Annotated in this window: 189 protein-coding genes, 2 tRNA genes and 1 pseudogene (1 of these 192 only partly in view); 73 read left to right on the top strand and 119 right to left on the bottom strand. The window is 64.0% G+C overall.

The features are described from left to right. Window positions 1–87: 87 nt before the first annotated feature. Window positions 88–1,689: a winged helix-turn-helix domain-containing protein gene (locus PIN31009_RS01410; RefSeq protein WP_174996878.1), complete on the top strand. Its 1,602-nt coding sequence runs from the start codon at window positions 88–90 to the stop codon at window positions 1,687–1,689. Here the strand turns inward: PIN31009_RS01410 and PIN31009_RS01405 are convergent. The 38 genes and pseudogenes from PIN31009_RS01405 to def form a co-directional block, all read right to left on the bottom strand. Beyond that, window positions 1,647–2,213, bottom strand: a complete 567-nt coding sequence (locus tag PIN31009_RS01405) for a hypothetical protein (RefSeq protein ID WP_150789072.1) — start codon at window positions 2,211–2,213, stop codon at window positions 1,647–1,649. The two genes, PIN31009_RS01410 and PIN31009_RS01405, sit on opposite strands and share 43 nt — an antisense overlap. 5 nt (window positions 2,214–2,218) lie before the next feature. Continuing rightward, on the bottom strand, window positions 2,219–3,376 hold the full coding sequence (locus PIN31009_RS01400) for an IpaD/SipD/SspD family type III secretion system needle tip protein (protein WP_150789071.1): 1,158 nt from the start codon (window positions 3,374–3,376) through the stop codon (window positions 2,219–2,221). A 27-nt stretch (window positions 3,377–3,403) separates the two neighbouring features. Continuing rightward, a complete protein-coding gene (locus tag PIN31009_RS01395; protein WP_150789070.1) occupies window positions 3,404–4,480 on the bottom strand; it encodes an IpaC/SipC family type III secretion system effector in 1,077 nt (358 codons plus the stop codon). Window positions 4,481–4,495: 15 nt separating this feature from the next. After that, window positions 4,496–6,202 carry a type III secretion system translocon subunit SseC family protein gene (sctE, locus tag PIN31009_RS01390; RefSeq protein WP_150789069.1) on the bottom strand — a complete coding sequence of 569 codons (1,707 nt, stop codon included), beginning with the start codon at window positions 6,200–6,202 and terminating at the stop codon, window positions 4,496–4,498. Further along, entirely contained in the window at window positions 6,199–7,479 is a 1,281-nt protein-coding gene (sicA, locus tag PIN31009_RS28335) for a type III secretion system translocator chaperone SicA (protein ID WP_281355805.1), read from the bottom strand. The genes sctE and sicA overlap by 4 nt, the downstream gene beginning before the upstream one ends. A gap of 103 nt (window positions 7,480–7,582) precedes the next feature. Then, window positions 7,583–8,683 (bottom strand): EscU/YscU/HrcU family type III secretion system export apparatus switch protein, encoded by a 1,101-nt coding sequence (locus PIN31009_RS01380; protein ID WP_150789068.1) that lies wholly within the window; start codon window positions 8,681–8,683, stop codon window positions 7,583–7,585. Between the two features lies 1 nt (window position 8,684). Then, on the bottom strand, window positions 8,685–9,494 hold the full coding sequence (gene sctT / locus PIN31009_RS01375; protein WP_217426749.1) for a type III secretion system export apparatus subunit SctT: 810 nt from the start codon (window positions 9,492–9,494) through the stop codon (window positions 8,685–8,687). A gap of 1 nt (window position 9,495) precedes the next feature. After that, window positions 9,496–9,759, bottom strand: coding sequence for an EscS/YscS/HrcS family type III secretion system export apparatus protein (locus PIN31009_RS01370; RefSeq protein WP_150789067.1), 264 nt, complete (start codon window positions 9,757–9,759; stop codon window positions 9,496–9,498). A 40-nt stretch (window positions 9,760–9,799) separates the two neighbouring features. Then, window positions 9,800–10,453 (bottom strand): EscR/YscR/HrcR family type III secretion system export apparatus protein, encoded by a 654-nt coding sequence (locus PIN31009_RS01365; RefSeq protein WP_150789066.1) that lies wholly within the window; start codon window positions 10,451–10,453, stop codon window positions 9,800–9,802. Further along, complete coding sequence (locus PIN31009_RS01360) at window positions 10,443–11,354, bottom strand: YscQ/HrcQ family type III secretion apparatus protein (protein ID WP_150789065.1); 912 nt, start codon at window positions 11,352–11,354, stop codon at window positions 10,443–10,445. The genes PIN31009_RS01365 and PIN31009_RS01360 overlap by 11 nt, the downstream gene beginning before the upstream one ends. Then, window positions 11,348–12,262 carry a SpaN/EivJ family type III secretion system needle length determinant gene (locus PIN31009_RS01355; RefSeq protein ID WP_150789064.1) on the bottom strand — a complete coding sequence of 305 codons (915 nt, stop codon included), beginning with the start codon at window positions 12,260–12,262 and terminating at the stop codon, window positions 11,348–11,350. Before PIN31009_RS01355 ends, PIN31009_RS01360 begins: the two co-directional genes overlap by 7 nt. Next, a complete protein-coding gene (locus PIN31009_RS01350; protein ID WP_174996876.1) occupies window positions 12,250–12,705 on the bottom strand; it encodes a hypothetical protein in 456 nt (151 codons plus the stop codon). The genes PIN31009_RS01355 and PIN31009_RS01350 overlap by 13 nt, the downstream gene beginning before the upstream one ends. Next, window positions 12,689–14,008, bottom strand: coding sequence for a FliI/YscN family ATPase (locus PIN31009_RS01345; RefSeq protein ID WP_150789062.1), 1,320 nt, complete (start codon window positions 14,006–14,008; stop codon window positions 12,689–12,691). Before PIN31009_RS01345 ends, PIN31009_RS01350 begins: the two co-directional genes overlap by 17 nt. Next, window positions 14,005–16,092 (bottom strand): EscV/YscV/HrcV family type III secretion system export apparatus protein, encoded by a 2,088-nt coding sequence (locus tag PIN31009_RS01340; RefSeq protein ID WP_150789061.1) that lies wholly within the window; start codon window positions 16,090–16,092, stop codon window positions 14,005–14,007. The genes PIN31009_RS01345 and PIN31009_RS01340 overlap by 4 nt, the downstream gene beginning before the upstream one ends. After that, complete coding sequence (gene sctW / locus PIN31009_RS01335) at window positions 16,092–17,279, bottom strand: type III secretion system gatekeeper subunit SctW (RefSeq protein ID WP_150789060.1); 1,188 nt, start codon at window positions 17,277–17,279, stop codon at window positions 16,092–16,094. The genes PIN31009_RS01340 and sctW overlap by 1 nt, the downstream gene beginning before the upstream one ends. Next, window positions 17,266–19,152, bottom strand: coding sequence for a type III secretion system outer membrane ring subunit SctC (gene sctC / locus PIN31009_RS01330; protein ID WP_150789059.1), 1,887 nt, complete (start codon window positions 19,150–19,152; stop codon window positions 17,266–17,268). The genes sctW and sctC overlap by 14 nt, the downstream gene beginning before the upstream one ends. Beyond that, window positions 19,149–19,928 carry a helix-turn-helix domain-containing protein gene (locus tag PIN31009_RS01325; protein ID WP_150789058.1) on the bottom strand — a complete coding sequence of 260 codons (780 nt, stop codon included), beginning with the start codon at window positions 19,926–19,928 and terminating at the stop codon, window positions 19,149–19,151. Before PIN31009_RS01325 ends, sctC begins: the two co-directional genes overlap by 4 nt. Window positions 19,929–20,016: 88 nt before the next feature. Continuing rightward, entirely contained in the window at window positions 20,017–20,364 is a 348-nt protein-coding gene (locus PIN31009_RS01320) for a hypothetical protein (RefSeq protein ID WP_150789057.1), read from the bottom strand. After that, a complete protein-coding gene (locus PIN31009_RS01315; RefSeq protein ID WP_150789056.1) occupies window positions 20,361–21,050 on the bottom strand; it encodes a hypothetical protein in 690 nt (229 codons plus the stop codon). Before PIN31009_RS01315 ends, PIN31009_RS01320 begins: the two co-directional genes overlap by 4 nt. A 10-nt stretch (window positions 21,051–21,060) precedes the next feature. Beyond that, window positions 21,061–21,672 carry a type III secretion apparatus protein OrgA/MxiK gene (locus PIN31009_RS01310; RefSeq protein WP_150789055.1) on the bottom strand — a complete coding sequence of 204 codons (612 nt, stop codon included), beginning with the start codon at window positions 21,670–21,672 and terminating at the stop codon, window positions 21,061–21,063. After that, window positions 21,669–22,427, bottom strand: coding sequence for an EscJ/YscJ/HrcJ family type III secretion inner membrane ring protein (locus tag PIN31009_RS01305; protein ID WP_150789054.1), 759 nt, complete (start codon window positions 22,425–22,427; stop codon window positions 21,669–21,671). The genes PIN31009_RS01310 and PIN31009_RS01305 overlap by 4 nt, the downstream gene beginning before the upstream one ends. A 3-nt stretch (window positions 22,428–22,430) precedes the next feature. Continuing rightward, entirely contained in the window at window positions 22,431–22,790 is a 360-nt protein-coding gene (gene sctI / locus PIN31009_RS01300) for a type III secretion system inner rod subunit SctI (protein WP_150789053.1), read from the bottom strand. A 69-nt stretch (window positions 22,791–22,859) separates the two neighbouring features. Then, window positions 22,860–23,111, bottom strand: coding sequence for a type III secretion system needle filament subunit SctF (sctF, locus tag PIN31009_RS01295; RefSeq protein ID WP_150682725.1), 252 nt, complete (start codon window positions 23,109–23,111; stop codon window positions 22,860–22,862). Between the two features lie 82 nt (window positions 23,112–23,193). After that, a complete protein-coding gene (locus PIN31009_RS01290; protein WP_150789052.1) occupies window positions 23,194–24,408 on the bottom strand; it encodes a PrgH/EprH family type III secretion apparatus protein in 1,215 nt (404 codons plus the stop codon). 268 nt (window positions 24,409–24,676) lie between these two features. After that, on the bottom strand, window positions 24,677–25,387 hold the full coding sequence (locus PIN31009_RS01285; protein WP_150789051.1) for a tetratricopeptide repeat protein: 711 nt from the start codon (window positions 25,385–25,387) through the stop codon (window positions 24,677–24,679). A 170-nt stretch (window positions 25,388–25,557) separates the two neighbouring features. After that, window positions 25,558–25,980 carry a DsrE family protein gene (locus tag PIN31009_RS01280; RefSeq protein WP_150789050.1) on the bottom strand — a complete coding sequence of 141 codons (423 nt, stop codon included), beginning with the start codon at window positions 25,978–25,980 and terminating at the stop codon, window positions 25,558–25,560. 110 nt (window positions 25,981–26,090) lie between these two features. Continuing rightward, on the bottom strand, window positions 26,091–26,534 hold the full coding sequence (queD, locus tag PIN31009_RS01275; protein WP_150789049.1) for a 6-carboxytetrahydropterin synthase QueD: 444 nt from the start codon (window positions 26,532–26,534) through the stop codon (window positions 26,091–26,093). A 9-nt stretch (window positions 26,535–26,543) separates the two neighbouring features. Further along, window positions 26,544–27,179, bottom strand: a complete 636-nt coding sequence (gene queE, locus PIN31009_RS01270; protein WP_058376784.1) for a 7-carboxy-7-deazaguanine synthase — start codon at window positions 27,177–27,179, stop codon at window positions 26,544–26,546. 22 nt (window positions 27,180–27,201) lie between these two features. Continuing rightward, window positions 27,202–27,945: a 7-cyano-7-deazaguanine synthase QueC gene (gene queC / locus PIN31009_RS01265; protein WP_150789048.1), complete on the bottom strand. Its 744-nt coding sequence runs from the start codon at window positions 27,943–27,945 to the stop codon at window positions 27,202–27,204. Window positions 27,946–28,178: 233 nt separating this feature from the next. Beyond that, window positions 28,179–28,254: transfer RNA gene (locus tag PIN31009_RS01260), tRNA-Phe, on the bottom strand. Window positions 28,255–28,364: 110 nt separating this feature from the next. Next, complete coding sequence (locus tag PIN31009_RS01255; RefSeq protein ID WP_150682720.1) at window positions 28,365–29,102, bottom strand: response regulator; 738 nt, start codon at window positions 29,100–29,102, stop codon at window positions 28,365–28,367. Further along, window positions 29,103–31,394 carry a sensor histidine kinase gene (locus PIN31009_RS01250; RefSeq protein WP_150683400.1) on the bottom strand — a complete coding sequence of 764 codons (2,292 nt, stop codon included), beginning with the start codon at window positions 31,392–31,394 and terminating at the stop codon, window positions 29,103–29,105. Window positions 31,395–31,734: 340 nt separating this feature from the next. After that, window positions 31,735–32,319, bottom strand: a pseudogene (locus tag PIN31009_RS28135) (DUF4390 domain-containing protein); the annotation flags it as partial. Then, window positions 32,316–33,629, bottom strand: a complete 1,314-nt coding sequence (gene rsmB, locus PIN31009_RS01240; protein ID WP_150789046.1) for a 16S rRNA (cytosine(967)-C(5))-methyltransferase RsmB — start codon at window positions 33,627–33,629, stop codon at window positions 32,316–32,318. The gene rsmB and the pseudogene PIN31009_RS28135, both read right to left, overlap by 4 nt. Window positions 33,630–33,874: 245 nt before the next feature. Further along, complete coding sequence (gene htpX, locus PIN31009_RS01235; RefSeq protein WP_058376780.1) at window positions 33,875–34,735, bottom strand: zinc metalloprotease HtpX; 861 nt, start codon at window positions 34,733–34,735, stop codon at window positions 33,875–33,877. Between the two features lie 227 nt (window positions 34,736–34,962). Then, window positions 34,963–35,946 carry a methionyl-tRNA formyltransferase gene (fmt, locus tag PIN31009_RS01230; protein ID WP_425495451.1) on the bottom strand — a complete coding sequence of 328 codons (984 nt, stop codon included), beginning with the start codon at window positions 35,944–35,946 and terminating at the stop codon, window positions 34,963–34,965. A 77-nt stretch (window positions 35,947–36,023) separates the two neighbouring features. Then, window positions 36,024–37,847, bottom strand: coding sequence for an ArnT family glycosyltransferase (locus PIN31009_RS01225; RefSeq protein WP_150789044.1), 1,824 nt, complete (start codon window positions 37,845–37,847; stop codon window positions 36,024–36,026). Window positions 37,848–38,102: 255 nt separating this feature from the next. Further along, window positions 38,103–38,606, bottom strand: a complete 504-nt coding sequence (gene def / locus PIN31009_RS01220) for a peptide deformylase (protein WP_150682715.1) — start codon at window positions 38,604–38,606, stop codon at window positions 38,103–38,105. Between def and dprA the strand changes: the two genes are divergently transcribed. The 3 genes from dprA to PIN31009_RS01205 all read left to right on the top strand — a co-directional run bounded on the left by dprA (window position 38,605) and on the right by PIN31009_RS01205 (window position 43,545). Then, window positions 38,605–40,212 carry a DNA-processing protein DprA gene (dprA, locus tag PIN31009_RS01215; protein ID WP_246185469.1) on the top strand — a complete coding sequence of 536 codons (1,608 nt, stop codon included), beginning with the start codon at window positions 38,605–38,607 and terminating at the stop codon, window positions 40,210–40,212. The two genes, def and dprA, sit on opposite strands and share 2 nt — an antisense overlap. Window positions 40,213–40,289: 77 nt before the next feature. After that, on the top strand, window positions 40,290–40,676 hold the full coding sequence (locus tag PIN31009_RS01210) for a thioredoxin family protein (RefSeq protein WP_058376775.1): 387 nt from the start codon (window positions 40,290–40,292) through the stop codon (window positions 40,674–40,676). 175 nt (window positions 40,677–40,851) lie between these two features. Next, window positions 40,852–43,545: a DNA topoisomerase III gene (locus tag PIN31009_RS01205; protein ID WP_150789043.1), complete on the top strand. Its 2,694-nt coding sequence runs from the start codon at window positions 40,852–40,854 to the stop codon at window positions 43,543–43,545. A gap of 120 nt (window positions 43,546–43,665) precedes the next feature. Here the strand turns inward: PIN31009_RS01205 and PIN31009_RS01200 are convergent, their stop codons facing one another. After that, a complete protein-coding gene (locus PIN31009_RS01200; RefSeq protein ID WP_150682713.1) occupies window positions 43,666–44,634 on the bottom strand; it encodes a LysR family transcriptional regulator in 969 nt (322 codons plus the stop codon). Window positions 44,635–45,106: 472 nt separating this feature from the next. Between PIN31009_RS01200 and hemN the strand changes: the two genes are divergently transcribed. Then, entirely contained in the window at window positions 45,107–46,693 is a 1,587-nt protein-coding gene (gene hemN, locus PIN31009_RS01195; RefSeq protein WP_246185468.1) for an oxygen-independent coproporphyrinogen III oxidase, read from the top strand. A gap of 16 nt (window positions 46,694–46,709) precedes the next feature. On the opposite strand, the gene PIN31009_RS01190 is transcribed toward hemN, so the two are convergent. Then, window positions 46,710–46,907, bottom strand: a complete 198-nt coding sequence (locus PIN31009_RS01190) for a YbdD/YjiX family protein (RefSeq protein ID WP_058376773.1) — start codon at window positions 46,905–46,907, stop codon at window positions 46,710–46,712. Between the two features lie 102 nt (window positions 46,908–47,009). After that, window positions 47,010–49,076 carry a carbon starvation CstA family protein gene (locus PIN31009_RS01185; protein ID WP_058376772.1) on the bottom strand — a complete coding sequence of 689 codons (2,067 nt, stop codon included), beginning with the start codon at window positions 49,074–49,076 and terminating at the stop codon, window positions 47,010–47,012. Window positions 49,077–49,352: 276 nt separating this feature from the next. Between PIN31009_RS01185 and PIN31009_RS01180 the strand changes: the two genes are divergently transcribed. Both PIN31009_RS01180 and PIN31009_RS01175 read left to right on the top strand, forming a co-directional pair. Further along, complete coding sequence (locus PIN31009_RS01180) at window positions 49,353–50,735, top strand: cache domain-containing protein (protein WP_150789042.1); 1,383 nt, start codon at window positions 49,353–49,355, stop codon at window positions 50,733–50,735. Then, the gene (locus PIN31009_RS01175; protein WP_058376770.1) at window positions 50,732–51,364 is read left to right on the top strand and encodes a response regulator; all 633 of its coding nucleotides are present in this window, start codon (window positions 50,732–50,734) and stop codon (window positions 51,362–51,364) included. Before PIN31009_RS01180 ends, PIN31009_RS01175 begins: the two co-directional genes overlap by 4 nt. A gap of 24 nt (window positions 51,365–51,388) precedes the next feature. On the opposite strand, the gene PIN31009_RS01170 is transcribed toward PIN31009_RS01175, so the two are convergent. From PIN31009_RS01170 to PIN31009_RS01160, 3 genes are all read right to left on the bottom strand, one after another. Beyond that, window positions 51,389–51,808 (bottom strand): type II toxin-antitoxin system VapC family toxin, encoded by a 420-nt coding sequence (locus PIN31009_RS01170; protein WP_150789041.1) that lies wholly within the window; start codon window positions 51,806–51,808, stop codon window positions 51,389–51,391. Between the two features lie 13 nt (window positions 51,809–51,821). After that, the gene (locus PIN31009_RS01165) at window positions 51,822–51,989 is read right to left on the bottom strand and encodes a DNA-binding protein (RefSeq protein WP_246185467.1); all 168 of its coding nucleotides are present in this window, start codon (window positions 51,987–51,989) and stop codon (window positions 51,822–51,824) included. A 275-nt stretch (window positions 51,990–52,264) separates the two neighbouring features. Continuing rightward, window positions 52,265–54,145: a phosphoenolpyruvate carboxykinase (GTP) gene (locus tag PIN31009_RS01160; RefSeq protein ID WP_174996872.1), complete on the bottom strand. Its 1,881-nt coding sequence runs from the start codon at window positions 54,143–54,145 to the stop codon at window positions 52,265–52,267. Window positions 54,146–54,725: 580 nt separating this feature from the next. Here PIN31009_RS01160 and PIN31009_RS01155 point away from each other — a divergent pair. Next, a complete protein-coding gene (locus PIN31009_RS01155) occupies window positions 54,726–55,736 on the top strand; it encodes a D-2-hydroxyacid dehydrogenase family protein (RefSeq protein WP_150682709.1) in 1,011 nt (336 codons plus the stop codon). Between the two features lie 89 nt (window positions 55,737–55,825). Here PIN31009_RS01155 and PIN31009_RS01150 read toward each other — a convergent pair whose 3' ends face one another. The 3 genes from PIN31009_RS01150 to PIN31009_RS01140 all read right to left on the bottom strand — a co-directional run bounded on the left by PIN31009_RS01150 (window position 55,826) and on the right by PIN31009_RS01140 (window position 57,934). Then, window positions 55,826–56,674 carry a patatin-like phospholipase family protein gene (locus PIN31009_RS01150; RefSeq protein ID WP_150789039.1) on the bottom strand — a complete coding sequence of 283 codons (849 nt, stop codon included), beginning with the start codon at window positions 56,672–56,674 and terminating at the stop codon, window positions 55,826–55,828. Window positions 56,675–56,729: 55 nt separating this feature from the next. After that, a complete protein-coding gene (locus PIN31009_RS01145; RefSeq protein WP_150789038.1) occupies window positions 56,730–57,131 on the bottom strand; it encodes a PaaI family thioesterase in 402 nt (133 codons plus the stop codon). A 215-nt stretch (window positions 57,132–57,346) separates the two neighbouring features. Beyond that, window positions 57,347–57,934 carry a hypothetical protein gene (locus PIN31009_RS01140; protein WP_150682706.1) on the bottom strand — a complete coding sequence of 196 codons (588 nt, stop codon included), beginning with the start codon at window positions 57,932–57,934 and terminating at the stop codon, window positions 57,347–57,349. 372 nt (window positions 57,935–58,306) lie between these two features. Between PIN31009_RS01140 and PIN31009_RS01135 the strand changes: the two genes are divergently transcribed. Together PIN31009_RS01135 and PIN31009_RS01130 are read left to right on the top strand one after the other, a co-directional pair. Further along, window positions 58,307–58,714 carry a DoxX family protein gene (locus PIN31009_RS01135; protein ID WP_058376763.1) on the top strand — a complete coding sequence of 136 codons (408 nt, stop codon included), beginning with the start codon at window positions 58,307–58,309 and terminating at the stop codon, window positions 58,712–58,714. A gap of 244 nt (window positions 58,715–58,958) precedes the next feature. Then, entirely contained in the window at window positions 58,959–59,522 is a 564-nt protein-coding gene (locus PIN31009_RS01130) for a Spy/CpxP family protein refolding chaperone (protein WP_174996870.1), read from the top strand. 143 nt (window positions 59,523–59,665) lie between these two features. On the opposite strand, the gene PIN31009_RS01125 is transcribed toward PIN31009_RS01130, so the two are convergent. Next, complete coding sequence (locus tag PIN31009_RS01125) at window positions 59,666–60,352, bottom strand: Fe2+-dependent dioxygenase (RefSeq protein WP_058376761.1); 687 nt, start codon at window positions 60,350–60,352, stop codon at window positions 59,666–59,668. A gap of 165 nt (window positions 60,353–60,517) precedes the next feature. Then, a complete protein-coding gene (locus PIN31009_RS01120; RefSeq protein ID WP_150682705.1) occupies window positions 60,518–62,788 on the bottom strand; it encodes a TonB-dependent receptor in 2,271 nt (756 codons plus the stop codon). 694 nt (window positions 62,789–63,482) lie between these two features. Between PIN31009_RS01120 and PIN31009_RS01115 the strand changes: the two genes are divergently transcribed. The 3 genes from PIN31009_RS01115 (at window position 63,483) to PIN31009_RS01105 (ending at window position 69,474) form a co-directional block, all read left to right on the top strand. Further along, window positions 63,483–64,520 carry an aliphatic sulfonate ABC transporter substrate-binding protein gene (locus PIN31009_RS01115; RefSeq protein WP_150789036.1) on the top strand — a complete coding sequence of 346 codons (1,038 nt, stop codon included), beginning with the start codon at window positions 63,483–63,485 and terminating at the stop codon, window positions 64,518–64,520. Window positions 64,521–64,927: 407 nt separating this feature from the next. Continuing rightward, window positions 64,928–68,686, top strand: coding sequence for an AfsR/SARP family transcriptional regulator (locus PIN31009_RS01110; protein ID WP_174996868.1), 3,759 nt, complete (start codon window positions 64,928–64,930; stop codon window positions 68,684–68,686). Window positions 68,687–68,886: 200 nt separating this feature from the next. Then, window positions 68,887–69,474, top strand: coding sequence for a molybdopterin-dependent oxidoreductase (locus tag PIN31009_RS01105; protein WP_174996866.1), 588 nt, complete (start codon window positions 68,887–68,889; stop codon window positions 69,472–69,474). A 13-nt stretch (window positions 69,475–69,487) separates the two neighbouring features. Here the strand turns inward: PIN31009_RS01105 and PIN31009_RS01100 are convergent, their stop codons facing one another. Then, the gene (locus tag PIN31009_RS01100; protein WP_150789033.1) at window positions 69,488–70,522 is read right to left on the bottom strand and encodes a FadR/GntR family transcriptional regulator; all 1,035 of its coding nucleotides are present in this window, start codon (window positions 70,520–70,522) and stop codon (window positions 69,488–69,490) included. A 290-nt stretch (window positions 70,523–70,812) separates the two neighbouring features. Between PIN31009_RS01100 and PIN31009_RS01095 the strand changes: the two genes are divergently transcribed. From PIN31009_RS01095 to PIN31009_RS01065, 7 genes are all read left to right on the top strand, one after another. Further along, entirely contained in the window at window positions 70,813–72,018 is a 1,206-nt protein-coding gene (locus tag PIN31009_RS01095; protein ID WP_058376754.1) for an ABC transporter substrate-binding protein, read from the top strand. A gap of 178 nt (window positions 72,019–72,196) precedes the next feature. Beyond that, window positions 72,197–73,054, top strand: coding sequence for a branched-chain amino acid ABC transporter permease (locus PIN31009_RS01090; RefSeq protein WP_150789032.1), 858 nt, complete (start codon window positions 72,197–72,199; stop codon window positions 73,052–73,054). Next, the gene (locus PIN31009_RS01085) at window positions 73,054–74,049 is read left to right on the top strand and encodes a branched-chain amino acid ABC transporter permease (protein ID WP_150682700.1); all 996 of its coding nucleotides are present in this window, start codon (window positions 73,054–73,056) and stop codon (window positions 74,047–74,049) included. The genes PIN31009_RS01090 and PIN31009_RS01085 overlap by 1 nt, the downstream gene beginning before the upstream one ends. Then, window positions 74,046–74,813: an ABC transporter ATP-binding protein gene (locus tag PIN31009_RS01080; RefSeq protein WP_087690452.1), complete on the top strand. Its 768-nt coding sequence runs from the start codon at window positions 74,046–74,048 to the stop codon at window positions 74,811–74,813. Before PIN31009_RS01085 ends, PIN31009_RS01080 begins: the two co-directional genes overlap by 4 nt. Then, on the top strand, window positions 74,810–75,511 hold the full coding sequence (locus PIN31009_RS01075) for an ABC transporter ATP-binding protein (protein ID WP_150789031.1): 702 nt from the start codon (window positions 74,810–74,812) through the stop codon (window positions 75,509–75,511). Before PIN31009_RS01080 ends, PIN31009_RS01075 begins: the two co-directional genes overlap by 4 nt. 115 nt (window positions 75,512–75,626) lie before the next feature. Further along, window positions 75,627–76,889 carry a Zn-dependent hydrolase gene (locus PIN31009_RS01070; protein WP_150789030.1) on the top strand — a complete coding sequence of 421 codons (1,263 nt, stop codon included), beginning with the start codon at window positions 75,627–75,629 and terminating at the stop codon, window positions 76,887–76,889. Continuing rightward, window positions 76,886–78,397 carry a M81 family metallopeptidase gene (locus PIN31009_RS01065; protein WP_150789029.1) on the top strand — a complete coding sequence of 504 codons (1,512 nt, stop codon included), beginning with the start codon at window positions 76,886–76,888 and terminating at the stop codon, window positions 78,395–78,397. The genes PIN31009_RS01070 and PIN31009_RS01065 overlap by 4 nt, the downstream gene beginning before the upstream one ends. Before the next feature lie 25 nt (window positions 78,398–78,422). Here the strand turns inward: PIN31009_RS01065 and PIN31009_RS01060 are convergent, their stop codons facing one another. The 3 genes from PIN31009_RS01060 to PIN31009_RS01050 all read right to left on the bottom strand — a co-directional run bounded on the left by PIN31009_RS01060 (window position 78,423) and on the right by PIN31009_RS01050 (window position 82,155). Beyond that, a complete protein-coding gene (locus PIN31009_RS01060; RefSeq protein WP_174996865.1) occupies window positions 78,423–79,394 on the bottom strand; it encodes a hypothetical protein in 972 nt (323 codons plus the stop codon). A 257-nt stretch (window positions 79,395–79,651) separates the two neighbouring features. Next, entirely contained in the window at window positions 79,652–80,962 is a 1,311-nt protein-coding gene (locus PIN31009_RS01055; RefSeq protein ID WP_425495450.1) for an MFS transporter, read from the bottom strand. Then, the gene (locus tag PIN31009_RS01050) at window positions 80,959–82,155 is read right to left on the bottom strand and encodes a M20 aminoacylase family protein (RefSeq protein ID WP_174996864.1); all 1,197 of its coding nucleotides are present in this window, start codon (window positions 82,153–82,155) and stop codon (window positions 80,959–80,961) included. The genes PIN31009_RS01055 and PIN31009_RS01050 overlap by 4 nt, the downstream gene beginning before the upstream one ends. A gap of 274 nt (window positions 82,156–82,429) precedes the next feature. Here PIN31009_RS01050 and PIN31009_RS01045 point away from each other — a divergent pair, with 274 nt between their 5' ends. From PIN31009_RS01045 to PIN31009_RS01035, 3 genes are all read left to right on the top strand, one after another. Further along, window positions 82,430–83,350 carry a LysR family transcriptional regulator gene (locus PIN31009_RS01045; protein WP_150789026.1) on the top strand — a complete coding sequence of 307 codons (921 nt, stop codon included), beginning with the start codon at window positions 82,430–82,432 and terminating at the stop codon, window positions 83,348–83,350. A gap of 72 nt (window positions 83,351–83,422) precedes the next feature. Further along, complete coding sequence (locus PIN31009_RS01040) at window positions 83,423–84,850, top strand: TAXI family TRAP transporter solute-binding subunit (protein WP_246185466.1); 1,428 nt, start codon at window positions 83,423–83,425, stop codon at window positions 84,848–84,850. 167 nt (window positions 84,851–85,017) lie between these two features. Then, window positions 85,018–85,584: a GNAT family N-acetyltransferase gene (locus PIN31009_RS01035; RefSeq protein ID WP_150789599.1), complete on the top strand. Its 567-nt coding sequence runs from the start codon at window positions 85,018–85,020 to the stop codon at window positions 85,582–85,584. A 10-nt stretch (window positions 85,585–85,594) separates the two neighbouring features. Here PIN31009_RS01035 and PIN31009_RS01030 read toward each other — a convergent pair whose 3' ends face one another. From PIN31009_RS01030 to PIN31009_RS00985, 10 genes are all read right to left on the bottom strand, one after another. After that, on the bottom strand, window positions 85,595–86,332 hold the full coding sequence (locus PIN31009_RS01030; protein WP_150789025.1) for a glutathione S-transferase: 738 nt from the start codon (window positions 86,330–86,332) through the stop codon (window positions 85,595–85,597). A 67-nt stretch (window positions 86,333–86,399) separates the two neighbouring features. Then, on the bottom strand, window positions 86,400–87,446 hold the full coding sequence (locus PIN31009_RS01025; RefSeq protein WP_425495449.1) for a diguanylate cyclase: 1,047 nt from the start codon (window positions 87,444–87,446) through the stop codon (window positions 86,400–86,402). Window positions 87,447–87,459: 13 nt separating this feature from the next. Then, window positions 87,460–88,473, bottom strand: a complete 1,014-nt coding sequence (gene cheB, locus PIN31009_RS01020) for a chemotaxis response regulator protein-glutamate methylesterase (RefSeq protein WP_150789024.1) — start codon at window positions 88,471–88,473, stop codon at window positions 87,460–87,462. Continuing rightward, on the bottom strand, window positions 88,473–90,911 hold the full coding sequence (locus PIN31009_RS01015; protein ID WP_150789023.1) for a hybrid sensor histidine kinase/response regulator: 2,439 nt from the start codon (window positions 90,909–90,911) through the stop codon (window positions 88,473–88,475). Before PIN31009_RS01015 ends, cheB begins: the two co-directional genes overlap by 1 nt. After that, a complete protein-coding gene (locus PIN31009_RS01010) occupies window positions 90,908–91,594 on the bottom strand; it encodes a chemotaxis protein CheW (protein ID WP_174995935.1) in 687 nt (228 codons plus the stop codon). The genes PIN31009_RS01015 and PIN31009_RS01010 overlap by 4 nt, the downstream gene beginning before the upstream one ends. Before the next feature lie 5 nt (window positions 91,595–91,599). Then, a complete protein-coding gene (locus PIN31009_RS01005) occupies window positions 91,600–93,096 on the bottom strand; it encodes a CheR family methyltransferase (protein WP_150789022.1) in 1,497 nt (498 codons plus the stop codon). Then, window positions 93,093–93,596, bottom strand: a complete 504-nt coding sequence (locus PIN31009_RS01000; protein WP_150789021.1) for a chemotaxis protein CheW — start codon at window positions 93,594–93,596, stop codon at window positions 93,093–93,095. The genes PIN31009_RS01005 and PIN31009_RS01000 overlap by 4 nt, the downstream gene beginning before the upstream one ends. Window positions 93,597–93,632: 36 nt before the next feature. Continuing rightward, the gene (locus PIN31009_RS00995; RefSeq protein WP_150789020.1) at window positions 93,633–95,282 is read right to left on the bottom strand and encodes a methyl-accepting chemotaxis protein; all 1,650 of its coding nucleotides are present in this window, start codon (window positions 95,280–95,282) and stop codon (window positions 93,633–93,635) included. 164 nt (window positions 95,283–95,446) lie between these two features. After that, window positions 95,447–96,277: a beta-keto acid cleavage family enzyme gene (locus PIN31009_RS00990; protein ID WP_150789019.1), complete on the bottom strand. Its 831-nt coding sequence runs from the start codon at window positions 96,275–96,277 to the stop codon at window positions 95,447–95,449. Beyond that, entirely contained in the window at window positions 96,274–97,617 is a 1,344-nt protein-coding gene (locus PIN31009_RS00985) for an aspartate aminotransferase family protein (RefSeq protein WP_150789018.1), read from the bottom strand. The genes PIN31009_RS00990 and PIN31009_RS00985 overlap by 4 nt, the downstream gene beginning before the upstream one ends. Before the next feature lie 252 nt (window positions 97,618–97,869). On the opposite strand from PIN31009_RS00985, the gene PIN31009_RS00980 reads away from it, so the two are divergent. Both PIN31009_RS00980 and PIN31009_RS00975 read left to right on the top strand, forming a co-directional pair. Next, the gene (locus PIN31009_RS00980; protein WP_150789017.1) at window positions 97,870–98,787 is read left to right on the top strand and encodes a MurR/RpiR family transcriptional regulator; all 918 of its coding nucleotides are present in this window, start codon (window positions 97,870–97,872) and stop codon (window positions 98,785–98,787) included. A 143-nt stretch (window positions 98,788–98,930) separates the two neighbouring features. Beyond that, the gene (locus tag PIN31009_RS00975; protein WP_150789016.1) at window positions 98,931–99,329 is read left to right on the top strand and encodes an RT0821/Lpp0805 family surface protein; all 399 of its coding nucleotides are present in this window, start codon (window positions 98,931–98,933) and stop codon (window positions 99,327–99,329) included. A gap of 110 nt (window positions 99,330–99,439) precedes the next feature. Here the strand turns inward: PIN31009_RS00975 and PIN31009_RS00970 are convergent, their stop codons facing one another. Beyond that, a complete protein-coding gene (locus tag PIN31009_RS00970) occupies window positions 99,440–100,672 on the bottom strand; it encodes an MFS transporter (RefSeq protein WP_058376732.1) in 1,233 nt (410 codons plus the stop codon). Window positions 100,673–101,109: 437 nt separating this feature from the next. On the opposite strand from PIN31009_RS00970, the gene PIN31009_RS00965 reads away from it, so the two are divergent. Together PIN31009_RS00965 and PIN31009_RS00960 are read left to right on the top strand one after the other, a co-directional pair. Continuing rightward, complete coding sequence (locus tag PIN31009_RS00965) at window positions 101,110–102,711, top strand: EAL domain-containing protein (protein WP_150682680.1); 1,602 nt, start codon at window positions 101,110–101,112, stop codon at window positions 102,709–102,711. A gap of 723 nt (window positions 102,712–103,434) precedes the next feature. Next, window positions 103,435–104,286 (top strand): TOBE domain-containing protein, encoded by an 852-nt coding sequence (locus tag PIN31009_RS00960; protein WP_150789015.1) that lies wholly within the window; start codon window positions 103,435–103,437, stop codon window positions 104,284–104,286. 122 nt (window positions 104,287–104,408) lie between these two features. Here the strand turns inward: PIN31009_RS00960 and PIN31009_RS00955 are convergent, their stop codons facing one another. Then, window positions 104,409–105,599 (bottom strand): MFS transporter, encoded by a 1,191-nt coding sequence (locus tag PIN31009_RS00955; protein ID WP_150682678.1) that lies wholly within the window; start codon window positions 105,597–105,599, stop codon window positions 104,409–104,411. 201 nt (window positions 105,600–105,800) lie between these two features. Here PIN31009_RS00955 and PIN31009_RS00950 point away from each other — a divergent pair, with 201 nt between their 5' ends. Next, window positions 105,801–106,709: a LysR family transcriptional regulator gene (locus PIN31009_RS00950; protein WP_058376728.1), complete on the top strand. Its 909-nt coding sequence runs from the start codon at window positions 105,801–105,803 to the stop codon at window positions 106,707–106,709. A gap of 18 nt (window positions 106,710–106,727) precedes the next feature. Here PIN31009_RS00950 and PIN31009_RS00945 read toward each other — a convergent pair whose 3' ends face one another. After that, window positions 106,728–108,140 (bottom strand): MFS transporter, encoded by a 1,413-nt coding sequence (locus PIN31009_RS00945; protein ID WP_150789014.1) that lies wholly within the window; start codon window positions 108,138–108,140, stop codon window positions 106,728–106,730. A gap of 218 nt (window positions 108,141–108,358) precedes the next feature. Between PIN31009_RS00945 and PIN31009_RS00940 the strand changes: the two genes are divergently transcribed. Both PIN31009_RS00940 and PIN31009_RS00935 read left to right on the top strand, forming a co-directional pair. Then, window positions 108,359–109,252: a LysR family transcriptional regulator gene (locus PIN31009_RS00940; protein ID WP_150789013.1), complete on the top strand. Its 894-nt coding sequence runs from the start codon at window positions 108,359–108,361 to the stop codon at window positions 109,250–109,252. A gap of 71 nt (window positions 109,253–109,323) precedes the next feature. Next, window positions 109,324–109,698 (top strand): hypothetical protein, encoded by a 375-nt coding sequence (locus PIN31009_RS00935; protein ID WP_150682674.1) that lies wholly within the window; start codon window positions 109,324–109,326, stop codon window positions 109,696–109,698. Between the two features lie 41 nt (window positions 109,699–109,739). Here PIN31009_RS00935 and PIN31009_RS00930 read toward each other — a convergent pair whose 3' ends face one another. Further along, entirely contained in the window at window positions 109,740–110,084 is a 345-nt protein-coding gene (locus PIN31009_RS00930; RefSeq protein WP_150789012.1) for a DUF2288 domain-containing protein, read from the bottom strand. Window positions 110,085–110,271: 187 nt separating this feature from the next. On the opposite strand from PIN31009_RS00930, the gene PIN31009_RS00925 reads away from it, so the two are divergent. After that, window positions 110,272–110,694 carry a hypothetical protein gene (locus tag PIN31009_RS00925; RefSeq protein WP_058376724.1) on the top strand — a complete coding sequence of 141 codons (423 nt, stop codon included), beginning with the start codon at window positions 110,272–110,274 and terminating at the stop codon, window positions 110,692–110,694. A gap of 312 nt (window positions 110,695–111,006) precedes the next feature. Continuing rightward, window positions 111,007–111,309, top strand: a complete 303-nt coding sequence (locus tag PIN31009_RS00920; protein ID WP_058376723.1) for a DUF4148 domain-containing protein — start codon at window positions 111,007–111,009, stop codon at window positions 111,307–111,309. Window positions 111,310–111,781: 472 nt separating this feature from the next. Here PIN31009_RS00920 and PIN31009_RS00915 read toward each other — a convergent pair whose 3' ends face one another. After that, on the bottom strand, window positions 111,782–112,732 hold the full coding sequence (locus PIN31009_RS00915; protein WP_174996862.1) for a dienelactone hydrolase family protein: 951 nt from the start codon (window positions 112,730–112,732) through the stop codon (window positions 111,782–111,784). A 272-nt stretch (window positions 112,733–113,004) separates the two neighbouring features. On the opposite strand from PIN31009_RS00915, the gene PIN31009_RS00910 reads away from it, so the two are divergent. Together PIN31009_RS00910 and PIN31009_RS00905 are read left to right on the top strand one after the other, a co-directional pair. Then, on the top strand, window positions 113,005–114,324 hold the full coding sequence (locus PIN31009_RS00910) for an O-acetylhomoserine aminocarboxypropyltransferase/cysteine synthase family protein (RefSeq protein WP_150789011.1): 1,320 nt from the start codon (window positions 113,005–113,007) through the stop codon (window positions 114,322–114,324). Between the two features lie 258 nt (window positions 114,325–114,582). Continuing rightward, on the top strand, window positions 114,583–115,437 hold the full coding sequence (locus tag PIN31009_RS00905; RefSeq protein WP_058376721.1) for an undecaprenyl-diphosphate phosphatase: 855 nt from the start codon (window positions 114,583–114,585) through the stop codon (window positions 115,435–115,437). A gap of 65 nt (window positions 115,438–115,502) precedes the next feature. On the opposite strand, the gene PIN31009_RS00900 is transcribed toward PIN31009_RS00905, so the two are convergent. From PIN31009_RS00900 to PIN31009_RS00890, 3 genes are all read right to left on the bottom strand, one after another. Then, the gene (locus PIN31009_RS00900; RefSeq protein WP_150789010.1) at window positions 115,503–119,069 is read right to left on the bottom strand and encodes a hypothetical protein; all 3,567 of its coding nucleotides are present in this window, start codon (window positions 119,067–119,069) and stop codon (window positions 115,503–115,505) included. Between the two features lie 293 nt (window positions 119,070–119,362). Next, on the bottom strand, window positions 119,363–120,478 hold the full coding sequence (locus PIN31009_RS00895) for a Fic family protein (protein ID WP_150789009.1): 1,116 nt from the start codon (window positions 120,476–120,478) through the stop codon (window positions 119,363–119,365). Between the two features lie 88 nt (window positions 120,479–120,566). Next, window positions 120,567–121,430: a LysR substrate-binding domain-containing protein gene (locus PIN31009_RS00890; protein WP_087690507.1), complete on the bottom strand. Its 864-nt coding sequence runs from the start codon at window positions 121,428–121,430 to the stop codon at window positions 120,567–120,569. A gap of 165 nt (window positions 121,431–121,595) precedes the next feature. On the opposite strand from PIN31009_RS00890, the gene psrA reads away from it, so the two are divergent. Continuing rightward, window positions 121,596–122,711: an iron-containing alcohol dehydrogenase PsrA gene (psrA, locus tag PIN31009_RS00885; protein WP_150789008.1), complete on the top strand. Its 1,116-nt coding sequence runs from the start codon at window positions 121,596–121,598 to the stop codon at window positions 122,709–122,711. Between the two features lie 324 nt (window positions 122,712–123,035). After that, window positions 123,036–124,343, top strand: a complete 1,308-nt coding sequence (locus PIN31009_RS00880) for an MFS transporter (RefSeq protein WP_150789007.1) — start codon at window positions 123,036–123,038, stop codon at window positions 124,341–124,343. On the opposite strand, the gene PIN31009_RS00875 is transcribed toward PIN31009_RS00880, so the two are convergent. Next, window positions 124,337–124,585 (bottom strand): hypothetical protein, encoded by a 249-nt coding sequence (locus PIN31009_RS00875; protein ID WP_150789006.1) that lies wholly within the window; start codon window positions 124,583–124,585, stop codon window positions 124,337–124,339. The two genes, PIN31009_RS00880 and PIN31009_RS00875, sit on opposite strands and share 7 nt — an antisense overlap. 315 nt (window positions 124,586–124,900) lie before the next feature. Next, window positions 124,901–125,026, bottom strand: coding sequence for a hypothetical protein (locus PIN31009_RS28330; protein WP_281355803.1), 126 nt, complete (start codon window positions 125,024–125,026; stop codon window positions 124,901–124,903). A gap of 413 nt (window positions 125,027–125,439) precedes the next feature. On the opposite strand from PIN31009_RS28330, the gene PIN31009_RS00870 reads away from it, so the two are divergent. Then, window positions 125,440–125,757 (top strand): DUF4148 domain-containing protein, encoded by a 318-nt coding sequence (locus PIN31009_RS00870; RefSeq protein ID WP_174996860.1) that lies wholly within the window; start codon window positions 125,440–125,442, stop codon window positions 125,755–125,757. Window positions 125,758–125,900: 143 nt separating this feature from the next. Here PIN31009_RS00870 and PIN31009_RS00865 read toward each other — a convergent pair whose 3' ends face one another. Both PIN31009_RS00865 and PIN31009_RS00860 read right to left on the bottom strand, forming a co-directional pair. Beyond that, the gene (locus PIN31009_RS00865) at window positions 125,901–127,019 is read right to left on the bottom strand and encodes an adenosine deaminase family protein (protein WP_150789004.1); all 1,119 of its coding nucleotides are present in this window, start codon (window positions 127,017–127,019) and stop codon (window positions 125,901–125,903) included. A 76-nt stretch (window positions 127,020–127,095) separates the two neighbouring features. Beyond that, entirely contained in the window at window positions 127,096–128,487 is a 1,392-nt protein-coding gene (locus PIN31009_RS00860) for an NCS2 family permease (RefSeq protein ID WP_150789003.1), read from the bottom strand. Between the two features lie 119 nt (window positions 128,488–128,606). Here PIN31009_RS00860 and PIN31009_RS00855 point away from each other — a divergent pair, with 119 nt between their 5' ends. Beyond that, window positions 128,607–129,665: a LysR family transcriptional regulator gene (locus PIN31009_RS00855; protein WP_150789002.1), complete on the top strand. Its 1,059-nt coding sequence runs from the start codon at window positions 128,607–128,609 to the stop codon at window positions 129,663–129,665. A 69-nt stretch (window positions 129,666–129,734) separates the two neighbouring features. Here the strand turns inward: PIN31009_RS00855 and PIN31009_RS00850 are convergent, their stop codons facing one another. The 4 genes from PIN31009_RS00850 to PIN31009_RS00835 form a co-directional block, all read right to left on the bottom strand. Further along, entirely contained in the window at window positions 129,735–130,847 is a 1,113-nt protein-coding gene (locus PIN31009_RS00850; RefSeq protein ID WP_150789001.1) for a nucleoside hydrolase, read from the bottom strand. Between the two features lie 55 nt (window positions 130,848–130,902). Beyond that, complete coding sequence (locus PIN31009_RS00845; protein WP_150682662.1) at window positions 130,903–132,033, bottom strand: porin; 1,131 nt, start codon at window positions 132,031–132,033, stop codon at window positions 130,903–130,905. Between the two features lie 222 nt (window positions 132,034–132,255). Beyond that, a complete protein-coding gene (locus tag PIN31009_RS00840) occupies window positions 132,256–133,527 on the bottom strand; it encodes a DUF445 domain-containing protein (protein WP_150789000.1) in 1,272 nt (423 codons plus the stop codon). Window positions 133,528–133,670: 143 nt separating this feature from the next. Next, on the bottom strand, window positions 133,671–135,842 hold the full coding sequence (locus PIN31009_RS00835) for a malate synthase G (RefSeq protein ID WP_150788999.1): 2,172 nt from the start codon (window positions 135,840–135,842) through the stop codon (window positions 133,671–133,673). A 454-nt stretch (window positions 135,843–136,296) separates the two neighbouring features. Between PIN31009_RS00835 and PIN31009_RS00830 the strand changes: the two genes are divergently transcribed. From PIN31009_RS00830 to PIN31009_RS00795, 8 genes are all read left to right on the top strand, one after another. Further along, complete coding sequence (locus PIN31009_RS00830; protein WP_246185465.1) at window positions 136,297–138,357, top strand: ATP-binding protein; 2,061 nt, start codon at window positions 136,297–136,299, stop codon at window positions 138,355–138,357. A gap of 290 nt (window positions 138,358–138,647) precedes the next feature. Next, window positions 138,648–139,400, top strand: a complete 753-nt coding sequence (locus PIN31009_RS00825; RefSeq protein ID WP_150682658.1) for an IclR family transcriptional regulator — start codon at window positions 138,648–138,650, stop codon at window positions 139,398–139,400. A 45-nt stretch (window positions 139,401–139,445) separates the two neighbouring features. Then, entirely contained in the window at window positions 139,446–141,086 is a 1,641-nt protein-coding gene (locus PIN31009_RS00820) for an OPT/YSL family transporter (RefSeq protein WP_150788997.1), read from the top strand. 64 nt (window positions 141,087–141,150) lie between these two features. Further along, the gene (locus PIN31009_RS00815; RefSeq protein WP_150682657.1) at window positions 141,151–142,341 is read left to right on the top strand and encodes an aminotransferase class V-fold PLP-dependent enzyme; all 1,191 of its coding nucleotides are present in this window, start codon (window positions 141,151–141,153) and stop codon (window positions 142,339–142,341) included. Between the two features lie 56 nt (window positions 142,342–142,397). After that, the gene (pepE, locus tag PIN31009_RS00810; RefSeq protein WP_150788996.1) at window positions 142,398–143,111 is read left to right on the top strand and encodes a dipeptidase PepE; all 714 of its coding nucleotides are present in this window, start codon (window positions 142,398–142,400) and stop codon (window positions 143,109–143,111) included. Window positions 143,112–143,162: 51 nt separating this feature from the next. Continuing rightward, complete coding sequence (locus tag PIN31009_RS00805) at window positions 143,163–144,104, top strand: DUF1177 domain-containing protein (protein ID WP_058376704.1); 942 nt, start codon at window positions 143,163–143,165, stop codon at window positions 144,102–144,104. 329 nt (window positions 144,105–144,433) lie between these two features. Continuing rightward, window positions 144,434–145,597, top strand: coding sequence for a porin (locus tag PIN31009_RS00800; protein ID WP_150788995.1), 1,164 nt, complete (start codon window positions 144,434–144,436; stop codon window positions 145,595–145,597). Between the two features lie 172 nt (window positions 145,598–145,769). Further along, entirely contained in the window at window positions 145,770–146,675 is a 906-nt protein-coding gene (locus tag PIN31009_RS00795) for a DMT family transporter (protein ID WP_150788994.1), read from the top strand. A gap of 73 nt (window positions 146,676–146,748) precedes the next feature. Here the strand turns inward: PIN31009_RS00795 and uvrA are convergent, their stop codons facing one another. Continuing rightward, complete coding sequence (uvrA, locus tag PIN31009_RS00790) at window positions 146,749–152,667, bottom strand: excinuclease ABC subunit UvrA (protein ID WP_150789597.1); 5,919 nt, start codon at window positions 152,665–152,667, stop codon at window positions 146,749–146,751. A gap of 352 nt (window positions 152,668–153,019) precedes the next feature. Here uvrA and PIN31009_RS00785 point away from each other — a divergent pair, with 352 nt between their 5' ends. The 4 genes from PIN31009_RS00785 to PIN31009_RS00770 all read left to right on the top strand — a co-directional run bounded on the left by PIN31009_RS00785 (window position 153,020) and on the right by PIN31009_RS00770 (window position 159,108). Continuing rightward, window positions 153,020–153,556, top strand: coding sequence for a sigma-70 family RNA polymerase sigma factor (locus PIN31009_RS00785; protein ID WP_246185464.1), 537 nt, complete (start codon window positions 153,020–153,022; stop codon window positions 153,554–153,556). Continuing rightward, window positions 153,553–154,671: a FecR domain-containing protein gene (locus PIN31009_RS00780; protein ID WP_150788993.1), complete on the top strand. Its 1,119-nt coding sequence runs from the start codon at window positions 153,553–153,555 to the stop codon at window positions 154,669–154,671. The genes PIN31009_RS00785 and PIN31009_RS00780 overlap by 4 nt, the downstream gene beginning before the upstream one ends. A gap of 158 nt (window positions 154,672–154,829) precedes the next feature. Next, window positions 154,830–157,337, top strand: a complete 2,508-nt coding sequence (locus tag PIN31009_RS00775; RefSeq protein ID WP_174996858.1) for a TonB-dependent siderophore receptor — start codon at window positions 154,830–154,832, stop codon at window positions 157,335–157,337. A gap of 136 nt (window positions 157,338–157,473) precedes the next feature. Further along, window positions 157,474–159,108: an SH3 domain-containing C40 family peptidase gene (locus PIN31009_RS00770; RefSeq protein ID WP_150788991.1), complete on the top strand. Its 1,635-nt coding sequence runs from the start codon at window positions 157,474–157,476 to the stop codon at window positions 159,106–159,108. 21 nt (window positions 159,109–159,129) lie between these two features. On the opposite strand, the gene PIN31009_RS00765 is transcribed toward PIN31009_RS00770, so the two are convergent. From PIN31009_RS00765 to PIN31009_RS00750, 4 genes are all read right to left on the bottom strand, one after another. Continuing rightward, window positions 159,130–161,283, bottom strand: a complete 2,154-nt coding sequence (locus PIN31009_RS00765) for a UvrD-helicase domain-containing protein (protein ID WP_150788990.1) — start codon at window positions 161,281–161,283, stop codon at window positions 159,130–159,132. A 9-nt stretch (window positions 161,284–161,292) separates the two neighbouring features. After that, window positions 161,293–162,561: an NAD(P)/FAD-dependent oxidoreductase gene (locus PIN31009_RS00760; RefSeq protein ID WP_150788989.1), complete on the bottom strand. Its 1,269-nt coding sequence runs from the start codon at window positions 162,559–162,561 to the stop codon at window positions 161,293–161,295. A gap of 82 nt (window positions 162,562–162,643) precedes the next feature. Then, window positions 162,644–162,997, bottom strand: a complete 354-nt coding sequence (locus PIN31009_RS00755; RefSeq protein ID WP_058376695.1) for a RidA family protein — start codon at window positions 162,995–162,997, stop codon at window positions 162,644–162,646. 149 nt (window positions 162,998–163,146) lie between these two features. Continuing rightward, on the bottom strand, window positions 163,147–163,806 hold the full coding sequence (locus tag PIN31009_RS00750; RefSeq protein ID WP_058376694.1) for a TetR/AcrR family transcriptional regulator: 660 nt from the start codon (window positions 163,804–163,806) through the stop codon (window positions 163,147–163,149). A gap of 157 nt (window positions 163,807–163,963) precedes the next feature. On the opposite strand from PIN31009_RS00750, the gene PIN31009_RS00745 reads away from it, so the two are divergent. The 4 genes from PIN31009_RS00745 to PIN31009_RS00730 all read left to right on the top strand — a co-directional run bounded on the left by PIN31009_RS00745 (window position 163,964) and on the right by PIN31009_RS00730 (window position 168,195). Next, window positions 163,964–165,256, top strand: a complete 1,293-nt coding sequence (locus PIN31009_RS00745; protein ID WP_150788988.1) for an NAD(P)/FAD-dependent oxidoreductase — start codon at window positions 163,964–163,966, stop codon at window positions 165,254–165,256. Window positions 165,257–165,258: 2 nt separating this feature from the next. Continuing rightward, a complete protein-coding gene (locus PIN31009_RS00740; RefSeq protein ID WP_150682646.1) occupies window positions 165,259–165,699 on the top strand; it encodes a DUF3331 domain-containing protein in 441 nt (146 codons plus the stop codon). 284 nt (window positions 165,700–165,983) lie between these two features. Then, window positions 165,984–167,189: a PNC family class C beta-lactamase gene (blaPNC, locus tag PIN31009_RS00735; RefSeq protein ID WP_150788987.1), complete on the top strand. Its 1,206-nt coding sequence runs from the start codon at window positions 165,984–165,986 to the stop codon at window positions 167,187–167,189. A gap of 10 nt (window positions 167,190–167,199) precedes the next feature. Next, window positions 167,200–168,195 (top strand): alpha/beta fold hydrolase, encoded by a 996-nt coding sequence (locus PIN31009_RS00730; RefSeq protein WP_246185463.1) that lies wholly within the window; start codon window positions 167,200–167,202, stop codon window positions 168,193–168,195. A gap of 28 nt (window positions 168,196–168,223) precedes the next feature. Here the strand turns inward: PIN31009_RS00730 and aceE are convergent, their stop codons facing one another. Continuing rightward, on the bottom strand, window positions 168,224–170,920 hold the full coding sequence (aceE, locus tag PIN31009_RS00725) for a pyruvate dehydrogenase (acetyl-transferring), homodimeric type (RefSeq protein ID WP_150788986.1): 2,697 nt from the start codon (window positions 170,918–170,920) through the stop codon (window positions 168,224–168,226). Between the two features lie 101 nt (window positions 170,921–171,021). Between aceE and PIN31009_RS00720 the strand changes: the two genes are divergently transcribed. The 3 genes from PIN31009_RS00720 to PIN31009_RS00710 all read left to right on the top strand — a co-directional run bounded on the left by PIN31009_RS00720 (window position 171,022) and on the right by PIN31009_RS00710 (window position 172,653). Further along, on the top strand, window positions 171,022–171,480 hold the full coding sequence (locus tag PIN31009_RS00720) for a MarR family winged helix-turn-helix transcriptional regulator (protein ID WP_058376688.1): 459 nt from the start codon (window positions 171,022–171,024) through the stop codon (window positions 171,478–171,480). A gap of 203 nt (window positions 171,481–171,683) precedes the next feature. Next, on the top strand, window positions 171,684–172,325 hold the full coding sequence (locus tag PIN31009_RS00715) for a glutathione S-transferase family protein (RefSeq protein ID WP_150788985.1): 642 nt from the start codon (window positions 171,684–171,686) through the stop codon (window positions 172,323–172,325). 4 nt (window positions 172,326–172,329) lie between these two features. Then, window positions 172,330–172,653, top strand: a complete 324-nt coding sequence (locus PIN31009_RS00710; protein WP_150682642.1) for a DMT family transporter — start codon at window positions 172,330–172,332, stop codon at window positions 172,651–172,653. An 11-nt stretch (window positions 172,654–172,664) separates the two neighbouring features. Here the strand turns inward: PIN31009_RS00710 and metC are convergent, their stop codons facing one another. From metC to PIN31009_RS00675, 7 genes are all read right to left on the bottom strand, one after another. Then, the gene (gene metC / locus PIN31009_RS00705; protein ID WP_150788984.1) at window positions 172,665–173,852 is read right to left on the bottom strand and encodes a cystathionine beta-lyase; all 1,188 of its coding nucleotides are present in this window, start codon (window positions 173,850–173,852) and stop codon (window positions 172,665–172,667) included. An 83-nt stretch (window positions 173,853–173,935) separates the two neighbouring features. Then, window positions 173,936–175,549 (bottom strand): rhodanese-like domain-containing protein, encoded by a 1,614-nt coding sequence (locus PIN31009_RS00700; protein ID WP_150788983.1) that lies wholly within the window; start codon window positions 175,547–175,549, stop codon window positions 173,936–173,938. Between the two features lie 197 nt (window positions 175,550–175,746). Beyond that, the gene (locus PIN31009_RS00695) at window positions 175,747–176,337 is read right to left on the bottom strand and encodes a cysteine dioxygenase family protein (RefSeq protein ID WP_087690563.1); all 591 of its coding nucleotides are present in this window, start codon (window positions 176,335–176,337) and stop codon (window positions 175,747–175,749) included. Between the two features lie 93 nt (window positions 176,338–176,430). Then, on the bottom strand, window positions 176,431–177,198 hold the full coding sequence (locus PIN31009_RS00690) for an amino acid ABC transporter ATP-binding protein (protein WP_150789594.1): 768 nt from the start codon (window positions 177,196–177,198) through the stop codon (window positions 176,431–176,433). 58 nt (window positions 177,199–177,256) lie between these two features. Beyond that, window positions 177,257–177,949 (bottom strand): amino acid ABC transporter permease, encoded by a 693-nt coding sequence (locus PIN31009_RS00685; RefSeq protein WP_058376682.1) that lies wholly within the window; start codon window positions 177,947–177,949, stop codon window positions 177,257–177,259. Window positions 177,950–177,953: 4 nt separating this feature from the next. Beyond that, window positions 177,954–178,646, bottom strand: coding sequence for an amino acid ABC transporter permease (locus PIN31009_RS00680; RefSeq protein ID WP_150682638.1), 693 nt, complete (start codon window positions 178,644–178,646; stop codon window positions 177,954–177,956). Between the two features lie 15 nt (window positions 178,647–178,661). Beyond that, a complete protein-coding gene (locus PIN31009_RS00675) occupies window positions 178,662–179,489 on the bottom strand; it encodes a transporter substrate-binding domain-containing protein (protein WP_150788982.1) in 828 nt (275 codons plus the stop codon). 178 nt (window positions 179,490–179,667) lie between these two features. Here PIN31009_RS00675 and PIN31009_RS00670 point away from each other — a divergent pair, with 178 nt between their 5' ends. Continuing rightward, entirely contained in the window at window positions 179,668–180,546 is an 879-nt protein-coding gene (locus PIN31009_RS00670; RefSeq protein ID WP_087690569.1) for a LysR substrate-binding domain-containing protein, read from the top strand. A gap of 44 nt (window positions 180,547–180,590) precedes the next feature. Here PIN31009_RS00670 and PIN31009_RS00665 read toward each other — a convergent pair whose 3' ends face one another. The 5 genes from PIN31009_RS00665 to PIN31009_RS00645 all read right to left on the bottom strand — a co-directional run bounded on the left by PIN31009_RS00665 (window position 180,591) and on the right by PIN31009_RS00645 (window position 185,127). After that, window positions 180,591–181,163: a DUF1993 domain-containing protein gene (locus tag PIN31009_RS00665; protein WP_150788981.1), complete on the bottom strand. Its 573-nt coding sequence runs from the start codon at window positions 181,161–181,163 to the stop codon at window positions 180,591–180,593. A 125-nt stretch (window positions 181,164–181,288) separates the two neighbouring features. Beyond that, the gene (locus PIN31009_RS00660; RefSeq protein ID WP_150788980.1) at window positions 181,289–182,149 is read right to left on the bottom strand and encodes a class I SAM-dependent methyltransferase; all 861 of its coding nucleotides are present in this window, start codon (window positions 182,147–182,149) and stop codon (window positions 181,289–181,291) included. A 331-nt stretch (window positions 182,150–182,480) separates the two neighbouring features. Next, window positions 182,481–183,377: a LysR family transcriptional regulator gene (locus PIN31009_RS00655; protein ID WP_150788979.1), complete on the bottom strand. Its 897-nt coding sequence runs from the start codon at window positions 183,375–183,377 to the stop codon at window positions 182,481–182,483. Between the two features lie 42 nt (window positions 183,378–183,419). After that, window positions 183,420–184,124 (bottom strand): cysteine hydrolase family protein, encoded by a 705-nt coding sequence (locus PIN31009_RS00650; protein WP_150788978.1) that lies wholly within the window; start codon window positions 184,122–184,124, stop codon window positions 183,420–183,422. A 127-nt stretch (window positions 184,125–184,251) separates the two neighbouring features. Continuing rightward, window positions 184,252–185,127, bottom strand: coding sequence for a nickel/cobalt efflux protein RcnA (locus PIN31009_RS00645; protein WP_150788977.1), 876 nt, complete (start codon window positions 185,125–185,127; stop codon window positions 184,252–184,254). Between the two features lie 177 nt (window positions 185,128–185,304). On the opposite strand from PIN31009_RS00645, the gene PIN31009_RS00640 reads away from it, so the two are divergent. From PIN31009_RS00640 to PIN31009_RS00620, 5 genes are all read left to right on the top strand, one after another. Beyond that, window positions 185,305–185,574: a metal/formaldehyde-sensitive transcriptional repressor gene (locus PIN31009_RS00640; protein ID WP_058376673.1), complete on the top strand. Its 270-nt coding sequence runs from the start codon at window positions 185,305–185,307 to the stop codon at window positions 185,572–185,574. A gap of 105 nt (window positions 185,575–185,679) precedes the next feature. Then, window positions 185,680–186,318 carry an ABC transporter ATP-binding protein gene (locus tag PIN31009_RS00635; protein ID WP_150788976.1) on the top strand — a complete coding sequence of 213 codons (639 nt, stop codon included), beginning with the start codon at window positions 185,680–185,682 and terminating at the stop codon, window positions 186,316–186,318. A gap of 79 nt (window positions 186,319–186,397) precedes the next feature. Further along, complete coding sequence (locus PIN31009_RS00630; RefSeq protein ID WP_150788975.1) at window positions 186,398–186,877, top strand: low affinity iron permease family protein; 480 nt, start codon at window positions 186,398–186,400, stop codon at window positions 186,875–186,877. Between the two features lie 92 nt (window positions 186,878–186,969). Next, window positions 186,970–188,451 carry an MFS transporter gene (locus PIN31009_RS00625; RefSeq protein ID WP_246185462.1) on the top strand — a complete coding sequence of 494 codons (1,482 nt, stop codon included), beginning with the start codon at window positions 186,970–186,972 and terminating at the stop codon, window positions 188,449–188,451. 246 nt (window positions 188,452–188,697) lie between these two features. Then, a complete protein-coding gene (locus PIN31009_RS00620) occupies window positions 188,698–190,569 on the top strand; it encodes a methyl-accepting chemotaxis protein (protein ID WP_150682627.1) in 1,872 nt (623 codons plus the stop codon). 43 nt (window positions 190,570–190,612) lie between these two features. Here PIN31009_RS00620 and PIN31009_RS00615 read toward each other — a convergent pair whose 3' ends face one another. From PIN31009_RS00615 to PIN31009_RS00605, 3 genes are read right to left on the bottom strand one after another with little or no spacing between them, the layout of a single operon-like run. Continuing rightward, complete coding sequence (locus PIN31009_RS00615) at window positions 190,613–191,995, bottom strand: HlyD family type I secretion periplasmic adaptor subunit (RefSeq protein WP_150788974.1); 1,383 nt, start codon at window positions 191,993–191,995, stop codon at window positions 190,613–190,615. Beyond that, a complete protein-coding gene (locus PIN31009_RS00610) occupies window positions 191,992–194,148 on the bottom strand; it encodes a type I secretion system permease/ATPase (protein WP_150788973.1) in 2,157 nt (718 codons plus the stop codon). Before PIN31009_RS00610 ends, PIN31009_RS00615 begins: the two co-directional genes overlap by 4 nt. 6 nt (window positions 194,149–194,154) lie before the next feature. Further along, complete coding sequence (locus tag PIN31009_RS00605; protein ID WP_150788972.1) at window positions 194,155–195,474, bottom strand: TolC family outer membrane protein; 1,320 nt, start codon at window positions 195,472–195,474, stop codon at window positions 194,155–194,157. A gap of 209 nt (window positions 195,475–195,683) precedes the next feature. Here PIN31009_RS00605 and PIN31009_RS00600 point away from each other — a divergent pair. After that, a tRNA-Leu gene (locus PIN31009_RS00600) sits at window positions 195,684–195,768 on the top strand. A 37-nt stretch (window positions 195,769–195,805) separates the two neighbouring features. Here PIN31009_RS00600 and PIN31009_RS00595 read toward each other — a convergent pair. The 3 genes from PIN31009_RS00595 to PIN31009_RS00585 all read right to left on the bottom strand — a co-directional run bounded on the left by PIN31009_RS00595 (window position 195,806) and on the right by PIN31009_RS00585 (window position 199,144). Next, complete coding sequence (locus PIN31009_RS00595; RefSeq protein ID WP_150788971.1) at window positions 195,806–196,624, bottom strand: alpha/beta fold hydrolase; 819 nt, start codon at window positions 196,622–196,624, stop codon at window positions 195,806–195,808. Window positions 196,625–196,814: 190 nt separating this feature from the next. Continuing rightward, complete coding sequence (locus PIN31009_RS00590; protein WP_425495459.1) at window positions 196,815–198,149, bottom strand: MFS transporter; 1,335 nt, start codon at window positions 198,147–198,149, stop codon at window positions 196,815–196,817. 110 nt (window positions 198,150–198,259) lie between these two features. After that, window positions 198,260–199,144 carry an isocitrate lyase/PEP mutase family protein gene (locus PIN31009_RS00585; RefSeq protein WP_150788969.1) on the bottom strand — a complete coding sequence of 295 codons (885 nt, stop codon included), beginning with the start codon at window positions 199,142–199,144 and terminating at the stop codon, window positions 198,260–198,262. Between the two features lie 232 nt (window positions 199,145–199,376). Between PIN31009_RS00585 and prpR the strand changes: the two genes are divergently transcribed. Beyond that, window positions 199,377–201,398, top strand: a complete 2,022-nt coding sequence (gene prpR, locus PIN31009_RS00580; RefSeq protein WP_150788968.1) for a propionate catabolism operon regulatory protein PrpR — start codon at window positions 199,377–199,379, stop codon at window positions 201,396–201,398. Here the strand turns inward: prpR and PIN31009_RS00575 are convergent. Continuing rightward, complete coding sequence (locus tag PIN31009_RS00575; RefSeq protein WP_150788967.1) at window positions 201,379–201,831, bottom strand: YiiD C-terminal domain-containing protein; 453 nt, start codon at window positions 201,829–201,831, stop codon at window positions 201,379–201,381. The genes prpR and PIN31009_RS00575 overlap by 20 nt on opposite strands. A 167-nt stretch (window positions 201,832–201,998) precedes the next feature. Here PIN31009_RS00575 and PIN31009_RS00565 point away from each other — a divergent pair, with 167 nt between their 5' ends. Further along, window positions 201,999–202,835 (top strand): AraC family transcriptional regulator, encoded by an 837-nt coding sequence (locus PIN31009_RS00565; protein ID WP_150682620.1) that lies wholly within the window; start codon window positions 201,999–202,001, stop codon window positions 202,833–202,835. A 23-nt stretch (window positions 202,836–202,858) separates the two neighbouring features. Here the strand turns inward: PIN31009_RS00565 and PIN31009_RS00560 are convergent, their stop codons facing one another. The 8 genes from PIN31009_RS00560 to PIN31009_RS00525 form a co-directional block, all read right to left on the bottom strand. Next, a complete protein-coding gene (locus tag PIN31009_RS00560) occupies window positions 202,859–203,410 on the bottom strand; it encodes a DUF2878 domain-containing protein (protein ID WP_246185461.1) in 552 nt (183 codons plus the stop codon). A gap of 60 nt (window positions 203,411–203,470) precedes the next feature. Further along, a complete protein-coding gene (locus tag PIN31009_RS00555; RefSeq protein ID WP_150788965.1) occupies window positions 203,471–204,676 on the bottom strand; it encodes an SAM-dependent methyltransferase in 1,206 nt (401 codons plus the stop codon). Continuing rightward, the gene (locus tag PIN31009_RS00550) at window positions 204,673–205,515 is read right to left on the bottom strand and encodes a DUF1365 domain-containing protein (RefSeq protein WP_150788964.1); all 843 of its coding nucleotides are present in this window, start codon (window positions 205,513–205,515) and stop codon (window positions 204,673–204,675) included. Before PIN31009_RS00550 ends, PIN31009_RS00555 begins: the two co-directional genes overlap by 4 nt. Continuing rightward, on the bottom strand, window positions 205,512–206,828 hold the full coding sequence (locus PIN31009_RS00545) for an NAD(P)/FAD-dependent oxidoreductase (protein WP_150788963.1): 1,317 nt from the start codon (window positions 206,826–206,828) through the stop codon (window positions 205,512–205,514). The genes PIN31009_RS00550 and PIN31009_RS00545 overlap by 4 nt, the downstream gene beginning before the upstream one ends. Window positions 206,829–206,842: 14 nt before the next feature. Next, entirely contained in the window at window positions 206,843–207,967 is a 1,125-nt protein-coding gene (locus PIN31009_RS00540; protein ID WP_150788962.1) for an SAM-dependent methyltransferase, read from the bottom strand. Window positions 207,968–208,005: 38 nt separating this feature from the next. After that, on the bottom strand, window positions 208,006–208,833 hold the full coding sequence (locus tag PIN31009_RS00535) for a DUF1295 domain-containing protein (protein ID WP_150788961.1): 828 nt from the start codon (window positions 208,831–208,833) through the stop codon (window positions 208,006–208,008). Window positions 208,834–208,956: 123 nt separating this feature from the next. Continuing rightward, entirely contained in the window at window positions 208,957–209,832 is an 876-nt protein-coding gene (locus PIN31009_RS00530) for a DMT family transporter (RefSeq protein ID WP_150789592.1), read from the bottom strand. A gap of 202 nt (window positions 209,833–210,034) precedes the next feature. Next, a complete protein-coding gene (locus PIN31009_RS00525) occupies window positions 210,035–210,928 on the bottom strand; it encodes a LysR substrate-binding domain-containing protein (protein WP_150788960.1) in 894 nt (297 codons plus the stop codon). A gap of 167 nt (window positions 210,929–211,095) precedes the next feature. On the opposite strand from PIN31009_RS00525, the gene PIN31009_RS00520 reads away from it, so the two are divergent. Together PIN31009_RS00520 and PIN31009_RS00515 are read left to right on the top strand one after the other, a co-directional pair. After that, window positions 211,096–211,689 (top strand): sugar ABC transporter, encoded by a 594-nt coding sequence (locus tag PIN31009_RS00520; RefSeq protein ID WP_217426761.1) that lies wholly within the window; start codon window positions 211,096–211,098, stop codon window positions 211,687–211,689. 18 nt (window positions 211,690–211,707) lie between these two features. Continuing rightward, window positions 211,708–212,547, top strand: coding sequence for an MBL fold metallo-hydrolase (locus PIN31009_RS00515; RefSeq protein WP_150788959.1), 840 nt, complete (start codon window positions 211,708–211,710; stop codon window positions 212,545–212,547). A 72-nt stretch (window positions 212,548–212,619) separates the two neighbouring features. Here PIN31009_RS00515 and PIN31009_RS00510 read toward each other — a convergent pair whose 3' ends face one another. From PIN31009_RS00510 to PIN31009_RS00495, 4 genes are all read right to left on the bottom strand, one after another. After that, the gene (locus PIN31009_RS00510; RefSeq protein ID WP_174996856.1) at window positions 212,620–214,164 is read right to left on the bottom strand and encodes an amino acid permease; all 1,545 of its coding nucleotides are present in this window, start codon (window positions 214,162–214,164) and stop codon (window positions 212,620–212,622) included. A 322-nt stretch (window positions 214,165–214,486) separates the two neighbouring features. Continuing rightward, window positions 214,487–215,575, bottom strand: coding sequence for a S1C family serine protease (locus PIN31009_RS00505; RefSeq protein ID WP_246185460.1), 1,089 nt, complete (start codon window positions 215,573–215,575; stop codon window positions 214,487–214,489). Between the two features lie 129 nt (window positions 215,576–215,704). Then, on the bottom strand, window positions 215,705–216,661 hold the full coding sequence (locus tag PIN31009_RS00500) for a cation diffusion facilitator family transporter (protein WP_150682611.1): 957 nt from the start codon (window positions 216,659–216,661) through the stop codon (window positions 215,705–215,707). 58 nt (window positions 216,662–216,719) lie between these two features. After that, the gene (locus PIN31009_RS00495) at window positions 216,720–218,141 is read right to left on the bottom strand and encodes a basic amino acid/polyamine antiporter (RefSeq protein WP_150788958.1); all 1,422 of its coding nucleotides are present in this window, start codon (window positions 218,139–218,141) and stop codon (window positions 216,720–216,722) included. 640 nt (window positions 218,142–218,781) lie between these two features. Here PIN31009_RS00495 and PIN31009_RS00490 point away from each other — a divergent pair. From PIN31009_RS00490 to PIN31009_RS00475, 4 genes are all read left to right on the top strand, one after another. Further along, window positions 218,782–220,185 carry a basic amino acid/polyamine antiporter gene (locus PIN31009_RS00490; protein WP_425495448.1) on the top strand — a complete coding sequence of 468 codons (1,404 nt, stop codon included), beginning with the start codon at window positions 218,782–218,784 and terminating at the stop codon, window positions 220,183–220,185. 85 nt (window positions 220,186–220,270) lie between these two features. Further along, window positions 220,271–221,551, top strand: a complete 1,281-nt coding sequence (arcA, locus tag PIN31009_RS00485) for an arginine deiminase (protein WP_150788957.1) — start codon at window positions 220,271–220,273, stop codon at window positions 221,549–221,551. A gap of 67 nt (window positions 221,552–221,618) precedes the next feature. Beyond that, complete coding sequence (locus PIN31009_RS00480; protein ID WP_150788956.1) at window positions 221,619–222,860, top strand: phospholipase A; 1,242 nt, start codon at window positions 221,619–221,621, stop codon at window positions 222,858–222,860. A 22-nt stretch (window positions 222,861–222,882) separates the two neighbouring features. Further along, the gene (locus PIN31009_RS00475) at window positions 222,883–223,944 is read left to right on the top strand and encodes an AI-2E family transporter (protein ID WP_150788955.1); all 1,062 of its coding nucleotides are present in this window, start codon (window positions 222,883–222,885) and stop codon (window positions 223,942–223,944) included. Between the two features lie 47 nt (window positions 223,945–223,991). Here the strand turns inward: PIN31009_RS00475 and PIN31009_RS00470 are convergent, their stop codons facing one another. Genes PIN31009_RS00470 through PIN31009_RS00460 form a run of 3 tightly spaced genes read right to left on the bottom strand, consistent with a single transcriptional unit; the run spans window position 223,992 to window position 229,781 of the window. Then, window positions 223,992–225,470 (bottom strand): efflux transporter outer membrane subunit, encoded by a 1,479-nt coding sequence (locus PIN31009_RS00470; protein ID WP_174996854.1) that lies wholly within the window; start codon window positions 225,468–225,470, stop codon window positions 223,992–223,994. After that, window positions 225,463–228,582 (bottom strand): efflux RND transporter permease subunit, encoded by a 3,120-nt coding sequence (locus PIN31009_RS00465; RefSeq protein WP_150788953.1) that lies wholly within the window; start codon window positions 228,580–228,582, stop codon window positions 225,463–225,465. The genes PIN31009_RS00470 and PIN31009_RS00465 overlap by 8 nt, the downstream gene beginning before the upstream one ends. Continuing rightward, entirely contained in the window at window positions 228,579–229,781 is a 1,203-nt protein-coding gene (locus tag PIN31009_RS00460) for an efflux RND transporter periplasmic adaptor subunit (RefSeq protein ID WP_150788952.1), read from the bottom strand. The genes PIN31009_RS00465 and PIN31009_RS00460 overlap by 4 nt, the downstream gene beginning before the upstream one ends. 321 nt (window positions 229,782–230,102) lie before the next feature. Between PIN31009_RS00460 and PIN31009_RS00455 the strand changes: the two genes are divergently transcribed. Continuing rightward, on the top strand, window positions 230,103–230,686 hold the beginning of the coding sequence (locus PIN31009_RS00455) for an SLC13 family permease (RefSeq protein ID WP_150788951.1). Its footprint extends 1,243 nt past the window's final position; the window shows 584 of its 1,827 coding nt (coding positions 1–584); it begins with the start codon at window positions 230,103–230,105; its stop codon lies beyond the right edge, outside the window.

Below are 230,686 nucleotides of genomic sequence, written 5' to 3'. Positions count from 1 at the left end.
AACGAGGGTTCTTCGAATAGTCTCCACGAGATGAATCTGACCAGCACCCCGCACCACGGCAGGACCTTTTTGTTCGATGATTTTTCATTGGATGGCAGTGGCGTCCTGAAGCAGGCGGACCGGCAAACCAGCCTCCCGCCCAAAGAAGCCGCAGTGCTGCGCGTACTGCTGGAAGCGGCGGGAGACACCGTCAGCAAGGACACGTTACTCAGCCTCGTCTGGCCGCAGCAGGACGTCAGCGAAGAGTCGCTCACGCGCTGCATCTATGCCGTACGGCGCCTCTTGCGCGAGAAGAAGGCCGACCGGATTGTCGAGACGGTCTACGGCACGGGATACCGCATCCGGCGCTCGGTCGCCATCGTCTCAGCCGCATCGCGCGCGACGGCGCTCTGCACGCTGGCCGTCATGCCGTTTCGCACGCAGAACCCTTCCCAAGCACTGATCCTTCACGACCGGCTGGTCACACGGCTGTTCGAGTACACCGCCTACGGACTGCGCGTCTTGCCGGCGTCGATCACCCGCACCTCGTTGGAATGTCACGACATCGCCACGTTCGTCGAGCGCTTCTCGCCTGACTTCTATGTATGCGGTCATCAGATCGACGACGACCGACTGCGTATCGAGTTGGTCGACTCGGCGGGCCACCAGTTGCTCTTCAGCGAAGACTTCCTGATCGCCGATGGCGCCGGCAACCTGCCGATCGACCTCCGCATCACCGACATGATCACGAAGCACGTGCCCGGGCTCACGGCCTCGGTCCATCTCTCGCAATCGTTCGATACGTTCGATACCGCCACGACGTTTCTTCACGCGCGCTTCAAACTCCAGCAGCACACGCCGTCCAGCCTGCGCCAGTCGTTGCAGTTCTTCCATCAATGCGTGGGCGGCGGCGCGTCGCGTACGTCACCGTATTGCGGACAGGCCGAGTGTTATCTCGCGCTCGCGCATATGGGGCTGTTCGATCAGAAGGCGGCGATGCAGGGGGCGCGCGGTGCGGTGGAAGCCGCGCTCGCGCTGGCGCCGCGCGATCCGCACGCCATCAGTCTGCTGGCGATTCTGCACAGCATGAAATTCGAATGCAGCGTCGCGAACATCCTGTTCGATCGGGCCTTGTGGTCGGCACCGGCCAACCCGTACGTGCGCTACCACCATGCGTGGCATTGCATGCTGGCCGGACAAGCCAGCGCCGCCGAAGTCGCGCTCGATATCGCGCTGGAACACGATCCGAGCTTTGTGGCCGCCGCCATGCTCAAGGCGTGGGCGATGTTCTTCGACCGGCGCACCGACGAGGCGATTCGCTTTGCGCGCGAGAATTTGCAGCGCCACGGCCAATATCATCCGGTACTGACCAGCACGTTGGCGGTCATGCTGTCACATCAGGGACACCACGAAGCCGCAGAAACGCTCGTGCGCACGCTGCGCGAGACCGGTGACGACACGGGGCTGCTGCTCATCAATCGTCACTACGTGGAGCTGGGGCGTGGCGGGGTGGCGGCGAGACGCGCCAGTGCCCAATTACTTGCCGAGGTCGATTGCCGTCAGGTCCGTGCGGGCCTGCTGCCCTTGATTCTGCGCGTGCACGGGTTGACCGCAGCACGCGAGACATGGCGAAAAATGCGAATGGACTGGTATCCGTGGCAGCGCTTCTATCGCCACGATCCGCGACTGGATACGTTGTTTTCGATCTGATGTCCGACAGGAAGATGACACCCCGCCGGGCGCCGCTCGAACAAGCCAAGCCCGGCGAGCATGGCGGCGACCAGCGGATTCTTGCGAATCTCGGCGCTGGCCGTCGATCCCCGCAGGAATAACGCCAAGGCGAAGGCACGCAAGGAGTCGCGCTGCGGGTGCCCGGCGAGCATGGTGATCAGCCCGCCCAGCACGTCGGCCAGCAGGCGCGCTTCTCCACACGCGAAGCGTTCGAGAATCGTGCGTTGGTGCATCGCATCGCGCGGTAGCACGGCATCGCGCATCGCCATGTACTGGCGGCGCAGCGCAATATCGTCGAGCGGTGCGGGGTCGAGCGCATCGCGGATCACCCGCATCAAGACCACGCCGATCGACGTGGCATCCCCACTGGCAAACATCACCGACAGATATCCCTGCGACGGGAGATTGCGTAACGGGCCGGCGCGAAACCCTGCTCGGCGGGCACAAGGGGCCAGCACGGGCGGCACGCGCAGGCGAGCCGCATCGCAGAGAACGCCGCTCACGCGACTCACCTGAGATACCCCTTGCAGACTTCGAGCGTGGCGTTGATCGTCGCGCTCAGTATCTTGACGAGATTGTCGTAGACCGAGTTGGCCGTCGAATAGCGCTGCATCAGGGACTGCATCGATGTCTTGATCAGGTTCTCCTGCGAGGTGAAGCCGGAACGCCAGATATCGAGCTCGAAGGGATTCATCACGCCGCTGGCGGGCACGTTTTCGATCATCCGGTCGAGTGGCGCCGTGTCGATGACCACCACATACTTGCCGCTGCCTGCCGGCTGCTCCTTGAGGCTTCGCTCCGGCAGTCCCAGATCTTTGAGCCACTTTTCGGCCGCCTCTTTGCTCGCCCCTTCGATCCCGGTGGCATCCTTGTCCTGAGGCGGAAACAGCACGGCAGCGGGGTTGGGCAACTCGAACGCCGCCTTGGCCTCTTCCAGTGCGGCCTTGAGCGCCGCCACGTCCAGCGTGACCTTCTCGCCCTTGTCGTCCGCCTTGATCCACGTCGACAGCTTCGCGACGATCTTGCTTATCGCGTCGTTGAACTTGAGATATTTGTCGGCAGCATCGCCATAGACGGTCAGGTAGTCGTCCTTCATCTTGCCGATCATCTCGGCAATCTGCTGCCACAACTCGGCATTGCTCATGCTCGTGTCGTCGGCCGCTGGCGGCGGATTACCCGTCTCGGGCGACGGCGATTCGCTTCGGACATCGGGGGCACCCTGAAGCTTCGGATTGCCCTGCGCTTCCGGATCCGGATTGCCCCGCAGACCGGGCACGCCGCGGCGTGTCGCCTTCACGACGTCGTCGCGCACCTGATCGGTGATGGGAACGTCGATGGCCGCCAGTCCGCGAAGGCGCCGCGAGAGATCGTACGCCCCCACCGCCGCCGCGTCGCGCGTCGCTTGCGTGGGCGATTGCACGCGAATCTCCCGATCCAACGCCCGTAGCCGATCGCTCAGATGACCGACCGCCTGAAGGGCGCCGGCAAGCAGCACCACGTCGCCAGCCAGCGAGTCGTCGGGTTCGGTGTCCGGCTCGGGGATGAATGGTGCCCCGGGGGAACGCGTGTCCAGCCTGTCCAGTGTCTCCAGTGTCTCCAACGCGGGGGGATCGATACGCTGCGGCACCGGGATAGGCCGGTAGGTCACATTAACGGTTTCGCTCATCTGGCTTGTCTCTCCGAGGGCCGTAGGTCACGCACGAATATTCCCCGCGATGAGGCCCATCGCACTGGTACGCGACTGCATGGCGGTTTCGATCGCCTTGAGCATGTCGGCGATCATCGCGCTGTCGCGATTGGCCTGCTCTTGGGTCGAGCCGGTGGCGTCCTTGTGGACTTGTGAGGCCGCGTCTTTCTGACGCTGGTCGGCCTGCGCGATGGACTCGGCGTAGCGCCCGGACCCCGTCGCGATGCTGCCGGTGGTGCCGGCAAGTTGCATCAGCGCCTGCCCTTTGGTGCGTTGCGCTTCGAGCGGGTTGAGCGTGGTGTCGGCGGCAACGGTGGACGGCGTCATCTCCGGCACCTCGGGGGCGGGTGGCGCCAACGGCACGTCGGGCAAATCCTGCGCGCCCGCGACGGCCGGCGTGTTACCGGTGTCGAACCGGGGTGTCGTCGATGACGAGGGAGGCGACAAGGGAGGCGACAAGGGGGACGAAGACGGGGACGGCGACAGCGGCGGCACGTCGGGCGTCACGTCCGGCCTGAGCGCACTGGTGGGTGTGGCCACGGTCTTCAGTTGCTGGAACGCCCCTGCGCCGGCCATGCCCAGCGATATCGTGGCGCCCGACACGTTGCCCATCATGTTGGCGAGGCCCCCCTTCTTGATGGCCTCCACCGACGCTTTCAGCGACTCGGCATTCATCTGGGTCAACGCACTGCGCAGCTTGATGTCGTTCTCGAACGCCTTCTGGAAAAAAGCGAAGAACTGCAACAGCAGCATGCCCTGCTTCGACATGATGCCGCCGAAGCCACCGTCGGCGGTGGGCGACTCGTCGATGACGCCCCCCCGAGCGTCGGGCATTTCGCGATTGCCGGCGGGGCTGTCCGCCAGATTGCCCGCCGCATCGATCTGACGAAGCAGGCCTTGCGCCGCCAGACGATCGGCCAGCGGAGACGGCTCGTTCAGCGCGGGCAGTTTGGTCTGGCGCTGCGCGTCAGCGTCCGGGTCGAATAACCGGGGGATTCCGGCAATCGGTGACACCGCACGCTCACTGAGCGGCGACGGGTTCGGTGCGACAAAGACCGGACGGCTGTCGATGGCAAAGGTCATGAGGGCTCTCCGGAGTCAGGCACGTACGTTGTTGAGAATGAAGCGTCCCGCGTCGTTCTGGTTCTTCGCCGCATCGGACATCGCCGTCAACAGGTTGGTGACGAAGTTATCCGACGACGTAAAGCTTTGCGCTGCCTGTTTCACCCATTCGCTGATCTTGTCGAGCACTTCGCGCGAGAACACCAAGTCGGCGGTGATATCCGTCGCGTTCTTCTCGAACACCCCCGCAGCGACCTGCCCGCCGGCCTGCGTGCCCGTCAGCCCCAATTCCCCGCCAACCGCAACCTTCGTCATCACATTGCCGATGACCTGAGCGCTGCCTTCGTTGACGCCCATGCGCGAGGAGATCGACGACAGAAGCTTGCTGCCCGTCTTGAGCGCTTCACGAATCAGGTCGGGGATAATCTTCTTCACCGTCTCGCCGATCAGATTCCCGATGGTGCCGCCCAACTTACTGGCCACGGCCGAGCCCACCACCATGGTCAAGGCGAGCACCGCGATGATGGCGATAGCCGCTACCACGGCGCCGATCACGCCGCCGATGATTTCGGCGGTCTCTTTGGCGACGCCCATCTTTTCGAGCAGTCCACCAATAGCGCCGCCGATCGCCGCCGCCAACGGCTGGATCACGCTCGCCATCAAAGGCTTGAGCGCTTCACTCAGTAACGAGAAGCCGCTCAGCGCACCGACGGTCGTGTCGGCAAGCATGGCGCCGCCCATCACCACGAGCGGCGTAGTGAGCCCGCCGGTCAGTGCGGCCCCCACGATGCCCACGATGGTGATGACGGCGCCCAGAATCTTGCCCAGCCAGCCCATCGTGCGATTCAACTGGTCGGCCTTCTTCACCTGTTCGCGGTAGTCGGCGTTGCGCTTCTCCAGATCGTTCTCGCGGGCTTCGCGTACGGTCTCGAAGAACTTCATGTCTTCTTCGATGGCCTCCTGCGCAGCGTCCCCCAGCAGCTTCGCGTACATCGCCATCATGGCGAGCAACGATTTGATCTGTTCGAGATGCTGTTCACCGTCTGCCCCCGGTGCCGCATTCGGCGTCGACATCAGATCGCTCAGCAGGGTGTCGCTCTTCTTTGCGGTGACGATGGCGGCATCGTGCGCCTTGCTCTGCGCCGATTTCGCATCGTCGAACTGCTTCGTTGCCGCGTCGAACTCCGCCTTGGCGGTATCGTGGGCCGTCTTAGCGGCGATGGCTTCGGGGGTATCGGGCGCCGCCGCATCGAGTGCGGCCTGCGTTTGCGCCAGCTTGTCGCGCGCCCGGTCGAGGGCGGTACGCGCTTCGCTGGTGACCTGACCGGCCGACTCGTAGGCACTCAACGCATCCTTCGCTTCACGCAAGGCGTTCATGAACGCCTCGCCTTCTTTGCTTCGAATGGTCTGTTTCGACGACTCCTGCGCCTGCCACTGCGCGAGACGCGTCTCGATCTCCGCGAGCGAGCCGTTGCCCAGCATCTGCATCATGCGGCCGATGAGCGCCGTCAGGTCCGGCTCGCCTTGCGTGCGAGGTGCCTGCAATGCCGGCGCATCGGACATCACCGCCGGTTTGTCCAGTCGTGCGGGCGTCTTGTCGATACTGGCCGCCAGCAAATCGCGCAGCACGTTGTCGCTACCCGCTGGCGGCGCCGGCTTGCCGGCCGGGATCAGGTCGATGAGATCGCTCTCACCGGCGCGCGCCAACACCGGCATTCTGCTGTCGATCGTAGAAGTATTCATGCAGCCTCCTTGGCGCTTACGCGCTTGTCCTTCGCGTCCTGCCCGCGCTGCGGGTGTGCCGGGTCCTGTGTGGACGGCGTGTCTTGTGTGTCTTGGGTATCTTGTGTGTCTTGCGCGGCGGGGTTATCGAGCGAACTCAGATACGCCTTGGCCCGCGTGCACAAATCGGCATCGGCACTGCTCTCGCTCACGAGCGAGAAACATTCGCGTGCCGCCACGGGGTCCTGCATCATCAACTGGCATTGGCCGGCGTAGAACACCGGGCGAAAGTCGTTCTTGCCGACCGCAAATGCCATGGCGTACAGGTCGACCGCTTTCTGATACTCGCCTTTCAACTGACACACGGCGGCCAGACCGACGATGTATTCCGAGTTGTAGAAGTCGTAGATGCACAAGAAGCGGAAGAACGCTTCGGCCTGCGCCAACTGTCCCTTGCTGTAGAAGTCGTACGCATGCGCGTACAGGCCGTCCATGGTTTCGCTGGAAATGCCGTGAATGTCCTTCAGGCTTGCCCCGGCGATCACCGCATCCCAGATTGCGCCGGTGGCGCGAACGGCTTCCGTTTCCAACTGCTTTGCCGCGTTTGACATTGCTTTTCCTCCTTCCGATACCCGACACCGGGTGAGTCGTCGACCGGCCAGTCGGCCGGTCGGTAGAAATCCATTCGGCAACGCGCCCGCGCCACGCCAGTGGGCGCCTTTGGACGTCTTACCGGCGCTGCCCGTCTGACAGGCACTGCCCGCCGTCCCGGCCGGCCCGCTCCGCATGACCGGCAGCGGTAGCGGCAACGATGCGAGACAACGAACCCAGCCGTCGACGCTGCCCGCCCGCACGGCGCGATAACAGGCGTCGGCCCGGGCCGACGCCGTGTGCGCCGCTGCGGTAGCGCTCAACGATTTGCGCATGGCACGGGGGTATTGCGGGTCACCGGGTGAGAGCACCTCCAGCACGACCTGCGATTCGGCCACGGCGTAGTCCGCTGCCATCGCCGCCTGCTGACTCGCGGCAAATGCGGCGCGGGTCCGCGCGTGTCCGGCGTCGGTGTGGCGTGCCGACACACGCAACGCCAGCACCGTGCTGCGTTGGCGGAATGTCGACGGCGTGATGGCGCCGTATGAGGCCGTGACTGGCAGCGATTCACCACACGCGTCGATCCGTCTCGCAAACTCCGGGGGCAATGCGATACCGTCGTCGCGGGCGACTTGCATGACGCTCGCGATTGCCGCTTCGGCGGCCGCATGCAGTGTGTCCCGCGTCTCGTCGCCATGTCGTCCCATTCATCCTCCCGAGCATTCGAACCAAAAAGGGGGGCTCGCCTAGCGGCGTCCCGATGAGTTTCATTAAACCAACCCGCCCCTTGAACGGCTTGCAGAAAGCGGCTTATTCCCGGTGAACTTCCACGGAATCGTCGACGCCGTCGTTGGCCGGACCCGCCTCGACGCCATCGTCCTGCGCACCGGCGCGTTCGACATCGTCGAGCCATTGCAGCAGCCGCATGATGGCGTCGAGATCGTCGAGGGCGACGAAGGTGTAGCGCCGATGCGTGCGATACAGTTGCCGCGCGAGCCGCACATCGCAGAAAACGGGCACGCCGACCGACGCCGCATAGGCCCGCACGGCCAGTGCGCGCTGATTGGTCTCCATCACCGAGATGAACGGCAACGCAATGATGTCGGGCCGGAAATAGATGCCCACGGCAATGTGCGTGGGATTGGCGATGATCAGTCGCGAATCGCGGATGTCGGCACGCATGGGCTCCGACAACAACTCCTGATGCGACTCGCGGCGCCGCGACTTGATTTCCGGGTTGCCTTCGCTGTCCTTATGCTCACGCTTGACCTCCTGCACCTCCATCCGATGCTCGCGGATGAACAGCCAGAACTCGACCATGGCGTCGAGCACGGCAATCGGTGCGATACACGCCAACGTGATCCACGCGAGCTTGCCGATGAGCACTACCCACGCGGCAGCGACACCGGCCGGGCTCATGTGCACCTGAGCGAACAGCAAGCCCCGGCCGTCGAACCACAGCGCCAGCGCGATGCCCGCGAAGCTCATGAGATACAGCACCGACTTCAGTGCGTCCTTCACTGTGCGCAGGCTGAATATCTTCTTCGCGCCCTGCATCGGATTGAGCGCGCCAAGATTGAACTTGATGGCTTGACCGGCCCAGACAAAGCCGGTTTGCAGCATCGCGGGCAGCACCGCCGCCGCCGCGCACACGAGCAATACCGGTGCCAGCATGCGCAGGCCATGTTGAAAGAGACTTAGCGCATAGGCCTGCGGGTTGGCGAACGTGCCCTCGGCGAGCGCCTGACGATATTCCTGCATCAGCCAGACCAGCGGATCGGTCGAGAGTACGAACAGCAGCCCGACGAACACCAGCGTCACCGTCGTCAGCTCTTTGCTCTTGAACGATTGCCCCTTCTGGCCGGCGTCTCTTAGGCGTTTGGCCGTCGGCTTCTCTGTCTTCGACGCCACCCTAGCCGCCCACGGGCGACAGCCAACGCACGACGTCGTGCGGCCGCGTCGTCAGCCCGTTGAGCGCATCGGGTAACGCCGCAGAGAAGTAAATCAACAGCACCGCAAACGCGATCAGGCTCTTGATCGTCAACGACAGCGCAAACGCATTGACCTGCGGCGCGAAACGCGAGAGCAGCCCCAGCATCAGCTCGCTGAGCAACAGCGCCCCGACGACCGGCGCGCTCAGCGAGATGGCATGACTCACGATCGAATCGAGCAGTGCGTGGACCCGATCGACCGACAGCGTGCATGGACCGAACGGCTCGCACACGCGATAGCTCTTCGCCATCACTTCCAGCAACAGCGTCATGCCGCCAAGATGCAGATAGATGACGGCGCCGAACCATTGAAAAAAGTTGGCCAGCTCGGAGGTATCCACACCGTTGGCCGGATCGATCACGCTGCTGAGCGTGGCGCCCCGCTGGTTGTCGATGTACGCACCCAGCCCATGAAAGACCCAGAACGGCCACGCCAGCGCACAGCCCAGCAGCAACCCGACACTGCCTTCGCGAATCACCAGCGTCCAGACCGGCGTCGTGAGATCGAGCGGCGCGCCATAGGCATACGGCCAGACACCCACCGCGATCCACATGGCGACGGCGGTGCGCAACACACCCGACATCACGTTGCCGTTGAGTATCGGCAACAGGTAGACGACGGGCGCCACGCGCGCGAACGCAATGCCCGCCGCGATTACGCCGTCGAAGTGAGCGGACGAGAGCGTGGAGAGCGTCGAGATTGACGAGAGTGATGCGGCCGACACCGTCACGTCAGCCCTTCCCTGTCATCGCCAGATGCATAACGGTCGTGCCGAAGCTCACCAGCGTCTCGCCATACCAGCCGGCCAGCAGAAACAGACTCAACGAGACGGCTAATAACTTGAGGCCGAACGGCAGCGTCTGCTCCTGCACCTGCGTCACCGTCTGAAGCAGCCCGACGGCGACGCCGACCAGCGTCGCCACCGCGACCGGTCCCGCCGAGAGGATCAGCACGAGATACAGCGCCCGATTCCCTGCAAAGATCAGGTTGTCCATGATCGCCCCCGTGCGGCGGCGTGTCCGGCGTTCGTGTCGCTCATGGCAGGTACTGCCGGATCAGACCCTGCGACAGCAGCGACCAGCCATCCATCGCTACGAACAGAATCAACTTGATCGGCACCGAGATCGTGACCGGGCTCATCATCATCATGCCCAGCGAGAGCAGGATGCTCGACACCACGAGATCGACGACCACGAACGGCAGATACAGATAGAAGCCGATCGTGAAGGCGCTCTTGATTTCCGAAAGCGCATAGGCCGGCAACAGCGCGAAAAGGGAAGGCTCGGCGGCCTCGTCGTCGCCCAACGCTGCCTCCACGCCGTCGCGTCCCATCTCTTCGCGCGCAAAGAATTGCGTGAGACCCGGGTCGGCGTACTTGAGGAGGTACGCGCGATATGGCGCCAGCCCCTCGTCGATGAACTGGCGCACCGAAGCGGCGTCGGCAAAGTTCACCGGGTTGGCTTCGTAAGCGTTGAACACGGCGGTGGCCACCGGCAGCATCACGAACATCGAGAGCAGCAGCGCAGCGCCGTTGAGGGTCATGTTGCTCGGCACCTGTTGCAAGCCGAGCGCGTTGCGCACCATCACGAAGACGATGGAGAACTTCACATAGCAGGTGCCGGATGCAATCAGAAACGGCAGCAGCGTAAACAGACTCAGTACGCCGATGGCCGGTACATCACTCCACATGCGCGGCGCTCCCGAACCATTCGTTGATTTCCACGCCCAGCCGCCCATCGAGTTCCACCAGCTCGCCCCGTGCGATCAACGCGTCGTTCACGCGCACTTCCACACGTTGCTCGGCCCCCGGCTGCAACGGCAACACCTGCGTCTGCCAGAGCTGCCGCAGCTCGGCCAGCGAGATCCGCTGGCGTTGCAGAACGAACACCAAGTCGACCGGCAATTGTTCGAGAGACGATGCTGCCGACGCCGTCGATTCAAACGATGCCGTCTCGTGCACCGTCTCCGGTTGTGTGTAGGTTTCCAGCATCAACTCTCCTTCTTCCAATCGATAGCTGCCCATCGTCAAACCACCGCAACTCAGCCAGTGGTACCCCTCACGGATGAGCAGAACGTCCCCGCGCTCGATCAAACGCAGCGTCGCCGCACGCACCCGGCTTCGGCCCAACGCCGCGTCCAGCCAAAACCGAACCCCCTCAAGATCGTGCAGCCGCGGGGCATCGACCACGGGGGCGTAGGCGATCCACACCGGGCACTCTTGTGCCCGCACCTTGAGCATCAACCCCTCGGGTAAGGCACTGCCTTCGATCGGCGCGCCAACCTCCAAGTCGTCATAGGCCAGCTCGGGCACCGGCAGGTGCAACGGCCGCGCGCTCGATGCAAACAGCCGTGCCGCCAGCCGCTCCGTATCGGCGCAACACGCCAGCGAGGCCAGTTCGCGCGACACGCCTTCGAGCCACATGCCCGGCTCGATCCACGCCTGCCACGTTCTCGCGGTGTCGTGCACGCAGATCCACGTGCCCATGCGCGGCAGGTGTTCGAGCGACGTGCGCAACCCTCTCGCGCGCCAGACGGCATCCGCTCTGGCAAGCCGTGACAGCGCTTCGTCGACCCGGCGCAGTCTCAGCATTCCCCCTCCTCCTGCATGGCATCACCCATCTGATCGATACCCGCCACCTTCGACGCGGCCGACGCGTCCAATTGCCAGCGCGAACCACTCGTCACGGTGCCCGGCCACATCGCCTGCAACCGGCGTTGCACCAGTGCGTCGGACGCGCCGAGAACGAAGCCTTGCCGTCCGTCGATCTGCACACGCTGCACGTGAACGAAATGTCCCTTGCCCCAACTATCGAAGGCATAACGCAACCCATCGCTGCCGACGGACGGCACGTATCGATCGCTGCCCCCGGGCGGAGGTGGCGCGTGCCGGTCTCGCGGCGCCTGCGACGGGAGCGGCATGGCATGCGCGGTGTCGCGTGCCGCATTGCCCGGCAGGCCCAGCAGTCCCGGCACCGGCATGGTGTCGGTCGCACCAGATTCCCTCCTGCGGTGGTCTTTCGCTGCGGTGCTCGCTGACGGCGGCACGGCGAGTGAGGAAGCAGAGGAAATAGCCGACGTAGAGGAAGGCGTGGCATCGATACGTTCGGCGGAACCCGTGACGTTCAAATCCGAGGGTGCGACGCGGGGCATATGGACTGTGGTGCCGGCTGACCCACCGGTGTCGCCGGGCGTGGCCCGGGCGTGCTCGTGCCGGGGGAATGACTGCGTCTGCGGCTCGCGCGCGGCACGGTCTGCCACTACGACGGCACACCCGCCCAGCCGTTGAAGTGTCGAGGAAGGCGCAGTGTCGGCATGCCACAGCATCGGCCACGGCGGCACACCGCTTGGCGCACTCCCGTCCGACACGTCATGGGGCTTACGCTCGAATGCCCGGCGTCGTAACGCTTGCTCGAATGCCTGCGTCACGTCGCTGTCGTCCGCGCCCGCGTCGGTGCCGGCCGGCGAGGGCCGCGCCGTGCGCATGACTACCGTTTCCATGCCAGACGCTCCTCAAGCTCGATGACTTCACGTTGCAATGCGCGACGCTGTGCCGTCTTGCGCAACACTGCCGTCATGCGGGTGTATTTCGTTTCCTTGCGCCACCAGCGTTGCCGTAGCGCGTCGCTTTGCTCGCGTTGCGCTACGAGCGCATCGTTAGCTTCGTCGAGCGTCGTTGCGCGCACGCCTAACTCCCGGACCTGCTGCCGCAGCAACGCCCCGGCGCGCAGTTCGCGTTGCAGCCCGGCGAGATCCAGTTGCACCTGCGACAGACGCGACGATTCGATCAGACCCCCGATGGCATCGCACTGCTGGCGCAACGCATCTCGCTGCGCGCCCAGACTTCCTGCCTTCATCGAAAGCTCGCGCAGATCACGCTCCTGCAACTGCTTCATTTGTCCGGCACCGTGCCGCAAGCGGCGCAGATCAGTCCACGATGTCATGCAATCTCTCCAGAGTCTCGTCTTCGGACGACCATTCGTCGCGCGTCTGACATAGAAATGCGTCCATGGACGGCTTGGCGGCCATCGCACGGTCATCCTGCGCGTCGACGCCGGGCCGGTACTCCCCCAGATCGACGAGCGTCTGCAAAGCCTCCAGACGCGCGAGCCAACCACGCAACGCCCCGGCGGCACGCAGGTGCTTGGGCGTGGCAACGCGCGTGGCCACCCGGCTCACACTGCGCAGCACATCGATGGCCGGGTAGTGACTTCGCTGCGCCAGCCGTGCGCTCAGATGGATGTGTCCGTCGAGAATCGAGCGAATCTCCTCCGCCATCGGATCGGTCGTATCGTCGTCTTCGAGCAGCACGGTGTAGAACGCCGTGATGCTGCCCGAGGTGGCCGCCCCGGCGCGCTCGAGCAACTGCGGCAAGCTGGCGTAGACCGAGGCAGGCACGCCCGCGCGCATCGGCGGCTCGCCGGTGGCCAGCGCCAGATCGCGGCAGGCGCGCACGTACCGGGTGAGGGAATCGACAAACAACGCGACGTGATGACCCTGCTCGCGGAAGTATTCGGCCACGGTGGTCGCCAGCAGCGCCGCGTTACGCCGGGCGACGGCCGGGGCGTCCGACGGTGCGAAGACGACGATGCAGCGATGTGCACCCGGTGACTCGCGCAGTTCGTCGACAATCTCCACGACCTCGCGCCCGCGCTCGCCGATCAGCGCGATCACCGTGGTGTCGGCATCCACGCCGGCCATCAGCGTGTTGATGAACGATGTCTTGCCGCAGCCGGCCGGGGCAAAGATGCCCACCCGCTGCCCGCGTCCACACGGCAGACAGGCATCGATGGCCCGCACGCCGGTATGCAGCCGCACATCGATGCCGACGCGTGCGTCGTAGGCAAGCGCGGGCGCCAGCAACGGGCGCTCGCCGGACCGCGCAATTAGCGCGCGGGGCATGCTGGGCGGGTGCGCCATCGTCTGCCCGCCGTCAATCCGATCGACGATCTCGCCGCGCGCATCGAGCACGGCGCCCCGCCATCCGGCAGTCGGCCGGCAGGTCGCCTGACGCCCCGTCGGCACCAGCGCGGTATCGCACGAGAGCCCCTGCGTGGCGGCAAACAGACTCAGCACCGCGCGGCCGTCGTGCACGGCGATGACCTGCGCCTGCCCCACCGTGTCTGCATCGCGCCACGTGCGGCGAACCTCGCAAATCTCGCCGATCGACACGCCCGGCAGATGCGCTTCGGCCGTATGACCCGCAATGCGCGATACGAGCGACATCCGACTGACGAAGTGGGTCATATCGTTGCGATGACGTTGACCGGCACACCGTCGACCAATTCGCCGAACGACAGCACTTCCAGATCCCGATAGCGGGTCTCCACCAGCTTCTTGACGAAGCGCCGCACGTCGACCGACGCCAGCATCACTACGTCCTTATGCGCACGCCCCGAGGCGTCGAGCGAGAGGCCGACGCGATCGAGCAGCGTCTCGGCGTCTTTCGGCTCCATGTTGACGAACGACCCGCCCGCCGTCTGACGAATCGAGCGGCGCACGGTCTCCTCCAGTTCCGCAGACAGCATGACCACCCGCAACTCGCCGTTGCGCAGGAACTTGTTGCAGATGTAGCGGCCGAGCGCGCTGCGCACATGCTCGACGAGATTGAGCACGTCTTTCTCGCGCGGCGCCCACATCGCGAGCACTTCCATCACGAGCTTCATGTTGCGCACCGAGATGCGCTCCATCACCAGCCGTTGGAGAATTTCCGCCACACGCTGCAACGCCACGTGCCGCAGCACTTCCTTGACCAGATCGGGGTAGTGACCTTCCACGAGATCGAGGATCTTCTTCGCCTCCTGAATCCCGAAGAACTCGTTGACGTGGCGCGTGAGCAGGACCGCCAGACATTGGTACAACTCTTCACTCGGCGCGAACGTGGCGTGATTCATCTGCGTCAGCAGGTCGCCCTGCGCCGGTGTGACCCACGCGCAACGGCCGCGATCGGGCCCGGAGAACGCCGGCGCCAGCCCCATCGCTGCAATCTCGTCGGTATAGGCCTCGACGCGGACGCGGTCGTAGTAAATGCCGAACTCGTCGGCGCGGACTTCGTTGATGTAGACCGCCGCCCGGGCCGCGTCGATCTGCGCCGAGCCCTGTAACAGCACGTCGGGCAGATGCACCCCGAAGTCGTTGAAGAACTGACTGCGGATGCGGCGCGAAAAAGCATCCGCTTCGAGCCCAGCTACCCGGGCCATCGGGACCACGACGGCGAGGGGTGCCGTCGCGGGGGCCACGCCGTCGAGATCGTCGATCAGCATCAGACCGCTGCCGCTCCCCGGTGCCGCCGCCGACTTGGATGGCTTGCCGCCGTCGTTGCCCAAGGCATCGCCTCGGCGTGCGCCCGCGACCGTCCCGGTGCCGGTCGTGGCCGGCGGGCGCGCGAAGTAGCACGCCGTCGCCAGCAGCGCGGCGAGCACCGTGAACGTGAGCATCGGAAAGCCGGGCAACGTGCCGATCAACAGCGTGAGCAATGCCGTCGCCCCCAGCACAAACCGGTTGCCCATCAGTTGGCTGACGATCGTGCGGCCCATGTTGCCGGCTTCGCCATTCACCCGCGTGACGACAAAGCCCGCCGCCACGGAGATGAGCAGCGCGGGAATCTGCGCCACCAGCCCGTCGCCGATCGTCAGCGTGGAATACGTGGTGATTGCGCCGCTCAAATCCATGTTGCGTTGCGTGACACCCACGATGATGCCGCCGATCAGATTGACGAAGATGATGACGATCCCGGCGATGGCGTCGCCCTTGACGAACTTCATCGCCCCGTCGAAGGAGCCGTAAAGCTGGCTCTCGCGCTCGAGCACGCTGCGCCGCTCGCGCGCGCCATCGGTGTCGAGCGTGCCGGCCTTGACGTCGGCGTCGATGCTCATCTGCTTGCCCGGCATACCGTCGAGCGAGAACCGCGCGGCGACTTCGGCCACACGTTCCGAGCCCTTGGCGATCACGATGAACTGCACGATGGTGACGATGGCAAACACTACGAAGCCCACGGCCAGACTGTCGCCGATCACGAAGTCGCCAAACGAGTCGATGATCCGTCCGGCATCCGCATCCATCAGGATCAGGCGCGTCGTGCTGATCGACAGGGCCAGCCGGAACAGCGTGGTGATCAGCAACATCGACGGAAACGACGAGAAGCTCAAAATCTTCTCGATATGAAACGCGCCGAGAAAGAGCAGCACCGACAGCGCGATGTTGATACCGATAAGAAAGTCGACCAGAAACGTCGGCAGCGGAATCACCAGCATCGCGATCACGCATGTCATCAGGATCAGGATGATGATTTCCGGCCGTTCGCGCAGACCGCCCAGCAACAGGCTCGGCATCAGGCACTCCTGCGGTGGCGCGATGCCGGGTCCGCAGCGGCGGCCACCGGCTCGCGGCGATACGCGGCATCGGCAAACCTCAGCAGGCCGTCGAGCACCGCATCGCGCGCGTCCGGCGTTTGCAGCGGCTCGCCCGGCAACATCCGGCAGGCACGCTGCAACAGGCCGATCAGCTTGCCGTGAGCATCGAACCCCTGTCGCATTGCCGCGTCGCCGGTCACGTCGCGCAGTGCGCCGTCGAGCGCCTGCGGATCGGTCAGGATGGCCAGCAGAAAGTGCAGCCAGTCTTGCGCGCGGTCATTGAACGGGCGCGCCAGCGGACTCGTGCTGACGCGCGTGATGAACGCGGTTTCGCAAGTGCGCAGGCGCCGCAGGACGGCAAGCCGCGCGAGTGGCAGCAGAAACTCGCGCGCCGAGCTGCTGGGGTCGTTGGCGCGCATGTCGTCGACGAGCGCGCCTTCCATGAAATGAAGCACCTGCGTGCGCCGCTCGAAGCCGAAGCCCGCGACCCAGTTCTGATAGACCTCGACGTCGGCTTCGTCCCCACACAGGAAGTTGCGATAGGCCGCGCGCAACATCGACGGCGTATAAGCCAGCGGCATGCCCGTATGGGCCAGACGCGCCTTGATCGCACAGTGGATGCCGGCAAGGCGCTCGCGCACTTCCTGCGGGGGCGCAGTCTCGGCCTGCGCCAGCACGGCGTCGAGGACAGCCTGTTGCTCAGGGGCGAGCGTCTCGCGTTGCGCGATCAGTATCCGGAGCGCCAGCCAACGATCACTCACGTCGGGGAAGTCGGCGGATAACCTGCGTGCCAGTTCATCCGGCGAGGTCCACGTCGCGGCCAAAATCCGCTGAATCTTGTCGGGCGCCGATTCGTCGAGCAGGTGCGCGTAGCTGTCGTCGAGACCCCGGCGCTCCTCGCTGCTGCGCAACGCGCGCGAGCGGAACTGGGCCATCGCCGCCGACATTTCATCGGCAGCGTTCTGCGCGCGCTGCACGTCGGCCACCGGCCCCGCGAGGACCTGCCGCGGCGGGCCATCGTCGTCCTCGGCCATTCGCGTCGAGCGGTGACGGCTCGCCGTGGTCTTCTCTCCCATCTGCGCGAGCGGCTTAAACGACGTAGGCGACGTAGGCGACGTAGGCGACGTAAGCGCCGCAAATGGGCGGACAGCATCAAGCGCGGTCATAAACGTCTCTCCGGTGGTGCGTGACGGGCACCCGCTCGTCACCCGGCGCGTTGGGCGTCTTCAGGCTGGGGGGCTTGTTCTCTGCGTCAGCACGCGGCGCCACCAGTTCGCTCGCTTCACGCACGGCCTGCACGGCGGTGTCCGGTGAAAAAGGCAGCGTTCCGGCCATGTCGCTCCCGATATCGCTCGCGTCGCGGGCCAGTGCCTGACCGATCTCGCGCGGCTGAATCAGAAACACGCGCACGTTGTTGTTCTGCGCGTTGCTCGTGTAGCGAAACAGCCGGCCCAGCACGGGGATATCGCCCAGCAGCGGGATCTTCTTCTCGACCGTATCGCCGCCGTCGCGGGTATAGCCGCCGATCAGCAGACTCTTCCCCTGCGGTACCCGCGCGATGGTGCTGATATGCGTGCGCGAGACCGTCGGCAACGCCGTGTACTTGCTATCGCTTTCCCGGGGTGCGGCGCTCGTGCCGTCTTCGATGTTGAGCGTCATTTCGATCTCGTCGTCACCGGCGAAGCGCGGCCACACGCTCACCATCGTGCCGTAGGTGACGCTGCGCAGATCGGTCGTGCGCTCGCCTTCGAGCGGCACGTAGAACGTCTGGCTGCCATCGAACAACGCCGGGATATTCTCCTGCGCGAGAATCACCGGCCGCGACACCACGGTGGCCCGGCCGTTCGACGCCAGCGCGTGAATCTGCGCGAGAAAGCGCACGCCGTCGAGCGTGCTCAAGGGCGTGGCGGCATTGAGCAGCATGCCCACCTTCGCGCCGAGGTTCACGCCGCCCGACCAGTCGATTCCGAGCGAATCAAGCGCTTCGCGGCGCAGATCGATGATCCACAGCGAGAGTTCGATGTGCCGGCGCGGTACGTCGAGCCGCGTCACCAGTCGCTCGATGCGCTCGACCTGCTGCGCCGTTCCCCTGACGATCAGGCTGTTGCCGGCCGGATAGGCGCGCACGACGATCGGTGTCTGTGTCGAGGGGGCGGCCCCGGGTAGGTCGTCGGGCGCTGCCTGTGTCCTCGGGCCGTCATCCGTCATCGCTTCGGCCGCGTCGTCGGATTCGTCGCCCTTCGGTGTCGACGTCAATGCCGATGCCGATGCCGATGCCGATGCCGCGGACCGCTCCTGCGCCGGCGAAGCGTCGCTCGACGCGACCAGTTGCCTGACAATCGTCTCCATGCCGGGAATGACGATCTTTTCGTCTCGCATCACATAGGTGCGGTCGGTGACGAATGCGTTGTCCATGCGCACGACACCGATGTGCTCCGGTGCCGATGCCAACGCCTCGTCGTTGCTTCGCGTCGCACGGTCGAGCGACTTCGACGCGGCGAGCACGATATCGACAAACACCGGCGGGCCCGAGACATAGAAGACATTGCTGCGGGTGTCGCCACGCACCGGATAGCGGCGATCGTAGAGCCCCGTCGCGCGCAGATATGCGCTCACGTCGGCAACGCGGGCGTACCGCAGCGACACGGTCGCGCTGCGCACTTCCGAGGCGTCGTAAAGATAGATCGACTGTCCGTCGTGATACCAGATGAGACCGAGCTTGCCGGCGAGCGATTCGAGTAATGCCCGCGCGTTCGACAAGTCGAAATCACCCGAGACTTGTTTTCTCGCCGCGGCCTTGCTCACGATCACCGGCTTGCCGAGATAGGGGGACAGCGCGTCGAAGAACACCCGCAGGTTGTCGTTGCGTGCCACATAGCCACCGCGCGGCGATACAACGTTGGCGGTGGTGGCGGTGGTGGTGGCTGAGGTAGCCGCGTCGGGGTCGACCGATGCCAGCGTCGTCGCCCACGAGGCGCTGGCCGCACCCGGGATCGCGACACATAACAGTGCACAGACGAGATGGTGCCGTGTCTTCATCGAGCCAGCGTCCGCAGCGAACCCGCCGCATGGGTCGGCGACATGCCAATCAGTTCCTTGATCTCGGTGGAGAAGTGCGACGACGACGCGTAGCCGTTGCGCAGCGCAATCTCGGTATAGCTGTCGCTGCCCTGCGCGACTTCGAGCATCGAGCGTGCCATGCGCCAGTCGCGCAAGACGATCTTGGCCGACTCGCCCAGTGCACAACGGCACAACCGTCTGAAGTGCGAATACGACACGCCGTATTTCGCGCACATGTGACGCAGTGTGCCGCCCGTATGCGAGCGCGACAGCAGAAAGCGCACGAGCTTGTACGACTCGCCACGACGCAGCACCGACAACATGGTGCAGAAGGCGTCGCTGGGCGCCGCCAACTGGCTCAGGAACCAGATTTCGCATTGACGGCGGTCGGTCCAGAACGCGTCCACCGGCACACAGTGCAACGTGGGAGTGCTCTCGTGGCGCTCCGCATCACATGGCCCGGCGACTCTGGCTTCGTCCATGAACGCCAGCAGTTTGACGAGCACGTCGCAATGCAACGCGTGGTAGTGCAACGTGCCGCCGACGGCACGCATCTGGCCACGGCCGAACATCAGCAGGCCGCAATAACCGGCGGGCAATGTGACACGCGTCGACTGGCTGGCGTGCGCGGGTTGCAGGGCCAGCGAAAGATCGCCGGTTGTCTGCCGGACGAACCAGACGCCCTCGGATGCCAGCGCACGAGCGTCGTTTGCGCACAGTTCCTGCCACGCCCCCATGATTTCCATACCTCTCATTGCCCACCTCACTTCAAGTCGTATCGTCGATCGTCGGGGTTCTTTCTGCGGCGCAGCACCTGTCTGAGCGTCGCGTGGCGTGGCGTGACTACATCCCGCCTATTTCCTGATAACGCTGTCTGCCGTTGTCGAGCCAGTCCACCCACTGCTTGCGAATCCAGATATCGCGGAAGACCGACGCCACATCGAAGCCGTTGTCGTCATCGCTCCCCCGCCGCTGCGTGTTGATGTCTGCGGGGTTCATGTCGTTGTCACTCGCCTCGGCGAGGTTCCGGGGCGTGATATCCCCGGCTTGCCGTTCACGCTCGACACGGGCGTCGTACACGCGCTGCAACAGCGTGGGTGTCGCGGGTGTCGCGGGTGTTGCCGGTGTCGTGGCGTGTGGTTGTGCGCTTGCGTCACACCGTGGCATTTCGAATCGGGACACAGGGTTCATGCGCTGACTCCGTAAGCGAGGGACTGCGGTAAGGCGTGGGGCAGAGCATCGTCGATGCTGTGCGGCGCACGCCGGGCGAGTGCATCGACACGTGCCTGCAATGGCAACAGTGCCGGCGCCAGCAGCGCGTGCAGATCGCCTGACGGGACGTCCGGCGGCGCATCGAAGGTCCGGCCGGCACGTTCGATGAACGCGTCAGGGTCGTACTCGATGACGTGATCGCCACGCCGCACGGCGACCACGTTGTCGCGGTGCACCTCGAACGTCACGGCGCCGGGGAAGACCGCCGTCACGCGCGCACGGATCGACTCGCGATGCGGCTTGAGCGTTGCCGGTAACGCGACGATCAGCGGCGCATCGGACGGCAGGGCGGCAAACGCATCGAATGCGTCGGCCAGCGCCGCAAGCAGCGCCTGCGGATGCGTGGCTGCCGACGCGAGCAGGGTCTGCATCTGTGCGGCCATCTCGGCGCGCCACTGACGGCACATCTGCTCGGTGCGCATGAGATGCGCCACGGTGTCTTCCAGCGCCGCCGCCATACCGCTGGCGTACCCGTCGCGCATCGCACGACGTTGCAGTTGCGCCGTGTGCGTCTGCGATTCGCGAACGTGTCGTTTCGCCCACTGCCGGATGTCTCGATCGACGCGAGCGTGCGCCGCACCGCGCGCCAGCTGCATGCGCTTCACGACGACACCGTCAACGACCGGCGTCAGGGGGGGAATGGGGATGCTTTTTGGCATATTCCAAGGCAGTCACGAACAGGCGCAGATCGAATGCGCCGGGGCTGTGTCCGGCACGCGCAACGTCGGACGCGAACAGCAGCGGCAGACGCTGGCGCACCGGCTCGGGGAGCGGCGCGGCAATCGCCGTCAATCGTGCGAGGCCCTCGGCCAGCAGATCGGCGTGCGAAGGCGGGTGCGGCCCCGTCGGCGCGACGGGGTCAAGCAACGGCAAGCTGGCGAAGGCGCTCGCCCAGTCCGGCAGGCGCAGCAACGCCGCGCGTCGACACAAGCCCGCCTTGAGCGCCTGACATCCCATCAGAAACGCCACTTGCGGCAAATGTCGCCAGTTGAGCAGCCACGGGCGCTCGGCAATCCCGATGCGATCGAAAGGCCAGTGCATGTCGAGTCGCAGCGCGACGATCAGAATTTCATTGACGACGGCACGCTGGCGCGGTGACGAGAACCGCTCGGGCAGGGCGAAGTACGCCGGGTGGATATACGACACCGGGTCGAACATCATCATTCGCCAGTTGACGGCGATCGCACTGGGCGATTCGCGCAGGCAGGGCTTGCCCGTGGGTGTCATGGCAGGTCCTCCACCGGCGCAGCACGCGTGCGTTGCTTCGCGAAGCGCGCACGCGTTAGCAACCCAATACCGGCCACCGCCGCCGAGGTCACCAGCAGCGCGAGCAACCCCGTTGTCCAGCCGCCGGGACCGGCATTGCCCTGATTCGCGGGCGCTCTGGCCGGCATATCGATGGCGGCCGGCTGCGGCGAGAGCACTACCGAGATGTTTTCGTAGCGCACGTCGTCGATGCTGTTCTTCAGAAAACGTTTCACATCGTTGATGAGCGCGGTGGGGTCCACATCGTTCTGGTAGATCGCGACCGCAGCGATGTGGGGAGCCGATTGCCCCTGATCGGCGGCGAGACCTTCGACGTCGTAGCTCACATGAACGCGCGCCGCCAGCACGCCGCGCATGAGGCGCAGCGACTGTTCGAGCCGTTGCTCGATGGCAGAATACAGCCGTGCGCGTTCGGCGCGCGGTGACGCCACCAGTGCGTCGGGCGGAAACATCTGCGCGATCTCGACGCGCGGGCGCGACGGCAGATCGTAGGTCTTGAGCCAGTCGACGGCGGCGGGAAAATCGCTCGCGTCGACTCTGATCGCGTAGCCCGCTTTGCCGGCTTCGACCTTCTCCGCCGCAATGTCGTGACGAAGCAGCACGGCGGCCACTTCGTTGGCCTGCTGCTGGTCGAGCGACGTGAGCAGCATCTCACTGCGCCGGCAACCGGCCAGCAGCAGGAGGGCACACACGACGAGGACGTAGCGGTACTTCAGTGATCACCTTAATAGCGCCTCGACGGCACCGACGACCTTGCGGGCCAGCGTGGACGTCATCGACACATCCAAGCTGTATTGCGCCAGCCGGACCTGCATGGCGTTCATGGCGACGAGATCCGTCGGGTCGATCCGGTTGACGTCATCGGCGATGTGCGCACGGTCGGCTTCGAATTTGGCGGACAGGTCGGCGGCGGCGCGGATAAAGCGCGTTTCCAGTGAGTCGCCCGTGTCGGGCTGCCCGGTAATGACCGACGCCGAAGCCTCGGTGCGGGAAGCGGAGGGTGGCGCCATGGGGTGCATTAGAGACGAAGGCGCGGTAGCAACGGAGGGGACGATGGGGGCGATGGGAGCGATCGACATTGGGGGGCTCGCTGGATGAGAGGGCAGAGGTCAGAGGTCAGAAGGCGGACGGTGGCGCGGCGCGCCGCGTCAGAACTTCTGGATGATGCCGGCGGCGGTATCGCGCCACGTTTTGACGGACGCGGACTGCGCGCTCTGCACCAAGGTGTATTCCCCGAGTACCGCCTGATACTTCGCCAGTGTCTGCGCGTCGCTGGCGTCGCCCTGAATCGCCGCGAGCGCCTCGTCGACGCGCTGCTTCAGCGTCTTGGCCTTTTCGTCGAACGAGGCCGATATCTTCTCGAGCGATCTCAGATCGTCCGCTGCATTGATGGTGGTCATGGCATCTCCTTGGTGACTTATTGCCGCGTATCGCTTTCTGCCGCGTATCGCTGATTGCCGCTGATGGCTGATGACTGATGGCTTATTGCCGGTTAACGAACTGCCACTGCTGTGGCCCCTCTTTGATGTAGGCCATCGCGCCGTAGGAGTACGATTTCTGCCCCGTCCAGTCGTCGCGTAAATCAACGTTGAAGCGCACGAGCCGGGTCCCCCAGCGCTTGGCAAAGCCCTGCATGAAGCTGTACAGCCGGCGCAGCTGCACATCGTCGAGTTCTGCACTGATGTGGAAGGTGACGCCCTCGGGGGTATCGGTGCGCAGGAACGGCACCATCTGGCGTTTGAGCGCGTCTTCGGCCTCGTTGCTGGCGTCCGCTTCGTCGTGCGGCACGATGCTCACCCGCTTGGCGTAGGGCATCTTTTCGTGCAGCAGGGTGCGGAACTGTGTGGCTTCCTGTTCCGAGAGCCGGAAATGCTGCTTGCCGACCCAGAGCTCGGGCGCCGTGGGGTCGTCGAAATAGAGCTTGAAGTAGGGGACCTGATTTCGCGACGCGTCGATCCACTGGGTAATGCGCTCGTTTTCTTCGTCGAGTGCGAGTACGACCAGCCCTTCGCGTTGAATCACGGCGGCACCGAGGATGCGTGTCAGGGACAACCGTTGCGCGCTGTCGTCGGTGAGCACGTACATCATGCCGTCGGTGCCCGGCAGCACCTGCGCGCGGCCACCGATCGTTTCGAGATATGCGGCAATGCCCTCGGCTTGCCGCTGCGGCGCGCTGCTGGCGTAGAACCATGCGCCGCCACCAAGCGTTGCGAGCAGCAGGGTTCCCCAGAACAGCCGTTGCCACCGGCGGCGGCCGTGGCGGCGGCCCGATTGCTGTGCCGTATCGGACGCACCGCCCTGTGCGTACATGCTGCGCGAGACGTGCGCAGACCAAGGCTCGCTCAGGCGTCTCACGCCGATGCGCACGTCGCCGATCTCCGCGATCTGGGTCGCGTCGATGCCGACCTCACGGCCCGTCACATCGCTCAACACCCTGACGAAGAGACCCGGGCGATCGTCGTGATCGACGAGGATTTCGAAATTGTCGCCCTCGCCGTCCATCGGCACGTAGATCGCATTCGGCGGCATATCCGCTTGCCAGCCCCGGTCGACGGCCGGATCGCTCGGGCCGATGACGAATAGCGTGACGCCTTCGGTCAGCGTGAATTCGCAACCCCGCATCGGCCCGGTGAGCAGCCGCAATACGGCACTGTGCTGCGCGCTGTCGATCGCATCCGGCAAAGTGTCTGGCGCCATCGATTCTTCGCGAACGGGCAGCGTGGGCGGTCAGTGCGGGTCAACCGTCCCCGCGAGTCCTCCGCGACCTGCGGCGTTCGCGCTCCTTATGAGTAACATCGTTGACGCCGATGCTACTGACGCCGCGCTGGCGAGTCATGATGGGATTCTTCTTAAATCCCCCGGCCGTGATCATGATTTGCAGACGCGACTTCGCCACCGCAAGCGGCATGGCTTGCGACGGGGAGCCTGCGATGGAAAGCGGGACTTGAAACGTCAGGTCAGGCGGTCACCGGGTAGACGCTGCACTGTCCGGTGCCCCTTGTCGCTTGAAGGCCTCGAGTTTGCCCTGCGCGGCGACATCCCCCTGCGCGGCGGCTTTCCCGTACCAGAAGCGGGCCTGATCGAGATCGGGGGTGACCACACCGTAGCCGCGTTCGTAGTAGCTCGCCACGATGTATTGCGACGGCAGATCGCCGCCTTTTGCCGCTTTCTCGTACCAGCCGAAAGCGATCTTGTAGTCCTTTGGCACGCCGCGGCCGATGAAGTACTCGTTGGCAATGGCCGCCTGCGCCTGCACGTGGCCTTGCTTCGCAGCCTTCTCGTACCAGTGGTTGGCCTGCGGAATCGACTTGTCCACAACGTAGCCGTCGTCGTACATCTTGCCGTACACGTACTGCGCCTGTGTCATGCCGGCATTCGCCGCCCGGTCGAGCCACTGCACGGCGCCCTGCGGATCGGGGGTGCCGCCTTCGCCCGCGAGCAACATCATCGCGTAGTCGAACTGGGCCAGCCGGTTGCCCTGCTGTGCGGCCCGGCGAAACTCGTCGAGCGCCTGCGTCTGCTGCCCCGCCTCATAGTCGTGGACTGCCCGGTCGGTCAGTGCCTGAGCGGGCGCCTGAGCCGCGGCGACGGCGTAGGGAATCGATTGGCACGCAACACTCACCAGTGCGAGCGTGGTGCTGGCGAGCAGCCAGCGCATGGCGTAAGACGTCGACATGAGGTACCTCCGGGGACGGGCACGCGCCTATTGTGCGCCAAACTGGCGACGCCCGCCGGAGCGTGACTCCGCATACGAAAACACCCCGAAGGCCGGATCGATATCCAGCGTTCGGGGTGTGGTATTCGCGTCAGCCGGGCACGGACGGCGTGCCCTGAGGCAACGGCAAGTTACGGCTTGATGTACGCGTAGCCCTGTTGTTGCAGTCGCGTGAGTTCCACCACGCCGGATGGCGTGAAGTCCGCTTCGAGCACGAACTGGTCTTTCGTGAGACTGCGCTGCTTCATGGTGATCTCGCACACTTCGAACTTCACGCCACGGCCATGCAGCGCGGCGACGAGCGGCCCGACGGTCGCGGCATCCTTGTAATTGCTCATCAGGAAGTCGACGCCCTTCGCATGCGCGACGACCACGACATCGGTATCGGGGACGGTATCGAGCTGATTGCGGATGTTGCGCAGCCCGGCGAGCGCCTGACTTTCGGCGTCATTGATGTGATACACGACCTTGTCTTTCGCAAACGCCGACGTGGCGGGCAAAGCAAAAGCCGTCAACAGCAAAGCGGCGAACAAGCCGCGCAGAAGCGATTTCATTTTGAGTTGTCCCCTATGAGTTACGGTGTGCAACTCGCATGATATCGCGATGACGCCGGTCAGCCGTGGTCGACGTCCGTGCGCCCTTGCATCGTCGTGCCGTGGCCGTGTCAGGCCGTCACTTCCGACCAGCAGTTCGGCGTCTCGTACAGGCGCAGACGCACCAGTCGCAGATCACGGCCGTAGTGGGCATCGAAGACACCGCTCAGCTTGTCGAACGCGGCGGCCGCCAAGTTCTCGACGGTCGGCACACGATCGAACACGACGGTCTTGTGGTCGGGCATCGTCGCGAGAAAATCGCGCACGGCCGTATCGCCTTCGTACACGAGGAACGCGTGGTCCCACACCGAGACGAGGTGCTCGTTGGCGAGCGCTTTCACGTCGGCAAAATCCATCACCATGCCGTTGTCCGACGCGCCGCTCTCGCGGCTCACCTCGCCCGCGAGCGTGATCTCGAGCACATAGCGATGCCCGTGCAGGTTGTGGCACTGGCTGCGGTGGTCGGGAATGCGGTGGCCCGCATCGAATTCAAGTTTCCGGGTAATCGTAATCACGGCAACGGCTCAGGGAATATTCAGGTATTTGTGCGTCTGCATCGACAGCGACCAGCGCGGATGCGACTTGCAATAGTCGATCGCCAGCTTCGTATTGGTGTCGCGCAGCGGGCCATCCATCGGCTGGAGATAGAAGTGCGTGAAGTCGAGCGTCTCGTACTCAGCCAGACGCTGGCGATCCTGCGGCACGACAACCTTCAGTTCATCGCCACGCGTGACGACCAGCCCGGCATCGGCCTTCGGGCTTACGCACACCCAGTCGATGCCCTCGGGCACGACTTGCGTGCCGTTGGTCTCCACAGCGATGCGAAAACCCTCGGCATGGAGTGCCGCGATCAGCGGGGCATCGAGTTGCAGCAGCGGCTCACCGCCCGTGCAAACGACGAAGCGATGCGCGCGGTCGCCTTCCGGCCACAACGCCACGATCTGCGCCACGAGGTCGGCCGGCGTGCGGTACTTGCCGCCATTCTCGCCGTCGGTGCCGACGAATTCGGTATCGCAGAACTGGCAGACGGCCTCGGCACGGTCCTCTTCGCGGCCGGTCCACAGGTTGCACCCCGCAAACCGGCAGAACACCGCCGGGCGGCCGGCATTCGCGCCCTCGCCCTGCAAGGTGTAGAAGATTTCCTTTACCGCGTACGTCATGATTCTCTCGATTCTTGATGGATCAGGCCGCGCCGTGCGTCTGATGATTATCCGCGTCATTGCCGCGTGCACGCCACTGCTCGTAGCCGCGCTGACGCAGCTGGCACGCCGGGCATTCGCCACAGCCGTAACCCCACGGATGCAGCACGCTGCGCTCGCCCAGATAGCACGTGTGCGTGTCTTCACGCACGGTTTCGACCAGCAGGCTGCCGCCGAGATCCTGCGCCATCTGCCACGTATCGGCCTTGTCGATCCACATCAGCGGCGTCTCGACGATGAAACGCTGGTCCATGCCAAGGTTGAGCGCGACCTGCAAGGCCTTCATGGTGTCGTCGCGGCAATCGGGGTAGCCAGAGAAGTCCGTCTCGCACATGCCACCCACCAGCACGCGCAAGCCGCGGCGGTAGGCAATCGTCGCACCGATCGTCAGGAACAGAATATTGCGCCCCGGCACGAACGTATTCGGCAGGTTGTTGGCCGCCATCGCGATGGTGGTCTCGCGCGTGAGCGAGGTCTCGCTGATTTGCCCAAGAATCGACAGGTCGATCATGTGATCGTCGCCCATGCGCGGTGCCCAGTGCGGAAAGCGCTGACGCATCTTCGCGAGGACGTCGGTGCGGCACTCCAGCTCGACGCTATGGCGCTGGCCGTAGTCGAAGCCCAGCGTCTCGACGCGCGCATAGCGCGAGAGCGCCCACGCGAGGCAAGTGGTCGAATCCTGTCCACCGGAGAACAGGACCAGAGCGGAATCGGTGCTTGTCGTCATGATCTTGCGCTAGCAGTATCGCCCTCGCCGTCAGGACGACGGGGGCCGGGCACGCGATTCAGGCCACCGGGGCAGCCCGCGTGCGGGAGGGTCACGCGACATAACGCGACGTGATGCGACTTCGTGCGACTAATGCGATGAATCGCGATATCAGCGCGGCGTTATACCCCTCATCGGGGCGCGTTTCCGTGAAACGCAAAAAGGGCTTGCGCTGTGCGCAAGCCCTTCGAATTTGGTGGCCTGGGTCGGAATCGAACCAACGACACGCGGATTTTCAATCCGCTGCTCTACCAACTGAGCTACCGGGCCAAGAGAAAAGCGATTATAGAGAGCCCTGATGATTTTCGCAAGCCCTTTGTCGAAAAAACCTGCGGGAATTGCGCGCCGGCCTTTCAACGGCACCGGCTTTCACCGGTGCGTCAGGTCTTGCTCTTGGAAAGCTCCACGCCCAGTTGCTTGAGCTTGCGATACAAGTGCGTGCGTTCCAACCCGGTCTTCTCGGCCACGCGCGTCATGCTGCCGTGTTCCTTCGCCAGATGATAAGCAAAGTACGCGCGCTCGAACGCATCGCGCGCTTCGCGCAGCGGCACGTCGAACGAAATGTCGGCAGCAAGGCCGGCACCCCCGGCGCCCACGGCTCCGTCGGCATCATGGGCACCCAGCGGGGCATGCACCGCCGTACCGTTCAGGCCCGTTGCCGCGTGGCGGGGTTCGCTCTCGCCGAACACGCCGGTTTCGAGCTCGTCGTCGGCGGCATCGAACGCGCTCGGCGCACCGCCGGCGGCGTCGCGCTTGCCGCGCACGAGTCCCTGCTCGACCGCTTGCAGCAGCTTCTGCAAGGCAATCGGTTTTTCAAGGAAGTTGAGCGCGCCGATCTTGGTCGCCTCGACGGCAGTGTCGATCGTGGCGTGGCCCGACATCATGATCACCGGCATGGTGAGCAGTTGTTGTGCCGCCCATTCCTTGAGCAATGTCACGCCGTCGGTATCGGGCATCCAAATATCGAGCAGCACGAGGTCGGGGGTGTGCGCCGCACGATAGGCGCGAGCCTCCTGTGCGTTCTCCGCCACCTCGACGACGTGTCCCTCGTCGCTCAGAATCTCCGAGAGCAGCTCCCGGATTCCCATTTCGTCATCCACCACCAAAATGGTTGCCATTTACGCTACCTTCGTGTGTTCTGTCGGCTTGTTGCGCGACAGATCCTGGTCGTCAGCCAATTGAGTAAACAAGATCGAAATCTGTGCCCCCGCACTGCCCTCACCCTCGGGCAACGTCCGGTTGCGGATGTCGATGCGCGCCTGATGTTCGTCGATGATCTTCTTGACCATCGCCAGACCGAGCCCCGTGCCCTTAGCCTTGGTCGTTACATACGGTTCGAATGCGCGGGTCAGGATGCGTGCCGGGAAGCCTGGCCCATTGTCCGTGATCGTGAGACGCACTGCCGTGCGTTTCGGTTCTCCGGGCGCCGCGTCCGTTCCTGCGTATTCTACTGTCTTCGTTTCCACAGTGATAAGAGGGTTTTCGGTTCCACTCACCGCATCTTGAGCATTTTGCAGCAGATTATGGATAACCTGACGCAATTGCGTCGAGTCGCCTCGAATTTCCGGCAGGTCCGCACCGAGATAGGGACGGATCGCACCGCGCCCTTCATCCACCCCGTATAGCGTCAATACCTCGCCAATCAGCTCGTTGAGTTGCAGCGAATGCATGATCGCCGGCGGCAGCCGCGCGTAGTCGCGGAAATCGTCGACCATGCGCTTCATCGCCGCCACCTGATTGACGATGGTCGTCGCGCCGCGCCGCAGGACTTCGGCTTCGGCCGGCGGCAACTTGTCGGAGAGCTTCATCTGCAAGCGCTCGGCGGAGAGCTGAATCGGCGTGAGCGGGTTCTTGATCTCGTGCGCAAGACGCCGCGCCACTTCCGCCCATGCCACCGAGCGCTGTGCCGAGATCACGTCGCTGATGTCGTCGAACACCACCACATACCCGCCACCGGAGCGCGTGGGCACGCCGGCCACCGCCATCGCCGGTTCGGGCAGATGCGAGCCGCGCACGAGCAAGGTCACCGAATCGGTTTCGCCGGGCAACGTCAGCCCGATCTGCTGCTGCCAGTGTCCACCGGGGCCGAGGTCGGCATTCGCATCGCGATCGGCGAAGGCCCGGCGCAGCGTCTCGCCAAACTCCACGAGCGCCGGAATATGCGAGGGCGAGCGATTCAATTCGCCCTGAAAGCTCTGCTTGAAGATGCGCTCGGCCCCCGAGTTGGCCGTGGTCAGCCGGAAATCACGGTCGAACACGAACACTCCGGCGGTCAGGCTCGACAGAATACTTTCCAAGTGTGCCTTCGAGCTTTCGAGCGCCAGCCGATTGCGCTCGACCGTGGCGCGCGCGTCGGAAAGCTGCCGTGTCATCGCGTTGAAGGCCTGCGTGAGGAAGCCCAACTCGTCGTTGGTGCGCACTTCGCCCTTGGGCGAGAGATCGCCCGCCGCCACTTCCTGTGTGCCGCGTGCGAGCAGGAACAGCGGCCGTGCCAACTGACTCCCGAGCGCCAGCGCCAGCATCATAGCCACGAAGGTGGCGAGAAACAGCGATAGCGTCAGCGTGCCGATATACATCTTGCGCAAGCCGGTCCGGCCAAGCGCCTTCTCCTGATATTCACGATAGGCGTTCTGCACCGCTTCGGCGTTCTGCGCCAGATTGGCTGGCACCAACTGCGTGACTTGCAGGAAGCGCTCTTCGTCTTGCAACGAGGAGGTGTAGCTCGACGGAATGCGCATCACCACGCGCCAGCGCAACTGGTCGTCCGAGGTGTGCCGGTCGTAGCCCTCGCCGCCCCCTTCGATGGCCGTATAGCCGCGCGATTGTGCACGCGCCTGCCGCAGCATGAGCGGCGTGGGCAAGTCGGGCACCAGCGCGTTGAAGTTGCCCGAGGCGGAGGCAAGCACGCGGCCGTTGCCGTCGACGATGGTCGCGTCCTGCAAACCGAACTGGTCGCGCATGCGCAGCAGCGTGAGCGTGCCGCCCTTGTCGCCGCTCGCGGTGAGATTGTCGGCAACGAGTTGTGCCTTGGCGCTCAGATCGGACAAGCCGTTGTTCAGAATCGCGCGGCCGAGTTCCAGCCCGGAGTCGAGTGCGGTTTCCACACGCACGTCGAACCACGACTCGATACTGCGCGAGACGAATTGCAGCGACACCAGATAGATGATGCCGCCCGGCAAGACGCCCACCAGTGCGAAGAAGATTGCGAGCTTGGCGAGCAGGCGCGTGCCGAAGCGTCGCTGGCGCAAGCGCACCAGAATGATCCAGATCAGCGCCCCGACGATGAAGACGAAGATGATCGCGACCGCGATGTTCGCCGTGTAGAGCAGCGAGTAGTAGCGATCGAAGAATTCCGTGTTGGCCGAGGCCAGCGCCAGCAGGCCGAACAGGCCGATGGCGACCAGCGCCATCGTGACGATCAGCGTGCGAATGACAATGCGCTTGAGCAGGCCGCCGCCGTTGTTACTTGACACGAGACGCCCCCGGCGGCAGCGCCGCGCTGAACGCCAGCGGCAGGCGGCCAGTGAGCCGCGCCACCGGACTCGACGCGGCGTCCTCGTCGGCGGGCGAGGCCAGCAACGCAATCGGGAGTGCCGGTGCAGTGTTGGCGGACAAACCACCCGACGACGTGGCCGACACACTGCCGGATGGGTTGGATGCCTGAGACGGTGCGACCGCAGGTGCGGCAGAGGCCAACGCGTTCATGCCTGCCGCACCCGGCAGACTGGCGGCCGCAGGCGGCTGCGGCGGCGAGAACAGGAAGCGCGCCCAGTCCGAGCTCAGGTTCCAGTCGCGATTGTTCACCGCATCGATCTGGAACGGCTTGGGCATGAGGGCATTGTCGAGCCGCATGCGCACCGACGCCTGATACTGCGTGCCGGGCTTGACCACACCTTTCTCGATGACGCGCCAGCCGCTCACATTGCGCACCAGTGCCATCGCCTCACGCAGCGAACTGAAGCCGAGTTGCAGGCCGCTGTTGCTGCTGTTGCCGTTATTGCTCGAGACGCGATATTGACGTGTCAGCGGCTGGAACCACAGCCGCACACTCTGCGAGCTGGTGACGACCTTCTCGTCGAACCAGTACCAGCGCGAGCGGGTGAGTTCGAAGTCGGTCGTGAAGTAGAGGGAGATACCGCGATTGACTGCGTCTTCCAGACTACTGTTGAGTTCGAACGCGAAACGCGCGTCGAGCGTCCAGCCGCCTTCGGAGGACTCGAGCCGGGCTTCGCGCACCTGAATTTCGTTGTCGGCGCGTGCCGGCCCCGCAAAGCCGAGCGTAACAACGCACAGCAGCGGCAGCAGGCAGGCCAGTAGCCGTTGGGAGAAAGTCACCGTTTCTGGAAGCGAGCGTAATAGAAGCCGTCATGGGCGCCGCCAGGGGTCATCAGCAATTGCCCGGGAGCGTCCAATCGTACCGCATCTGCGCGAACGCGTTCAAACCATTGCGCTTGCTGTTCGTTTTCCGATGGGAAGATGGAGCACGTGACGTAGACCAGCTCGCCGCCGACGGCCAGCGTTTCCCACAGCGACAGCAAAATGCGCTGCTGCTCGGCCACCAGCGCCGGGATGTCGTCGGCACGGCGCAACCAGCGAATGTCCGGATGCCGGCGCACGATGCCCGCCGCCGAGCACGGCACGTCAGCCAGAATGCGGTCGAACGGCACACCGTCCCAACCGCCACCCGACCACTTGGCCGGGTTGCCCGCGTCGCCGATGCGCACGTCGGCCGACAGCCCGAGGCGCTCCAGGTTTTCATAGATGCGCGGCACGCGGGTGCGGTCGGACTCCAGCGCGGTGACCTGCACGTCGGCGAGTTCCAGCAGATGGCCAGTCTTGCCGCCCGGCGCGGCGCATGCATCGAGTACGCGCATGCCTGCACGGGGGTTGTCGCCGAGCACGAGCGGTGCGGCCAGTTGGGCACCCGCGTCCTGAATCGACACCCAGCCTTCGGCGAAACCCGGCAGCCGGTCCACCGGCACCGCTTGCGCGAGGCGCAGGGCGACGGGACCCACGACGTCGGACGCCATGCCGGCGAGCGACAGCGTCTCCTGCATGGCTGCCACGCTCACGCGCCGCGTATTCACACGCAGGGTCATCGGCCCCCGGTTGTCGCCGGCGGTGAGCAAGGTCTCCCATTGGTCGGGATACGCGTCGCGCACGGTGTTGATCCACCACGCGGGGTAGTTCCAGCGCGCTTCGGGTTGTTTGGCGATCTGGGCCAGCAATGCCTCGCGCTCGCGCAGGAAGCGGCGCAGCACCGCATTGGCCAGCCCCTTCGCGGCGGCAGTGCGGCGTTGCGCGGCAATGGCTTCGACGGCCTGATCGACCACGGTAAATTCGGTGTACGCAGCGTCTTCCACAGGGTCTTGCAGCAGCGCGAGTGCGCACAGCAGGATGTCGCGCACACGGGCTTGCATCGCGGGCTTGACCAGCACGGCCAGCAAAGCGCGGCTGCTGCCAAGACGGCGTACGGTGCGGTAGGCGAGATCTTGTGTGGCGGCGCGGGTGCCCGGGGCACACTGCGCGGTCGCCTGTGCGAGTGCCTGCGGCAACGCCATGCCCTTCTGGACAGATTCGAGGGTTTGCGCGGCACGTTGCAGCGCGTACGCCAGAGATTCGGTGGGCAGAGTGGCTTGCGGCATGGGCTTTCTACAAACGAATATGCCCGCGCGACGGCGGGCATAGGGGGCTATCGGACGGCTGTCGGGCGACAGGATAGCAGACTGACAGCCAACGGACGGCGACCCGTAGGACGCCGTCAGGCCATGCGCGGTCAGTCCTCACTCACGCGGGGCGCGATGGACGGCGCCGGTTAGCGTTCGATTGGGATGGATTGGGATGGATTGCGAAGGCATTCCGCACCGGCACGCCCCGGTCCTGCCCAACCTCAAACCGGATACTGACCGGTGCGCGCCATTTCCATCAATCGCGCTATGCGCTCTTCGGTTGCCGGGTGCGTCGAGAACAGATTGGCGATCGCGCCGCCCGAGAGCGGGTTCATGATCATCATCTGCGCCGTGGCCGGATGCTGCTCGGCGGCCTCGAACGGAATGCCCTGCGCAAAGCGATGAATCTTGTCGAGCGCCGCCGCCAATGCCTGCGGATCGCCCGAAATTTCGGCGCCGCCACGATCCGCTTCGAACTCACGCGCCCGCGAGATCGCCATCTGGATCAGCGAGGCGGCCAGCGGCGCGAGAATCGCCACCGCAATGCTCGCAATCGGATTGCTCGGACGGCCATTCTGATCGCGCCCACCGAAGAACATCGCGAAGTTGGCCAGCGCCGAGATCGCACCGGCCATGGTGGCCGAGATGGTCGAAATCAGAATATCGCGGTGCTTCACGTGGGCCAGTTCGTGCGCCATCACGCCGCGCAGTTCGCGATCGGAGAGCACACGCAAGATGCCGGTGGTCGCCGCCACGGCCGCATTTTCCGGATTACGGCCGGTCGCGAACGCGTTGGGCGCATCTTCATTGATCAGATACACCTTCGGCATCGGCAAGCCGGCGCGTTGCGACAGCTCACGCACCATGTTGTAGAACTGCGGCGCGCTGGTCTCGTCGACTTGCTGCGCGTTGTACATGCGCAGCACCATCTTGTCCGAGAACCAGTACGAAAAGAAATTCATCGCGAGCGCAACTGCCAGCGCGAGCATCATGCCCTGCTTGCCGCCGATCATGCCGCCCACCACCATGAACAACGCGGTGATGGCCGCCATCAGCAGGGTGGTCTTCATCCAATTGAACATGGTGTTCTCCTCTGCAAATCTGGGTGACCTGAGGATTGCACGCACTTCGCGTGTCCTCGGGCGTTAGATGAGGCAACTCATCGAAAATTCAATGCCCGCGAGCAAATTGCACGCCACTTCAGCGCGGTTGCTGCCGCTTGCCGACGCTTTCGCCGATGTTTGCGGGTCGTTTATCGAATTTTGAAGAATAAAACCCGCAACTGACTTGTCGATGTCCGCAGTCGATGTCAGGCATCGGTGCCCGGCACGGCGTCGAACGTGTCGCCCGGCGCAATGGCAAATCCCGCGAGAAACTCGCGCACCGGCAGGCGCTTGCCACCCGGCTTCTGGCATTCGGTCACGTTCAGCGCGCCTTCGCCGCAGGCGATGACCACGGCGTCAGCGCTCACTTCGAGAACGGTGCCGGGGGTTGCGCCAGCCTTGCCGGCCACCGCATTCGCGCGCCAGAGCTTCACGGCCGTGCCACGCAGCGTGCCGAGCGCGCCGGGGAACGGATCGAACGCCCTCACCTGACGTGCCAGCGCCTGTGCCGGCCGGCGCCAGTCGAGCGCCGCTTCCTGCTTGGCTATCTTCTCAGCATAGGTCACGCCAGCGTCGGGCTGAGGCTCGGCCGGCAATTTGCCGTCGCGCGCCAACTGGCGCAGTGCGTCGACGATCAGCTTGCCGCCCAGCGCCGCCATGCGGTCGTGCAACGTGGCCGTGGTGTCGTCGGGGCCGATGGGTTCGGCTTCGCGCAGAATCATCGCGCCGGTGTCCAGCCCGGCGTCCATCTGCATGATGGTGATGCCCGTCTCGGCGTCGCCCGCTTCGATCGCGCGGTGAATCGGTGCCGCACCGCGCCAGCGCGGCAACAGCGAACCGTGAATGTTCAGGCAGCCGTAGCGCGGCAGATCGAGCACTTCCTGCGGCAGGATCAGGCCGTAAGCCGCCACCACCATCACATCGGGGGCCAGCGCGCGCAGTTGGTCGATGGCCGCAATCGCCGCTTCCGGATACTTGCCATTACGGCGCAGCGACGGCGGCTGTGCGACCGGCATGCCGTGCGCTTCGGCGTAGCGTTTGACCGGGCTGGCCTGCAACTTCATGCCCCGCCCTGCCGGACGATCGGGTTGCGTGAGCACCAACTCGACCGGAAAACCCGCCGCATCGATGGCGGCCAGCGCGGTTTGTGCGAATTCCGGCGTGCCGGCAAATACGATACGAAGCGTCATGACGATGGTTCTCCTGCCGACTGCTTGATGGCTTGATGACTTGGGGGCTGTGGGTAGCGTCGCGCCTTGCGGGCGCCTTATCGACGCAATGGCGTCAGGGTAACGCCGGGCGCGACCAGCAGGCGGAAGCGCTCATTGGTGTCGCCGGCCCGGCCGCCTTGCCAGATTTCGCGCCACCCAGTGGGCGCATCGATCCGCGCAGCGGCCTTGTCGAGCACCAACAGTATCCGACACGCCGGCGCCTGCGCCAGACTCGGCAGTTGCACGGGGCGGATGGAGACGAAGTAGTCGAGCATCGCGCGCTCCGATTCCCCCACGTTGAACGAGCCGACACAGTTGCCGTTCAGTGTGCCGCCGGCATCGACGAACGACGTCATCATCGCGACGAACGGCGTACGGTAGCTGCGCGCCTCGTTGATCCACGGCAGCAACAGCGTCGAGAGCGTGCCCCACACGAACATCAAACCGGCGAAACCGAACACAAGCGCACCGAGTTGGCGGCGGTAGCGGATGGCCGCCACCCACAGGGCAGCGATGATCACCGCGCCCAGCACCAGCCCGGGCGAGAACGGCAGCACGTAGTCGAGCGGCAGCCATTTGCCGATCGGGCCTGCGGCAACGTGGCCGTGGCCACCGAGTTGCAGCCCCCAGCGTACCCACAGGAACACGCCCAGCACGCTCATCAGTACCAGTGCGACGATCGACCACGTCTTCTCGAGCCAGTTCGGCAAGCGCACACCCGCACCGAGCACGCCGAGCGCCGGGAAAATCGACAGCATGTAGATGTCGCGAATGGCCGACGACGTCACGAGCGTCAACACGAACAGCACGACATACAGCCACAGCATGGCCAGTTCGGGGCGCTCGGTGATGAAGCGGCGCAGGCCGCCGCGTTCGCCGCTGTGGCTTGGGGTGTGGTTTTCAGCGCTGCCCTCACTGCGGCCACGCAGTTGCGCGACCAGCGCGCCGACGGCGAGCCAGCCCGCCGGGAACGTCAATGCCAGCAGGCTTCTGAAGTCGCTCCAATACGACTTGCGCTCGCCGCCAAGATGGACGAAGCCGAAGAAGCGGCCGAAATTGTTGTCCCAGAACCATTCGATGAAGAGCGGCTCGGAGGCGCGCCAGAACAACGCCGGCCAGATGACCACCCAAGGCAGCGCCGCCAGCACGGCCCAACCGAGCGCAGCGGCATAACGGCGCGTGCGGTAGGCCGGCAACGCGAACGCGGCCAGCGCGGTGAGGCCGAGCACGCCGGGCACCAGCAGGCCTTTGCTGAGGAAGGCGATGCCCGCGCCGGTGCCGAGCAGCAGACCCCAACGCCACGACGAGGCCGTCGGTCTGGCCAGACGCGCGAGCGCGAACAGTGCCAGCGCGGCACCCGCCATTTGCGGCACGTCGGCCGTGAGCTTGTGGATATTTTCAATGGCCCCGAAGCTGCCCACCATCAGCATCGGCGCGAGCCAGTTGAATTTGTTGGCAGTGCCGGTATCGGATGCCGACGCCGGCGCGTGCAGACGCTGCGCGAGTCGGGCCACGCAGAACACAGCGATCAGCAGCCACGCCAGCACGGCCAGTTGCGCGCCCTGGAACACCGGCAGCACGGCAGACGTGAGGCGCGCGAAGATCGCGCCGGTCCAATACATGACGGGGGGCTTTTCGACGAACGGATCGGCGCCCACACGCGGCACGATCAGGTCATGGCCGCGGAAGAAGTTGAGCACCATGCCGACCGAATACGGTTCGTCGGCCTTCCACGGATCGCGGTCGAACAACCCTGCAAGCAGGAAAGCGAAAAGGAGTGCGGCGCTCAGCCAATAGATCTTGCGGCGACAGGACGATGTTGAAATCGATGAGGCCGACGAAGTCGTCGAAGCCGACGACGAAGCATTAACGATGGACATCCGGGGAAACCGATCGGGTTGGGCCCGACGGCAAACGTCCCGTTGACGTCCCGTCGCAGCAGGGTTTCGCGCCAAGGCCGGCGCAAAAATTCGCTGCAAGTATAGATGACTTTACTGCGTGCGCCACCTCAGGCAGCGAGCGACGAACGGTGCGAAATCCCCGTCAGACGCCAATATCCCGCTGAGTGCCGCCGGGCGCTCGCTTGGTGCTCGGCGGGCGTTCGCTTGACGCTGCCTGATGTGGCTTGACGCTTATTACGCGCGCTCGACCTGCTTCTTCATCTTCTGTTTGATGCGGTTGCGCTTGAGCGGCGAGAGGTATTCGACGAATACCTTGCCCTTGAGGTGATCCATCTCGTGCTGAATGCACACGGCGAGCAGGCCATCGGCGTCGAGCTCGAACTTCTCGCCCTTCTCGTTGAGGGCGCGCACGCGCACGCGGTCGGCACGTTCGACTTCGTCGTAGATGCCGGGCACCGACAGGCAGCCCTCTTCGTAGACTTTCTGCTCGTCACTGCGCCACACGATCTGCGGGTTGATAAACACCCGCAATTCGTCGCGCGTTTCGGACAGATCCATCACGATGACTTGCTCGTGCACGTCGATCTGCGTGGCCGCGAGACCGATGCCGGGGGCGTCGTACATGGTCTCGGCCATGTCTTTGACGAGTTGACGGATGCGGTCGTCCACTTCGGCCACGGGTTTGGCCACTTTGTGCAGACGCGGATCGGGGTATTGAAGAATATTCAGGAGTGCCATGGTGAAAACGGGATATCGCCGCATTGCCATAGGGGTTCGCGCCAACTCACAATCGAGCGATGGCGAAACGCGTCGCGAACTACGCGCCGCAGGCTTCGCCAGCCTTGGCCCCCCGGTCAATGCTTACCGGATGATGAAAAATTTTATCACAGCGCCCCTCTCGCCGCTGGCGGGCGGCGCCGCACTTCCCGTGTCAGACGGGCCTCGGCGCGAAATTTCGGCCACTGATACCCCCTTCAACGCGAACGAAGCGAGAGACACCGCCATCGATGCTTCACAGATCGGGGCCGGCGCGGAAGATATCAAGGCATGGCTGCGACTGTGCGCCACGCCGCAGGTGCCGTCCGCCGCCGTGCGACGTTTGCTGGCGGCGTTCGGACTGCCTGACGCGATCTTTCGTGCGACCGCCGGCGAGCTCGCCCGCGTGGTGCCGCACGAGATCGCGGCGCGGCTGCTGGCGCGCCCCTCTGCGGCACTGCGCGAGCTGATCGACCGCACTCTCGACTGGGCGGCGCAGCCGGGCTGCACCGTGCTGACGCTGGCCGAAGCGGACTATCCGCGCGCGCTGTTCGACCTTGGCGACGCCCCGCCCATGCTTTATTGCTGCGGTGACGCCACGCTGGCGAACCGCGCCGGGCCCGCGGCCGTAGCCATCGTCGGCAGCCGCCTCGCTTCGCCACAAGGCCGGGAGAACGCGCGACGCTTCGCCCGCCAACTCGGCGAGGCCGGCATCACCATCATTTCCGGACTCGCGGCAGGCATCGATGCCGCCGCGCACGAAGGCGCACTGGACACCCCCGGCGGGACCTGTGCGGTCATCGGCACCGGACCGGACAGCGTCTACCCCGCTTGCAACCGGGCGCTGGCCGAACGTATCGGGGGGATGGGCCGGATCAGACATATCGGACATATTGAGCAGGCGGCCGGCACCGGTCTCGTCATCTCGCCGTTTCCCGTCGGCACGCCACCCCGGCCCGGGCACTTTCCGCAACGCAACCGGCTGATCGCGGCCCTTGCCCGATGCACGCTGGTCGTCGAAGCGGCGACCCGGTCGGGGTCGCTCATCACGGCGCGTCTGGCGGGCGAACTGGGACGCGACGTGCTCGCTCTGCCCGGCTCGATACATGCGCAGCAAAGCGCGGGATGCCACGCGCTGATTCGCGACGGCGCGACACTCGTCACCTCGCCGGACGACGTGCTTGAGGCGCTCGGCCTGCCGGGGAACACGGCAGCCTCGCCGCCGGTCCATGGCCGAAGGGTTCCGTCGCCGATCACAACGGCCACGACAATCCCAGCGACACCCCGGACGCCCCCGTCACCCGCACGACCGAACAGATCGAACCGACCGACCGGGTCGACCCGCCCGCCCGCTCCGCCCCGGCAGGCCAGCCCCGCCATACGGCAACCGAGCGGACTGGCCCCGCCTGCCGCAGCGATTCTCGAAGCGCTGGGTTATGATCCGTCGAGCGCAGACGCGCTTTGTGCGCGCACCGGGCTGAACATCGTCACGGTCCTCCAGCAACTGAGCGTGCTCGAACTCGACGGCTGGATCGCCCGCGCACCGGGCGCCTGTTTTGTCCGGCTGACGCCACAGGCACCCGCGTGACGATGTCGCGCCAACCGATTCGATCGGCCGGGCGCAACCACCCCCAAAAAACCAGACACCCCGGACACCCCGATACCATGCCTGTTCTCGACCCTGTCGCCGATCGTTCCGCGCTTGCTACGGCACTGGCCGACGGCCAGACACGTCTGGTGGCCTGCTTGTGTGCGGCGTGGTGCGGCACCTGCCGCGAGTATCGGGAGGCGTTAGAGCAACTGGCAGCCAGTCATCCGCAACTGTGTTTCGTCTGGGTGGATATCGAGACGCACGCCGACTGGCTGGACGACCACGACATCGAGAATTTTCCGACCCTGCTTGTGCAGGACGCCCACCAGACCGGCGAAGAGGCGCGTTTTTTCGGGCCCCTGCTGCCGGCGATCGGCATTCTCGAGCGCATGCTCGACGCCGGTGTGCTGGGCGACACCCGTGTGGCGGCACCCGCGCTGCGCGCCCACCTGCTCGGCTGACGCTCCGGTGCCCCGCTCCGGGTACCTGCGACCTTGCCGCCGGCCTGCGACGCGCTTATGATGTGCCGCTTTCGGGGCCGCCTTGTGCCCGATCCGACGGCAACGCCGGATTCGCTATATGTTATAAAGCCAACGAATGTCGCTTGGCGACACCCCCTCTACATTACCTAACGTCATGTCAAAAGCTCTGATCATTGCCGAGAAACCGTCTGTCGCGAATGACATCGCGCGGGCGCTGGGCGGCTTTACCAAGCATGACGAGTACTTCGAGAACGACGACTACGTCATCTCGTCGGCGGTTGGCCACCTCGTCGAAATCGGCGCGCCGGAAGACTATGAAGTCAAACGCGGCAAGTGGAGCTTCGCCAACCTTCCCGTGATTCCCCCCCACTTCGACCTCAAGCCGATCGCCAAGAGCGAGTCGCGCCTGAAGGTGCTCACCAAGCTGATCAAGCGCAAGGATATCGACCTGCTGATCAACGCCTGTGACGCGGGGCGCGAAGGGGAACTGATTTTTCGTCTGATTGCCCAGCACGCGAAGGCCAAGCAGCCGGTGAAGCGTCTGTGGCTGCAATCGATGACGCCGCAGTCGATTCGCGACGGCTTTAAGCGCCTGCGTACCGACGAAGACATGCTGCCGCTGGCGGACGCCGCCCGCAGCCGTGCCGAAGCCGACTGGCTCGTGGGTATCAACGGCACGCGTGCCATGACCGCCTTCAACAGCAAGGGCGGCGGCTTCTTCCTGACCACTGTGGGCCGCGTGCAGACGCCGACGCTCTCGATCGTGGTCGAGCGGGAAGAAAAGATTCGCAAATTCGTCTCGCGCGACTATTGGGAAGTGCGGGCCGAGTTCGTCTGTGCGGCCGGTTTCTACGAAGGCCGCTGGTTCGATCCGAAATTCAAGCGCAACGAGTTCGATCCCGAGCAACGCGACTCGCGTCTGTGGAGTGTCGCAGCGGCCGAATCGGTCGTGGCAGCCACGCGCGGCAAGCATGGCACGGTGACGGAAGAGTCGAAGCCGACCACGCAACTCTCGCCGCTGCTCTTCGATCTGACGAGCTTGCAGCGCGAGGCCAACGGCCGGTTCGGTTTCTCGGCCAAGAACACGCTCGGTCTGGCGCAGGCGCTGTATGAAAAGCACAAGGTGCTGACGTACCCGCGTACTGACGCGCGTGCCCTCCCTGAAGACTATCTGGACACCGTCAAAGAGACGATGGCCGTGCTCAAGGAGAGCAACAACTATCACCAGTTCGCCAATCAGGTGTTGGCCAAGGACTGGGTTAAGCCGAACAAGCGGATCTTCGACAACAGCAAGATCAGCGATCACTTTGCCATCATCCCGACGCTGCAAGCGCCGAAGAACCTCTCCGAGCCGGAGCAGAAGCTGTACGACCTCGTGGTCAAGCGCTTCCTGGCGGTGTTCTTCCCGGCGGCCGAGTATCAGGTGACGACGCGGATCACGGAAGTGGTCGGCCATCACTTCAAGACCGAAGGCAAGGTGCTCACCCAAGCCGGCTGGCTCGCCATCTACGGCAAGGAATCGGCCGGTGAAGGGAAAGACGGCAAGGACGACGCCCCGACCCTCGTGCCGATCGCGAAGGACGAGAAGGTCGGTGTCGACAAGGTCGAATCCGTTGGCCTGCAAACCAAGCCGCCGGCGCGCTACAGCGAAGCCACGTTGCTCTCGGCGATGGAAGGCGCGGGCAAGCTCGTCGAAGACGGCGAACTGCGCGAGGCCATGGCAGGCAAGGGCCTTGGCACACCAGCCACGCGTGCAGCCATCATCGAAGGCTTGCTCGGCGAAAAGTATCTGATTCGCGAAGGCCGTGAGTTGCATCCGACGGCCAAGGCGTTCCAGTTGACGACGCTCCTGCGCGGGCTCGGCGTGGACGAATTGACGCTGCCCGAACTCACCGGCGAATGGGAAGCCAAGCTCTCGCAGATCGAGCGCGGCGGCCTGAAGCGCGACGAGTTCATGCAGGAAATCGCGCAGATGACGCAGACCATCGTCAAGCGCGCGAAGGAATACGATTCGGACACGATTCCCGGCGACTACGCGACGCTCAGCACGCCGTGCCCGCATTGCGGCGGCGTGGTCAAAGAGAACTACCGCCGCTTCGCCTGTTCGAATTGCAGCTTCTCGATCTCGAAGATCCCGGGCGGCCGTCAGTTCGAAATTCCGGAAGTCGAAGAGCTGCTCAAGAACAAGACGATCGGGCCGCTGTCGGGTTTCCGCAGCAAGATGGGCCGTCCGTTCTCGGCCATCCTCAAGCTCTCGCCCGACGACGAAATGGGCTACAAGCTCGAGTTCGATTTCGGTCAGGACAACGGCGACGAAGATGGCGAAGCGCCGGACTTCACCGGGCAGGAGCCAGTCGGCAAGTGTCCGAAGTGCGGCGGGCGCGTCTTCGAGCACGGCATGCGTTATGTGTGCGAAAACGCGGTGGCCAACCCGAAGTCGTGCGACTTCACGTCGGGCAAGGTGATCTTGCAGCAGGAAATCTCGCGCGAGCAGATTCACAAGCTGCTGACCGAAGGCAAGACCGACCTGCTGACGAACTTCAAGTCGTCGCGCACGGGCCGCAACTTCAAGGCGTATCTGGCCCAGCAGAAGGACGGCAAGATCGGCTTTGAATTCGAGGCCAAGGCGCCGAAGAAGACGGCCGCCAAGGCAGCGGATGCCGAAGGCGATGCGGGCGGTGACGAGAAGGCGGCCGCACCGGCACGCAAGACCGCCGCTGCCAAGGCGCCGGCGAAAAAGGTGGCTGCTAAGAAGGCCCCGGCAAAAAAAGCGGCGGCTAAAACGGCAGCCAAGCCGACCAAGGCCGCGGCTGGCGATGCCTTCGACGACGACGATGCACCGTTCTGATCTTCGCGCTGTCGCACATTGACCGTCAGGGTCAATGAAAAACGGCCACTTCCTCACGGGAGTGGCCGTTTTGCTTTGGGGGGCGCGCTCGCCCCTCAGACGGGGCAGACGGTCAGACCGTCACACCGAAATTTCGGCGTTCGGCGTGGTCGGCGACGGCAGCTTGGGCGGCACCCAGCGCTCGGCCGCCGAAATCCCTTCGTTCTGACGGAAGTATTCGACCGTCAAATCGATGAAGCCGCGCGTCTTGGCAGACAGATACTTGCGGCTCGGGTAGACGAGCGAGACATCGATCGGCGTTTGCGTAAAGTTGCGCAGCAGCGCGACGAGATCGCCGTCGCGGACATCGTTACCCACCAGATACGACGGCAGGAACGCAATGCCGTGTCCCAGCAGCACCGACTGACGCAACAGTGCCGTGTTGTTGCAGATGAACTTGTTCTGCACGCGCACCCGCACCTCACCTTCCGGGCCCGAGAACACACGGTCATCGCTAAAGAAATCGTTGGGCAGGCCCAGCACGCCGTGTTCGCTCAATTCCTGCGGCGTCACCGGCTCGCCGTGTTCGGCAATATAGGCCGGCGAGGCGCACAGCATCACGCGCGTCTCGGCCAGCACCCGCGAGATCAGGCTTTCGCTGTTGATCATGCGGGTCAGCAAAATGCCGCAGTCGTAGCCTTCTTCGACCAGATCGATCGCGCGATCGGTGAGCGTGAGGTCGACCACGACCTTCGGGTGCATTTCCTGATACTTCTTGATGAGCGGCGCGAGGTTGCGCAAACCGAACGACACCGGGGCGACGACCTTCAGGGTGCCCTTCGGATCGCGGGAAGCGCTCGATATCAGGGCGTCGGCCTCGTCGACTTCGTCGATGATCTGCCGGCATCGCTCGAGATATACCTGCCCCGCACCGGTGAGCGAGAGACTGCGCGTGGTGCGGTTGAGCAGGCGAACGCCGAGATGCGACTCCAGTTCTGCGACGTGACGTGTGACCACGGCGGCGGACAGATCCATCTGAGCGGCCGTACGGGCAAAACTCCCGTTATCGGCCACCTTGACGAAAACGCGCATCGATTGCAGACGGTCCATGTTGTTTCCAATCGTGATGTGCCGCGTCGTTCCGGCGAAGATGCGTTGCGCACCTGCGAGCATGGGGGCGAACCTGCCGCTACCGGTTTCAACGGGTAGCGGCGGGCCGTCGGGGCACCGCTCGACCCACCGCCCCGGAACCTTCCGGGGTGGGCCGCGTACGTGCCGCCAGGGCCGTCGACGCGGCGGGGGACTTCGATAAGGCGCTAGCTTACCGTAGGCAGCCAAAATTTGCCCGACGTGGCAATGATTCCGGTGCAGTTCTGCCATGCGGCGCGTGCATGCGTGAGCGTGGCAGCCGCCGCCGTTGTTGCGCGCTTGCGCGTCTTCCGACCCCGTTTTGGCCTGTAAAAGCGCTGAATGCGACCAAATGTCGCAATTTCAGGGCTTGAGCGCACGGTTTGACGCAGGTCACGGCCCGACCGTCGTCGCATGGCTAGAGTGGGGCATCACTCTCGTTTCAGGCTTCGTCATGCATACCCTTCCCCCCCTGTCGACGCCACGCGCCGAGGACGCCCCGGCTCCCACCAACCCCACCGCCGATCGCAAATGTCAGGGGACCTGCCCGTCCTGCGCCTCGCGTGGGTCCGGTGCTTCATCTGACACCTCCTCAGACGCTTCCTCGAACACCGCATCAGGCACCTCAAGCGCATCCGCCGTCATTGCGCCGCCCACGTCGAAGACGCTCCCGCTGCGCGTCGACGCCCGCCTGCTCGGCCGCTACGACGTCAACGGGCCGCGCTACACCTCGTACCCGACGGCACTGCAATTCAACGACGACTTCGGCGCAAGCGATTACGCGCGCGCGGCGGCGCAGTCCAAGCGCTCCGGTAAACCGCTCTCGCTCTACGTGCACGTGCCGTTCTGCGACACCGTGTGCTTCTACTGCGCCTGCACCAAGATCGTCACCGGCAATCGCGCCCACGCCGACGCCTATGTGGCGCGCCTGCACACCGAGATTGCCCGTCAGGCGTCGCTGCTCGGCGCCGGACGCACGCTCGCCCAGATGCACTGGGGCGGCGGCACGCCCACGTTTCTCTCGCTGGAACAGATCGCGTCGCTCGTCGATGCCATCCGCCGTCAGTTCGTGATGGCCCCGGACGACAGCGCGGAATACTCCATCGAAATCGATCCACGCAGTGCCGGGCCGGCATCGATTCGTGCGTTGCGCGCCCTCGGCTTCAACCGTCTGTCGATTGGCGTGCAGGACTTCGATCCGCGCGTGCAGCAGGCCATTCATCGCGTACAACCGCGCGCCTTGGTCGAGGCGACGCTCGACGCCGCACGCGAATGCGGGATTCGTTCAGTCAATTTCGATCTGATCTACGGGTTGCCGCATCAAACGCCGGCGTCGTTCTCGAAGACGCTCGACGCGGTCATCGAGATGGCCCCTGAACGGCTGTCGGTATTCAGCTACGCGCACCTGCCGCAGCAATTCAAGATGCAGCGCTGTCTGCCGGACGACCTGCCGGCCGGTCCGGAAAAAGTGGCGTTGTTACAGACGATCATCGCCCGGCTGACCACAGCGGGTTACGTCTACATCGGCATGGATCACTTCGCCCGCCCCGACGACGAACTCGCCCGCGCGCAGGCGGCGGGCACGTTGCATCGGAATTTTCAGGGCTACAGCACGCGCGCCGATTGCGATCTGATCGGTGTGGGCATGTCGTCCATCGGACGCATTGGCGACAGTTACGCGCAGAACGCCAAGACCCTCAAGACGTACTACGAGGCTATCGATGCGGGGGGATTAGCCATTACGCGTGGCGTACGGCTCACTGACGACGACCGGCTGCGGCGCGATGTGATCTCGCGCCTGATGTGCCACATGTCGCTGAACTTCGAGGCGATCGAGCAGGCGCACGATATCGACTTCGTGGCCTATTTCGCGGCGGAGCTGGGTGAGTTGGCCGACCTCGCCGAAGACGGTCTGGTCGCCATCGATGCGCGCGGCCTGCGTGTGCTACCGGCCGGGCGTTTGCTGGTGCGCGTCATCGCGCAGGTGTTCGACAGCTATCGGCGCAGCGCCGCGAATGCGCGGTGCGCCAAGGTGATGTGAGGCGCCGCTAGCAACGCTAGCAGCAGCGCCCGCCACTCTTGCCGCCGTAGCGAGCTTCCTGACGTTCACGGAAGAACGCCTCGTAGTCCATGACCGGCTTGTCCGGATGGGTGGCCTGCATGTGCGCCACGTAGGTGCCGTAATCGGGCAGGCCGACCATCAACCGCAGGCTCTGCCCCAGATAACGTCCCATCTTACCGACATCTTCAAACATGGCGACTCCTGCTTAATCACTAATTCCGTCACTAATTCCGTCAGCCATCTCAGCAGCGATCCCGAGGCGAACCCGTAGTCCGCCGTCGGGATCTGTGCTGCGTCAGACTCGCTGGCCGGACGGCATCGGTTCGAACGGCGTTTCGCTGGCCGTCGGCTTGTTAGCGCGACGGGCGAGCACGATGGTGCGCAAGCCGAACAACACCACCGCCACCACCACGAACATGAACACACCGGCGAGCGTGGCGTCCACGTAGTCGTTGAACACGATCTGCTGCATCTGCGCGACCGACTTGGCCGGGGCGAGCAGCTTGCCGTCGGCAAGCGCCGCCTGATACTTGGCCGCGTGCGCCAGGAAGCCAACCTTCGGATCCGGATCGAACATCTTCTGCCAGCCGGCGGTCAGCGTGCAGGCGAGCAACCACACCGTGGGCAGAATCGTCACCCAGGCAAAGCGCTCACGCTTGAGCTTGAACAGCACGCAGGTGGCCAGCATCAGCGCAATCGCGGCAAGCATCTGGTTCGAGATACCGAACAACGGCCACAGCGTGTTGATGCCGCCCAGCGGGTCGACCACACCTTGATACAGGAAGTAACCCCACGCCGCCACGCACAGTGCCGTGGCGATCAGGTTGGCCGGCAGCGACTCGGTGCGCTTGAGTGCGGGCACGAAGGTGCCGAGCAGGTCTTGCAGCATGAAGCGGCCGGCACGCGTACCGGCATCGACTGCCGTCAGGATGAACAGCGCTTCGAACAGAATTGCAAAGTGGTACCAGAACGCCATCATCGCTTCGCCGCCCACCACCTGATGCAGGATGTGCGCCATGCCGACGGCCAGCGTCGGTGCGCCGCCTGCACGCGAAATGATGGTGTTCTCGCCCACAGCCTTGGCGGTCGCGGTGAGCACGTCCGGCGTGATCGAGAAGCCCCAGCCCGAGACGACTTGCGCCACGGCTTCCGGCGTCGTACCGATCACGGCGGCCGGGCTGTTCATGGCGAAGTACACGCCCGGATCGATCACCGATGCGGCCACCAGCGCCATGATGGCGACGAACGACTCCATCAGCATGCCACCGTAGCCGATCAGGCGCGCGTTGACTTCGTTATCGAGCAGCTTCGGCGTAGTGCCCGAAGAGATCAGCGCGTGGAAGCCCGACACGGCGCCGCACGCAATCGTGATGAAGAGGAACGGGAACAGCTTGCCCGACCAGACCGGGCCGCTGCCGTCGACGAACTTCGTGAGCGCCGGCATTTTCAACTCGGGCGCGACCACCAGAATGCCGATGGCGAGCGCGAGAATCGTACCGATCTTCAGGAACGTCGAGAGGTAATCGCGCGGCGCGAGCAGCAGCCACACCGGCAGCACCGAAGCGACGAAACCGTAGCCGATGAGCATCCACGTGAGTTGCTTGCCGTCGAACGTGAACAGCGGCGCGAGCGTGGCGCTGTCGTGCACGCTCTGGCCGAAGTAGATCGCGGCCATCAGCCCGATGAAGCCGATGATCGACACTTCACCGATACGGCCCGGGCGAATGAAGCGCGTGTAGACGCCCATGAACAGCGCGATCGGAATCGTGAGACCGACCGTGAACGTGCCCCAGGGCGAGCCGGCGAGTGCCTTGACCACGATCAGCGCGAGCACCGCGAGAATGATGATCATGATGAGGAACGCGCCGAAGAGCGCGATCACACCGGGGATCATGCCGAGTTCCGACTTCACGAGATCGCCCAGCGAGCGACCGTCGCGACGCGTGGAGATGAACAGGACCATGAAGTCCTGCACGGCACCGGCAAAGACCACACCAGCGAGAATCCACAGCATGCCCGGCAGATACCCCATCTGCGCGGCGAGCACGGGACCAACCAGCGGACCCGCACCGGCAATCGCGGCAAAGTGGTGACCGAACAGCACGTACTTGTTGGTCGGTACGTAGTCGAGGCCGTCGTTGTGACGCCATGCCGGCGTCATACGTGAGCCGTCGAGTTGCGCGACGCGTGTGGCGATGAATTTGCTGTAGAAGCGGTAAGCGATCAGATAAACGCAGATGGCTGCGATCACGATCCAGAGTGCGCTGATGGTTTCGCCGCGCGATAGGGCGACCGTGCCGAGCGCGCACGCGCCGACGACGGCCACCGCTGCCCAGGGCAGTTGTTGCCAGATTCGATTCATTGTCTCTCCTCGGAACTGCCTCCTTAGGGCAGCGACCCGGGACTGTGCCGTGTCAGCGCGGTCCCGCCTTTGTTTTTTGACATCGTGTCGATGTCGCGAAGCGTGGCGCAAGGCATGGCCCTCTTGAAGCGAGGGTCTGATAGCAACCAGGGCACGATTCGCCGTGTAGTATTGGCGTTTGCCTGACGTGCCACAAGCGCGAAACTACGCAGGCACACTACGTGGTAATACGTAGCGAATGCCGCCAAAAAGCGGCCTTGCAGGCTCTTGAACGTCATGAATCTCCGACAGAAATTTTTCGTGCTGGCCCTGCTGCCGGCTGCCCTCGCGATGGTCGCCATCGCCCTCGCCGTGCGCTATCAGGGCAATGAATTGGCACGTGCGCAGCACGAGGCCGTGCAGACCGCATCGCTCGCCAACAAGCGCGCCGAGCTGCTGCATTACGTCGGGCTGGCGCGTAACGCGATCGAGCCGTTCTACAACGGCCCGGACACGCCGGCCGCGCGCGCGGAAGCGCTCGCCACACTTGCCCGCATGGAGTTCGGCAAAGACGGCTACTTCTTCGTCTACGATCTCGAAGGCAACAGCCTGATGCACCCGCGTCAGCCCGAGTTGGTCGGCCACAACTTGTGGTCGCTCAAGGACCCGGAAGGTGCGCCAACGATTCAGCGATTGATCGCCGCGGCACGGGCCGGCGGCGGCTATGTGCAGTACCCGTGGGAGAAACCGTCGCTGGGGCAGACGGCGCCCAAGTTGAGCTACGTGATCGCGCTGCCGCGCTGGCGCTGGATGATCGGCACCGGCATTTATCTCGACGATGTGGAGGCAACGCTGCGTCAGTCCGACGAGCGCGCACAAAGCAACATCGACCGCACGCTGATCTGGATCACGATGATTGCCTCGACGTGTCTGGCGATCGTCGGGCTCTGCGGTCTGGTCGTGAACATCACCGAATTGAAAACCGCCGACGCCAAGCTGCGGCAACTGGCGCGGCAGGTCGTGGAATCGCAGGAAGTCGAGCGCTCGCGTATTTCGCGGGAGTTGCACGACGGCATCAGCCAGTTGCTCGTCTCGGTCAAGCTGCTGCTCGAATCGGCGTCGATGCGTCTGCCGGGTTCGCCAGCGGCGGCAAGCACGACGCTTGGCGTGGCGATCGAGCGACTCAACGGCACGCTCGGCGAAGTGCGGCGAATTTCGCAGGCGCTGCGTCCCGCGATGCTCGACGATCTGGGTGTCGCTGCTGCCATCGACCAACTCGCACGCGAGTTCGGCTCGCATGCGGGCTTGCCGGTCGAGATGAACGTCGAAGGCGAGGCACCGGCACTGGACGACAACATCAAGACCATGCTCTTTCGCATCGCACAGGAAGCGCTCACCAATATCGAGCGGCATGCGAACGCATCGCGCGTGTCGATATTGCTAGTGTTCAAAGCGGAAGGTATTCACTTGTCGATTGCCGACGACGGCCGCGGCTTCGATGTCACCGACGTGCACCACGACCCTCGCCACGGCATCGGCTTGCGCAATATGCGCGAGCGGCTCGACGCGGTCGGCGGCGCGCTCGGCATTCAATCGTGGCCCGGCCTCACCACCATCAGCGCGTGGGTGCCGCTCACGCCCGCAGCCGCCAAAGCGGCGCTCAACGCTTCACGCCAATGACTCAAGTTCACCCTATCCGTTTGTTGCTGATCGACGATCATCCACTCGTGCGCGACGGTTTGCGCGCGCGCTTCGATGCGGCGCCCAATCTGCAAGTGGTCGGTGAAGCCGGCAATGCGGCGGAAGCGCTCGCGCGGGCCAAGACGGCATCGCCCGATCTGGCGCTGATGGACATCAGCATGCGCGGCACCAACGGCATTGAATTGACGGCGCAGTTTCGCGAGCAGTTTCCGCATATCGCCGTGTTGATTCTCTCGATGCACGACAACGCCGAGTATGTTCGTCAGGCGGTGCGTGCTGGTGCGCGTGGTTATGTGCTCAAGGATGCCCCAGCGCATGAAATCGTGACGGCGATCGAGCGCGTGGCAAAAGGCGAGGCGTATTACAGCGCCGCTATCGCGGCACGCGTCGTGCAGGCGTCGACATCGCATGGCCCCATCGACTCGCTCACACCGCGCGAGCGCGAAATTCTGACGCTCATTGCACGCGGGCTGGCCAACAAGCAGATCGCCACGGAAATGGACCTGTCAGTGCGCACCGTCGAAACCCATCGACTCAACATCAAACGCAAGCTCGGTATCGAAGGGCAAGCGGAGTTGATCAAGTTTGCGGTGGAGAATCGGCTGTAAGGAGGAGAGCGAACGTCGGACTCGTTAGTGCAGAAACGGGTTGTGTACCTCCACACCGGTATCGGTGAAATCCTTCACGTTGCGCGTGACGACCACCAACCGATGAACCAACGCCGTCGCGGCGATCAGCTTGTCGATGGCGTGCTCCTTGTGCTTGGCACGCATGCGTCCCCACGCATGCCCGATCTCTTCGCTCACAGGCAATACAAAACCTCTGTAGTCATACAAGAGCGATTCCAGCCAATTCTCGACCAATACGGCCTGCGGTGCGTCACCCCGGCAGCGTAACGAAGCGGCACCTCGGCGCATCTCACCAACGCTGATCACCGATAGATAGCGCGGTAGCTTCTGCTCTACGGTGTGCCGGATGAATGCAGTGACCCCGGGATCACTGCGTCCTCGCTTACGAAGCTCGCTGACGACATTCGTGTCGACCAGATACATCGATGCCTCCTCCTCAATTTTCCCGTGCGAAATCGCTATCCAAGCCGACGTCGGGCATGCTCATCAGTGCCTCGCCAAACGAACGCCAGCCCGGACGATGTGCGACACCTTCCAGAATGGCCAGCGCCTCTTCCTCGGGTGTGCGGTCGTGCAACGCCGCACGCGATCGAATCGATCTCATGAGTGGCTCATCGATACCGGCGATCAACATGGTGTGCATGGGCACCTCCTTCAGTTCGTGGATACATGATCGTTATCCGCGCTCGGACAACCGAAGAAATGCTAGCACCTCACATGCATCACGAGCTGTGCAAATTTGCTTCTGACAAGGCTTTCAGAAGGATCACAAAAACAAAAATCCCACCGGCGTTACCCCCGGTGGGATCTTCTTCCTAGCCAAAGTGGCGTTCAACCATCCAACAGCGGCAATACGTCAGCAGTGCCCAACGCCATCACTCACGCCTTCAACCGGCGCTCGATATCCGCCTTCGTATCGAGCAGGGCTTGCGGCAGGTTGTGCTTGAGCGTCTCGAACAGCTCGGCGTGCAGCTTCAATTCTTCATGCCACGCGGCCGGATCCATCGACGTCACGTCGTTGAATTGCGCCGGCGTGAACGACACGCCGTCCCAGTTCAGATCTTCGTAGCGCGGCGTGATGCCGAACGCGTTTTCCACGCCCTGCGCCGTCCCATCGATGCGACCCAGCATCCATGCCAGCACGCGCATGTTCTCGCCGAAACCCGGCCACACGAACTTGCCGTCGGCACCCTTGCGGAACCAGTTCACGCAATAGATCTTCGGCAGCGTGGCGCCCGTCTTGTCGAGATGCGCGCCCGTGTCGAGCCAGTGCTGGAAATAGTCGCTCATGTTGTAGCCGCAGAACGGCAGCATCGCGAACGGGTCACGGCGCACCACCCCCTGCTGACCGGCCGCCGCAGCGGTGGTCTCCGAGCCCATGGTCGCGGCCATGTACACGCCTTCCGTCCAGTCGCGTGCTTCGGTCACCAGCGGCACGGTCGTCGAGCGACGGCCGCCGAAGATGAACGCGTCGATCGCCACGCCTGCCGGGTTTTCCCAGTCGGCGTCGATCGACGGACATTGCGATGCCGGTGCCGTGAAACGCGAATTCGGATGCGCTGCCTTGCGGCCCGATTCCTTCGCGCTCTCCGGCGTCCAGTCCTTGCCCTGCCAGTCGATCAGGTGTGCCGGCGGCGTGTCCGTCAGGCCTTCCCACCACACATCGCCGTCATCGGTCAGCGCAACGTTGGTGAAAATCACGTTCTCGCCAAGCGTTGCGAGCGCGTTCGGGTTGGTCTTCTGGCTCGTGCCCGGTGCCACGCCGAAGAAGCCGGCTTCGGGGTTGATCGCGTACAGACGGCCGTCCTTGCCCGGCTTGATCCACGCGATGTCGTCACCGATGGTCTCGACCTTCCAGCCCTCGAAACCCTTCGGCGGAATCAGCATCGCGAAGTTGGTCTTGCCGCAAGCCGACGGGAACGCAGCGGCCACGTGGTACTTCTTGCCCTGCGGCGAGGTCACGCCGAGGATCAGCATGTGCTCGGCCAGCCAGCCCTCGTCGCGGCCCATCTTCGACGCGATACGCAGCGCAAAGCACTTCTTACCCAGCAGCGCATTGCCGCCGTAGCCCGAACCGTAGCTCCAGATTTCGCGCGTTTCGGGGAAGTGAACGATGTACTTGGTGTTGTTGCACGGCCAGGCCACGTCCTTCTCGCCATCGGCCAGCGGCTTGCCCACGGTGTGCACGCACGGCACGAATTCGCCGTCATCGCCCAGCACGTCGTACACGGCGCGGCCCATGCGCGTCATGATGCGCATGTTCACTGCCACATACGGGGTATCCGACAGTTCCACGCCGATGTGCGCAATGGGCGAACCCAGCGGGCCCATCGAGAACGGCACGACGTACATCGTGCGCCCGCGCATGCAGCCTTCGAACAGGCCGTCGAGCGTGGTGCGCATTTCGCGCGGATCGATCCAGTGGTTGGTGGGGCCGGCGTCTTCGCGCTTCTCGCTACAGATGAACGTGCGGTCTTCCACACGGGCGACGTCCGACGGATCGGACAGCGCGAGGAACGAGTTGGGGCGTTTGGCCGGGTTGAGCCGCTTCATGGTGCCGGCGGCGACCATCTGTTCGCACAGACGGTCATATTCCTCCTGCGAACCATCGCACCACACGACGCGCGCAGGCTGGGTGACCGCAGCGATCTGCGTGACCCAGTCGATCAGCTTGCGATGACGCACCCACGAGGGCAGATCACGTGTGACGACATTGGACGAAGAGGAATTGAGCGCGCTCGCGCTACTGGCTTGCGTCATGGGGGTTGTCTCCATGCAGAGTCGGTAAATCGGGGCGAACGCGGGGCGTTCGTCGCGCGGGCACCGCTGGGTGTCGGAGCGCCGGGACAGCACGGCCGGTTGGGGATACCGGACGCACAACCATGTCCCGCCGCTTGCCATGTGCACCGGAGAATCCGGCGCCCACCGGCACGGGCCGCGTGAAATAGGGAGCGCATCGCACATCGTGCGGCACACGCGGGAAGGCAGGGGGCAACATGCGCACGGGTAGGTGCGCAGCAGGCGTCTCGCTCACCGGTTCCGACTTGTTTTTGCGGGGTGGGTTCGATTTTTTGCCATCGTGTTTGGGCGGTTTCGCCATGGTTGCCAGGACACCTGCCATACTATGCAAAACGAGGCGTCAGCATACCACCGCGCAAATCGCGCCGGTGCTGCGTCGCAACAAGGCTGGTGCGGGTTTTGCCCGACTTTTGTCCGGGTTTTGCCGGATGGGCGCCAGCCGAGTCAACGACCAGTGCGCCCGCCGAACATGGCGGCCTCCGACAACTGTTACGTCAGCACGCGGCCCACAGGCCGTGCGCGGAACCGATTACGCTTTGCCATGAAAATTGCCATTCTCGACGACTATCAGGACGCCGTTCGCAAGCTCGACTGCTTTTCCCTGCTCGCCGGACACGACGTCAAAGTCTTCAACAACACCGTCAAGGGCGTCGGCCAGCTCAGCGCCCGTATCGGCGAAGCCGAGGTGCTGGTACTGATTCGCGAACGCACGGCAATCACCGCCCAGCTCATCGACAAACTGCCGCGTCTGCGCGTCATCAGCCAGACCGGGCGTGCGGGTAACCATATCGACATCGACGCCTGCACCGCGCGCGGTGTGGCCGTGCTTGAAGGTGTCGGCTCCCCCACAGCTCCCGCCGAACTCACCTGGGCGCTGATCATGGCGGCCCAGCGCCGCATTCCCCAATATGTCTCCAGTCTCAAGCACGGCGCCTGGCAGCAGTCGGGCCTGAAGTCGTCGAGCATGCCGCCGAACTTCGGTCTCGGTCAGGTGCTGCGCGGCCAGACGCTCGGCCTCTGGGGCTACGGCAAGATCGGCAAGCTCGTCGCGGGCTACGCCAAAGCTTTCGGCATGGAAGTGATGGTGTGGGGTCGCGAAGGCTCACGGGCCGCGGCTACGGCCGATGGTCTGCGCGTGGCAGACAGCAAGGAAGAACTCTTCACGCAAAGCGATGTGCTCTCGGTGCATCTTCGCCTGAACGACGAGACGCGCCACATCGTCAAACTCGAAGACCTTCAGCAGATGAAGCCGACAGCGCTTTTCGTGAATACGAGCCGCGCCGAACTGGTGGAAGAAAACGGCCTCATCACGGCGCTCAATCGCGGGCGCCCGGGCATGGCGGCGATCGACGTCTTCGAGAGCGAGCCGATTCTGCAAGGCAACCCGCTGCTGCGTCTCGAGAACTGCGTCTGCACGCCGCACATCGGCTACGTCGAGCACGAAAGCTACGAGCTTTACTTCCGGGTGGCGTTCCAGAACATCGTCGACTTCCTGAACGGCGACCGCGCACATGTCGCGAACCCGGCCGCGTTGCTGGGCTTCGGCCGTTAAGCGAACGGCCATCTGGCATCGGGTTCGGCAGATGCAGCAAATCTGACGAACCCGGCAATGCTGTCGTGCGGTTCGGTGAGCTGCCCCAACTACCCCAACGTCTCCAGATGGCGCAGGAACGTCTCGCCATCCTTTCTACCGAGGTCATACGCCGGCCCCATCATGTCGGGCCGCGTGTAATCCCAACTGGAGATCGGCACCGGCACTGACGGCTGCACATACAACCGGTCCTGCCCCGCGTGGTGCTGCGTGAAAATTTGCGGCCGCGGATAGCGCCGCGTCACCAGCACCAACACCTGCCCCGGCGTCGCGTCCAGCGCGTCGACGGGCACGTTGTCCACCATGCCCCCATCGAGCACTGCCCGGCCGCCTCGCCGCAAGATCGGCGTGAACGGCGGCGTGCACGACGACTGCAACATCAGGTCGGCCAGATCCGAGGTCGTCGCACAATCCTGCGCCCGGACAAATTCAGGTCGAAACCCCAGTTGCCGCGCGAGCGTCGGGTGCAGCGTGCGCCGCACGTGTTTATCGATGTTGTAAGCCACGAGCCCCGCCGCCGTCGCCGATCTCGGCCCCAGCCAACGCGGGATATGCGAAACGCCGACACGAATTTCCGGCCCGGCGGCGAGCTTCTCCAACTGGCCGTCGTAGATGTCGAGTAACGCCTGACGGTAAATCCGATAGTGCGGAAACACGCGCTCACGCCGCAGCAGGTTGCCCCAATAGGCGTTCTTGCGATTGTCCGCGAGCGCCTGCCGGTAGTAATCCATCACCCAGTCCGACGCGCGCATGTGCAACATGCAGGCCGTGGCCGCCCCCGCCGAGATACCGGCAATGACACGCGGGCGCAACGGCACCTCACGCGTCACCCGCTCCCAAAACCCCGCCTGCCACCAGCAGCGATTGCCGCCGCCGGCAAATACAATCTGATCGAACACCGTAGCCTCCCTGCTCCGTCAGTCCGTCGTGTCGATACGTTTGCCGATGCTGCGCTCAGAGCAATGCGTACGTCGTGGTCGCATGCACAGCCATCTTGCCGGACGCGTCGAAAATCTCGATCTCGCCGAACACCAGATTCTTGCCCCGGCGCAAAATGCGCGCGATCACGCGCAGATCGCCTTCCGTCACGGGGCGCATGAACTGCGTGTTCAACGTCACCGTCGTCATCGGTTGAAAGCCGCCAAGCGCCGCCGACAACGCCACGACCATCGCCGTATCGGCCACCGCCATGAACACCTGACCGCAGATGACGCCGCCGCCATGTTTGAACGCCGCGTCGAACGGCAGACGCAACTCGCTTTGCCCGGCCCCCGTCTCCACGATCTGCAAATTCAGTTGCCGCACCCACGGCGAGACGAGTTCTTCGAGCATCTTCTGCGCTTGCACCAGCTCCATCCTGATCATCCTTGTCGTGAATCGTTATTGAGTTCGTGACGACGATGATAGCCCCATCCGGCGCCGCACCGGGCCCCAAAACAAAAGCGCCACCCGGTGAGGGGTGGCGCAAGCGCCTTATGACGGCGCTGCTTTGCATACCGCTTCCGTACTGCGCGTGCGTGTGGTTTTGGCGGACCCGTGAAGCTTAGGCCGCTGGGCCGGGGCGCAGTCCGTTATCCGTTCGTCTTGTCCTGACGGATGCGGTTGCTCTGATGGTTTTCCTTGTGTTGAATACCGGCTTGCTCGCCCGCGCTCACATGGCCGTTCTTGCCCGCATGCGCTTCCGCCGTATCGACATGCGCCTGACCGTGCTCGAGGCTGCCGACCTGATGGTTGTCGAGCGTGCCTGCGGCCTGCCCCTGAGCGATGCGCTTCTGCTGATTCACGTTGCGTTGCACGTCGGCCTGCATCCGCTCGGACGACTTGGAATTCGGGTTGGCCACGACGCCGTTGCTCTTCGCCTGCGCAATCTTGGCGCTTTCATGATTCTGCGCCGCAGCGATGCGGGCCTTCTGGGCAGCCGTGTCGCCGGTGCGATCGGCGTGCGCCTGCATGCGATCGATCTTGGCTTCGCCCTTCTCGAGACTCGACGCTTCCTTGGTGCTCAACTGGCCGCTCTTCAGACCGTTCTCGATGCGTTGCTGCTGGTTGATGTCGCGCGAGGTTTCGGTCGCCGTGCTCTGGGCGAAGGCTTGCCCGGCGAACACGCCACCGAGGGCAACAGTCACGGCGCTCAGGATCAGAGTTTTACGAACGTTCATGATGGATTCCTTATTTGCTTGCGCGGTGGGCCGCTGGCGCACCACGTCGGCCTGATGCCGGTCGGGGCCCGGTACCGTCGGCGGGATTGCCGATCGTTTGCCGTGTCCTTAAGGCGAATAACGTGCCCCGGCGCCCGCCCGCCGACAGCCGCCGTGTAACGGGCTCGCCGCAAAAGTAACCGGCTGTAATCAGCGGGCCACAGGGAATTCTTGCCAAGTGCCTGAAAAGGTTGGGAGTCCCGCAGACAGCGCGGTAACGATTTGATACAGTGGTGCCGATTTGCAAGGCGCGCGAGCCGCTCGAGCGCCGACCGAACCCCGAACCCATCAGCCCCCGTTGCGCACATCCGCAAGAAAGGAAGGAGCCTTACTATGCAGAGCACCAAAGACGATCTTGGCAAACTGATCCTGCGTCTTACCCTCGGTATCCTGCTGCTGTTTCACGGCGTGAGCAAAGTGATCAACGGCGTCGGATTCATCGAAGGCATGATCACCTCGCATGGCCTGCCGAGTTTTCTCGCTTACGGTGCCTATCTGGGCGAAGTTCTCGCACCGGTACTGTTGATTCTCGGCGTGCTAACCCGTCTGGGCGGCGTGCTGGTGGTGGGCAACATGCTCGTCGCTTTCTCGCTGGTGCACCTGAGCCAACTCGGCGAACTGTCGAAGACCGGCGGCTGGGCACTCGAACTGCAAGGCTTCTATCTGTTCATGGGCCTGTGCGTGATTCTCTTTGGCGCCGGCCGCTACAGCGTGTCGGGTGGCCGCGGCGCGTGGGATTGAGCAACGCCTGAGCCAGCCTGAAAGCGGGGAACTGAAAGCGTTCCTCACTGTCGTGCGGTTGTTCACAACGGCCCGCCTCTGTCGAACATAAACGGCACAAGCGGGCCGAGTCGTTTCGGAATATTGCGAAAGCGGGCGCTGGTAACGTTGAGTAATACGGCCGTTGCACTTTGCAACTTGTTCAGCGGGGCGATGACTTACTCTGAAAATGCCAATTCCGGCAGTATCAACAGGAGTCAACACCATGCGCAAACTGAAGATCGCCGCTGCGTCGGCCGTCCTCGTCGCCACTTCGATGTTTGGCCTTGCCCATGCCGCCGACGCCACCGCGCCGGCCACGGGTCCGCAAGCCGCGATGCACCATATGCGCGGCGGTCACGGTCCGTGGGGGCTGGGCGACATCAAGAAGTTGCACGATCAACTGAAGCTCAACCCGCAACAGGAACAAGCCTGGCAGCAAGCGGTGGCCACGTCGAAGCAGAACCATGACGCGATGCGCCAGAACGGCCAGCAATTGCGTCAGTCGATGATGCAGGCGAAGGATCAGAAGATTCTCGATCTGGCCGGCATGCGCGCCGCCCGTGAGAAGGAATTCGATCAGAACCGTCAGCTTCGTAGCCAGACCGAGGATGCCTGGTTGAATGTCTATAACGGTCTGGACGACGGCCAGAAAACCCTCGTGAGCAGCGCCATCAAAGCACGCTGGGCCAAGATGAAAGACTGGCACGACAAGGCCATGCAGCATCGTCAGCAGATGCACAAGGGCGCCCCGGGTGCCCCGGCAGCGACGCCGCCGGCTGCTCAGTAAGTCGAGTCATAAGCCGAGCCATAACAAGCGCGAGGCCAGCGCAGCCGGACGCGACAGTCCGGCGCTTCGTGACACGCCCGGTCCATTGGGACCGGGCGTTTTTTTATGACTTGGCGAACTGGCGAACCGGTGAGCCACGTGGCTCAGGTCTCGCTCCAGATCCGCAGCAGGTTGTGATAACAGCCGATCAGCGTGCGGCGCGCCGTCTCATCCGCGTCGGATGAATTGAGCCGCTGGATCGCGTTGTCCATGTCGAAGAGCAGCGTGCGCTGCGTGTCGTCCTTCACCAGACTTTGTACCCAGAAGAAGCAGCCCACGCGCGAGCCGCGTGTGATCGCGTTGACGCGATGCAGGCTGGTCGCCGGGTACAACACCATATCGCCCGCCGGCAGCTTCACCTGATGCGCGCCGTACTGGTCTTCTATCACCAGCTCGCCACCGTCGTATTCGTCGGGGTTCGCGAGAAACAGCGTGGCCGACACGTCGGTGCGAATGCGCATGCCGCTGCCCGGTTGCAGTCGAATCGCCCCGTCGACGTGGTTGCCGAAGTGCATGCCCTCGCCGTAACGGTTGAACATCGGCGCATAGACCTTGTTCGGCAGCGCGGCACTGATGAAAAGCGGATGGCGTTCGAGCGCCCCGAGAATCACGTCGCCCAACTCCCGCGCGATGGCCGAGCGTTCGTCGATCTGCTGATTCTGTTTGACGGGCGCGCCCTGATAGCCGGCCGTAGCCAGCCCGTCCACCCAGGCGTCTCCGGCGTTATCCAGTTTGGCGCGCACCCAGCGCACCTGATCGGGGCTGAGGACATTTGGCACATGCAGCAACATCGGCGGGCATCCCTCGTGAAATAGCAAGGCGCGAGCGCGGCGACACCGCCGGCTCGCGCCTCGTATTGTCCGTCATTTTGGCCGGACCCGGCCAGCGCAGCGGCCGCCCGCTTGCGATGGGTCAAGCCGCGACGGTGACCCTCCCTGCGGACAACGCCAACCGCATCAGAACCGATACGTGCCCGTGAGCATTGCCGTGCGTCCGACGCCCGGCACCGCACGCCCGCCATCCGACGGAATCAACGCATCGAAGTAGTTCTTGTTGAACACGTTCAGCAGGTTGAGACGAATATCGTATTTCGGCTGATGGTAGGCCACGGTCGCGTCCCAGCGCGTGTAGCCACCCACACGAATCAGGTTCGTATTCGCGGCATAGCGCATCGACATGTAGTTCATGCCGCCACCCACTTCCCAATGCCCCAGCGTATACGTCGACCACAACGTGACCGAGTGACGCGGCGTGTTGGCGAGCACATTGCCCTGCGTACCGTCGTTCGCTTGCAGCACCTGCGAGTTCAGGAACATGTAGCCGCCCATCACCTGCCAGTTAGAGGTGATATGGCCCGTCACGCCGACCTCGGCGCCGCGGATGCGCACCTTGCCTGCGTCGGTGAACTCGCCGCTGGTGCCGGTCTGCGTGCGCGAGTTGTTCTGCGTGACCTGAAACAGCGCGGTGTTGATCGAGAGGCTGTCGTCGAACAGGTTCCACTTGCTGCCCACTTCGAACGACTGGTTCGTCTCGGGCGGCAGCGCCTGCGTGTTGTTGGTGACGGTGAGCTGTTCGAGCGACGGGTTGAACGACGTGCCGTACGAGAAGTAATACGACTGCGATTCGCTCGGCTGATAGATCAGGCCCGTGCGCACACTCGTATAGTTGACGGTCTGCGTGGCGTAACCCGGCGCACTGATCGTGTTCGAGAGTTGCGCCTTGTAGCGATCCCAGCGCAAACCGCCGACGAGCTTCCACTGCTTTGTCAGCTCGATCGTGTCGTTCGCATAAAACGCCACCGACTCCGCGCTGCCTTGCGCGAGGTTGCCGGTGGTCTGCGTCACGTTCGGCAGGTTCGAGTAATACGCCTGGCTGCTCGCCGGAATCCAGCCCAGAAAGCCCGACGCCTGCCCCGCGCCCGTGCGCAGGTAAGTCTGGTTCTCATAGGTATCGCGCCCGACTTCCGCGCCGGCGATCAGCGTGTGCTTGAACGGCCCCGTGTCGAACGTCTTCACGACATCGGTCTGGTTATAGAGCGACGTGTCGGTGATCTTGCGGTCGTGACTCTGCAACTGCACCCAGAGCTGATCGAGCGAATACGACGGGATGCCCGCCGTTTTTCCCACCGGCAGTGCCGTGAAACCGCCCGACCCGTTGGGCACGCCTACCGCGTGCGGCGCGGTCTCGATGGCGTCGATCACATAGCGGCTGTACTGCGTCTGGTTGGTGATCTTCAGGCTGTCGTCGAACTTGTGTTCGATCTTGGCCGAGAAGCTCATCACGTCCTGCACCGTGCGATCGGTCGTCAGGCCGTAGAACTGGTTCTTCGGGATCGGCAGCGGGCTGCCGTTGTAGCCCACGGTGCCGTAGTCGGGCATGTCGTGGTTATGCTCGATGAGCGCCGACAGAGTGATCTGCGTGGGCGTGCCGATACCGAGCTTGAGCGTGGGGGCAATGCCGAAGTCCTGACTGCTCATGACGTCGCGCGTGGTGTGAATGTCCTGCGCGAAGCCGTTGATACGGAACGCCGCCGTATCCGAGAGCGGATGGTTGAAGTCGAACGACGTGCGATAGCGGTCGTTGGTGCCGATGGTGCCCGAGACTTCATTGAGCGGCTTGAGGTTGGCCTGCTTGCTCACCTGATTGATGACGCCACCGGTCGAGCCCCGGCCGAACAGCATCGACGACGGGCCTTCCAGCACTTCGATGGAGTCGAGATAGAACGTGTCGCGATAGTACTGGCCGCGATCGCGGAACCCGTCGAGATAAATGTCGGTGCGCGCCGTGAAACCGCGCAAGTTGATGTTGTTACCGATCTGGCCGCCTTCCGCGCCGCCGATGGTGATGGCCGGCGAATTGCGCAACGCATCGGCAAATGAGGTCGCCCCCTGCGCCTGCATCACGGCCTTGTCGATGACCGTCACCGATTGCGGAATGTCGCGAATGGCGGTCGGCACCTTGCCGCCGACGGTCGAGACGTCGCGTTGGTATTCGTCGCGAATCGACGTGCCGGACACCTCGGTCTGCGGCAGCGCTGCGGCGGGTGCGTTGGCGGCCGGGGCGGTCTGTGCTTCGGCGGTAGGCGCGGCCGGTGTGGCAGTGGCCGGCGCGCTAGAAGAGGCCCCGGAAGTGGCGCTTTGGGCCATCGCAGGCGTAGCGAAGGTGGTGGCGAGCGGCGTTGCGAAGAGGGCCATCATCGCGAGGGCCAGCGGCTTGCGTTGCATCATGATCGGTGTCGGTGTGCGTCGTCGTTGATTGCGCGCCAGTCCATGAGCCCTTGCACTCATCGTTGCCCGTTGGCCGGCGTCGAAATTTGCGCCGGAGAACAACCGCGGCACCCGATCGATTCGATCCCTGAAGCGCCGCCCGTCCCTCCCCGACATGCGGCGCGAATATAAATAGGAATGATTTTCATTACAAGCATCCAAAAGGATGGTAACTCTATGAAATTACGGGATTTTTTGTAATACGTAGTAATACGTTTGCACCAATGTCGTGCGCACCTCAGGTAAGGCGATGAAAGCATGGCAAATGCTTTCTCGACACGCTGTCGGTAATGCGCCGAGTGACTGGCATTGATCGAGGGTTTTCCCTAGGGCCATAGACGCAACGGCTGCTGAATTCTTGAGCAAACCTGACAGTTTCGGGAGGGTTCCGGCGCTCGCCTGTGGTTTCACCTGTCGATATCGCCGCAGTTGCCACGAAATATCCGGGTGTTGGCGGCGCGAAGATCTTCCGCCAATGGCATGGCGACGAAAGCGAATATCGATATGCGCGTCGTGCCGCTAAGCAAAGTCGAATAACTTGTTGGCGCGCTGTCGGCGCGGCGCGTTACAAGTCGGGCACGCGCAGCGCGCCGCCCGTGTGAGGGTCCGGACCCGCTGCATTTCCCGCAGACCGCTTTGTTCCGACCGATTTCCCATGTCCCATTCGCCTGACTCCGCCCGCCGCCGCCACTTTCTTCAACGAACCGGGGGCACGCTGCTGGCCGGCGGTGCGCTCTCCGCGATGGGAACGTTCGGCGCCATCGCTGGCGCACTGGGTTCGCTGACGCAAAGCGGCAACGCCCATGCCGCCGACGCACCGCTCACGCTGCGCATCGGCTATCAGAAGTCGTCCACCCTCATCGTGCTCGCCAAGACCCGTGGCACGCTGGCCAAGGCGCTGGCACCGCATAACGTCACCCTCACGTGGCACGAGTTCACCAGCGGTCTGCCGTTGCTCGAAGCGCTCAACGTCGGCAGCATCGACTTTTCGGCCGACGTCGCCGACACGGTGCCGGTCTTCGCGCAGGCCGCCGGCGCGCGCATTGCCTATGTGGCACGCGAGACGCCCTCGCCGGACGCCGAAGCCATTCTGGTGCCGCAAAACTCGCCGATTCGCTCGCTGGCCGATCTCAAAGGCAAACGCGTGGCGGTGACGAAAGGCGCGGGGGTGCATTACCTGCTGATCGCCGCGCTGCAAAGTGTCGGATTCCGATTCACTGACGTGCAGCCCGCCTACCTCACCCCGGCCGACGCGCGCGCCGCCTTCGCGAGCGGCAATGTCGACGCGTGGGTCACGTGGGATCCGTTCTTCGCCAGCGTCGAGCAGCAGGACAAGGTGCGCGTCCTGAGCACCGCACGCGGGCTGGCCGGCTACCAGCGCTACTACCTCGCCACCCCCGCGTTTGCGCGCGATCACGACGCCGTGCTGCGCGCGGTCTATCAGACCTTGCGCGAAACCGGTCAGTGGGTACGCACCAACCCTCGCGAAGCCGCCGCGCAACTGGCCCCGGTGTGGGGGCTGGATGCCGCCATCGTCGAAGCCGCGAACCGCCGGCGCAGCTACGACGTGCAACCCGTCGTGCGCGAAGCGATTGCCGAGCAGCAGCGCATTGCCGACGTCTTCACGCAGGCCGGGCTGCTGCCCAAGCGGATCGACGCCGCCGACGCCACCATCTGGCAAGCGCCGGCCTGATACCGCATACGGTTTCGCACGGCCGGCACGCACCGTCGCCCTCACCGGCTGCCCCCCGTTGCGCCAGGCGCACCGGGGGTCGCCGACTGTTGCAAAAACCCCGCGCACAGGGCATCGGTTCAAACATTTACTGATGGATTTTTCGGGTATTGCCGACGAGATTCATACACCTGTTTATACTTGGGCCTGCAATACGAGAACAAAGACGGCCGGAGCCCCCCCGGAACGGCCCTTGGCGTTGTGCCAGACTCGCCATCGCCCAGCCCGCTCACGCCGGCCCCGGGGTACCCGGGAACGCCACGTGACGTGACTGCGCGAAGGCCAGGCACAACGACATCATGAAATTCGCGACGTCGGCACTCGCCCCCGGGCGGGCGCCGGCGTTGCCTATTCGCCGTCCAGGGACAATGCAAGCCACCAGATCGCTCTACCTGCTCGGACCGATGCGGGTCGAACAAGGCAAACAGTCGTGCGCCGTGAAGTACACGAAGGCACGCGGCATGCTCGCCTATCTCGCCCTGCAACCGGGCTTTCATACCCGCGGCGCGCTGGCCGACCTGTTCTGGCCCGATGAAGACGGTCAGGGCGGGCGCGACAAGCTCAAGCGCATGCTCTTCCATCTGCGCGACACCCTCGGCGACGAACTCTTCGAGTCGGACCGTCAGGTCGTGCGCCTGCGCCCCGAGACCGGTCTGTGGATCGACGCGCACGTCTTCGCGAGCATGATCACGCAGGCCAGCCGCACGCTCGACGGCGTGACCGGCCTCGATCTTGCCGCCCACCTGCAACAACTCGCCGATGCCGTCGCGCTCTATCAAGGTCCGTTCCTGCATGGCCTGTCCGTGCGCGACACCCCCGACCTCGAGCAATGGATCGAGTTGCAGCGCGACGAATACCAGCGCCGCCGCGTCTTCGGCGAACGCCTGCTGGCCGACGGTTACGCCCGGCTGGGCGACCTCGACCAGGCGCTTGCCCATGCGCGTCAGCTCGTCTCGCTCGCGCCCTTCGACGAATCCGGCTGGCAGTGCCTGCTCGCCCTGCTGCTGCGTGCGGGACGCCGCGACGAAGCGGAAAACGAATATCGCCGCCTGTGCGACATCCTGCGTGACGAACTCGGCGAATTGCCGGGCGAGGCCCTCACCCAGCTGCTCGAAACGCCGCCTGCGCGCATGGAACAGCGCGCCACCGGCCCCGAGCGGCGGCAAGTGACGGTGGTGGCTGTCGAGCTCGCCCCAAACGGCATCGACGACCCCGACCAGCTCGTCGGCGTAATGCGCCCGCCGCTGGTGAAGTGCGAAACCATCCTGCGTCAGTCATGGGGTTACACGCTGCGCACGCCCACCGGCGGCCTGCTCGGTTACTTCGGCTACCCGACCGCGCTCGAAGGCGCCGGCCGTCATGCCGTGGAAGCCGCCATGCGCTGCGCACAAGCCACGACCGCGCGCGTGAGCATCGGTGTGGGCGTTCACACCGGTATTGTCATCAGCTCGGCCGCAGACGACAGCCCCGATACAGGCGGACGCGTCTCGCGCTCGGCCGTGCAACTGGCCGACATGGCGCAGCCCGGCGAAGTGCTGATGTGCGATGCGACGCAGCGTCTGATCGGCGTCGCGCTGGCCAGCACCCCGCACGGCAGCGTGCGTGAGCGCCATGCCAATCGCGACATTCCGGTATTTCGCGTCAATCCCGACCCGACGCCCGAGCGCCGTTCGCGCCGCCGGGCAGCGATGCTCTTCGGGCGTGATTCGGCGCTGGCCGAACTCGCCGCGGCCCACGCCAGCGGACGCGATGCCAGCACCGGCCATGGTGTCGTTGCCCTCGTGATCGGCGAGGCCGGCATCGGCAAGTCGGCACTCACTCGTCATTTCGTCGACACCGGCGGCTTGCGCGTGATCGATCTTGCCTGTGCGCAAGATGGTGCCGGCACGCCGTTCCATCCCATCGTGCGCTGGCTGCGCGCGCAGTCGGTTGCCGAGGCATCGCAATTGCCGCAGCCGGCATTGCTCGCCTACCGGCGTTTGCGTCACCTGTTCGAGACGCCCGCCGACATCGCCGCACCGCATGCATGGAAGCAGGCCGTGCTCGACGAAGCGCCGCGCCTGCTTGCCGCGCTGCTGCCCGACGGCGGCGTGCTGCTGCTCGACGATGCGCATTGGGCCGATCCGTCCACGCAAGAACTGCTCGCGCTGATGGCCGAGAATCCGCCCGCCGGCCGCCTGTTGATGGTCTGCGCGCGCCCAGAATTCGAAGTGCCGTGGCGGCACACCGTCGCGTTGCGGCGAATCGATCTCGCGCCGCTCGATGCGGGCGCGGCAGCGTCCATCGTGCGCGCGGCAACCCCCCGTGTGGCGCTGCCGGCGGCCCTGCGCGAGCGCATCGTGCATCTGGCCGAAGGCGTGCCGCTGTTCCTGCAAGAACTCGCCCGCGCGACCGCTGCCCAGCAAGGCGGCCGTAACGCCGGCGGCATGCCGATGCCGGCGAGTCTGCAAGAGTTGATGATGGCGCGCATCGATGCGGCCGGCAGTGCTAAGCCGGTGGCACATTTCGCGTCGTGTTTCGGTCAGGAATTTCACGCCGATCTGCTCGCGTCAGCGAGCGGACGCACGATGCCCCTCGTCGAGCGCGCACTCGATACGCTCGTCGCCTGTGCACTCGTGCAACGACAGGAAAGCGGGCGTTATGTGTTCCGCCATGCGTTGCTGCACAAAGCCGCCTACGACGCCCAGCCGCAGGAACGCCGTCAGGATGCCCATCGCCGGATTGCGCTCGCCATGCGCGAGCACGACCCGGCCATCGTTCAGACGGAACCCGAAGTGCTCGCGTGGCATTTCCGTCAGGCGGACGAACCCGACGCCGCCATCGAGCATTACCGGCTGGCAGGGGGATATGCCACCGGACGTCAGGCATTTCGCGAAGCCTGCGCGCACTACCAGAGCGCGCTCGATGTGCTGCGGCAAACAGGCCCCAGCACGCAAACCGCCCCGCACGAACTGCAACTGCGCATGGCGCTCGGCGTGCCGCTCGTCTCGCTGCACGGCTACGGTTCGGAACCCGCGCGGCACAACTTCGAGACGGCGCTCGCGCTTGCCCAGCCGATGGGCGACGATGTCGCGTTGTTCCCCGTCTACTGGGGACTGTGGCTCGGCTCCAGTTCGTGGAGCGACTTCGACCGCAGCGTCGATCTGGCGCGCAAGCTCATCCTGATCGCCGAACAGGCCGGCGACGCGCCGCTGCTCGCGCACGCTTACTACGCGCTCGGCAACAGCCTGTGCTGTCAGGGCGACTTCGGCGGCGCCGTAACGGCGCTCGAAACCGGTATCGCGCATTACCGTCCGGAGACGGCAGACACGGGCCTTGGCGAAGACGCCAAGATCACCGGGCTGTCGTTCCTGTCGTGGGCCTACTGGTTCACTGGGCGGCACGACGCGTCGCTCGCCGCCAGTGAAGAAGCGCTGGCGATGGGCCGTCAGCAAGGCCGCCGTTACTCGTTCTCGTTTGCGCTGGTGTTTGCCGCATTGCTGCGCCGCTTGCGACGCGAAGTGGCGTCGGCCGAAGCGTTGGCGAGCGAAGCCACTGAGGTGTCGGAAGAAACCGGCGTGGCGCTCTGGGCGCTGGCCGGTCAGACGATTCGCGGCTGGGCACTCGCCTCGCGCGGCGACGCGGCCGGGCTGGAGCGCATCACCGATAGCGTCGGGCGTCTGAGCGAAATCATGGGCGGCGTGGAAGGTATCTTCTTCGGTCTGCTGGTGGAAGCCTGCGCGGGCACTGGCGACATTGCACTGGGTCTGCATGCGGCGGAACGCGGTGCGCACGTGTCGGCACGTCGCAACGACGGCCACTGGCAGGCGGAATTCCTGCGGCAGAAGGGTGACTTCCTGCGCGCGGGACATCATCCGGAAGACGCCGTGCGGCCGTGGCTCGAACATGCGTTGCAGATCGCACGTGCGCAGGCCTCGCCGATGCTGACATTGCGGGCGGCCGTCAGTCTGCTGCGCGTGGGCGGCGGCGAAGCCCCGGGGGATGCCGAATGTGCCGCGCTGCTGCGCGAGGCCCTCGATGCGCTGCAGGGCGGAGAGAGCCTGACCGACGTGCAGGAAGCCCGTGCCATGCTCGCCGACGCGACCGCGAAGCTGCCCGATCGACGCACAGCGCGCTGCGGTAGTTGATTCGGTAGTTGATTCGGTAGCTGAGACGGTAGCCGATGCCGTCCGACGGCATCGCACCGGCACGCCGGAACATATGACGCACCTTCGCGGGCCCTTGCTGCAAGCCGAATAGCGGCTATCAGGCGCCTCGTATGTCCGCGCCGGGGGCGGCGGCTATATTGATGCCACCGGTGCCCCCAAGCCCGTACACCGAATCCGACATGCCCATCGAACCCTTGCGTGCGTCGGCGTCCAACACGCCGGCTGCCGCCTCCGACACGTCTCGTCTGGCCACCTCCGGTGCGTCGCTCACGCTGGTGAGTCCGCCACCGGTCATCACGTCGCTCGTCTCGCACGAAGTCGTGGTGTCCGGTTGCGTGAATCGCCGGCACTCGTTCGACCTCGCGTCGCTCATGCGGCTGCCGACCCAACTCACGGGTCCGCTCGATGTCGTATGTCTGTCGGGGCGAAAAGTGCGCAGCGCGAGCGATTACAAGGGCGTGCGGCTTACGGCGCTGCTCGACGTAGCGCGGCTGCGCTTGCCGCAAGCACGTGACTTCACCCGTGCCTATGTGCTGGCAGAGGGCGCCGATGGCTATACGGTGATGTTCTCGTGGCACGAGCTGTACAACACGCCGGTCGGCGTGGGCGCACTCGTGGTGTATGAGCGCGACGGCCAGCCGCTCGGGGAAGACGAAGGCGGCATCGGCCTGATTTCGACGTGTGATCTGCGCGTGGCATTGCGCCAAGTGCGCGCCCTCACACGACTCACCGTTCATCTCGCCGAGTCGGGTTCCGGCACGCGCTGACGCAGCGCGACGATCAACCCTTCTTGCGCGGCGCTGCCCGGGTGGTCGCCACGGGCTTCGCCGCAGCCTTCTTCGCTGCGGCCTTCTCGACAGTCTTCGCAGCGGTCTTCGTCGTCACCTTCACGTCCGCCTTCACACCGGCCTTCGCCGTCACCTTTGTCGCCACCTTCGTTGCCGTCTTGCGAGGGGCACGCGCCGTCTTCACCGGCGTCGGCGCCGCCGCCAGCGCCCCGCTCTGCGAGCGAACGCGTTGCTGCATGTCGGCAATATCCGAATCGAGAATCAACCGCCCGCGCAGCTTGCCGTTCATGCGCTTGATGTAGGTGCGCGCCTCCTGCATATGAAACTGCATGAGCGAACGCACGCGCTCCACATCGCCCGCGCGCGCAGCGTCCGTAATCTGACGATGGATGTTGACGTTGGCCGTGCCGAACTTCTCGTGCTCCTTGCGCGGCGTTTCGTTGCCGAACACGATCAACTGGCGAATCATCTCGTTGACGAGTTCGCACGTGAAGCGCAGGAAACTGTTCGGATTCGCCGCCGCGAGAATATCGTGAAAATCGACGTCGGCCTGACGCTGGCGCAGCAGTTCGCTTCGGTCGTGCGACGCGGGGCTGCAACATGACATGTTGTTCTCCAGCGCCGCGAAATCGTCCTCGGTGAGATGCGGCACCGCACCGGCCGCCAGCTCCGGTTCGAGCAACTGACGCACGGTGTAGATGTCGTCGATGCTCACTTCCTTGAAGAACAGATAGTTCTGCATCAACTGGAAGGTGCGCTCCAGCGGCACTTCCACCACCATGCCGCCGCCCGACGGTCCCGTGCTCACCTTGATGAGCCCCTGCACCTCGAGCGACTTGAGGGCTTCGCGGATGGTGCTCTTCGACACCGCGAACATCTGCTGCAACTCGATCTCGCGCGGCAACCGATCGCCGGGCAATAAGTTGCCTTCGGTGATCAGACGCTTGATGGCCTCGGCGACGAGATCGCCGCGTTTCTGCTGTTTGATTTCCAACGGTTCTCGCATCGTTTGCGGATCCAATGCCATGTGGCGCCTCGTTAGGCTCTTGTTCACCGGTCAGACCGGCACGCCGGTAAATCCGGAGACTCCGGTGCCTCCGATCTCGAATTTTTTCCCGATTGACACCGAAAAGCATTATACCTACGATCAAATTCATCCTATTTATCATGATAAATATGACGGATAGGAATTAGGGGGAACAGACCCTAGGCCCCGGACGTCGCACATTGTCGTTGCCAGGTTGCTGCCTGACCCGAGCGTGACGCGCTGCACGTTTGCACCCCATGAACGATTGCTCCCCTTCATTGGAGACCATCTTGAATCGTCGTGAACTGTTGAAGCTCGCCGCCGCTGCGTCTTTGCCTGGCTCCCTACTCACCGCCCGCGACGCGTTCGCACAGGCCTCCGGCGCCATTCAACTGGCCTGCCCGGTACCGATGTCGGGTCCGTTCGCCGCCAACGGCAAGTTTGCCGATCTCGGCATGAAACTCATCGTCGAGCAGTACGGCAAAGTGCTTGGCCGTCCGCTCGCCTACACCACGCTGGATACCGAAGGCAAACCCGCCACGGCCATTCGCCGCGTGCAGGAAATCGCCCAGCAAAAGGGCGCGCGCTTCTTCGCGGGTGGCATCCTGTCATCCGAAGCGCTGGCGATGGGTAAGGAAGCCGAGAAGGCCGGCGGCATCTTCATCACGACCGCCGGTGCCGACGAAATTACCGGCAAAGATTGCAACAGCGCGACCTTCCGCTGGTCGGTGCCCACGTTCGGTGCCATCGAACAGACCGTGCGTCCTCTGATCGACGCACACCCGAAAGCAAAGCGCTGGTACACCATCACCCCGCAATACGTGTTCGGCGACGGGCTGCTCACCGCCGCGAAAAACATCTTCAAAGAGAAGGGCATCGAGCATGTGGGCAACAGCTACCACTCGCTCACCGAGAAGGAATTCTCGGGCTACCTCACCAATGCCGTCGCGGCCAAACCCGACGTGCTGCTGATTCTGAACTTCGGCTCGCAGTCGTCCGACACGCTGCGTCAGGCCGTGAGCTTCGGCATGAAAAACAACTGCACGATCCTGATGGCGTGGGCCTCGGGTCTTGAGCAGTTCGAGACGCTCGGTGCCGACCTGTGCGACGGTGTGTACTTCGGCGCCCAGTACTGGCACGCCGTGGCTTCGCCGCTCAATCTCGATCTCGTCAAGCGCACGCAAGACCGCTTCAAGCAGAACCCGAATTACAGCCTTGCGGGCTCGTACATCTGCACCAAGCTCATGCTCGATGCGATGGTCAAAGCGGGCAGCGCCGACCCGAAGGCCGTCATCGCGGCGATGGAAGGCATGAAGTACGACGGCCTCACAGGGCCGGAAGAAATCCGCAAGGGCGACCATCAGGTGCTCAAGAACTACTACCTGCTCAAGGGCAAGGCCAAGTCGAAGATGAAGAACCCCGACGACTATGCCGACATCGTGAGCGCAGGCAAATCGTTCCTGCCCCTCGACAAGACCGAGTGCAAGATGGCCTGACAGGCGCAGGCGTGCCTGATTAGCACACTAGGCACACTCAGCCCACTCGGCACACTCGGCTGTCGTCGTTCGCGGGGACGCGTATTCGTCGTCCCCGCATCTGTCGTCCGCGCAGCGCGTAACACGACTTACGCTCGCGCGCGGCGGCCCACGTCCACTCAAGCTCTTCGGGACGCGCATGAACGTTTATTTGCTGCAAGTCATCAACGGCGTCGGCATCGGCATGCTGTACTTCCTGCTCGCCGTCGGGTTATCGATCATCTTCGGCCTGTTGCGCTTCGTGAACTTCGCGCACGGCGCCTTCTATCTGCTCGGCGCTTACTTTTGCTTTCAGGCGATGCAATGGGGCCTGTCGTTCTGGCTCGCGCTCATCGTGTGCCCGATCGTCGTGGCCGTCGTCGCATGGGTTGCGGAGAAAGTCTTGCTCTCGCACATCTACGACAAGCCGCATGAGTTCCATATTCTCGTGACTGTCGGCCTTGCCCTCGTCGTGCAGGAGCTGGTCATCATCGTGTGGGGGCCGCTCGGCGACAACGTGCCGGTGCCGCTGGCACTCGATGGCGTCGTGATGTGGGGCGCCTTCATCTATCCGAAGTACCGCCTCTTCCTGATCGGCTTCACTGCGGTCTTTGCCGCCATTCTCTGGTGGCTGCTCGAAGGCACCCGCCTCGGCAGCGCCGTGCGCGCGGGCAGCGAGTCGTCGGAGATGGTGTCGCTGCTCGGCATCAACGTGTTCCGTGTGTTCAGCCTCGCGTTCGCGCTCGGCGCAGGCACCGCCGCGCTCGCCGGTGTGCTCGCCGCCCCCGTGCGCGGCGTCGAACCGTTCATGGGCATCGAGGCGCTGGGTATCGCGTTCGTCGTGGTGGTGATCGGCGGCATGGGCAGCTTTGCCGGTGCGCTGGTCGGGGGTCTGGTGATCGGCATCGTGCAGAGCCTGATGAGCACGATCTGGCCGGAAGGCGCCCGCCTGATGATCTATGTGGCGATGGCGGCGGTGCTGCTCATGCGCCCGCACGGCCTGCTCGGGAGAGGATGATGTTCGTACGCTATCGCTATTGGCTGCTCGCTGCGGCCGTCACGCTGATCCTGCCCGCGACACTCTCGTCGGGCACGCTCGCCACCGAAGTCCTTGTCTATGCCCTCGCCGTGCTGGGTTGTAACCTGCTGCTCGGCTACACCGGGTTACTGTCGTTCGGGCAGGGCATCTTCTTCGGCCTTGGCAGCTACACGCTCGGTATTCTGCTGACACGCACGGCATTGCCCATGCCGGTGGCCATCGTCGTCGCCATCGTGCTGGGTGCGCTGATTGCCGCCGTCGTCGGCAGTTTTGCGATCCGGCAGAAGGGCACCTACTTCGTGATGCTCACGCTCGCGTGCGCGCAGATGTTCTACTTCGTCGCCTACACCGCCACCGACTGGACCGGCGGCGACAACGGCCTGCTCGACATCCCGCGCAAATCACTCGCTGTCGGCGGACAGACGCTGATTCCGCTCACCACGCCGTGGCAGTACTACACCTTCGTGGCGGTGATTTTCCTGATCGTGTTCGCGGTGCTGTTGCGCGTGGCCGATTCGGTGTTCGGGCGCACGCTGCTCGCCATTCGCGACAACGAGACGCGCGCGGCCGCCATCGGCTACCACGTGAAGACGTTCAAGCTCGTGGCGTTCGCGATCTCCGGTGCGGTCACCGCGCTGGCCGGCGCACTGCACGCGCTGATGACGGGCATCGCGCCGCTGTCGAATATCGAGTACCACACGAGCGAGATGATTCTCGTGATGACGGTCATCGGCGGCACGGGCAACTTGTTCGCGTCGGTGCTCGGTGCGGCGTTCTACGTGCTGGCGGCCGACTGGCTCTCGACGTTGTGGCCGCGCTGGCTGCTGCTGCTCGGCCTGCTGCTCATCGCTGTGAGCCTGTTCATGCACAAGGGCCTCTGGGGCGTGGCCGAATCGTTGTGGTACCGGCTTGGCGGCAAACGGCCCGACGCCGGTGAGCCCGGCAAACTGGACACGCAGGGAGACCCGACATGAGCGACGTTCTCATCGAAGCCGCCGGCATCGTCAAACGCTACGGCAAGTTCACGGCCCTGCATGGTGTCGACCTGCGCGTCGCGCCGCGCACGGTGCACTCCGTGATCGGCCCGAACGGCGCGGGCAAGACCACGCTGTTTCACATGCTCACGGGCACCGTGCCGGTCTCCGGCGGGCGCATCCTGTTCGACGGTCATGACGTCACGACCGAAGCCGACTACCGTCGTGTCCAACGCGGCATCGCGCGTTCGTTTCAGGTCACGGCACTATTCCAGAACCTGTCGGTACGCGAAAACCTGCGCCTCGCCGCGCTTGGCGTCACACCGCGCCGCGCGCTGTCGTGCTGGAGCAAAGCGGAAGGTGCCCGCGCCTGCGCATCCGTCGTCGACGACGTGCTCACACGGCTCGCCCTCACACGTCACGCCAACACGGCGGCGGGTTCGCTCTCGCACGGTCAGCAGCGGCGGCTCGAAGTCGGCATGGCCCTCGCGGCGCGTCCCAAAGCGATCTTTCTCGACGAGCCGACCTCGGGCATGGGCATCGACGATCTCGACGACATGAAGCAACTCATTCGCGGCCTGCGCGACGATCACACCGTCGTGCTCATCGAGCACAACATGAACATCGTGATGGACATCTCCGACACGATCACCGTGATGCAGCAAGGCCGCGTGCTGGTCGAAGGCAAACCCGATGCCATTCGCGCCGACGAGCGCGTGCGCGCGGCGTATCTCGGCAACATGATCACCGGAGGCCGCGCATGATTCTCGACGTCGCAGGCGTTCACAGCTATTACGGCAAGAGCCACATCCTGCAAGGCGTGTCGCTGACGGTCGGCGACGGCGAACTCGTTACCCTGCTCGGGCGCAATGGCGCAGGCAAGTCGACCACACTCAAGACCATCGCGGGTGTCATCACCCCCAAGGCGGGCAGCATTTCGTTCCTCGGCAAGCCGGTCGCGGGTCAGCCCGCTCACCGCATTGCCGCGCGCGGCGTGTGCTTCGTGCCCGAGCATCGCGGCATCTTCAAGCTGCTCACCGTCGAAGAGAATCTCAAGCTCGGCGCGCGCCGCGACTCGCCGTGGCAGCTCGCCGACATCTTCCGCATCTTTCCGCGCTTGCAGGAACGTCGCAAAAACGGCGGCGCGCAACTCTCCGGCGGCGAGCAGCAGATGCTCGCCATCGGCCGCGCATTGATGAATCACCCGCGTCTGCTCATGCTCGATGAACCGGTGGAAGGTCTGGCACCGGTGATCGTCGAAGAGATCGTGGCGCAGTTGAAGCTCATCAAACAGGCAGGTGTCGCGATCCTGCTGGTGGAACAGAATCTGGAAGTCTGCACGCAGCTCGCCGACCGGCATTACATCGTCGAGCAGGGCGTGATCGTCTACGGCGCCGATAACGCCGCGTTCCTCGCCGACGAGGTGGTCAAAGACCGTTACCTCGGCGTGGGCGTGGCCTGACGCCGCTCATCAAGAACCCGGCGCGCGACGCTACGCCGCTCAGCGCGCGCGCCATTGTTGCCAATGCGTCCGACCGTCCCTCGGCGGGGCGGACGCCCCTAAGGACTGGTGAAACATGGAACGTCTCGACCCAACCGCTGCCGCAGTGCGCATCGACGGCGCGCGCCTGTGGGACAGCCTCATGCAACTCGCGCAGATCGGTGCGACCGCCAAGGGCGGTGTGTGCCGCCTTGCGCTGACCGATCTCGACCGGCAGGGCCGCGATCTCTTCGTGAAGTGGGCGACGGAGATCGGCTGCACCGTGCGCGTCGATGCCATCGGCAATATTTTTGCGCGACGCGCCGGGCGTAACAACCACTTGCCGCCGGTCATGACCGGCAGCCATATCGACACGCAACCCACCGGCGGCAAGTTCGACGGCAACTATGGCGTGCTCGCCGGGCTCGAAGTGCTGCGCACGCTCAACGATCGCGGCATCGATACCGACGCGCCGCTCGAAGTCGCCGTCTGGACCAACGAAGAAGGCTCTCGCTTCGTGCCGGTGATGATGGGCTCCGGCGTCTACGCGGGCGCTTTCACGCTCGATCACGCGTTAGTGCAGAAGGACCACGACGGCATCAGCGTGGCCGACGCGCTCGCCGCGATCGGTTATGCCGGATCGGAATCGCCCGTCGGCAAGCCCGGTGCCGTCGGCGCGTACTTCGAAGCGCATATCGAGCAGGGGCCGGTGCTGGAGGCGAACCACAAGACCATCGGCGTCGTACAAGGCGCCCTCGGGCAGCGTTGGTACGACGTGGTCATCACCGGCATGGAAGCGCACGCAGGCCCCACGCCCATGGAACTGCGCCGCGATGCGTTGCTGAGCGCCGCGCAACTGATTCAGGCCGTCAATCGCATCGCGTGCGAGCATGCGCCGCATTCGCGTGGCACCGTGGGCTGGGTCGATAACTATCCGAACTCGCGCAACGTCATTCCCGGACGCGTGAAGCTATCCGTCGATCTGCGCGCCGCCGACGACGCCACGCTCGATGTGCTCGATGCCAAGTTGCGCGCCGAGTGCGCCGCGCTCGCGGCCAACGGCATCGACGTGAGCGTGGAACAGGTGGTGTACTTTCCGCCGCAGCCGTTTGCACCGGAACTCGTCGAAGCCATTCGCAGCGGCGCACAAGCGCTCGGACTGTCGTCGATGGATGCCATCAGCGGGGCAGGGCACGACGCCGTGTATCTCGCACGCGTGGCACCCACGGCGATGATCTTCGTCCCGTGCAAGGACGGCATCAGCCACAACGAGATCGAAGACGCCGATCCGGCGCATCTGGAAGCCGGTTGCAATGTGCTGTTGCAAGCCATGCTGCAACGCGCGGGAGGTGTCGCATGAAAGTGATGATCGCGCGCATGAATCACGAGACCAACACGTTCTCGCCGGTGCCGACACCGATCGAGGCGTTCGGCAATCACGGACCGACTTACGGCGACGATGCTTATCGCGACAACAAGGGCATGCGCACCGCGATGGCCGCCTTCATCGATCTGGCCGAAGCGGCGGGCGCCGAGATGGTGACGCCGGTGTCTGCCGGTGCGAATCCGAGCGGCCCGGTCGCAGCGGCGGCGTACGACGAACTGTGCCATCGCATCGTTGCGGCGGCGACGGGTGTCGACGCCATCCTGCTCGATCTACATGGCGCGATGGTGGCCGAGAACAGTGACGACGGGGAGGGCGATCTGCTCGAGCGCGTTCGGGCTGCCGCACCGGACACCCCGATTGCCGTGGCACTGGATCTGCACGCCAACGTCACGGCGAAGATCGTGACCAATGCCGACATCGTTGTGGGCTTCAAAACTTATCCGCACGTCGACATGTATGAAACCGGCGAACATGCCGGACGGCTGCTGTTCGATCTGCTGGCCGGCAAGCGCCGCCCCCGCGTGGTGTGGCAACAACCGCCGTTGATGGTGCACTCGCTGCGCAGCACGAGCCACGGCGGGGCGATGAAGCGCGCACTGGATGCCGCACGCCGGGCCGAAGCCGAGGAGGGCATTCCGGCAGTGTCGGTCTTCTCGGGCTTCTCGCTAGCCGATATTCCCGCGCCGTGCATCAGCGTGGTGGTGACTGCCGACGAGAGCGAAGAGGGCGACGACGGCGTCGCACGCGCGCAAGCGGTGGCCGATCGCATCGCACTGCAGGCATGGGACGAGCGCGACGGCTTCGTCTACGACAGCGCACCGCTCGGCGAATCGATTGCCGAAGCGAAGCGACTCGCGCAGGGCGCGGACAAACCGGTACTGCTGCTCGATCACAGCGACAACTGCATGTCCGGCGGCACCTGCGACACGATGGACGTGCTGGAAGCAGCGCTGGCCGGTGGCCTCACCGGCATCGGCGTGGGCCCACTGTGCGATCCGGAGGCGGTCGCCACGCTCATCGCCGCGGGCGAGGGCGCGGAAGTCACCCTTGCCCTCGGCAACAAGCGGGCGATGCCGCAGTTGGGTATCACCAAGACGCCACCGGTACTCACCGGCATCGTGCGCAAGGTGAGCGATGGCGAATATGTCGTCACCGGCCCGACTTACACCGGGCAGCGTTGCTACATGGGCCGCACGGTGCTGTTCGATATCGGCACGGCGCGCATCGTGGTCACCGAGCGCACGCACGAGCCGTGGGATCACGGTGTCTTCACGTGCGTGGGACTCGATCCGCGCAGCGAGCGCTTTCTGTTGCTCAAGTCGCGCATGTACTGCCGGCCGGTGTTCGTGCCGATCTCGGCGGGGCTGGTGGAATGCGACAGCAACGGCGTGACGAGTTCTAACTACGCCCTGTTCCCGTTCTCGCGCGTGAATCGTCCGGTGTATCCGCTGGATCGGGACGTCACGTTCGACACTCGGTGACAAGCGAGCGTCGCTGCGACTTGCGTCAACGACGCATGGCCTCCTCGAACGGTGCCGTCACGATCGGCGGCACCTGCCGGGCGACGTTGAGCAGCCAGATGAATGCGTTATCGAACGCGTCGCGTCCGGCAGCGATGCGGCGTGCTTCGATCTGGGCCTCGACGACCGTCGGCGTCCCGCGTTCGTGATTGATATGATCCGCAGCCACGGCGCGGGTGGCGATGGCATGCGGCGGGTAACCGTCCGTCGCTGCCCAGTCCTCCAGACCGGCCACGTTGTTGGCCTTGGCATGGACCATGACCGCCACATTGCTTTGCCGTGAAAGTTCGGAGATGAGGAGTTCCTCATGATGCATGGCGATCAGGCCGTTCAGTAACGCACGCCCTTCGGCGACGTATTGCTGCGTCGGCACCTGTCTGAAGGCCAACGATTTCAGCTTGCCGATGTTGTAGTACAGCGCCTTCATCGTGCCGGGCTCGAAACCGCGCTCAGTGAGCAGCAGTGACGGCAAACGGTAGGCCATCAGTCGCGAGATGGACGCTGGCGGTATGCCATCCTCCGGCGCCTGATCGATCAGCCTGCCAAGCAATGCCCTATTCGACAGCGGTCCGTCGCCGCGCGCATTAGCGGCACTCATCTCATAGATCAGATTGGTGAAGGTCTTGTTGACGAGCGGATGATCGTAGATGCTGCGGCGCGTGCGCGTGCCGACGTTCGCGCTCACCTCGGAGACATCGTCAACATCGAGACCATGCAAGGCCGCAGTGTCTGCTCGCAACGGCATCGCGCCAGCCAACCGAAGATCGGCGGACAACGACTGCGCCAGTGCTGCGTTCAGTACCGGAGACCGGCCGTTTGCGTTCGTGCTGTCCACCGACTGTAACGAAGCGGAAGCCGCTGGCATCGCCGCGATGGCTAGCGGCGAAACCGTGGCAAGTGGGGTGTCCAGCGAAGAAAAGACCGACGGCGAGAGGGCGGTGGAAGGGATGACCGGCATAGCGAGCGCTCCTGAAATGGCGCGCCGAACCCCTCGGCGCTCCGTGCCCGGATCGTCCTCCGCCACGCGCCCGCCCACTATCGAAGACTGCCACCGGGTTGTCCCCGATCGAACGCGCGGTGCGCATTCCCAATGCCCGGCACCGCCGTGTCATGACGCGGCTCGCGTCGCCTCCCGTCAAAAACAAAAAAGGCGACGACAGTCTCCCGTCGCCGCCTCCGTGAAGCGATACCTCAGATACCGCAAGCGCCGGACGATTACTCGTCGAGCACCTTGTTGCCGGTTTCTTCAAACATCGACACGGCGATGAGCGAGATCAGCACGCAGGCGATCATGTACCACGCCGGGGCCATCTTGTTGCCGGTGACGCGAATCAGCCAGCCGGCCACCAACTGCGCAGTACCGCCGAACAGCGACACGGCAATCGCGTAAGCGCTCGACATGTAGCCCGCACGCAGATGCTTCGGGAAGTTCTCCGGCATCAACGCGTACGCCGGTGCCGAACCCATCGTGTAGCAGAACATCAGCACCACCAGCGCCGCCAGCACCACCGGCAGCGACGGGAAGTGCGTCATGACCCAGAACGCCGGGTAGAGCAGCACGATCAGCAACACACGGCCGATGATGGTGAGCGGCTTGCGGCGGCCCATCTTGTCCGACCATGCGCCGTAGATCGGGCACATCACCAGCGAGATCGTGCTGGCGGCAACGCCCGCGAGCATCGACATCTTCGGCGGCAGCCCGAGGTACTGAATGCAGTACGTCGGCATGTAATACATCATCACGTACGTCGACACCGACATGCCCATGATCGAGAAGATCGTGAGGAACCAGTTACGCACGTACACGGCGCGCTTCGGATCGTTGCGCCCGGCGACGACCTTCGCCTTGGGCGGCTCTTCCTGAATATGGCGGCGCAGATAGATACCAACCGGTGCGATCAACGTGCCCAGCAGGAACGGAATACGCCAGCCCCAGTTGTGCATCGTGTCGTCGGAGAGCAGGAAGCCCAGACTCGCGGCAAGGCCCGAGCCGAGCAACGCGGCGGCACCCTGACTCGCCAGCTGCCAGCTCGCACGGAAACCACGGCTCTTGGCACCGCCCACTTCCAGCAGCGTGGCCGTGGCGGCACCGAACTCACCGCCCTGTGCGAAGCCTTGCAACAGGCGTGCGCCGACGATCAGCAACGGCGCCGCGATACCGATTTGCGCGTACGTCGGTGCCAGACCGATGGCGGCGGAACCGATGGCCATCAGGCCGATGGTGAGCGTAAGTGCAGGCTTGCGGCCGGCGCGATCGGCGTAGCGGCCGAGCACGATGCCGCCGAGCGGGCGCATCACGAAACCCACGGCAAACACGGCGAACGCCAGCAGCGACGACGTGATCGGATCGTCCGACGGGAAGAACTGCTTGCCGATGGTCAGCGCGAAGTAGCTGTAGACCGTGAAGTCGAAAAACTCCAGCAGATTGCCGATGACGGCGGCAAAGACCACCTTGCGCTGTTGCGCCGGGGTCATCGGCGAGGCGCTGGTGTCGCTCGCCGGAAACGATTGCGTTGCAGTGCTCATGCTCGGTCCTTCGCAAGGAAACGTTCCACCAGACGCGTCCAGAAGGCGGCCCCGATGGTCAGATTGTCGTCGTTGAAATCGTATTTGGCGTTGTGCAGCATCGGGCGGCCTTCGCCCACGCCGTTACCGAGGCGGATGAAGCAGCCCGGCACTTTTTGCAGGTAGTACGCGAAATCTTCGCTGCCGGCGATCGGCGGGAACGGCGAAATGATGTGCTCGTTGCCCACCAGTTCTTCGGCCACGCTGCGGGCGAATTCCGTTTCGGCTTCGCTGTTCACGAGTACCGGATACCCGCGGATGTACTCGATCTCTGCCGTGCCGCCATAGCCTTCGACATGCGTCGTGACCAGCGCACGGATGCGTTCTTCGAGCTTGGCGCGCACCGCAGCCGAGAACGAGCGCACGCTCATTTCCATGGTGGCCGACTCCGGAATCACGTTCGGTGCAAAACCGGCGTGGAACGTGCCGACCGTGACCACCGCGGCTTCGGTCGGATCGATGTTGCGAGCCACCACCGTTTGCAGCGCCATCACGAGGCTGCTGCCGATCATCACCGGGTCAACGGCCAGATGCGGACGCGCGGCGTGACCGCCACGACCATGAATCTTCACCTTCACGGTGTCGCAGGCGGCCATCAGCGGGCCGGCGCGAAAACCGAACGTGCCCGTGGCCACGCCCGGGTGGTTGTGCAGACCGAAAATCGCCTGACACGGGAAGCGCTCGAAAAGGCCGTCGGCAATCATCTGCTCGGCGCCGCTGTTCGAACCGGCTTCTTCCGCCGGTTGGAAAATCAGATTCACGGTGCCGTCGAAATTACGCGTCTTGGCGAGTTGTTGTGCAGCGCCCAGCAGCACCGTCGTGTGGCCGTCGTGGCCGCACGCGTGCATCTTGCCGTCGTGCACGCTGGCGTAGGCGAGGCCGGTCTGCTCGTGAATCGGCAGCGCATCCATGTCGGCGCGCACGCCCACGGTGCGACCGCTGGTGCCCGCGGTGAGCGAGGCCACCACACCGTGGCCACCCACGTTGCGCGTGACCTGATATCCCCAACCCTCGAGCTTCTCCGCCACGTAACGTGCCGTGTCGACTTCCTCGTAGGACAGTTCGGGATGTTGGTGGATGTGGTGGCGAATGTCGGCCAGCTGCTCACGCGCGTCGGCCAGATCGCTCACCTCACAGAAGCGAATCTCACTCATCGGGGGGCTCCTCTCTATTTTTGAATACCGCGAAGTAGCGGAGTATTGCACCGACGAAAATTCCCACCCATGACGCAAACCCGTCCAAAATGTTGCTCTCAAAGCAACAATTGACGGCATGACGTCCGCAGGTTTGTTGCTGTAGCAATCCGAAAAACCATCAAAAATCAATGATTTATGGCAAATTTCGTTCATTTATGCAGCATCTGGGGTGGTAAGCGCTACAGAAGCCGCCTTGGGAACGAAATCGCTCGAACGGGACAGTGAAGCAGAGATGACGAACGACGCATGGATGGACGAGATCGGTGAGCGTCCGCTCAAGTACCTCACCGAGATTGCGAGCACGGGCGGCGTGCGCATGGCCGCCGAATCGCTCGGCGTGAACCCGTCGGTCGTCAGCCGCCAGATCGCCGCGCTGGAGCGACGGTTGCGCTTCCCCCTCATCGAGCGGCGCGGGCGCAACGTGAGCGTGACCGAGATCGGTCAGGTGCTGATCGACTACTACCGCGACGGGCAACGCCGTCAGCGCGACCTCTCGGCGCGGTTGGAGGAATACCGGCATCTGAAGCGCGGACGGGTCGCCATCGGCGTGGGCGAAGGCTTCATCGGCAACCTGATCGCGCGCGCCTTGCAGCGCTTCTCGATGACGTATCCGGACATCCTCGTCGAGATACGCTCCGGCCCCACACCCGTGGTGCTCTCGCTCGTGCGCGACGACGTGGTCGACATCGGCCTGTGCGTGCGCTCGGCAGACGACCCCGCCATGCGTATTCACCCGTTCGCCGCAAAACCGCTTTGCGCGGTGGTCGCGCCGTCGCATCGCTTTGCCGCCATGACGAGCGTGCCGCCCATGGAGCTGGCCAACGAACGGCTGATCTTCATGACGGAAGCTTACGGCGTGCAGCACTTCGTGCACTCCGTGCTCGAGACCGTGCGGCTCAACGTCATTCCGGCGTATCGGGTCGACCTGTTCAACACTGCGCAGACGCTGGCGGCCGCCGGACTCGGCGTGGCCTTCATGTCGGCGATTACCGCGCGGCGCGGCATCGAGCTGGGCGAACTCGTCGCCGTCCCCATCGACCATCCGATCGCGACCGGCTTCTCGAGTCAGATGATGACGCGTGTCGGCCGGCGGCTTTCTCCCGCAGCCGATCACCTCTGGAAGCAACTCGCGCAGAGTCTGGCCCAGCGCTGATCGGGTAATGACACGGGACACTCACCGCAGATGGCGTATCATCGGCCGGGTGTTGGATATTCCTGCCTGCCGATGACGACCGACGAGAACCAACCCTCCGGGCCTGCCCACAAACGACTGCGTGCGCGCTTTGTCGCGATCTCTTGGCGCGACCTCGCCGTCTCCTTCGGCCCCGTTGTGATTGTCGCTATCGCGGCCATCTGGCTCGCCGTGTGGCTCGTACAGCCCGCCCCGCCACGCACCATCACGATCAGCGCCGGACCGGAAGGCAGCTCATTCTGGAACGCCGCGCAGCGCTACAAAGCGATCCTCGCGCGCAACGACATCACGCTCAACGTACTCACTTCCGAAGGGTCGCGCCAGAATGTGGAGCGTCTGGCGGATAGCAAGCAGAACGTCGATCTGGGGCTCGTGCAGGGTGGCGTATCGGGTGAGCTCGACATCGATGGCCTCGTCTCGCTCGGCAGCGTGTTCTACGCCCCGATTTCCGTGTTCTATCGCGGCCCGCGCGTCACCAAACTCTCCGACTTCACCGGCAAGCGCATCGCCATCGGCCGCGAAGGCAGCGGTGCCCGCGCGCTGGCGCTCGCCTTGCTCAAAGCGAATGGCATCGAGCCGGGCGGACCGACCGATCTGACTTCGTACGACGGGCAGGAAGCCGCGCAGGCGCTTGTCGATGGCCGCGTCGATGCCGCCATGCTCTCGGGCGACACCGCCACCGGCCCGACGATGGGCAAGCTGATTCGTACCCCCGGTGTGCGGCTGATGGACTTCGCGCAAGCCGACGCTTACACCCGCCGCTTCACCTATCTGAATCAATTGACGCTGCCGCGCGGCGTGTTCGATCTCGGCAAGAACCTGCCCGCGCAGCCGGTGCATGTCATCAGCCCGACCGTCGAACTCGTGGCGCGCGACAGCCTGCACCCGGCGCTCTCCGATCTGCTGATCGAAGCCGCCCGCGAAGTCCATGGCAAGGCCAACCTGCTGCAACGCGCCGACGAATTCCCGTCCTCGCAAGTGCACGAGTTTCCGCTCTCCGACGATGCCGCGCGCTACTACAAGTCAGGCAAGGGCTTCCTGTACCGGCATCTGCCGTTCTGGGTGGCGAGCCTCGCCGACCGCATCGTCGTGCTGCTCGTGCCGATCATCGTGGTGCTGATTCCAGCGTTCCGGCTGGTGCCGTCGCTGTATAGCTGGCGTGTGAAGTCGCGGCTGTATCGCTGGTATGGCGCGCTCATCGCGCTGGAGCGCGAGGCGCTCGCCGACGATGCGCACACCGAGTACAAGAGCCTGCGGCACCGGCTCGATGCGATCGAGGCGGCCGTGAACCGACTGAAGATTCCGCTCGCGTATGCCGACCAGTTCTACGTGCTGCGCGAACACATCGGTTTCGTGCGGCAGCGGCTCGATGCCATGAACGCCGAACCCGTACCGCACCCGGACAGTTCCGATGGTGTGGCCGGTGCGGACAGCGCTCCGGCACCGACGGGTCACGCGTAATTATCCCAAAGCGATGCTTATGCATGTCATAACCATCACAAGCTTTTCTTATGGACCGGTGCGGCGCAAACTGCGGCAATGTTTCGGGCGGGGGTGCCAGTCATTCCTGCCTATCCTGCCCACCGTAAGCGCCTTAGCTGCCGAAAGTCCGTATGCCGTTGCTCGCCATGACCTCCGCTCCCGTGCCTGCTCCCACTGAGAAGGCGCTTGCCGCTTGCGTCGTTCGTCCCGTGCGCGACGACGATCTCTCCGCTATCACGGCCATCTATGCCCACCACGTGCTGAACGGTTCGGCCTCGTTCGAGGAAGTGCCGCCGGGTCAGGCGGAGATGCACGCGCGGTGCGCCAAGGTCGTCGATGCAGGGCTGCCGTATCTGGTCGCAGAACGCGATGGCAAAGTCCTCGGCTACGCGTATGCCACGCATTACCGGCCGCGCTCGGCCTACCGTTTCACGCTCGAAGACTCGGTGTATCTCGCCCCCGATGCGATCGGACAAGGCGTGGGCCGCACGCTGCTGCTCGCGCTCATCGCGCGCTGCGAGGGCGGGCCGTGGCGGCAACTGATCGCCAACGTGGGCGACAGCGGCAATGCGGCATCACTCGGCCTGCACGCGTCGTGCGGCTTCGTGCACGCGGGCACGCTCAAATCCGTCGGCTTCAAGTTCGGCCGCTGGGTCGACACGGTGCTCATGCAACGCCCGCTCAACGCGGGCGACACCACCCTGCCGGAGTAAGCCGCGCGCGTCAGAACGGCGACGCGCGGTCCAGTTCCTTGTAATGCCGGAAGATGCCCGTCGTATTGAACGGGATGCGGCGTGACGACTTCAGATACGCCGCGATGCGAGGCTGACGTGCAACACCGTCGTGCACGCTCTGACAACGCGGGTAAGCCTTCGCAAAACCCGCCATGGCGCGCGGGAACGCGTAATTCAGCCCGGCAATCAGTTGAAACAGCGACAGATCGGCGTACGACATCGCGCCTTCTGAGAGCCATCCGCCCGCGTGCGGATTGTTGGCGAGCACGCGCTCGAAATAATCGAAGAACTTGGGCAGGCGATAGTCGATCAACTCGGCGGTGCGCTTGCGCGCCTCGGCCCGTTGGTTGCTGTAGTAGAGCCTGCTGGAGATCGGATGGTGGCCGTCGTGCACTTCGGCGACGAGATCGGCCAGCGTGAGTTGCAACTGATTGACGAAGCGGCGGGCGCGCGGCGATTCTCCGACGAGGCCGAGTACCGGCCCCAGAAACGCGAGGATATTGGCCGTCTGGCCGATCAACTCGCCGTCCACACGCAGGAACGGCGGCGCGAAGGGCGGATCGGTGCAGGCGGGGTCGTCCATCGTGTGCAACATGCCGTCCATGCCCTGCCCCGGCCCGTCGCCTTGCACGATTTCCACGAACGGCGTGCCGGTCGCTTCGAAGGCCAGCCGGACAAACTCGCCGCGCCCTTGCAGACCCGGCCAATAGAACAGTTCGAAGGTCATGCCACCTCCTCAGGCTGTTTCAGGCCAGCGAATCGCGCTTCACACTTCACACGTCACGCATCGCGCATTACGCGACGCCCGGTTGCATCTCCACGCGATTCTTGCCCTGTTGCTTGGCGCGATAGAGCGCCAGATCCGCCGACTCGATGAGCGAAGTCGACGCCATGTGCGTGCGCGGCACCAGCGCCGCACCGCCGAGACTGATCGTCACATTACGGCCATTGGCCGAGCCCACATGCGGGATGCCCATCGCATCGATCTGCGCGCGCACCTTCTCCGCGATGATCGCGGCCCCGGCCGACGACGTATTCGGCAACACCATCACGAACTCTTCACCGCCGAAACGCGCGGCGAGATCGGCGGGACGCGTCGCCGAATCGGCCAGCGTCTGGGCTACGCGGCGCAATACGTCGTCGCCCGCGATGTGGCCATAGGTGTCGTTATAGATCTTGAAGTTGTCGACGTCGATCATCAACAACGCCAGCTCGCGCTGTTCACGCAGCGCGCGGCGCCATTCCGCGCCGAAGTACTCGTCGAAGTAGCGGCGATTGGCCAGCCCCGTGAGCCCGTCGGAATGCGTGAGCCGTTGCAGTTCCAGATTCGTTTCGAGCAACTGCTGCTGGCTCTCGCGCAGCGCCCGGTAGGCCTCGTCGCGTTGCAGCAGGTTCATGTACGAGCGCGAGTGATAGCGCAGACGCGCGACCAGTTCGATGGTGTCGGGCAACTTGACCAGATAGTCGTTCGCACCGGCCGCAAACGCTTCGCGCTTGATCGTCGACTCTTCTTTGGTTGAGAGCACGATGATCGGAATATCGCGCGTGAGCGGGCTCGACCGGTACTGCCGCACGAGCGACAGGCCGTCGGTGCCCGGCATCACCAGATCCTGAAGAATCACCGTCGGGCGCGTCTGTTCGGCCACGCGAAGCGCTTCGTCGGGGTTCGAACAGTAGTGGAAGTCGATGTTCGCCTCGCCCGCCAGCGCGCGGCGAATCGCTTCCCCGACCATGGCCTGATCGTCGACGAGCAACACCATCGCCGACGAATCGTTCAGGCTGCTCTCGGAGCCGGTCGGCAGCGCGGCTGGCGGCGTGGGTTGGCGTGGGGTTGTCGTCATGGTGTGCGTCCTGTCAAACAGTGCCAAACAGCGTAATCAATTGCGGCGCGATCGTCGTGAGCGGCAAGATTTCGGAAGCCGCGCCAGCCTCCGCTGCCGCCTTGGGCATGCCATACACGGCACTCGTCGCGCGATCCTGCGCGATGGTGATGAAGCCGCGCGTGCGCATGGCACCCAGCCCGGCCGCGCCGTCGCGTCCCATACCGGTGAGCAGCACGCCCACCGCACGGGCGCGCCAGCATTCGGCCACGCTTTGTAGAAATACATCGATGGAGGGCCGGTACACAGCGCTCTTGGGTTCGTCCGAATACGCGCAACGCCCGCTCGCATCCAGTCGTAAATGCCGGTTGCCGCCCGCGAGCAGCACTTCCCCCGCCACGGGTCGATCGCCTGCTTGCGCCAGCCGGACAGTGAGCGGCGTCTGCTGATCGAGCCATGCGGCCATGCCGGGCGCAAACGCGTCGTCCACGTGCTGGACGACGATCACCCCGGCCGCAAAATTCGCGGGCAAACGGCCCAGTAACGTCGCCAGCGCGGCGGGTCCGCCCGCCGATGCGCCGATGGCGATCAGCGCGTCGGTGCGTGGCGTGATCGGCGGCACGACGGGCGCGACCGGCACGACGGCGTTGGCCTCGGCCTGTTGTGCGGCCACCGCATCGATCTTGGAAAGCAAGGAAGACGCCGGACGCGCCAGATCGGAACCGCCCAGCACCGGCGTGTCGACCGCGTCGACCGCACCGGCGCCCATCGCGTCGAACACCAGACTTGCGTGATGGCCCACGTCGGAGGTCACGATCAGAATCGGGCACGGTGTGCGGCGCATGATCTCGCGCGTGGCCGCCACGCCGTCCATCACCGGCATCACCAGATCCATCAGCACGAGATCCGGCGGCACCGGCGCGCACATCGACACCGCCTGCGCGCCGTCGTAAGCCACCCAGGCCACCTCCAGCCCCGGGCGCTGCGCGAGCGTGCGGCGTAGCGCTTCTACGGCGATGACCGAGTCGTTCACGATACCGATCTTCATCACTGCGCCTCCCCGATGAGATCCACCACCGCACGCAGGAGCGCGTCGTCGTGGAAACTGCCCTTCGCGAGATAGTAATCCGCACCGGCATCGAGCCCGCGCTGACGATCCTCCTCGCGATCTTTGTATGAAACGATCATGACCGGCAAATCGGCCGTGCGCGCGTCGCGCTTGATCAGCGTCACGAGCTCGATGCCGTCCATGCGCGGCATGTCGACGTCGGTAATCACCATGTCGAACGTCTCGCTGCGCACGGCATTCCAGCCGTCCATGCCGTCGACGGCCACACTCACGTCGTAGCCGCGCGCGGCCAGCAGTTTGCGTTCGAGTTCGCGCACGGTCAAGGAGTCGTCGACCACCAGCACGCGCTTGCGCAACGCCACGCCACCCTGCGCCGCACGGGCGGGCAGACGCTCCAGCGAGCCGGTCTCTACGGCCTTCGCGATGGAGCGCAACAAGTCGGCCGGATCGATGATGAGCAACGGTGTGCCGTCTTCGGCCAGCGCACCGGCCGCAATGTTCGGCAGCTTGCCCAGCCGCGCATCGAGCGGCTGCACGACGAGCATGCGCTCGCCGAGAAACTTGTCGACGGCCAGTCCGTAACGCGCTTCGCCGTCACCGATCACCACGACCGGCTGGGCACCCGGTGCCGCGACCGGCTCGCTGCCGTAGAGCACTTGCCGCGCGCTGACGACACCGATCTGGCGGCCGTCGAGCGTGAAGTGCGGCCGGCCTTCGAGCATTTCGATATGCTCGGGCGCGAGGGCAAGCGTGCGCGACAGACTCGCCAGCGGCAACGCGTAGGGTTCGCCGCCAATCTCCACGAGCAGGCTGCGCACCACCGACAACGTGAGCGGCAGTTGCAGTACGAACTTCGTGCCGCGCCCCGGTGAGTGCTCGATGCGAACCGTGCCGCGCACAGCAGCGACCATCGCGCGCACAGCATCCAGCCCCACGCCTCGCCCCGAAACATCGGTCACGGTGTCGCGCAGCGTAAAGCCGGGGAGCATCAGGAATTCGAGCAGTTCGTTATCGTCGAGCCGCTGCGCCGTTTCCATCGTCACCAGACCTCGTGCCACGACCGCGGCGCGCACCCGGTCGAGATCGATGCCTGCGCCGTCGTCGGCGACGCTCACCAGCAGCAGCCCGGCGCTATGGCGCGCACTGAGCGTAATCTTGCCCTGCGCCGGTTTGCCCGCTGCGAGGCGCTGTGCCTGACTTTCCAGACCGTGATCGACGGCGTTGCGCAGCAGGTGGCCGAGCGGCGCTTCGAGTTGATCGAGAATATCGCGATCAACTTGCGTATCGGCGCCGCGAATATCGAGTTGCGCGGGCTTGCCGAGCGAGCGGCCGAGATCGCGCACCATGCGGGCGAAACCACCCAGCCGGTCGCCGAGCGGGCGCATGCGGCAGGCGAGTGCTTCGTCGTAAAGGCGCTGCGAGAGTTGTGTCGAGCGGCGGTCGAACTGATCGAGTTCGTGAAGTTGCTCGCCGAGCAGCTGACTGCCGACGCCGAGCGCGCGGCGCAGGTCCGCGAGCGCACTCAAAAGCGTCTGACGGTCTTCATCGTTGCTGGCCGCGTGCGTCAGCGACGTGCTCATGCGGTCGAGCGCCTCGCCCGCTTCGTGCTGATGACGCTTCAGCCGCTGCAACGATTGCGCAAACGGTTGCGACCAGCGCGAGGCCACGAGCGCTTCGCTCGACAACCGCAGCAGGCGGTTCAACGTGTCGGCAGACACGCGCAGCGCACGGGCAGCGTTGTCGCTTTCGCCCGCGTCATGCCGGTCGTCGGCATCGTAGGCACCCGGCAGTCCCATGATGCTGTCAGCCTCATGGGGTTGATTCAATTCGCTCAGCGATGCCAATGCGGGTGCGATCGGCTCGCCTGTCGATTGGGGTTGTCCGATGCCGGTCAATGATGCCGACGGTGCGGGCGTTGCCGGTTGCGCGTCCTGCGACGACAAGCCGTAGCTCGCATAGTCGAACGCTTCTGGCGCGGCGCCCGTGATGTTCTCCGGCAACGCGTCAGGCAACTCGGCAAGTTGCGCCGTCAGCGTGGCGACAAACGTGTCGATCTCCGCTTTACCCGCGCCTTGCGCCCACCCCATATCGCCACCCGGCGGGTGCGCCATGCGCATGAGCAGATCGACACCCTGCAACAGCTTGTCGATGTATGCGGTGTCCAGCCGGAGCGTGCCGCGTTGCGCCGCGACAAAGGCGTCTTCCATCACGTGAGCGAGCGCCACACCGGCGTCGACACCGACGATGCGCGCCGCCCCCTTGAGCGAGTGCGCGGCGCGCATGCACGCCTCGAGCCGCGTGGCGTCGGTCGGCGTGCGCTCCAGCGCGAGCAGTCCGTCGCCGAGCACTTGTGCCTGCGTCTCCGTTTCCATCCGGAACAGATCGAGTAACGAGGCGTTTTGCAGATCGTCGCTCATCCGAGGCTCCGGTCGAAAGCCGCGCCCACACGCGCCGGGTCAAGCAAGCCCACGACGCGCTCGCGCCAATGCAATACCGCATGCGCAAAGCCGTCGGACGCGCCGAGTGCCGTCGCGGGCACCGTGCCCAACGCGCTGCTCGCGGGTGTCACCGTGCCATGCACCTCCGTGACCGGGAAGGCACTCAGATGCGCGCCATGACGCATAGCCAACAGGCGCGATGTGCTGGTGCGCCACGTGTTCGCGGGTGTCGCCAGCGGTTGCGCGGCGGGCTGCACGCCAAGCAATTCGCCCAGCGACACGCAGGGCACGAGCGCACCGCGCAAATTGACCAGCCCGAGCAGCGCGCGCTGCCGATGCCCCGGCACCGTGTGCCACGCGCGCATCGGCGAAACTTCTTCGATAACGGAGGCCGGCAGCGCCAGCCATTCATCCGCCAGACGGAACAGCAGCAGCGCCGCCCCGCGCGACGCGGATTCGTCGTGTGCGGCGGCACGCCACGGTGCCGGGTCGGCAGGCACGACGGGCAACCGGTCGAGCAGTTCGGCCGCCTGCCGATGCAGGGCACCGTCGCTCGACAGGCTCGACTGCGCAGCACGGCGCGCGCCTGCGAGACGGCCCGCCTCGGGGCTGTCTTGCAATGCGGGTTCGCGCGGCGGTTCGCCGGTCGTGGTGTTCGTCATGTCAGTCATCGATGTCTGGCCCCGTGGCGGTGCGCATCATGAGGGGCGTCTGCGGTGCGGTCTGCCGTGCGGTCTGCCGGCTCTGCCCGGTCGGCGCGCTCTGCACGCTCGCGCAGGCGACGTGCGCCAGCCGCATCGCCTCGCGCATCGAGTTGTGCTGCGCAATGCACCAGCGCTTCGTAGTGGCCCGGATCGAGATAGAGAGCACGGCGGTAATGCACGAGGGCCTGCTGCGCGTCGCCGCGCGCGTCTTCTACCAGCCCCAGTAAATACTCCGCCTGCGCATTGGCACGGTCGGTAGCGAGCACCGTTCGGCACAACGCAATGGCACGCGCGAAATCGCCGGCATCGGCCAGCGTCTGCGCCTCTTGCAATTGCCGCGTGATATCGGGAGTCTGCGTCGCTTGACGGCCCGACGCTGAGCCACCCGCGCGCGGGGTGGTGGGCGCAGCCGGTGTTGCCGTCGGCGTAGACCGGGGTGCAGGCGTAGCGGGTGTTGCCGGTGTAACCGGTGTAGCGGGTGTAGCGGACGGCGAGAGAAACGCCGGCGTCACCTGCGCAGCATGCCCGCGCCGGTGTTGAATCGCGTCGAACGTGCGAGTCGGAGACGGCGCGCTGAACGTCGCAAGCGTGCCCGTGAGGGGCGCTGCCCCGGCCGGCGTCGACGTCACCTCGCGCTGCGGGCCTGCCAGCCGGAATGAAAACGCCTGCACGTGCCCCGTCGACGATAAACCGTTGGACGTGAGCGCGCCCCCTTCGGCCGGTCCGGCAAACAGCGTCGCGCCCATGCGCATCAACCGCTCGAGTGCGGCAATCGCGCGGCGTTGGCCTTCACGGTCGAAATAGATCAGCACGTTGCGGAAGAACACGAAGTCGAACGTACCCAGCCGGTCGACGAGCGCCGGGTCGAACAGGTTGCCCGCATGCCAGCGAATGGGCGGACGCAGCGCGCCATTCACGCGATAGGTCTCGCCCTGCGGCGTGAAATAACGATCTCGGAACAGCAGATTGGCGACCGGCCCGCGAAACGAATTGCGTCCATACGTGCCCTCGCGTGCAATCGCGAGCGCGCGCTCGCTGATGTCGAGCGCATCGATGGTGAAATCACCCACCTGAAAGCCCGCGTCGAACAACGTCATCGCCATCGAGTACGGCTCTTCGCCAGTAGCGCAGGGCAGGCTCAGCAGTCGCAAGGCCTGTCCTTCGCGCACGGTGCCGCGTCGTGCCACGCGTTCTTCGGTCGCCATCTGCGCAAGCGCCGTGAACGCCTCGCGATGCCGGAAAAACCATGTCTCGGGCACGACGACCGCTTCGATCAGTGCCTGCAATTCCTGCGGCGACTGTTGCAGCAGTTGCCAGTAGGTCGACGTGTCGTTTGTCTCGGGAGACAGCACCGCCAGCCGGGCACGCACGGCACGCTCGATGGCATTCGCGCCGAGCGTGCCGGCGTCGAGCCCCATCGTGTCGCGCAGCAAGCGCTCGATCTGTTGCACCGGGCTCATGACGCGGCCTCCGGCGGTGTGTCGTGTTCGAGCGCATCGCAAGCGTCACGTGCCGCGTCGAACAGCAACGCACGCGCTTCGTCGGTGAGCAATTGGTCCACCCGTACCCACTGCACCAGTCCTTCCTCCGTATCGAGGACAGGGCCGAGATAGCGGCCCTCAGGCAAGTCGACACCACTCGCGCGGAACGCCTGCGCGTCGGCACGCAAAGTATCGGTGGCCCGCTCTACGAGCACGCCCAGACGCCGCGCGTGCGGGCCCGGTTCGGGATAGTGCACGAGCACGAGACGGGTCGAGCGGCGCGCGGGCGCAGCCGTGCCCGTCGCGAGATGAGTCAGATCGAGTACCGGCACCGGCTCGCCGCGATAGCTGAACGCACCGGCCACCCAAGCGGGGGCGGCGGGCAGGCGCTTGAGCGCGAGCCACGGCAGCACCTCGGCCACGTGGCTGGCTTCAATGACGTAGTGATCGGTGGCAATGGCAAAGCGCAGGAACAGCATGGCAGTGTCCGCGAATGGTCAAAATGCGCGTGGCAATCAAACCAGCCCGTTGGGCGTGCTTGCCAGCACCTTGAAACGCGACACGCCGCTCTTGAGTCCGTTGGCGACGTGATTGAGCTCTTCGATAGCCTGACTCGACTGCTGCAACGACTCGGCCGTCTGCTGCGCAGCCTCCGAGAGCTGCACCAGTGCCTGATTGATCTGCTCGGCGCCGGTGGCCTGCGCCTGCATGCCCTCGTTGACGACCTGGAAGCGCGGCGGCAGCGTCTGCACCTGCGCAATGATCTGCGCGAGCTGATCGCCCACCTGACGCATCTCGTCCATGCCGCGACGTACTTCCTCGGCGAACTTGTCCATGCCCATCACACCGGCCGACACCGCGGACTGAATCTCTTTGATCATTTGCTCGATGTCGTAGGTCGCGACCGCCGTCTGATCGGCGAGGCGGCGAATTTCGGTCGCCACCACGGCAAACCCGCGGCCGTACTCACCGGCCTTTTCGGCTTCGATGGCAGCATTGAGCGAGAGCAGATTGGTCTGATCGGCCACCTTGGTGATGGTGATCACGACCTGATTGATGTTGCCGGCCTTCTCGTTGAGGATGCCCAGCTTGCCGTTCACCGACCCGGCCGCTTCCATCACGTGACGCATCGCGTCTTCCATGCGCGTGAGGCCAACGTGGCCGGTACCGGCCAGCGACGCCGCGTGGTCGGCAACACCGGCGACCTCGGTCATGGTGCGGGCGAGGTCGCGCGAGGTGGCGAAGATTTCGCGCGAAGTCGCGCCGATTTCCGTGGTGGTGGCGGCCGTCTCGGAGGCCGTGGCCTGCTGCTGACGCGAGGTGGCGGCAATCTCAGTCACGGAGGTCGTCACTTGCAGCGCCGACTTCTGCGCCTGTCCGACCAGCCCGGTCAACTCGTCCGTCATGCGGTTGAAGCCCGCTTCGAGCGCGCCGAACTCGTCGCGCCGGTCCAGATCGAGACGTTTGGTCAGGTCGCCGGAGCGCATGACTTCGAGAATCTGCATCACGTTCGCGAGCGGCACGCTGACCGCCTTGAACAGCAGCCAGCCGCACAGCACCGCACAGCCCAAGGCGACGGCCAGCGTGATAAGCAGCGTGGCCTTCGCGGCGGTCACTGCCTCGGCAATATTGTGAGTGGCTTCGTCGGCGAAGGTCTTGTTGGTGTCGACCAGCCGCTGGATCGCGGCGCGCCCACGGCCCCATTCCGGGTACAGCTGTTCGGAGAGCATGGCGCGCGCGGCGGGCATCTGGCCGTTGGCCACGAGCTTGAGCACTTCGTTGCCGATGCGCCCGTATTGCTGGCGAACGCCGCGCACTTCGTCGTATTGCATGCGGTCGACCGCACGGTTGACGGTGTTGCCGTAGTCCTTGATCCAGCCGTCGATCTTGGTGTCTGCCGCGCGCAGCGCGTCGAGGTCGACGGCGCGCGACTTGTCGTTGTCGTCGATGGCGACCACTTGTTGCAGCAACTGGTAGCTCTCGAACCACGCGCCGCGCAGCATGGTGCTGTAGTAGAGGCCCGGGGTGGAGTCGGATTCCACGCTGAACGCTTCGCGCTCAATGGCGGCGAGGCGCGTGTAGGCGACGCCGGCCATCAGCGCCATCAATGCGAGGATCAGGCCAAAACTGGCCAGAATGCGATGTCGGATCGACCAGTGTTTCACGCCGCGCTCCCGTGTCGGTGTTCGCGCCCGGCGCCGCACAGGGCGACACGAGGCTTTTTGAGGTAACGCCGATTCTATTACAGCGGCACCCCCGGGCGGCGGCGGTCAAAACGTCTATTTGGCCTTATTTCGCGTCTTCCCCGGGGTTTCCCCCGAGGGATGGCTCAACGGGTGAGCTCGCGCAGCCCATCGGCGGACATCGGCGCCAATGCCAGCGGGGTTGCGGCGGCACGCAACACGTCGAGCGAAGCGGCATTGCCCGGCGAAACGCTGCCGTCGGGCAAATACAGGTTGTTCTCGAAACCAATGCGGGCGTGGCCGCCCTGCAACACCGCCGCCAGCGCACATTCCGCCTCGCGCGGACCGAAGGCGCACATCGCCCAAGGCGTGGCGCCGGCATTCTCGCCACCGGCCTGCCACGCCGAAAGGAATGGCAAGAGATCCGACGGGGCCGACAACTGCCCCTTGCTATACCGCCCGAGCACGAACAGCACCCAATGACGGCCCGGGCGAATCGCACCCTTGGCGCGCAGGCGCCAGTAGTGCGCCACGTCCTCGGCGTCGTACAGGATGTACTGGGTGGCGATGTTCTCCTGCCACAGCCATTCGAAGAACGCCTCGGCCGCCGGAGCGTGTGCAGCGTCGGGCAGCACTTCGCGCAGTGCCACGGAAATCGCTTCCGGGCGCAGTGCGTGCACCGTCGCGATCTGCTGTTCGGGGGTGTAGATGCCGACGGCTTCGGTGGTGACCTGAAGCACCAGCGCATTGCCGACGGCGCGGCGCACTGCCGCGATACCCGCCACGTAATCGGGCACTTCGAGGCTATGCGTGCCATCGGCCTTGCGCACGTGCAGGTGAATCATGGCCGCGCCCGCGTCGAGACACGCCTTGGCGCACGCGCCAAGCTCGTCGGGCGTCATCGGCAGTGCCGGGTGATCGGCGTGCGTGCGGCGGGCGCCGTTCGGGGCCACCGCCAGCGCGTAGGCGCGCGTCATGCCACAGCCCCTGCCGAAACACCGGTCACGTCGGCCACGGCCGCCGCCAGCAATTCGACGATCCGGTCGATGTCCTTCGGCTGGCAGATGAACGGCGGCGCGATCAGCGCATGGTCGCCATGCACGCCGTCGACGGTGCCGCCCATCGGGTAGATCAACAGGCCGCGCGCCTTGGCAGCCGCCTTCAGACGGGCGTTCATCTTGTCTGCCGCCGGCAGCGTCTGTTTGGTCGCCCGGTCGGCCACGAACTCGACCCCGACGAACAAGCCACGGCCGCGCACGTCCCCCACGTTCGGGTGATCGGCAAAGACTTCCCGCAAACGGGTGCGCAATTGCTCGCCGCGCGCCTTGACGTTATCGAGCAGATGCTCGTCGGCAATTGTGCGTTGCACCGCCAGCGCCGCCGCGCACGCCATGGCGTGGCCCAGATACGTGTGACCGTGCTGGAAGAAGCCGGAGCCGTCGACAACGGCGTTGTAAATTTTGTCAGAGCAGAGCATGGCGCCGATGGGCTGATAGCCCGCACCAAGCCCCTTGGCGATCACGAGAATGTCGGGCACGACGCCGTCTTCTTCGCAGGCGTACAGATACCCCGTGCGGCCCATGCCCGACATCACTTCGTCGAGCAGCAGCAGCACGCCGTACTTGTCGCACACGGCACCGATACGCTTGAAGTAGTCGCCCACCGGCGGCACCGCCCCGGCGGTGGCACCGACCACGGTTTCCGCCACGAACGCGATCACGGTGTCGCCGCCGAGTTCGAGAATCTTGTTTTCCAGTTCGTCGGCGAGGCGCTGCACGTAGGCGTCGTCGGTCTCGCCCTCATGGCGCTCGCGGTAGGCGAAGCACGGCGAGACGTGATGCGCAGGCACCAGCAACGGCAGGAACGGCTCGCGGCGCCAGGCGTTGCCGCCGATGGCGAGAGCGCCCAACGTGTTGCCGTGATAGCTCTGGCGGCGGGCGATGAAAAATTGGCGCTGCGGCTGGCCGATTTCGACGAAGTACTGACGCGCCAGCTTGAGCGCCGCTTCGACGCCTTCGGAACCGCCGCTCACGAAATACACGTGGTTCAGATCGCCGGGCGCGCTGGCGACGAGCGTGTCGGCCAGTTGCTCGGCCACTTCCGTCGTGAAGAACGAGGTATGCGCATAGGCCAGTTGCGCGGCCTGCTGCTGCATCGCTTCAATCACGCGCGGATGGCCGTGCCCGAGGCACGACACGGCCGCGCCGCCACAGGCGTCGAGATAGCGCTTGCCGGTGCTGTCGATCAGTTCGATCCCCTCGCCGCCGACGGCAACGGGCAGCGTCTGGCGCGGATTGCGGTGAAACACGTGAGTCATGCCATAACCCCTGACGGAAAGAATGCGCGCGCCAGCGTTCGCGACGCGCCAACAATGTCGCCAAGTGTAGGCGCAGCGTCCGTCGTTTGCAACATATGTTTCACGCATTTTAACATCGCAACATTCGCGCAACAGCGTTACCACACCTGCCGTTTCCCCGCACAGCAAGCGTCTGGGAGATTACGCGTGCGCGCCTGTGGCATTTCATGCAACAATCGTTACACACCTACGTTGCCGCGTTGCCCTCCCCCAATGACCGAAGCCTCAGTGCTGCCGCAATCGCTCGACCAGCTCAACACTCTGTTGCGCGAGCGCTATCCCCACCTCAGCCCCCAGTTTCAGGCGGGCGCCCGCTTTCTGCTCGACCACCCGCAGCAGGTACCCATCAGCTCGATGCGCGCGATTGCCGCCGAAGCGGGCGTGCAACCCGCCACGTTCGTGCGGCTGGCGCAGCACCTTGGCTTTGATGGCTGGCACGGTCTGCGCGAGTTGTTTCTCGAATCGATCCGTCTGGGGCCGCAGCCCTATGCGAGCCGTGCGCGGCAGGTCATCCGCGAAGGCGACGCCGCGCGCATGGTGCCGGAGATGTTTCGGGTGCAGCACAACAATCTCGACCTGACCGAAGCGGGGGCCAATCAGTCGCTCGGCGCCGCTGTGGAGTTGCTCGCCAGCGCGGGCACCGTGCACGTGGCGGGCTTTCGCGCGTGCTTTCCGATTGCCTTCACGTTCCAGTACATCTACCGCCTGTTTCGCCCGACGGTGCATCTGATTCGTGGCGAAGCGGGCACGCTGGAGATGGAGTTGCGGGCGCTCTCGGCGCGCGACGTGGTCGTCGTGATCAGCTTTGCGCCGTATTCGAATGAAGCGCTGATCGTGGCGCGTGCGGCCAAGGCCGCGGGTGCACGGGTGCTGGCGCTGACCGATTCCACTGTCTCACCGTTGGCGCTCGATGCCGACGCCACGGTGCTGTTCTCGCACGAGAGTCCGTCGTTCTTTCCGTCGATTACGGCGGGCATTGCCGTGGTCGAGACGCTGGTCGAAATGCTGCTCGCCCGCAAGGGCCGCGGCGCGGTGCGCGCACTGGAGCTGGCCGAAGATCAGTTGCACGGCACGGGCGCGTATGTGACGCCGACCGGCACGAGCTCGGGTACCGGCAAGGGCCCGGGATGACGCCGCGCCCGGATTCTTTTATGATCGACGCGTCCCCTGCCGCCGCACCGGTGCGAGTTCTGTCTTCAGGCACCGTGCGGGCCGCGCTACTCGCGCAGCACCCGGCAGGCACCGTCCCCGCCCGACAATCTCAAGGACTCCGAATGTCGCATACCCGTTTGCTCGCGCTTGGCGCAGCCCTTCTCATCGGTGCCGGTGCTGCCGCACCCGTGCTCGCCGCCTCCAACCTCACGTTCATGAGCAACTCGCCGCTGGCGTGGCTGCGCGCGAAGGACAACGCCTCGCTCGCCAAGGCGGCCGACGACGTGCTCTCCAACAAGCAGGACAACGAGACCGTTGATTGGAACAACAAGGGCACCGGCACGCCCACGCAGTTCACCGGCCAGATCACGGCAACCAACACGCAAAAGACCGACGACAAGACGTGCCGGGATCTGATCGTGCTGCTCAACGCCAAGGGTCAGGACGTCACGCTCAGGCTCAACGCCTGCAAGGACGGCGAGAAGGGCAAGTGGGCACTGCAAAAGCGCGCCGCGCCGTAAGGTAGTCGATACCCAAGCAAAACGCCGGTCCTGATCGCTCAGGCCGGCGTTTTGTTTTGGGCGCTGCCGGGAAAGCCCTGGCAGCGCCTCTTCAAGCGATCAGACCCGTATCAGGCCGCCGCCTTCTTGTGACCTTCGACGTTCGGCAGGAAGATCGTCACGATACCGAGCAGCGGCAGGAACGCGCACACGTGGTACACGAAGTCGATGCTCGTCGTGTCGGCCAGTTGACCCAGCACGGCAGCGCCCACGCCGCCCATCCCGAACGCGAAGCCGAAGAACAGCCCCGAAACCGTCCCCACCTTGCCCGGAATCAGCTCCTGCGCGTAGACCAGAATCGCCGAGAAGGCCGACGCCAGAATCAGGCCGATGGCCACCGTCAGGATGCCGGTCCAGTACAGGCTGGCGTACGGCAGCATCAGGGTGAACGGCGCCGCACCGAGGATCGAGCCCCAGATCACATACTTGCGGCCGATCTTGTCGCCCAGCGGGCCGCCGATCATCGTGCCGGCCGCCACCGCGAACAGGAACACGAACAGATGGATCTGCGCGTTCTGCACCGACACGTGGAACTTGCTGATCAGATAGAACGTGAAGTAGCTGCTGATGCTCGCGAGGTAGAAGTACTTCGAGAAGATCAGCACCAGCAGGATGCCGATGGCGAACATGACCTTGCCGCGCGACAGGTGCGCCGTGCCGCCGCGACGCGCTGCCGGCTTGCCCTTGCTGGCCGCGCGCTGCGCCGCATACCAGCGGCTCACGTGGAACAGCACGAAGATCGCCACGAGCGCCGCCACCGAGAACCACGCCACACTGCCACGGCCATGCGGGACGATGATCAGCGCCGCCAGTAACGGGCCCAGCGACGAGCCGACGTTACCGCCGACTTGGAAGAACGATTGCGCCATGCCATGACGGCCGCCCGAGGCCATGCGGGCCACGCGCGACGATTCCGGATGGAACACCGACGAGCCCATGCCCACCAGCGCCGCCGCGACAAGCAGCACGCCGAAGTTTGGCGCCACCGCCAGCAGCAGCAGACCCACGAGCGTGAATCCCATGCCGACCGGCAATGAATACGGTTTCGGGTACTTGTCGGTATAAAGGCCGACGACGGGCTGCAACAACGACGCGGTGATCTGATACGTCAGCGTGATCAGGCCGACCTGCCCGAAACTCAGGTCGAAATTGGCCTTGAGCAGCGGATAGATCGCCAGGATCAACGACTGGATCATGTCGTTGAGCAAGTGAGAGAAGCTGATGGCAGACAGCACGCGGAACGCCGTGCCCTGCGCAGCCGGCGTAGGGGCGCCAGCGAGAGAGGAAGCAGGTTGACTCGACATGGGAGGAACGACTTGACGTCTGTAGCTTAGGAAAACGGTCAGATTCCGACGACTTTCGTGCAGATATGCATGAAAGTTGGGATATTTCTCAATTTCCGTCAGAAATTTAATGAGTGAAGTGTAGAGCATGCGTAAATCGTCGTTACGCCAAGTTTTGTCGCGATTCCGCCATCAATTTGCCCTGCGTTCGGCCTGAGTTTGCCGTCCAGATGCCGCAATTAGCGTAGCTCCGAGCCGCTGAATGAACGCCGCGGGTGCGTCGGAATCGCGTCAATCCTGTGCCGAAATGACGCGATTGCGACAGCCCTAAGGGTTTTGTCGTGCGGGTTTATCGGGCGTTGGATGCCGTCTGGGATTCGTGTAGAGTCGATTGACGGGTTGTGCCCTGCAACACAAACAGCACACAAGGGCCCCACTTATTTCCGGGTTGGCAGCACATGATTCAACATTCGAGAGTCGTGCAGTGGCTGGTGACCGGGGTTGTTGTGGCGGTCACGTTTGTCGTTGTCCTCTTCGTGGGCTGGCTGCGCATTTATCACATGTCGCAGTCGATTCTTCAGGAAGAAGCCGTACGCCAGCGCGATGCGCTCGAGCGCATCGTCCTTCAGGCCGAAAAAACGCTTCAGGGCGTGACCCCGTGGGTCGGCCGCTCCTGCGGCGACGTCGGCAACCAGCTTCAGGCCACCGGCACCCTCAGCCCCTACTTTCGCTCCATCTGGCTCGTGTCACGCGGCCAGCTCTATTGCTCGTCGGTCGCCCGCTCGACCGAGGGCCTCGACATGGCCATGCCGGCCGAAGTCGTCCCCATGCTCACCGGCGCCCGCACGCTGCTCGTGCCCGGCTCGCCGTACGCCCGCGAAGCGCCCGCGCTGGCACTGTACGTGCCGACCTCGGCGACCGACGGCGTGCTCGGCTATGTCGACGGCGTCTATCTGACCGAAACGCTGCACAGCGTGAAGAACAACGACCTCGCATGGACGGCGATGACCGTGGGCAAGATGTCGCTCACCTCGGAAGGGCCGCTGCTCCAGTCGTCCGGCGTTGCCACACGCGGCGCGCAGGTCACACTGGCGTCGGAACACTTTGCGACCTCGCTCGCCGGCAGCCCGACGCTCATGCGCGAGCTTGCCGCCAGTCAGGCCCCCATCTTCCTGTCGTTCGGCGCGGTCATCGCGTTTTTGCTCGGCGTGATGACATTCCGTCACCTCGGCCCGGCGCAGTTCATGCGGCGGCAGATCGCACGCGGCATCAAACGCGACGAATTCAAGGTGTATTACCAGCCGGTCATGGAACTGGCCACGAACCGCTGCGCCGGCGCCGAAGCGCTGTTGCGCTGGCACCACCCGCTCGCAGGCCTCGTGCGCCCCGACGCCTTTATTCCGATTGCCGAGAGCAACGGCCTGATCGTGGATCTCACGCGCTCCGTGCTGCGCCAGATTCGTAACGACATGTCGATGGGGGCGCTGCCGCCCGGTTTTCACATGGGGATCAATCTCGCCGAGCGGCACCTGCGCGACACCACCATCGTGCAAGACATCGAGCGGCTATACGGTTCGCTGAACGACACCTATCCGCTGGTCGCTGAAATCACCGAGCGCTACGTCATTCGCGACACGGCGGCGGCACGCCACGTGATGTCGGAACTGCAACGGCGCGGCATCGAAACCGCGCTCGACGACTTCGGCGCCGAGAACAACTCGATCGGCTACCTCAAGCGCTACGACTTCAACTATCTGAAGATCGACAAGGAATTCTTGCCGGTGACCGAAGACGACACCGTCACGCGCAATATCTGCGACTCGATCATCCAGCTCGCCAACAACTTGCAGATGACGATCGTGGCGGAGGGTGTGGAAAACGAGATGCAGGCGAATTACCTGCGCGAGCGCGACGTCACGTATGCGCAGGGATATTTGTTCGCGCGGCCGATTTCGTTCGACGAACTGGTGCAGTTTGCGATTGCCCATGCCGGCACCGGGCTCACGGCCGTCAAGACGACACCCAGAGCCGCCGAGCTGCCGCCGAGGAAGGCCGGCTGAAGGCGGCCAAGCGGCGACTAAGCGACGACCAAGCGGCGCTGACCGACCGTTCGGTCGATATCTCGCACCGCGCGGATATCAAGGACAACCAACTAATGCCCGGGGGTCGCCATCACGAATTCCGAGTCGACAAACGAAAACGCCGGGGCGGAGTGATCCGGCCCGGCGAGATATTCGCTTGCGGTATGGCTTCGTTAAAACACCAGCTGAGGCATATTGCTGCGTGGGGCAGGGGCAGCCGCCGCACGCGTACTGTCTCGCATTTCGGCGCGCAGCAACCAGAGTCGCTGTGCCACGAAACGCCTGAAGCGCATTTCACCCGCGGAGAAAGAGATTTGCATCTGATGTCGCTTACCGTTAGGCAGTGTGCGAACCAGACGATAGTATCGAGCCCCGTCAACCGTTTCCTTGATATTCCTGACGCGCATCATTTCACCCCGTTTCTGTTGTGTCAGGTGAGTGGGCACTTCGGTAAACGTCGCATTCCCGGGCGCACCTCGTCAGGACCGTGAGGTCGTTGGTCTGGCGGGATCCGACCGGCATTGGGGGGGCATGCGGCTAATTCAATGTAGATGAGAAACGTCCCCCATTCGTCCCCCAATCAGGCCTCCGAAGTGACCTCCGTTGGTGCGCCGCAACACTCGGGCTTTCGGCTATTGTTTCTGACAGGTTCCGTAGGCCTCTACAATGCGACCACCTCTGGGTTTGATCGAAAAAAACATTATGGTTTCCGAACCTTCTTCAACGCCGGATGATGTTTTGCGCAACGAAACAAATAATGCACTGCAAGTAAGTGGCTCACTTTGGCTGCATCGCGGCAATTCGTCGCTCGGTGGTCAGGCACGAATCGCCCTGCTTGAACACATCGCCACGCAAGGTTCGATCACGGCCGCCGCGAAGGCTGCCGGCATGAGCTACAAGGCGGCATGGGATGCGGTCGACGCGATGAACCAGCTCGCAGGCGAGCCGCTCGTCGCGCGCAGCACGGGCGGACGCGGCGGTGGCGGCACCACGCTGACGGCACGCGGCGCGAAGCTCGTGGCAGCGTTTCGCGCGGTCGAAGCGGCGCAGCAGCAGTTTCTCGCCCGGGTAGCCAACGATCTCGAACACTTCGACGAGCAGTGGCAGGTGATTGCGCGCCTCGGCTTACAAACGAGTGCACGAAATCAGTTGCACGGCACGATCACGGCGATTCGGCGCTGCGGTGTGAACGACGAAGTGACGCTCACGCTGCCCGGCGGCGAAGCGATCACGGCGTCGCTCACGCATCACAGCACGCAGACGCTCGGACTCGCCGTGGGCGGCGATGCCTTCGCGCTCATCAAGGCGCCATGGATCGAGATCGCGCGCGGGGCAGACCTCGCCGGTTTGCCGACGGCCAACCGGCTGGCCGGCACGGTGGTATCCATTACGAACGACACCGGACAGGCCGAAGTCATTCTCGCGCTGCCCGGCGGCGGCCGACTGGCTGCCGTGATGCCGCACGACACCTTGGTGAACCGGGGACTCGCGGAAGCCAACGGCGCGACGGCGGCATTTGCCGCCACCAGCGTCATCATCGGCGTGCTTGCCTGACATCGCTCATTGAGGTCGCTCATTGACGTCACTCGTTGACGTCAATGAGCGCAGGTGCGAAACGAAAACCGGGGCGACGGGTGTGAACCCGCCGCCCCGGCGTCATTGAAACGCGTCGACGATTACATCGCCGGTGTTTCGCAGTTCGGCGTCAGTTGGGCGCGCGCATCGCGACGATCCAGACGCAGGCTCAACAGCGCCACGCCCACGCCCGCCAGCGGCACCAGCGCCGCCACCCAAGGCACCGCCGTCAAGCCGCCGTGATTAATCACGAAGCCACCCAGCCACGCACCGATGGCGTTGCCCAGATTGAACGCGGCAATGTTGAAGCTCGACGCGAGACTCTCGCCCGCTCCCGAGGCCTTCTCCATCACCCAGAGTTGCAACGGTGCGACCGTTGCGAACGCCGTGGCGCCCAGCAGCGCAACGAACACGATCGACAGCCATTGCGAGTGCAGCGCAAAGGTCATCAGTCCCAGCACGACGGACAACGACAGCAGGCTGCCTAGCACGGTCGGCACGACGCGGCGATCGGCCAGCTTGCCGCCCAGCAGATTGCCCACCACCAGACCACCGCCGAAGATCAGCAGAATCGGCGACACTGCGCGCTCGGCGAAGCCGGTCACTTCCGTGAGCAGCGGCGCGATGTACGTGAACACACCGAACACACCGACCCAGCCCAGCACCGTCGTGAGCAACCCCAGCAGCACCGGGCGGCGTGCCAGCGCACGCAAATCGGCACGCCAGTCGCCCGCGTCCTTCGGGGCCGCAATCTTCGGCACGAACAGGGCGATCACCACGAACGCGAGCGCGCCGATGACCGTCACCGCCCAGAAGCTTGCGCGCCAGCCGTAGCTCTGGCCGAGCCACGTGCCGAACGGCACGCCAAGAATGTTGGCAACCGTCAGGCCGGTGAACATCACGGCGATGGCCGACGCACGGCGCTCACGCGACACGAGACCGGTGGCAACCACCGAGCCCACGCCGAAGAACGTGCCGTGGGCAAACGACGTCAGCACGCGCGCGGCCATCAGCGCGGTATAGCTCGGTGCGACAGCACAAGCCGCATTGCCGATGGTGAAGATCGCCATCAGCACCAGCAGCACGGTCTTGCGCGGCCAGCGGGCGGTGGCGGTGGTCATGAGCGGGGCGCCGACGACGACACCCAGCGCATAACCGGAAATTAGCAGGCCGGCTGCCGCGATCGAGACGCCGAAATCGGCGCCGACGTTGAGCAGCAGACCCATGATGACGAACTCCGTCACGCCAATGCCGAAGGCACCGGCGGTCAGGGCGTAAAGGGCGATGGGCACGAGAAACTCCTGTCTGAATATTGCGAATCTTTGGAAAGGCCGCGTCCGTGCGTCAGAAGAAAAACAGCAACCACTGAGACAACGCTGACCAATGCCACGCAATATAGACGTCCTCGCATTGATGAAATAGACTGCGCGAAGGAAAATCATTTGTGACTTCAAGTCACAATGCGTCAAACGACGAGCACGAGGGCACTTGCGATGGGTCGACAGGACGTCAACCGCTCCGGCGATATGGAAGTTTTCGCGCGCGTGGCCGAACTGGGCGGGTTTTCAGCCGCAGCGCGGGCGCTTCACATGACGCCGTCGGCGGTGAGCAAGCTGATTGCGCGCCTCGAAGCGCGCTTGGGTGCGCGGTTATTCAACCGTTCGACGCGCCGTCTGCAACTCACCCCCGAGGGCACCGCGTTTCACGAGCGCGCCACCCGCGTGCTGGCCGACATCGAGGCGGCGGAGCGCGAAGCGGCTGCTGGCGCTGTGCCGCGCGGCCTGCTTCGTGTGAACGCCAGTGTGCCGATCGGCACACTCTATCTGCTGCCGGTCATCCCGGCATTTCTCGCACAATTCCCTGAAATCCGGCTCGATCTCACGCTGACTGACACCGTCGTCGACCTGCTGGAGCAACGCGCCGATGTCGCCGTGCGGGCGGGGCCGCTGCGCGACTCGCGACTGGTCGCGCGCAAGCTCGGCGAGAGCCGCATGCATGTCGTCGCGTCCCCCGGCTACCTCGCGCGCAACGGTCCGCTGCGCACCCCCGCCGACCTGATTCATCACAACGTGATGGCCTTCAACTTCGATCGTCAGGTGCAGGGCTGGCCATTTCTCGACGGGGCAGGCGGCATCACGCACTACCCGCAGATCGGCAACATGGTCGTGAGCAACGGCGAGATCATGCGCAAGCTCGCCGTCGAAGGCCTCGGGCTCGGGCGTCACTCGCGGTATCACGTCGATGCCGACCTGCGCGAAGGACGCCTCGTCGCCGTGCTCGAAGACTACAACCCGGGCGATCTGGAGCCCGTGCATGCCGTCTATGTGGGGCAGGGCGGACACCTGCCCGCCCGCGTGCGCGCGTTTCTCGATTTTCTCGTCGAGCACGTGCATCTGCCGTAGTGACTTGGCGGCGAAAGCCTATCGCCCCGCACGCTCGCGATGCGACCACACAAACAACGGCCACGCCAGCGCGGCACACAGGAGCCCGCCTGACCACACGAGTGCCCAGCCACCGATCGAGAGCAGGAACGGAATCGAAAGCGGCGTGACGAACATCGTCATGAAGACCCCCGTGTTACCGATGCCAAGCGCGGTCCCGGCACGTGAAGCGCCCGCCAGCGTCGCCAGTTCGGTGAACGCGACACCGTGCCACGCCGACGCCACCATGCCGCCCACGATCAGCAACGCGATGAGCCACGGCGTGCCGTGCGCGAGCCAGTCCGGGTGCAGCGTCAGCGCGGCCACAAGTGCCGCCAGCAGCGCAAAGACAACGCCCACTGTGACCGTGCAAACGCGCAGATATTGCGGACGATTGCGACGCTTGTCGGTATAGCGCCCACTCCAGACCCGTGTGAGCGCCGCCCCGGTCTGCACCGCCCCGAGCGTGAGCGAAATCGTCAGCACGCTCGCATGTGCGAAGTCATGCAGAAAGACCGTCCCGAACGTCAGTACGGCAATTTGCGGCATGGCGAGCACCGCCATACCCAACGCCGTGCTCAGCAACCGCGCATCGCGCAGCGGTGAGTATTGAACCGGTGCGCCGGCGGTAGCGCCGGCACGTACTGGCGCAACACGTGCGGCGTCCGCCGACTCATGCGCTTCTTCCGGCGGTTCGAGCAGCCACAGCCACGCCATGTACGTTGCCGCAACGCACGCGACCGCCAGCCCGATGTAGACCACAGCGAAGCCGAAATGCAGCGCAGCCCCGGGCAGCAGCATCGCGCCGACGCCGCCGCCCAGCGGCACGGCGCATTGCCGCACGCTCATCGCCAGCCCGCGCTCGCCGTCATGAAACCAGCGCATCACCGCGCGCCCGCTCGACCCGTTGACGCTGCCGCCGAGAATGCCGATGGCGAGCATGCCGGCGGCCAGCAACGGCATCGGCGGCACATGTCGGGGCGTCGGCACCACCCAGATACCCATCGCGAACAATGCCGCCGCCGTCACCATCAATCCGACCAGCAGCACACGACGGTCGCCCCAACGGTCGGTGAGCATGCCCCAAGGCAATTCGGACACGGCAATGCCCAGCCCGATCAACCCAAGCACGAGGCCGAGATCGCCGTTGGCGAGCGCGTAGTCGCTGCGCATCTGCACGGCGGTTGCCGGCAGGCCGCCCAAGGCGGCGGCAAAGCTGGCGTTGGCCGCCACGCCCACACCCAGCACCTTCCAGCGATGCTCACGCCCCAATGCACGGGTACCGCCACGGCGCAGCGCCGCGTCAGCCGCAGGCAATACCGTGGGCGCAGGCCCGGGCGTCAGAGGCGTGAGGGGAACCAAGGGAATAGCCGGGCCGGGCGGCGCGGCGGTACACGAGAGGCGATCGTTCATGAGTGACACGGTGCACGGCCCGGAGGCGCGTCGCAGAGGAGGAGGGATGCTACGCATCGTACGGATAGACAATCCATCGGAAAAGCGGGAAAATTCGATGCCTTATATCGTGTTTTCCGGATTATCTACGCCGAGGCGCGCCGGTTCGACGCGATAAGCGAGAAACCGCAGAGATACTGCTGCGCTATTGCAGTGACAGCATCCACCCGAGAGCCGCCATGAACGCCCGCGCCTTCGACCTCACGCAGTTACGCACCTTCATCGCCATTCACGATGCGGGCAGCATTTCGGCTGCGGCCGAGCTGATCTTTCTGTCGCAATCGACGGTCAGCGAACAATTGAAGAAGCTGGAAGAGCGGGCGGGCCAGCCGCTGCTGGTGCGCTCACGCAAGGGCATGCGCGCGACGCCGGCCGGCACGCGCCTGATTGCCTACGCGCGGCAGATTTCCGCGCTGTCCGAGGCCGCGTTTGAAGACCTGCAAGGCGTATTGCTCGACGGCGAACTGCGCATCGCCATCACCGATTACTACCGCCCGCACGATGTGGGCCGTGTGCTCAAGCGCTTCGCGAGCCTGTATCCGCGCCTGCGTTTGCATGTGAGCGCGATGCAAAGTGCGCAGATCGAGCGCACGGCGCTGACTGGCGAACACTTCGATGTGGGGTTGGCGTTGCGGCTGATGAATGACGACATGGGCAAGGCGCCGAAGGCACTGGGCTATCGTGCGCCGGGCACGCTGGTGCGCCGCGAGCGGCTGGTCTGGGCAATGTCGTCGACGCTTGCCGAACCGCTGGGAGAGCCGTTGCCCCTCGTCACGCTGCCGCCCTCGTGTGCGCTGCAAAGTCTGGTGCTCAGTGTGCTCGAGCGCCACAAAGTGCCGTACCGCGTCTCGCACTCGGCAGCGGGTGTCGCGGGGATGCAACTGGCGCTGGGGGCCGGCTTGGGGATTTCGTGTCTGAACGAGTCGGCGCTCACGTCCGACCTCGTCGTGTGCCCGCCGTCGCTGGGACTGCCCCCGCTGCCGCGCGCCGAATTCCATCTGATACCGGGGCGTGCCGACGAGACCGAATTGATCCGCCACGCGCGCACCGCGCTGCTGCGGTTGTTTGCGTGATACCTTTGGCGCCCTTGCTCCCCCCGCTCACCTGGCCCCTTGCTCAACATCCACCAGAGAGTGCAATCGTCATGCCGGAAGCCACACCGATTCGTCTGAATTTCAACACCCGTCGCGCCTTGCTGTTCGCGCTGACGGCCGAGCGACTCTCGGCCTATTACGAGCATGGACAGTGGATGACCGACAAACAGGGCGCTTCGCTCGCACAGCTTTGGCTGTCACGCTCGAAACTGCAATTGCCGCTGGCGGAGCGGCGCGTGTTGTCGGAGTTGAGCGACGATTTCGCACGCGAGCTGGCCGGCACGCTCTCGCGCGAAGCGGGGCTGTACACGGCACACGAGATGACGGAATCGCTCGACGCGGACTACGCTTATGCGTCAGCCGTCGCGCAAGACCTGCTGGAAGACTGCACGCGACGTCTGGTCGAAGCCGGCATTACCGACTAACCCCACCGACTAACCTCACCGACTAACCCTACCTACCGACCTCACGGACTGACGGAGCGCTCCTGCACGAGCACCCACGGCGCGACCACCACGGCCCACAATTCGGGGGTGCGGGCGGCAAAATCGCTGGCTTGTTCGGCCTGCATGCGTTCCACCATGCCGGACGAGAGCCACTGGGTCACGACAGGTGTGTCGTCGTTGGCGACGGCTTCGGCGACCGACACGAGATCGACGCCCGGCGCGACGTACAGCAGCACACCGCGCGCGAAAAACGATTCCAGATCCTTCCAGTCGATCTTGGCGGTCTCGCCCAGCAGACGCACATAGGTCTCGCTGGCAGTGTTGGCGGTGGCTTGCGGGGCTTGATCTTGCTTGGGTGAATCCATGACGGCTCCAGGCGGCGCAGGCTAAGAATTGCCTGCACCCGGGGTAAGACAAATGACGAAAGCCGCATTGTAATGCGCCCCGGCGTGCGCGACGGTGGTAGCATCGGAACCCCACGCACGCCGCTGGAGTCGGAAGTGACATCACTCGCCGCGCTGCATGGTGACTAACGTTTTACCGAGGACCCGCATGACCAAACAAAAAACCGATCCCAAGCTGGAACAAGCCCTGACGCGCGGCGATCTCGCCATGCGCCAGATCAACTCCGCGCGCGCCACTGCCTTGCTGCGTGCCCTTGGCGAGATGATCGTGGCCGCATCGAAGACGATCGGCGTCGACGCAGTCGTGGACGTGCCGGGTGGCGACAAGATTTATGACCCGGAAGACGGCGTGTGGCCGCAATCGCTCGTGCTGTCGTTCGACGGTCCGATCGACGAAGCCGACGAAGAAGAACTGCGTACCGTGCAGCTTCGCGCCGACAAGTACCCTGAGACGTTCCAGGTCGAGTGGCATCGTGCCGACGGCAAGTTGGGGCATCACGAAGCCCGTCCGCTCGCCATGGTCGCGTTCCTGACCGATGTCGAAGTGCCTTGGCTCGACGACGACGCCTGATCCGCCTAGGCATCTCGCCGCACCGCGATCCAGCGATCAGCCCCTGATTCGCTGATCCACCACACCGCCGCCCGAGGCTCACGCCCGGGCGGCGGTGTCGCATTCAGACCTCCCCCAGCCCGAAACCCTCGCCACTGCTGCGTTAGCGCTCACTTGCGTGTCTGCATCCGCCCCGTCTTGCGCACATTATTTCTAAAACAGCAATTTAAAATAGACAATTATCGTGTTTATTGTGATTGATGGCAGCAATAGACTGCAACTGTCGACGGTGAAACGAACACCGCCAACGTTCAAACGACAGGAGAAAACATCATGAAACGCACTCTTATTACCTCGGCTCTGGTTTCCGCAATGCTTGCTGTGTCGGCCGGTTCGGCCTTTGCCAGCGACGCCTTCGAAGGTCCTTCGGAATTCGCATGGGTTCCGCAAACTAGCGCCGTGAGCCGCGCACAGGTCCGCACGGAACTCGTCCAAGCCGAGCAAGCCGGTCTGCTCGAACAACACGACTCGGTGTATCCGACGACGGTTGCCAAGGTTGGCGGTGCCGCACAGCCGGTGATGGCAGGCTCGGTGACCAACGTTGCCAGCGCAGGTAGCACTTACTTCGGTAGCTGATCGCCGTATGTGCCCGTGAGCCGGCGCCGCAGTTAGGCGCGACGCGACTCCGGGTCACGCACCCTCACCGATCACAAATCGGCCGCAATTCTGGCGGCCGATTTTGTTTTGTCCGCGCGAAACGATGCCACGTCGACGGATTGTGGATAAGTCTGTCGATAACCCAGTGAACAACCTGTGATTGGCACAGGGACAAGTCTGTGGACAGTCAGGGGATAGCGCAGGGATAACCACGGGATAAGTCGCCTCATTCGGGTGGATAAGTCGTGGATAAGCCGTGAACAAGCTGTGGATATGCCTTGGATAACTGGGGCATTGCCAGTGGATTACCTGTGGAAATCCCGGGGTTTTGCGGTGATTAACCTGTGGATACCCGGTGCATAACCGCCACCGAATCGCCCGCAGATGCCCGCCAGCCGGGCATCTGCATCGAATCACTCAAATTCCCTAGACGTTTTGGCGCCGCGAAATATCAAGACGCAAAAGCCTTCGCCAGAAATGCAGTGACGCGAGCGATAGCGTCGTCGCGGGCTTCCGGCTGCGTGCCGGTGATCGGGACGATATGCGTTTTCGGATTGGTGAACTCAGGGCGCTCGCGCAACGGCAGATTCGGATAGTCGAAGTCGTGATACGCGCCCGGATACATGTGGAAGGTGATCGGCGCGCCCTTGGCCGTCACGTCTTTCACGAACGCGTCGCACGGCACCGGCTTGGACCAGACGTCATCGGCACCGATCAGCACGAGCAACGGGATACGCGTCGACCAGTCGGGCCCTTGGGCCTTCGTGTTGCACCACCCCGGATAGAACGCGACGGCTGCCACGAAGTCAGGCGGCGTGGGTGCAGGCGTCGATGCGCTCACCGGCACTTTGCCCGGGCTGCGCGGCCCCACGGAGTACAGCACCGTGCCACCGCCATGCGACCAGCCCATCAGCGCGATGCGATCCGGCGCAATGCCCGGCAGTTGCTGCAAATACCGCAACGCGCCGTAGGCATCACGCGGGCGCTCCACCGACGGTCGAACATCTCCGCCACCCCGGCATTCGCTGGCCTGCCCGCGCGACGTAAAGCTGTCGACCGCCAGCACCGTATACCCCTGCGCGTTGAATCGTTGCGCCCAATCGAGCTCGCGGCTGTCGATCTTGCCCTTGCGCGTAATCATCCCGTTACAGCCATGCATGAACACGACCGCGGGTGTCGGCCCCTTGGCGTTGGCTGCGCGAAACAGGTACGCATCGAGCATCACCGGCTTACCGGCGCTGTCCGTATCCAGCGAAGGAATGCTGATCTTCTCCTGCGCATGCGCCGTCGCGGACCACGCGCCCGCCATGCAGGCCAACACCAGCGCACATCGCAAAGCGGCACGCCCCGGCACACCGGCGTGCGTGCTGAGACGCGCAAAAAGCGCAGAACGAAACGTCATGATCGGGCGACTCCGTAGCGGTGGTGAATCAGCGTGAATCGAGTATATCCAGCCGAATAACGCCCAAACGTAAGCGCTATTACGCGCGATATTACGAACCGTTGCACCCGGGCCGAGCTAAGCATGTGCCGATCAGAGATAAGGCGTCGCGGAGCGGACCATTAGAATGTCATCGGATACCTAAACAAACTCGCTAAACAAACCCGCTAAACAAACTCGCCAACCCATCCGTTCCCCACAGGGAACGTCATGTTTATCCGGAGACAATCGACATGACCGAGAAGACACAGAGCACCGAAGAGAACGCACAAGCGCCTAAGTGGCGACTCGAAACGCTGGCCGTGCACGGCGGCTATCGCCCCGACCCGACCACGCGTGCGGTGGCGGTGCCGATCTACCAGACCGTGGCGTATGCGTTCGACGACACGCAACACGGCGCCGATCTGTTCGACTTGAAAGTGCCCGGCAACATCTACACCCGCATCATGAACCCGACGCAGGACGTGCTCGAGCAGCGCGTCGCCGCGCTCGAAGGCGGCATTGCCGCGCTGGCCCTCGCCTCGGGTCAGGCGGCCGTCACGTACGCGATTCAGACGATTGCCGAGGCGGGCGACAACATCGTGGCGGCGAGCGCGCTCTACGGCGGCACCTACAACCTGCTGGCGCACACGTTGCCGCTCTCGGGCATCACCACGCGCTTTGCCGACCCGCGTGAACCCGAGTCGTTCGAGCCGCTCATCGACGAGAAGACCAAAGCGATCTTCGCCGAATCCGTCGGCAACCCGCTGGGCAACGTCACCGACATCGCCAAGCTGGCGGAAATTGCGCATCGTCACGGCATTCCGCTCATCATCGACAACACGGTGCCGTCGCCGTATCTGCTGCGTCCGTTCGAGCACGGTGCCGACATCGTCGTGCATTCGCTCACCAAGTATCTGGGCGGGCACGGCACGAGTCTGGGCGGCGCCATCGTCGACTCCGGCAAATTCCCGTGGGCCGACCATAAGACGCGCTTCAAGCGCCTGAACGAGCCCGATGTGAGCTATCACGGCGTGGTCTACACGGAAGCCTTCGGGCCGGCCGCGTACATCGGCCGTGCGCGCGTCGTGCCGCTGCGCAACACCGGCGCGGCCATCTCGCCGTTCAACGCCTTCCAGATCCTGCAAGGCATCGAGACGCTGGCACTGCGACTGGACCGCATTACCGAAAACGCGTTGAAGGTGGCGCAGTTCCTCAAGCAGCACCCGAAGGTCGAGTGGGTGAACTACGCCGGTTTGCCCGAGCATCCCGACAACGCGCTCGTGAAGAAGTATCTGTCGGGACGCGGTCCGGGCATCCTGACGTTCGGGGTGAAGGGCGGCCGTGCGGCCGGCGCATCGTTCCAAGATGCGTTGCAACTCTTCACGCGCCTCGTGAACATCGGCGACGCCAAGTCGCTGGCCACGCACCCGGCATCGACCACGCACCGCCAGCTCTCGCCGGAAGAGTTGCGCAAGGCCGGTGTGAGCGAGGAAACCGTGCGCCTGTCGATCGGTATCGAGCATATCGACGACCTGCTGGCCGATCTGGATCAGGCCCTCGCGCGCCTCTGAAACGCGGCGTAGCCATCGCGGCTCGTTTTCACTGATAAAACAACGGGCGTCCCCACGGGCGCCCGTTGTCATTTCAGCGCGATGGCGCGCCGACGGCCGGCAAAATACCCACGCAAAGACCTCATTCAAGACCAATTCTGACGGGGTATCATGCGCGGCAGCCGGTCGGGGGCAGGGATCGGCGACGCCGTCATATGACTGTCACCAAAACGACATGATTGCAGCGTAGTGTGCTTGCCCATTTCCCAAGGATTGCGCATGGACTATTTGCAAGTGCTGGTGCTCGCGATTGTGCAGGGCGTGGCGGAGTTGTTGCCCGTTTCAAGCTCCGCGCACGTCATCATGGCCGAGAAGCTGATGGGGCTCGACCCGACCGCCCCCGAGATGACTTTGCTGCTGGTGATGTTGCACACCGGCACGATGCTGGCGGTGATCGTGTACTTCTGGAAATCGTGGCGCGAGCGTTACTTCTCGTCCCGCCGCGACTTCGTCCACAACGCCAAGCAGGTGATTGTCGCCACCGCCTTTACCGGCGTGATCGGCATTGCGCTGATGCTGTTCATCGAGAAGGTGCTGATGCGCGGCACGCAGCATTCCGAGATCGAGCATCTGTTCGGCAACCTGTACATCATCTCGGCGGGTCTCGCGATGGCGGGCATCCTGATCCTCATCTCGGGCCGCAAACGTCCGCCGATGGGCGACCGTCCGATGCGCGCCGCCGACTCCGCGTGGATCGGTGCGGTGCAGGGCGTGTGCCTGCCGTTCCGTGGTTTCTCGCGCTCGGGCTCGACCATTTCGACCGGCATGCTGCGCGGGCTCGACAAGATTCGCGTCGAAGAATTCAGCTTCGCGCTCGCCGTGGTGCTCACCCCGCCGGTGATCGTCAAAGAGGCGTACCGTCTGTACAAATCGGGCGCTACGCAGGCATTCTCGGGCCACTTTATGACGGTGCTCACGCCGTGTCTCGTGGGCATGGTGTTCAGCTTCTTCGCGGGCCTGATCGCCCTGCGCTGGCTCTCGCGCTGGCTGGAGCATGGCCGCTGGTACCTGTTCGGTATCTACTGCCTCGTCGCCTCGGCCGTGGTGCTGTTCTCGAGCCAGTACCTGAGCTGACGTTTTCGCATGTGTTCAAGGCCGATGAGATTCTCACCGGCCGTTGCCTTCCACGCCGGTGGACTTCACACGGCGTCGTCAACGCTCCACGGACTCAAACGCCAGTACGAGTCCGTCGACTTCCACGCAAAACGCCTGACCTCTTCCGCACGTTCCGGATCGCGCAAATAGGCGCACATGAAGATCAGATGCTCCAGCGTGGGCGCATGCCGCACCAGCACCTCGGGCGGCACCGATGGGGCGACCGCGATCAGCGGCCTGAGGTCCACGCACTCGCCGAAGTCATCGATAGCCGCGGGTAGCGACAATGCCTCGCTCAGCCGATCCGAAGCGCCGAGCACCGCCCGCGTCATTTGATGGACCATGACGCCCGCCAGACTCTCCGTCTTGCGCTCGCGCAGCCCATCTTCACTGAGATAGATCACCGGCATCTTCGCCCGATTGCTGGCCACTTGCGATTGCAGCCCGCCGCGTGCGGCAGTGGCGGGCGTTGCCGGATCCACCATCAATGCCACGGCAACGCGGGTCCGGTAGTTCGCAATAAACCTCGGTGTGACTCTGGCCATCGATTCGAGCGCGCCCACGAGCGCAACACGCAGTCTTGTGACCTGCTCGATAGGCGTAAACCTTTGCAGGAGCAACTCCGATTCCGCACGGTTCATCGGGTCCATCAGCCAAAGCATCGCGTCGAGCTGTACTTTTTGCATGCGCAGCGCAATACGCTTGATGCGTGTCTGCTCCGTTCGCGACAAAGACACCACCCGCTGGAATTGCGAAACGCCTTCGTACACCACGATGTCGCCTGCGTAGGGGGTGTGCAGCAGTGCCCTGAACTGGAGGTAACTCGCAACGTCTGCATCGGTCGCCTGAAACAGGGTCACCGGGTGTCTCGCCACCGGCACCGCCGTCCACCCGTGCTCGATTTTGAAGACGTAGTGCGTGCCTTGCACTCGCGCGACTTGCATGCAGTGTCCGTGAGGATCGGCATACGTGGCGTAACGTGCGGCAATCTGCAACGTGCGCTCGTCGCCGCCCACGGTGGTGACCGGCACGTCGACGACGACATAGCGAGGATCGTTTCCCAATGCCCCCTTCAGCGACGACAACACGTGAAGGGCATCCTGCCTGAGGCGATTGAACGCCGTCGCGAGCGTCCGGTAGCGATCGAGATGCCGCCAGACAACATCGCCCCCGATCAACAGATACTCTCGTTCCACCAGTTGCCCGGCGTCGGTCATGTCGTCGACCACGACCGTTCTCATGGCCGCGTCCTGACTGTCGAAGGTGTCGAAGTGCTGCGTGCCAGTATCGTACTGATAGCGCGCCTCGCCGCCGCCCTGCGGATAGGGCCGGACGTAGCCGCCCACCCGTTCGAGTTGCGAACAAGCACCGTCTTGTTCCGGCGGGCTGCGGCGGGTCCGGCACAGTTGGTTCAGCATGGGTGACTCGACTGAGGAGGAATCTCTCAGGAGACGCTCCTCGGCCACCCGCAATCGCGGCAAGTGCCGCCGCAGCACCGGCATTTTCGACAATCGCTCGAATAGTGAGCGTGCGCCACCGGCCGCGCCAGCACTTAGATGCCACGCGGCGGCAAAACCCGGATCGAACAGGTGGACGGATTCCTTAGCGAGACGCATGCCGTCGCGGACACCGGCGTCGAGCCAATAGGCAAGCTGCGCCGGCGTGCTCTCGCGCAACGCGGGCAAGCCGTGCGCGATCAATTTTTCAGACCACGAGAGCCACTCGTCCGGGCCAAGCGCCGTCAACAAGTGCGTCGCGGTAACGGCGGCGTCGAGTCCGGCATCTGCCAGCGGCACAAGGCCGGTCAGATCGATCGCGCAATCGAATACGGTGTCCGCCTTTGCGGCACGCACGTCCTGCACGCAGCGATAAAACGGCAGCAGGCCAAGCAATGCCTCGCGACGTGCTGCATGTTCGGCTTCGGTGGCCGTCATGGCAAAGGAAGCGTCGTGTAAGGCGTGGAACGGCGCGGCAAGCATTTCCGCCGCACCTTGCGTCGCCGTAATCGTCGCGCCGCAATCCTTGCGCTTGACGGTGTCGGTGCACATTGGCCGCCCGCTGCGATCGCTAGACTGCCCTGCAACACGGGGCACGGCGACGAACGGCGTTTGGCCCGCGTTCAGCCGTGCCGAAAGATCGGCATCGAGCCGAACCACTTGGAGCGTGGACGGCGTGATCAAGTAGTGACGTACCTCACGGACACCCGAGGCTGATTGACGACGAATCGACATCAGCAGCGTGAAGTGGCGAATTTCATCGGTTTTGCTCGCCCTTTCATCCGGCAACACCACGCCCAGCACGCCGCCGGCATCGTCCGGCAGCGGTTGCATCGCAAGCGTTCCGGCAGCGCGATAGAGGGTCCAGTCGCCGCATTGCCAGAACTGACGGTCGGTGTCGCTCATGGCATCGACACGCGCCTGAAGCAGAGGCATCAGAAACGTGTGAGCGAGCGCGGGAATCGCCGTAGCGTAGTGCGCCTCGAACGACGCCGTGATGCTGTCGTGTGTCACACCGGCTTCGGCCAGCCGGGTATGCAGCATGGGGGCGTCGCGCTTGAGATCGATCAGACAGTCGTGCATCAGCAGCTCGACGGGCGTGTACATCCCTTCGGTGTGCATGCATGGCGGAAAGACCATAGGGTGGGCAGATGCGATCCACAGTCCGATCCATACGCGATGTTTGTTCACTTGTATTTGCACATCCGGGGACACGCCTGCGCTCACCACGCGCTCGCGTGCGATCGCACGGCGCGTCGGCAGTAATCCGGCGGCAGCGGCAAGACGTTCGCCTTGTCCGAGCATGTCTTGCACGCGCCATCGAAAGTAGGCGATCACGCGAGCGCGGGTGCCCGTGTCGAGACGTTGCGCCTCGTCAGGTTCGATAACGTCGTGCGCCAGCGCCATGCGTGTGACGACTGGCATAAACCGGGAGAGAAACGTAGCACTCGCATCGGTGTCGTCGTGGGCCGGAAGCATGGCCAGCGCGACCGCAACCAGCGCGTTCGGTGCCCAGTCACTCGCCTCGTCGCCGATCAGTGCGCACCCGATGCGCGCCAAGGCCCAGTCAAGGCTGCCGAAGCGCATACCGCTCACGTCGTGCCGCGCCATGACCGGATCGATGCGCGCCGTGAGCTGCCGCGACATCGCATCTCGCTCGGCCGGTGTTTTTTGTGCGGTGTCTGCGGGCGGCACGGCGCTCAGTGCTGCGTGCAGCACATCTGCCTGTGTCGGAAGCGCGTCGTTGATGGCAGGCGGGGCGATATCGCCGGAACAACGTAGCGGGGCACGCGCACACGCGTGTGAGAATCGCTCCCCGACCCACGAGAGGAATGTCTCGACGCCGAGCGATGGGAGGCCTGATGCGGTAGCCGCCGGCAATACTGCGCACCGCTGTGCCGGTGTGCCGGTTGACGGTGGCAATAGCGACGCGAGGGCACTGTCGATATCGGAAGTGCGCACGTGGGTGTCACGCGACGCTGCACGCGTCACGTCTGCGCGACAAACCTGTGCGCCGAGAAAGCACATGCCGAACAGCAACGCTTTCGCAGCGGCCCCGGCGTTGCCGCTTTGCACGCTCGCCGATGTGGCGATCTGCGGCGTTTCGCGCACCATACGCTGTCGCGGGACTTGCTCGCGTTGTCGCGCGTGTTTGAGCAAGAACCGCGCATGTGCGCGGTCATTTCGGGTGAAAGCGGCAGGCGAGCGCCCGACGGAATGGGAAGGGCTTGCGCGATGTGGCGTGACGCGTGTGGCGGGCATCATCTTCTCCAAGGAAAATCGGGAGAGGGTGATGCCATTGGCAGGAGGATGCTGTCGTTAGCGACGTGCCGGTTTTTGTCGTTGACGCGTGGGCCGCGTGGTCGCGCGGGTCGCGTTTTCCGTGTTTGTCGTGTGTGAGGACGAAATTAGTCCGTCAACTCGTACGACGTATTGCGCCCCGCCCCGGGGCCTTTACGCAGTACGCCGTGCTCGAGCAATTCGGTGATGTCGCGCAACGCCGTGTCCGGCGAACACTTGGCGAGCGCCACCCACTTGGCGTTCGTGAGTTTGCCCTCGAAGTCGTCGAGCAGCTGATTGAGCACTTTGATCTGACGGCCATTGAGCGGCAACGTGGCCCACCCCTGCCACAGATGCGCCTTGCGAAGTACCGCATCGAGCGTTTTGTCGGCTTGCTCGATGGCACGCTCCAGCGCGTCGTAGAACCATAGCAGCCACGCCGTGACATCTAACGTGCCCTTTTGGGTGCGCTCCAGAATCTCGTAATAGCCCTTGCGCTCACGCTGAATCTGCGCGGACAGACTGTAGAAACGTTGCGGACTGCCATCGCCGCGCGCGAGCAGCAGATCGCCGATCGCCCGTGCGATCCGGCCGTTGCCATCGTCGAAGGGATGCAGCGTCACAAACCAGAAATGGGCGAGGCCCGCCTTGATCAGCGCGAGTTCGTCCGACTCGTGATTCACCCAGCCGAGAAATCGCGTCATCTCCTCGTCCAACCTTGCGGCAGGGGGCGCCTCGAAATGCACGCGCTGCCGGTGGTGCGAACCGGAGACCACCTGCATGGCACCGCTGGCATCGTCGCGCCAGTTCGCCACAGCAATGCGCGACATCCCTGAATAACCGGCCGGAAAGAGTGACGCATGCCAGCCGAAGAGACGTTCTCGCGTCACCGGCTCGGCGCTACGTTGTGTGGCATCGAGAATCATCTCCACGACACCTTCGACATGGCGATCCACGGGTGCCAGTGCGCCGATATCGACACCAAGGCGATGGGCGATGGACGAACGCACCGACGCCGGATCGAGCTGCTCGCCTTCAATGGCGCTGGTCTTGAGCACGTCCTCGGTCAGCGCCGCCAGACTGGCTTCGTCCCGCAGGGACATCCCGACATCTGCCATGCGGCCATACAGGCGCCCCTGCGCGCGACTGACGCGTGCGAGCGGACGCGCCAGCAATGCCATGTCGTAGCGCATTGCCGGCCATTCGGGAGCCTGCCAGAGATAGAGCCAATCACCGCGTTTCATGCGGCGATTATGGCGAAGATTCGCCGCAGGGGCAAATCAATCACCGCAAAATATGCGGCGATTACACCCGACATTCACCGCAAGCACGTCATACCATCCCGGCAACCACGTTCAGGAACGCCGCGATCATGCGCGACTCACGGCGCTCTGCGAGACACACCACGACGGTAGTCGTCTCCACTTTGGCGTCGCTGATCGACACCACTGCCAGCCGCTCATCGGGGATGTGCTCGCGCGCCGACACCGCCGCAATGCCCAGCCCGAGAATCACCGCCTCGCGAATCGCCTCGCGGCTGCCGATCTCCATCGAAACATCCGGCGTGACACCCGCCGATGCGAGCGCCGCCTCCAGCGCGTGACGCGTCGTCGACCCCGGTTCGCGCATCAGCATCGACTCGCCCGCCAATTCCGCCAGCTTCACACTGCGACGGCGCGCAAACCGGTGACCCCGTGGCACCAGCAACACCACCGGATGCGTACGATACGGCACGGCATGCAGTCGCGCGTCATCCTGATAGCGCGCCAGCACCGCGACATCCGTGCGATACGCGAGCAGGCCATCGATCATCTCCTCCGAGTTGCCCGCACGCATCGAGATGGCAATGCCCGGATAACGCGGCCGAAACGCCGCCACGATCTCCATCGCGTGATGCGGCCCCACCGCGCCGAGGCGTAGCTCCCCCGTTCTCAGCCCGCCATGCTCCTTGAGCAACCCGAGCGCTTCAGCCTCGTCGGCAAAGATGCGCAGGCTCACCGAGTACAACGCCTTGCCCGTGGGCGTGAGCGTCAACCCACGGCCGTGCCGATAGAACAACTCGATGCCGTAAGTCTCTTCCAGCGCGCGAATCTGCGTCGTCATCGTCGGCTGACTCACATGCAGCGCCTGCGCCGCGCGCGTCACGCTGCCGTGATGCGCCACGGCATGAAACGAACGCAATTGGGTAATCCGCATCGGTGACGCTCCCGTGACGAGGTATAGGTTTTACCAATAGGTTGGCGAAAAAATGTGAATTGGAAGTATAGGACGGCGCTCACCATAATCCAGCTCAATCTTTCGCCAACCGTTCGCTTCGCCGGGTGCGAAGCGGCAAACGCGGCATCGTCCCCGCCATCCGCCATGACCGAACGTTCGCGCTCTCCCGACATTTCAAGCTTTCACAACCCTGTCGACGTCCACTTCGGCGACGGCGCCCTCGCCCAACTGCCGGCGCTCGTCGGCCAGCGCCGTGCCGTGCTGGTCACCATGCCCGAAGCCCGGGCGCTGGGCATGACGGGGCAGGTCGAAGCCCTGCTCGGCGGCAAGCTTGCCGGGGTGATCGATCAGGTGAGCCCAAACCCCGACGTGCGTGAACTGGCGCCGATGTACGGCGATTTTTGGCGTCGCTACGGACAGTGCGAAGTGATCGTGGCACTCGGTGGCGGCAGCGCGCTCGACACGGCCAAGCTGTTGATGGTGGCCGGTGACGACGACCGCTTCAGCACGCTGGTCGACGCCCTCGATGCGGGCGGCAGCTTCAAGCCCACGCGCACCAAACGGCTCATCACGATCCCCACGACAGCCGGCACCGGCAGCGAAGTCACGCCGTGGGCCACGCTCTGGGACCGGCACGTGAAGCGCAAGAAATACTCGCTGCATCTGCCCGAGACGTGGCCCGAAGCCGCCATCGTCGATCCCCGGCTCACTCGCTCGCTGCCCCGTTCCGTGACATTGCAGAGCGGTCTCGATGCGCTCTCGCATGCACTGGAGGCGATCTGGAACGTCAATGCGAATCCGATCTCCGACACCTTCGCGGTCACCGCCGCGCGCGACATGATGCGCGTGCTGCCGCTGCTCATGGCGTCGCCGGGCGACATCGGACTGCGCCGCGACGCTGCACTCGCCGCGTTGCGGGCGGGCATGGCGTTCTCGAACACGAAGACGGCGCTCGCGCATTCGATTTCGTACGACATGACGATTCGCCACGGGCTGCCGCACGGCATTGCCTGCTCGTTCACGCTGCCGGCGGTGATGCGTCTGGCGATCGGCCGGCGCGCGGACCGCGACGCCGTGCTCGCGCAAGTCTTCGACGGCGATATCGCCGGGGCGCCCGAAAAGCTCACGGCATTCCTGAACGGCTTGGGCGTCGCCACCGAATTCGCCGCTTACGGGGTGACCGAGCTGGAGTCGACAGCAATGATTGCCGCCGCACTCGATGGTCCGCGCGGCCGCAACTTTATCGGCGCAACGGTCTGACCGGCCGACGCGTCTTCATCGCCTCTTCGCCGTGCGGCACTGCGCGCGGCGAATCACCGAAGTTTGCCGCTCTCGTCCTGAAGTCCTGAAGTCCTGAAGTACTGACGTACTGAAGTTCCGGCGCGCGGCCGTTTGCAGCGTCGGTTTGCCTGAGCTTACCTAAGCATTTCCGAGACTTATCCGCAGTCCCCGCAACAGCCATTATCGAAAAAACAGCCGCCGGTCCAACGCGCGGTCACGAGACAACCATGGAGACAGACGCCCCGGCGCAGACCGGAGCGTCGCAGCGCGCCGCCACGGCGCGGCGCATCAACAGGAGGCGCAATGGAACAGGTTCTCACCGGGATCGGCAACAGCGATACCGTCTCTGCCGAAAAGGCAGTGCGTACGGTCGCGCTTGCCAGCCTGATCGGCACGACCGTCGAATGGTATGACTTCTTCCTGTACGGCACCGTCACAGGACTCGTCTTCAACAAGCTCTTCTTCCCCAGCGGCGATGCCTTCATCGCCACGGCACTGGCCTATACCGTCTACGCAGTGGGCTTCGCCACCCGCCCGCTCGGCGGCATTCTGTTCGGCCACTTCGGCGACAAAATCGGGCGCAAGCCACTGCTCATCATCACGCTCACCATCATGGGGGTATCGACCTTTCTGGTCGGGCTGGTGCCGAGCTACGAAAGCATCGGCATCGCCGCGCCATTGATCCTGCTGTTCCTGCGTCTGTTGCAAGGCATCGGGCTGGGTGGCGAATGGGGCGGCGCGGTGCTGATGGCCTTCGAGTACGCCCCGCGCGACAAGCGCGGCCAGTTTGCGGCCTACCCGCAGATCGGGCTGGCGGTCGGCTTGTGTCTGTCGACCGGTGTCGTGGCCTTGCTCTCGTCGACGCTGACCGATGCGCAGTTCATGTCGTGGGGCTGGCGGCTCGCCTTCATGCTCAGTCTCGTGCTGGTGGCCGTGGGCATGTTCATCCGACTGAAGGTGCTCGAGACGCCCGAGTTTGCGCGCATCAAAGACAGCCAGCACGTGGCCCATGTGCCGCTCAAGGAGATCGCCCGCGACTACCGCCGCAACGTGCTGCTCGGCTGGGGGGCGCGCTACATCGACGGCGTCGTGTTCAACGTCTACGCCGTGTTCGCGATTTCCTATCTGGTGGGGACGCTGCACTTCCCGAAGACGCCCGTGCTGGTGGCCGTCACGCTGGCCGCGTTGGTGCTTGTCGTGACGATTCCCTACGCGTCGAAGCTGTCCGATCGGGTGGGGCGCCGTCGCGTGTTCGGCTGGGGGGCGATGGCGTGCGGGTTGTCGTCGATTCCGGCGCTGGCCGTCATGCACTACTCGTCGAACATCTGGTGGGTGTCGCTCGCGGTGATTTTGCCGCTGGGCGTGGTGTACGCCTTCGTCTACGGGCCGGAAGCCTCGATGTTCTGCGAGCTGTTCGATACGCGCGTGCGTTACACGGGTATCTCGGTGGTGTATCAGGTGTCGGGGATTGTTTCGAGCTCGATCACACCGCTGGTGGCGGCAACGTTGCTCGAATACGGCGGCCACAAACCGTGGTGGATCGCGGTCTATGTGGTCGCCGTCGGGTGCCTCTCCGCCGCGTGCGCCGCAGCGATGAAGAAGACTTACTGACCGAAGTAGATCGAACCGGCGCGGTTCACGCGACCCGGCACTTCATACACCGGTGCCACGGTCGTGGCTTGTTGGGCAGCAACAGGACCCGGCTGGGCTTGTTGCTGCACCTGCACCTGAGCTTGCGTTTGCGATTGCGCCTGTTGCTGCTGCGATGCCGGTTGCGTGTTTTCGGCAGCTTGGGCAGCGCCAACGGTCAGCAGGGCGGCAGCAAAGGCCGAAGCGATCAGAGCGTGTTTCATTTTCCGTTTCTCCTGTCGGAAGCGACGTCCACGACGGGCGCCACCATTGCCGCCAATCTACGCTCGCGCACGCATGAGAAAAACGCGGTCCCGGAGAAGGACGCATTGCTGAAAATGAAATAATCGGGGGATGTTTGAGGCGATTGATCGCGCATACCGAATCATGGCGAACATCGCAGCGGGCTCACGTTGCACGAACCCCGCGCGAGGCGAGGCTCGCGCAAATTCAAAGCTTCAGATCAACCGGTTACACCCATCTACGCCAGCGCAGCGTTGTCACTGCGCGGCGATCGGCATCACGCCAACACCCGCCAATCAACGACGCGTAATACGCACTGGCTGACGACGCGAGCGGTTGGCACGTTCCTGACGGCTGCGCAAATACACGGCGGTGAGCAACGAAGCACTCGCCAGCAAGAGGAAAGAACCGAGGGCAGCCATTTTTATGCTCCTGTACGGGCCAACATCGTCCGCGGTGCGGCGCACCTTGCGAACCACGACGTCGGCCAGACTTCATGATTGTTACTCTACTGCTGACACGCGTAGCAATAAACCCCATTGCATGAGACAGGTTGTTGCGCAAAGCGACATTTCCCGCCAAATCCCCGCCCAAACCCGGTCAGCGCGCAGCCATATACCCCTTATATCGGCTCCAGAGCGTTGATTTTCAATAGATTTTTCGAATCAGACGATTGGTTGTGTTTTGTAGACGCTCAGTTGCGAAAAAACCACGGGTTATCCCTAAGATTCAACTCATGCCAACGCGACGGACATCGCAGCGCAGCAAAACTGCGGAAATGCCCCGAACGCTAGCTGAACACGAAAGAACACAATCAATTGACAGGAGTATCACCATGAACACCCGTATCCTTGCTGCTGTTGTTGCTGCTACCGCATTCGTGTCGGCCTCTGCTTTCGCCGACGCTCGTTACGACAATTCGATCGGCGACACGCAACAACTCGCCAGCCAAAGCGATGTGTCACGCGCTGAAGTGCGTAGCGAAATTGCCCAAGCCCGCGCCGACGGCCAGCTCAATCAAGTGGAAACCGGCACGCCGTTGACGGCACAGCTTCAGGAAGACAAGGCAGCCCCGGCCAGCGGTATCACGCGTGCCGACGTGCGCGCCCAGTTGAACGACCGCAATCTGGTCGACCCGGACAACCACTCGTAATTCACCGGTTGGATCGTTGCCCGCGCATCGTCCCCAAGCGATGCGAAGCCGCCAGCGTGCAGACGCGGCGGCTTTTTTGTTGGGCAAAAAAATACCGCCCGAAGGCGGCATAAGGTCGGGTGAGACCAAGGAAAAGCGGTGACTCAGGCGCCGGGCACCTGCAACGACGCCTCCAGCGCACGGCGCGCCGTATCGAACTCCACGGCGAACGTGCGGCGCCATGCGCGACGCGTGCTGTCGTCGATCCACGCGCCGTCGAGACCGTTCTGCATGAACGTCTGCAAATCGTCGAGCGAGAAGCCCAGATGGCTGAACATCAACTCCCACGCCTGCGCCGGGTTGACCTTGTGCAGCGTCGGATCGTCGGTGTTCGGGTGAATCTTCAAACCCAACCCCGGCATGCGGCGAATCGGGTGATCTTCCGCCCAGCGCTCCGGCGTCAGCGTGCGCAGGTAATACGAGTTGGTCGGCACCACCGTGAACACGATGCCGCGCTCGGCGCATTCGTGCGCGAAGTCCGGTGCGTCGACGATGGTGTAGCCGTGATCGATGCGATCGCACTTGAGCAACTCGACGGCCGTCTCCACGTTCGTCCACGGCGTGCCGAATTCGCCCGCATGCGCGGTCGTCTTGAAGCCCGCCAGACGCGCGTTGCGATACGCCTTCCAGAAGAATTCCGGCGGGCGGTCATTTTCCCGATAGTCGATACCGATACCGATCACCTCATCGGCGCGATGCGCACGCATCCACTCGACCATCTCGACGGCTTCGCGTGGATCGGCCTCGCGGTCGATGCTCGGGATCAGACGCCCAACGATGCCGTGGTCGCGCTCGGCGTCACGAATCGCAGCGACCAGGGCGTCTTGCGCATCGACATACGGAATGCCCGACGTGCGCACGGTGCCCGTCGGGTTCCAGAAGAACTCGCTGTAACGCACGTTGTGCGCGGCGGCATCGGCCAGATATTCGTAGGCAATGCGATGCAGATCGTCCGGCGTGGTCAGCAAATACTCGTCGAGCGCGCGCAGCACACGCAGCACGCCCACGGGCTTCTCGCCACGGGTGTAGAACCCATCGATCTCGTCGCGCGCGAGCGGTGCGTTCGACTTCTCGGCCAATGCGACGAACGTGTCGTGACGCACGGCACCCAGCAAATGGCAGTGCAGTTCGACCTTCGGCATCGCGTGGAAAAACGTGCGATGCGCCTCCTGAATCTGCACGCCGGTGCGTGCGGCGGGCACGTGGCCCGGTGTCTCTGTCATAACGCTCAGTCTTATTGAATTCGTGAGGCCCGCCCGTGGCGGACGGGCCGATGTTGCTCAGTGGATGCCGCGTCGCTTAGTGACGCCCCACCACCGTCCAGAAGTAATACGCGAGGGGCAGTGTCAACACATACAGCCCCCACGGCAGGTCCTTGAAGCGCCCCATCAGCACCTTCACCAGCACGTAGCACAGCAAGCCGCCCGCGATACCCGTGCCGAAGCTGTTCGAGAGCAGCGTGAGCAGCACCATGGCAAGCACCGGGAACGCGTCGCTGAAGTCGTCGAACGGCACATGACGAATCGTGCTGAACATCGACAGACCGATCAGGATCAGCGCAGGCGCCGTGGCTTCCTTCGGAATGGCCAATGCCACCGGCACGAAGAAGCACACCAGCGCAAACATGAACGCGGCGGCAATCGACGTCAGGCCCGTGCGGCCACCCGCTTCCACGCCTGCCGCCGATTCGACCAGCGCCGTCAGCGCGGGAATGCCCAGCAGCGCGCCGCCCGTAGCGGCAATCGAATCGACCAGAAACGGACGATTGATGTTGGCCATGTTGCCGTGCTCGTCGAGCAGACCTGCCTTGCCACCCACCGCCAGCGTGGTGCCCAGCGTGGAGAAGAATTCGGCTGCGAAGAACGCGAACAGATACGGCAGCGCCGCCACGGTCAACGCACTGTGCAGATCCAGTTGGAACGCCACCGGCGCGATGCTGTGCGGCAGCGAAATGAACGACTCGGGGATCTTGGTCACGCCCAGCGGCACACCCGCGAGCGCCGCCAGCAGGATCGACCAGAGAATCGCGCCCGGCACCTTGCGCCCTTGCAGCAAAATGGCCGCGCCCAGCCCGACCAAGGCCACGATCGTGCCCGGCTTGCTGAAGTCGCCCAGTGCAAAGGCGTTGGTCTTGGCGTTGGCCACGACCATGCCGGCATTGCGCACGCCCAGCACCGCGATGAACAAGCCGATGGAAGCGCCGAGCCCCAGCTTGATGGCCGTCGGGATCAATCGTGCGACCACGCTGCGCGCGCCGAGCACGGTCAGCAGCAGGAACAACACGCCCGAGAGGAACGCGATGGCGATACCCGTTTGCCACGCCACATGCTCCGTCGCGGCCAGCGTCACGCCCACGATCACCGAGCCGCCGATGCCCGGGCCGACCACGAACGGCAGGTTCGCGTAGAAGCCCATCAGCACCGAGAACAGCACGAACACAAGCATGACCGCCGTGGTGGCGGCGCCGCGATCCATCCCGCCGGTGGCGAGCAGCGAGGGAATCACCACCATCAGGTAGGCGGCGGCGAGAAACGTCGTGATGCCGGCCAGCACTTCGGTGCGCACGGACGAGCCGCGCTCGGCGATGGCGAAACGCCGCTCGAACCAGCCGCGCGGTGCGCTTGCCGTGCCGCCGCTGGTGCCGCCGCTGCTGCCAACATTAACGTCGCGCTCAGTAGGAGAGGTATGCATATGCCAAGAATAGTTGGGTCTTTGCGTGGCACTTTACGGCCAAGCGACTATAAATAAAAAATCAAATTACTTATGATTCGATAATTCGAATCTATTCTTCGCAAACGCAGGAGCGCGCCATGGCGACACCCCCGAATTCATCGCGCCGTACCGGTCAATCGGCCGCCGCCAAAACCGCGCCCGCCACCGCCACGCCGCCGCTAGCGAAGAAGCAAGCGCCGGCGACAACCAAGGCCACCGCGACCGCCACGGCCACCCCAGCCACCGTGCCGCCTCTGCCTGCGCTCACGTTGCGGCAAGTGCAGTACTTTGTTGCGCTGGCGCACTCGCGCAGCTTCACGCAGGCGGCGCAGGCGCTCTCCGTCACCCAACCAGCACTGACCGCCGCGATCCGGCAAATCGAGTTTCTGCTGGGCGGCCGGTTGTTCGAGCGCTCCGCACACCGGCTGACACTGACCGAGGCCGGCACGACCATCCTGCCGCTTGCCGAGCGCCTGCTCAACGCCGCGCGGGGCACCTTCGACGACATGACCAGCACCTTCACGCTGCAAGCGCAGACGGTGCGTATCGGCTTCATCCCGTCGGTGGCCGCCCGCTTGCTGCCCGTGCTCGGCAGCCTGCGCGAAGCGCACCCGGGCGTTCGCTTCGCCCTGAGCGATCTGCCGAACAGCGAACTGGTCGCTGCGCTTGCCCGTGGCGAAATCGACCTCGGCGTCGGCATTCGCGATGAAGACGACGAAGCGGCCAGCGCCGAAGGCTTTCGCTGCGACGACCTGTTCGACGATGAAATCGTGCTCGTCGCGCGCCACGACGATCCGCTGGCAAAGGCGGCGTCGGCCACGTGGGCACAGCTCACCGAGCGCGACCTCGCCGTCTTCGTGCGCGGCAACGTCAGCGATTCGCTGCGTCGCACGGGCGGCTCTCACAATCTACGTCTGGAGCCGAAATACCGCATGGAGTACACCGAGCCGCTCTACGCGCTCGTGCGCAGCGGTCTCGCGCTGGCCATCCTGCCCAAGCTCTACACGCTGCACCTGCATGACCCGGAACTCGTTGCGCTCGACGTCACCGCACCGCGCGTCACGCGTACCGTCGCGCTAATGTCGCTCGACGGCAAGGAGCGCGGCCCGCAGGTCAGCGCCTGTCGCGACTGGATCGCAAAACATCTCGCGACGTAATCACAACATGCGAAAACGCGGTGCCCTTGTCTTTGCTGGGGCACCGCGTTGCATCTTCTTTCTGAATCGTTACGGCAGGCGCGCAATACGCGCCAGCAACGTCTCGTAGAAACGGTCGTCATCCACGTCGGTGATCCACGTGGCGTTCACGGCGCGCTTGGTGCGCCCGGTCCAGTCCACCACGGTCTCGCCCAGCGTGAGTTGACCCGTCGTCTCGACGGCGACATTCACACGACGCCCGCCGAACATCGTCGGATCGATCAGGTAACCAATCGTGCAGGGGTCGTACATCGGTGCCGACTCCACACCGCGACGGCCCTTCTGATAGGCCACTTCCGCGGCGAGAATGTCCGCCACGATCGGGCCGCAACGGTTCTTCAGCGCGCGGAACGGTGCCACACGCGCCGGGGTGATCGGTGCCTTCACGCACACGTCGCGCGGCATCACCGTAATCGGCACACCGGCGTTCAGCACGATGCTCGCGGCTTCCGGATCGACAAAGATGTTGAACTCGGCCGACGGCGTGATATTGCCGCGCTCGAACCACGCGCCGCCCATCACGACGATTTCGCGCAGGGCCTTTGCACCGTCCGGCGCAGCGGTCAACGCGGTGGCCACGTTGGTGAGCGGACCAATCGCCACCAGCGTCACGCTGCCCGGCTTGGCCGCGCGCAGCGTGTCGATCAGGTACGTCACAGCGTGTTGCGGGGCGAGCGGCGCGCGCGGCTCATGCAGCGTCACACCGTCGAGGCCAGTGCGGCCATGCACGTTGGCGGCCGTAATCAGATCGCGCATGAGCGGCTTCGGGCAGCCGGCGTACACCGGCAGCGAGTTCGTCTTGCCCGCCCAGTCGCGCACGATGCGCGCGTTGCGCTCGGTCAGTTCCAGCGGGACGTTGCCGCCCACCGTCGTGAGCGCTTTCAGGTCGATCTGATCGCTGGCACCCAGTGCAAACAAGATGGCAATCGCGTCGTCCTGACCCGGGTCGCAATCGATGATGACCGTGCGGCGCGGCGTAGCGTCGGCTGCGAGGCGCGACGCGCCTTCGGTCGACGTCAGTTCGGCCAGCGCGTTACCGGCACCGGTCGCGCCCAGCGTCGCCAGCGAGGCGGCGAGCGACGTGCGCAGGAAAGTGCGGCGATTGCGTTGCGGGGCCGCGCTTGTATCGTTGATGTCTGCCATGTCGTCGAATCTGAAAATAACGTGAAAGGCGAAGTCGTGAGGCCGCGTCGGTCGATCAGAACGTGTGGCGCATGCCCAGCGTGACGGCCAGCTGACGCTTGGTGCTCGATGCTGCGTAGCCGAACAGCTGCGCATTCTGCGCGTCGCCGGCCGCCTGCTGCGCGTTGAGCGTGAGCGCCACGTCAGTGCGCTTAGACAGCCAGTAATCGGCTTGCAGGTTCACCTGATGCCATTGCGGGCGCGTGTTGATCACATCGTAGTTGCCCGTCGTGAAACCGTACGCAGCACCCAGCACGAGGGCCGGCGTGACGTTGTAGTTCAGCGTCAGGTTGTAGTTCTGCAAGTGCAGATGCGACGCGTCGAGATACGTGTAGCGCACGTCGGAGAACATCGCACCGATCAACGCCGGGCCCCAGTGGTAGAAGCCGCCCGTGGCGAAGATGCGCTGTTGGCTCGCGTACACCGTCGGGTGCACGGCGCTCTTCGAGAAGATCAGCAGCGGGCTGGCGTAGTCGTTGGCGATGGCGCCGTCGTTGTTCGTGCCGCTGAACGGGTTGTTGTACTGCGCGTACGCGGCGTTCCAGTCGAAGTCGGCGTACTTGTAGCCCAGCCCGAAGCTGTAGGCGTTGTTGTTGCGGAAGCCCGTGGCCGAGTTCGAGAAGCCGTATTGCGCTGTGCCGTGGAAGCCGCCCACCGTCGGGCTCACCCACTTCACCGAGTTCTGCATACGGATATCGTTGTAGCCGTTGTCGTTGTCGCCGATGTTCACGCCGTTGCTCGAAATGATGATCGGGCCGACGTAATCGTGAATGGTGTCGTACTGGCGGCCGAGCGTCAGCGTGCCCCACTTGTTGTCCGACAGGCCGACGAACGACTGGCGGCCGAAGGCGCGGCCGTTCTGGGCGGCCGTGCCATTCACGATGCTGAAGCCGGCTTCGAGCGTGAAGATCGCCTTGGTGCCGCCACCGAGGTCCTCAGACCCACGGAAACCCCAGCGCGGGTTCTGGTTCGTACCCGAGAGCGCCTGCCACGTCTTGTTGCCACCCTGATTGCTCACGTACCCCACGCCGCCCGAAATCAGGCCATAGATGGTGACGTTGCTTTGCGCATGTGCCGAGGTTGCGGCAAGGGCCATCGCGGCGCAGGCGCCGGCAAGGCCCAGACGGGCCAGAATCGTGGTCTTCATGAGGTGTGGCGTTCTCTAAGGTTTTATCTGCGCGCCGGCGAGATAGGTGCATTCGGCGCTACAGGGACCGAACTATAGGGAACGGGTTTGTATAAATATAATTTTGATTTTTTATATATCGATAAATTTTATCGATTCAACGGCGCAGGCCTTGTGGGGCGGCAACCCGGGATTTTTGACACGGTGATGGCGCGCGCTGCGGAGTGTTGCGCCAGAAAGACACTAACGTGCGAGCAGGGCCGGCGCTTGTGCGATCAGGTACAGCACCGCGCCGATGAGTCCGCCCACGAGGGTGCCGTTGATGCGGATGTATTGCAGGTCCTGCCCCACGCTCAGGCGAATCTGTTGCGAGAGATGCTCCGCGTTCCAGCCGTGCACCGTTGCGCGGATATGTTCGGTCACGAAGTCGGCAAAACCCGGTGCCATGCGCTCGGCAGCGTCGAGCAGTTGGGCATCTAGCGCGCGGCGCAGCGATTCACTGCGCGCCAGCTCTTGTGCAATCCACGACGCCGCGCCCACGATCTTCGCGCCGATCACCGAGTTTTCCTGCGCCAGATCGCGCTTCACCCAGTTGCGCCACTCGTTCCACAGACTGCCTACGTAAGCGGTCAGCGCGGTGTCGCCCTTCAACTGCGCCTTGAAGCCGTCGAGCTTCGCCTGAAACTCGGCGTCGTTGCGCAGCCGCTCGATCAGTCCGGCCACGGCGCGGTCGAACGCCTGACGCAGCTGGTGCGAGTCGTCGGCCTCCATTTGGGCGAGCAGGCGCGTCACGGCGGCCGAAATCATGTCCGAACCCTTGTTGCCGATCCATTCCGAGGGCAGCACCTTCTCCTTCTTCGGATGATCGGCCTTGAGCCATTCAACGATGCGCGCCGAGAGAAATTCGCGCGTCTGCGGTTCGTTGAGCAGTTCGACGAGGTACTCGAGCGTCTCGTCGAGCAGCGCCTGATGGCGGCCATCGCGCGTGAGCGTGTCGAGAATGGCGGCGGCCGATTGCGACAGGTCGAGCCGGTCGATCATCGTGTCGAGCGCGCGGCGGATGAACGCCTGCACGTTGCGCTCGTCCATCACGTCGAGCACGCCGCCGGCCACCTTCACCAGCACGGCGCTCAACTGGCGCGCGTTATCGTGCGACCCCAGCCAGTGGGTCACCGCGTCGGCCGGATTCTGTTGCTGAATGAGGCGCACCACCGAGGGCGTATCGAGAAATTTTTCGCGAACGAAGCGGGCCAGACCATCGCCTAGCGCGTCTTTCTTGCGAATGAGAATGTTGGTGTGTGCAGCGAGCCCGGGGATCGGAATGCGCCGGAACAGCGCCTCGACCGCGAACCAGTCGGCCAGACCGCCGACCATCGCCGCTTCGGCGGCGGCGCGAATCCAGCCGGTGAGAAAGTGCGGCGGCATGAAGAGCGTGGCGATGAAAATCGCCAGCGCGACCAGCAGGAAGTACAGGGCACGCCGTTCGGCGCGTTGCAGTGCGATGGCGGGGTCCATGCGCAACAGGCTCCTGAAAAAACACGAACGCCTGACAGGTTACCCCGTCAGGCGTCCGGTGATAAGTCTTGTGCTTATCGAGACCTGCGATTCACGCGATAGACGCGATAGACGCGATCACTTCAGCGATCGCTTCAGCCGCGTTATTCCGCCTTGAGCTTCAGACGGTACTTGTGCAGCAGCGGCTCGGTGTAGCCGTTCGGCTGCGTGAGGCCTTCGAACACGAGGGCGCTGGCGGCCTGAAACGCCAGCGAATCGCTGAAGTTCGGGGCCATCGGGCGATACTGCTTGTCGCCTGCGTTCTGCTTGTCCACCACGGCGGCCATGCGCTTCATGGTCTCTTCGACCTGTTCGCGCGTGATCACGCCGTGACGCAGCCAGTTCGCCAGATGCTGGCTCGAAATACGCAGCGTGGCGCGGTCTTCCATCAGGCCGATGTCGTTGATGTCGGGCACCTTCGAGCAGCCCACACCCTGATCGATCCAGCGCACCACGTAGCCGAGAATGCCCTGCGCGTTGTTCTCGATTTCCTTGCGGATCTCTTCGGCGTTCCACTCGGCTTTCGCCACCACCGGCACCGTCAGCAAACCGGTGAGCAGGGCGTCGCGCTCTTTCGCGTAATCGATCTTTTCGAGTTCCTGTTGCACGGCCTGCACGTCGACGACATGGTAGTGCAGCGCGTGCAGCGTGGCGGCGGTCGGCGACGGCACCCAAGCCGTATTGGCACCGGCCTTCGGATGCGCGATCTTCTGTTCCAGCATGGCGTGCATCAGGTCGGGCATAGCCCACATTCCCTTGCCGATCTGCGCGCGGCCACGCAGGCCGGCAGCCAGACCCACGAGCACGTTGCTCTTCTCGTACGCGGTGATCCACGCCGACGACTTCATGTCGCCCTTGCGCATCATCGGACCGGCTTCCATGGCCGTGTGCATTTCGTCGCCGGTGCGGTCGAGGAAGCCCGTGTTGATGAAGGCCACGCGCGCAGCGGCCGCGGCGATACACGCCGACAGGTTCACGCTGGTGCGGCGCTCTTCGTCCATGATGCCCATCTTGAGCGTGTTGCGCGGCAGGGCGTAGAGGTCTTCGATACGGCTGAACAGTTCGTCGGCGAAGGCCACTTCGGCCGGGCCGTGCATCTTCGGCTTGACGATGTAAATCGAGCCGGTGCGCGAGTTCAGGCGGTGCTTGCGGTCATGCAACGAGGCCAGCACGGTGACCACGCCGTCGAGAACGCCTTCCGGAATTTCGCGGCCGTCGCGATCGGTGATGGCCGGGTTGGTCATCAGGTGACCCACGTTGCGGATGAACAGCAGCGAGCGGCCATGCAGCTTCACCGGCTTGCCATCGGCACCGGTGTATTCGCGATCGGCGTTCAGGCGGCGCGTGAAGGACTTGCCGCCCTTCGACACTTCTTCTGTCAGCGTGCCTTGCATCAGGCCCAGCCAGTTGCGGTACAGCTCGACCTTGTCGTCGGCGTCCACGGCGGCGACCGAGTCTTCGCAGTCGATGATGGTCGTCACGGCGGCTTCGACGAGCACGTCCTTGATATGGGCGGCGTCCGTCTTGCCGATCGGATGATTCGCGTCGAATTGAATTTCGAAATGCAGACCGTTTTGCTTGAGCAGCACAGCCGTCGGCTTCGCGGCGTCACCTTGATAGCCGATGAAGAGTGCCGGCGTAGCGAGTGCGGTCTTGCCGTTTTTCGTCGTGATAACGAGTTGACCGTTCTCGACGCTGTAGCCGGTCGCATCCTTGTGCGAGCCTTCGGCCAGCGGGGCCGCCTGATCGAGGAAGCCGCGGGCGAAGGCAATCACGAGTTCGCCGCGCTTCGGGTTGTAACCGGTGCCTTTCTCGGCGCCGTTGGCTTCGGGAATGGCGTCGGTGCCGTAGAGCGCGTCGTACAGGCTGCCCCAGCGTGCGTTGGCAGCGTTCAGGGCGTAGCGGGCGTTCGAGAGCGGCACCACGAGTTGCGGGCCGGCTTGTTCGGCGATTTCGTAATCGACTTCGGCGGTGGTGGCTTTGACGTCGGCCGGGGCGGGCAGCAGGTAGCCGATTTTTTCGAGGAAGGCGCGGTAGGCGGCAGCGTCGGCGATCGGACCGGGGTTGGCGCGGTGCCAGCCGTCGAGTTCACCTTGCAGACGGTCGCGCTCGGCGAGCAGCGCGCGGTTCTTCGGCGCGAGGTCGTGGACGATGGCGTCGAAGCCCTTCCAGAAGGTTTCGACATCGACACCGGTGCCCGGCAGGGCTTCCTTTTCGATGAACGCGATCAGATTGTCTGCGACCGTCAGGCCGCCACGCTGGGAAGTGGAAGTCATGATGCTGTACTCGAGTTTGAAAACCTGGTTGACGCTGCTTCGCCGGGCCATTCACTTGTCACCGAAAACGTATTTCACGTTAGGGCGGCGCATGATCGCTGACGAAAAGGGGCAGTCTTATATAAGACCCTGAGTGTAATCGTTCTCCCGGCGCTCGGAAACCCGGGATTTCGAGTCGTGACTCCACCCCAGCTTATAGGTGGCATAAGGGTTTGCGTATGACGACGGCCTGACGGGCCTTCCCGGGCACCCGCCATTTTTGGGCGTGCAGTTGCAGCATTCGGTATGGCGTTTCACTTCATGAGAAATGAGTGGGGCGCGGTAGGAATCCGAAATTCCGAATTAATTGATACCCATCGAGCGTTGCAGCTTCCCCACGCGATGCCCACAATCCTGCCCAGTCGCCCCCCGACGTCACAACCCTTAGCCGCTATCAAGGGGAAATCCCGTGAACATGAACACCAATCTGACGGGGCGGTTGCGCAATACGCCCCTGCCGCAGCACAAAGGCCTTTTGCCGCTCTTCGAAGCCGTCGTCAATTCGATCCACGCCGTCGGTGCCGTCGAGGGCGATGCCACCCGGGGCGAGATTCAAATCGACATCGAACGTCTCGCCCAGACCGATCTGGCGCTCGACGACGCGTCGTCACGACGCGGCGCGCCACCTCTGGCGCCGATCTCCGGCTTTCGTATCGTCGATAACGGCGTGGGCTTCGACGCCGCGAACATGACCTCGTTCGAAACGCTCGACAGCGACCATAAGGCCGCGCACGGCTGCCGCGGCGTGGGGCGTCTGCTCTGGCTCAAGGCGTTCGAGTGCGTCACGGTAGCGAGTGTTTTTCGCACCGGGCCTCAGCGCGCGCGGCGGCGGCAGTTCCATTTCACCGCCGGACAAGGCATCCGAAACATCGACTTGCGTGACGCGCGCGCCAACGAAGCCCCGCACACGGTCGTACACCTGCAAGGCTTTTTCCAGAGTTACCGGGAGAAGTCGGCCAAGACGGCGCGCGCCATCGCCAACAGTCTTTTCGAACATTGCCTGTGGTACTTCGTGCGCGATGGCGGCGTGCCCAGAATCGTCGTTTGCGATGGCGAAGAAATCATCGATCTGGTCGACGTCTACGACAGCTATCTGTTGGGTGGCACACAACGCGAGACGCTCGATATCAAAGGACATCCGTTCGTCATCACTCACGTGAAGCTCAAGACGAGTGCGGTCACACACCCCGTCATTGCCTGGTGCGCGGCGAGCCGGGTCATCGAGAACGAGCCGCTGAGCGGCAAGCTGCCGGGCCTTCACGGCAAATTGCAGGACGGCGAGGGAGATTTCACCTATGCCTGCTACGTCACATCCCCCTGGCTCGATCAGCACGTACGCCCCGAGCGTATCGGCTTCGATATTCCGGAGTCGTCCGACGATCTCTTCGGCAGTGCGTCGCCGGGACGTGCCGATATCCGGGAGGCACTGCTCGCCGCTGCCGCCGACTACCTCGCACCATGGCTCACCCAAACCCGGCAGGCTAGCCGCGACCGCGTCGAGCGTTTTGTCACTCATCGTGCACCACGCTATCGCCCGATCCTCCCGCATATCGATCAGGACCGGCTGAGTGTGCCGCCTGACATCTCCGATCGAGATCTCGATCTGCTGCTGCACCGCGAATTGGCCAATGTCGAACACTCGCTGATCGCAGAGGGGCACGACATCATGCAATTCGCCTCGAGCGAAACCACCGAGATGTACCGGAAGCGTCTCGCGGGCTATATCGCCAAGGCCGACGACATCAAGCGATCCGATCTCGCCAACTACGTCTTTCATCGCAAGACCATCCTCGACATCCTCGCGCAGGCATTAACGCGCGGCGAAGACGGTCGGTTCGTTCGCGAAGAGGTGATTCACGAGTTGTTTATGCCGATGGGCAAAAGCTCGGAGGAAGTGCACGCCGAGCATGGAAATCTGTGGCTGCTCGACGAGCGGCTGACGTTTCACTCGTATCTGGCGAGTGACAACCCCCTGCAATCGATGCCAATCACGGACTGCGCCTCGGGGCGCAAGCCCGACCTGTGTGCACTGAAAGTCTTCGACCGGCCGATGCTGATGGCAGACGGCGCACACGGCCCGCTGGCGTCGCTTGTGGTGGTCGAGCTCAAACGCCCCATGCGCAACGACGCGGCGGCAGGCGAAGACAAAGACCCGGTCGAGCAGGCCATCGGTTATCTCGTGCGGATTCGCGCCGGGTCGGTCACCACGCCGGGGGGCCGGCCCGTGCCGGGGGCGGCGTCGCTACCGGGCTTTTGCTACGTGGTGTGCGACATCACCCGCTCCGTCGTGCAGCGCTGCCAGATGCTGCAACTGAGCGAGACCATGGATGGAATGGGGTTCTTCGGCTACAACAGCCACTTCAAGACGTATATCGAAGTGATCTCGTACGACCGATTGCTGCAATCGGCTTATGAACGCAACCGCGCGTTCTTCGACAGGCTCGGCCTGCCCTCCGGTGGTCATCCCGCAACTTAGCCGGCCACCAGCAAAGCCCATCGTTCCCGCCCAATGAAAAAACGCCCGGACAAGTCCGGGCGTTTCGTCTCGACGTGTGAGTCTTGTCACACGCGCACCGGGAATTCCCGGCAGATCCAGCATTCATGCGGCTTCGGGGGCAGTTTTCAGCACACTCCGCACCAAAAAAGGGCGAAAAGCGACACGGGTGTTTACCCTGAATTTGTGAATTTAGCGTTGCCGCCCCATTTATGCCTTTCTAAAATGTACCACATACAGACACAGTGGTGCTAATAGAGAGACAATTTTTTATGACGCTGAAGACGCTCGACAACGCGCTGACGCTTTTGCGCCACTTCACGGCCGAGAATCCGACGTGGGGCGTGCGTGAGCTGGCCAAGGAAACCGGCATCAACCACTCGGTCGTGCAGCGCATTCTCGCGACCTGTGCCCAGCACGGTTTCGTCACGCAGCGTGGCAAGTCGCGCAAGTACGCACTCGGCATGGCCTTTCTCGAATTCGCGCAGTCGCTGCGCGAAGGGTTGCATCTGTCGGATCTCATCCTGCCGATCATGCGTCGTCTGGCAGCCAACACCGGTGAGACCGCATTTCTCGCGGTGCTCGATGGCAAAGAAGCGGTCTATCTCGAAATCGCCGAGTCGGATCAGAACATCAAGTATTCCGTGGCCGCCGGTACGCGCTTCGCGCTGCACGCCGGCTCGTCGGGCAAGGTCATCGCCGCGTATCTGCCCGAGGCACAACTCGACGCCATTCTCGAACACGGTCTGAAGCGCTACACGAGCAGCACCATCACCGACCCGGCCGCGCTGCGCGCCGATCTCGCGGCCATTCGCGAGCAAGGCTGGAGCTACTCGGCCAACGAATTTGCCGACGGTGTGTTCGGCCTCGCCCTGCCCGTGTTCGACGAGACCGACGGCATTCTCGCCTCGTTCGGCGTCTCGGGCCCCGACTTCCGCATGACCGACGACAAGCGACGCGAGATGCTCGCCGCCGTGCGTCAGGAGCTCGCCGAAGTGCAGTCGCTCATGCGCCGTTTCTACTGACCCGCCCCCGATTTCGCCAGACAAGCCCCTTCGAGAATCAACCCGATGAAATCCGCCCCGCCTTCTGCCGCCGCCAAGCCACCCGGCGCACCTTATGCGCCGCTCGACGGCAAGCACCCGTCCGTTTTCGAGCCGACATCGTTACTGCTGATGGTGGCCGTCTCGGTCGCGGGCGCGATCATCGGCATGCAGCTGATCGTCACGCTCGGCATCTCGGCCAACACGTCGATCATCGGCGCGCTGCTCGCCATGCTCGTGGCACGCCTGCCCATCGCGATGATGCGCAAGTTCCGCTCGGTGCACCGTCAGAATCTGGTGCAGACGGCCATCTCGTCGGCCACCTTCGGCGCGTCGAACAGCCTGATGATTCCGATCGGCATTCCCTTTGCCATGGGCCGCCCCGACCTGATCGTGCCGCTGCTCATCGGCGTGATGATCGCGATGTTCCTCGACGGCACCGTGCTCTATCGCGTGTTCGATTCGAAGGCATTCCCCGCCACGGGCACCTGGCCCGCCGGTATCGCCACGGCCGAATCGATCATTGCCGGCGATCAGGGCGGCAAGAAGGCCCGCCTGCTCGTCTACGGCGTGGTGGGGGGCGTCGCCGGCTCGGTGCTGGGCATCCCGATGTCTGCCTTCGGTGTGGCCTTCATCGGCAACATCTGGGCGCTCGGCAGTTTCGGCATGGGCCTGCTCATCAAGGGCTATTCACTGCCGCTGCTGCACGTCGATCTGAACAAGATCTATCTGCCGCACGGCTTCATGATCGGTGCCGGTGTGGTCGCGCTCATTCAAGTGACGTTCCTCGTGCTGCGCGGCAACCGCAAGGGCGCGCAGGCAGAGACCGGCTACCAACCCACCGTGTCGGATCGCAAGCTCGCCGGCTTCCTCGGCGTGAGCTTTCTCGCCTATGTCGGCATCGCGTTGCTGATTGCACTGTGCGCTGGCCTTGCCACGCACATGTCGCCGGGCATGCTGATCGGCTTCCTGTTGTTCGCCGCGTTCGCAGCCTTCGCGCATGAACTGATCGTCGGTATCGCCGCGATGTACTCGGGCTGGTTCCCGGCGTTCGCCGTCGCGCTCATCACGCTGGTGATCGGCATGCTGTGCGGCTTCCCGCCGACGGCCCTCGGCCTGCTGGTCGGTCTGTCGTCGGCCACCGGTCCCGCCTTCGCCGATATGGGCTACGACCTGAAGACCGGCTTCATCCTGCGCGGCAACGGCGCCGACCCCGCGCTGGAACGTGCCGGCCGCAAGCAGCAGTACTACGCCGGCATGCTGGGTTTCTGCGTGGCAGGCGTGGCCGTCGTGCTGGCCTACCCGCACTTCTTCGCGAACAACATGTTCCCGCCGGTCGACAAGGTCTATGCCGCCACCATCGAAGCCGGTGTGTCGAACGATATCGGTCATCAACTGATGATCTGGGCCATCCCCGGTGCGCTGCTGCAACTGATCGGCGGCCCGAAGCGCCAGCTTGGCGTGCTGATGGCGACGGGTCTCTTGCTGATGAGCCCGGCCGCCGGCTGGGCCGTCGCCGCGGGTCTCGTGCTGCGCGTGTTGATCGTGCGCCGCTGGGGCGCAGCAGGCGAGTCGGCCTGCGGCACGCTGGCAGCCGGTTTCATCGCAGGCGACGCGCTGTACAGCTTCTTCAAGCCGCTGCTGTTCGGCAAATTGCTGGCCAAGTAATTTCGAGTGGCGCGCGCCACTCGCGTGCGCCCGTTGTTTTGTCTCACCCCCGTAGGACAGTTCGATGGATCTGAATCGCATCACCGCCGACAGCGCACTCGCGCCCGGCCTCGTCTACTTCGATCACGCCGCCGCCTCGGTGCCGCCGCGCTGCGTCGTCGACACCATGACCGCATATCTCGCCGAGACCGCACGCACCGGCCCGTACCTGCCCGCCTTCCGTCGCGAGACGTATGCACGTGTCGAGCAAGTGCGCGCCGCCACGGCGGCCTTCGTCGGCGCCAACGCGTCGGAAATTGCCTTCACCAAGAACGGCAGCGAAGCGATCAGCCTCGTGGCCGCCGGCATCGACTGGCAAGACGGCGACGAAGTCGTGCTCTCCGACTTCGAAATGATCTCGAATCAGGCGCCGTGGCTGCAATTGCAGGCGCAGGGCCGCGTGAAGGTCGTGGTCGTACCGGCAAACGCCGACGGCGTGATGGAAGTCGACACGCTCGCGCAATACCTCACGCCGCGCACGCGTCTGATCTCGATGGCGCATCTGCCGAACGTGACGGGCGCCTTGCAGCCGATCGATGCGATCTGTGCACTGGCCCGTGAGCGCAATGTCTGGACGCTGATCAACGCCACGCAAACCGTTGGCATGGTGCCGATCGACGTGCGCACGCTCGGTTGCGACTTTCTCGCTACGTGTGGCCGTAAGGCCCTGCGCGGCCCCGAAGGCAGCGGCTTCCTCTACGTGCGCGAAGCGCTCATCACGCAACTGCGTCCGGCGCTGATCGGCTGGTGGAACGCGTCCGTCGACGCCAGCGGCGCGCTGTCGCTGCCCGCGACGGCCAAGCGCTTCGAAGCCGGTTGCCCGATCGTGCCGTCGATTCTCGGCATGGGCGAGGCCATCGCCTACGCACAGTCGCTCGGTATGGCCGATGTCTTTGCACGTGTGCAGCAACTCACGCGCTACGCCGTCGAACAATTGCAAACGCTGCCGGGTGCCGAGATTTACGGGCCGTCGAAAGTCGAGCAGCGTCTGAGCCTCGTGCCCTTCAACGTCAAGGGTCTCGAAGCGGATGCCATCGTCGCCCATCTGGAAGCCGCCGGTGTCATCATTGAAGCCGGTCACTTCATGGCGACGCCGATTCTCAAGCGTTTCAACATTGAACGCATGGCGCGTCTGGCAGTGCATTATTTCAATACCGAGCAGGAAATCGACCGGGCCGTCGGCCTGATTCGTGAATTGCTCGGCAAGCGTTCGTGACCCGTAATCCAGTCGTCTTTGAACCGTCACTCCCTTCCCCCGACGAGGCATAAGCCATGAAACAAATTCTGATGATGAGCAGCTCCCGCAAGGGCAATCTGGGCTATCTGGAGCATGCGGACGACCAACTGCACGCGTTGCTCAAGGGTCGCGCCAAGCGCGTGCTGTTCGTGCCCTACGCGGGCGGCATCACGTTCAGCTACGACGAGTACGAATCGCGTGTGAAGCCGGTGTTCGAGCGCCTCGGCTACGAACTCGAATCGATCCATCATCACAAGGACCCGCGCGCAGCGGTGGAACAGGCGGAAGCCGTGGCTGTCGGCGGCGGCAACACGTTTGCCCTGCTCGATCGCATGTACAACGCGGGCATCGTCGGTCTGATTCGCGAGCGCGTGAATGCCGGCATGCCGTATGTGGGCTGGAGCGCCGGGTCGAACGTCGTGTGCCCGACCATTCGCACCACCAACGACATGCCGATCGTCGAGCCGCCCACGCTCAAGGCGCTGAACCTGATTCCGTTCCAAGTGAACCCGCACTTCATCAGCGGCAAACCGGCCGGTCACAACGGCGAGTCGCGCGAAGAGCGTCTGGCCGAGTACCTCGGCATCAATCCGGACGAGCGCGTTGTCGGCATTCCGGAAGGCACCGCGCTGCACGTGCAGGGCGAAAACGCCACCGTGCTCGGCGAGTTCGACGCGCTGTACTTCAAGCAGGGCGGCGTCATCGACAAGATCGCCACGGGCAGCACGTTCTCGCTCGCATCGATCTGAGGTCGCTACGGCGTCTCTGGTAACAAAAGCAGATTCAAGAGGTTTAGAAACATGGCATTGCAGCAAACCCTGGCGGTGTATGAACTCATCGACCTGCCGAGCGTGAACGGTGACGACATCGTCGCCTTGTTCGCGCCTTACACCGACGCCGGCGTAACGGTCACGGTGGAGCGTGTGACCGAAGGCCGCGTGGCCGACTTCATCAAGATCGTGGTACCGGGCGCGGCAGGCAAGACGGCTGGCGGCACTGCCCCGACACTTGGCCTGATCGGCCGTAACGGCGCGATCGGTGCACGTCCCGACCGTATCGCGCAGGTGTCGGATGCCGACGGCGCGACGGCAGTGATCGCCGCGGGCCTGAAGCTCGCGCAACTGCGGGCACGTGGCGACACGTTGCAGGGCGACGTCATCGTGACCACGCACCTGTGCACCGACGCGCCGATCACGCCGCGTCAGCCGGTCGACTTCATGGGCATGCCGTGCAGCTCGACGACGATGAACCAGTTCGAAGTCGACGCCGCCATGGATGCGATTCTGTCGGTCGATACGAGCAAGGGCAACCGCGTGTTCAACGAGCGCGGTTTCGCGATCACGCCGACGTCCAAGCAAGGGTATTTGCTGCGCGTGTCGGACAGCCTGTTGAACATCATGCAGCAGACGACCGGGCATCTGCCGCGCGTCATGCCGCTGACGACGCAGGACATCACCGACTACGACAACGGCCTGTACCACATCAACAGCATCATGCAGCCGACGGTGGCCACCGAAGCACCGGTGGTCGGCGTGCCGATCACCGCGCAAGCGGCCGTGGCCGGCAGCGGCGGCAGCGCGAGCCATGAAGTGGATATCGCGGAAGCCGTGCGCTTCTGCGTGGAAGTGGCGATTCAGTACACCGACCGCCAGCGCTATCAGTGCGACTTCTACAGCGAAACGGAATATGCGCGTCTGCTGGAGTTGTACGGCCCGATGACGGTGCTGCAAAAGGCCGCGTAACACGAAAGGTGGTTGATGGACCCGGGCGATTCGATGTGAGTCGAGTCGCCCGACTTTTCCCCAAGGCGACAGGCTGAACCGCGACACGCCAGTGCTGGGTCACAAACCCGCGCGACGTGCCTGGCTGCCGCCAACGCCCTGACACAACCGGTTCGCCGGCGACTGCGCCGGACCTGTGTCGAGTGGCTCCTCTGCGACGACATGACGTCGTTCTCTTGCCTTGTGCACGAGAGCGCGGGGGCGTTTTTGCGTCAATTTTTTGAATCGAGGGCCGGCGACATGCCATGGCTCCGTCTATTTCTCGTGCTTCAAGACCGATCGGAACTCTCATGAAATATCCGCTTCCTTCCCTGATCGCCGCAGCCGCCGGCGTGTGTTTTGCCAGCGTCGCCCCGAGCGCCTTTGCGCAATCGAACGTCACGCTGTACGGCGTGCTCGACGCGGCCGTGGTCATGCAGACCAACACCAGTCCGCAAGGCGGCAAGACCTTCAGCGTGCAGCAGGGCGGCGAGGGCTTTCTGTCGGGCAGCCGCTTCGGCCTGACCGGTAGTGAAGACTTGGGCGGCGGCATGAAGGCGCGCTTCGTGCTGGAAAACGGTCTCACGATCAACAACGGCAGCTTCGATCAGCAGGGGCAGTTGTTCGGCCGTCAGGCGTTCGTGGGACTGTCGGGCGCGTTTGGCGAAGTGGATATCGGCCGTCAGTACACGGGCGCTTTGCTCGCGGTGTCGGCGGTCGATCCTTTGTCGGTCGGCGCCCCGGCGACGAATTCGTGGCAGGTGTATCTCACTGGTCAGCGTTTTAACAATGCGTTGACGTACACCAAGTCGTTCGGCGCGATTGGGGTGAACTTGCAGTACGCACTGGGCGGCATCGCGGGTCAGGGTTCGGCACGCTCGTCGCTCTCGGGTGGATTGTCGTACGACGGTAATGGCTTGAAGTTGACCGGTCAGTTGCAGCAAACGCGCGATACGCAAAGCCGCACGGCCAAGCTGTGGGTGTTGGGTGCGAAGTACGCATTCGGCCCGGCCACGTTCTACGCCGACTACCTGCAAAGCCAACGTGATGCGGGCTTCGACGTGACGAACGGTGGTGTTGATTTCGCGTCGATCACGAACATGAGCACCCCGGCGACGGCCAGCTCGACGGCGTCGATCGGCTCGGTGTTCAGCGCAGCACGCCGCGATCAGTTCCTGACGCTGGGTGCGACGTACAACTTCAACCCGGTGCTTTCGTTCACGGGTGCGTGGATGTACAACAACACGTCGGCGAGCAACTTCGGCGGCACGCGTCAAACGGCTTACGCGATCCTCGACTATCGCCTGTCGAAGCGCACCGACGTTTATGTGGCCGGTGCTTACGATCACGTGAACGGCGACTGGTCCGGCTTGTTCGGCACGTCGACCACGTCATGGACTGGCGGCTCCGGCGTGCGTCTGAACGGGCACGACAATCAGGTGACTTACTACGCCGGACTGCGTCATAAGTTCTGATGCGTCTGTCGCGGCAACTAAAGTAGTGATGCGGTAGCTGTCGGCATGCGATGACCCGGGTCATTCGGGTCATCGGCAAATTCCGAAAAGCCTCGCGACGCCGTGCAACGACCTCTATTCCTCAGCGCAAGCTGACAGAATGCGAGGTCGTTTCTTTTTGCGAGCCCCGACCATGTTCATCCGATTTGCGCGGGGCCCCGAAGTCTACGCACTCATTGCCGCCGCATTGAATGGCACGATCGGCCCGCTCACTCGCGTCGGACTCGGCCACGGTTTGACGCCGACGAACATCGCGTTCTGGAAATGCTTTGGTGCCTTTGTTCTGATTGCGAGTTACTGCTGCACACGACGGACGTTGCGCGATCAAACGGTGCGACTGGCGAGCCGCTGGCCCGTTTTTGCACTGCTCGCGTTGCTGGGCATCTTCTGTCTCTACGCTTTCGAAACATGGGCGTTCGCTGAGGCATCGATTCCGCTGGTCTCTTTTCTGACCTACGCCGCGGGGGGTGTCACGATTGTGCTTTCGACGCTGGTTTTAAAGGAGCAGATCACACGGCGGAAGGTCGCTGCGTTCGGTTCCATCGTCACCGGCATTGCACTGATCTGCCTGTTCGAAGGCGGTGTGACGGGAAGTTATCTCGGTGTTGCGCTCGCCCTATGCGGCGGACTCGGTTACGCGTTGTTCATCTTTCTGTCGAAGTTATGGAACGTGGGGAGTGGACTCCCGCAGCTCACTTGGCTGTTTGGATTTGGTAGTCTCTATTTGTTGCTGCTCTCGTTGCATCAAGGGTTTTCAGTGCCGGTCGGTTGGGCGTGGGCGATCCTGTTGGCGTTAATTCTGCTGCCCACGATTGGCGGCTTCTATTTCACGACACTGGCGATTTCGCACGGCGAGGCAAGCAAGCTACAGATCATAGAGACCAGTGACCCGTTGTTCGCCACACTGTTCGCCTTCGCATGTTTCGGAGACATGCTCGGTGGCTTCGGTGCATTGGGTGCCGTCTGCATCGTCGCTGGGCTTTTGATGACGATTGTGCCGCGTCGTATCGGTGACCTCGTGACGAGCGATCAGGAATGACATGAGCGTAGTGGAAAACAAACGGGACGCCGAAGCGTCCCGTTTGTCTTTCTGCTCGGCGGAAGTCCTGCGGTTACTTCACCGCTTCCGCTTCCTCGACCTTGGCAGCCGATTGCGCCAGCACTGGCCTGAGGGCGATACCGGTATGGCTTGCCGCCACCTTCGCGAGCGCATCCGGTGATGTTGCCGCCACCACGGTGCCGCCGTCCTTGCCGCCTTCCGGTCCCATGTCGACGATCCAGTCGGCTTCGGCGATGACGTCGAGGTTGTGCTCGATCACCACAACGGTGTGTCCGCCATCCACCAAACGATGCAGCACCTTGATCAGGCGTGCCACGTCCGCCATGTGCAGACCCACGGTCGGCTCATCGAGCACGTACAGCGTATGCGGCGACTTCTGACCACGGCGCGTGATGTCGTCGCGCACCTTGGTCAACTCCGTCACCAGCTTGATACGCTGCGCCTCGCCACCCGACAACGTCGGCGACGGCTGCCCCAGCGTCAGGTAACCGAGCCCCACGTCCTTCATCAACTGCAACGGGTGCCCGATACTCGGCATCGACGCGAAGAACTCGACCGCTTCGTCCACTTCCATCGTCAGCACGTCGCCGATGCTCTTGCCACGCCACGTTACCGCCAACGTTTCGGCATTGAAGCGCTGGCCGTGACACACGTCGCACAACACCTTCACATCTGCAAGGAAGCTCATGCCGATCGTGCGTACGCCCTGCCCCTCGCACGCCGGACAGCGCCCGTCGCCCGTGTTGAACGAGAAGCGCGAGGCCGAGTAACCACGCGCACGTGCTTCCAGCGTGTCGGCAAACAACCGTCGAATCGTGTCCCAGAAGCCGATATACGTAGCCGGACACGAGCGCGGCGTCTTGCCGATCGGCGTCTGGTCGACTTCGAGCACGCGGTCGATCGTCTCCCAGCCTGTCACCGACTCGCAGCCGTGCCACGCATGCGTCACCGCACGACGCGGTTCCGCCGGCGCCTCCGACTTGGCGCGCGGCTTGCCGTCCGCCTTCACCGCATGCCGGACCGTGCCCTTGCGTGCCCGGCGCTCGGCCGGCGACGACAGCACCGAACGACCCACGGCGTCGAGCAGGTTCGTCATCAACACATCGCGGGCCAGTGTCGATTTACCCGAGCCCGAAACGCCCGTGATCGCCGTCAATCGCGAGAGCGGCAGCGATGCCGTGACGTTCTTCAGGTTATGTAGCGTTGCGCCATGCACCGTCAGCCAGTTCGGCGGCACCGCTTCCGTGCCCTTCTTCGGCGCAACGACTTCGCGACGCGGTTGCAGCGGGTGCTGCAACGGATGCGCGAGGAACTTGCCCGTCAGCGAATCGGGATGCGCCGCCAGATCGGCCACGCTGCCCTGCGCCACAAGCGTACCGCCACGTTTGCCCGCCCCCGGCCCGATATCGATGATGTGGTCGGCGCGACGAATCGTGTCCTCGTCGTGCTCGACCACCACCAGCGTGTTGCCTTGGTCGCCGAGCTTGCGCAGCGCGCCAAGCAGAATGCCGTTATCGCGCGGGTGCAAGCCGATGGTCGGCTCGTCCAGCACGTAGCAAACACCCTGCAAATTGCTGCCGAGTTGCGCCGCCAGACGAATACGCTGCGACTCGCCGCCCGAGAGGGTCGGTGCCGCACGGTCCAGCGTCAGGTAGCCCAGTCCCACTTCTTCCAGAAACTCGAGGCGGCCCTGAATTTCGCTGATCAGGTCGCGCGCAATGCTCGCATCGCGGCCATGCAGATGCAGCCCTTGCACCCAGTGGCGAACGTCGGTGACGGTCCACTGCGCTACGTCCGAAATCGCCTCTTCGTCGAAGGTCACGGCCCGCGCGACCGGATTCAGTCGCGCACCATGGCAGTCCGGACACGGCTGATCGCCCACGTCTTCCGGCTCTTGCTCCTCCGACGGCAGCGAATGCTCGCGCCCCCGGTTGTCCTGCCCCAGCACCGTGTCGTCGAATGCTTCGCGCTGCTCACGCGTGAGCGCGAGCCCCGTACCCACGCAGGTCGTGCACCAGCCATGCTTGCTGTTGAACGAGAACATGCGCGGATCGAGATCGGGATAGCTCGTGCCGCACACCGGGCAGGCCCGCTTGACCGAAAACACTTCGATCTTACCGACGCCCTCGCCGGGTTGTTCGCTGGTCATGGCATCGCCCAGACCGTCGAGCGGTGCCAGCAGATGCATGACGCCCTTGCCCAATTCGAGCGCCGCCGCGAGCAACGTACGCAGCAGACCTTCGTTCTCGGGCGTGACAACCACGTCACCGACCGGCAACTCGATGGTGTGCTCGCGGAAGCGATCGAGCTTCGGCCACGGATCCACTGGCAGGAACACGCCGTCGACGCGCAGATGCGAATGCCCGCGCGCTTTGGCCCACTTCGCCAGATCCGTGTAGATACCCTTGCGGCCCACCACCAGCGGTGCCAGCAAGCCGACGTGCTGACCGCGCCGGTCGCGCAGCAACTGCGCCACGATGGAATCGGGGCTCTGCGCCGTCACCGGTGCGCCGTCATGAATGCAATGCTGAATACCGAGCTTCACGTATAGCAGCCGCAGGAAGTGCCAGATCTCCGTGGTCGTCGCCACCGTACTCTTGCGACCGCCGCGCGACAGACGCTGCTCGATCGCCACCGTCGGCGGAATGCCGTAGACAGCATCGACTTCCGGACGCCCTGCCGGTTGCACGATGGAGCGCGCATACGCGTTCAGCGATTCCAGATACCGGCGCTGCCCCTCGTTGAACAGAATGTCGAACGCGAGCGTCGATTTGCCCGACCCCGACACGCCCGTGATCACGCTGAACTTGCCGCGCGGAATCTCCACGTCGAGCGACTTCAAATTGTGTTCGCGCGCGTTGATGATCCGAATGGCGTCGCCACCCGCCGGCTTGCGATGGGCGCGGGCGGCACGCAAGGCGGTTTGCAGCGGCATGCCGGCATCGTCCTTTGCGCTTGTCGCCACGGCCTGTGCGGGCGCCACGATATTGCGCTCGTAGTCCGCCAAGGCTTTGCCCGTATGCGAGCCGGGACATGCCACCACATCGGCCAGCGTACCGGCGCAAAGCACTTCGCCGCCGCCTTCACCGCCTTCCGGTCCCAGATCGATGATCCAGTCGGCAGCGCGCACCACGTCGAGGTTGTGCTCGATCACCAGCAGCGAATTGCCGCCGTCGAGCAACTTGCCGAACGCGCGCATCAGTTTGGCGATGTCGTCGAAGTGCAGGCCCGTCGTCGGTTCGTCGAAGATGAACAGGCGGCCGCGATGCGCCACCTTCTGGCCGCTTGCCGTCTTCTTTTGCGACGCTTCGGCCAGAAAACCCGCGAGCTTGAGACGCTGTGCTTCCCCGCCCGAGAGCGTCGGCACCGGCTGGCCCAGCTTCACGTATTCAAGCCCGACGTCCACGATCGGCTGCAACACGCGCAGCACGTCTCGATCCGACGAGAACAACTTCACCGCCTCGTTCACCGTGAGGTCGAGCACATCCGACACGCTCAACTCGCGCATGGCTTCACCCGGCACGGCGCGCTGAATCTTCACGTCGAGCACTTCGGCGCGATAGCGCTTGCCATCGCAGTCCGGACAGCGCAGATACACGTCGCTCAGGAACTGCATTTCCACGTGTTCGAAACCCGAGCCGCCGCAGGTCGGGCAGCGTCCGTTGCCCGAGTTGAAGCTGAACGTGCTGGCGTTGTAGCCACGTTGCAGCGCCACCGGCTCGGCCGCGAACAGCTTGCGAATTTCGTCGAACGCGCCGACGTAACTTGCCGGGTTCGAACGCGCCGTCTTGCCGATGGGCGACTGATCCACGAACACGACGCCGGACAGTTGCTCGGCACCCACCAATTCATCGTGGGCACCGGGCGCCTCGGTCGGATCACCGAAGTGACGCGCGAGCGCCGGGCTGAGCACGTCTTGCACGAGCGTGGACTTGCCGGAGCCCGACACGCCCGTCACGCAGACAAGCCGTTGTAACGGAATGTCCACGCTGATTTGTTTGAGGTTGTGTTCGCGAACGCCCGTGAGCGACAGACGCGGCGTGTCGGCATCGACCGGACGCGCCCGCCAGTTCGACGCGTTCGCCACATGCTTGCGCCCGCCGAGATAACTGCCGGTGAGGGTGTCGGCGTTACGCACTTCTTCGGGCGTACCGTCGAATACGATCTGACCGCCGCGCTCGCCGGGGCCGGGGCCCATGTCGATCACACGATCGGCCGCCAGCATGACGGCTGGGTCATGCTCGACCACCACCAGCGTATTGCCCGCGTCGCGCAGGCGATGCATGGCGGCAACGATACGGTCCATATCGCGCGGGTGCAGGCCGATACTCGGCTCATCAAGCACAAACAACGTGTTGACGAGCGAGGTGCCCAGCGCCGTCGTCAGGTTGATCCGCTGCACTTCACCACCGGAAAGCGTGCGGCTCTGGCGATCGAGTGTGAGATAGCCGATGCCGACGTCGCACAGGTATTTCAGGCGCGTGCCCACTTCCTCTTGCAGCAGCTTGAGCGCATCGTCGAGCAGGCTCGACGGCAGCGTCAGCGAGTCGAAGAACTGACGCACGCGCGAAATCGGCATGAGCATCAGGTCGTGCATGGTCAGGCCGGGCAGTGCTTCGAGTTGCGCGCGCGACCACGACACGCCGCGCGGCATGAAGCGTTGCGACGGCGGCAGCACGGCGTCGGCGTTCTCTTTCGACCCCAGACGCCACAGCAGACCTTCCGTCTTGAGACGCGCACCGCCGCAGGTATCGCAGGTGGTGTAACTGCGGTACTTCGAGAGCAGCACGCGAATGTGCATCTTGTACGCCTTCGACTCCAGATAGCCGAAGAAGCGGCGCACGCCATACCACTGCTTGTTCCACTCGCCGTTCCACGTCGGGTCGCCTTCGATCACCCATTCCTGATGCTCGGGCGAGAGCTTCGACCACGGCGTGTCGCGCGGAATGCCTGCTTTACCGGCGTATTCGAGCAGGTCTTGCTGAATCTCTTTCCATGCGGGCGTCTGAATCGTCTTGATCGCGCCGCCACGCAGTGTCTTGCGCTCGTCGGGAATCACCAGACCGAGGTCGACACCGATCACGCGCCCGAAGCCCCGGCATGCCTCGCAGGCGCCGTAGGCCGAGTTGAACGAGAACAGTGCCGGCTGCGGATCGGCGTAATGCAGATCGCTGTCGGGGCAATGCAGGTCCTGTGAATACCGCCAGATGTCCGGCTCGCCTTCTTCCGCGAGCACGTAGACGTTCACACGGCCACGTCCGCGCTTGAGCGAGGACTCGATGGCTTCCATCGCGCGCGCCTTCTCGGTGTTCTGCAAGCGGAAACGGTCGGCCACCACGTCGAGCACCTTGCGCGTGCCGGTGGCGCTCACAACTTCGCGCTCGGCCTGCACACGGGTGTAACCCGAGGCGGAGAGCCACTGCGTGACCTCGTCGGGCGTGACACTGCCCGGCAGTTCCACCGGGAACGTGACGACCAGCCGCGGGTCGCCCTGCGCCGTGCGCGTCATCAGTTCCGCGTAGATGGTCTCGGGGGTGTCGTGGCGCACGGGTTGCGCCGTCTCGCGATCGAACAGCGCCGCCGCACGGGCGAACAGCAGTTTCAGGTGATCGTTGAGCTCGGTCATCGTGCCGACCGTCGAGCGCGAACTGCGCACGGGGTTGGTCTGATCGATGGCGATGGCGGGCGGCACGCCTTCCACATGGTCGACCTGCGGACGGTCCATGCGGTCGAGAAACTGGCGCGCGTAAGCACTGAAGGTCTCGACGTAGCGACGCTGGCCTTCGGCAAACAGCGTGTCGAAGACCAGACTCGACTTGCCGGAGCCGGACGGACCGGTCACGACCGTCATCTCGCCGGTCTGGAGATCGACGTCGAGATTCTTGAGATTGTGCTGACGGGCGCCACGAATGCGAATGGCGTGATTGGCCGACGATGCAGGCGACGGCGTGGTCGCCGGGTTTGTCGACAGGTCGGGTTTCGAGGACGAATTATCCAATTGATCAGGGCCGCTTGGTTGACGTCTGAAAGTGCGCATGCGCGCCTCGGGGGAACTACTGTATCAGGCCGATACGACAGGCGCTGACAGCATCCACGCTCCGTTCGGCATGGGGCAATTGTACTGTATATTTGTACAGCACCTCACCCATACCCCCATTGCCGATAGTCCTAATTTTCGGAAGGTCGACGCTACCGTGCCCCCGCATTTATTTCCCATCCGTCGCCGCCCCATGCGTGACATGATATGATGCGAATGATTATCATTAACCAACAAAACTGTTGAATCAGTGACGGCAGCGCAAGCCCGCGACCGAGCCAAGATCATGATGCGTGACGACACCGGGGGCCGTTCAGACCACGCACGCGCCGAAGCGTCCGGCGTGGCCGCGCTCTATCACAATCACCATGGCTGGTTGCGTAACTGGTTGCAACGCAAGCTCGGCAACCACGGCGACGCGGCCGACCTCGCGCACGACACCTTCGTGCGGCTGCTCAGTAAAGACGCCCCCGTCTGCCCGCGCGAACCGCGCGCGTTCCTGACCGTCGTCGCGCAAGGGCTCGTCGCCAACCTGCACCGCCATCGCAAGATCGAAGCCGCGTATCTCGACACGCTCGCCGCCCAGCCGGAAGCCGTCGCGCCCGATCCGGAAACGCGCGCCATCCTGCTCCAGACCCTCATCGACATCGACCGCCGCCTCGACGGCCTGCCGCCTGTCGTTCGCCGCGTGTTTCTGATGTCGCAACTCGATGGCCTCGCGCAACGCGATATTGCCGAAGCCGTCGGCATTTCGATTGCCACCGTGCAACGCCATATCGTCAAGGCGCTGCATGCCTGCTGCTTCGGAACCCACCGCCCATGAACGCCCACTCGCACACCATCGGCGACCCGTTGCCGGAATCGGTCACGCTGGCCGCCACCGAGTGGTTCGTCCGTCTGCAAGCGAACGAAATGACCACGGGCGGCATGGGGGGCGTAGAGACGGCTGCGCAGACCCGCGCCCGCGCCGCCGATCAGGCCGCGTGGCAGCGCTGGCACGACGCGCACCCGCAGCACGCGCAGGCATGGCAGCGGCTGGTCGACTTCGGCAGCCAGTTGCGCACGATTCCCCCCGTGGTCGCCCGCGGCACGCTGCTGCGGATGGCGACGCGCAAGGCCGCGACCAGCCAGTCGCGCCGCCGCGTGCTCGGCCTCTTTGCACTGGCGACGGTCGCCGGTGCCGCATGGACCGCACGCGACAGCGCGACGGTGCAATCGCTACGCGCCGACCTGAGCACCGGTATCGGCGAGCGCCGCACCGTGCAACTGGACGACGGCACCGCGCTCGCGCTCAACACCGATTCCGCAGTCGACGTGCGTTATACGCAAGACACCCGCCGCCTGCGCCTGCTTCGCGGCGAGATTGCCGTGACCACCGGTGCCGATGCCGACCACGGCCACCGGCCGTTCTTCGTCGATACGGCACACGGCCGCCTGCAGGCGCTCGGCACGCACTTTCTCGTGCGTCAGCAGAACGACACTGCCTCGGTCATCGTGCTCGAAGGCGCCGTGCGCGTAACGCCGTCGGGCGCCGCCGGTGATGCCATCGTGCTCACCGCCGGTCAGGGGGCAACCTTCGACGCTACGGCCATCCGCTCGCGCTTTGACGACACCAGCGCCGCCAATGCCGCCGCGGCATGGACGCAAGGCATGCTCGTCGTGCACGCCATGCCGCTCGGCGACTTCCTCGCCGAATTGAGCCGCTATCGGCGCGGTCATCTCGGCTGCGCGCCCGAAGTGGCCAACCTACTGGTTTCGGGGATCTATCCGGTCGACGACACCGACCGCGTGCTCGACATGCTCGCCCGCGCACTACCGCTCGAAGTCGAGCGCTATACGCGCTGGTGGGTACGCGTGCGGCCGGGCACGCAAACTGGTGAGTCGCCGGGGCGTATCCGCACGATCCGGACCTTCGGCGGGGACCGTACGCACACCTGAACCGCGCGGCGGGTCGTTCGCCGTCACTTCATCGGGACGATACGCACCGCCCGCCAAAAACTTTTTTGCCGTCGGATGAGGGGTTTTCGAATCTCGCGGGGCATAGGAAGGAATGCCCATTTCGATGTTCGATGCTCCATAGAAAGGAATCCGCCGTCATGTCTTCTCACGTCAGCCCCACGCCGCCGCGTGCCGCTCGTGCTTCCGTTGCTCCCGTTGCGTCAGTTGCTTGCGTTGCAACCGCCCGCCGCGCCGTCTCACTGGCCGCCTTCGCCGTCTTTGCCCTGAGCGCACAGGCCCACGCCGCCGACGCTACCCCGCAGGCAGGCACCACCACGGCAACAGCCGCCCGCCCGGCACAGTCGCTGCACATTCCCGCCGGCTCGCTGCAACAAGGGCTTGTCGCCTTCGCCCAGCAAACCGGGCTGATGATCTCGTACGACGCCGCCCAGATCGCCGAGAAACGCACGGCCGGCGTCTCCGGCAACTACACGCCGACGCTCGCGCTGGCGATCCTGATTGAAGGCACCGGCCTACAAGCCACCGGCCAGCCCAACGGCGGCTACATCGTGGCGCCCGGCGCCAACGGCGGTGCACCGGCAACAGGGGCAGCCGTGGCGCTGCCCGCGACCGACGTGAACGCCCGCGCAGATCGCGACGTCGCGCGTGGCCCGGTGGTCGGCTACGTGGCGCAGCGCAGCGATACCGCGACGAAAACCGACACGTCGATCATGCAGACGTCGCAGTCGATCAGCGTGATTCCGCGCGACCAGCTCAACGATCAGGCCGTGCAAACGGTCAGCGACGCGCTCAAGTACTCCGCCGGTGTGAACGCCGATCCGTACGGCAGCGACACGCGCGCCGACTGGTTCTACATCCGTGGCTTCAACGCCGACGCGTATTGGGACGGCCTGCGCATTCCGCAGATCGCCAACCGCCCGGGCAGCTACGCCGCCATTCGCGTCGACCCGTACACGCTGGAGCGCGTGGAAGTGCTGCGCGGCCCCAGCTCGATCCTCTACGGCGCGGGCAATCTGGGCGGTCTGGTCAACCTGGTGAGCAAGGTGCCGAGTGCCGAGCCGTATCGTGAGATCGGCGTCGATTACGGCACGTTCGACCGCCGCCAGTTGCGCGTCGACGTGACCGGCCCGGTCAATGACGACGGCACACTGCTCTATCGCATCACCGGTCTGGGCCGTCTGGCCGACACGCAGACCAACAACGTGACCGACGACCGCATCATGATTCAGCCGTCGATCACGTGGCGCCCGAATGCGCAGACGAGCCTCACGTGGTTCTTCAATTACTTGCAGGACAACATGGGTTCGTCGGTCAGCTATGGCCCGGCCATCGGCATGGTGACGCCGTCGAGCTGGGGACGCATCGACCGTGAACTGCTCACCGGCGACCCCGCGTTCGACCGTTATCGCAAAACGCAGGTCGCTACAGGCTTCCGCTTCGAGCACCGCTTCAACGACGCGCTGCAACTGCGCTCCAGCGTGCGCTTCACGCACATGGACCTCGACTACAAGTCGATCTACGGCACCGCGCTGCTCGCGGACCAACGCACATTGCAACGCACCGCCTATCAGGCCGAGCCGATCCTGAACGGCTGGCAGATGGACAACAACGTGCAGTACGACACCAAGACCGGCCCGGTCGCGCACAAGGTGGTCGCCGGCACGGACTTTCAGTCGCAACGTTTTCTGAATCGCGTGTGGACCGGGTCGGCGCCGTCGCTCGACCTCTACGCACCGGTGTACGGCGTGAAGGGCGTGCTGCCGGCTAACCCGACCACCAGCACCGACCAGACGCAAACGCAGCTCGGCCTGTATTTGCAGGACCAGATGCGTTGGGACCGCTGGTATCTGACGCTGGGCGGGCGCGAAGACTTCACGTGGTCGACGACCGACAACAACATCGCCAAGACCACGGTGAAGCAAACGCCGAACAAGTTCACGTGGCGCGCCGGTCTGCTGTACGAGTCGAGCTTCGGTGTGTCGCCGTACTTCAGCTACTCGACGTCGTTCCTGCCCACGCTGTCGACCAACCTTGCGGGCGATCCGCTCAAGCCGACCACCGGCCAGCAGTACGAGATCGGCATCAAGTACCAGCCGACGAACACCAACGCGCTCTTCACGGCGTCGCTGTTCAACCTCACGCAACAGAACGTGTCGACGGCCGACCCGGCTAATACGCGCAACACGATTCAGACCGGGGAAGTGCGCTCGCGCGGTGTCGAACTCGAAGGCAAGGTGAGCCTGACGAACAAGCTCAACGTCGTGGCCAGCTACACGTATCAGGACGTGGAAGTCACGCGCAGCAACAACGCCGATCTGGGCAAGCGTCCGTATGGGGTGCCGCGCAACATGGCGTCGTTCTGGGCCGACTACAACTTCGGCAATATCGGCGACGTGAAGCTCGGCGCCGGGGCCGGTGTGCGCTATCTGGGCCAGACGGCAGGCGATACCGCCAACTCGTTCTCGGTGCCGGGCGTGACGCTCTTCGACGCTTCGCTGCACGCCGATATCGGCTGGCGCTGGCGCCTGCAACTTAACGCGACCAACCTGTTCGACCGCACCTACGTGGCGGGCTGCAACACCACCGTGCAGTGCTACTACGGCACGGGCCGCACGGTGATCGGTAGCGTGACGGCGCGCTGGTAAGTACACCTGCAAGCCACGAGTAAGCCATTGAAGCACCCACGCGGCGACGCGCGCTACAGCGTGTCGCCGCGGCCGAAGAAGGAGCAATGGAAGCGATGGAGTAGCATGGCGTCATTCGGGCTTTCCATCGTCTCCCATGGGTGCAAACCTGCCGGCGCCGCGCGCCAACGTGCTCGCTTCGATCACTCGCGTTTCCGTTGCGCTCGTGAGCGCCGTTGCCCTGCTCACGGCCTGTGCGGGGCCATCGCCAAAGGGTAAGATCACCGCCGCGACCGCAACCTCGTCCACATCAACAACAGCAGCAACGACCGCGCAGCCCCGCTTCAACGTCAGCCGCTTCCCCATCGAACACTACGATCAGGACGTCGATCACTGGATCCGTCCCGATGCCCCCGGCTACGATCAGCCACTCATCTCCTCCGCCGAGCAAGCACGCCGCTTCGAAGCATTCCGCGCGCGCTACTTCGGCACTGCCGCAGGCGATGCGTCGCCGTGGAACGGCACTTGGCTCTCGACGTCACTGCTCAATGCCGCAGGCGCCAGCCAGATTGCCGACTCGCAGGCACGGCGCGTCCGCCGCTTCGACAACAGCGCCGCCGGTGTGCGCAAGACCTACGGCGAGAACTTCCAACCGCACTCACAGGCGTGGATTCGTGCGATCGAGTCGAACATGGCGCTCGCGCAACTCGACGCGGACCATGCCGACTGGCGTTACGACCCGCGCCGTCGCGGCATCACGGTCGATAACGCACTGGTGCGGCAACTGCCGACGTCCGACCCCGCGTTCTACGATTTCCGTCAGGCAGGTGAGGGCTATCCGTTCGACGCGCTGCAAGACTCCGCGTTGCGTCCGGGCACGCCCGTGTACACGCTTGCGCGCAGCGCGGATGGTGCATGGCTGCTGGTGTATTCGCCGGATCTGATCGGCTGGGTGGATGCCCGCACCGTAGCGTCGGTGGACGAGCGGTTTGTCGCGACTTGGCGCGCGGTGGCGCAGCGCGGACTCGGTGCCATCGTGCATGCCGACGCAACGCTCGCCGACACCGTGCCCGGCACGCTCAAGACGATCTATCGCACGACTGCGCCCATCGGGACGGTGCTGCCGATGACACGCGCACAAGACGGCAGGCAAATCGTGATGTTCCCCGTCGCCGATACCCAGCGAGCCGCCGTGATCCGCACGATGCCGCTCGATGCGTCGACGGTCGTACCCATGCCGTGGACGCTGACACCGCGTCACATGGCACAAGTCATGAAGCAGATGATCGGGCGGCCGTATGGATGGGGAAACACGCTGTTCTACAACGACTGTTCGGCGGAGACGCGCAGCCTCTTTGCGCCGTTCGGCATCTGGCTGCCGCGACATTCCTCCGACCAGTTGCGCGCGGGTCAACGCACCGATCTTCGACAGGCCGACATCGATACACGTTTGCGCACGCTCGCCGAGCGTGGCCGGCCGCTCATGACGTTGATCCACATCGACGGCCACATCATGCTGTATCTCGGTAACACGCAGATCGACGGGCAAACCGTGCCCATGACGTATCAGAACGTGTGGGGGTTGTCGCCCGCCGATAACAGCCGGCGCAACGTCATCGGTGGCTCGGTGATTCTGCCGCTGCTGAAGTCGTATCCCGAAGACCCCGAAGCGCGCTCGCTGGCGGGCAAGCGGCTATTCGAAATCAGCGTGATCGGCGACGGTAATGCCGATGCCAGCGGCGACGCGGCGCACGCGAAGAGTGCCGACACGCCGGAGGAAATGCCGCAGTAAGAATGAAACGTCAGGATTGCGTCAAAGCCACGGAAGGAAGCGCTCTGTGCTCATATCCGACGTGATGAACCACTGTCGCCGCGCGGGATCGTAGCTCGCACCGAGCCCTCGAATTTCCGCGTGATCGCGCGGATCGTAGTGCTTTAGGTAGATACGAATGATGTTGTCTGCGGACGCCAGTTGGCGATTCCGGTCCAGCGCAATATCCGCCCGCAGTGTCGATTTTTCCAAATCCAGATCACCGATGAACCGGCTTTGAAGCACGGCATCGGCAGATGAGGTCACCAGCACCAGCTTGTTGCGCGCGCGCGTCGCAGCCACGTAGAACAGATTGGCTTCCTGATCGTGCGCAAGGTGCGGGTTCGGGAATTCGTTGCGATCCATGTACGGCAGAATCACGCAGTCGAATTCGCGTCCCTTCACGTTGGAAACCGTGTCGATGATCACGCGTTCGACTCGCCGTCCGGTCGTCGCGGAAGTGACGGTCGTCAGCCACGTATCGAAGAACCCCGCGAGCGTATCCGGTTTTCCTGCCATGGCGCTTTCAAAGGCATCGAGCGACCGGGACACCATTTCCGCGTCATACGGTTTCGCGTAAACGCGACGCGCAATGGCCCCGAAATCGATCCTTGCGCGAATCAGCTTGAACGCATCGACGGCGCTCAATCCCTGCACGATCCCGCGAATTTCCAGCACCAGTGCGCCGACTTTGGTCACCGGACGCTCCGGCACATCGCCCACTAGCCACGTCTTCAGGAATTCCTCGAACAACTCCGGATTCTGCGCCAGCAGCGCCTGCATCTCCCGCACGCGTCCGGGTTCGATTTGCACGTTTCCGAACAGCGCCAACGTCGCAGCAATCGCGACACGGTCCGATGATTCCAGTCTGCCGAAGGCGCCAAGCGCGTAAGCAAACACGCCGCGAACGAAACGGATCTCTTCGCGATGATGGAAGTTGCGCGCGGCCGGCGCCCGATAGCGGATATTGCGTCGCCACAGCACTTCTTCGATCAACGCCGACTGATGCCAGTCGCGCAGCAAAATGGCGCATGCGTCGGCACTTCCCGCCTGCGCAGCCCACTCGGCCACTTCGTCCGCCACCGCGTTGGCGACGCCCAGCGCGCTGCCGTCACTTTCCACCAATTTGATCGGCGTGTGCGTGCGGACGTACGACTCGATCGTCTTTTGCTTGAACGCAGCGACCGGGTAGGCAATGTGCGGGCCGTGACGGAACGTCTGACTCAGCGGATAGAGTTCGGTCGACGTGAAGTCGTTGCGGAATCGGTCGCCCATGTAGGTGTCGCTCGCACCCAACGTCGCGTGGATGACCTGATCCTTGTCGCCGACGCCGAGAAAACGGCACTGGTTGGCCAGCAGCACGCGACACAGCACCCGATACGCCGCCTCGTTGAAGTCGTGTTGCTCGTCGCAGACGACCAGACTGTATGGCCCCAGATACGCATCGGCGATGGCGTCCATGCCGATCGCCTTCGCCAGATCGTAGGTCGCGTCGTATGGGTCGCGAAAGCGCGGTTCGTCGTCGCGTCCCCGTCGGATCCGTTCGTATTCGATCGCGATGATGAACTGCGCACGCGTCACACCCAGCGCGTCGAGCATGCCGTCCAGATTCTCGTCGTAGATATCGTCGAACAGGGCACCGGACGCTTTCAGGCGGCGCATGGCGTCGATGGCGAGCGCGACGTTGACGTGATTCGGCTCGAAGGTCCCTTCCGGAAACGCTTCGACGGTCTCGTCGGGCACGTTGTCCATGGCCTCTTCGATCCACGGCGCCAGATCCCGATCGAGTTCGAACTGCGTGGCGCGCGAGTTATCGCCCGGCAGGCGGGAGAGTACATGCCGGCTGAATTTGTCGAACGTGAACACGTGCACTTGCTCGGCGGCGCGCACGTGAATGCCCGCCTGCGCCAGCCGGCGATTCAGCACCGACGCGGCCGTGTCGGTAAACGTGAGCGCCAGAATGTTACCCGGTGACGTGCCCCGTGCGACCGCCTCGCCAATGCGCGCCACCAGCACCGACGTTTTCCCCGCACCGGCGTTGGCCTGCACAAGGCAAACGCGTTCCTTGGCTAACTGAATCGCCACTTGCTCGGCTGTCGGTGCCGGACCATTCGGCACGAAGCGCGGCGCGCGCGAGGTATCAACGAAATCTTCCATCAAGCCTGATCAATTCTGCGGTGTGAGTGAGTGCGACGAAGACGACAGGAACCGCTGCACACCGAACGGGCGCGGGTCCAGCAACGGGGTCTCGCCCGTGATCATTTCGGCCACGAGACGACCGGTGACCGGTCCAAGCGTGAAACCGTGGTGCGCGTGGCCGAACGCAAACCACAGGTCCCGATGCGCGGGCGCAGGGCCGATGATCGGCATCATGTCCGGCGTACACGGACGACGGCCCATCCACGGCGCATCGTCGACGCGCTCCGCCAGCGGGAACGTCTCGCGTGCCAGCGGCTCGACGGCCGCGAGTTGCACCGGCGTCGGCGGCGTATCGCGAAGGCCGAGTTCGACCCCCGTCGTCAGGCGGATGCCACGCGTCATCGGTGCGATCAGGAAGCCGTACTCGGCGTCCAGCACCGGTTGATTCAACTGCGCGCCATCTTGCGCGCGATAGTGCATGTGATAGCCGCGTTTCACCGCCAGCGGCAACCGGTAACCGAGCGATGCGCTCAGGGTATCGGACCACGGTCCGAGTGCGATGACTGCACGGCGGCCTTCCACCTCGCCCTCGGACGTTTGCACCGTCCACTGCGGCTTGAGCGTCGTCGCGTCGCCTGTCAGCACCCGGCCACCGAGCGATTCGAAGTAGCGCGCGTACGCCGCCACCAGACCGCCCGGATCACGCACCGAATTCGACGCCGTGTAACGCAGTCCGCCGACGAGTGCATGCGTGAGCGAAGGCTCCTCCGCACGCAGTCGCTCCACGCCGAGGACTTCGTGCGGTACGCCGTATTCCTGTTCCCATTGCTCCGCATCGCGCCGTGCCGCGTCCATCGCCGCGACCGTTCGAAACACCTTCACCCAGCCGCCTTCGCGCAGCAAGTCGCTCGCGCCCGACGCCGCGATGAGATCACGGTGTTCCGTCAGACAGTGGGCAATCAACTGGCTGTAGTGCTGCGCAATCTGCGCATGTCGTGCCGGTGCCGAGTTGTGCCAGTAACGCGCGAGAAAAGGCGCCATGGCGGGCATGGCCGACGGGTGATAGCGCACGTCCGTCGAGCGATTGCGTGCGTAGCGCAACAACGTGCCGACATCGCGTGGAAACGCGTACGGATAGACGCCTTCGCGCTGAATCAGCCCGGCATTGCCGAACGACGTCTCGTTGCCGGGCGGTTTGCGATCGATCAAGGCCACCGACAACCCGCGTCGTTGCAAGTGCACGGCGACCGACACACCGACCATTCCTGCACCGAGGACAAGCGCGTCGAACGTCATAGGGAAGGGGGGAGAAAAAGGAAGGAGAGGGGGAAAGGGGATAAGCAACGTGGCCCACCGAAGTGAGCCACGTGAATGAAACTTACGCCAGCGCGGTGACGGCGATTTCGACTTCGAGACCGGCACGCATCAGCGGCGACTGCACGCAAGCGCGCGTCGGGGCGTGGCCTTCAGGCACCCAAGCGTCCCACACGGCGTTGAATTCGGCGAAGTGCTTGGCGTCCGACAGCCAGATGTTGGCGGTGAGCAGGCGGGTCTTGTCGACACCGGCCGAGGCCAGCAGCTTATCGATGCGCGTGAGAATTTCCGTCGTTTGCTGCGTCACCGAAACGTTTGCCGTATCCGGCACTTGGCCCGCCAGATACACCACGTTGTTGGCGATCACCACCTGGCTCATGCGGGCGTTGGTTTGCAGACGTTTGATTTCGTTCGACATTGAGGCACCGTAAAAGAAAAAGGGCCGGACGTCGGCCCTGGCCCCGATATCTTATACGAGTGTCACGTGTCACTTCCGCCCAATGACGCGTGGATGACCACCGAATGACCGCCGACTGGCGGCCGGATGACTGACGAGTTACCGACGAATTACTGACGAATCAGCGCCATCGCGCAATCGAGCACGGTGCGCTTGAGATCGGCCATGCCTTCGGGCGGCAGGAACGGTCCCATCATGTGGCGATACGACACCGTTTTGCTGATCGCCGAGGTCAGCATGAAGAACATCACGTCGGCGTCTTCCACGCGGCGGTCTTGCGCGACGAGCCAATCGGCCACCAGCGGCACCATCGCGTCGCGATAGGGGCGCACGAGGCGCTGCGTGAGGATATCGAGCCGTTCGCCTTCTTCCGTGGCCGCCGTGGAGAAGAACATGCCGATGTCCGGGTTATCGAACACCGCTTCCACAAACAGCTGAACCGCCTGTTCGATCCGCTCGGCGGGCTCGATCGGGGCATGGCGCAACGCCAGCGTGTCGTCGATCAGCGAGCGCGTGAGCGTCGCGATCTGATCGACCACGGCCACCCACAGCGCTTCTTTCGAGCCGAAATGATGCGCGATCAGCGCTGCATCCACCCCTGACGCCTCGGCAATCTGCCGCACGCTGCTCGCATAGAAGCCCCGCTGCGCAAAGATCCGCCGGGCGTTATGCAACAACGCTTCGGCACCGTGCGTGCAGTTATCGGTGGGACGGCCGCGCGTACGTTTGCGCGGCAGGTCGGCTTGCGAGACAGCTTTAATCGGAGTCATTGAGCGATGGGTTAGTCGAATTTGCGACAGCAATGCACCAAGTCTAACCGACCCGCGCGCACCTGCCTGCCCAGACACACCCCATTTGACACATAGGGGGCACGGTCGCTATTATGCGCTTATTCATCACTTGTTGAATTGGACATTTCCCCCCCAAATGTCTCCCGCTAACCGAATCGTGATCGTCGGTGGTGGTGTTGCCGGCCTGATGCTGGCGACCCGCCTGGGCCGCACGCTGGGTCGTACCGGCGTTGCGCGCGTGACGCTCATCGACAGCCACCCCACGCATCTCTGGAAGCCGATGCTGCACACCATTGCAGCCGGCACCCGCGATGTGGCGCGGGCGCAGGTCGCCTATCTGGCGCATGCGTGCAGCCATGGCTTCACGTATCAGGTCGGGCGTATGTGCGGGCTGGATCGCCGCAGCCGCGAGATCGTGCTGGGGGAAATGGACGCGCCGGACGGTTCGCGTCTGCTCGGCGAGCGCCGGGTGCCCTACGACGCGCTGGTGCTTGCCCTCGGCTCGCAGGCCAACGATTTCGGCATCCCCGGTGTGCGCGACGTGTGTCATTTCATCGACAGCCAGCCGCAGGCCGAAGCCTTCAACACCGCATTGCGTTGCGAAGCCTTACGCAGCACCGTGAACGACGACGCATTACGTGTCGTGATCGCGGGCGGCGGCGCCACGGGCGTAGAACTGGCGGCCGAACTGAGCCGCATGTTCGAAATGGCCACGGCCTATGGCGACCCGCAAATTCGCGAACGTCTGAAACTCACACTCGTTGAAGGCGGCCCGCGTGTGCTGGGCGCCTTTCCGCCGGAGATTTCGTCAGCCACCCAAGCGCAACTCGAGCGCCTTGGCTTTCGTGTGCTGACCGATACGCGCATCGTGTGCGCCGACCGCGATGGCTTCTACCGCGACGACGGCCAGTTGATCCCGGGCGATCTGCTCGTGTGGGCCGCTGGCGTCAAAGCACCTGACTTCTTGCAAGGCATCGGTGGACTCGACACCAATCACGCGAACCAGATCGTGGTGCGCGCGACGATGCAGACCGCACAGGACGAGCGCATTTTCGCCGTCGGCGACTGCGCTTCACTCGTGCCCGCAGACGGCGAACGTGCCTTGCCGCCGACCGCGCAAGTGGCCACGCAGCAGGCCGCGCATCTGAGCCGGCATCTGGGTGCGTGGCTGGAAGGTCATGCGATTCCGCCGTTCGGTTATCGCGATCACGGGGCCCTTGTGTCGCTCTCGGACTACAACGCGTTCGGGGCGCTTGGGCGATTTGGTTTTTTCAAAGGTGGCATCGTGCGCGGACGCTTTGCGCAGTGGAGCCACGCGATGTTGTACCGGCGTCATCAACATGCGCTGCACGGGGTGGCCCGTGCGACAGCGCTGTTGGGTGCCGAAAAACTCGGCGGCCTTCTCGGGCCGCGCATCCGGCTGGCCTGACTATGCGAAGCGAAAACAGAACCAATTGCAGCAACCGGGGCGGCCGCGGCCGCGCATCCGGCGTATCGAGTGCCTCGGGCGCGTCATTGCGCAAGAAGGGCGTTTGGCAGCACACCGTGGCCATGCTCGATGCGAAGCCGGTCGAGTGCCGGCCGGTGATTCCGTACACGCGTCGCGCACCGATCGTGCGCGTGCTCGAAATCGCGAGCGAACTGACCATCACCGTGTCGTGGAACGACGCGATGGGCGGTAACTACGGCGCGCAGATCTGGCGCGTGCGCAAGGCCCATCACCCCGGCGTTTGTGCGCTCACGGGCGCACCGATCGACGTGGGCGATTTCGTCTACCGTCCGCTCTTCGGTGACATTCCGCCGCTCAACGCCGACGCCATGATCTCCGCCGAGTCGATCCGTCGCGAAGAGCCTGCGCTTCAGGACGCCTGATTTCCGAATCGATTCGCCACTGGCCGCTCGCTGATAGCGCAGGGCTGATGGCGGATCGTCGATACCCCCGCGCTGAATGCAATCCCCCCTGTATCGATTCAGCGTGTTGCCGCCCCGTAGAGGGCGGTTTTTTTTCGTCGAACGAGCGTTGCAACGGTTACGTCTGTTACCAGCAGAGGGAACGACCGGCGACAACTTTCGGATTAGGCTTAGCGCAATCCAAACGGGCGTCGCACATTTCGTCGATCGCCCGCCGCACAAGCCTTCAGGGAGACCCCCGACCGATGAACAAACGCCATTTCACCTTCCTTACGCCGGTTGCGGCAATCGCCACCCTTGCCGCCATTGGATGGATGGCCATGAGCGCGCGCAGCTACGCCGCACAACCCGGCGCCGATCCGCAAAGTGCCGCCATCAAGACGCTCGTTGACCAGACCGTCGCATCGGTCATGAAAGACAACGCCGTCCCGGGCATGGCCGTCGGCGTGATCGTTGACGGCAAGTCATACGTCTTCAACTACGGCGTCGCCGACAAGGCAGCAAACAAGCCCGTGACGGCTGACACGCTGTTTGAGATCGGCTCCGTCAGCAAGACCTTCACCGCGACGCTCACCGCCTACGCGCAAACCACCGGCGCACTCTCGCTCACCGACAAGACCAGCCGCTTCCTGCCGTCGCTGGCCGGCACGCCCTTCGGTGAGCTCACGCTGCTCAATCTCGGCACCCACACGGCCGGCAGCCTGCCGCTGCAAGTGCCGGACGGCATTCGCGACGACGATCAACTGCTCGCCTATCTGAATACGTGGAAGCCCGCGAAGCCGCCGGGCACCGTGCGCACGTATTCGAACGTGAGCATCGGCACGCTCGGCTGGATCACGTCCCGCGCGATGGGCAGCGATTTCACGACGCTCATGACCCAGCACGTGTTCACGCCGCTCGGCCTGTCGCATACCTATCTGCACGTGCCTGCCGATCAGATGGCGAACTACGCATGGGGCTATTCGAAGACCGACAAGCCGGTGCGAATCCGACCAGACATTCTCGAATCGGAAGCCTATGGCGTGCGAACCACGGCGGGCGACTTGCTGCGTTTCGTCAGCGTGCAACTTGGCAAGCCGGTCGGTGACGCCAAGTTGCAGCAGGCGATTCACGACACGCGCATCGGCTACTACTTCGACAGCCCGATGACGCAAGACCTGATCTGGGAGCAGTACCCGTACCCGGTCACGCTCGATTCGTTGCTCGTGGGCAACGGTCCAAAGATGGCGTACGAGACCACGCCGGCGCGCGAGCTTTCGCCGTCGATTGCCCCGACACCGGCGGTCTGGGTCAACAAAACCGGCTCGACGAATGGTTTCGGCGCGTATGTCGCGTTCGTGCCCGCCAAGCAGATGGGCATCGTGATCCTCGCCAATAAGGCGTTCCCGATCGCGGAGCGCGTGCGCGCGGCTCATCAGATTTTGTCGACACTCGACGGCGCAGCCCGCTAACGGTTTCGCGATGCTCAAGTCCGTACTGTCTTTCGGCGTCACCCTTTCGCTGATCACTGCCGCCACCATGACAGATGCCGCGACCACCGAAATGCAGGCACCGGGTCCGCATGGGCCGCTCGCGGGGATGCTCGAGTCTCCCGCGCAACCCATCGCCACGGTGCTCATCATTCCCGGCTCCGGGCCGACGGATCGCGACGGCAACAATCCGTTGGGCGTGCGTGCTGAGCCATACAGGTTGCTCGCCGAAGGGCTGGCCGCGAATCGCATCGCCACCGTTCGCATCGACAAGCGCGGCATGTTCGGCAGCGCGAAAGCCGTGGCGGATGCCAATGCCGTGACCGTCGACGATTACGTGCAAGACACATTGACGTGGGTCGGCACCATCCGTCAGCAAACGCGTGCACCTTGCGTCTGGCTGCTGGGTCACAGCGAGGGGGGATTGATGGCGCTGGCAACGGCGGCCCGTCATCCGGAGGGCGTCTGTGGACTGATTCTCGTGTCGACGGGCGGACGGCCGTTGGGCGATGTATTGAGCGAGCAGTTGCACGCCAACCCCGCCAACGGTCGCATCGCCGATGCGGGCGACGCCGCCATTCGCGCGCTCACAAAGGGCGAGCATGTGGACGTCAAGACACTGCCCGCGCCGCTGGCCCCGCTCTTCGCACCGGCCGTGCAGGGCTTTCTCATCAGCCTGTTCGCGCAAGACCCGGCCAAACTGATTGCCGACGTGCGCGTGCCCACACTCATCGTGCAAGGCGAGCGCGACCTGCAAGTCGGCGTTGTCGATGCACAGCGGCTCAAGCAGGCACAGCCCGCAGCAACGCTCGCCTTGCTGCCCGATACGAATCACGTACTGAAGGCAGTGACCAACGACAACCGCGCAGCGAACATCGCGACCTACGGCAACCCGTCACTGCCGCTCGCGCCGGAAGTCGTCGCCACGATTGCCCACTTCGTCTCCACCCACCTGACCACGGACAACGCGCCGCCAACGCCAAAGTGATCGTTGACGGCGCGCCACACGTCACACGTCACACCGACGCCGGGTCCAGCTTCTCCGGATCGATACCGTATTTGACGATGGCCTCGGCGGCACGCTCACGCGGCAGCTTGCCTTCGTCGGCCAGCGCAGTGAGTGCCGCAAGCACGATGAAATGCCGATCCACTTCGAAGAACGTCCGCAGCGATTCGCGCGTATCTGAGCGGCCGAAACCATCCGTGCCCAGTGTCACGAACCGCCGGTCCGAAACGAACGGGCGAATCTGATCGCCGATGATCTTCATGTAATCGGTGGCGACCACCAACGGCCCATCCCGCTGCGCGAGACATTGCTGCACGTACGGCACGCGCGGCATTTGCGACGGATGCAGGAGATTCCAGCGTTCCACCGCGAGCCCTTCGCGTCGCACTTCGGTCAGGCTCGTCGCACTCCAGATGTCGCTCGCCACGCCGAAATCCTTCGCCAGCAACTCGCCCGCCGCCATGACTTCGCGCAGAATCGCGCCACTGCCCATCAGTTGCACGCGAGGCGCGTCGGCCACCGGTGCGGCGCCTTCCTGCAACAGATACAGCCCCTTGAGAATGCCCGCTTCGGCGCCTTCCGGCATGGCCGGGTGCTGGTAATTCTCGTTGAGCAACGTGACGTAGTAATAGACGTCCTCGTCGTTCGCATACATGCGCCGCATGCCGTCTTGCAGAATCACGGCCAGCTCGAACTGGAACGTCGGGTCGTACGACACGCAATTCGGAATCACGGACGACAGCACGTGGCTGTGCCCATCGTCGTGTTGCAGCCCTTCGCCCATGAGCGTAGTCCGCCCGGAGGTCGCGCCGAGCAGGAAGCCCCGCGTGCGCGCATCGCCGGCCGCCCACGCCAGATCGCCGACCCGTTGCAGACCGAACATCGAGTAGAAGATGTAGAACGGAATCGTCGCGAAGTCGTGCGTGCTGTACGACGTGCCCGCTGCAATCCACGACGCAATGGCGCCCGATTCATTGATGCCTTCCTGCAAGATCTGACCGTCGCGCGCTTCCTTGTAGTAGCTCAACTGCCCGGCATCCTGCGGCGTGTAGAGCTGGCCGAGATACGAGTGAATACCGATCTGGCGGAACAGGCCCTCCATGCCGAAAGTGCGTGACTCGTCCGGCACGATAGGAATGACGCGCTTGCCGATTTCGGGATCTTTGAGCAGCGTGGTTAGCATGCGCACGAACGCCATCGTCGTCGACAACTCGCGCTCGCCCGAGTCCTTCAATTGCCCACCAAATGCACTCAACGGCGGAATCGACAGCGGTGCACGAAGACCGAAACGCGCCGGCAGGTTTCCGCCCTGTGCCGCAAGCCGCGCCGCAAAGTAGCGGCCTTCAGGGCTGTCCGGCGACGGCTTGAGGTACGGCATCGCTTCGAGCTGATCGTCCGGCACCGGCAAATCGAAGCGATCTCGAAACGCGCGCACGGCATCGGCACTCATCTTCTTCAACTGATGGTTGACGTTCTGCCCTTCGCCCGCCTCGCCCATGCCGAAGCCCTTGACCGTCTTCGCGAGAATCACCGTCGGCCGCCCTTGGGTGCGCATCGCCTGCGCGTACGCTGCGTGCACCTTCAGCGCGTCGTGACCGCCACGGGCCAGTTGCCAGATCTCGTCGTCGCTCAGGTGCGCAACCATCGCCAGCAACTCGGGCGATTTGCCGAAGAAGTGCTCGCGCACGTAGGCACCGTTTTGCGACTTGAACGTCTGATAGTCGCCGTCGACGCAGGCCATCATCCGCTCGCGCAGCAGACCGTGCGTGTCCTTTTCCAGCAAGGCGTCCCAACCGCTGCCCCAGACCACCTTGATGACGTTCCATCCCGCCGCGCGGAAGGTGCCTTCCAGTTCCTGAATGACTTTGCTGTTGCCACGCACTGGCCCATCGAGCCGTTGCAAGTTGCAGTTCACGACGAAGATCAGGTTGTCGAGCCGCTCGCGCCCGCCGAGCGAAATCGCGGCCAGCGACTCGGGCTGGTCCATCTCGCCGTCGCCGAGAAACGCCCAGACCTTGCGGCCCTGATGCGGCTTGAGGCTGCGGTATTCGAGATAGCGCATGAAACGCGCCTGATACGCGGCGGTGAGGGGCCCGAGCCCCATCGACACCGTCGGAAACTGCCAGAAGTCAGGCATCAAGCGGGGATGCGGATACGACGAAATACCGTCGCGGCCCGCCTCGCGCCGGAAGTCATCGAGCTGCGCCTCGGTAATGCGGCCCTCCAGATACGCGCGGCCGTAGATGCCGGGCGCGGAGTGCCCCTGAATGTAGATCATGTCGCCGTCGAACGTGTCGGTGCGGCCACGGAAGAAGTGGTTGAAGCCCACGTCATACAACACTGCCGCCGACTGATACGTCGCAATATGCCCGCCGACGTTCGAGTGCTTGCCCGCGCGCAACACCATCACCATCGCGTTCCAGCGAATGAAGGCGTTCAGGCGCCGCTCGATAGCGAGATCGCCCGGATAGTCCGGCTGACGCGACTTGGGAATCGTGTTGACGTACGCCGTCGTGACGCGCCCGTGGTAATCGCCATGACGCTCGAAATCCCAATCGGCGAGGCGATCCATCAGGTAGTGCGCGCGGGCGCGGCCTTCGTATTGCGTCACGCCGTCGAGCGCGTCGAGCCACTCGCGCGTCTCTTGCGCGTCGATATCCGTGGGCGAGGAATTTGCAGCGTGCGCCGCCAGCAGCGGTTGAGTCATGACATGCCTCCTTGTGAGTTGCAATTGCAATCGTCTTGCCGGCCATTCTAGCCATGTACAATTGCAACTGCAACTCACATTCGAATTTGACGAGGGCCCTCATGAGTTCAACCGACCCCGATCTGTGGTTTTCCTTCGTGCGCGCGCACCGCACGATGATTCGCGAAATCGAGCGCCGTCTGGCCGACGCTGGCTTGCCGGCCTATGCGTGGTACGACACGCTCTGGGGGCTGGAAAGCGGGCCGGACGGCACCCGCCGCATGCATGAACTGGCCGACGTGCTCGCCATCGAGCGCTACAACCTCACGCGGCTGATCGACCGGCTGGAGCAGGAAGGGCTGGTGACGCGGATGCGCTCGCCGGAAGACGGCCGCGCCGCCTACGCGACCATCACCGACAAAGGCCGCACGCTGCGCAAGAAGATGTGGAAGGTCTACCAGTCCACGGTCGCAGAGCTGTTCCTGAGCCAATTCCGCGAGAAAGACGTGCGCCCGACGGCCGAGGCCCTTGATCGCGCCAGCGCCGCCGCTTTCGAACTCCTCTCCGACAGCAAACGCTAGGGCCCACAAGCCTCAACTGCCATCTCTGGACGTGCCTCGCGACCTCCCCGGTCGCCCGATGGGTGTGCGTGCCGATGACTCGCTTGCGGTTCAAAACGAAACCGCATAGGATTGCAATTGCAACGATTGCAATTGCAATCCATAATTCCCTAACGCGAAATCATTCCTGAAGTCATTCGGCGACCGCCCACGAGAGGAACGTCATGGCACACCCCATCACGCTGTACACCGCAAACACGCCCAATGGGCTGAAGATCAGCCTGTATCTGCATGAAGCCCGGCTGGCTTATCGTCAGATCGACGTCGATCTGTCGGCAGGCGAACAGAAGCAGCCCGAGTTTTTGCGGCTGAATCCGAACGGCAAGATTCCGGTCATCGTCGATCACGAACGCGATCAGACGGTATTCGAGTCGGGAGCGATCCTCACCTACCTCGCGGACAAAACGGGGGTTTTGCAGCCTGCCACTGAGGCCGGGCACCTCGCCGTGCAGCAGTGGCTCCATTTCCAGATCGGTGGCATCGGCCCGATGCTCGGGCAGTTGTGGTGGTTTTTACACGGCGCGAAAACAGACAATCGCGAAGCCATCGAGCGCTATCGCAAGGAGTCGCTGCGTCTGCTTGGCGTGGTCGAAGCGCGTCTTGCACAGTCCGCCTATCTCGCGACCAACGACTATTCAATCGCCGATATCGCGGCGTTCGCGTGGCTGCGCACGTACGAAGAGTTGCGCCTCGATATCGCCGCGTTTCCGCATATGCGGCGCTGGCTCGCGACCATTGCCGAACGGCCAGCCGTACAGGCGGCCATCGTCGCGAATCGCGGCGTGCCACTGGCGCAGGAGGAATGACGCGATGGCTTGGGGATATTTGCTGCTGGCGGCCGCGCTTGAAATTGCGATGGGCATCGCCCTCAAGCTCAATAGTGGCTGGACGCGCGTCACGCCCAGCGTCGTCGCACTGGCCGCGGCGCTGGCCAGCATCTATCTGCTGGCGCTGGCGTTGAAGACGCTGCCGGTCGGCACGGCGTATGCCATCTGGACGGGCATCGGCACCATCGGTCTGGTCGTTATCGGTGTGATGGTCTTCGGCGAAGCGTTGACATGGTCGCGCGGCGGCTTCCTCGCCCTCGCGATTCTCGGCATTGCAGGGCTGCGCATGACGGGAGGCGAGGGCTAAAGAACGCGGCGTTACGCCGGCATTTGCGCGAATCCGGCGGCCAGATCGTCCATCAGATCCTGTGGGTCTTCCAGACCGATGTGCAGCCGCACGATCGGCCCGGCCGTCGACCAGTCCTCACAGGTGCGCGTGCCGGCAACATTCGACACGGTCGCCAGACTCTCGAAGCCGCCCCACGACGCGCCGATACCGAACAGGGTCAACGAATCGACGAAGCGGTCTGCCTGCAAAGCCGTAGCGTTCGCGAACTCGAACGAGATCAGCCCGTTGGTGCCCAGACAATCGCGTTGCCACAGGTCATGCCCGGGGTGCGAGGGCAGGGCCGGACAGAAGACACGCGCCACCTCGGGCTGACTCTCCAGCCAGTGCGCAACTTCCAGCGCGTGGCGCTCGTGCATTTGCAGGCGGGCCGCCAGCGTGCGCGTGCCGCGCAGCACGAGATAAGCATCGTCCGGGCTCACGGCCACGCCCTGCGCATCGGCCATCGTCGAGAGCGTCTGCCAGACTTCCTCGGTGGTGGTGACGGTGCCCATCATCACGTCGGAGTGCCCGCTCAGATACTTCGTCGCCGCCATCACCGATACATCCGCACCAAGCATCAGCGGACGATATTGCACGCCCGATCCCCAAGTGTTGTCGGCCACCAGCAACGCCCCGTGACGGTGAGCGAGATCGGCCAGCGCGGGGATGTCGCACATTTCATAGACGAGCGAACCCGGCGCTTCCACGTACACCAGCTTCGTGCGGGCGGTCATGTGCTCACCGACATCGCTGCCATCGGCGCGGAAGTAAGTGACATGCACGCCCCACGGCTTGAGGAATGTCTCGACGAAGTGCCGCAGCGGCTGATACACGCAATCGGCGATCAGCACGTGATCGCCGGGGCGCACGTAAGCGAGAAACACCATCGAGATCGCCGCCAGCCCGGTCGGGAAAAGCCGCGTGCGATAGCCGCCTTCGAGCGCAGCCACCACGTCTTCGAGTGCAAACCCGGTCGGATTGCCGCGCGCGCCGTAGGTGAACATGCGTTCGGTGCTGCGACGGCGACGGGCATCGTTCAGATCGTCCATCGAGTCGAACAACACGGTGGACGCGCGCACCACGGGCGGGTTGACGGCACGGCCGCCGACGACAGGGGTGTGCGTGCCGCCCTTCACAAGACGGGTGGCAAGACGTTGGGGGGGCGTTTGTCGGGACATGATCAGGGCGTTGGCAATGACCGGCAGGTCGGATTCGTCGCGTGCGCGACCGGGCCGCGCACGCACAGGCACTGCGACTGCAATTACTTAGCGGCGGCGGCGATACCGCCGATAGCGCCAATGCGGAAAGCACCGCGCTCCTGCTCGTCGAGCTGGGCGAGCAGGCCCGTCTCCCACGCCAGATACTGACGTGCGGCCGCCTTGTTACCGTCGTGGCGGTCGTGCACGAAGAACAGGTAATCGATGCACTCGGCATCCGCCGGCAGGTCGGGCGTACTCATGCCCGGCTGGCCCGCCGCCGTCCACGCCTTGAACCCGCCAGCCAGCAGCGAGAACGTGCGCGAGTCGGCAGGATGGGCGCGGCGCCAGTCGGCCACGAACAATTCGGCAACGCCGCGCTCATCGGCCACGAGCACGACATTATGCGCTGCCGGCAACTGCGGCAGGTGCGGACGAATCGCCCAGTGCGATCCCGGAATATGTTCGCGCCGGTAGCTCATGCTCGGGCGCACGTCGATCACGGTAACGCTGTCGTCAGCCAGCGACCCGGCGAGCGCAGCGGCATCGATCTCCGGAAGCGTGATGTCGAACGCGGGCGTCGTGGCGGCCAGCGATACGCCGCTGTCGAGTCCATCGCGCAACACACAGGCGTCGTGACCCAGCTGACGCAGCCAGCTAGCGACGATCGGTGCGCGCACGCCGTCGTTGTCGAACAGCACCACGCGGGCATGACGCACGCCCACATATTGGTCGGTCGCCTGAATCAACTGGCCGCCCGGCGTGTGCTGCGCGCCCGGCAACGTGCCGGCGGCGAATTCTTCGGGCGTGCGCACGTCGCACAGGTACAGCGAGCGCGACGCGTCGGCAGCCCACTCGGCAAACGTCGCTGCGTCAATTTCCGGCACGGCGAAGCGCTCGGCCAGCGCATCGCTGGCTTCCTGCATCTGGGCGACGTTCGACGGCGCCACGGCCTCCGGATAACGGCGCGTGCTGCCGTGTTCGAGCGGCAGGTCTTCGAGGTACCAGCCTTGCGTGCCGTTCTCGAGCGCCATCACCGGGTTCGGAATGCCGAGATTGATGAGCGTCTGCGCGCCGATGATGCTGCGGGTACGCCCGGCGCAATTCACCACGATGGGCGTTTGCGGGTTCGGTACCAGTTCGCGAATACGGTAGCCCAGCTCGCCGTTCGGGCAGCAGATCGACGACGGAATCGTCATCTTCAAATACTCGTTGACGGGGCGGCCATCGAGAATCACGACCTCGTCGCCGCGCTCGCGCATCGCGGCGAGTTCACGCGCGGTCACGCGCGGCGTGTGATACGCCAATTCCACCAGTTCACCGAACGTCTTCGACGGCACATTCACCCCGGCGAACAACGCATAACCCGCTTGTTGCCAGCCTTGGGTGCCGTTCTCCAGCACATGCACGTTCGTGTAGCCAAGCGCCGCCAGACGTGCGGCTGCCTCCACGGCGACCGTGGCATCGGTGTCATAGACCACCACGCGCGCATCGCGGCGCGGCGCGAGCCGGGGAATATCGAGTTCGAGGCGGCTATAGGGCAGCGTCACGCCGTAGAACAGGTGGGCTTCGCCGTACTGGCCGTGCTCGCGCACGTCGAAGACGGCAATCTCGGCGCCGTCGTGCAGCCAGTCCTTGAGCTGGGCGGCCGGCACGAATGAAGGAGTGAACGAGGTCATAGCGTAGCGTCAGTTTTCGAAGTTCGTCGCGGCGTTTGCCGAAACGTAGGGATGAGCGAGCCCGCACCGCCGGTCAGGGCGGTGTGATGCGGGGGGCGCGAGATTCGCTCGCGCCGTCAGGAATTACCGCCGCCGGTGCCGCGTCAGGCGCTCAGCGCACCACGCAGGCGGCGGTTTTTATCGGTGAGTGTTTGCGCTTATCGACGTGTCTTCACGCCGATGTCCATCACCTGATACGTGCCTTTATCCAGATCGAACGTGATGCGCTCGGTGAGCGTCTCCAGAGCGCGGCCGTACATGTGCAGATGGCGAATGGGGGCTTCGCCCTTGATCTCCACGGCGTGGATATCTTCCGAAGCGAGCGCAATGCCATGCCCCGGGTCGACCACGACGGTGTCGCTCACTTCGAGCGTGCCGACGCCGGGCGTCGCGCCGTCGTCGGTGCGGCGATACACGTAGTTGTATTCAGTGCCGTCGACCGCCGCGATACACGCCCACGTGGTGTGGTTGTGCGGCGTGATCTTCTTGCCGGGGCGCATCACGTTGAGATACAGCGCATAGGTGCGGTCGGCATCTTCGTGAATCAGATAGCGCGCTTGCAGCTCACCGTCGTTCGGCGGCGGGAAATCGGCGTCGTTCCACAGCGCGGTGCGCGCGGCGAGCGATTTGACCTGTTCGAGCACGGCAGCGAGTGCCGGGCGCGTCTCGCCCGCCGGGGCCAGTGCTGCCTTCATTGCGGCGATGGCATCGGCCACGACGGCCTGACGTTGTTCGGTTTGCGTGGACATGGTGAGGGTGTTCTCCGTGAAGCTTTGTTATGGATGTGCCCGAAAACAGCTGACTGGGGCAGTGTCGCGTGTGTGTTTTATCGTTATGGGGTATCAGGCCGGTACCGCGTCGCGGGGCACGCTCACGAACGGTTGGGGACGCAGCACGTCTTGCAGGAACCGCTGCGCACGCGCGTGCTTCGGCTGACTGAAGAACTCCGCCGGCGGTGAGTCTTCGAGCAATTCACCCTGATCCATGAACCAGACGCGGCTCGAGACGTCGCGGGCAAACCCCATCTCATGCGTGACGATCATCATCGTCAGACCTTCGTCGGCGAGGGCGCGCATGACTTGCAGCACTTCCTGCACCATCTCCGGATCGAGCGCACTCGTCGGCTCGTCGAACAACATGAGCGGCGGCTTCATGGCCAGCGCGCGCGCAATCGCCACGCGCTGCTGTTGCCCGCCGGACAGGTTGGCCGGCATCGCATCGATCTTGTGCGCGAGGCCCACCTTCGCGAGCAGCGCTTCGGCTTGCGCCGTGGCTTCATCGCGCGACATGCCGAGCACCTTCGTCGGGCCGAGAATCAGGTTCTGCCGCACCGACAGGTTCTGAAACAGGTTGAAGCTCTGGAACACAAAGCCGATGCGCGCACGCAACTGGTTGAGCTTCACGTCGCGCGCCGTCACGTCCTTGCCTTCGAACAGGATGCGTCCCTGCTGAATCGCTTCCAGCCGGGTGACGGTGCGGATCAGCGTCGACTTGCCCGAGCCCGACGGCCCGCACACGACAACGACTTCGCCGCGCTCGATGGTGGCGTCGATGCCCTTGAGCACGTGATGCTCACCGTAGTACTTCTGGACATTCTCGAATGCGAGCATGGTCATGGCCGCGTTCTCCTTCTGAATACTTGAGTGCTCACTTGGGTGCTTCATGGGCTCAGGCCAACCCCGCGCGCTGGCGGGCGATGCGACGCTCCAGCCAGCCGGCGAAGCGCGAGATGGCGAAACACACCACGAAATAGAATGCTGCGAGCACGAGGAACGTTTGCAGCGGCTTGGTCAACGTGATCGTGTTCACCTGCGCGGCCGAGTACGTCAGCTCCGGCACACCGATGACGTAAGCCAGCGACGTCGCCTTGATGATCGACACGAACTGATTGACGATCGACGGCAGCATGTTGGCGAGCGCCTGCGGCAACTGCACGTAGCGCATGCTTTGCAGCCACGACAGCCCGTTCGAGCGCGCGGCTTCCATCTGTCCGCGCGGCAGGCCTTCCAAACCGGCACGCACGATCTGCGACAGGAAGGCGCTTTCGTAGACGATGATGGCGCAGACCGCCGTCGTGAACGCCGAGACTTCGGCCCCCACCAGCAACGGCACCGCGAAGTACGCCCAGAAGATGATCATCAGCAGCGGAATGCCGCGCACGAGGCGCGTCCACACACCGATCACACGGCGCAGCCAACGCCACGGCGAGACTTGCCCCATACCGATCGCCACGGCAATCGGGAACGAGATCACCAGCCCCAACGCCGAGAGGATGAGCGTGACCGCCACGCCGCCCAGCGGGCCGTTAGGCCAGCTGCCGACGAGGAACAACGCGAGATAGTCGTGAAGAATCTCGAACATGGCCTCAGACTCCCGACGGCGCCGTACGGCGCTTGGCAAAATGCTCGGAGAGCGCCATCAAGGCCAGCGTACCGATCAGATACAAAATCGTCGCCACCAGAAATACGTCGAATGTGCGGAAGGTCAGGTTATCGATCTGACGCGTGCGATACAGCAGCTCGTGCACCCCGATAGCCATCGCCAGCGAACTGTTCTTGAAGAGCAGCAGCGCCTGATTGAGCAGGGCGGGCAACGCCGCGCGAATGCCTTGCGGCAGGATCACGTAGCGAAACGATTGCAGATACGTCAGGCCGATCGACCACGCGGCTTCCTGTTGGGTGTGGGGAATGGCGCGCAGGCCGGAGCGCATGTCTTCCGAGATGAACGCCCCCGCGTTGAGCGCGAGCGCCACCGTCGCGAAGAAGAACTCGGTGTTGCCGGCATTGATCCAGTCACGCGCGCCATCGGGCAGCAGTTGCGGCACGCCGAAGTACCACACGAGAATCTGCACCAGTACCGGCACATTGCGGTGGTACTCGACCACCACGATCACGAAGCCCTTAAACAACTTCACCGGCATGGCGCGCAAGGTGGTGAGCACCACGCCCACCACGACCGCGAGCAGGCCAGAGACCACGAACAGGCGCAGCGTCGTCAGCACCCCATCGCGAAACAGCTTCAGGTAGCCGTCTTCAAGCAAAAACGAGAGATCGAACATCGCGGGGCGTCTCGCTTACTGCACTTTGATCGGCTCGACCTTGTAGTCGCGCGTGAACTTGTAGACGGACTTGGCGCCCAGCCACTTGTCGAAGCTGTCCTGCAAGCCGTTGGTCTTGTCATAGTCGAGCAGGATCTTGTTGACCGCTGCCATTAGTGCCGGCTCGTTCTTGTTGGTCACCACACCCCAGCGCTCTTCGTAGACCGGCTTGGTCAGCAGGCGAAATTGCTGCGTCTCACCCTTGGCGGCGGCGTCGCTGGCAAAACGCGCCAGAATCAGCTGACCGGCGACGAGACCTTCCACCTTGCCTTGTTTCAGCGCGAGGAACGCCGACGAGATGTCGTGGAACGTGAGCAGGTTGGAGTCGGGCAGGCGCGTGACTGAGACTGCCGCGGAGCTGGAGCCTTCGGAGGCAGCGATCTTCTTGCCGGCGAGTTGGTCCAGCGTCTGGATCGGCGAATCGGCGCGCACCAGCACGCGAATCGGGGCAACGAAGTATTGATCGCTGAAGTCGACCTGTGCGGCGCGTGCGGGCATCCACGCGACGGCAGCGGCCAGCACGTCGACACGGCGTGTCTTCAACTCAGCGATACGGGCATCGGTCGACAGCGCACGGTGTTCCAGCTTCACACCGAGACCCTTGGCGATCGCGCTGCACACGTCGACGTCGAAGCCGACGATCTTGCGCGTGGCGGCATCGGGGAACGCGTACGGCTCGCTGGCGTTCTGCGTGCCGCAAACGAGCGTGCCGCGCGCCTTGATGTCAGCCAGTTGGTCGGCGTGCGCGAGGCCCGTCATGGCGAGGGTCGCGAACAGCGCGGCTGCAAGGTGTCGTTGCCACATGATCCTGAGTCTCCTTGGGTTGGACCGTTTGAGGGGATCCATTAGCGGGGGAGTGATCTGCCCTCGGTCACATAAATATTGCTTGAGTGTTATGCAGGTTATCGACCAAAATCTGCAAGAACAATTTAATTTTTATCCCAGATACATTAGCAACTCTGAAGTATCGACACGGAACCTCATGCGAAATCTGGATATCGATCTACTGCGCACTTTCGTCGCGATTGCCCAGCACGAAACCTTTGCGGCAGCGGCCACGCGCGTGGGCCGCACCCAGTCGGCGATCACGCAGCAGATGCAGCGGCTGGAGCAGGAAATGGGCTGCCCGCTGTTCGAAAAGCAGGGGCGTCAGAAGACGATGACCGCCGATGGCGTGCGGCTGGTGGCGTATGCCAACAAGATTCTCGCGCTCAACGATCAGGCGGTGCAGGTCATGCACACGCGCGGGCCCGCGGAGAAGCTGCGCATCGGCTCGCCGCACGATGTGGCCGACTCGATACTGCCGAGTATGCTGCGCCGGTTGTCGAAGCTGTCCGGCGAGTTGCAACTGGAAATCATCGTCGGGCGCAGCCCGCACCTGATGGACGCGTTGCGCGACAAGGAGCTCGATCTGGCGATCTCGACACGCTATGACGAAGGGTTTCCGGGCATTAAGCTGCGCACGTCGCCGATGGTCTGGATCTGTGCGGACGACTTCATCTTCAATGCCGCCGAGCCGGTGCCGCTCGTCATGGCGGACGAATTGAGCCTGTTCCGGCGGTTATCCATCGAACGGCTCAATGCGGCCGGTATTGCGTGGCGAACCAGCTTCCATTCGCCCACGCTAACGGGCATCAAGGCCGCGATCAGTGCGGGGCTTGGCATCACCGCGCGCACCACCGAACTGCTCGACGCCAATATGCGCGTGCTCTCGGAGGCGGACGGTCTGCCCCGGTTACCCGATGTGGCGTTCTATCTGTATGTGCAGCCCACGTGCACGAGTCAGGTGCTGCGTGAGCTGTTCGAGTCGACCGAACACATCGCCACGCGCTTCGGGCCGCCGTTTCTGATCGGAGAGTAATGGACGGTGAGGCGCGCGTGGCGTGAGGGGGCGATGCTAATGGCTTATGCCTGCGGTGCCGTGCCCGGACGCAGATAAGCCAGCACATGCGGCACGTAGTCGGCCTTGCCGAGTTCGACGCCGTGGTGACGCAAGATGCCGTAAGCCGTGTTGATATGGAAGTAGAACTGGGCGAGCAGCCAGTCGCGCGCGTACTGATCGCCGGTCATGTCGAACACGACGCCGTTCGGCAGTGAGAGCGACACGGTGAGGTCTTTGCCCGCGTCGAGTGCGCCCGGCGGCAGGGCGTCGAGAAACGCGAGTGAACGCGCGAGGCAAGCCTTGGCGTCGTCAAACGTGCCCGGCTTCTGGTTGGCATTCCAGCCTTCGCGCTGCACATCGAGCGCCGCCTCGGCCACGGCTTCTCCGCGCAGTCGATAAGCCGGCTCCATCGCCTGATAGCTCACGAAGCGCACTTGGGCGGCGAGCGGATACATGTCGGGGGCGAGACGCAACGTCATCAGCGCGTTGGGGTCTTTACCCGCTGAGCGTTCGTATTCTGCGGCCTTATCCAGCCAATTAGACAACGCGCGCAGCATCTGCGACAGCGTGGGGACAAGCAGCTCGGTCAACGTCATGCGAAAACTCCGGTGATTGGCTCAAAGCGGTGACGGCAGGTATTGCCGCCGCGCGAAGCATAGCGCGATAGCGCCGGTTTCGCCGATCAGAATGCGCGCTGCGGTCAGCCGTCCGGTCGGGTGAATCAAGTCGTCGCGACCAACAGGTCTTCGGCATTCCCGGGCGGACGCAAGCCATCGCTGCGATGCGCAAAATAGCGTTGCGTCAGCGTATGGGCACTGACGTGCTGCGCCGTCTTGAAGCCGTTTTCCGTCGCCAGCGCCATCATCTCGTCCGGCTGGAAGAAGCTGATGAACGGCGTGCCGCTCGCGCGCGCGCCTTTCTCCGCCATTTCCAGCCCGGGACGCACATCGGCGTCCGCCATCGCCAGCGGCCACAGAAAGGTCATCGCAAACGTGGAGCCCGGCGCAAACGCCGCCACCTCGCGCAACGTTGCCGCGTTAGCCTCACGCGTGAGGTACATGCTCACGCCGGTCGAGACGACGACGGCGGGCTTGTGGGCGTCGAAGCCTTCATGCAGCAGCGCGTCGCGCCACGACTGACCTGCCTCGAAGTCCACCGGCACGAACCGTAGCGTGTCGGGCACGCCGTAGCCGAGTTCGACGAGCCGGTTGCGCTTCCATTGCTGCGGCCCCGGACGGTCCACTTCGAAGATCGTCAGGCGCTTCGCGACATCGGGGCGCCGTTGCGCAAAGCTGTCGAGCCCGGCGCCGAGAATCACATATTGCTGCACCCCGCGTTGCGCTTCGCTTACGACAAGGTCTTCGATGAATCGGGCTCTGGCCACGATAGACGCGCGAAACGGGCGGGTGAATGCCGGATTCATGTCGCCCCGCTCGCGCCAGTCGGCGGGCGGGTCTAGCAGCTTCAGGCCGATAGCGTCGTCGAGTACCGGCGGGGCGGCGTCGATTTCACGGTGAAGGCCACGCCACAGCGCAACGCGCGCGGCCGTGCTTTCCGGTGCAATGTCGTGGGAATCCGTCATGGGAAGATGCCTCGCACAAGCGATGCCGGGCTGGCAGAGGCTTCAATTCTGGCATAGCCGGCCGTCACTGTGATTTGTCTCAGTTTGCACGGAACGTCCCGCCCGGTATCGTTGAATCAACTCGCGAAAACGCGAGACCGATGAAACCGAATAGTGGAGGTCGATATGCCCTGGATGGCTCTCTTGGACGGATTGGTGGCAGTGGGTTCGGCAGCAGCACGGCTCGCCCCGGTGGCCAAATTCCTCGCACAAACGGTCGATATCTTCTGCTGAACGGCGGGTTCGGCATCGTGGCGATGTCGCCGAAGTCACCGAAGTCGCCGAAGTCCAGTTACCGACGGCCGTAGTGCCCCGCCATGAAGTCGATGAACGCGCGCGCTCGCGGGTTGACGTGGCGCGTACGCGGATACAGCGCGTAGTAGTGATGTGCCCCCATGCGGTACTGCGGCAGCACCCGGACGAGCGTGCCTCGTGCGAGTTCGGTGCGCACGGTGCGCTCGGTGAACGCGGCAATGCCCGCACCGGCGAGCGCCGCAGAAAACAGCGCGGGAATCGCGTCACTGGTGAATCCACCCGCAGCCGGCACGCGATGCAGCTCGCCCGCGGCGTCGGTCATCGACCACTCCGCCGCTTGCCCCGGCCGCACGGACGCGAGGCGTCGATGGCTCACCAGATCTGCGGGCATCGACGGTAAGCCGTGTTGGGCGAGATACGCCGGTGAGGCGACGATAACGGTATCCGACGTCGTCAGCAGCTTCGCCATCAGACTGCTATCGGCCAGCGGTGCCGCGCTGATGCGCAATGCAACATCGAAGCGCTCAGCGACGAGATCGACGAACTGGTCGCTGCACGACAACGTCAAGGCGATATCGGGATATTGCGATTGAAAAGCCGGCAACCAGTCGGCCAACTCCAACGTGCCGATGGCTAACGGCACCGTCACACGCAACGCACCGCTCACCTGTTCGCGCTCGCTCGACATGGCATGCGTCATGGCATCCACGCGCGACAGGATATCGAGGCAATGCCGGTGATAACGCTCCCCGGCACTGGTCACCGTGAAACCCCGCGTGGTGCGATTGAGCAGTTGCACGCCCAACGCCGCCTCGGTCTGCTTCAACTGCCGCGACACGCTGGAATGCGACATGCCGAGCACGTCCGCCGCCGCCGAAAAACCCTTGGCGTCGACGATGGTGCAAAAGATGCGCATTGCCAGCAATTGATCCATGACGGATGTCGTGAGCAGGTCAGAACGGGAACGGGGCCGCCATCAACGCAGCGGCAGCCGGCGAATGCCGTCGGTGGTCATCACATCGCCGAAAGTGTCTTCGATTTCGGCGAGCGCCGCGCGGTGCAACGCATCGCTCGACACTTGCGAGCCGTCGGCACGCGTGATGTCCCGGGTGGCGGTGGCGTCCGATGCTACCACGACGGTATAGCCCAACGGCACGGCATCCCGCGCGGCGCCGGCCACGCAGGCATGCGTCATCAGACCGGCGATGATGAGCGTATCGATGCCCTTTGCCTTGAGCCGTTTGTCGAGATCGGTGCTGGCAAACACGCTGACCGTCGTTTTCTGCAATACCGTGTCGTGTGCACGCGGCGCCATCCCCGGCACGAACGCGACCGTTGACCCGTCATTCGCAAACACAGCGGCCCCCGCGGGTGCGACGTGTTGAATCTGGAACGCGGGAATCTTCGCTTCGTCGGCAAACGCGATGAGTTGCTTGGCGTTTTCCATAGCCCGGGCACCGTCGCGAATCGGCATGCGCCCGGTGAAATATTCGTTTTGGAAATCGATCACGAGGAGCGCCGTGCGCTTCGGATCGAGATGATCCAACGGCGTCGCGCCGAGCATCGTGCGGATGGTCGGATGCGCAGCGGCCTCCGACGCGGGTGCCGCGCCAACGGTGGCGGCACCGAGCGAAAGACCCAACGCGGCCAGTTTGAGCGTGCGAAGCAGAAAGTGCGTCATGTGCGGAATCCTCTATCGGAAACAATCGAGGCTCCCAGTCTAGGGACGCGGCAGGGCGTCGACCAGCCGCCCCGCCGCACAGGATTTGTTTGCCGACCGCACTAATCGACGCAGAGGATTGACCGGCTCAGCCGTTGAACCAGAGATGCGACGCGCCCTGATAGCCGACGTACAGGCCGACCAGAATGATCAGCGCGCCCGAGAAATACGGCGCTTTTCTCGCGAATTCACCGAAACCACGCCAGCGTCGCGATACGTGCCGCACACTCAGCGCCGCCAATACCCCGGAGACGACCATCGTGAGGGCCAGCCCGATGCTGAAGCACAACACGAGCCCGGCACCCAGTACAAAGCGCTTGAGCTGAAGGCACAGGAGCAACACCGTAATCGACGCCGGACACGGCACGAGACCGCCCGTCACGCCAAACATCACGATCTGCCCTGTGGTGACATTGCGATCGCCGAAGCGCTTCTCGATGTCGCGGGCATGGGCACGTTCGTGGGCATCCTGATACTCGGTGGTCGCCATCCCCGACGCTACACGCCCTTGTGCGGGCTGCGCATGGGCGTAGGTGTGGGCGACGCGGCTCAGGTTCTGATGCTGCACATGTCCGGTGTGAACGTGCCCGGGCTCGTGGCCAGCATTGTGGGCGCGGGCCCGAGCGTTGTCGCGCCACGTGCGCCACAACATCCAGCACGCGATCAACACGATCAGTACCGCCGACGCCAACTGGAAATACGGCTCTGTCGCGTTGGCATCCCAGCCGCGTCCGAAGTACAGGCCGGCCATCGCCACCAGCCACACCACTGCGGTATGCGAGACCGTCGCCGACAAGCCGAGCAGCACCGCCTGCCCGACCGTGCCGCGAATCGCGACGATAAACGCCGCCATCATCGTTTTGGAATGCCCGGGCTCGAGCCCGTGCAGCGCGCCCAGCAGGATCGCGCTCGGAATGAACAGCCAGGCGTTGCCTTGCTGAAGGAGGGTCGAGAAATCAGTCATGAGACAGCTCGCGAACAGACGGGGAAGATCGAACAGCGCGGTCGCTATTCGACGGAGCGAGTCGGAACGTGGCCCGAAACGGCCACCCGCGACTGCCGCCAATATACTCCCCACCAGTATATTTGTGTTAGCATTTTTTTCACGGATTTCCCGGCATCTACAGGAGCGCGGCCAGACGTGCATACGATTCGAGACAAGAACAAGCTGTTGGCACGGGTTCGCCGCATCCAAGGGCAGGCGCAGGCGCTTGAGCGCCAACTGGATCAGGAGGGCGACTGCGTCGAAATCCTGCAACAGATCGCGGCCATTCGCGGCGCGGTCAACGGGCTGATGGCGGCCGTCATCGAAGGCCACCTCGTCGACCATCTGGTCAACGAACCCGATCAGGCGCAGCGGGAGACCGAAATGGCCCCGATGCTGCATGTCATCAAGACCTATCTGAAATGACCTGCCTCCCCGCACTCGCCGCGCGCTGGGTCATCCTCTAGGTCATCCTCTGGGTTATCTTCAAGCAGCACTATCTCGCCCCCTGATCTGCTCACCGACTCTTCCATGCTTCGCTTCGAACATCTCACCAAACGCTTCGGCAGCCGCACGCTCTTCGAAAATCTGCACTTCCGCGCAGGCGCCGGATGCATCGCGTTGAGCGATGAAAACGGCAGCGGTAAGTCGACATTGCTCGGCATTCTCGCGGGAACGATCGATGCCGACGCGGGCGGCGTCTGGCTCGACGGCCACGCGTTGCGCGACGCGCCGCTCGCCGCAAAATCCGCGCTGGCCTATGTGCCCGACGATTGCCTCGCGTACCCGGTTCAGACCGGCCGCGCCTTCCTCGACATGGTGGCGTCCGAAAAGAAGGTGAGCGTCGACGACACCGTGCTGGATCTGGCCAACCGCTTCGGGCTCGCGCCGCATATGGAGAAGCGTTTCGAGCAGATGTCGCTGGGCACACGTCGCAAGTTCTTTCTCAGCGCGACGCTGCTGGGCGCCCCGCGCGTGATCGTCGCCGACGAACCGGGCAACGGTCTCGACGCCGCCGCGCGTGCCGTGTTGATCGACCTGCTCACCATGCTCGGCAAAGATCGCTGCGTGTTTTTCTCCAGTCACGATCCCGAGCTCACCGAAGCCTGCAACGCGAGAACCGTCAGCTTCGCCGACTTCTCCTCACCCGAAGCCGCAAACCTTCGCTGAGCACCCCGGGCACAGAGACGCCCGCGCGGCGGGTGACTGTGCCATCATCGCGCCATCGATCCGTTCTCGGGAGATGGTCATGGGTGACAAGTGGTTTTCGAAGTTTTCGAGCTACCTTTCCTCGGTGACCGGCCGGCCGGCATCGTTCGTGCTGGCGGTCGGGCTCGTCATCGTATGGGCCGCCACCGGCCCGCTCTTCGATTACAGCGATACGTGGCAACTCGTGATCAACACGTCGACCACGATCGTCACGTTCCTGATGGTCTTCCTGATTCAAAACACGCAGAACCGCGATACCGCCGCGATGCAGATCAAGCTCGACGAGTTGATCCGCGCCATGGAAGGTGCCCACAACGCGCTGCTCGATCTGGAAGAACTCGACGAAAAGGAACTGGTGCGCTTTCGCAATCGCTACGAAGCACTCGCGGAAGCCGCACGAAAGGCCCTTCGCGATGGCCGCGTCGATACCGGTTCGCCGTTTGTCGGCGACGACGATACCGATGGCGGCGACAACAGTACCGGTGACGGCAAAACCGGTAGCCCGAAAGGGCGTGAGTGATCTAAGTGATGTCGACACTTCACGACACGTAGAAACATTCCGCGATCGCGCGCCCGTAGACTCCGGCCATCATCCTCACAGGAAAGCCGGCTATGCGCGCCCATCGCGAGTTGCCTCTCGCCGACAGTGTCGGCATCGAACACGCCACATCCCCTCACACCGGCGGTGACGCCGACATAACAGTCGACATCGCAGCCGACATGGGAGCCGACATCGCGCGCCGCCGTGTGCTCGCGGCGACCTGCATCAGCTATGTCGTGGTTTTGCTCGACACCTCCATCGTCAACGTTGCGCTCGAGCGACTGAGCGTCGCGTTCGACGTGCAGATGGCGGGACTCCAGTGGGTGGTCAACGCCTACACGCTGATGTTCGCCAGCCTGCTGCTCACCGGGGGCACGCTGGGCGACCGATGGGGTGCGCGACGCGTCTATCTCGCGGGGCTCGGACTCTTCATGCTCGCGTCGCTGGCCTGTGCGCTGGCGGACTCACCGGACATACTGATCGCCGCACGCGCGTTACAAGGCATCGGTGCGGCACTGCTGGTGCCGTGTTCGCTCAAGCTCATTCGCGACGCCACCCCGGACCCGCAAGCGCGTGCGCGCGCCATCGGGCGCTGGGTCGGTCTCGGTGGCATCGCGATGGCCGCCGGTCCGCTCGTGGGCGGCGTGTTGATCCATTGGTTCGACTGGCGCAGCGTGTTCTTCGTGAACGTGCCGATCTGCCTTGCCGGCATGGCGATGGCATGGCGCATCACAGAAGACCGGGGGAGTGCCATCTCCGGTCCGGGCAAGCCCGTCGATCTGCTGGGACTCGTCTGCGGCGTCGTGGCACTCGGCACGCTCGTGGGTGTGCTGATCGAAGGACACACCCTCGGCTGGACCTCGCCCGTCATTGTCGGCGGCATCATCGCGACCTGCCTCGCTTGGGCCATTCTGCTGCGCATCGAAACGGTGCACGCGCACCCGATGTTGCCCTTGGGGCTATTCCGCCACGGCGTCTTCTCGGGTTCGACGTGTGCATCGATGGCCTCCGCCTTCGTCTTCTATGGCTTGTTGTTTGTCGTCAGCCTGCACTTTCAGCAGGCGCGCGGCTATTCGCCACTGCAAACCGGCGTGGCATTGCTGCCGATGACGGTCATGGTGGCGGCGGGCAGTCTGTTGGCCGGGCGAATCGCGACGAGGTTCGGCCCGGTCTGGCCGATGATCGTGGCCTTTGGCGGATATGCGGCCGGGGCGCTGGGTTTGTGGTTCGTGACAGGTGACATGGCCTACGGCTTCGCAATCTTGCCAATGCTGGCCATCGGTCTGGCGTCGGGCGTTGTTTCGCCTATCGCAACCGCGCCAGCGCTGGAAACGGTCCCCGCAGCACGCGCAGGCGTCGCCGCAGCGGTACTCAACACCGCACGTCAGGCGGGTGCCGCGCTCGGCGTTGCCACCTTCGGCTCGCTGCTGGCGACCTTGCACCCGTTTGAGGCGGGCCTGCGCTCAGCGCTCGCGCTGGCGGCCGTGGTCAGTCTCGGGATGGTGCCGCTGTGGTGGCGCGTCGTTCGGCGGGCAGGGCGGCGGATGGCGTAGGTGTGCACCGTCGCGGTGCCGAAGGGGGCCGAAGGGGGCCGCTGCCGTAAGCATCGGAAAGTTACGCCGGCCCGATTGAGCCCGGCCTGACGCGCATTGATCTGCGCTCATTAAAGTTGTCACCGGATTGCGCCGTAAGCCGAGAGAGTAGACCAGTAGTGTTTGAGTGCGTCAGCGGGGGCCATCGCCCATCGCGACGGTTCCCCTCTCTCAACGGCTCGTGCGCGGGCCAATCGAAGACCGCTTATGAAAGTCACTTCGTTGCGAACCCGGATTCTGCTGATCACCTGCCTGACGGTGGTCGGCGCCCTGATTCTGTCTGGCATCACGACCTATGTGATCGTGCGTGACAGCATGATGACGAGCATCGCTCACACCCTCGCGGCCGTGGCTAACGGCAACGCGAGCACCATCGAGCGCTGGTCCACCGATAAGGCGACCGCCGTGAACGCCACCGCGCAAGTCGTGGAAAAGGGCGACCCCGGCGGCCTCGTCAAGCTGCTTGGCAAGACCAACGATTTCCCGATCACCAGCGTTGGCTGGTCGGACAAGACGTTCTTCTCCACCGCCGTCACGCAGCCCGATTACGATCCGACGGCACGCCCTTGGTACAAGAGCGCCGTGGCCGCCGGCAAGCTGGTGGTCACCAAGCCGTACGGCGATTCGTCGACGGGCATCCCGTATGTCGCCTTCACCACGCCGATTTTGCGCGACGGGCAGATTACCGGTGTCGTGAGCGGTGCGGTGGCACTCACGGGCGTGCAGGACATCATCAAAGCGGTGCATCCCACGCCGGCCAGTCTGGCGCTGGTAGTGGCGAGCGACGGTCAGGTGATCGCGCACCCCGACAGCAAGTTCTCGCTCAAGCCGTCGACCGACGTGGCCGCCACGCTCACCGCCGACTCGCTCGCCGGTATGGCCGGCGACGATGCCAAGCCAGTGGAAATGACGCTCGCCGGCGCGCCCAAGCTGCTCAAGGCTAAGCGCATCCCGGGCACCGACTGGTATCTGGTCGTCGCGCTCGACCGCGCCGAAGCGACCGCCGGTCTGACCCACGTGCTGGGTGCCACCGTCATTACGCTGGTCGTGCTCACGCTGATCGCGCTGGTCATCGCGTCGCTTTTCACGTCGCGTGCCTTCAAGCGCCTGTCGGTCGTGCGCGATGCGATGGACACGATCGGTTCGGGCGATGGCGACATGACGCAACGCCTGAATGTGGACGGTCATGACGAAGTCGCGCAAATCTCGAAGTCGTTCAACGCGTTCGTCGACAAGATCAGTGCCGTGATGCTCGACGTGCGCTCCGGTGTCGCGTCGATGACGTCGGCCACGAGCGAGATCGAGATGGGCAACCGCGATCTGTCGCAACGCACCGAGCAATCGGCGGGGTCGTTGCAGGAGACGTCGTCGGCACTGACCGAACTCACTTCCAGCGTGAAGCAGACGGCCGACACCGCCGAGCACGCCACGCGTCTCGCCAACGACGCCAGTGCCGCGGCGGCACGCGGCGGTCAGGTGGTGACCGATGCGGTGACGACGATGGGCGCCATCACGCAATCGTCGCAACGCATCACGGAAATCATCGGCGTGATCGACGGCATTGCGTTCCAGACCAACATTCTGGCGTTGAACGCCGCCGTGGAAGCGGCGCGTGCGGGCGAGCAGGGCCGGGGCTTTGCCGTGGTGGCCGGAGAAGTGCGCACGCTGGCTCAACGCAGCGCCGCCGCCGCGCAGGAAATCAAGGCGCTGATCGAAACCTCGGTGCAGAACGTGAAGAGCGGCACCGAGCGTGTGCAGGCGGCCGGCAACACGATGAGCGAGATCGTGAACGGCATCACCCGCGTGCAGCGACTGGTGAGCGAGATTCACGGCGCGATGACCGAGCAAAGCACAGGCATCAGCCAGATCGACCGCTCGGTCTCGGAAATGGATCAGGCCACGCAGCAGAACGCCGCGCTGGTGGAAGAATCGGCGGCGGCCTCGGCGATGCTCAGCGAGCAGGCGCGCATGCTTGCCGAGACGGTCGCGCTCTTCCGCTTGCGCGAAGAGCCGCGCGTGGCGCAGGCACCGGCGCTGTCGCGCGTCGGTAGCGCTGCACCGCAACGACTGGCTGCCTGAATCGCCGCAACCGCGCGGGGCCGTGGGGGCCGGGGGCCGGCCTCTATCGTTCCCTGAACGATTCCGACGTCACTTCTTCGATGGGCGAGAGCAGGTAGTCGATCACGCGACGCTCGTCCGTCTTGATCTCCGCTGTCACGGCCATGCCCGTCTGAATGCGCAGCGCGTGCCCGCTGTGGCTCACAGGGGCGCGTGGCAGCCGGATGCGCGCCAAGTACACCGGCCCGAGCTTTTCGTCATTCACGGCGTCTTGAGAGACGCTCTCCACCGTGCCCGTCAACGTGCCGTACTTGGTGTACGAATACGCCTCGATCTTCAACGTGACGGTCTGCTCGGGTTTGACGAAGCCAGCATCTTGATTGAGCACCTTGACCTCGACCGCCATCGGCACGTCGTGCGGCACCACGATCATCAGCGTCTGCGCCGGCTGAACCACGCCCCCGACGGTGTGAATGGCGCGTTGCTGCACAGTGCCGTCCACGGGGGCCCGCAAAAACCGGTACTGCTCTCGCTGCCGATACCGATCGATACTCAACTGCGCCTCGCGAATCTGATCGTTGGCTTTGGTGAGTTCGGTCAGCGCCTCGCGACGAAACTCGGCGCGCGCCTGATTCAGATCCTCCGCCAGACGAGACAGCGTGGCACGATGCTGCCGGCTGCGTTGACGCTCGGCATTGAGCGTCTGGTCGTTCTCGGCGAGTTCCTGCTCCGCTTCGAGCCATTTCAAACGCGCCACGCCGTCGTGTTCGAGCAACGTCTTGAGCGCATGCTCTTTGCTCGCCAATACTTCTCGCCGCACTTTCAGCCGCTCGATTTCGCTGGCGCTGGCAGCGAGCATCGCGTCATCTTCAGCACGCTGCGCGGCCACCGATGCGACCTTGGCGCGGTAGACCGCCTGACGTGACGCCAGCAGGCTGCGGGCACGTTCCCCCTGCGCGGTGTTGCTCCTCTGCGCCTCCCATGCCGACGGGCTGACCTGCCCCTCCAATGTCGCGAGAAACGCCTGCAATTCGCCGGCATCGAGTTGCGCCGTGGTCAGTTGCCGCTCAAGTTGCAGCAGGTCGACGTGTTCCTCCGCGCTGTCGAGCACGACCAGCAGGTCGCCCTTTTTCACCTGTTGCGCGTCGTCGACCAGAATCTTGCGCACGATGCCAATCTCGAACGGCTGGATCGACTGGGTCCCCCCGAGCGGCACCACCTTGCCTTGCGCGACGGCGTTCATATCGACGCGCCCCACGATCGACCAGACCAGCGCGACGCAGAACAGCACCATGATCAGTAGCGCTACCGTGCGGCCCGCCGGAGAGGCGGGGGTTTCGAGAATTTCCAGTTCGGCAGGCAAGAATTCACGCTCGTGTGCCGGGATTTTCTGCCAGCGTGCGGTCAACGCTTTCCACCATAACGTCATACGTTGCAGCGACGTCATGCCGCGATCTCCCCGGCTTGAATGCTGCACAGGCGCGCATAGCGGCCGCCTCGCGCGACCAATTCGTCATGCGTGCCGTCTTCGACCACCGTGCCCGCTTCGATCGTGATGATGCGATCGGCCCTGCGAACCGTCGACAAGCGGTGGGCAATGATCAACACCGTACGGCCCGCACAGATCGCCCGCATGTTCTGCTGAATGATGCTCTCCGACTCGTAGTCGAGTGCGCTGGTGGCTTCGTCGAGAATCAGGATGCGCGGATTGGTCACCAGTGCGCGCGCGATGGCGATGCGTTGGCGTTGACCGCCCGACAGATTCACACCACGTTCTTCGATCGATGTGTCATAGCCGTGCGACATCCCGAGAATGAATTCATGGGCGCCGGCAAGCTTCGCTGCGTCGATCACGCGCTCCATCGGCATGGCAGGATCGGCCATGGCGATGTTCTCGCGCACGGAGCGGTTGAACAGCAAGTTCTCCTGAAGCACCACACCGATCTGCGTGCGTAACCAGTGTGTGTCAACCATCGCGAGATCGACGCCGTCGATCACCACGCGCCCCGCCGAGGGCACATAAAGACGCTGCACGAGTTTGGTCAGTGTGCTTTTTCCTGACCCCGACGGGCCGACGATGCCCACGGTCTGTCCGGCCTGAATGGCCAGCGTGACGCCGTGCAGCACTTCGGGCTTGTCGGGCCGATAGCGAAACGTCACGCCCTCGAACGTCACGTCGCCCTGAATCGACGCCATCATCGCCCGCCCCGGGTTGTACCCCGGCTCGGTCGGGCTGTTCAAAATATCGCCCAGACGATCGACTGAAATGCGTGCCTGCTGAAAATCGTTCCAGAGTTGCGAGAGACGCAGCACAGGCGCCGTGACGTGATTCGCGAACATGTTGAACGCCACCAGTTGGCCTACGGTCAACTCGCCGCCGATCACCTTCATAGCGCCGAGATACAGCAACGTCGCGCTGCACAGCTTCGAGACTAGTTGCACCAGTTGACCGGCGATATTGCCGAGATTGGCGGTGCGAAAACTCGCCCGCACGTAGGCCGCAAGCAAGGTCTCCCAACGGCTTTGCGCCTGCGGCTGGACCGACATCGATTTGAGCGTTTCAATGCCGCTCACCGACTCCACCAGAAACGACTGCGACTCGGCACCGCGCCGGAATTTCTCTTCGACACGTGCGCGCAATACGGGGGTGACGAGCACGGCGATCAACACGTAGCAAGGCAGTGAGACCACGACGATCATCGTGAGCCACGGACTGTAGATCCACATGATGACCAGAAACACCACGGTGAACAGCAGGTCCATCACTAAAGTGAGCGCAGAACTCGTGATGAATTCGCGAATGCTGTCGAGCTCACGTATGCGGGCGACCGTCTCGCCGGTACGGCGCGACTGAAAGTACGCGATCGGCAGCGCCAGCAGGTGCCTGAACAACTTAGCGCCCAGCTCTACGTCGATTCGATTGGCGGTGTGCGAGAAAATATACGTACGCAAGCCCCCCATCACCACCTCGAACACCGAGACGGTCACCAACCCGATCACCAGCACCTTGAGCGTGCTCATGCTCTGATGCACGAGCACCTTGTCCATCACCACCTGAAAGAACAACGGCGAGATCAGCGCGAACAGTTGCAGAAACAGCGAGATCAGCAGCACTTCACCGATCAGCCGCCGGTATTTCATGAACGCGGGCAAGAACCACGCGATGTCGAACTTGCCGCCCGCACCCAGCATGGCGGCGCGTTGTGTGGCCAGTACCAGCTCACCGGTGGCCCGCGCTTCGAATTCGGCGAGCGGCAGCGCGAGCACCTGCCCGCTGCAACTGTCCTGCACCACCGCCAAGCCCTCCGCGATTTTGCCCAGCAGCATGAACGTGCCGTCTCGCATGACGGCAATCGCAGGCAGCGGTGTCTTCTCGAGACGTGCGGGCAGGACACTCACCTGCCGCGATTTCAATCCGAGGCGGCGGAGCAGACGCACCAGTTGCGCGGCATTGACCTCGTCGCCCGCGAGTTCACGGTGAAGCTGTGCGGCATTGGCCGGCAGGCGGAAAAAACTCAGCAGAATGACGACACTCTCGACGGCACTGTCGCGGGCGGTTGCGTCAGCGTCGACGGTCTGCGGTTCGGAATGCGTTGGCATGCGAGATCACCCTCCCTGTGTCATCAGCGTGGCGTTGAGATCACCGAGCACGCTGTCGTCGAGGTGACCGGTCGCGTAAGCGAGCAGCAGGCGCGACATGTAGTACCCGTGAAATGCCTCGGCAAGCCCCGTGCGCGCTTCGAAATGCTCTTTCTCGGCACGCAGGAGATCGAGATTGGTGCGCAGGCCCACATCGCGCCCGAGTCGCGTGGTGCCCACCTTGTTCTGTGTCGACCACCGTTGCGCCAAGCGCGCCCGCACCTGCTGCACACCGCTGTTCACACCGAGAAAGGCCTTGATCACGCTCTCGCGCACCTTGATGCGCGTGTCGTCGAGCCTCGCCTGCGCACCGTCGGCTTGGTAGCGCGCTTCGCGCACTTGCGATGCGTGCATGCCACCGGAAAATAGCGGAATGGTCACGCTCACCCCGATGACGTTGTCGCGTCGCGTGCGGGCCGTCTCGGCATAGATCGGGGTGCTGTCGGTGGTGCGGTGGCGCGCAAAAAGCTCAACCACCGGCAGGAAGCGGCCGGCGGCCTCCTCAATATGGGTCAGGGCGATATCGAGCTCCACCGACTTCTGCCGCAGGTCGTTGCTGTCGGTATCGGCGGTTTTCACATAGGCGTCCAGCGACGCCAGCGCCCCCGCCTGTGCAAAGCGCTCGCCAAAGCGGGCCGTGATGCCGTCCGGGTTCAGGCCGGTCAGACGTGCAAATACGCGCTTTGAGAGTTCCCATTCGTTTTCCGCCACGAGAACGTTGGCCTGCGCTTCGTCGAAGGCGGCCTGCGCCTCGTCCTGATCGAGCTTTGCCGAGAGCCCGAGGCCAACCTCTTCGGTCACATTGGCAAGCTGCACTTGCAGCGCGTCGCGACTAGCTTTCGCGGCAGCATCTTTGTCGCGCGCCACGAGAATGTCGAAGAACGCCCGGGCACTCTCGAGCATCAGTTGCTGCTCGCTGCTAGCGAACGTGCTCACGCCAAGGGCGGTGAGTTCGCGGCCCTTCTGGAAACCGGCGAAGCGGGCCATATCGAAGAGCGGCTGGCGAAGTTCGATGTCGAGCGTCTGGTTGCGAATCTCCCTGCCGTGCAGGGCGCTGTCACGGTCTCTGTCGAATCGGCCTTCGAGTTCGACACGCGGCAGGATCTGCGCCAGTCCCTGATCGAATTGTTCGCCGCTGGCGGCAAAATCGGCGCGTGCGGCGGCAAACCCGGCGTTGTGGTCGCGCGAGGCGCGCACGGCGTCGAGCAAATCGAACGCGTTCGCCACAGACGGGGCAAGGGTGAGGGCGAGCACGGCGGCGAGCGGTAGCGAGAAGGCGCGTTTCATGACGCGAACATAGGGGAGGTCGCCAGTGCCGCCATCGCGGCGACCTTCCGATGTGACATATCCCTCAAGGGAACATGGGAAAACCCCCTGCGAATCCCAGAACGGACGTCTCGCACGAGAATTTCCTCACACACGGCAAGCAACCCGCTGCCTGCATGCGCGTCAGGCATTCACAAAAATAAATTTTCCCGTTACAATCGCGCTCCCCTGCCCAGGTGGCGAAATTGGTAGACGCACTATCTTGAGGGGGTAGCGCCGAAAGGCATGCGGGTTCGAGTCCCGCCCTGGGCACCAGTAGTTCCGACACCTCCCCCTCCCTCCAGCAGTCCGATCAGCCGGCGTGCTGTCTCAGAAAGTTCTCCACGAGTAACGCGAAGTACGGCGGGCATTCCTGCATCGGGTAGTGGCCGCAATTCGGTATCGATGCCAGTTGCGCATTCGGATGCCACGCGAGGAACGTCGCTTGCATCGCCTCGGCCCCCAGCCCCGGATCCTTCTCGCCCACGATCACCAGAAACGGTGTCTCAAGCCCCTTCACGTCGTCGACGAAGTTCACGGTCGTCATCATGTCGAGATACCGGGGGCGACACGCCGAAGCCACGCCTTCGCGGTTCTGGCGTAACTTCCGGTCCGCCCAGACATCCGACAATCCCCCCGTCACGAACTTAACCAGTCGGCGGAAGGCATCGTCGCTCTCGCACGTCGCCGCGAAGAATGCCGCGGCTTCCGGGGGCAACCGGTTTCCCGCTGCGGAGATCGGACACACGGCGACTGCGCTCTTGATGCGCTCGGGCGCGTTCGCGGCGATGCGTTGCGTCGCCATGCCGGTCATCGAATGCCCCAGCACGTGAAACCGGGCCCAGCCGAAGGCATCCGCCACGCCGAGGCAATCTCGGGCGATCTCGTCGATGGAATAGTCACCCGTCAGGTGCTTTGACCGGCCGTACCCGCGCAGATCCACGAACGCGTAGGTGAAGGCGTTGCCGTCGAGATACGGCAGCACGGCGTCGTAGTTGGTGTGGTCGCCCAGCCAGTCGTGCAATACCAACACAGGCTCCGGGCCGGTGCCGAATTGCGTGAAGCCCAGTTGGGGCGCTGTCGAGGCCACCGGTGCCGCCGGTGCCGCCAATGCGGAGGAGGAGAGATTCATTTCGAGGTTTCCTTTTGGATGACATATCTTCCGGCGCCGCTAAAGCGGGGATTCGCCAACGACGAACGCCGGAAACCAAAAAGAAACGCCCCCCCGGCGGACCGGGAGGGCGTTCGAAATTGGACTCAATCGTATCGAGCCGTCAGCGCAAAGTCAATTCAACTGACGGATGAGTCCGGCACAACGTGCATCAGTCGAATTTGCGACCGCGCGTTTCCGGCATCTTCAGGTAGACGATCAGCGAGATGGCCGCACAAATCGTCACGTACCAGTAGAAATACGATTCGTGACCGCTTGCCTTGAAACGCAGCGCGACAAACTCCGTCGTGCCGCCAAGAATTGCCGTCGTGAGCGCATACGGGAAACCCACAGCCAACGCGCGAATGCGCGGCGGGAACAGCTCGGTCTTCGCCAGCATGTGCACCGACGTGAATCCCGAGAGCATCACCAGCCCGGCAAACGACAGGGCAAACGCGACCAACGGGTCTTTGGTGTGACTCAGCGCCGTGAAGAGCGGCACGGAGAAGAGTGTGGTGCTCACGCCGAAGATGATCAGCACCGGACGGCGGCCGACGATGTCAGAGAGCAGCCCGAACAGCGGTTGCAACGGCATGTAGAGCAGCAGCGCAATGGTCGAGACAAACGTCGACGACTCTTTCGACAAGCCGACCGAGTTCACCAGAAACTTCTGCATGTACACCGTGAACGTGTAGAACGCCACGGTGCCGCCGATCGTGATGCCGATGGCCAGCAGAATCTGCCGCCAGTGTTGCAGCACCTCGCGGGTGACCGAGGCCTCGCGGTGCTTCGCGCTATGCACGAACGCCTCGCTCTCCGTCACGTTGCGGCGCATGTACAGCGCGAACATCGCCAGCACGCCGCCGATCACGAACGGAATGCGCCAGCCCCAATGTTCGATCTGCTCTGCCGTGAACAACACGCGCTGCATCAGCAGCATCAGCCCGAGCGCGACGAGTTGCCCCGCCACCACGCTCACTTGCAGGAAGCCGAGATAGAAGCCCTTGCGATGCTCGGGCGCGACTTCGCTCAGATAGGTGGCGCTCGTACCGTACTCGCCGCCCATCGACAGCCCTTGCAGCAATCGGGCGGCGATCAGCACGATTGGCGCGAAGATGCCGATGGTCGCGTAGCCCGGCGTGAGTGCAATCATCAATGAGCCGACGCTCATCGCGAGCACCGAACCGGTGAGCGCCGATTTGCGGCCGCGCCGGTCGGCATACAGCCCGATCAGCCAGCTGCCCAGCGGACGTGCCACGTAGCCCACTGCCGCGATGGCGGCGGTGTTCATCAGTTGGACGGTCGGGTTGTCGCCCGGGAAAAACGCTTTCGCAAAGTAGATCGAGAAAATGCTGTACGCCAGAAAGTCGTACCACTCGATGAGGTTGCCCGCGAGGCCGCCGACGATGGAACCGATCTTGACCGGAGCACGTGCCGGGGTGGCGGTGGCGGGGGTTGGTGCGGTGGAAGGACGAGCGGCGAATGAATCCGAGGGGGGCGTCAAAATCTGTCTCCGTGACTTAATTACTTAGTTACTTTTTTTGTATGGCTGGAAAAACCAGCGACGCTACAGGGGGAAGGGGGCAGGGGGCAGCGTCGCCGTGATGCGGTACGACGTCAGTTGCTGGTGCCGTATTGCTTGTCGAGCGCGTCGTAGAACGGTTTATTCACCAGTCGCTGACGTTCGGCAAACGGCACGACCAGCGCCGGGTCTTCGTCCAGACGTCCACTGTCGCGCAAGGTGCCGAGCGCCTTCTGCATACCGAGGACCGCGCTTTGCAGCGCGGCATTGGCGTAAAGGACGATGCCGTAGCCCAGTTCGGCCAGACGCGGCTGCGATTGGGTCGGCGTCTTGCCGCCGATCACGATGTTGATCAGTTGCGGACGATCGAACAGCGCCGGCAGGCGCTCGATGTCGGCCAGCGTCTCGGTGGCTTCGATGAAGAGAATGTCGGCACCCGCTTCGATGAAACGGCGGCCGCGCTCGATGGCGGCTTCAATGCCCTCGACCGCAGCAGCGTCGGTACGCGCAATGATTTGCAGATTGCCGTCTTCGCGCGCGTCGACCGCCGCACGGATCTTGCCGACCATCTCGTCGGCACCGATCACAGCCTTGCCGTTGAAGTGGCCGCACTTCTTGGGCAGCACCTGATCTTCGAACTGAATGGCATCGGCACCGCTGCGCTCAAGCACGCGCACCGTGTGCCGCACGTTGAGCGCATTGCCGAAGCCGGTATCGGCGTCGACGATGATCGGCAGCGACACGGCGTCGCGCACGCGGGCGGTGTGCTCGGCCATTTCGGCCAGCCCCACGAAAGCGAGGTCGGGCAGACCGAGCGACATGTTGGTCACACCGGCACCGGTGAGATAGAGGGCCTCGAAACCAGCGTCTTCGATCACACGCGCCGACAGCGCGTTGAAGGCGCCCGGCACGAGCAGCCCTTGGCGGGCTTCGACCTTGCGGCGGAATTCGGCACGACGTTGGGCGGTGGCGGTGGTCATGGCAGTGTCTCCGGCGTTATTGAATGGATGGATTGGAAAGATATTGCGCAAGCCGCGTGCCAGCCCCTGCCAGACTTGAGAATGCGTCGCCAACGCCAGCCAAATCAGTCACTTACGGTGCGCGGTACGTTTTCTGCGGATGTGGCAGAATGCCCGGACAAGATTTGAAACGTTTCATGGAACACCCGAAACACTCGATGAAACGTTTCACAAGCCGTACGGAGACAATGTCATGCCCCCCCGCTTTACCGGCCCTGCGCCGTCGCGCCACACGGCGCTTCCCCCGTCATCTCATCCCCACGCCGATCCCCGCGCCCGCCGTCCCGGCATCGCATTGGTGAGCATCAGCCGCTTGCAGACCCTGTGCGAAACCGTCGCGCCGCGTTACACCGACCGCGCCCGCTTCTACTCAGTGCGCGAGGGTTACGGGGCCGCCGTCACGGCATTGCAGTCGTATGTGGAATCGGGTGCGGTGGACGTGGTGCTGGCCGCCGGCTCGAACGGCGCCTATCTGCGCGAGAACCTGTCGGTGCCGGTGGTGACGGTGAAGGTCAACGGCTTCGACGTGCTCAGCGCGATCACACGCGCCACCACGACGTGGCCCGATCAGCCGGTGGGTCTCGTGCTGCACGAAGCCGTTTCGCGGGAGCTGGACGATCTGGGCGAGTTGCTGAAGATTCAGTTGCACCAGCGCGCGTATCGGTCCATTGACGAGGTCCATCACGTCGTCGACACGCTGGCGGCGGAGGGCTGCAAGGTCATCATCGGCCCGGGCATGGCCTGCGACTTCGCGCAGGAGGCCGGGCTCGAGCACGTGTTTCTCTATTCGCTCGGCGCCGTGGAAGAGGCCTTCGAGCGTTCGGTCGAACTCGCTCGCGTGAGCCGCGAGAAAGAGGCGAAGCGCATGCGGCTGAACACGATCGTCGCGCACATGCGTGACGGCGTGGCCGCGTTCGACGACAACGGGCAACTGGAAGCGGTCAACCCGGCGATGTTCGCGCTGCTCGGCATCGAGGCGGAACGCGTCGCAACGCAAGGCGCACAACAGTTCGAACTCGCGCGCAAGCTCGGGCCGATGCTGCGCGAGCTGTCCGCGAATGGCGTCGCCATCGAAGAGCGTCTGGAGCACATCGACGGTCGCGCGTTCATCGTGAGTTGCGTGCCGATTTCGGAACACGGGCTGCGCTCCGGTGCCGTGGTCACGGTGCAGGACGCGCAGATGGCGCAGCGCATCGACCGCTCGCTACGCACGACGCAACGGCCACGTCATCTGGTCGCGAAACACGAACTCGATGAGCTGGTCGGCGACTCGCCGTTGATCGCCAAGGTCCGGCGTCTCGCACGTGCAGGCGCGGCCCACGACGCGACGGTGTTGCTGACCGGCGAGAGTGGTACGGGCAAGGAATTGGTCGCGCAAGGTATTCACAATGCGAGCGCACGGCGCGGCAACCCGTTCGTGGCGTTCAACTGTGCGGCGCTGCCGGAAGGATTGATCGAAAGCGAATTGTTCGGCCACGACGAAGGGGCCTTTACGGGCGCGCGGCGTGGCGGCAAGGCGGGGCTGTTCGAGATCGCCCATACCGGCACGATCTTTCTGGACGAAATCGGCGAGATGCCAGCCGCGTTGCAGAGCCGCCTGTTGCGCGTGTTGCAGGAGCGCGAAGTCATGCGACTGGGTTCGGGCCGGCCGGTCCCCATCGACGTGCGTGTGATCGCCGCCACGCACCGCAATCTGCACGAGCTTGTCGCACAGGGGCGTTTTCGCGCGGATCTCTATTTCCGGTTGAACTTGTTGCAGATCGAATTGCCCGCCTTACGAGAGCGCCGAGCGGACATTGCGCTGCTCGCCGAAACGTTGCTCACGCGAAGCGCGGCGCAATACGGATTGAACGACCGCGCCACCGGGCAAATTCTCGCGGTGCTGGCGCCGCTTTTTGCTAGCTACGACTGGCCGGGGAATGTGCGGGAGCTAGAGAATTTGCTCGCACGTGCAGCGATCTATCTCGATCACGATCTCTCGGCACACGCAGCATCACTGCAAGAAGTGTTCCCCGAGTTGCTGCGATTTAACACCTCTGGTGCACTGCGCACTCCGTCGCCTGAGCATGCGGAAGTCATGTCTCCGCGTGAAGCTGTCACCTACGAAGCGGCGCAAGCGGCCTTGCAGGCGGCCGGTGGCAATCGTGCGGCGGCGGCCCGTGCACTCGGCATCAGCCGCACGACGTTCTGGCGGCTTATGAAGTCGCCGGACTAAGCGCGACGAATTCGCCGATGAGGTGCCCGACGCGCTGTCCGTCGTATTCCAGCGTCGATACCACTGAGACACGTGCCTTGCCCATGCGCGAGAACACACGCAGGAACTTGGACCATTGATCAGGGTGTTCCAGCGCGGATGTCGCCGTGAATTCTCCCGAGATCGGCAGCTCGTATTCCATCGTGTTGCGCTGGATGACCAGACGGCAGTCAATGCCCTCGCCACGCAGCCGCGTGTGCAACAACGACCACGCGGCGAGAATCGCCACGGCCGAGGCGCTGCCGCCGAACACGGTTTCGCGATGGTTGATGTTCGGGGCGAGCGGGGCACGCAATACGACGGCGTCCGGTGTCACACTGTCGGCCGACACCTGCATCGCCTTCGACAGCGGAATGTGATCGTAGAGGTATTGCTGAAGATCGGTCGGGGACATCGTGTCGTCTTTCCTGTGGGGGAAACCATTGCGGGTTGTCGCTTGCGTTGGCAGACTACCCGTCATTGCGCAAACGCGAAACGCTCAAAGTCGGCAGGGGCGCAAGAACGATCAAATGCGCATCATGCGAAGTCTCTATAGTCCGCTCAAACGTTCTCGGAAGCGCTATGACCCCGGTAGGAAAAGCACTCTGGTATATCGAGATTCAGATAGGCAGCGAACTCACGCTCGATCATATCGCGCACGCCAGCGAGATGTCGCGCTTCGCCATTTCGCGCCTGTTTGCGATCACGACGGGCTGGTCTGTCATGCGGTACGTGCGCGCCCGTCGGCTGACGCGTGCGGCACAAACGCTGGCGAACGATGCCCCCGATATTCTCAGCGTTGCGCTCGACGCCGGCTATAGCTCCCACGAAGCGTTCACGCGCGCCTTCGCCGACTTCTTCGGGCTGACACCCGAGCAGTTGCGTGCCCGGCGCCATCTCGACGGCCTTGGACTCGTGGAGCCACTCCGCATGAAAGACATCAAATTTATCGACCTCGCCCCGCCGCGCATTGAGACGGGCAGACCACTGACGGTTGCCGGCTTGAGCAGCCGCTTCACCTTCGCGACCAACGAAGGCATTCCGGCGCTTTGGGAAGCCTTCAATCCGTACTTCCGCAATTTTCCCGATCAGGTAAGCGACGTGACGTATGGCGTGTGCTGCAATCCCGACGGGGAAGGCGGTTTCGAGTACATCGCGGGCGTGGAAGTCAGCCGCCGTGACCGATTGCCGGAAGGATTCCGATGTGTCGATATCGCACCGTTGCAATACGCGGTGTTCGAGCACAAGGGACATATCTCGCTGCTGCATCAAACCGTCTACACCATCTGGCACCAATGGCTGCCGTCGTCCGGACTGGACGCCGTCGATGCGCCCGATTTCGAGCGCTATAGCGAGGACTTCAACCCCGTAGCGGGGACGGGTTCGCTGGAGATCTGGCTGCCGGTGAAGACGCGATAAGTGAACGGGGGTGGCGCACGCACTTACGCGGACACCACCCTCTCAGGGCCCGACGTTTCTGCTTTCTCACCGAACCAGACGAGCGCTGGCAACCACACCATCCAGCCGACAGCAATGAGCGCCAACGCGGCAACCGGTACGATCAAATGCGCCGCCCCGAGCGCGGCCCCCGCGCGAAACGACAATGGCCCGGCGATGCTGCCCAGCAGCGCAGCAATCATCCATCGACCGCGCAGCCAGCGAAACATCGCATTGATCTGCAAAGCAAAGAGCAGCCACAAGCTCGCCATCCAGTAGGGGGCATAGGCAGTTGCCGCGTCCCCCGGGTATCGGAGCCATCCGGTGCGCACCACAACGCACTCCCACGTCCAGCCGCAGATTGTCACGACGCATAGGAACAAGAGTTCGCGACGTTTGGCGTGCGTGAGCGCCAAGTGAGCGCAAGCCAATACGGTAACAACGACCGCCCCGATCCAAGCCTTACCGTGCGCTGCGCCAAGCACGCACGCGAACCAGCCGATCTGTCCGGCGATGGCATAGACGCCGACTCGCGAGCGTCGTGCGATGGCGATCACAGCGACGCCTGCGCGCACGCGCTCGATAAGTAGGCCGCGAAGTGCGATCGCATATCAACGTCACACGCTCACAAGAAAATGCCGCACGTCGATGCGCTGTTCCATGAACGCCGCCTCGCAGTACTGCAAGTACAACCGCCACGTCCGGATGAAGGTGTCGTCGAAGCCTTGCTCGCGCACCGCGTCGAGATTCGCTTCGAAGGCAGCACGCCAGAGGTTCAACGTCCTTGCGTAATCGAGCCCGAACGACAGCGTGACCGCTGCCTTCATGTTGGCGTCATCCGCTGCTTTCGCGAAGCGCTCTGCGCTCGGCAGCATGCCACCCGGGAAGATGAATTCGCGGATGAAATCGCCCGACGCGCGGTAAGCCTCGAAGGCCGACTCATCGATGGTGATCGATTGCACCAAGGCTTGGCCACCCGGTTTAAGGCATCGTTTTAGCGTCGCAAAATAACCCGGCCAGAACGATTCGCCGACCGCCTCGAACATCTCGATCGACACGACCGCATCGAACTGGCCCTGAACGTCGCGGTAGTCCATCAGCACGATGTCGGCGAGCCCGCCGAGCCCCTCGTCCGCGATGCGTTGCTGTGCAATCTCGAACTGCGCCTGCGAAATCGTCAGGCTGTGCACGTGAATGCCCTGACGTGCCGCATGTACGGCAAAGCCCCCCCAGCCGCAGCCGATCTCTAGCACGCGCGCGCCCGGGCGCAGCTTCAATGTGTCGACGATGTGCTGATACTTCGCGCTTTGTGCCTCGGCCAGCGAACGGTGTTCATCGCCCTCGAACAGCGCGCTCGAATACGTCCATGTCTCGTCGAGCCAGAGCCCGTAGAAGCGGTTGCCGATATCGTAATGCGCGTGAATGTTGCGGCGGCTTCCCGAGCGCGTGTTCGCGCGCAAACGTTGCCGCAGTTGATACCAGAGCTGCGCCAGTCGTGAGCCCGTGAGCGTTTGCGAAACACACGACTGATTGCGAATCGCCAAGCGCAGCAACGCGATGATGTCGGGTGAATCGACCCACTTCGCCCGATAGGCTTCGGCAAAGCCGATATCGCCCGCATGCAATATCCGCCGGCAGGCGCGCCAGTCCAGAATCTGGAGCGTGGCCCCCGGCGACAGGTGCGGGTCGCCGAAGACGTGTTGTGTCCCGTCGGGCGCAATGAGCGTCAGATGCCCGACGCGGATGCGTTGGAGCAATCCCATGAACAGACGTGCCGACAGAGGAATCGCCGAATGCGGCGAGAGCATGCGAATCGGAATCATGGAATGACCTCTTGATCGGAAGGCGAGGCTTGTTGTTTGGCCGCATCGGCATGGGCAACACATGTCGTCGCTACCTGCGTCGGCGGAGTCTTGCCATAGAACGGCACGCGCTTGCGCAGCAGGCGCAACGCTTGCCAATGAATTCGCAGCACCACGTTGATCGCATTGAACGGCAGCGCCATCACCGCGCGTAACGCGCTTCGACCAGTGAACGGCTCGGCCTGCATGCTGAGTGCCGTGCGCAGCAACACCTCATCGCGATCGAAATAATCGATGGCGACCGACAGGTTTTGTTTGTAGCGCCGTGCGCGAAATTCGTAATGACCTTCGACATCGCAGAACGGCGACACGTGAAAGACCTTGCGGCATTGCAGCACCGTGCCGTTCAGAATCGCGAAGTGGCCGGGCGCGCTCAGCAAGTACCCGTGATGCTCGCCGAAGGTGTTGCGCACGTCGGCGTACAGCGCCCGCAAGTCGCCATGCCGGTCGTGGCAGTACCAGAAGCTCACCGGATTGAACGCGTAGCCAGCAAGGCGCGGAATCGTTTGCAGCCAGATGCGTCCGTCTGCGGGGATACCCGCTTCGGCAAGACGGGCGCGCATCCACGGCTCGAGCGCGCTGCCATCGCGCGGCCCATAGTCGCGCGACGATATCGACATCGGCCGCCAGCGCTCGACACCGAACCACCAGCGTTTCGATTCGTCCAGACGGCCAACATCGCAAACGATCTGGAATAGCGGATAGTGGAACGCGTGATGCGCCGGGCGCAGACGCTCGTGCATCACGTTGCCGCGCAAGAGATAAGCGGCGGGGCCGTCGCGCAGGTTGAGGGCTTTCATAGCTTGGCCCATTGCGGTGATACGCCGAAGTCTCTGGCGACGCGCAGCGCAGACTTCAGTCCGTCTTCATGAAAACCGTAACCTGTCCATGCACCGGCAAACCATGTGCGCCGCTGGCCTTGCAGTTCCGGCAATCGCGCCTGTGCATCGACGGCGGCAAGATCGAGCAACGGATGTTCGTAGGCGTAGCGGCCCAGTGTCGCTTCGGGTGCGGGATCGTCCACCGGATTGAGCGTGACGATCACCGGCGTGCTGAACGGCAATGCCTGAAGCTGGTTGAGCAGATAGCTCACGCACACGGGCGATTGCGCATCGCTGTCGGTGGCATTCGTCGCGTTGGTTTTGCTCAGGTAGTTCCATGCGGACCAGACGCGGCGACGACGCGGCAGTAAGCGGGCGTCGGTGTGCAACACCGCCGTGTTCGGTTGATAGCGAATGGCACCGAGTGTGCTTCGCTCTTGCGGATCGGCATCGGCCAGCAGACGCAGCGTATCGGGGGCGTGTCCCGCCATGACGACGGCGTCGAAATGTTGTGGCGCCTCGCCGTCGAACATGAGCGTCACACCGTCGGTGTCGCGGCGGATGCTCTTCACAGGCGTGTTCAGACGCACATCGTCGAGGGCGGCCACGATGCGCTCGACGTAGTCGCGTGAACCGCCGGTTACCGTCTTCCACTGCGGACGATGATTGACTTGCAGCAGTGCGTGATTCAGGCAGAAGCGAAGAAACGTGGCCGCAGGGAAATGCAGAATATCGGGCGCGCGACTCGACCAGATCGCGGCGGCCATCGGTAACAGATAGTGATGCTGGAACGGCTGACCGTAGCCATTCACGGCGAGCAATTCACCGACGGAATGGCGTTCGCGTTCGGCGTTGTGGAGATGACGTTCGGCTGATGCATTGAAACGCAGGATGTCGCGCAACATGCCCAGAAAGCTTGGCGAATACAGATTGCTGCGCTGCGCGAAGACCGTGTTGAGGTTGGTGCCCGCCCATTCTAGCGCGCCGCCGTTCACCGACACCGAGAACGACATGTCGCTGGCGATGGCGCTCACACCCAGCTCGTCGAAGAGCGCCAACAGGTTGGGATAGGTGCGGTCGTTGAACACGAGAAAGCCGGTGTCTACAGGCGCCGTCGTGCCATCGAGGGTGACGTCGACCGTATGCGAGTGGCCGCCCGCGTAGTTCGCCGCTTCGAACAGCGTGACGCGGTGTCGTCGCTTGAGCAGATAAGCGCTCGCGAGCCCCGCAATGCCTGCGCCCACGACGGCGATGCGGCGCCCCGGGGGAAGCCAAGCAGGTGTCGAATGCATGATGTTCCCCGTCGTCACTTCGTGAGGCGGCGCGATGCACCGGCTTTCTCGAACAGGTAGTGACCCACGCCCCATTCGTTACCCTTCGCGTACCCGAACAGCTCGGCGACGGCCATGTAAAACATGCGCCACCGTTGGAGCCAGACACGTGCGTCAGGGCTGTAGCAGGATTCGAGAATCGGAAGAATTCGGTCACGCGCGGCGTCGAGCGATGCCAGCCACTGATTGGCCGTGCGCTCGTAGTGCTGCCCGTTGAGCCACCATTGATGCGTGACACGCAGGTCGTTCTGAAAGCGCAGCAGCAAATTCGCCGACGGCATGGTGCCGCCCGTGAAGAAGTGTCGCGACATCCAGTCGGTGCCGTCTTTGTTCTCGAAGTGATAGGCGAGGTGGCGGTGCGCGAAGATGTGCACGAACAGTTTGCCGTCGTCGTTGAGCCAGCGGGCAATGCGGGCAAGCAACGCGTCGTAGTTCTTCATGTGCTCGAACATTTCGATGGAGATCACGCGGTCAAAACCGGCGGGCACGGTGTGGTCGAATTCGAAATCGACAACGTTGCCGGTCACGATGCGCAGGTTCTTCAAGCCGCGCTGGGCCGCGACGGCTTCGATGTGCTGTCGCTGGCCCGCCGAGTTGGAAAGTCCGACGATGCGCGCATAGGGGTAGCGCGCGGCAAGCCACAGCGAGAGCGATCCCCAGCCGCAGCCGAGATCGAGAATGCGTTGTCCATCTTCGATGCCGGCGCGCTCGGCGTAGCAGGCCAACATGGCGTCTTCCGCTTGGGCGAGCGTTTCGTCTCCGGTCGGATAGAGACAGCACGAGTACTTCATCGCCGGCCCGAGATGCGCGGCGAAGAACGCGCTCGGGACTTCATAATGCTGGACGTTGGCCGCCGTGGTCTCGATCGCGATGGGGCTGGCGCGGAGCTCGGCAACGAGCGCTTCGAGGGCCTGTGCGCTGCGCTCGGCGTCGTCGGCGTGCTCGTCGCGCAGGCGCTGGCGCATCAGGGCGCGCATGGCGGCACGCAAGAGCACGTCGGGTACGAAACCCCGTTCGCACAGGCGGATGAGTCCGGACTCGTCGTGCGCCGTGGCAGGCTTCGACGTGTCGGCAGGCGGCTGCGTGAGGATCGCGGTCATGGGGGCGGACTCCGGCGGACGGGTGGATTGGGCGGCCGTCATGATTGGCGGCCTGACGGGGGTGAGGGAGGTGGCGTGTCTGAGTTGGACTGCATCGATGACTTCGGCGGCCACGGCACAAGGGCGCTGGTGGTGCGCATGTATTCGCCATAGCCCGGCCGTGTTTTGACGAGGCGCGCTTCGAGCATGGGGACGCCAGAGACCTTCAGCAGCAACACCGCCATGAGCAGCGGCGGCAGCAGCGTGAGCCAGCCCCACGGCAAGCCCAGCGACAACGCTGCATAGGCGCACCAGTGCACGCATTCGAAAAAGTAGTTCGGATGGCGCGAATACCGCCACCAGCCAACCCGGCAGACCTGCCCGCGATTGGTCGGGTCGGCCACGAAATGCCGCAGTTGGCGGTCAGCCGATGCTTCACCGATGACGGCAATCAACCAGATGACGATGGCCGCCGCGAGGGCGATCCACGATGGGGTTTCCGACTGAAACGCGGGGATGAAGAACGCGATGGACAACGCCATCGAGATCACCGCCTGCAACTGGAAAAACCAGAACATGTTGCGGTTCGCCGCGTCGCCCCACTGCTCACGAAACTGGCGGTAACGGGGATCTTCCGGCTGGCCGTGGTTTCGCTGCCAAAGGTGGTGGGCGAGTCGCAGCCCCCAAAGGCCACCGGCGACGAGCACGAATATCCGGCTGACGGCGGCGCCTGTGCCAAGGACGGCAGCCAGCACGGCCACCCCGGCCAGCGACGCCGCCCAGACGGGGTCGACCATCCCGGCGTTGTGCGTGCGCAATTGGCGCAGCCACGTCCCCGTAAAGACGGCAATCAGTGCGACGTACGCGAAGGCGGCAGCGAGCAGCATGCGAGCTCCGATGGCGGTATTTCCCCTCTATACGAACGGGGGCCGCCAACGGATGCAGACGTCGGGAGAAATTATCGGGTTGGGTCGCTGATAGAAGAATACTAACGGCAGGCGCTGACGGCCTCAGGTGCTCTGGTGGCGGGGCTTCTGGGGAGGGATCGTCATGGCGGCCACGCCCGCGACGACACATCCCAGCCCGAGCCACGCGGACGTCGACAGCGATTCCCCAAGAAACGCGATGCCGATCGCCACGCCAATCGGCACCCGCAGATAGGCCTGCGCGGTGGTGCCCACGGAACCAAGCGTCTGCACGAGCCGGAAGTAGATGACGAATGCCACCGCGGTCGAAAAGATCGACAACGCGAACAGCGCCATGAGCGATGCCGAAGACGGGTGAAGCGTCCACGGACGGTCGACGACCAGACTCACCGGCACGAGCAGAACCGCACCGACGATGAGGGAGCCGGCCGCCGGTGCCGCCGGAGAGAGCCCTTTGAACGATCGCCCATAGATCGCCGCCGCCGCGTAGCAAACCGTCGCCAGCAGGATCGCCAGTTGCGGGACGATCTGATGGCCGAGCCCGTCGAACGCACTGACACCCACGACGAGGCAGATCCCGGCGAGGCCTGCGATCACGCCCAAGCCCTTGCGAGGGGTGATGGGTTCATGACGGGTGAACAGCCACGTGCCGAGAAACGCGAGGACCGGGGAGGCGGAATTGAGGATGGTCGCGAGGCTGGCGTCCACCGAGCGCTCCGCCCATGCGATGAGCGTGAACGGGACCACGCTGTTGAGCAGCGCCTGCACGAAGAAGCGCCGCCACACGGCCGGATCGCGTGGCATAGCAACGCGATGCATGCGCATCCAGAGCAGCAGCGCGGTGCCTGCGATCAACGTGCGCGCCGCGATGAACGTCACCGGCGGAATGGTGGCGACGCCAATCTTGATGAACGTGTAAGACGCGCCCCAAAGCGTGGATAGCGTCAGCAGCAATGCCATGTCGATGGCGGTGTTCGGTGCGCTCGTGGTGGTTTGCAGTGGCTGCAATTCGGGTGCCTCGGGGATGTCGGGAGTGTCGGGATCGGAATGATCGAATCGATGGGTACGTCGAGGCAATTGTGCGAGCGGCACGAGGCGGGACGTTTTGGCTTCAGGTGAAGTGTGGGGTGCACATCGCGGGTGAAGCCAAAGACCTCGGGCTTTAAAGCGCCAACCCCCGCGCTTCATCCAGCAACCATTTCGCAAACGCCTGCACTGGCGGCTCGCTCAATTCGATCGGGTCCGGCAGCACGAGGCAGAAGGTCTTGGTAATCGCTTTCGCGTCAGGCCACGGCGCGACCAGACGACCTTGCGCAAGCTCCGTTTCGATGTAAAGACGCGGGACCAACGCGACACCCAAGCCGGCGAGCGCTGCTTCAATCAGCATCGAATGAAGATCGAACCGTGCGCCCACCGCCGAATTGGTCAGCAAGATGCCGGTGGCCTGTGCGTAACTCTGCCACGCGTCCGGGTTCTGCCGGCGGTGAAGACGCGGCAGTGCGTCGAGCGACGTGTTCGGCTCGGCTTCGGCAAGAAGCGCTGGGCTACAGACGGGCACCAGCACCTCCTCCAGCAGGGGATGCAGATGCATGCCGGCCCACGCCGGATGGTCAAAATGAATCGCCGCGTCGAAGCCACTTCCCGCGAGAAGGAACGGCTCCATTCGCTCGGCGATATGCACGGTGACGTTCGGATGCTTCCGCTGGAAATGCTTCAGGCGGGGGATCAGCCAGCGGGTAGCGAAGGTCGGACTCGCGGCGATATCGATGCTCGCGCCCTCGATGGGTTGCCCCATCAGATACAGGCTGTCGCGTTCCAACCGATCCAGCGTCTCGCGCACCTGCGCCGCGTATCGCACGCCGTTCGGGGCAAGTCGTACGCGATTTCCAGCACGCTCGAACAGCGCGACGCCCAGAAACGCCTCCAATCGGGCGATCTGACGACTGACGGCGCCTTCGGTCAGCGCTAGTTCATCGGCCGCGCGGGCGAAGCTGCCGTGTCTGGCTGCCGCCTCAAAGGCTTGGAGCGCGGAGTTGCTTGGAATCTTGCGTCGCATGGGGGGCTCGCGGATTGGCCTGCGCGCGATGTCAGCTTGATCAAACATCACTGAAGGCTGACTTTATATCGATGTGAAGGCCGGAAACATCAGATTAGCATTACGTTAATGCAATGAGCATGCGTTTTTTCACCGGCGAATGCTCATCCGTCACTAAGGACAATCTGATGATCTATACCGTGGAATGCAGCTTCGCCGACGCCGAAAGCGAAGCGGAATGGAACGACTTCTATAGTCTCGATAAGCTGCCCGCGCTCATCTCGGTCACGGGCTTTCACACGTCGCAGCGCTTCAAAGCGATCAGCGACGGTTGCCCCGTTTATCTGGCGATCCACACGATTGATGGGCTCGATGTTTTGACGAGCGAGGAATATCGCCGGAAGGGCGGCGGCAATTTCGCCAAGTGGCAGCAACACATCACGGATTGGCATCGGAATCTCTACAGCGATATTGGTCTTGCCCCGGCGGTGAATGACGACGAGATTCTCGCGCTTTGCGCGAATGGGCCTGAGCCGCTGATGCAAATGGGGCTTGAACCGTTGGCCATGCACGCCGTTGCGCTGGAGAAATTTCCGGAACGGCGTTGGCTTGCGGTGTTGTCTCGGAAGGATGTGCCGCGTGTCGAGTCCATCGCGGAAGGCATTCATCTTTACTCGCCGATGACGACGCAACTGACCAGCGCCGCGCCACGCATTCCGGGGAGTGCGCCGGACGCTGCTGCGCCACCGTCCTTGACCCCGAACATTCACACCCGCGATTAGTCGTTCTGGAGCCTCCCTGTGTCCAACCTTCTCTTTCCCAGTCAGCACGTCGGGGAATTCACGATTACCGCCGTCAGCGACGGCTATCTCACCGCCAGCCTCGACTTCCTCTCGAATATCGAAGCGTCGGAAGCCGCCAGAATCCAAAGTGATGCCGGGCAAAAGGCGTCCGACGCGGTGCATATCAACTGTTACGTGGTGCGCGGCGCAGGCCGCACGATTCTCATCGATGGCGGGGCTGGCGGTATCAAGCAATGGGGCGGCCGCCTGAAAACCAACTTGTTGCTCGCCGGCATCGAGCCGTCTTCGATCGACACCATTTTGTTGACGCATGCGCATCCGGATCATGTCGGCGGGCTGGTGAATGCCGATGGGGCGACTGCCTTCCCGAACGCTGAGCTTGTGGTGCATCAACGGGAGATCCGGTTCTGGCAGGACGACGGCAACCTGAGCCGGGCCAGCGAGCGGGCACGCGGTAACTTTCTCATCGCGCGTCAGGTGTTCGACGGCTATCGCGACAGAGTTCGTACGTTCGATGCCGGCGATGTGCTGCCGGGTATCAGCGCGATGCCGCTGCCGGGGCATACGGACGGGCACACCGGTTATCTCATCGAATCCGGGGATCAAGGTGTACTGGTCTGGGGCGACATCGTTCACTTCCCTCATATCCAGATTCAACGGCCGGACGTGACGATTGCCTTCGATCAGGATGCGACGATGGCGGCCGACACACGATCACGGCTTTTGGATAGGGTCAGCGCGGAGGGACTAATGATCGCCGGAATGCATCTGGGCGAACTCGGCTTCGCGCGAATCAAGCGAACAGGCGGGGAGTACGGGCTGTATTACGAGGCGTGAGATTTAAAAAGGAAGGGCCTTGAATATCAAGGCCCTTCTCTTTTGTTGCAACGGCAGTGGTATCGAAACGCGCTATGCGACTTCAGTCGCCGCCCCAGAAGCCGGGGCCTCCGCCCGGTTGCGCGCCCGCGCATCCGGGAATTTCATCTCACGGTACTTCACGAAGCGCGATCCTTTCACCAGCCGGTAGCCCGCCCAGATCACAAGGAACAGCGGAATGCCGATGTACGTCGCGACCACGCCGCCCCAATCGATCTTGTCTTGCAGGAACGCCTGATAATTCTGGCCCAGCGTGATGACCAGACACAGCACGAATGCGAAGATCGGACCGAATGGGAAGAACGGCGACACGTAGGGCAAGTTGGCCAGATCGTGACCTTGCTTGATGTAACCGCGACGGAATCGATAGTGACTGATCGCGATGCCCAGCCACGCGATGAAGCCCGTCATGCCCGAGGTGTTGAGCAGCCAGATATAGACAGCGTTGGGACTGAACACGAAGGTAAAGAAGCACAAGGCCGCGACAGTGGCCGTCGCCAACAGCGCCCACATCGGCACGCCGTTGCTTGAGATTCGGCCGAAGACGCTCGGGGCCTTGCCATCGCGCGCGAGGCTGAAGAGCATGCGCGTCGCGGCGTACATGCCCGAGTTGCCTGCCGACAGGATCGAGGTCAGCACCACCGCATTCATGACCGACGCTGCGCCCAGCAGCCCGGCACGCTCGAAGATCAGGGCGAACGGGCTGACGCTGATGTCGCTCACGTCGTTACGCAGCAGATGCGGATCGGTGTACGGGATCAGCAGGCCGATCACCAGAATTGCCGCCACGTAGAAGAGCAGGATGCGCCAGAACACCTGACGCACAGCGCGCGGCAGGTTGCGTGCGGGGTCTTTGGATTCACCGGCGGCGATGCCGATGAGTTCGGTGCCTTGAAACGAGAAACCAACGACCATCGCCACGCCGATCAGCGCGGCGAAACCACCCGCGAAGGGGGCATCGCCCACGGTCCAGTTGGCGAGGCCACCGGTCTCGCCGCCCCGAATGATGCCGAGCAGCATCATGACGCCCATTGCCACGAAGGCCAGCACAGCAACGACCTTGATCAGCGCGAACCAGAATTCGGCTTCACCGAAACCGCGCGCCGAGAGCGCGTTGAGACCGAAGGTGATCGCGAGGAACAACGCGCTCCAGTAGACGCCCGGTATGTCGGGGAACCAGTACGCCATGACCAGTTGCGCCGCCACCAGATCCACCGCCACGGTGACGGCCCAGTTGTACCAATAATTCCAGCCCAGCGCGAAGCCGAAGCCCTCTTCGACATAGCGCGCGCCGTACGTCGAGAAAGAGCCGGACACCGGCATGGCAGCGGCTAATTCGCCCAGACTGGTCATCAGGAAATAGACCATGATGCCGATCAGCACATAACCGAGCAGCGCACCACCGGGGCCCGCCTGCGCGATGGTGGCGCCGGAGGCCACGAACAAGCCTGTGCCGATCGACCCGCCCACCGCGATCATCGTCAGGTGGCGCGCCGACAACGTTCGTCGCAATTCGCCCGGGGCAGACGCCCCCGCCTTGCCGCCCTCGCGGTGCGGCTCGTGTTCCGATGGTGCCAACGTCGTGTTCCTTTCGTGATGAATGTGAGGGGATTGCTGTAAAGCGGTCGATATGAAGCGGTCCTTATGAAGCGATGGACACGAAGCGATCGATGCCGCCGGATAAAGAAAAGGCCTTGAATGATCAAGGCCTTTTCAATTTCCGTCCCGCTGATGTCTTGGGAGATGCTGCATGGATTGCGAATTCGTCAGACTTCGCCTTATTTCGAATCAAGGACTTACGGGCGAATTTTGTCACACTTTAGCGTCCTCCTGACCGAATTGCGGAGATTCACCGGATTTGTGACGCGAATTCGTTAGCCTCGCGCGGCCGGACTTGCGATCAGGACAAACTGGCGCGCATCGTCACGACCTCGCCGTCACGATACACGACGAGCTTGCAGGTGGCACCGGGCGCCTGCGCCGCGACATAGCGGGCGAGCACGTCCGGCGACGCGATCGCGCGATCGTTGAAGGCGACCACCACGTCGCCCGCCGCCAGACCGGCCGCCTGTGCGGGACTGTCGGCTTCAACCTTGATCACCAACGCGCCACGCGTAGACGGCAGCGCGAGCGCGTCGGCAAGGTCGGGGGTCAGGGTCCGGATCGCGATGCCGAGTCGACCATGCGAGGCAGGCGAAGAAGGCAACGGCAAGGGCGATCGCGCGTCACGCGGTGCCCGGTCCTTGATGCGCATCGCGACGTCGATCGGAATAGCGAACGACAGCCCCTGAAAGCCGCCGGTGCGCGAATAGATCATCGAGTTGATGCCGATGACTTCGCCTTTCAGATTGAACAGCGGGCCGCCCGAGTTGCCGGGGTTCACGGGGACGTCGGTCTGGATGAACTTCACCGGGTTGTCCTCCGACATCGTGCGCGCCTTGTTGCTGATGATGCCCGACGTGACGGTGTTGTCCAGCCCGTAAGGCGAGCCGATGGCGGCGACCCATTCCCCGGTCTTGCTGTCGTCCGGGTTGCCGATCTTCACCACCGGCAGGCCGCGGCCGTCGACCTTGAGCACCGCCACGTCCACCGCCGGGTCGGCGCGGACCACGCGCGCGTCGAAGGTGCGCCCGTCGGTCAGCTTCACCGACACCTGTTCCGCCCCCTTGATCACATGGTTGTTGGTGAAGATGAAACCGTCGCTGCTCACGATGAAGCCCGAGCCGAGGCTGGCCGAGCCTCGCCCGGCCACGGCGTCGATATGGACGACCGCAGGGCCGTAGCGTGACACGATGCTGGCGAAGTTCGGGGCCTGCGGCGCGACGGAATCGCCGGCCGGCGTCGGTGCCGGGGCGGTGGCTGCGGCTACGGCAACGGGCCATACGCCGGCGGCGGCGTCCGAAGGGGCCAATGCCATGCCGGCGACGGTCGTCGTCAGCACGGCGATACCCGCGGCGATGCGGCCGTATCGATGTTTGTCGGTGCTCATGATGCTCAGAAGGACGGGGTGGCGCGAAAAGCCAGCATCCTATGTGACGCACCTTAAGCGAGTCTTAAGCCGTTTTGCTCTGCGCATCGCCGGTTCCGACAGTCGTTACTCCCGCCGTTACTCCCGCCGTTACGCCGTCTGCCGTCCGTCTTCCCACGTCGGGTCTGCCGTGAACTGGACCGTCACGCGGCTGCCGATGTCCTGACGGCTGGCGACGGCCCAGAGGCGTTCGCGCAAAGCATCCTGTGCCCGCACGTCGCGCAAGGGAGAGTCGGCGTCGATCAGGATGCTGATATCGACGAAGTTCAGGCGCCCGGCCTGCGCGACGTGGGTGTGAAAGCGCAACACGCCGCCTTGCCCCCCGATGCTCGTCAGCAGTCCGTGAATGTCGTCCGTCGGGTTGTTCTCCTCCGGCGGCACATGCAGCAACTCACCGAAATTTTTGCGAATCAGCCGCAGGGCTACGCCCACGAACAGCACTGACAGCACCACCGTCACCATGCTGTCGACATAACGCGCCCACACTTCGCGAAAGGCGTCCGGCAGCGCCAGATACACGAGAAAACCGAGCAGCGTCGCGGCACTGAACGTGAGTTTCATCACCCATTTCCAGCTGTCGGCCTTGAGCAACTTGGAGTTGACCTGCGCGCTCGCCCAGCGCTTGTAGCGCACCATGATCAAGCAGACAAGACAGCTGCCGGCGCTGAACCAGACCACCCCCTGCGTGTTGACATAGTGGCCGCCGGTGCGAATCCCTTCCAAGCCGTTGATCACACCGTACACACAGATCAGCAGAATCATGATCCCGGTGATGCCGTTGACCAGCGGCTCGACGAACCAGTCACCGTGTTCGGGGCGGCGGTTCGCCGGTGCGTTGACCCGCGTCGCGGCGAGCAAACCGAGTCCGGCGGTCACCAGATTGAGCAGGTAGATCACGGCCGTCAGCAACAGGGCGTCGGACTGAACGAGCAGCCCGTAGCCGATGTTGGCGACGAAGCCGAAGCACACGACGAAGAGGGAGACCTTCATCGCGCGCTTCTCGATAGCGGCTATCTGCGCTTGCTTCAACGTGGAACGAATGGGCATAGTGCCTCGCGCGTTGGTGCGAAAGGGAGGAAGCAGGGCTGCGTGATTTTTCGTGGCGCTACCTCAGCGTCATGCCCGTCATGGTGACGATGGCGACGCCGGCACACCCCATGACGACGGCAAAAGCGCACCATTCCCGGCGCGAGAACAGCGGCTGCCCGTGCCGATGTCGTGCCCACGCGTAGAGCAGGCTGCCCGGCGCATAGAGCAAGGCGGCCATCAGCATCAGGTCGATGCCGCAGGTATAGAGCAGGAACGCTGTGTACACCGTGGCGCCGATGGCAATGCCGTAGCGCGCCGTTCGCCCGCGTTGCGTATCGGGGTCGGCATCGGATGATTGTCGCGCCACCACCTTCAGTCCGAACAGCGCGACCAGCAGATACGGGATCAACGCCATCGTGCTCGTCATGCGCAGCATCAGCGAGAAGGCGTCGCTGGACCAATACGTGCTGATCACAAACGCCTGCACGACGGCCGATGTGAGCCAGATCGCATTGGCGGGCAACTGCTTCGCGTTCAGGTGCGCGAAGGCCTTCGGCAAGCCACCGGCCAGTGCCGTGGCGTAGACCACTTCGGCGCAGATCAGCGACCACGCGAGGTAGGCCCCCAACACCGACAGGATCAGGGCAGCCGAAATAAACGCCGCCCCCGCCGGACCGGCGACGGCACCCAGCACGGCCGCCATCGACGGTTGCCGCATCCCCGCGATATCGGCCTGTTCAAGCACGCCGAAAGGCAGCAGCGTGACCAGCACGAGCAGGAGCAGCACGAACGCGAAGCCTGCCAGCGTCGCGATGCCGACATCCTTGCGGCTGCGCGCGTGCCGCGAGTAGACGCTGGCACCCTCGATGCCCAGAAAGACGAATACCGTCACCAGCATGGTGGCCGATACCTGTGAGCCCAGCGACGTGTTGCCGGCTTGCCAGTTCGACGCGAATACGTCCGGATCGATCTTGAAAACCAGAATGCCGACGAACGCAAAGATGGGCAGCACTTTGATCACCGTGAGAATCGCGTTGATCAAAGTGGCCTGTCGCACACCGCGCAGCAGCATCCAGTGAAAGCACCATATGCCAACCGACGACACGGCAATGGCCGTGAGCGTATTGCCGTCGCCGAATACGGGAATGAAAGTGCCGAGTGTCGACTTAATCAATACCCAGTAAGAGACATTGCCGAAACAGCCTGCCATCCAATAGCCGAAGGCCGAGATGAATCCCGCGTAATCGCCGAATCCATCGCGCGCGTACGCAAATATTCCGGAGTCCAAATCAGGTCTGATTTCGGCGAGATATTGAATGATGCGCGCCAGCAGATACATGCCGCCGCCGGCGATGCACCAAGACACGATGGCGCCTGCCGGTCCGGTTGCCAATGCGAAATTTCGCGGCAAGGAATAGATGCCCGCGCCGACCATCGAACCCACAACCATCGCCCACAGCGCAGGCAACGACGTCTTGGTTGGATTGGTTGAATTCATGCGCCCTCACCGTGATGCAGTCTCGCTGCTCTTGAGGAAAACTAACTGGCTGTCGCCGTTAAATTTCCTATGCGCAGTAGTTGCAAATGGTCTACTCTGCCTTATGCATCGGATGGGAGACAGACAGAGAATTTCAAGCAGCATACTCGTTGCGACAAAATTTTTGTCTGATCTACTCACCAGCACGATAAGAAAATATTTGCGGATTCCTTACCGTCGGGACAACGTCGTTATTTAATGCTTAACGCGAGTAATTTTAATTACTCCGTGTCCCGATAGATAAGTGCCGCGCGCGGGGGGAAGTTTGGGTCGGCAAGATGCGTGGCTTCATTTTCTCGGGAGAATGGAATGCGTAACGATGCATCGCTAATGCTTCATCCTGTCCTGCGCATGTTCAGACTTTCAGGCGGCCATCACGCGGTGTCCGCCGTCCGTTCCTCACAACTCCCGGGTTCGCCGTCTCCACCGGCAGCGCCCGACGTCGTCGCAGTTCCCCGCGCGATGATCCACCAGACGCGCCAGTAACATCCGCCTTCGGGCCATTCCTGCACACAATCCTGTTCGACGCCACGGACTGCGTTTCCGGCATCGTTCGCGCTTCAACCCGGTGAGGCCACGAATGTCCAATTCGACAGCGAAAATGAGTCGTATTCAACTCACCGCCATGGTGGTGGGCGGTATGGTCGGGGCGGGGATTTTCTCGCTGCCCCGCACGTTTGCCAACGCCACGGGGCCCGTGGGCGCGGTGATAGCGTGGGTGATCGCCGGCATCGGCATGTACACGCTGGCGCGGGTCTTCCAGCATCTGGCGCAGCGAAAACCCGACCTCGATGCCGGTGTGTTCATGTACGCCAAGGAGGCTTTTGGCGACTACCCGGGGTTTCTGTCCGCCTTCGGCTACTGGATCGGCAGCTGTATCGGCAACGTGTCCTACTGGGTGCTGATCAAGTCAACGCTCGGCGCCTTCTTCCCGGTGTTCGGCGACGGCAACACGCTCGTCGCGATTCTCGTGGCATCCGTCGGGATCTGGTTGTTCCACTTCCTGATCCTGCGCGGCGTTAAGCAGGCCGCCTTCATCAACACGGTGGTGACGTTCGCGAAAGTGATTCCGATCATCGTGTTCATCGTGATTCTGGCGTTCGCCTACAAGGCCGACATGTTCAGCCTGAACATCCAGCTGGCGGCGCAGGAGGGCGGCATCGTGCAGCAGGTGCGCGCGACCATGCTCGTGACGGTATTCGTGTTCATCGGTATCGAAGGCGCCAGCGTCTATTCCCGTTATGCCAAGAAGCGCGAGGACGTCGGGTTCGCAACGATTACCGGTTTTTGCGCCGTTACGGCGCTGATGGTGCTGGTGTCGATGCTGCCGTTTGCGGTGCTCCCGCGCACCGATGTGGCCGGCATGCGTCAGCCGTCGATGGCCGCGGTGCTCGAGCAGTTGGTGGGTCCGTGGGGCGGCCTGTTCGTCAGCATCGGTCTGGTGGTGTCGGTGCTGGGCGCCTATCTGGCATGGTCGCTGATCTGCGCGGAAGTGATGTTCGCGGCGGCGAAGAACAAGGACATGCCGGTGCTGTTCGCGAAAGAAAACGCCAACGAGGTGCCGGCCAATGCGCTGTGGATCACGAACATCATCGTGCAACTGCTGGTCGCGAGTACGTATTTCTCGCGCGATGCGTTCACGTTGATGCTGAACCTCACCAGTTCGATGGCCCTGATTCCGTATCTGTTTGTGGCGGCCTATGGCGTGATACTCGCGCGCCGGGGCGAGAGCTATGAAGTTCGCCCGCAGGAACGCAATCGCGATCTCGCCTTCGCGCTGGTCGCAGTCATCTACACGGTATTCATGATCATCGCCGGCGGGCTCTCGTATGTGCTGCTGTCGGCGGTGTTGTACGCGCCGGGAACCGCCCTCTATTTCTGGGCCCGGCGTGAGCGCGGCTTGCCGGTGTTTCAGGGCGCCGTCGACATCGGCATTTTCGCGGTGATCGTTATCGCGGCCGTCGCCGGTGTCGTCGGTCTGGCCACGGGCTATATCGCCGTGTGACCGAATACCTTGCCGTCGCGAAGCGCCGTGCCCGTGCTGCCGCACTTCGCCATTTCTTGCACGAGAGATCAATACGGAGATCGACATGACCAAGTCCCAAGGCGGAGACGCCGGCGTTTCGGTGAAAGACAGTCCGTTCGGCGTGTATTCCGAGGTCGGCCAGTTGCGCAAGGTGATGGTCTGCGCGCCGGGTCTGGCGCATTCGCGGCTGACGCCGAGCAACTGCGACGAACTGCTGTTCGACGACGTGCTGTGGGTGGAGAACGCCAAGCGCGACCACTTCGACTTCATCACCAAGCTGCGCGACAAAGGCGTGGACGTGGTGGAAATGCACAACCTGCTCGCGGAAACGGTGGCGGTGCCCGAGGGCAAGGCGTGGATTCTCGACAATCAGGTGGTGCCGAATCAGGTCGGGCTGGGCTTTATCGACGAACTGCGCAGCTATCTGGAAGGACTGGACAATCGCAAGCTGGCCGAGACGCTGCTCGGCGGCCTCTCGATTCACGACTTCCCCGAGACTCACGGCGGTGCGGCACTGAAGGTGGTGCGCGAAGCCGCCGGCGCCACCGAATACCTGCTGCCGCCGCTGCCCAACACGCTCTACACGCGCGACACGACGTGCTGGATCTACGGCGGCGTGACGCTCAACCCGCTGTATTGGCCGGCGCGTCACGAGGAAACCATTCTCACGACCGCCATCTATCGCTTTCATCCGGACTTCGCCGGCAAGGTGAATGTCTGGTGGGGCGACCCGACGCAGGATCACGGTCTGGCCACGCTCGAAGGGGGCGACGTCATGCCGATCGGCAACAAGACCGTGCTGATCGGGATGAGCGAGCGCACGTCGCGTCAGGCCATCAGCCAACTGGCCAATGAGCTGTTCAAGCGCGGTGCCGCCGAGCGCGTGATCGTCGCGGCGATGCCGAAGATTCGTGCCGCCATGCATCTGGATACCGTGTTCACCTTCGCCGATCGCGACTGCGTGCTGGTCGCGCCCGACTTCATGTCGCAAACGCGTACGTTCTCTTACCGGCCGAGCGACGGGCCCGCCGGGGTGGAGTTGCATGCCGAGCGCAAGCCGTTCGTCGATGTCGTGGCCGAAGCGCTGGGACTCAAGAAGCTGCGCGTCGTGGAAGCGGGCGGCAGTGATTATCAGCGCGAGCGCACCCAGTGGGACAGCGGCGCGAATCTGGTCTGTGCATCGCCCGGTGTGGTGTTCGCATACGACCGAAATACGTACACGAACACCCTGCTGCGCAAGGCCGGCATCGAGGTCGTGACCATCGTCGGGGCCGAGCTTGGCCGAGGACGCGGCGGCGGCCACTGCATGACGTGCCCGATCATCCGCGACGCCGTGGATTTCTGAAGTGACGCCGCCGTTGCGAAACCGGCGGGGGCAGAGGCAGGAGCAAGGACGGGTCCTAAGGCACCTCGTGGCGGCGGCCGTCCTGCTCTGTCCCGCGCTTTGTCTGGCAGCGGTCTCGGTGCTGCGTCCGCCGCGCGAGGCGCGCTCGGACCGGCCGCTGGCCGTGACAATCCTCTATGCGGGCGACACCAACGGCGTCGATGCCGATGTGCCCGAGCAACTGACGATCACGCTGACCAATGGCGAAGCGCTGCCACGCGCCGTGACGCTGCAACGTGCGGCGTCGGCCCCGGCGCACGTGACACTGGCGGCCGGTGCGATGCAGGCCGTCACGTACGAGGCGCCGTGGCCGGAATGGGCGCGCGGGGCGTTGCGTGTCGACGTGCCGGCGATGGACGTCTCGCCCTCGACTGTCGTGCTGACTCGCGTGAAGGGCGGCGGCACGACGGCGGAAACGACTGCCGACGCGTCGGCCGCAGCCGCGGGCTGGGGCAACCTGCCCGCGAGCGCGTCGGGTGATGCCGCGCCTGCCGGAAAGCCGATCGATTTGGCGGCCAGTGGCACGTCGCCGGATGTCCCAAGCTGGTTCGGCGGCCGCCTCAGCATGTACGAGCCGACCTACTTCGCCGATGGTCTTGGGTCGAACAGCGAGAACCTCGCGCGCTTCCAGATCAGCTTGAAGTTCCGCATGATCATGCCGGACGATCCGCGCTCGAAGGGCTTCTTCGACAATCTCTACTTCGCCTATACCCAGACGTCGTTCTGGGCGATGCGCGAAGAATCGGCGCCGTTCCGCGACAACAGCTACAAGCCGTCGATGTTCTATTACGTGGAAGATACCGGCTGGAAATCCAGCTGGTTCAGCCGGCTGGGCTTCGCGGGCGGATACGAGCACGAGTCGAACGGCCGCGACGGGCCCGAATCGCGCGGCATCGACATCATGTTCGTCAAACCGATCCTCGACTTCGGCAATCTCGACGGCTACCACCTGACCGTGGCGCCGAAGATCTACTGGTATGAACACAAGGCCGAAGAAAACCGCGATATCGCCGACTATCGCGGCTATGTCGACCTGTTGCTCAAGTACGGCAGCACCGACGGGTGGCAACTTGCGGCCACGCTGCGCAAAGGGATGAAGGCCGGCAAGGGCAGCATCGACACGCAACTCACCTATCCGCTGGCCAAGCTGATCAACAACGCGTGGGGCGGCTATCTCTGGGTCGGATACTTCAACGGTTACGGCGAAGACATCCTCGACTACAACAAGCATCGGTGGATGGCGCGTATCGGCTTTGCCGTGTCGCGTTGAGACGGCTGACGCCGGACGCCCCATGAAACAGGATCTGATCACGTGTACGTGCGTGCTGATCATCGTCACCATCGTCGGCTGGACGATTCACGTTGGCCGCTCGGTGGTGGTGCCGATCGCGTTTGCCATGATCGTGACCTATATCGTGTTCGGGCTGGCCGAGATATTCCGCTATCTGCCGCGTTACGGCCGGCGCTTACGCTCAGGCGTTCGCTACGGCAGCGCCGCGCTGCTCATCGTGCTGGTGGTCTGGCTCGGCATCGATCTGCTGCTGGCGGACACGAATCGTATGGTGGCCGTGGCCCCCCGCTACGAAGCGACGCTGCTGGCGCTGCTGTCCAAGGCTGCGGTGCTGCTGCACATCGAGACCGAGCCGACGTGGGCAGCCATGCGGCGGGAGATACTGGGCGCCGTCAACATTCAGGCGCTGCTGGCAACGCTGATCGGCTCGGTGTCGTCGATCATCGCCACCATCGTGCTGGTGCTGCTGTATGCGGGGTTCTTTTTGGTCGAGCACGACCGCTTTCGCCAGAAGTTGCTGGCGGTGATGCACCGGAAACCGGATTTCGCGTCGGTCATCGACGACATCAATGCCCGGATCGGCACCTATCTGGCGCTCAAAGCGTTGTTGGGGGCCGTGCTGGGCATTCTGAGCTGGGTCTGCATGCACATCGTGGGCCTTGAGTTCGCCGGGCCGCTGGCGGTGCTGATCGTCGTGCTCAACTTCGTACCGTATGCGGGAGCGATCGTTTCGGTGGCATTGCCGGCGCTGCTCGGCGTACTGCAATTCGGGGGGTGGAATGAGCCGACCTTTCTGCTCGTTTCACTCGGTATCCTAAATTTCTTGGTTGGCAATCTGCTCGACCCGTGGCTGATGGGCGGCTCGATGAACCTGAGCGCATCGGTCATCCTGATGAGTCTGGCGGTCTGGGGCGCGATCTGGGGCGTGGCCGGCGCGTTTCTCGCCGTGCCCGGCACGGTAGCGTTCACCATCATCTGCGCCGCCTTCGGGCCGACACGTCCGCTCGCGACGTTGCTCACGAGAGATCCCGTACCCTCGCAAGTCTCGAAGACTTCAGGCTGAGAAGCGCATACGCCGCGCGGTGTGCCGCTGATGTGGGCCGCAGATATTCACTGCGTGTCGGTTGCTGCGCCGTCACCCGGTATCGCGTTGGCCTGCCACCCGCCCCCCATCGCGCGGAACAGGGCGACCTGCGCCTGAAGCTGCGCCACCTGCTCCCTAACCTGTGCCGACTGACTCTCCAGCAGCGCCAGCCGCGACTGGTCGATATCGAGCCTGCCGTTGTCGCCGACGGCGTACTGCCGCTGCACGTTGGACAGCACGCGATTGCGCTGGGCCACTTCTTCGCGCCGGCTGGCGAGCACTTCCGCCTGCCGCGACAGGCGGGCGAGCGCGCGTTCGACATCGAAGAGCGCCGTCATGGCCGTCTTGTCGTACATCGCGAGCGCCTGCCGGGCGCGGGCGTCGGAGGCGTCCACCTGCGATTTGCGTGCACCGAAATCGATCAGCGGCACCATTGCCGCGATGTTGAACAGCCAGAAGGTGCTCGGTGCCAGCGTCTGTCCGGCAAGCTCCCAGCCGTTGCGCGCCAGCGTGCCCGCGAGCGAGAAGGTCGGCCAGTAGTTTTTGCGGGCGGCATCCGATTGGCTAATGCTCGCCTCCAGCCGCGCCTGTGCGGCGATCAAGTCGGGGCGGCGGCGCATCAGGTCGATGGGCTGCCCCGGCCCGATGGCCGGCAAGGCCGGGGGCAGGGCACCCGGCCCCGCGAGCCGCTGCGTCAGGCTACCCGGCGGCAGGGCGCAGAGGTTCTCCAGCCCGAGCCGAGCCTGCACGATCGCAACGTCAACGTCGGCCCGCCGGGCGCGCACCTGCGCCAGTCCCGCCTGTGCAACCCGGATGTCTGTGCTCAGTACGACACCTGCCGTAAAGCTTTTCTGCGCGATCGTCACGAAATCGCTGGCGATCGACTCGCTGGCGTTCAGCAGGTCATGCTGCTGTTGCAGCCCACGGTAATTGATGTAGAGATCGGCGGCAGCAGCAGCCACACTCAATCGCACCGCTTCGACGTCGCCTGCGGCTGCCGCTGCCAGCGACTTCGTCGCCGACAGCCGGTCGCGGCCGCGCCCGAAAACGTCGACTTCCCACTGCGCTTGTAGCGCGCCGCGCCACATCTGGGCCGTCAGATCGTTGACCCCGAGCAGTTGCTGGAACTCGAGCGACGTTGGCCCGCCGTAGTAACGCAAGCCGTCCACGCCCGCGCCGATCGTCGGGAATAGTTGCGAGCGAGCCGCATCGATGGTTGCGCGCGCCTCGTCCAGCCGGCCAGCGGCGACGCGGATGTCCTGATTCTGCGCGAGCGCGGTCGTCACGATAAACGTCATCGTGTCGTCGTGATACTGCTGCCACCAGACGGCGAGCGCCGCGTCGTCGGGCGGTGTCGGCACCGACGGCGCGGCTTCGGTGTACTGGGTCGGTACGGGCGTCTCGTCCGCAAGTTTCAATGGGCCATAGCAGGCGGCAAGTGTTGCGCTCAGCACCGTTGCCGTCACGCTTCGCGTCAAGGCGCGGCAGCGTTGTCGATCAGGCATCCGCATGCTGGCCTCCTGCACTCGCCGGGGGAACGCTGCCGCCGCGAGGGCTGTCCGCCGGGGACGCCCCGGGCCTCGCGCGTACCTTCATGAGCAGTGCGTAGAGCGCCGGCACGGCCACCATCGTCAGCACGGTGGCGAAGGCCAGCCCCGACATCATCGTGATCGCCATGTCCTTGAAGAAGGGGTCCCAAAGCAGCGGCACCATGCCGAGAATGGTCGTGCCGGCTGCCAGCGCCACCGGGCGCAGGCGGCTCATGGCGCCGTCGACGATCGCATCGTACGGGGCGACGCCCGTTTCTACCTGATGGTCGATTTCCTGCACGAGCACGACGCCGTTCTTGATCATCATGCCGACCAGACTCAACAGGCCGAGCAGCGACATGAAGCCGAACGTGCCGCGAAACACGGTCAGTCCGAATGTGACGCCGATGATGCCCATGGGCACGACGAACAGCACCACCAGCGCCGATTTCACACGGCGGAACATGAACAGCACGATCAGGATCATCGCGAGGAAACCCATCGGCAATTGCCGGAACAGACTGGCCTGCGCCTTCGACGAAGACTCATGCTCGCCCCCCCATTCCATGTGATAGCCGGGCGGCAGCGAAATGGCTTCGACCGCGCCGCGAATGCGCTCGAAGGCTGCGACGCTGTTGTGGCCGTATTTGACGCCCGCGAACACCGTCAGCGTCCGAATACGTTCGCGGCGGGCAAAGCCGCCTTCCTCGGTGCGGATCGCGAAACCGTCCGTGACATCGGCAATGGGTACGTAACGCCGTTGCGTGGCGCTGAACACTTGCAGGTTGCGCAGGCGATCGGTGCCGCGCACGGCATTCGGCTCGGCCAATACGATCGGGATGATCTGGTCTTCTTCGCGGAACACACCGCTTGTCAGGCCGTCAGTGGCGTAGGCCAGTACGTCGCCGAACTGCCGGCGCGTGACCCCGGCGGCGCGCGCCCGGGACTCATCGAACAGCGGCCGCAAGACTTCTATCGGCTGCTCCCAGTCGTCGCGAACGCCGTCGATATCGTTATCGGCGAGCAGGGCATGACTGACCTTGTCGCCAAGCTGACGCAGCACAGCAGGATCGGGGCCTTGCAGGCGCACCTGAATCGGCGTGCCGCCGCCCGGCCCGAAGCTGGGCCGTGACACGGTCCACTGCGCCTCGGGGTGATCGGCCCGCAACGAGGCAAGGATGCCGGGTGCCATGCCGTCGATGTCGCCAGCGCTCTTTACCTGCACGATGAACTGGGCATAGCCCGGATCGCGCGCCTCCGGCTCGTAGACCAGCACGAAGCGCGTCGCGCCGCCGCCGACGTACGTGGCGACGTTCTCGACCCCCTTGCGATTGCTCAGCGCGCGCTCGACGGCGGCGGCGCGCGCCGAGGTCGCGGCGATATCGGTGCCGCGCGGCAGGCGCATGTCGACGTAGAACATCGGCGTGGTCGACTGCGGGAAGAAGCTCTGCTCGACATAGCGGAAGCCGAAGATGCCCAGCGCCGTGAGCACGATCAGCCCGGCGATGGCGGCAGCGCGGCGCGGGATGACCCACGTGAGCACGCGGCGATAGCGGGTGTAGACGGCACCGCCATATTCCGGCTGGCCCGACGCGGCGTCGTCGGTTTTCGGTTTCAGCTTGAACAGATATTTGCCGAACAACGGGGTGAGCGCGACCGCGATCACCCAACTGAGCAGCAGCGAGATCGCCGCCACGGCGAACAGCGAGAAGCAAAATTCGCCGACGGCGTCCGGCGACAGGCCAATGCCGGAGAACGCGAGAATACCCACGATCGTCGAGGCCAGCAGCACCCACTGCTGCTGGCGCAGGACGTCTCCGGCCGCTTCGATGTGCGACTTGCCGCGCTCGATCTGCACGAGCATGCCTTCGCAAACGACGATCGTGTTGTCGGTAAGCATCCCCATGACGATGATCAGCGCACCGAGCGAGATACGCTCCAGCTCGATGCCGGCCGCATACATGATGGCCAGCGTGCCCAGAATCGACAGGAGCAGCTCCGCGCTCAGGATGACGCCGGCGCGCCAGCCCAGACCGATACCGAGCGCGACGCCGACAATCACCACGGACAGAAAGACGTCGAACATGAAACCCTTGACGCTGGCATCGACGATTTCCGGCTGGTCGTAGAGCGTGTGCAACGTCATACCGATGGGGCGGTCGCGTGTCAGTGCGTCCAGTTTCGCCTTCACGTCCCGGCCGACCTTCACGACGTTGACGTTGGCTCTGGCACTGATGCCGATGGTCAGTGCCGGTTGGCCGTCGTAACGAATCAGTTGGGTAGGCACGCTGGCGTAGCCGGCCGACACGCGCGCGATGTCTCCCAACTGGATCGGGCCGGCGGTGGCGCCCACGGGCAGCGCAGCGACGTCGGCCACCGAGTTGATCTGCCCGGTGGGCGCGATGCGCACGTCGGTGCCGGCCACGCGCAGGCGGCCGGCCGTTCGCGTTTCGCCTTGCAGCGCGAGGGCCTGCGCGATGTCGTCGGACGAGAGATTCGCAGCGATCAGTGACGACTGCGGCACGTCCACCCGCACCTGTTCGGTTTGGTTGCCGCCGATCACGACGTCGGATACGTCGGGCATCGTTAGTAGCTGGCGGCGCAGCTCGCGGGCGTAGGCGAAGCGTTCTGCGTCGGTATAGCCGTCGCCTGTCAGCGCGTAGAACATGCCGTAGACGTCGCCAAAGCGGTCCACGACCACGGACGGGCCTGCGCCTGCGGGCAGCCGGGGCTGGACGTCGCCGACCGAGCGCCGCAACTCGTCCCAGACCTGAGGCAGTTGATCGGTCGTATAGGTGTCGCGAATGTTGACGCGAATCTCGGAGTAGCCGGGCAGCGAGCGGGATGTCACCACGTCGATTTGCTCCATCTGCTGGATGGAGCTTTCCAGCAGATCGGTGACCTGACGTTCGACGTCGGCCGCACTGGCGCCGGGGAACGTCGTCACGACCATGGCGGATTTGATCGTGAATTTCGGGTCTTCCAGACGGCCGATGTTGACGTAGGCGAACAGGCCGCCGAGCAGGCAGGCCAGCGCGATCATCGACGCGATCAGCGGCCGCTCGATCAGGGGGCGGGCGAGATTCATCGCGAGGCTCCCAGCGGCCGGACGGCGTCTCCTTCCTTCAGTTGATTCACGCCGGCGGCCACGATCGTGTCGCCGGGTGCGAGCGCGCCGGTGACTTCGACGGTGCCGTCGGCATCATGAATCTCGCGTGGGTTGACCGTGACGGCATGCACCCGGCGGTCCGGGCCTTGCACGCGCCACACGCGGTGTGTGCCGTCGGGCGCGGCCGCCAGTGCGCTGAACGGCAGCGTGGTTTGGGCCGTGGCGGTGGCGGTCGCTGCGGCGGCGGCAGAGGCGGGAGTGGGGGCGGCCGCCGCGGCGGCGGAGGACGACGTTGACGCCGCGACGGCGGGTAGGGGCGTGGTCAGCCTGACACGCACGGCCATGCCCGGCAGCAGTCTCTCGGGCACGCGCGACGCCGCCGTAAAGATCAACCGATACGACGCGCCCTGCGGGCCGGCGGCGACGGACGACTCGCGATACTGGAGCTCGATGCGTTCGTCGGGCCGATCCGTCGTCCATGCTTGCGCGTGTAGCGACGCGTTGAGCGGCAAGCGTTCGACGAGGCTCTGAGGCAGCTCGATACCGATATCGGCGCGGTTGAGCGATTCGAAGCTCATGGCCGGTGCGCCGGCTTGCACGGTCTGTTCCGTTTCGATATTGCGTTGTAGGACGCGGCCGTCGAACGGTGCGACGAGTCGTGTGTTGCGCAGGTCGCGCCGGGCCAGATCGCGGGCAACGCCGGCGGACACGAGCGCGCTCTTGAGTTGCTCGAAGGCGCCGTCCGACAGGATGCCGTCCGAATGGAGTTCCGATTTGCGTTGTACGTCGCTGGACAGTTGAGCGTACTGCGCTTCGGCGCGCCGGAGCTGGAGTTCGAACGGTTCTGCGTCGAGCCTCGCGAGCAGTTGGCCTTTGACGACGCGTCGACCGTCGAGCACGAGGATCTCGACAACGCGCCCGGGCACCTGGAATGCCAGCGGCGAGACGTTCGTGCGTTCGACCCGGCCGGAGAATTCGCGCAGTGACGCCGTGTCGCTACCGGCCACCGTGAACAGCTTGACCGGGCGGGCGACGGCTTCGGCCGGTGGCTTGTCCCGCTGGCCGCAGCTTGCGAGCAGCGTCAGGCAGAGACAACAGGAGGCAAAGCGAATCGAGCGATGGTGGCAGGCCTGTCGAAGGCGAGTCGAAGATGTCGTATCGAGGCGATGCGCCGGCATGACAAACTCCTAAGTCGGGACCTTCGGTACGTCCCGGAACGTGTCGCACAGAATTCGCTACTTCGATGGCGCTCGGCCTCTTGCGATCCAGTCTATTCGAAAATTTGCGCAGGATTGCGCGCGGTCATGCAAGACGATGCACGGAGTAATTTTTATTACTTGCGCGGCGCGCGTCGGCGCAATGGATACCAGCATGGGAAGGTGTGGCGCCGATGGATCGGGCGATCGATCGGTTGCAAAACGCCGTCGCCAGACCCGCGTGTCGATGCTATAGAATCGACTGGCGAAGGATTCCGAACGTGTCGTCCCCAACACAGTCCAGTGTCCACCGATCTCCTGCTCACCGTCGGCCTGCTGTTCAGCGCCATCGTCATGTTCGTAGTGGGACGCCCCCGCACGGACGCCGTCGCGTTGATCATGATCATCCTGCTGCCGACGCTCGGCATCGTCACATTGCCGGAGGCCGTCGCCGGCTTCTCGGATCCCAACATCATTCTGATTGCGTCGCTGTTTGTCATCGGCGACGGACTCGTGCGCACCGGTATCGCGCACCGCGTCGGCGAGTTCCTGATCCGTCATGGCGGCCAGAGCGAACGCCGGCTCGTCGCGCTACTCATGCTCATGGTGGCCTTGATGGGTTCGTTCATGAGCTCCACGGCCATCGTCGCCATCTTCATCCCGATCGTGCTGAACATCGCCCGCAAGGCGGAGATTCCGCATGCCCGGCTCATCATGCCGGTGGGCGTGGCCGCCCTGACCAGCGGCATGCTCACGCTGGTCGCCACGACATCGAATCTGGTCGTCAACAGCGCCATGGTGTACCGGGGGTACCCGGCGTTCGGGCTCTTCGACATCACGCGTGTCGGCGCGCCGATGCTTGTCGTCGCCATCGGTTACATGATGTT

The sequence above is a fragment of the Pandoraea iniqua genome (assembly GCF_902459685.1).
GTDB classification, from domain to species: domain Bacteria; phylum Pseudomonadota; class Gammaproteobacteria; order Burkholderiales; family Burkholderiaceae; genus Pandoraea; species Pandoraea iniqua.
The sequence above is the reverse complement of the archived record's forward strand: the minus strand, read 5'-3'. Positions and strand labels throughout refer to the sequence as shown.

Bases quoted from the DNA above. Each gene is read 5' to 3' on its own strand.
- PIN31009_RS00855 (WP_150789002.1), top strand. From the start codon at position 128,607: ATGGCGACACCCCCGAATTCATCGCGCCGTACCGGTCAATCGGCCGCC.
- PIN31009_RS01110 (WP_174996868.1), top strand. From the start codon at position 64,928: ATGCAAGCCACCAGATCGCTCTACCTGCTCGGACCGATGCGGGTCGAA.
- PIN31009_RS01135 (WP_058376763.1), top strand. From the start codon at position 58,307: ATGCAGAGCACCAAAGACGATCTTGGCAAACTGATCCTGCGTCTTACC.
- PIN31009_RS00695 (WP_087690563.1), bottom strand. From the start codon at position 176,337: ATGTCCACGCAAACCGAACAACGTCAGGCCGTCGTGGCCGATGCCATC.
- PIN31009_RS00740 (WP_150682646.1), top strand. From the start codon at position 165,259: ATGCGAAGCGAAAACAGAACCAATTGCAGCAACCGGGGCGGCCGCGGC.
- PIN31009_RS00970 (WP_058376732.1), bottom strand. From the start codon at position 100,672: ATGTCGAGTCAACCTGCTTCCTCTCTCGCTGGCGCCCCTACGCCGGCT.
- PIN31009_RS01320 (WP_150789057.1), bottom strand. From the start codon at position 20,364: ATGAACCCTGTGTCCCGATTCGAAATGCCACGGTGTGACGCAAGCGCA.
- PIN31009_RS00615 (WP_150788974.1), bottom strand. From the start codon at position 191,995: ATGACGTCGCTGCAACGTATGACGTTATGGTGGAAAGCGTTGACCGCA.
- PIN31009_RS01285 (WP_150789051.1), bottom strand. From the start codon at position 25,387: ATGTCGACGTCTTACGCCATGCGCTGGCTGCTCGCCAGCACCACGCTC.
- PIN31009_RS00655 (WP_150788979.1), bottom strand. From the start codon at position 183,377: ATGGATCAATTGCTGGCAATGCGCATCTTTTGCACCATCGTCGACGCC.
- PIN31009_RS00685 (WP_058376682.1), bottom strand. From the start codon at position 177,949: ATGTTCGAGATTCTTCACGACTATCTCGCGTTGTTCCTCGTCGGCAGC.
- PIN31009_RS00975 (WP_150789016.1), top strand. From the start codon at position 98,931: ATGTCGCATACCCGTTTGCTCGCGCTTGGCGCAGCCCTTCTCATCGGT.
- PIN31009_RS01310 (WP_150789055.1), bottom strand. From the start codon at position 21,672: ATGACACCCACGGGCAAGCCCTGCCTGCGCGAATCGCCCAGTGCGATC.
- PIN31009_RS01250 (WP_150683400.1), bottom strand. From the start codon at position 31,394: ATGGCGCTGGTCGCCATCGGCCTGTTCGGCCTGCTGGCGCTGGCCTCG.
- PIN31009_RS00805 (WP_058376704.1), top strand. From the start codon at position 143,163: ATGGCATTGCAGCAAACCCTGGCGGTGTATGAACTCATCGACCTGCCG.
- PIN31009_RS01000 (WP_150789021.1), bottom strand. From the start codon at position 93,596: ATGCTGTTCCTGCGCTTTGCCATTGCCACCGATCACTACGTCATTGAA.
- PIN31009_RS01040 (WP_246185466.1), top strand. From the start codon at position 83,423: ATGACGACCGACGAGAACCAACCCTCCGGGCCTGCCCACAAACGACTG.
- PIN31009_RS01175 (WP_058376770.1), top strand. From the start codon at position 50,732: ATGACTCAAGTTCACCCTATCCGTTTGTTGCTGATCGACGATCATCCA.
- PIN31009_RS00710 (WP_150682642.1), top strand. From the start codon at position 172,330: ATGGCTTGGGGATATTTGCTGCTGGCGGCCGCGCTTGAAATTGCGATG.
- PIN31009_RS00535 (WP_150788961.1), bottom strand. From the start codon at position 208,833: ATGCTGCTCGCTGCCGCCTTCGCGTACGTCGCACTGATTGCCGTCTTT.
- PIN31009_RS00715 (WP_150788985.1), top strand. From the start codon at position 171,684: ATGGCACACCCCATCACGCTGTACACCGCAAACACGCCCAATGGGCTG.
- PIN31009_RS00850 (WP_150789001.1), bottom strand. From the start codon at position 130,847: ATGGCAGACATCAACGATACAAGCGCGGCCCCGCAACGCAATCGCCGC.
- sctI (WP_150789053.1), bottom strand. From the start codon at position 22,790: ATGTCGATCGCTCCCATCGCCCCCATCGTCCCCTCCGTTGCTACCGCG.
- PIN31009_RS01015 (WP_150789023.1), bottom strand. From the start codon at position 90,911: ATGAGCGACGATCTGCAAAACGCCTCGTTACTCGATCTGTTCCGGATG.
- PIN31009_RS00830 (WP_246185465.1), top strand. From the start codon at position 136,297: ATGAACACCAATCTGACGGGGCGGTTGCGCAATACGCCCCTGCCGCAG.
- PIN31009_RS00965 (WP_150682680.1), top strand. From the start codon at position 101,110: ATGATTCAACATTCGAGAGTCGTGCAGTGGCTGGTGACCGGGGTTGTT.
- PIN31009_RS01090 (WP_150789032.1), top strand. From the start codon at position 72,197: ATGAACGTTTATTTGCTGCAAGTCATCAACGGCGTCGGCATCGGCATG.
- PIN31009_RS01360 (WP_150789065.1), bottom strand. From the start codon at position 11,354: ATGCTGAGACTGCGCCGGGTCGACGAAGCGCTGTCACGGCTTGCCAGA.
- PIN31009_RS00795 (WP_150788994.1), top strand. From the start codon at position 145,770: ATGTTCATCCGATTTGCGCGGGGCCCCGAAGTCTACGCACTCATTGCC.
- PIN31009_RS00475 (WP_150788955.1), top strand. From the start codon at position 222,883: ATGAAACAGGATCTGATCACGTGTACGTGCGTGCTGATCATCGTCACC.
- PIN31009_RS01365 (WP_150789066.1), bottom strand. From the start codon at position 10,453: ATGTGGAGTGATGTACCGGCCATCGGCGTACTGAGTCTGTTTACGCTG.
- PIN31009_RS00760 (WP_150788989.1), bottom strand. From the start codon at position 162,561: ATGACGTTCGACGCGCTTGTCCTCGGTGCAGGAATGGTCGGTGTGTCG.
- sctF (WP_150682725.1), bottom strand. From the start codon at position 23,111: ATGACCACCATCAATGCAGCGGACGATCTGAGATCGCTCGAGAAGATA.
- PIN31009_RS00555 (WP_150788965.1), bottom strand. From the start codon at position 204,676: ATGATTCCGATTCGCATGCTCTCGCCGCATTCGGCGATTCCTCTGTCG.
- PIN31009_RS00545 (WP_150788963.1), bottom strand. From the start codon at position 206,828: ATGCATTCGACACCTGCTTGGCTTCCCCCGGGGCGCCGCATCGCCGTC.
- PIN31009_RS01085 (WP_150682700.1), top strand. From the start codon at position 73,054: ATGTTCGTACGCTATCGCTATTGGCTGCTCGCTGCGGCCGTCACGCTG.
- PIN31009_RS00935 (WP_150682674.1), top strand. From the start codon at position 109,324: ATGCCGGAAGCCACACCGATTCGTCTGAATTTCAACACCCGTCGCGCC.
- PIN31009_RS00610 (WP_150788973.1), bottom strand. From the start codon at position 194,148: ATGCCAACGCATTCCGAACCGCAGACCGTCGACGCTGACGCAACCGCC.
- PIN31009_RS00595 (WP_150788971.1), bottom strand. From the start codon at position 196,624: ATGAATCTCTCCTCCTCCGCATTGGCGGCACCGGCGGCACCGGTGGCC.
- rsmB (WP_150789046.1), bottom strand. From the start codon at position 33,629: ATGCCGCAAGCCACTCTGCCCACCGAATCTCTGGCGTACGCGCTGCAA.
- hemN (WP_246185468.1), top strand. From the start codon at position 45,107: ATGCATACCCTTCCCCCCCTGTCGACGCCACGCGCCGAGGACGCCCCG.
- dprA (WP_246185469.1), top strand. From the start codon at position 38,605: ATGGTGAAAACGGGATATCGCCGCATTGCCATAGGGGTTCGCGCCAAC.
- PIN31009_RS00720 (WP_058376688.1), top strand. From the start codon at position 171,022: ATGAGTTCAACCGACCCCGATCTGTGGTTTTCCTTCGTGCGCGCGCAC.
- PIN31009_RS01100 (WP_150789033.1), bottom strand. From the start codon at position 70,522: ATGGCATTGGATCCGCAAACGATGCGAGAACCGTTGGAAATCAAACAG.
- PIN31009_RS00905 (WP_058376721.1), top strand. From the start codon at position 114,583: ATGGACTATTTGCAAGTGCTGGTGCTCGCGATTGTGCAGGGCGTGGCG.
- PIN31009_RS00755 (WP_058376695.1), bottom strand. From the start codon at position 162,997: ATGTCGAACGAAATCAAACGTCTGCAAACCAACGCCCGCATGAGCCAG.
- PIN31009_RS01190 (WP_058376773.1), bottom strand. From the start codon at position 46,907: ATGTTTGAAGATGTCGGTAAGATGGGACGTTATCTGGGGCAGAGCCTG.
- PIN31009_RS00845 (WP_150682662.1), bottom strand. From the start codon at position 132,033: ATGAAGACCACGATTCTGGCCCGTCTGGGCCTTGCCGGCGCCTGCGCC.
- PIN31009_RS01130 (WP_174996870.1), top strand. From the start codon at position 58,959: ATGCGCAAACTGAAGATCGCCGCTGCGTCGGCCGTCCTCGTCGCCACT.
- PIN31009_RS00940 (WP_150789013.1), top strand. From the start codon at position 108,359: ATGAACGCCCGCGCCTTCGACCTCACGCAGTTACGCACCTTCATCGCC.
- PIN31009_RS00770 (WP_150788991.1), top strand. From the start codon at position 157,474: ATGGGTGCAAACCTGCCGGCGCCGCGCGCCAACGTGCTCGCTTCGATC.
- PIN31009_RS00505 (WP_246185460.1), bottom strand. From the start codon at position 215,575: ATGAGCACCGACAAACATCGATACGGCCGCATCGCCGCGGGTATCGCC.
- PIN31009_RS00645 (WP_150788977.1), bottom strand. From the start codon at position 185,127: ATGACTGATTTCTCGACCCTCCTTCAGCAAGGCAACGCCTGGCTGTTC.
- PIN31009_RS00530 (WP_150789592.1), bottom strand. From the start codon at position 209,832: ATGGCATTGCTGCTGACGCTATCCACGCTTTGGGGCGCGTCTTACACG.
- PIN31009_RS01065 (WP_150789029.1), top strand. From the start codon at position 76,886: ATGAAAGTGATGATCGCGCGCATGAATCACGAGACCAACACGTTCTCG.
- PIN31009_RS01080 (WP_087690452.1), top strand. From the start codon at position 74,046: ATGAGCGACGTTCTCATCGAAGCCGCCGGCATCGTCAAACGCTACGGC.
- PIN31009_RS00840 (WP_150789000.1), bottom strand. From the start codon at position 133,527: ATGGACCCCGCCATCGCACTGCAACGCGCCGAACGGCGTGCCCTGTAC.
- PIN31009_RS00835 (WP_150788999.1), bottom strand. From the start codon at position 135,842: ATGACTTCCACTTCCCAGCGTGGCGGCCTGACGGTCGCAGACAATCTG.
- PIN31009_RS00650 (WP_150788978.1), bottom strand. From the start codon at position 184,124: ATGACGCACTTTCTGCTTCGCACGCTCAAACTGGCCGCGTTGGGTCTT.
- PIN31009_RS01200 (WP_150682713.1), bottom strand. From the start codon at position 44,634: ATGGACCGTCTGCAATCGATGCGCGTTTTCGTCAAGGTGGCCGATAAC.
- def (WP_150682715.1), bottom strand. From the start codon at position 38,606: ATGGCACTCCTGAATATTCTTCAATACCCCGATCCGCGTCTGCACAAA.
- PIN31009_RS00690 (WP_150789594.1), bottom strand. From the start codon at position 177,198: ATGCTCGCATTCGAGAATGTCCAGAAGTACTACGGTGAGCATCACGTG.
- PIN31009_RS00895 (WP_150789009.1), bottom strand. From the start codon at position 120,478: ATGAAACGCGGTGATTGGCTCTATCTCTGGCAGGCTCCCGAATGGCCG.
- PIN31009_RS00630 (WP_150788975.1), top strand. From the start codon at position 186,398: ATGGGTGACAAGTGGTTTTCGAAGTTTTCGAGCTACCTTTCCTCGGTG.
- PIN31009_RS00525 (WP_150788960.1), bottom strand. From the start codon at position 210,928: ATGCGACGCAAGATTCCAAGCAACTCCGCGCTCCAAGCCTTTGAGGCG.
- PIN31009_RS00680 (WP_150682638.1), bottom strand. From the start codon at position 178,646: ATGTTCGATCTCTCGTTTTTGCTTGAAGACGGCTACCTGAAGCTGTTT.
- PIN31009_RS01210 (WP_058376775.1), top strand. From the start codon at position 40,290: ATGCCTGTTCTCGACCCTGTCGCCGATCGTTCCGCGCTTGCTACGGCA.
- PIN31009_RS00670 (WP_087690569.1), top strand. From the start codon at position 179,668: ATGCGAAATCTGGATATCGATCTACTGCGCACTTTCGTCGCGATTGCC.
- queE (WP_058376784.1), bottom strand. From the start codon at position 27,179: ATGACGTACGCGGTAAAGGAAATCTTCTACACCTTGCAGGGCGAGGGC.
- metC (WP_150788984.1), bottom strand. From the start codon at position 173,852: ATGTCCCGACAAACGCCCCCCCAACGTCTTGCCACCCGTCTTGTGAAG.
- PIN31009_RS01030 (WP_150789025.1), bottom strand. From the start codon at position 86,332: ATGACCTTCGAACTGTTCTATTGGCCGGGTCTGCAAGGGCGCGGCGAG.
- PIN31009_RS00635 (WP_150788976.1), top strand. From the start codon at position 185,680: ATGCTTCGCTTCGAACATCTCACCAAACGCTTCGGCAGCCGCACGCTC.
- PIN31009_RS00550 (WP_150788964.1), bottom strand. From the start codon at position 205,515: ATGAAAGCCCTCAACCTGCGCGACGGCCCCGCCGCTTATCTCTTGCGC.
- PIN31009_RS00960 (WP_150789015.1), top strand. From the start codon at position 103,435: ATGGTTTCCGAACCTTCTTCAACGCCGGATGATGTTTTGCGCAACGAA.
- PIN31009_RS01400 (WP_150789071.1), bottom strand. From the start codon at position 3,376: ATGAGCGAAACCGTTAATGTGACCTACCGGCCTATCCCGGTGCCGCAG.
- PIN31009_RS01340 (WP_150789061.1), bottom strand. From the start codon at position 16,092: ATGCCGAGCCTGTTGCTGGGCGGTCTGCGCGAACGGCCGGAAATCATC.
- PIN31009_RS01280 (WP_150789050.1), bottom strand. From the start codon at position 25,980: ATGAAATCGCTTCTGCGCGGCTTGTTCGCCGCTTTGCTGTTGACGGCT.
- PIN31009_RS00780 (WP_150788993.1), top strand. From the start codon at position 153,553: ATGAACGCCCACTCGCACACCATCGGCGACCCGTTGCCGGAATCGGTC.
- PIN31009_RS00460 (WP_150788952.1), bottom strand. From the start codon at position 229,781: ATGCCGGCGCATCGCCTCGATACGACATCTTCGACTCGCCTTCGACAG.
- cheB (WP_150789024.1), bottom strand. From the start codon at position 88,473: ATGAAGATCGGTATCGTGAACGACTCGGTCATCGCCGTAGAAGCGCTA.
- PIN31009_RS01155 (WP_150682709.1), top strand. From the start codon at position 54,726: ATGAAAATTGCCATTCTCGACGACTATCAGGACGCCGTTCGCAAGCTC.
- PIN31009_RS00465 (WP_150788953.1), bottom strand. From the start codon at position 228,582: ATGAATCTCGCCCGCCCCCTGATCGAGCGGCCGCTGATCGCGTCGATG.
- fmt (WP_425495451.1), bottom strand. From the start codon at position 35,946: ATGACGCTTCGTATCGTATTTGCCGGCACGCCGGAATTCGCACAAACC.
- PIN31009_RS00730 (WP_246185463.1), top strand. From the start codon at position 167,200: ATGCTCAAGTCCGTACTGTCTTTCGGCGTCACCCTTTCGCTGATCACT.
- PIN31009_RS00910 (WP_150789011.1), top strand. From the start codon at position 113,005: ATGACCGAGAAGACACAGAGCACCGAAGAGAACGCACAAGCGCCTAAG.
- PIN31009_RS00605 (WP_150788972.1), bottom strand. From the start codon at position 195,474: ATGAAACGCGCCTTCTCGCTACCGCTCGCCGCCGTGCTCGCCCTCACC.
- PIN31009_RS01395 (WP_150789070.1), bottom strand. From the start codon at position 4,480: ATGACCTTTGCCATCGACAGCCGTCCGGTCTTTGTCGCACCGAACCCG.
- PIN31009_RS00565 (WP_150682620.1), top strand. From the start codon at position 201,999: ATGACCCCGGTAGGAAAAGCACTCTGGTATATCGAGATTCAGATAGGC.
- PIN31009_RS00750 (WP_058376694.1), bottom strand. From the start codon at position 163,806: ATGACTCCGATTAAAGCTGTCTCGCAAGCCGACCTGCCGCGCAAACGT.
- PIN31009_RS01055 (WP_425495450.1), bottom strand. From the start codon at position 80,962: ATGAGCACTGCAACGCAATCGTTTCCGGCGAGCGACACCAGCGCCTCG.
- PIN31009_RS00785 (WP_246185464.1), top strand. From the start codon at position 153,020: ATGATGCGTGACGACACCGGGGGCCGTTCAGACCACGCACGCGCCGAA.
- sicA (WP_281355805.1), bottom strand. From the start codon at position 7,479: ATGGGACGACATGGCGACGAGACGCGGGACACACTGCATGCGGCCGCC.
- prpR (WP_150788968.1), top strand. From the start codon at position 199,377: ATGCCCCCCCGCTTTACCGGCCCTGCGCCGTCGCGCCACACGGCGCTT.
- PIN31009_RS01255 (WP_150682720.1), bottom strand. From the start codon at position 29,102: ATGGCAACCATTTTGGTGGTGGATGACGAAATGGGAATCCGGGAGCTG.
- PIN31009_RS01370 (WP_150789067.1), bottom strand. From the start codon at position 9,759: ATGGACAACCTGATCTTTGCAGGGAATCGGGCGCTGTATCTCGTGCTG.
- PIN31009_RS00825 (WP_150682658.1), top strand. From the start codon at position 138,648: ATGACGCTGAAGACGCTCGACAACGCGCTGACGCTTTTGCGCCACTTC.
- PIN31009_RS00800 (WP_150788995.1), top strand. From the start codon at position 144,434: ATGAAATATCCGCTTCCTTCCCTGATCGCCGCAGCCGCCGGCGTGTGT.
- PIN31009_RS00900 (WP_150789010.1), bottom strand. From the start codon at position 119,069: ATGGTGCGCGAAACGCCGCAGATCGCCACATCGGCGAGCGTGCAAAGC.
- PIN31009_RS01125 (WP_058376761.1), bottom strand. From the start codon at position 60,352: ATGTTGCTGCATGTGCCAAATGTCCTCAGCCCCGATCAGGTGCGCTGG.
- PIN31009_RS01115 (WP_150789036.1), top strand. From the start codon at position 63,483: ATGTCCCATTCGCCTGACTCCGCCCGCCGCCGCCACTTTCTTCAACGA.
- PIN31009_RS00520 (WP_217426761.1), top strand. From the start codon at position 211,096: ATGATCTATACCGTGGAATGCAGCTTCGCCGACGCCGAAAGCGAAGCG.
- arcA (WP_150788957.1), top strand. From the start codon at position 220,271: ATGACCAAGTCCCAAGGCGGAGACGCCGGCGTTTCGGTGAAAGACAGT.
- PIN31009_RS00985 (WP_150789018.1), bottom strand. From the start codon at position 97,617: ATGACTCACGTGTTTCACCGCAATCCGCGCCAGACGCTGCCCGTTGCC.
- PIN31009_RS01355 (WP_150789064.1), bottom strand. From the start codon at position 12,262: ATGGAAACGGTAGTCATGCGCACGGCGCGGCCCTCGCCGGCCGGCACC.
- PIN31009_RS00875 (WP_150789006.1), bottom strand. From the start codon at position 124,585: ATGAAACACGCTCTGATCGCTTCGGCCTTTGCTGCCGCCCTGCTGACC.
- PIN31009_RS00495 (WP_150788958.1), bottom strand. From the start codon at position 218,141: ATGAATTCAACCAATCCAACCAAGACGTCGTTGCCTGCGCTGTGGGCG.
- PIN31009_RS00700 (WP_150788983.1), bottom strand. From the start codon at position 175,549: ATGACCTCGTTCACTCCTTCATTCGTGCCGGCCGCCCAGCTCAAGGAC.
- PIN31009_RS00575 (WP_150788967.1), bottom strand. From the start codon at position 201,831: ATGTCCCCGACCGATCTTCAGCAATACCTCTACGATCACATTCCGCTG.
- PIN31009_RS00860 (WP_150789003.1), bottom strand. From the start codon at position 128,487: ATGCATACCTCTCCTACTGAGCGCGACGTTAATGTTGGCAGCAGCGGC.
- PIN31009_RS01075 (WP_150789031.1), top strand. From the start codon at position 74,810: ATGATTCTCGACGTCGCAGGCGTTCACAGCTATTACGGCAAGAGCCAC.
- PIN31009_RS01035 (WP_150789599.1), top strand. From the start codon at position 85,018: ATGACCTCCGCTCCCGTGCCTGCTCCCACTGAGAAGGCGCTTGCCGCT.
- sctW (WP_150789060.1), bottom strand. From the start codon at position 17,279: ATGACCGCGCTTGATGCTGTCCGCCCATTTGCGGCGCTTACGTCGCCT.
- PIN31009_RS00890 (WP_087690507.1), bottom strand. From the start codon at position 121,430: ATGCGGATTACCCAATTGCGTTCGTTTCATGCCGTGGCGCATCACGGC.
- PIN31009_RS00675 (WP_150788982.1), bottom strand. From the start codon at position 179,489: ATGTGGCAACGACACCTTGCAGCCGCGCTGTTCGCGACCCTCGCCATG.
- PIN31009_RS00930 (WP_150789012.1), bottom strand. From the start codon at position 110,084: ATGGATTCACCCAAGCAAGATCAAGCCCCGCAAGCCACCGCCAACACT.
- PIN31009_RS00945 (WP_150789014.1), bottom strand. From the start codon at position 108,140: ATGAACGATCGCCTCTCGTGTACCGCCGCGCCGCCCGGCCCGGCTATT.
- psrA (WP_150789008.1), top strand. From the start codon at position 121,596: ATGACCGAACGTTCGCGCTCTCCCGACATTTCAAGCTTTCACAACCCT.
- PIN31009_RS01105 (WP_174996866.1), top strand. From the start codon at position 68,887: ATGCCCATCGAACCCTTGCGTGCGTCGGCGTCCAACACGCCGGCTGCC.
- PIN31009_RS01120 (WP_150682705.1), bottom strand. From the start codon at position 62,788: ATGATGCAACGCAAGCCGCTGGCCCTCGCGATGATGGCCCTCTTCGCA.
- PIN31009_RS01170 (WP_150789041.1), bottom strand. From the start codon at position 51,808: ATGTATCTGGTCGACACGAATGTCGTCAGCGAGCTTCGTAAGCGAGGA.
- PIN31009_RS01140 (WP_150682706.1), bottom strand. From the start codon at position 57,934: ATGAACGTTCGTAAAACTCTGATCCTGAGCGCCGTGACTGTTGCCCTC.
- PIN31009_RS01045 (WP_150789026.1), top strand. From the start codon at position 82,430: ATGACGAACGACGCATGGATGGACGAGATCGGTGAGCGTCCGCTCAAG.
- PIN31009_RS01070 (WP_150789030.1), top strand. From the start codon at position 75,627: ATGGAACGTCTCGACCCAACCGCTGCCGCAGTGCGCATCGACGGCGCG.
- sctE (WP_150789069.1), bottom strand. From the start codon at position 6,202: ATGAATACTTCTACGATCGACAGCAGAATGCCGGTGTTGGCGCGCGCC.
- PIN31009_RS00915 (WP_174996862.1), bottom strand. From the start codon at position 112,732: ATGACGTTTCGTTCTGCGCTTTTTGCGCGTCTCAGCACGCACGCCGGT.
- PIN31009_RS28330 (WP_281355803.1), bottom strand. From the start codon at position 125,026: ATGGCTGCCCTCGGTTCTTTCCTCTTGCTGGCGAGTGCTTCGTTGCTC.
- PIN31009_RS01050 (WP_174996864.1), bottom strand. From the start codon at position 82,155: ATGAGTGAGATTCGCTTCTGTGAGGTGAGCGATCTGGCCGACGCGCGT.
- PIN31009_RS00815 (WP_150682657.1), top strand. From the start codon at position 141,151: ATGGATCTGAATCGCATCACCGCCGACAGCGCACTCGCGCCCGGCCTC.
- PIN31009_RS01185 (WP_058376772.1), bottom strand. From the start codon at position 49,076: ATGAATCGAATCTGGCAACAACTGCCCTGGGCAGCGGTGGCCGTCGTC.
- PIN31009_RS01160 (WP_174996872.1), bottom strand. From the start codon at position 54,145: ATGACGCAAGCCAGTAGCGCGAGCGCGCTCAATTCCTCTTCGTCCAAT.
- PIN31009_RS01205 (WP_150789043.1), top strand. From the start codon at position 40,852: ATGTCAAAAGCTCTGATCATTGCCGAGAAACCGTCTGTCGCGAATGAC.
- PIN31009_RS01350 (WP_174996876.1), bottom strand. From the start codon at position 12,705: ATGACATCGTGGACTGATCTGCGCCGCTTGCGGCACGGTGCCGGACAA.
- PIN31009_RS01345 (WP_150789062.1), bottom strand. From the start codon at position 14,008: ATGACCCACTTCGTCAGTCGGATGTCGCTCGTATCGCGCATTGCGGGT.
- PIN31009_RS00665 (WP_150788981.1), bottom strand. From the start codon at position 181,163: ATGACGTTGACCGAGCTGCTTGTCCCCACGCTGTCGCAGATGCTGCGC.
- PIN31009_RS01180 (WP_150789042.1), top strand. From the start codon at position 49,353: ATGAATCTCCGACAGAAATTTTTCGTGCTGGCCCTGCTGCCGGCTGCC.
- htpX (WP_058376780.1), bottom strand. From the start codon at position 34,735: ATGTTCAATTGGATGAAGACCACCCTGCTGATGGCGGCCATCACCGCG.
- PIN31009_RS00950 (WP_058376728.1), top strand. From the start codon at position 105,801: ATGGGTCGACAGGACGTCAACCGCTCCGGCGATATGGAAGTTTTCGCG.
- PIN31009_RS00775 (WP_174996858.1), top strand. From the start codon at position 154,830: ATGTCTTCTCACGTCAGCCCCACGCCGCCGCGTGCCGCTCGTGCTTCC.
- PIN31009_RS00870 (WP_174996860.1), top strand. From the start codon at position 125,440: ATGAACACCCGTATCCTTGCTGCTGTTGTTGCTGCTACCGCATTCGTG.
- PIN31009_RS00745 (WP_150788988.1), top strand. From the start codon at position 163,964: ATGTCTCCCGCTAACCGAATCGTGATCGTCGGTGGTGGTGTTGCCGGC.
- PIN31009_RS00925 (WP_058376724.1), top strand. From the start codon at position 110,272: ATGACCAAACAAAAAACCGATCCCAAGCTGGAACAAGCCCTGACGCGC.
- PIN31009_RS00920 (WP_058376723.1), top strand. From the start codon at position 111,007: ATGAAACGCACTCTTATTACCTCGGCTCTGGTTTCCGCAATGCTTGCT.
- PIN31009_RS00490 (WP_425495448.1), top strand. From the start codon at position 218,782: ATGAGTCGTATTCAACTCACCGCCATGGTGGTGGGCGGTATGGTCGGG.
- PIN31009_RS01165 (WP_246185467.1), bottom strand. From the start codon at position 51,989: ATGAGATCGATTCGATCGCGTGCGGCGTTGCACGACCGCACACCCGAG.
- PIN31009_RS00500 (WP_150682611.1), bottom strand. From the start codon at position 216,661: ATGCCCATTCGTTCCACGTTGAAGCAAGCGCAGATAGCCGCTATCGAG.
- PIN31009_RS00470 (WP_174996854.1), bottom strand. From the start codon at position 225,470: ATGCCTGATCGACAACGCTGCCGCGCCTTGACGCGAAGCGTGACGGCA.
- aceE (WP_150788986.1), bottom strand. From the start codon at position 170,920: ATGACTCAACCGCTGCTGGCGGCGCACGCTGCAAATTCCTCGCCCACG.
- PIN31009_RS00765 (WP_150788990.1), bottom strand. From the start codon at position 161,283: ATGGAAGATTTCGTTGATACCTCGCGCGCGCCGCGCTTCGTGCCGAAT.
- PIN31009_RS01025 (WP_425495449.1), bottom strand. From the start codon at position 87,446: ATGACGACAACCCCACGCCAACCCACGCCGCCAGCCGCGCTGCCGACC.
- PIN31009_RS01005 (WP_150789022.1), bottom strand. From the start codon at position 93,096: ATGAGCCCGGTGCAACAGATCGAGCGCTTGCTGCGCGACACGATGGGG.
- PIN31009_RS00820 (WP_150788997.1), top strand. From the start codon at position 139,446: ATGAAATCCGCCCCGCCTTCTGCCGCCGCCAAGCCACCCGGCGCACCT.
- PIN31009_RS00660 (WP_150788980.1), bottom strand. From the start codon at position 182,149: ATGACGGATTCCCACGACATTGCACCGGAAAGCACGGCCGCGCGCGTT.
- PIN31009_RS00620 (WP_150682627.1), top strand. From the start codon at position 188,698: ATGAAAGTCACTTCGTTGCGAACCCGGATTCTGCTGATCACCTGCCTG.
- pepE (WP_150788996.1), top strand. From the start codon at position 142,398: ATGAAACAAATTCTGATGATGAGCAGCTCCCGCAAGGGCAATCTGGGC.
- PIN31009_RS01225 (WP_150789044.1), bottom strand. From the start codon at position 37,847: ATGTCCATCGTTAATGCTTCGTCGTCGGCTTCGACGACTTCGTCGGCC.
- PIN31009_RS00865 (WP_150789004.1), bottom strand. From the start codon at position 127,019: ATGACAGAGACACCGGGCCACGTGCCCGCCGCACGCACCGGCGTGCAG.
- PIN31009_RS00540 (WP_150788962.1), bottom strand. From the start codon at position 207,967: ATGACCGCGATCCTCACGCAGCCGCCTGCCGACACGTCGAAGCCTGCC.
- PIN31009_RS01290 (WP_150789052.1), bottom strand. From the start codon at position 24,408: ATGGCGCCAGACACTTTGCCGGATGCGATCGACAGCGCGCAGCACAGT.
- PIN31009_RS01145 (WP_150789038.1), bottom strand. From the start codon at position 57,131: ATGGAGCTGGTGCAAGCGCAGAAGATGCTCGAAGAACTCGTCTCGCCG.
- queC (WP_150789048.1), bottom strand. From the start codon at position 27,945: ATGACGACAAGCACCGATTCCGCTCTGGTCCTGTTCTCCGGTGGACAG.
- PIN31009_RS00980 (WP_150789017.1), top strand. From the start codon at position 97,870: ATGACCGAAGCCTCAGTGCTGCCGCAATCGCTCGACCAGCTCAACACT.
- PIN31009_RS01010 (WP_174995935.1), bottom strand. From the start codon at position 91,594: ATGACGAACACCACGACCGGCGAACCGCCGCGCGAACCCGCATTGCAA.
- PIN31009_RS01325 (WP_150789058.1), bottom strand. From the start codon at position 19,928: ATGAGAGGTATGGAAATCATGGGGGCGTGGCAGGAACTGTGCGCAAAC.
- PIN31009_RS00585 (WP_150788969.1), bottom strand. From the start codon at position 199,144: ATGACCACCGCCACCGCCCAACGTCGTGCCGAATTCCGCCGCAAGGTC.
- PIN31009_RS00625 (WP_246185462.1), top strand. From the start codon at position 186,970: ATGCGCGCCCATCGCGAGTTGCCTCTCGCCGACAGTGTCGGCATCGAA.
- PIN31009_RS00990 (WP_150789019.1), bottom strand. From the start codon at position 96,277: ATGACGCGCGCCTACGCGCTGGCGGTGGCCCCGAACGGCGCCCGCCGC.
- blaPNC (WP_150788987.1), top strand. From the start codon at position 165,984: ATGAACAAACGCCATTTCACCTTCCTTACGCCGGTTGCGGCAATCGCC.
- sctC (WP_150789059.1), bottom strand. From the start codon at position 19,152: ATGAAGACACGGCACCATCTCGTCTGTGCACTGTTATGTGTCGCGATC.
- PIN31009_RS01060 (WP_174996865.1), bottom strand. From the start codon at position 79,394: ATGCCGGTCATCCCTTCCACCGCCCTCTCGCCGTCGGTCTTTTCTTCG.
- PIN31009_RS00880 (WP_150789007.1), top strand. From the start codon at position 123,036: ATGGAACAGGTTCTCACCGGGATCGGCAACAGCGATACCGTCTCTGCC.